At 67.1% G+C, this 208463-nt stretch carries 177 protein-coding genes, 1 pseudogene and 1 riboswitch; of the genes and pseudogenes, 81 read left to right on the top strand and 97 right to left on the bottom strand.

The window, feature by feature from the left end; genetic code table 11:
* Positions 1 to 148 precede the first annotated feature (148 nt).
* Both BME24068_RS07655 and BME24068_RS07660 read right to left on the bottom strand, forming a co-directional pair.
* Complete coding sequence (locus BME24068_RS07655) at positions 149 to 1075, bottom strand: 2-hydroxyacid dehydrogenase (RefSeq protein ID WP_096504630.1); 927 nt, start codon at positions 1073 to 1075, stop codon at positions 149 to 151.
* A gap of 12 nt (positions 1076 to 1087) precedes the next feature.
* Positions 1088 to 1948 (bottom strand): GNAT family N-acetyltransferase, encoded by an 861-nt coding sequence (locus tag BME24068_RS07660; RefSeq protein ID WP_174925654.1) that lies wholly within the window; start codon positions 1946 to 1948, stop codon positions 1088 to 1090.
* A gap of 463 nt (positions 1949 to 2411) precedes the next feature.
* On the opposite strand from BME24068_RS07660, the gene BME24068_RS07665 reads away from it, so the two are divergent.
* The 12 genes from BME24068_RS07665 (at position 2412) to BME24068_RS07720 (ending at position 16317) form a co-directional block, all read left to right on the top strand.
* Positions 2412 to 3080, top strand: coding sequence for a haloacid dehalogenase type II (locus tag BME24068_RS07665; RefSeq protein WP_096504624.1), 669 nt, complete (start codon positions 2412 to 2414; stop codon positions 3078 to 3080).
* Between the two features lie 36 nt (positions 3081 to 3116).
* Entirely contained in the window at positions 3117 to 3722 is a 606-nt protein-coding gene (locus BME24068_RS07670; protein WP_174925655.1) for a hypothetical protein, read from the top strand.
* A 110-nt stretch (positions 3723 to 3832) separates the two neighbouring features.
* Positions 3833 to 5416: an ABC transporter substrate-binding protein gene (locus tag BME24068_RS07675; protein WP_174925656.1), complete on the top strand. Its 1584-nt coding sequence runs from the start codon at positions 3833 to 3835 to the stop codon at positions 5414 to 5416.
* A gap of 79 nt (positions 5417 to 5495) precedes the next feature.
* Complete coding sequence (locus BME24068_RS07680) at positions 5496 to 6449, top strand: ABC transporter permease (protein ID WP_096504618.1); 954 nt, start codon at positions 5496 to 5498, stop codon at positions 6447 to 6449.
* Between the two features lie 30 nt (positions 6450 to 6479).
* Positions 6480 to 7439: an ABC transporter permease gene (locus BME24068_RS07685; RefSeq protein ID WP_174925657.1), complete on the top strand. Its 960-nt coding sequence runs from the start codon at positions 6480 to 6482 to the stop codon at positions 7437 to 7439.
* Positions 7439 to 9304 carry an ABC transporter ATP-binding protein gene (locus BME24068_RS07690; protein ID WP_174925658.1) on the top strand — a complete coding sequence of 622 codons (1866 nt, stop codon included), beginning with the start codon at positions 7439 to 7441 and terminating at the stop codon, positions 9302 to 9304. The genes BME24068_RS07685 and BME24068_RS07690 overlap by 1 nt, the downstream gene beginning before the upstream one ends.
* A 197-nt stretch (positions 9305 to 9501) precedes the next feature.
* Complete coding sequence (locus BME24068_RS07695; protein ID WP_420887519.1) at positions 9502 to 10779, top strand: NAD(P)/FAD-dependent oxidoreductase; 1278 nt, start codon at positions 9502 to 9504, stop codon at positions 10777 to 10779.
* 107 nt (positions 10780 to 10886) lie between these two features.
* Positions 10887 to 11342, top strand: coding sequence for a helix-turn-helix domain-containing protein (locus BME24068_RS07700; RefSeq protein ID WP_420887520.1), 456 nt, complete (start codon positions 10887 to 10889; stop codon positions 11340 to 11342).
* Positions 11343 to 11434: 92 nt separating this feature from the next.
* On the top strand, positions 11435 to 12169 hold the full coding sequence (locus BME24068_RS07705; protein ID WP_174925660.1) for a cupin domain-containing protein: 735 nt from the start codon (positions 11435 to 11437) through the stop codon (positions 12167 to 12169).
* A gap of 2 nt (positions 12170 to 12171) precedes the next feature.
* Positions 12172 to 13497, top strand: a complete 1326-nt coding sequence (locus BME24068_RS07710; RefSeq protein ID WP_174925661.1) for an NAD(P)/FAD-dependent oxidoreductase — start codon at positions 12172 to 12174, stop codon at positions 13495 to 13497.
* A gap of 93 nt (positions 13498 to 13590) precedes the next feature.
* Positions 13591 to 15060, top strand: coding sequence for an aldehyde dehydrogenase family protein (locus tag BME24068_RS07715; protein ID WP_174925662.1), 1470 nt, complete (start codon positions 13591 to 13593; stop codon positions 15058 to 15060).
* 69 nt (positions 15061 to 15129) lie between these two features.
* Positions 15130 to 16317 carry a M20 aminoacylase family protein gene (locus BME24068_RS07720; protein ID WP_174925663.1) on the top strand — a complete coding sequence of 396 codons (1188 nt, stop codon included), beginning with the start codon at positions 15130 to 15132 and terminating at the stop codon, positions 16315 to 16317.
* 276 nt (positions 16318 to 16593) lie between these two features.
* Here the strand turns inward: BME24068_RS07720 and BME24068_RS07725 are convergent, their stop codons facing one another.
* Positions 16594 to 17649 carry an NAD(P)/FAD-dependent oxidoreductase gene (locus BME24068_RS07725; protein ID WP_174925664.1) on the bottom strand — a complete coding sequence of 352 codons (1056 nt, stop codon included), beginning with the start codon at positions 17647 to 17649 and terminating at the stop codon, positions 16594 to 16596.
* A 413-nt stretch (positions 17650 to 18062) separates the two neighbouring features.
* Here BME24068_RS07725 and BME24068_RS07730 point away from each other — a divergent pair, with 413 nt between their 5' ends.
* Together BME24068_RS07730 and BME24068_RS07735 are read left to right on the top strand one after the other, a co-directional pair.
* The gene (locus tag BME24068_RS07730; protein WP_174925665.1) at positions 18063 to 18770 is read left to right on the top strand and encodes a succinate dehydrogenase iron-sulfur subunit; all 708 of its coding nucleotides are present in this window, start codon (positions 18063 to 18065) and stop codon (positions 18768 to 18770) included.
* 28 nt (positions 18771 to 18798) lie between these two features.
* Positions 18799 to 19134, top strand: a complete 336-nt coding sequence (locus tag BME24068_RS07735) for a cupin domain-containing protein (protein ID WP_174925666.1) — start codon at positions 18799 to 18801, stop codon at positions 19132 to 19134.
* 15 nt (positions 19135 to 19149) lie between these two features.
* Here BME24068_RS07735 and BME24068_RS07740 read toward each other — a convergent pair whose 3' ends face one another.
* From BME24068_RS07740 to BME24068_RS07770, 7 genes are all read right to left on the bottom strand, one after another.
* On the bottom strand, positions 19150 to 19539 hold the full coding sequence (locus BME24068_RS07740) for a carboxymuconolactone decarboxylase family protein (protein ID WP_096504598.1): 390 nt from the start codon (positions 19537 to 19539) through the stop codon (positions 19150 to 19152).
* 15 nt (positions 19540 to 19554) lie between these two features.
* A complete protein-coding gene (locus tag BME24068_RS07745) occupies positions 19555 to 20967 on the bottom strand; it encodes a purine-cytosine permease family protein (RefSeq protein WP_174925667.1) in 1413 nt (470 codons plus the stop codon).
* Positions 20968 to 21060: 93 nt separating this feature from the next.
* Positions 21061 to 22530, bottom strand: a complete 1470-nt coding sequence (locus BME24068_RS07750) for an aldehyde dehydrogenase (protein WP_174925668.1) — start codon at positions 22528 to 22530, stop codon at positions 21061 to 21063.
* Between the two features lie 12 nt (positions 22531 to 22542).
* Positions 22543 to 23580, bottom strand: coding sequence for an LLM class flavin-dependent oxidoreductase (locus BME24068_RS07755; RefSeq protein ID WP_096504592.1), 1038 nt, complete (start codon positions 23578 to 23580; stop codon positions 22543 to 22545).
* Between the two features lie 11 nt (positions 23581 to 23591).
* Positions 23592 to 24527, bottom strand: a complete 936-nt coding sequence (locus BME24068_RS07760) for a flavin reductase (RefSeq protein ID WP_174925669.1) — start codon at positions 24525 to 24527, stop codon at positions 23592 to 23594.
* Positions 24528 to 24529: 2 nt separating this feature from the next.
* Positions 24530 to 25348, bottom strand: a complete 819-nt coding sequence (locus tag BME24068_RS07765) for an alpha/beta fold hydrolase (protein WP_174925670.1) — start codon at positions 25346 to 25348, stop codon at positions 24530 to 24532.
* Entirely contained in the window at positions 25317 to 25919 is a 603-nt protein-coding gene (locus BME24068_RS07770; protein WP_174925671.1) for an amino acid synthesis family protein, read from the bottom strand. The genes BME24068_RS07765 and BME24068_RS07770 overlap by 32 nt, the downstream gene beginning before the upstream one ends.
* A 76-nt stretch (positions 25920 to 25995) precedes the next feature.
* On the opposite strand from BME24068_RS07770, the gene BME24068_RS07775 reads away from it, so the two are divergent.
* From BME24068_RS07775 to BME24068_RS07815, 9 genes are all read left to right on the top strand, one after another.
* Complete coding sequence (locus tag BME24068_RS07775; protein WP_240327461.1) at positions 25996 to 26319, top strand: DUF1330 domain-containing protein; 324 nt, start codon at positions 25996 to 25998, stop codon at positions 26317 to 26319.
* Positions 26320 to 26447: 128 nt separating this feature from the next.
* Positions 26448 to 27134, top strand: a complete 687-nt coding sequence (locus BME24068_RS07780; protein WP_174925672.1) for a GntR family transcriptional regulator — start codon at positions 26448 to 26450, stop codon at positions 27132 to 27134.
* Between the two features lie 224 nt (positions 27135 to 27358).
* On the top strand, positions 27359 to 28315 hold the full coding sequence (locus BME24068_RS07785; RefSeq protein WP_420887526.1) for a flavin reductase family protein: 957 nt from the start codon (positions 27359 to 27361) through the stop codon (positions 28313 to 28315).
* 183 nt (positions 28316 to 28498) lie between these two features.
* Positions 28499 to 29539, top strand: coding sequence for an ABC transporter substrate-binding protein (locus BME24068_RS07790; RefSeq protein ID WP_174925674.1), 1041 nt, complete (start codon positions 28499 to 28501; stop codon positions 29537 to 29539).
* 141 nt (positions 29540 to 29680) lie between these two features.
* Positions 29681 to 30565: an ABC transporter permease gene (locus BME24068_RS07795; protein WP_174925675.1), complete on the top strand. Its 885-nt coding sequence runs from the start codon at positions 29681 to 29683 to the stop codon at positions 30563 to 30565.
* 86 nt (positions 30566 to 30651) lie between these two features.
* Positions 30652 to 31452 (top strand): ABC transporter permease, encoded by an 801-nt coding sequence (locus BME24068_RS07800; RefSeq protein ID WP_174925676.1) that lies wholly within the window; start codon positions 30652 to 30654, stop codon positions 31450 to 31452.
* 11 nt (positions 31453 to 31463) lie between these two features.
* Positions 31464 to 32561, top strand: coding sequence for an ABC transporter ATP-binding protein (locus BME24068_RS07805; RefSeq protein ID WP_096504570.1), 1098 nt, complete (start codon positions 31464 to 31466; stop codon positions 32559 to 32561).
* Between the two features lie 11 nt (positions 32562 to 32572).
* Positions 32573 to 33280 carry a GntR family transcriptional regulator gene (locus BME24068_RS07810; RefSeq protein ID WP_174925677.1) on the top strand — a complete coding sequence of 236 codons (708 nt, stop codon included), beginning with the start codon at positions 32573 to 32575 and terminating at the stop codon, positions 33278 to 33280.
* Positions 33281 to 33416: 136 nt separating this feature from the next.
* Positions 33417 to 34922 carry an NAD-dependent succinate-semialdehyde dehydrogenase gene (locus BME24068_RS07815; RefSeq protein WP_420887521.1) on the top strand — a complete coding sequence of 502 codons (1506 nt, stop codon included), beginning with the start codon at positions 33417 to 33419 and terminating at the stop codon, positions 34920 to 34922.
* Between the two features lie 236 nt (positions 34923 to 35158).
* Here BME24068_RS07815 and BME24068_RS07820 read toward each other — a convergent pair whose 3' ends face one another.
* The 4 genes from BME24068_RS07820 to BME24068_RS07835 are packed head-to-tail and all read right to left on the bottom strand — an operon-like array spanning position 35159 to position 38658.
* Positions 35159 to 36451: an NAD(P)/FAD-dependent oxidoreductase gene (locus BME24068_RS07820; protein ID WP_174925678.1), complete on the bottom strand. Its 1293-nt coding sequence runs from the start codon at positions 36449 to 36451 to the stop codon at positions 35159 to 35161.
* A gap of 8 nt (positions 36452 to 36459) precedes the next feature.
* Complete coding sequence (locus tag BME24068_RS07825) at positions 36460 to 37206, bottom strand: amino acid ABC transporter ATP-binding protein (protein ID WP_174925679.1); 747 nt, start codon at positions 37204 to 37206, stop codon at positions 36460 to 36462.
* Positions 37203 to 37859 (bottom strand): amino acid ABC transporter permease, encoded by a 657-nt coding sequence (locus BME24068_RS07830; protein ID WP_174925680.1) that lies wholly within the window; start codon positions 37857 to 37859, stop codon positions 37203 to 37205. Before BME24068_RS07830 ends, BME24068_RS07825 begins: the two co-directional genes overlap by 4 nt.
* Positions 37860 to 37893: 34 nt before the next feature.
* Positions 37894 to 38658: a substrate-binding periplasmic protein gene (locus BME24068_RS07835; RefSeq protein ID WP_174925681.1), complete on the bottom strand. Its 765-nt coding sequence runs from the start codon at positions 38656 to 38658 to the stop codon at positions 37894 to 37896.
* A gap of 154 nt (positions 38659 to 38812) precedes the next feature.
* Here BME24068_RS07835 and BME24068_RS07840 point away from each other — a divergent pair, with 154 nt between their 5' ends.
* From BME24068_RS07840 to BME24068_RS07860, 5 genes are all read left to right on the top strand, one after another.
* Positions 38813 to 39637 carry an IclR family transcriptional regulator gene (locus BME24068_RS07840; RefSeq protein ID WP_174925682.1) on the top strand — a complete coding sequence of 275 codons (825 nt, stop codon included), beginning with the start codon at positions 38813 to 38815 and terminating at the stop codon, positions 39635 to 39637.
* A 418-nt stretch (positions 39638 to 40055) separates the two neighbouring features.
* Positions 40056 to 40775 carry a FadR/GntR family transcriptional regulator gene (locus BME24068_RS07845; protein WP_174925683.1) on the top strand — a complete coding sequence of 240 codons (720 nt, stop codon included), beginning with the start codon at positions 40056 to 40058 and terminating at the stop codon, positions 40773 to 40775.
* 101 nt (positions 40776 to 40876) lie between these two features.
* Positions 40877 to 41644 carry an SDR family oxidoreductase gene (locus BME24068_RS07850; RefSeq protein ID WP_174925684.1) on the top strand — a complete coding sequence of 256 codons (768 nt, stop codon included), beginning with the start codon at positions 40877 to 40879 and terminating at the stop codon, positions 41642 to 41644.
* 83 nt (positions 41645 to 41727) lie between these two features.
* Positions 41728 to 43020, top strand: a complete 1293-nt coding sequence (locus tag BME24068_RS07855; protein ID WP_174925685.1) for an MFS transporter — start codon at positions 41728 to 41730, stop codon at positions 43018 to 43020.
* Positions 43021 to 43066: 46 nt separating this feature from the next.
* Complete coding sequence (locus BME24068_RS07860; protein ID WP_174925686.1) at positions 43067 to 44314, top strand: enolase C-terminal domain-like protein; 1248 nt, start codon at positions 43067 to 43069, stop codon at positions 44312 to 44314.
* Positions 44315 to 44383: 69 nt separating this feature from the next.
* Here BME24068_RS07860 and BME24068_RS07865 read toward each other — a convergent pair whose 3' ends face one another.
* Entirely contained in the window at positions 44384 to 45112 is a 729-nt protein-coding gene (locus BME24068_RS07865) for a UPF0149 family protein (protein ID WP_239007700.1), read from the bottom strand.
* Between the two features lie 121 nt (positions 45113 to 45233).
* Positions 45234 to 46130, bottom strand: a complete 897-nt coding sequence (locus tag BME24068_RS07870) for a helix-turn-helix domain-containing protein (protein ID WP_174925687.1) — start codon at positions 46128 to 46130, stop codon at positions 45234 to 45236.
* 185 nt (positions 46131 to 46315) lie between these two features.
* Here BME24068_RS07870 and BME24068_RS07875 point away from each other — a divergent pair, with 185 nt between their 5' ends.
* The 5 genes from BME24068_RS07875 (at position 46316) to BME24068_RS07895 (ending at position 51642) form a co-directional block, all read left to right on the top strand.
* On the top strand, positions 46316 to 47152 hold the full coding sequence (locus BME24068_RS07875; protein WP_174925688.1) for an SDR family NAD(P)-dependent oxidoreductase: 837 nt from the start codon (positions 46316 to 46318) through the stop codon (positions 47150 to 47152).
* A gap of 80 nt (positions 47153 to 47232) precedes the next feature.
* Complete coding sequence (locus BME24068_RS07880) at positions 47233 to 49008, top strand: FAD-dependent oxidoreductase (RefSeq protein WP_174925689.1); 1776 nt, start codon at positions 47233 to 47235, stop codon at positions 49006 to 49008.
* A gap of 14 nt (positions 49009 to 49022) precedes the next feature.
* On the top strand, positions 49023 to 49364 hold the full coding sequence (locus BME24068_RS07885) for an NIPSNAP family protein (RefSeq protein ID WP_174925690.1): 342 nt from the start codon (positions 49023 to 49025) through the stop codon (positions 49362 to 49364).
* A gap of 28 nt (positions 49365 to 49392) precedes the next feature.
* Complete coding sequence (locus BME24068_RS07890) at positions 49393 to 50160, top strand: glucose 1-dehydrogenase (protein WP_174925691.1); 768 nt, start codon at positions 49393 to 49395, stop codon at positions 50158 to 50160.
* 105 nt (positions 50161 to 50265) lie between these two features.
* Positions 50266 to 51642, top strand: coding sequence for an MFS transporter (locus tag BME24068_RS07895; RefSeq protein ID WP_174925692.1), 1377 nt, complete (start codon positions 50266 to 50268; stop codon positions 51640 to 51642).
* A 45-nt stretch (positions 51643 to 51687) separates the two neighbouring features.
* Here BME24068_RS07895 and BME24068_RS07900 read toward each other — a convergent pair whose 3' ends face one another.
* The 7 genes from BME24068_RS07900 to BME24068_RS07930 all read right to left on the bottom strand — a co-directional run bounded on the left by BME24068_RS07900 (position 51688) and on the right by BME24068_RS07930 (position 61574).
* Entirely contained in the window at positions 51688 to 52518 is an 831-nt protein-coding gene (locus tag BME24068_RS07900; protein ID WP_174925693.1) for an aldo/keto reductase, read from the bottom strand.
* A gap of 62 nt (positions 52519 to 52580) precedes the next feature.
* Positions 52581 to 54371: an FAD-dependent oxidoreductase gene (locus tag BME24068_RS07905; RefSeq protein ID WP_174925694.1), complete on the bottom strand. Its 1791-nt coding sequence runs from the start codon at positions 54369 to 54371 to the stop codon at positions 52581 to 52583.
* A 145-nt stretch (positions 54372 to 54516) separates the two neighbouring features.
* A complete protein-coding gene (locus BME24068_RS07910; RefSeq protein WP_174925695.1) occupies positions 54517 to 55737 on the bottom strand; it encodes a porin in 1221 nt (406 codons plus the stop codon).
* Between the two features lie 142 nt (positions 55738 to 55879).
* Complete coding sequence (locus BME24068_RS07915; protein WP_174925696.1) at positions 55880 to 56722, bottom strand: shikimate dehydrogenase family protein; 843 nt, start codon at positions 56720 to 56722, stop codon at positions 55880 to 55882.
* Entirely contained in the window at positions 56719 to 59274 is a 2556-nt protein-coding gene (locus BME24068_RS07920) for a branched-chain amino acid ABC transporter ATP-binding protein/permease (protein WP_174925697.1), read from the bottom strand. Before BME24068_RS07920 ends, BME24068_RS07915 begins: the two co-directional genes overlap by 4 nt.
* Positions 59271 to 60140: a branched-chain amino acid ABC transporter permease gene (locus BME24068_RS07925; RefSeq protein ID WP_098553467.1), complete on the bottom strand. Its 870-nt coding sequence runs from the start codon at positions 60138 to 60140 to the stop codon at positions 59271 to 59273. The genes BME24068_RS07920 and BME24068_RS07925 overlap by 4 nt, the downstream gene beginning before the upstream one ends.
* Before the next feature lie 135 nt (positions 60141 to 60275).
* Positions 60276 to 61574: an ABC transporter substrate-binding protein gene (locus tag BME24068_RS07930; protein ID WP_174925698.1), complete on the bottom strand. Its 1299-nt coding sequence runs from the start codon at positions 61572 to 61574 to the stop codon at positions 60276 to 60278.
* Between the two features lie 216 nt (positions 61575 to 61790).
* On the opposite strand from BME24068_RS07930, the gene BME24068_RS07935 reads away from it, so the two are divergent.
* Entirely contained in the window at positions 61791 to 62837 is a 1047-nt protein-coding gene (locus BME24068_RS07935; RefSeq protein WP_174925699.1) for a Gfo/Idh/MocA family oxidoreductase, read from the top strand.
* A 20-nt stretch (positions 62838 to 62857) separates the two neighbouring features.
* Here the strand turns inward: BME24068_RS07935 and BME24068_RS07940 are convergent, their stop codons facing one another.
* Positions 62858 to 63754: an NAD-dependent epimerase/dehydratase family protein gene (locus BME24068_RS07940; protein WP_174925700.1), complete on the bottom strand. Its 897-nt coding sequence runs from the start codon at positions 63752 to 63754 to the stop codon at positions 62858 to 62860.
* A 137-nt stretch (positions 63755 to 63891) separates the two neighbouring features.
* Between BME24068_RS07940 and BME24068_RS07945 the strand changes: the two genes are divergently transcribed.
* The 5 genes from BME24068_RS07945 (at position 63892) to BME24068_RS07965 (ending at position 69616) form a co-directional block, all read left to right on the top strand.
* On the top strand, positions 63892 to 65637 hold the full coding sequence (locus BME24068_RS07945; RefSeq protein WP_174925701.1) for an FAD-dependent oxidoreductase: 1746 nt from the start codon (positions 63892 to 63894) through the stop codon (positions 65635 to 65637).
* Positions 65634 to 66245, top strand: coding sequence for an NIPSNAP family protein (locus tag BME24068_RS07950; protein WP_096504514.1), 612 nt, complete (start codon positions 65634 to 65636; stop codon positions 66243 to 66245). The genes BME24068_RS07945 and BME24068_RS07950 overlap by 4 nt, the downstream gene beginning before the upstream one ends.
* A gap of 39 nt (positions 66246 to 66284) precedes the next feature.
* Positions 66285 to 67118, top strand: coding sequence for a sugar phosphate isomerase/epimerase family protein (locus BME24068_RS07955; RefSeq protein WP_174925702.1), 834 nt, complete (start codon positions 66285 to 66287; stop codon positions 67116 to 67118).
* A gap of 115 nt (positions 67119 to 67233) precedes the next feature.
* The gene (locus BME24068_RS07960; RefSeq protein ID WP_096504510.1) at positions 67234 to 68640 is read left to right on the top strand and encodes an MFS transporter; all 1407 of its coding nucleotides are present in this window, start codon (positions 67234 to 67236) and stop codon (positions 68638 to 68640) included.
* A 109-nt stretch (positions 68641 to 68749) separates the two neighbouring features.
* A complete protein-coding gene (locus tag BME24068_RS07965; protein ID WP_096504508.1) occupies positions 68750 to 69616 on the top strand; it encodes an IclR family transcriptional regulator in 867 nt (288 codons plus the stop codon).
* 169 nt (positions 69617 to 69785) lie between these two features.
* On the opposite strand, the gene BME24068_RS07970 is transcribed toward BME24068_RS07965, so the two are convergent.
* Positions 69786 to 70337: a TetR/AcrR family transcriptional regulator gene (locus tag BME24068_RS07970; RefSeq protein WP_096504506.1), complete on the bottom strand. Its 552-nt coding sequence runs from the start codon at positions 70335 to 70337 to the stop codon at positions 69786 to 69788.
* 170 nt (positions 70338 to 70507) lie between these two features.
* Here BME24068_RS07970 and BME24068_RS07975 point away from each other — a divergent pair, with 170 nt between their 5' ends.
* From BME24068_RS07975 to BME24068_RS08000, 6 genes are all read left to right on the top strand, one after another.
* A complete protein-coding gene (locus BME24068_RS07975) occupies positions 70508 to 72061 on the top strand; it encodes a carboxylesterase/lipase family protein (protein WP_174925703.1) in 1554 nt (517 codons plus the stop codon).
* 76 nt (positions 72062 to 72137) lie between these two features.
* Complete coding sequence (locus BME24068_RS07980; protein WP_239007701.1) at positions 72138 to 73538, top strand: APC family permease; 1401 nt, start codon at positions 72138 to 72140, stop codon at positions 73536 to 73538.
* A gap of 84 nt (positions 73539 to 73622) precedes the next feature.
* On the top strand, positions 73623 to 74747 hold the full coding sequence (locus BME24068_RS07985; protein WP_239007702.1) for a porin: 1125 nt from the start codon (positions 73623 to 73625) through the stop codon (positions 74745 to 74747).
* Positions 74748 to 74755: 8 nt separating this feature from the next.
* The gene (locus BME24068_RS07990) at positions 74756 to 75058 is read left to right on the top strand and encodes a LysR substrate-binding domain-containing protein (protein ID WP_174925706.1); all 303 of its coding nucleotides are present in this window, start codon (positions 74756 to 74758) and stop codon (positions 75056 to 75058) included.
* A 117-nt stretch (positions 75059 to 75175) separates the two neighbouring features.
* The gene (locus BME24068_RS07995; RefSeq protein WP_096504498.1) at positions 75176 to 76198 is read left to right on the top strand and encodes an aldo/keto reductase; all 1023 of its coding nucleotides are present in this window, start codon (positions 75176 to 75178) and stop codon (positions 76196 to 76198) included.
* 221 nt (positions 76199 to 76419) lie between these two features.
* Positions 76420 to 77637: an acyl-CoA dehydrogenase family protein gene (locus BME24068_RS08000; protein ID WP_174925707.1), complete on the top strand. Its 1218-nt coding sequence runs from the start codon at positions 76420 to 76422 to the stop codon at positions 77635 to 77637.
* 172 nt (positions 77638 to 77809) lie between these two features.
* Here BME24068_RS08000 and BME24068_RS08005 read toward each other — a convergent pair whose 3' ends face one another.
* Together BME24068_RS08005 and BME24068_RS08010 are read right to left on the bottom strand one after the other, a co-directional pair.
* Complete coding sequence (locus BME24068_RS08005; protein ID WP_420887527.1) at positions 77810 to 79012, bottom strand: LLM class flavin-dependent oxidoreductase; 1203 nt, start codon at positions 79010 to 79012, stop codon at positions 77810 to 77812.
* A 185-nt stretch (positions 79013 to 79197) separates the two neighbouring features.
* The gene (locus BME24068_RS08010; protein ID WP_174925708.1) at positions 79198 to 80814 is read right to left on the bottom strand and encodes an ABC transporter substrate-binding protein; all 1617 of its coding nucleotides are present in this window, start codon (positions 80812 to 80814) and stop codon (positions 79198 to 79200) included.
* Positions 80815 to 81102: 288 nt separating this feature from the next.
* Here BME24068_RS08010 and BME24068_RS08015 point away from each other — a divergent pair, with 288 nt between their 5' ends.
* The 5 genes from BME24068_RS08015 (at position 81103) to BME24068_RS08035 (ending at position 86953) form a co-directional block, all read left to right on the top strand.
* Complete coding sequence (locus BME24068_RS08015; RefSeq protein WP_174925709.1) at positions 81103 to 82707, top strand: ABC transporter substrate-binding protein; 1605 nt, start codon at positions 81103 to 81105, stop codon at positions 82705 to 82707.
* An 18-nt stretch (positions 82708 to 82725) separates the two neighbouring features.
* Positions 82726 to 83706, top strand: a complete 981-nt coding sequence (locus BME24068_RS08020; RefSeq protein ID WP_174925710.1) for an ABC transporter permease — start codon at positions 82726 to 82728, stop codon at positions 83704 to 83706.
* 37 nt (positions 83707 to 83743) lie between these two features.
* A complete protein-coding gene (locus BME24068_RS08025) occupies positions 83744 to 84712 on the top strand; it encodes an ABC transporter permease (protein ID WP_096504486.1) in 969 nt (322 codons plus the stop codon).
* A 9-nt stretch (positions 84713 to 84721) separates the two neighbouring features.
* A complete protein-coding gene (locus BME24068_RS08030) occupies positions 84722 to 86443 on the top strand; it encodes an ABC transporter ATP-binding protein (RefSeq protein ID WP_174925711.1) in 1722 nt (573 codons plus the stop codon).
* Between the two features lie 165 nt (positions 86444 to 86608).
* On the top strand, positions 86609 to 86953 hold the full coding sequence (locus BME24068_RS08035; protein ID WP_096504816.1) for a DUF3088 domain-containing protein: 345 nt from the start codon (positions 86609 to 86611) through the stop codon (positions 86951 to 86953).
* A gap of 74 nt (positions 86954 to 87027) precedes the next feature.
* Here BME24068_RS08035 and BME24068_RS08040 read toward each other — a convergent pair whose 3' ends face one another.
* From BME24068_RS08040 to BME24068_RS35270, 7 genes and pseudogenes are all read right to left on the bottom strand, one after another.
* Complete coding sequence (locus tag BME24068_RS08040) at positions 87028 to 87615, bottom strand: LysR substrate-binding domain-containing protein (protein WP_174925712.1); 588 nt, start codon at positions 87613 to 87615, stop codon at positions 87028 to 87030.
* A 186-nt stretch (positions 87616 to 87801) separates the two neighbouring features.
* The gene (locus tag BME24068_RS08045) at positions 87802 to 88638 is read right to left on the bottom strand and encodes a thioesterase II family protein (RefSeq protein ID WP_174925713.1); all 837 of its coding nucleotides are present in this window, start codon (positions 88636 to 88638) and stop codon (positions 87802 to 87804) included.
* Positions 88635 to 89738, bottom strand: coding sequence for a Gfo/Idh/MocA family oxidoreductase (locus tag BME24068_RS08050; RefSeq protein ID WP_174925714.1), 1104 nt, complete (start codon positions 89736 to 89738; stop codon positions 88635 to 88637). The genes BME24068_RS08045 and BME24068_RS08050 overlap by 4 nt, the downstream gene beginning before the upstream one ends.
* Positions 89735 to 90865 carry a saccharopine dehydrogenase NADP-binding domain-containing protein gene (locus BME24068_RS08055; protein ID WP_174925715.1) on the bottom strand — a complete coding sequence of 377 codons (1131 nt, stop codon included), beginning with the start codon at positions 90863 to 90865 and terminating at the stop codon, positions 89735 to 89737. The genes BME24068_RS08050 and BME24068_RS08055 overlap by 4 nt, the downstream gene beginning before the upstream one ends.
* Positions 90862 to 96402 (bottom strand): non-ribosomal peptide synthetase, encoded by a 5541-nt coding sequence (locus BME24068_RS08060; protein ID WP_174925716.1) that lies wholly within the window; start codon positions 96400 to 96402, stop codon positions 90862 to 90864. The genes BME24068_RS08055 and BME24068_RS08060 overlap by 4 nt, the downstream gene beginning before the upstream one ends.
* Positions 96399 to 103115 (bottom strand): non-ribosomal peptide synthetase, encoded by a 6717-nt coding sequence (locus tag BME24068_RS08065; RefSeq protein WP_203368136.1) that lies wholly within the window; start codon positions 103113 to 103115, stop codon positions 96399 to 96401. Before BME24068_RS08065 ends, BME24068_RS08060 begins: the two co-directional genes overlap by 4 nt.
* Positions 103013 to 105973 (bottom strand): annotated as a pseudogene (locus tag BME24068_RS35270) (salicylate synthase); the annotation flags it as partial. The pseudogene BME24068_RS35270 and the gene BME24068_RS08065, both read right to left, overlap by 103 nt.
* Positions 105974 to 106270: 297 nt before the next feature.
* Between BME24068_RS35270 and BME24068_RS08070 the strand changes: the two are divergent.
* Both BME24068_RS08070 and BME24068_RS08075 read left to right on the top strand, forming a co-directional pair.
* Entirely contained in the window at positions 106271 to 108076 is a 1806-nt protein-coding gene (locus BME24068_RS08070; protein ID WP_174925718.1) for an ABC transporter ATP-binding protein, read from the top strand.
* Complete coding sequence (locus tag BME24068_RS08075) at positions 108069 to 109865, top strand: ABC transporter ATP-binding protein (RefSeq protein ID WP_174925719.1); 1797 nt, start codon at positions 108069 to 108071, stop codon at positions 109863 to 109865. Before BME24068_RS08070 ends, BME24068_RS08075 begins: the two co-directional genes overlap by 8 nt.
* 47 nt (positions 109866 to 109912) lie before the next feature.
* On the opposite strand, the gene BME24068_RS08080 is transcribed toward BME24068_RS08075, so the two are convergent.
* A complete protein-coding gene (locus BME24068_RS08080; protein ID WP_174925720.1) occupies positions 109913 to 110803 on the bottom strand; it encodes a helix-turn-helix transcriptional regulator in 891 nt (296 codons plus the stop codon).
* 330 nt (positions 110804 to 111133) lie between these two features.
* Here BME24068_RS08080 and BME24068_RS08085 point away from each other — a divergent pair, with 330 nt between their 5' ends.
* The 7 genes from BME24068_RS08085 (at position 111134) to BME24068_RS08115 (ending at position 120764) form a co-directional block, all read left to right on the top strand.
* A complete protein-coding gene (locus tag BME24068_RS08085) occupies positions 111134 to 113299 on the top strand; it encodes a TonB-dependent receptor (protein ID WP_174925721.1) in 2166 nt (721 codons plus the stop codon).
* A gap of 1 nt (position 113300) precedes the next feature.
* Complete coding sequence (locus BME24068_RS08090; protein WP_174925722.1) at positions 113301 to 114623, top strand: MFS transporter; 1323 nt, start codon at positions 113301 to 113303, stop codon at positions 114621 to 114623.
* A gap of 238 nt (positions 114624 to 114861) precedes the next feature.
* Positions 114862 to 115341: a bacterioferritin gene (gene bfr / locus BME24068_RS08095; RefSeq protein ID WP_174925723.1), complete on the top strand. Its 480-nt coding sequence runs from the start codon at positions 114862 to 114864 to the stop codon at positions 115339 to 115341.
* 360 nt (positions 115342 to 115701) lie between these two features.
* A complete protein-coding gene (locus BME24068_RS08100; protein ID WP_096504480.1) occupies positions 115702 to 116127 on the top strand; it encodes a Fur family transcriptional regulator in 426 nt (141 codons plus the stop codon).
* Positions 116128 to 116350: 223 nt separating this feature from the next.
* A complete protein-coding gene (locus BME24068_RS08105; protein WP_174925724.1) occupies positions 116351 to 116878 on the top strand; it encodes a sigma-70 family RNA polymerase sigma factor in 528 nt (175 codons plus the stop codon).
* Between the two features lie 3 nt (positions 116879 to 116881).
* Positions 116882 to 117895, top strand: coding sequence for a FecR domain-containing protein (locus tag BME24068_RS08110; RefSeq protein WP_174925725.1), 1014 nt, complete (start codon positions 116882 to 116884; stop codon positions 117893 to 117895).
* A gap of 367 nt (positions 117896 to 118262) precedes the next feature.
* Positions 118263 to 120764 carry a TonB-dependent receptor gene (locus BME24068_RS08115; RefSeq protein ID WP_239007955.1) on the top strand — a complete coding sequence of 834 codons (2502 nt, stop codon included), beginning with the start codon at positions 118263 to 118265 and terminating at the stop codon, positions 120762 to 120764.
* 76 nt (positions 120765 to 120840) lie between these two features.
* Here the strand turns inward: BME24068_RS08115 and BME24068_RS08120 are convergent, their stop codons facing one another.
* The 4 genes from BME24068_RS08120 to BME24068_RS08135 all read right to left on the bottom strand — a co-directional run bounded on the left by BME24068_RS08120 (position 120841) and on the right by BME24068_RS08135 (position 125081).
* Positions 120841 to 121785: a LysR family transcriptional regulator gene (locus BME24068_RS08120; RefSeq protein ID WP_096504474.1), complete on the bottom strand. Its 945-nt coding sequence runs from the start codon at positions 121783 to 121785 to the stop codon at positions 120841 to 120843.
* A gap of 75 nt (positions 121786 to 121860) precedes the next feature.
* Positions 121861 to 122817 (bottom strand): agmatinase, encoded by a 957-nt coding sequence (speB, locus tag BME24068_RS08125; protein ID WP_096504472.1) that lies wholly within the window; start codon positions 122815 to 122817, stop codon positions 121861 to 121863.
* Positions 122818 to 122869: 52 nt separating this feature from the next.
* Positions 122870 to 124270, bottom strand: a complete 1401-nt coding sequence (locus tag BME24068_RS08130) for a sodium:solute symporter family protein (protein WP_239007956.1) — start codon at positions 124268 to 124270, stop codon at positions 122870 to 122872.
* A gap of 496 nt (positions 124271 to 124766) precedes the next feature.
* Positions 124767 to 125081 (bottom strand): helicase, encoded by a 315-nt coding sequence (locus BME24068_RS08135; RefSeq protein ID WP_096504468.1) that lies wholly within the window; start codon positions 125079 to 125081, stop codon positions 124767 to 124769.
* 362 nt (positions 125082 to 125443) lie between these two features.
* A riboswitch (SAM-I-IV-variant riboswitch) is annotated at positions 125444 to 125547 on the top strand.
* A gap of 392 nt (positions 125548 to 125939) precedes the next feature.
* Between BME24068_RS08135 and BME24068_RS08140 the strand changes: the two genes are divergently transcribed.
* Positions 125940 to 126134, top strand: coding sequence for a hypothetical protein (locus BME24068_RS08140; RefSeq protein WP_174925726.1), 195 nt, complete (start codon positions 125940 to 125942; stop codon positions 126132 to 126134).
* Between the two features lie 54 nt (positions 126135 to 126188).
* A complete protein-coding gene (locus tag BME24068_RS08145) occupies positions 126189 to 126377 on the top strand; it encodes a hypothetical protein (protein ID WP_096506930.1) in 189 nt (62 codons plus the stop codon).
* Between the two features lie 213 nt (positions 126378 to 126590).
* Here BME24068_RS08145 and BME24068_RS08150 read toward each other — a convergent pair whose 3' ends face one another.
* The 13 genes from BME24068_RS08150 to BME24068_RS08210 all read right to left on the bottom strand — a co-directional run bounded on the left by BME24068_RS08150 (position 126591) and on the right by BME24068_RS08210 (position 138960).
* Complete coding sequence (locus tag BME24068_RS08150) at positions 126591 to 127961, bottom strand: MFS transporter (RefSeq protein ID WP_096506931.1); 1371 nt, start codon at positions 127959 to 127961, stop codon at positions 126591 to 126593.
* A gap of 107 nt (positions 127962 to 128068) precedes the next feature.
* Complete coding sequence (locus BME24068_RS08155; protein WP_096506932.1) at positions 128069 to 128293, bottom strand: hypothetical protein; 225 nt, start codon at positions 128291 to 128293, stop codon at positions 128069 to 128071.
* 167 nt (positions 128294 to 128460) lie between these two features.
* Complete coding sequence (locus BME24068_RS08160) at positions 128461 to 129426, bottom strand: vWA domain-containing protein (protein ID WP_420887559.1); 966 nt, start codon at positions 129424 to 129426, stop codon at positions 128461 to 128463.
* On the bottom strand, positions 129423 to 129983 hold the full coding sequence (locus BME24068_RS08165; RefSeq protein WP_174925727.1) for a tetratricopeptide repeat protein: 561 nt from the start codon (positions 129981 to 129983) through the stop codon (positions 129423 to 129425). The genes BME24068_RS08160 and BME24068_RS08165 overlap by 4 nt, the downstream gene beginning before the upstream one ends.
* Positions 129980 to 130966 (bottom strand): vWA domain-containing protein, encoded by a 987-nt coding sequence (locus BME24068_RS08170; RefSeq protein WP_174925728.1) that lies wholly within the window; start codon positions 130964 to 130966, stop codon positions 129980 to 129982. Before BME24068_RS08170 ends, BME24068_RS08165 begins: the two co-directional genes overlap by 4 nt.
* On the bottom strand, positions 130963 to 131904 hold the full coding sequence (locus BME24068_RS08175) for a calcium incorporation protein MxaA (RefSeq protein ID WP_174925729.1): 942 nt from the start codon (positions 131902 to 131904) through the stop codon (positions 130963 to 130965). The genes BME24068_RS08170 and BME24068_RS08175 overlap by 4 nt, the downstream gene beginning before the upstream one ends.
* Complete coding sequence (locus tag BME24068_RS08180) at positions 131901 to 132764, bottom strand: DUF58 domain-containing protein (protein ID WP_174925730.1); 864 nt, start codon at positions 132762 to 132764, stop codon at positions 131901 to 131903. Before BME24068_RS08180 ends, BME24068_RS08175 begins: the two co-directional genes overlap by 4 nt.
* A 3-nt stretch (positions 132765 to 132767) precedes the next feature.
* The gene (locus BME24068_RS08185) at positions 132768 to 133787 is read right to left on the bottom strand and encodes an AAA family ATPase (protein WP_096506936.1); all 1020 of its coding nucleotides are present in this window, start codon (positions 133785 to 133787) and stop codon (positions 132768 to 132770) included.
* 101 nt (positions 133788 to 133888) lie between these two features.
* On the bottom strand, positions 133889 to 134863 hold the full coding sequence (locus tag BME24068_RS08190) for a LysR family transcriptional regulator (RefSeq protein ID WP_096506937.1): 975 nt from the start codon (positions 134861 to 134863) through the stop codon (positions 133889 to 133891).
* Between the two features lie 16 nt (positions 134864 to 134879).
* Positions 134880 to 135644 (bottom strand): hypothetical protein, encoded by a 765-nt coding sequence (locus BME24068_RS08195; protein WP_420887560.1) that lies wholly within the window; start codon positions 135642 to 135644, stop codon positions 134880 to 134882.
* On the bottom strand, positions 135641 to 136507 hold the full coding sequence (locus BME24068_RS08200) for a substrate-binding domain-containing protein (protein WP_096506939.1): 867 nt from the start codon (positions 136505 to 136507) through the stop codon (positions 135641 to 135643). Before BME24068_RS08200 ends, BME24068_RS08195 begins: the two co-directional genes overlap by 4 nt.
* Positions 136508 to 136572: 65 nt before the next feature.
* On the bottom strand, positions 136573 to 136983 hold the full coding sequence (locus BME24068_RS08205; protein WP_096506940.1) for a c-type cytochrome: 411 nt from the start codon (positions 136981 to 136983) through the stop codon (positions 136573 to 136575).
* 159 nt (positions 136984 to 137142) lie between these two features.
* Positions 137143 to 138960, bottom strand: a complete 1818-nt coding sequence (locus BME24068_RS08210; protein WP_096506941.1) for a methanol/ethanol family PQQ-dependent dehydrogenase — start codon at positions 138958 to 138960, stop codon at positions 137143 to 137145.
* A gap of 512 nt (positions 138961 to 139472) precedes the next feature.
* On the opposite strand from BME24068_RS08210, the gene BME24068_RS08215 reads away from it, so the two are divergent.
* Complete coding sequence (locus BME24068_RS08215) at positions 139473 to 139880, top strand: hypothetical protein (protein ID WP_174925731.1); 408 nt, start codon at positions 139473 to 139475, stop codon at positions 139878 to 139880.
* A gap of 440 nt (positions 139881 to 140320) precedes the next feature.
* On the top strand, positions 140321 to 142393 hold the full coding sequence (locus tag BME24068_RS08220; protein WP_174925732.1) for a sigma-54-dependent Fis family transcriptional regulator: 2073 nt from the start codon (positions 140321 to 140323) through the stop codon (positions 142391 to 142393).
* Between the two features lie 117 nt (positions 142394 to 142510).
* Here the strand turns inward: BME24068_RS08220 and BME24068_RS08225 are convergent, their stop codons facing one another.
* The 11 genes from BME24068_RS08225 to BME24068_RS08275 form a co-directional block, all read right to left on the bottom strand.
* Complete coding sequence (locus BME24068_RS08225; protein WP_174925733.1) at positions 142511 to 143269, bottom strand: HAD family hydrolase; 759 nt, start codon at positions 143267 to 143269, stop codon at positions 142511 to 142513.
* A gap of 26 nt (positions 143270 to 143295) precedes the next feature.
* Positions 143296 to 144018 (bottom strand): ribulose-phosphate 3-epimerase, encoded by a 723-nt coding sequence (gene rpe, locus BME24068_RS08230; protein ID WP_096506944.1) that lies wholly within the window; start codon positions 144016 to 144018, stop codon positions 143296 to 143298.
* Between the two features lie 4 nt (positions 144019 to 144022).
* The gene (fba, locus tag BME24068_RS08235) at positions 144023 to 145069 is read right to left on the bottom strand and encodes a class II fructose-bisphosphate aldolase (protein WP_096506945.1); all 1047 of its coding nucleotides are present in this window, start codon (positions 145067 to 145069) and stop codon (positions 144023 to 144025) included.
* Between the two features lie 90 nt (positions 145070 to 145159).
* Positions 145160 to 146176 carry a type I glyceraldehyde-3-phosphate dehydrogenase gene (gene gap / locus BME24068_RS08240; RefSeq protein ID WP_174925734.1) on the bottom strand — a complete coding sequence of 339 codons (1017 nt, stop codon included), beginning with the start codon at positions 146174 to 146176 and terminating at the stop codon, positions 145160 to 145162.
* A 34-nt stretch (positions 146177 to 146210) separates the two neighbouring features.
* Entirely contained in the window at positions 146211 to 146876 is a 666-nt protein-coding gene (gph, locus tag BME24068_RS08245) for a phosphoglycolate phosphatase (protein WP_174925735.1), read from the bottom strand.
* Positions 146873 to 148912, bottom strand: coding sequence for a transketolase (gene tkt / locus BME24068_RS08250; RefSeq protein ID WP_174925736.1), 2040 nt, complete (start codon positions 148910 to 148912; stop codon positions 146873 to 146875). Before tkt ends, gph begins: the two co-directional genes overlap by 4 nt.
* Positions 148913 to 148942: 30 nt before the next feature.
* Complete coding sequence (locus tag BME24068_RS08255; RefSeq protein ID WP_096506949.1) at positions 148943 to 149821, bottom strand: phosphoribulokinase; 879 nt, start codon at positions 149819 to 149821, stop codon at positions 148943 to 148945.
* A 40-nt stretch (positions 149822 to 149861) separates the two neighbouring features.
* The gene (locus BME24068_RS08260) at positions 149862 to 150941 is read right to left on the bottom strand and encodes a class 1 fructose-bisphosphatase (protein WP_096506950.1); all 1080 of its coding nucleotides are present in this window, start codon (positions 150939 to 150941) and stop codon (positions 149862 to 149864) included.
* Between the two features lie 12 nt (positions 150942 to 150953).
* On the bottom strand, positions 150954 to 151832 hold the full coding sequence (gene cbbX / locus BME24068_RS08265) for a CbbX protein (protein ID WP_096507078.1): 879 nt from the start codon (positions 151830 to 151832) through the stop codon (positions 150954 to 150956).
* Between the two features lie 57 nt (positions 151833 to 151889).
* Positions 151890 to 152309, bottom strand: a complete 420-nt coding sequence (locus BME24068_RS08270; RefSeq protein ID WP_096506951.1) for a ribulose bisphosphate carboxylase small subunit — start codon at positions 152307 to 152309, stop codon at positions 151890 to 151892.
* A 15-nt stretch (positions 152310 to 152324) separates the two neighbouring features.
* Complete coding sequence (locus tag BME24068_RS08275; protein WP_174925737.1) at positions 152325 to 153809, bottom strand: form I ribulose bisphosphate carboxylase large subunit; 1485 nt, start codon at positions 153807 to 153809, stop codon at positions 152325 to 152327.
* Positions 153810 to 154270: 461 nt separating this feature from the next.
* Here BME24068_RS08275 and pqqA point away from each other — a divergent pair, with 461 nt between their 5' ends.
* The gene (gene pqqA, locus BME24068_RS08280) at positions 154271 to 154345 is read left to right on the top strand and encodes a pyrroloquinoline quinone precursor peptide PqqA (protein ID WP_096507079.1); all 75 of its coding nucleotides are present in this window, start codon (positions 154271 to 154273) and stop codon (positions 154343 to 154345) included.
* A gap of 147 nt (positions 154346 to 154492) precedes the next feature.
* Here pqqA and BME24068_RS08285 read toward each other — a convergent pair whose 3' ends face one another.
* Positions 154493 to 155083, bottom strand: a complete 591-nt coding sequence (locus BME24068_RS08285; RefSeq protein ID WP_096506953.1) for an amino acid kinase family protein — start codon at positions 155081 to 155083, stop codon at positions 154493 to 154495.
* Between the two features lie 21 nt (positions 155084 to 155104).
* Positions 155105 to 155710, bottom strand: coding sequence for a hypothetical protein (locus tag BME24068_RS35275; RefSeq protein ID WP_174925738.1), 606 nt, complete (start codon positions 155708 to 155710; stop codon positions 155105 to 155107).
* Between the two features lie 176 nt (positions 155711 to 155886).
* On the opposite strand from BME24068_RS35275, the gene BME24068_RS08295 reads away from it, so the two are divergent.
* Both BME24068_RS08295 and BME24068_RS08300 read left to right on the top strand, forming a co-directional pair.
* Positions 155887 to 156045, top strand: a complete 159-nt coding sequence (locus BME24068_RS08295) for a hypothetical protein (protein WP_162826279.1) — start codon at positions 155887 to 155889, stop codon at positions 156043 to 156045.
* Positions 156042 to 156704, top strand: a complete 663-nt coding sequence (locus BME24068_RS08300; protein ID WP_096506954.1) for a response regulator — start codon at positions 156042 to 156044, stop codon at positions 156702 to 156704. The genes BME24068_RS08295 and BME24068_RS08300 overlap by 4 nt, the downstream gene beginning before the upstream one ends.
* Here BME24068_RS08300 and BME24068_RS08305 read toward each other — a convergent pair.
* Entirely contained in the window at positions 156674 to 157690 is a 1017-nt protein-coding gene (locus BME24068_RS08305; protein WP_096506955.1) for an ATP-binding protein, read from the bottom strand. The two genes, BME24068_RS08300 and BME24068_RS08305, sit on opposite strands and share 31 nt — an antisense overlap.
* A gap of 202 nt (positions 157691 to 157892) precedes the next feature.
* Here BME24068_RS08305 and BME24068_RS08310 point away from each other — a divergent pair, with 202 nt between their 5' ends.
* Positions 157893 to 160247 carry a TonB-dependent receptor gene (locus tag BME24068_RS08310; protein ID WP_096506956.1) on the top strand — a complete coding sequence of 785 codons (2355 nt, stop codon included), beginning with the start codon at positions 157893 to 157895 and terminating at the stop codon, positions 160245 to 160247.
* Positions 160248 to 160362: 115 nt separating this feature from the next.
* Here BME24068_RS08310 and BME24068_RS08315 read toward each other — a convergent pair whose 3' ends face one another.
* Positions 160363 to 161460, bottom strand: coding sequence for a YVTN family beta-propeller repeat protein (locus BME24068_RS08315; RefSeq protein WP_096506957.1), 1098 nt, complete (start codon positions 161458 to 161460; stop codon positions 160363 to 160365).
* Between the two features lie 317 nt (positions 161461 to 161777).
* Between BME24068_RS08315 and BME24068_RS08320 the strand changes: the two genes are divergently transcribed.
* The 3 genes from BME24068_RS08320 (at position 161778) to BME24068_RS08330 (ending at position 164237) form a co-directional block, all read left to right on the top strand.
* Positions 161778 to 162884 (top strand): S-(hydroxymethyl)glutathione dehydrogenase/class III alcohol dehydrogenase, encoded by a 1107-nt coding sequence (locus BME24068_RS08320; RefSeq protein ID WP_174925739.1) that lies wholly within the window; start codon positions 161778 to 161780, stop codon positions 162882 to 162884.
* 16 nt (positions 162885 to 162900) lie between these two features.
* Positions 162901 to 163752: an S-formylglutathione hydrolase gene (gene fghA, locus BME24068_RS08325; RefSeq protein WP_174925740.1), complete on the top strand. Its 852-nt coding sequence runs from the start codon at positions 162901 to 162903 to the stop codon at positions 163750 to 163752.
* Between the two features lie 101 nt (positions 163753 to 163853).
* On the top strand, positions 163854 to 164237 hold the full coding sequence (locus BME24068_RS08330; RefSeq protein WP_096506960.1) for a VOC family protein: 384 nt from the start codon (positions 163854 to 163856) through the stop codon (positions 164235 to 164237).
* Between the two features lie 92 nt (positions 164238 to 164329).
* On the opposite strand, the gene BME24068_RS08335 is transcribed toward BME24068_RS08330, so the two are convergent.
* Positions 164330 to 165349: a GlxA family transcriptional regulator gene (locus BME24068_RS08335; protein ID WP_096506961.1), complete on the bottom strand. Its 1020-nt coding sequence runs from the start codon at positions 165347 to 165349 to the stop codon at positions 164330 to 164332.
* A 335-nt stretch (positions 165350 to 165684) separates the two neighbouring features.
* On the opposite strand from BME24068_RS08335, the gene BME24068_RS08340 reads away from it, so the two are divergent.
* Both BME24068_RS08340 and waaC read left to right on the top strand, forming a co-directional pair.
* Positions 165685 to 166107: a TerB family tellurite resistance protein gene (locus BME24068_RS08340; RefSeq protein WP_174925741.1), complete on the top strand. Its 423-nt coding sequence runs from the start codon at positions 165685 to 165687 to the stop codon at positions 166105 to 166107.
* A 151-nt stretch (positions 166108 to 166258) separates the two neighbouring features.
* A complete protein-coding gene (gene waaC, locus BME24068_RS08345) occupies positions 166259 to 167254 on the top strand; it encodes a lipopolysaccharide heptosyltransferase I (RefSeq protein ID WP_174925742.1) in 996 nt (331 codons plus the stop codon).
* A 238-nt stretch (positions 167255 to 167492) separates the two neighbouring features.
* Here waaC and BME24068_RS08350 read toward each other — a convergent pair whose 3' ends face one another.
* From BME24068_RS08350 to BME24068_RS08375, 6 genes are all read right to left on the bottom strand, one after another.
* Positions 167493 to 168329, bottom strand: coding sequence for an intradiol ring-cleavage dioxygenase (locus BME24068_RS08350; RefSeq protein WP_174925743.1), 837 nt, complete (start codon positions 168327 to 168329; stop codon positions 167493 to 167495).
* Between the two features lie 158 nt (positions 168330 to 168487).
* Positions 168488 to 168694 carry a hypothetical protein gene (locus BME24068_RS08355; protein ID WP_174925744.1) on the bottom strand — a complete coding sequence of 69 codons (207 nt, stop codon included), beginning with the start codon at positions 168692 to 168694 and terminating at the stop codon, positions 168488 to 168490.
* Between the two features lie 16 nt (positions 168695 to 168710).
* A complete protein-coding gene (locus BME24068_RS08360; RefSeq protein WP_096506966.1) occupies positions 168711 to 169103 on the bottom strand; it encodes an RcnB family protein in 393 nt (130 codons plus the stop codon).
* A gap of 157 nt (positions 169104 to 169260) precedes the next feature.
* On the bottom strand, positions 169261 to 170730 hold the full coding sequence (locus BME24068_RS08365; RefSeq protein ID WP_174925745.1) for an efflux transporter outer membrane subunit: 1470 nt from the start codon (positions 170728 to 170730) through the stop codon (positions 169261 to 169263).
* On the bottom strand, positions 170727 to 173912 hold the full coding sequence (locus BME24068_RS08370; RefSeq protein ID WP_174925746.1) for an efflux RND transporter permease subunit: 3186 nt from the start codon (positions 173910 to 173912) through the stop codon (positions 170727 to 170729). The genes BME24068_RS08365 and BME24068_RS08370 overlap by 4 nt, the downstream gene beginning before the upstream one ends.
* Positions 173913 to 173921: 9 nt before the next feature.
* Entirely contained in the window at positions 173922 to 175049 is a 1128-nt protein-coding gene (locus BME24068_RS08375) for an efflux RND transporter periplasmic adaptor subunit (protein ID WP_174925747.1), read from the bottom strand.
* A gap of 279 nt (positions 175050 to 175328) precedes the next feature.
* Here BME24068_RS08375 and BME24068_RS08380 point away from each other — a divergent pair, with 279 nt between their 5' ends.
* Entirely contained in the window at positions 175329 to 176048 is a 720-nt protein-coding gene (locus BME24068_RS08380; RefSeq protein ID WP_174925748.1) for a response regulator, read from the top strand.
* A complete protein-coding gene (locus BME24068_RS08385; RefSeq protein ID WP_174925749.1) occupies positions 176048 to 177355 on the top strand; it encodes an ATP-binding protein in 1308 nt (435 codons plus the stop codon). Before BME24068_RS08380 ends, BME24068_RS08385 begins: the two co-directional genes overlap by 1 nt.
* 141 nt (positions 177356 to 177496) lie before the next feature.
* On the opposite strand, the gene BME24068_RS08390 is transcribed toward BME24068_RS08385, so the two are convergent.
* The 4 genes from BME24068_RS08390 to BME24068_RS08405 all read right to left on the bottom strand — a co-directional run bounded on the left by BME24068_RS08390 (position 177497) and on the right by BME24068_RS08405 (position 182108).
* Positions 177497 to 178309, bottom strand: coding sequence for an enoyl-CoA hydratase/isomerase family protein (locus tag BME24068_RS08390; protein WP_239007959.1), 813 nt, complete (start codon positions 178307 to 178309; stop codon positions 177497 to 177499).
* Between the two features lie 5 nt (positions 178310 to 178314).
* Complete coding sequence (locus BME24068_RS08395; protein ID WP_174925751.1) at positions 178315 to 179571, bottom strand: CaiB/BaiF CoA transferase family protein; 1257 nt, start codon at positions 179569 to 179571, stop codon at positions 178315 to 178317.
* Between the two features lie 52 nt (positions 179572 to 179623).
* On the bottom strand, positions 179624 to 181006 hold the full coding sequence (locus BME24068_RS08400; protein WP_174925752.1) for an MFS transporter: 1383 nt from the start codon (positions 181004 to 181006) through the stop codon (positions 179624 to 179626).
* Between the two features lie 160 nt (positions 181007 to 181166).
* On the bottom strand, positions 181167 to 182108 hold the full coding sequence (locus tag BME24068_RS08405) for a LysR substrate-binding domain-containing protein (RefSeq protein ID WP_174925753.1): 942 nt from the start codon (positions 182106 to 182108) through the stop codon (positions 181167 to 181169).
* Between the two features lie 203 nt (positions 182109 to 182311).
* Between BME24068_RS08405 and BME24068_RS08410 the strand changes: the two genes are divergently transcribed.
* Together BME24068_RS08410 and BME24068_RS08415 are read left to right on the top strand one after the other, a co-directional pair.
* Positions 182312 to 183139: an alpha/beta fold hydrolase gene (locus BME24068_RS08410; protein ID WP_174925754.1), complete on the top strand. Its 828-nt coding sequence runs from the start codon at positions 182312 to 182314 to the stop codon at positions 183137 to 183139.
* Positions 183140 to 183142: 3 nt separating this feature from the next.
* Complete coding sequence (locus BME24068_RS08415; RefSeq protein ID WP_174925755.1) at positions 183143 to 183916, top strand: short-chain dehydrogenase/reductase; 774 nt, start codon at positions 183143 to 183145, stop codon at positions 183914 to 183916.
* Between the two features lie 42 nt (positions 183917 to 183958).
* On the opposite strand, the gene BME24068_RS08420 is transcribed toward BME24068_RS08415, so the two are convergent.
* The 12 genes from BME24068_RS08420 to BME24068_RS08475 all read right to left on the bottom strand — a co-directional run bounded on the left by BME24068_RS08420 (position 183959) and on the right by BME24068_RS08475 (position 195881).
* Positions 183959 to 184240 carry a hypothetical protein gene (locus BME24068_RS08420; RefSeq protein WP_096506977.1) on the bottom strand — a complete coding sequence of 94 codons (282 nt, stop codon included), beginning with the start codon at positions 184238 to 184240 and terminating at the stop codon, positions 183959 to 183961.
* 1 nt (position 184241) lies between these two features.
* A complete protein-coding gene (locus BME24068_RS08425) occupies positions 184242 to 185186 on the bottom strand; it encodes an electron transfer flavoprotein subunit alpha/FixB family protein (protein ID WP_174925756.1) in 945 nt (314 codons plus the stop codon).
* A gap of 16 nt (positions 185187 to 185202) precedes the next feature.
* The gene (locus tag BME24068_RS08430) at positions 185203 to 185952 is read right to left on the bottom strand and encodes an electron transfer flavoprotein subunit beta/FixA family protein (protein ID WP_174925757.1); all 750 of its coding nucleotides are present in this window, start codon (positions 185950 to 185952) and stop codon (positions 185203 to 185205) included.
* Positions 185953 to 186005: 53 nt separating this feature from the next.
* Positions 186006 to 187169, bottom strand: coding sequence for a porin (locus tag BME24068_RS08435; protein ID WP_174925758.1), 1164 nt, complete (start codon positions 187167 to 187169; stop codon positions 186006 to 186008).
* Positions 187170 to 187312: 143 nt separating this feature from the next.
* On the bottom strand, positions 187313 to 188149 hold the full coding sequence (locus BME24068_RS08440; RefSeq protein WP_174925759.1) for a substrate-binding periplasmic protein: 837 nt from the start codon (positions 188147 to 188149) through the stop codon (positions 187313 to 187315).
* A gap of 81 nt (positions 188150 to 188230) precedes the next feature.
* Positions 188231 to 188893: an amino acid ABC transporter permease gene (locus BME24068_RS08445; protein WP_096506982.1), complete on the bottom strand. Its 663-nt coding sequence runs from the start codon at positions 188891 to 188893 to the stop codon at positions 188231 to 188233.
* Positions 188890 to 189531, bottom strand: coding sequence for an amino acid ABC transporter permease (locus BME24068_RS08450; protein WP_174925760.1), 642 nt, complete (start codon positions 189529 to 189531; stop codon positions 188890 to 188892). Before BME24068_RS08450 ends, BME24068_RS08445 begins: the two co-directional genes overlap by 4 nt.
* The gene (locus BME24068_RS08455) at positions 189532 to 190347 is read right to left on the bottom strand and encodes an amino acid ABC transporter ATP-binding protein (RefSeq protein WP_275404998.1); all 816 of its coding nucleotides are present in this window, start codon (positions 190345 to 190347) and stop codon (positions 189532 to 189534) included. It lies immediately after the preceding gene.
* Between the two features lie 262 nt (positions 190348 to 190609).
* A complete protein-coding gene (locus tag BME24068_RS08460; protein ID WP_174925761.1) occupies positions 190610 to 191146 on the bottom strand; it encodes a MarR family winged helix-turn-helix transcriptional regulator in 537 nt (178 codons plus the stop codon).
* A gap of 19 nt (positions 191147 to 191165) precedes the next feature.
* Entirely contained in the window at positions 191166 to 192176 is a 1011-nt protein-coding gene (locus BME24068_RS08465) for an ornithine cyclodeaminase family protein (protein ID WP_174925762.1), read from the bottom strand.
* Positions 192177 to 192273: 97 nt separating this feature from the next.
* Positions 192274 to 193542 (bottom strand): M24 family metallopeptidase, encoded by a 1269-nt coding sequence (locus BME24068_RS08470; protein WP_174925763.1) that lies wholly within the window; start codon positions 193540 to 193542, stop codon positions 192274 to 192276.
* 302 nt (positions 193543 to 193844) lie between these two features.
* Positions 193845 to 195881 (bottom strand): NADH:flavin oxidoreductase, encoded by a 2037-nt coding sequence (locus tag BME24068_RS08475; RefSeq protein WP_174925764.1) that lies wholly within the window; start codon positions 195879 to 195881, stop codon positions 193845 to 193847.
* A gap of 260 nt (positions 195882 to 196141) precedes the next feature.
* Here BME24068_RS08475 and BME24068_RS08480 point away from each other — a divergent pair, with 260 nt between their 5' ends.
* From BME24068_RS08480 to gfa, 3 genes are all read left to right on the top strand, one after another.
* A complete protein-coding gene (locus BME24068_RS08480) occupies positions 196142 to 196771 on the top strand; it encodes a TetR/AcrR family transcriptional regulator (RefSeq protein ID WP_174925765.1) in 630 nt (209 codons plus the stop codon).
* Between the two features lie 305 nt (positions 196772 to 197076).
* Positions 197077 to 197250, top strand: coding sequence for a hypothetical protein (locus BME24068_RS08485; protein WP_162826276.1), 174 nt, complete (start codon positions 197077 to 197079; stop codon positions 197248 to 197250).
* 106 nt (positions 197251 to 197356) lie between these two features.
* The gene (gene gfa, locus BME24068_RS08490; RefSeq protein ID WP_174925766.1) at positions 197357 to 197932 is read left to right on the top strand and encodes an S-(hydroxymethyl)glutathione synthase; all 576 of its coding nucleotides are present in this window, start codon (positions 197357 to 197359) and stop codon (positions 197930 to 197932) included.
* A gap of 153 nt (positions 197933 to 198085) precedes the next feature.
* Here the strand turns inward: gfa and BME24068_RS08495 are convergent, their stop codons facing one another.
* From BME24068_RS08495 to BME24068_RS08525, 7 genes are all read right to left on the bottom strand, one after another.
* Positions 198086 to 199573, bottom strand: a complete 1488-nt coding sequence (locus BME24068_RS08495; RefSeq protein WP_174925767.1) for a M81 family metallopeptidase — start codon at positions 199571 to 199573, stop codon at positions 198086 to 198088.
* A complete protein-coding gene (locus BME24068_RS08500; RefSeq protein WP_096506992.1) occupies positions 199570 to 200859 on the bottom strand; it encodes a Zn-dependent hydrolase in 1290 nt (429 codons plus the stop codon). The genes BME24068_RS08495 and BME24068_RS08500 overlap by 4 nt, the downstream gene beginning before the upstream one ends.
* Positions 200860 to 200893: 34 nt before the next feature.
* Complete coding sequence (locus tag BME24068_RS08505; protein ID WP_096506993.1) at positions 200894 to 201595, bottom strand: ABC transporter ATP-binding protein; 702 nt, start codon at positions 201593 to 201595, stop codon at positions 200894 to 200896.
* Positions 201592 to 202359 (bottom strand): ABC transporter ATP-binding protein, encoded by a 768-nt coding sequence (locus BME24068_RS08510; RefSeq protein ID WP_096506994.1) that lies wholly within the window; start codon positions 202357 to 202359, stop codon positions 201592 to 201594. The genes BME24068_RS08505 and BME24068_RS08510 overlap by 4 nt, the downstream gene beginning before the upstream one ends.
* Positions 202356 to 203399, bottom strand: coding sequence for a branched-chain amino acid ABC transporter permease (locus BME24068_RS08515; protein ID WP_174925768.1), 1044 nt, complete (start codon positions 203397 to 203399; stop codon positions 202356 to 202358). Before BME24068_RS08515 ends, BME24068_RS08510 begins: the two co-directional genes overlap by 4 nt.
* Positions 203396 to 204256 (bottom strand): branched-chain amino acid ABC transporter permease, encoded by an 861-nt coding sequence (locus BME24068_RS08520; protein WP_096506996.1) that lies wholly within the window; start codon positions 204254 to 204256, stop codon positions 203396 to 203398. The genes BME24068_RS08515 and BME24068_RS08520 overlap by 4 nt, the downstream gene beginning before the upstream one ends.
* Positions 204257 to 204325: 69 nt before the next feature.
* Positions 204326 to 205534: an ABC transporter substrate-binding protein gene (locus BME24068_RS08525; protein ID WP_174925769.1), complete on the bottom strand. Its 1209-nt coding sequence runs from the start codon at positions 205532 to 205534 to the stop codon at positions 204326 to 204328.
* 238 nt (positions 205535 to 205772) lie between these two features.
* On the opposite strand from BME24068_RS08525, the gene BME24068_RS08530 reads away from it, so the two are divergent.
* Both BME24068_RS08530 and BME24068_RS08535 read left to right on the top strand, forming a co-directional pair.
* Positions 205773 to 206603 (top strand): FadR/GntR family transcriptional regulator, encoded by an 831-nt coding sequence (locus tag BME24068_RS08530; RefSeq protein ID WP_174925770.1) that lies wholly within the window; start codon positions 205773 to 205775, stop codon positions 206601 to 206603.
* Between the two features lie 433 nt (positions 206604 to 207036).
* The gene (locus BME24068_RS08535; protein ID WP_174925771.1) at positions 207037 to 208221 is read left to right on the top strand and encodes a porin; all 1185 of its coding nucleotides are present in this window, start codon (positions 207037 to 207039) and stop codon (positions 208219 to 208221) included.
* Positions 208222 to 208463 lie beyond the last annotated feature (242 nt).

Raw genomic sequence — 208463 nt, forward strand, 5'->3', positions numbered from 1 at the left:
GGGGTCAGCGGTGAGTTCATGCTACCGGGCGAGCATGCCGCACGCGCCTTCAATTTGCAGTCTGAAACGTACGAACGCGGTGTTTGTGCGGGGCGCTTCGGCATTTTCTGCTGCGCGCCCCGCGGGGCCGTGTGCGCGCGTCGGCGCGTCAGTAACCGCGCACGCGATCGACGACGCCGATCATCGGCTGGCCCGCGCGATGGCGCGCGAGATTCGCGAGGACGGCGTCGACGGCCGTGTCGGGCCGCGTCGCGCTGGCGATGTGCGGCGTGATCCGGATGCGCGGATGCGCCCAGAACGGGTGGCCCGCCGGCAAAGGTTCGGGGTCCGTCACGTCGAGGATCGCGCTGTCGAGCCGGCCGCTCGCGAGCGCCGCGAGCAGCGCGGCCTCGTCGAGCTGCGGGCCGCGCCCGACCTGCACGAGCGACGCGCCGGCCGGCAGCGCATCGAACACGCGCGCGCCGAGCAGCCCGCGCGTATCGGCCGTGAGCGGCAGCAGGCAGATCAGGATGTCGCTGCGGGCGAGGAACGCATCCAGCGCCGCGTCGCCCGCGTAGCAGTCGATGCCGTCGAGCGTGCGTGGCGTGCGGCTCCAGCCCGCGCACGGGAAACCGAAGCGCCGCAGCGTGTCGAGCACGGCCTGGCCGAGGGTGCCGAGCCCGAGCACGCCGACGCGCCGCGACGCGGCCGCGCGCACGGGCTTCTCGCGCCACACCTGTTCGCGCTGCTGCGCCGCATAGTCGAACAGGTCGCGGTGGATCGTCAGCACCGCCTGCGTCACGTACTCGACCATCCCTTCGACGATGCCCGGCTCGATCATCCGCACGACCGGAATGCGGGCCGGCACGCACGACAGGTCGAACTGGTCGATGCCGGCGCCCACCGAGAACACGACTTCGAGATTCGGCAGCAGCGCGACCGGATCGTCGGGCGGCTGCCACGCGGCGAGATACCGGACGGCTTGCGCGTCACCGATGTCCGGCCAGATCCGGAACGGAAGGTCGGGGGCGAGCTGCGCGAAACGCCGCGCCCATTGCGCGCCGCGCACCGGATCGGCCTTGTAGAGGAAGCTCATCGGTCGCCTCGCTCAACCGAGGGCCTGGTTCACGATCGCGAACGTGCGCAGCGCCGGGTCGCGCGCGGGCGCCGCGCCACGCACCATCGCGACGACGGTATCGACGCGCGGCAGCCCGAGCCCCTGCAGCCAGTCCGACAACCCGCTGTCGCCCGGCACGTCGAGCCGCACGAACATCCCTTCGTGCAGCGCGAGCCAGTGACTGATCAGCGCTTGCGCGCGCAGCGCGTCCGGCGCGACCACCGGGCCGATCACGTGGCCGCGGCCGAAGCGGCGGAACAGCGCGAAGCCGAGCAGTTCGCCGTCGCGGTCGAGCGCGATGCCGTTCGCGACGCCGAGCAGCGCATCGATCACCGCGTCGCGCGGATAGCCTGCCGCGCGCGATGCGAGCGCCGCGAGGCGCGGGCCGTCGTTCGTGCCGAGCGGGCGCAGGCGCTCGCCCGGCGGCAGCGAGATCAGCGGCGGCTGGAACGCGGCGCCCTGGTGCTGGTCGATCGTGCCGATCGCTTCGAAGCCGAATTTCACGTAGAGCGGTTCGCCGGACGGCGTCGCGTGCAGAAAGATGGTGCGCGCGCCGAGACTGTCGACAACGCGCGCGAGCAGTTCGCGGCCGATGCCGCGGCCCTGGCGCTCGGGCGACACGATCACCATGCCGAGCGATGCGTGCGCGTCGCCGAAGCGCCAGCCGAGCGCGGTGCCGACGATGCCGGCTTCGTCTTCGGCGACGAAGCCGCTGCCGAGCTCGAGCGCGAAGCGCCAGTCGTCGAGCCGGTGCGGCCACTTGACGGCTTCCGACAGACGATGCGCGGCGGGCAGGTCGGCTTCGGCGAACGGACGATAGATAAGCGTGCGGGAAGGGTTGAGATCGGACACGCCGGACTCCGGATGGGTAGGAATGACGCATTCACTCTGCCAGCGCCGCCGCGGCTCGGATAGGACGATTCGCCTGTTTTCCGGCGGCGACGGCCGCGCGCGCGATCGACGCAAACCGGCTCGATTCGCGCGCACGAACGCGCGCATCGTGCCGGCGCGGCCCGTCGATCCGGCAGCGCCTGCTGTGGGAGCGGGACTACGATGAAAGCGCCGGTATCGCCGCCGCTTGCCGGCGAGCCGCACCGGCCGGCCACGGCACCCGCTTCCCGAAGCCCGCCGGCCGGCGCGGCCGCACCACGCCGGATCGCACCGCAGATCGTGCCGTGCGGCGCGCCCAACACGCGGCGATTCTGCGTTTTGGGCGGCGCCGAACGACGCGCGCCGGGTTTTTTGCCTTGATTCAATTTCGTACAACCCAGCCCGTCCCCGGCCCTGCCGGGGCTTCACACCGACAGGACGCATCATGATTCAGTTTGAACCGAAGTTCATCACTTTCGACTGCTACGGCACGCTGACCCGCTTCCAGATGGCGGACCTGGCGCGCGAGATCTATGCGGAGCGGCTGTCGCCGGTCGCGATGGAGGACTTCGTGCGCGCGTTCGCCGCCTATCGGCTCGACGAAGTGCTCGGCGCATGGAAGCCGTACCGCGACGTCGTCGTCAACGCGATCCGCCGCACCTGCGCGCGTGTCGGCGTGACGTTCGACGAAGCCGAGGCCGAGCGCTTCTATCACGCGGTGCCGACGTGGGGCCCGCATCCGGACGTGCCGGCCGGGCTGTCGCGACTCGCGAAGAAATACAAGCTGGTGATTCTGTCGAACGCCATGGACGAGCAGATCATGAGCAACGTCGACAAGCTCGGCGCGCCGTTCCATGCGGTGTTTACCGCGCAGCAGGCGCAGTCGTACAAGCCGCGCATGCAGGGTTTCGAATACATGTTCGGCAAGCTCGGCTGCAAGCCGGAGGACGTGCTGCACGTGTCGTCGAGCCTGCGCTACGACCTGATGACGGCCGAGGATCTCGGGATCAAGCACAAGGCGTTCGTGAACCGCGGCCACGAGCCGGGCACGCCGTTCTACAACTATTACGAAGTGTCCGACATCGGCCATCTCGCGACGCGGCTCGGGCTGTAAGCGACCCGTCGGCCGCGCGACGCCGCGTCGCGCGGTTTGTCGCGACTCCGCTGCCGGCTTGCCGCGCTGCCCGGGAAAACCCGCGCACGCGGCCGGGCGCGGGCGCTGGAACGTCACGCGCACCTTGCGCGTCGTGCCGCGCGGCGGTCGCGGTTCTTCGGCACTTTCGGCGCGCTTCCGTGGATCGATCGTGGACCGATCGCGAATCGTCCCGGATCGTCCGCAGATCGTCCGCAGATCGTCCGCGCCGAATTCGATCGTCTCTCCGGCCTCCGGTGCGAACGCGTCGGCGTCACGCGCAAAGCACGTCACGTCCCGCTCCTTCATGTCGCACCCGCCAGTGCGCGCCCGGCATTCGAACCTGCCGGTCGCGAACGCGTCGCGCATGCGCGCGGGTTCGTACGCGTGCGGCACGCGCGCAGGTTCGGCACCGGCCGTGCGTGGGCTGTCGCACCGGCCGGTTTCGATGGAACAGGCAATCTTCCGACGAACGTTTCGACCGCGCGCCCGCGCCCCTTCGCCGGGCAAACGGCGCTGCGCCGGGGCACGCAGCAAATCATGCTGCGCAGGCGGCTCAAAACGGTCGAATCGTATCGTGCAGCCGCCCCGAATCGCGACAACCCGCATTTTGGCGATGCTTAAATGAACGCCATACGCATGACGTTGCATTCGCCACCAGCAGGCGAAAGCGGCGGATTTATCGAACCACGCTGGACCCCAGGACCCACTTTCCACAGTCAGGAGCAGTTCGGATGAACGACGATATCGACAACGGCGGCACGGGCGGCTTCACGCGCCGCGACATGATGCGGGTCATGGCGGCGAGCGGCATGATGGCCGTCGGTGGAGGCGGACTGCTGATGGAGGCGCAGTCGGCCTTCGCCGCGCCGGCCCCCAAGCGCGGCGGCAAGATCCGGGTCGCGAACGAATCGAGTTCGACGGCCGACACGCTCGATCCGGCCAAGGGCTCGACGGGCGCCGACTACATCCGCTTCTTCATGTTCTACAGCGGCCTCACGCAGCTGGATCAAAGCCTCACGCCGCAGATGAACCTCGCCGAGTCGCTGCACACGACCGACGCGAAGACCTGGATCATCAAGCTGCGCAAGGGCGTCACGTTCCACGACGGCAAGCCCGTCGGCCCGGCCGACGTCGTGTTCTCGCTGATGCGCCACAAGAACCCGGCCACCGCATCGAAGGTCAAGACGCTCGCCGACCAGTTCGCCGATGCGAAGGCGAGCGGCCCCGACGAAGTCACGCTCGTGCTCGCCAGCGCGAACGCGGACCTGCCGGTGATTCTCGCGACGCCGCAGCTCGTGATCACCAAGGACGGCACGACCGACTTCGCTACCGGCATCGGTTGCGGCCCGTACAAGCTGAAGTCGTTCAAGCCGGGCGTGTCGACCGTCGGCGTGCGCAACGACAGCTACTTCAAGCCGGGCATGCCGTACCTGGACCAGATCGAGTTGATCGGCATCACCGACAGCGCCGCGCGTCTGAACGCGCTGCTGTCGGGCGACGTGCATCTCGTGAACGCAGTCGATCCGCGTTCGACGCAGCGTGTCGCGTCGACGTCCGGCTATGCGCTCAGGGAAACCAAGTCGGGGCTCTATACCGACCTGATCATGCGCAGCGAAAACCCGATCACCGCGAACCCCGATTTCGTCGAAGGGATGAAGTACCTGTTCGATCGCGAACAGATCCGCACGGCAGTGTTCCGGGGCTATGCGGTGATCGGCAACGACCAGCCGATTCCGCCGGGCCATCGCTACTTCAACGCGTCGCTGCCGCAGCGGCCGCACGATCCGGACAAGGCGAAATTCCTGTTCCAGAAGGCCGGCGCGCTGGGCGTTTCGCTGCCGCCGATCTACGCGACGTCCGACGCGAACGGCTCGGTCGAGATGGCCGTGCTGATGCAGCAGGCCGGCCAGAAGATCGGGCTGAACCTGCAGGTGAACCGCGTGTCGGCCGACGGCTACTGGTCGAATCACTGGATGAAGCATCCGCTCGGCTTCGGCAACATCAACCCGCGCTCGAGCGCCGACGTGCTGTTCACGCAGTTCTTCAAGTCGGACGCGCCGTGGAACGAGTCGGGCTGGAAGAACGCGAAGTTCGACCAGTTGCTGCTCGCCGCGCGCTCCGAGACCGACGATGCGAAGCGCAAGCAGATGTACGGCGACATGCAGGTGATCGTGTCGCAGCAGGGCAGGATCGGCATTCCGGCGTTCATCAGCTTCCTCGACGCGTACGACAAGCGGCTCGCGGGCCTCGGCTCGATCCCGACCGGCGGGATGATGGGTTTCATGTTCGCCGAGTACGTGTGGTGGAACGCTTGACGCAGCGACGTATCGCTGCCGCGCGGCCGGTACGGGCAACCGCTCCGGCCGCGCGCGACTTTTCCGGGAGTGCCGTTTCATGAACCGAATCCTCATCGGGCTGATCGGCCGGCGCATCGCGGTCACCGCGCTGACGCTGCTGATCGTGTCCGCGATCGTCTTCACGATCACGAACCTGCTGCCGGGCGATGCCGCGCAGGCCGCGCTCGGCCAGTCCGCGACACCGGAAACGGTCGCCGCGCTGCGCCAGCAGTTCGGTCTCGACATGCCGGCTCACGTGCGCTACGTACACTGGCTCGCCGGCTTGCTGCACGGCGATTTCGGCCGGTCGCTGTCCGGCGACATGCCGGTGTCCGAGATGATCGGCGGCCGACTGCCGAAGTCGCTGGCGCTCGCCGCGATCACGACCGCCGTATCGGTGCCGATCGCGCTGCTGCTCGGCATACTCGCGGCCGTCAAGCGCGAGTCGGTGGTCGATCGCGTGATCAGCCTCGGCACGCTGTCGCTCGTCGCGACGCCGGAATTCCTGATCGCGACGGTCGCCGTGCTCGTGCTCGCCGTGAAGCTGCACTGGCTGTCCGCGTTGTCGTACAGCGGCCCGATCGAGAGCTTCCACGACTTTCTGCGCGCGTACGCGATGCCGGTGCTGACGCTGTGCGCGGTCGTGATCGCGCAGATGGCGCGGATGACGCGGGCCGCGGTGATCGAGCAGTTGAGCGCGTCGTACGTCGAGATGGCCGTGCTCAAGGGCGCGAGCCCCGCGCGCGTCGTGCTGCGTCATGCGCTGCCGAACGCGATCGGGCCGATCGTCAATGCGGTCGCGTTGAGTCTGTCGTACCTGCTCGGCGGCGTGATCGTCGTCGAGACGATCTTCAACTATCCGGGCCTCGCCAGCCTGATGGTCGATGCCGTCGGCAACCGCGACTTCCCGCTGGTCCAGGCGTGCACGCTGATCTTCTGCGTCGCCTATCTGATGCTCGTGCTGTTCGCCGACCTCTGCTCGATCGTGTCGAACCCGAGACTGCGGACCTGAATGGTCCGTCCACCTTCCGAGATGCCGCCCATGCACCCGACCGAACCCGTTCATCGCAGCAGCGCGCTGCCGCCGTCCGGCGAGCCGCGCTCGCCGTGGGGTGGCGCGACGCCGCCCGCCACGCCTTCCCCCGACCAGCCGCGCAAGCGCCGCGCCGCACGCATGAAACTGACGGCCGGCGGCCGCGTCGGCCTGGCGATGGTCGGCCTGATGCTGTTCATCGCCGTGTTCGCGCCGCTGCTCGCGCCGCACGACGTCGGCGCGATCGTCACGCAGGACGTGTTCGCGCCGTTCGGCGGCAAGCTGCCGTTCGGCTCCGACTTCCTCGGCCGCGACATGCTGAGCCGCATTCTGTACGGCACGCGGCTGACCGTGCTGCTCGCGCTCGCGGCGGTGCTGCTCGCCGCGGTGACCGGCACGACGCTCGGGCTGCTCGCCACGGTGTCGGGCCGCGCGGTCGACGAGACGATGAGCCGGCTGCTCGATGCGCTCACGTCGATTCCGTCGAAGATGTTCGCGCTGATGTTCGTCGCCGCGTTCGGCTCGTCGCTGCCGCTGCTGGTCCTGACCGCCGCGGTCAGCTACATGCCGGGCTCGTACCGGATCGCGCGCGCGCTGGCGGTCAACATCAGCACGCTCGAATTCGTGCAGGTGGCGAAGGCGCGCGGCGAAGGCGCGCTGTACATCGCCTGCGTCGAGATGCTGCCGAACATGATCCATCCGATGCTCGCGGATACCGGCCTGCGGTTCACGTTCGTCGTGCTGCTGCTGAGCGGCCTCAGCTTTCTCGGGCTGGGCGTGCAGCCGCCTTACGCGGATCTCGGCTCGCTCGTGCGCGAGAACATCGCGAGCCTCGGCGACGGCTCGGCCGTCGCGATCATGCCCGCGGTCGCCATCGCGATCCTGACGGTGGGCGTCAACCTGATGATCGACGGCCTGCCGCATCGCGGCCGCCGCAAGGGCGCGGCCGGCGCCGACGGAGGACACTGATGCAACACGAATCGAACCCGCTCGTCGAGGTGCGCGGGCTGCGCGTGGTCGGCGGCCGGCCGGGCGGCGAGGAAACGACGATCGTCCACGGCGTCGACTTCGACATCCGGCGCGGCGAAGTGCTCGCGCTGATCGGCGAGTCCGGCTCCGGCAAGACGACGATCGCGCTGTCGCTGATGGGCCATGCGCGCGCCGGCTGCCGGATCGCCGGCGGCTCGGTGAAGCTCGGCGGCACGGACGTCTGCACGCTGTCCGCGTCCGCGTTGACCGCGCTGCGCGGCCGCAAGGTCGCGTACATCGCGCAGAGCGCCGCGGCCTCGTTCAATCCGTCGCGCACGATTCTCGACCAGGTGATCGAGAGCGCGCTGATTCACAAGACGCTGACGAAGCGCGACGCGCAGGCGAAGGCGGTCGAGCTGTTCCGCGCGCTCGCGCTGCCGGAGCCGGAGACGATCGGCAAGCGCTATCCGCACCAGGTGTCGGGCGGGCAGTTGCAGCGCCTGATGGCCGCGATGGCGCTGATCACCGATCCGGAGCTCGTGATTCTCGACGAGCCGACCACGGCGCTCGACGTGACCACGCAGATCGACGTGCTGCTGGCGTTCAAGAGCGTGATCCGGCGTTACGGGATGAGTGCGGTGTACGTGTCGCACGACCTGGCGGTGGTCGCGCAGATGGCCGACCGGATCGTCGTGCTGAGCGACGGCGTGATTCGCGAGGCGGGCGATACCGAACAGATCCTGCATGCGCCTGCGCATCCGTACACGCAGAGCCTGATCGCGGCGGTCACGCCGGGCGGTGCCGAGCGCGACGCGAAGCCGGCGCCTGCCGCGCCGGCGCCGCTGCTCGACGTGCGCGGCGCGATCGCCGGGTACGGCGGCCGCACCGCGAAGGGCTGGCCCGCGAAAGTGATCCTGCACGAAGTGGACCTGTGTATCGGGCGCGGGCAGACGGTCGGCGTGATCGGCGAATCGGGCTCCGGCAAGACGACGCTCGCGAAGGTGATCGCGGGCCTCGTGCCGGCGACGGGCGGCGAGATCCTGCTCGACGGCGAGCCGCTCGCGCGTGACATCGTCAAGCGCACCAAGGAGCAGCACCGCCGCGTGCAGATCGTGTTCCAGAACGCCGATACCGCGCTCAATCCGGTGCATACCGTCGAGCGCACGCTGGCCCGGCCGCTGGCGTTCTATCACGGGATCAAGGGCGCGCGGGCGCGGCAGCGCGTCGCGGCGCTGCTCGAGCTCGTGCGGTTGCCGCAGGCGGTGGCCGGGCGGCGTACCGGCGAGCTGTCCGGCGGGCAGAAGCAGCGCGTGAACCTCGCGCGCGCGCTCGCGGCCGAACCCGACCTGATCCTGTGCGACGAAGTCACGTCGGCGCTCGATACCGTGGTCGGCGCCGCGATCATGGATCTGCTGCGCGACCTGCAGGCGAAGCTCGGCGTGTCGTACATATTCATCACGCACGACATCGCGAAGGTGCGCGCGATCAGCGACGACATCGTCGTGCTGTATGCGGGCCGCCGCGTCGAAACCGGCAGCCGCGACGCGCTGTGCGCGCCGCCTTACCACCCGTATTCGCACCTGCTCGTGTCGTCCGCGCCCGAACTGCATGCGGGCTGGCTCGACGTTGCCGCCGAGCGCTGCCACCGGCCGCTGGTGCCGATCGGCGCGAGCGCGGACGACACCGGGCTGTGCCCGTTCCTCTCGCGCTGCGCGATGCGGGTGGACGGCGTATGCAACCGGACGGCCCCCGCGTTGCGTACGCTCGAAAACGGCGCGCAGGTGCTGTGCCATCGCAGCGAGGAAGACCTCGTGCGCTTCCAGGCGGAGCCGGTGCAGGCCGGCGTCGCGCCGGTGCGGCTGTAGCGCGCGCCGCGCCGGCCGGTCTCGCGCGTGTCGCGGCGGCCGGCACGCCGCAGAGTCTGCTGCTGCGCGCGTGCAAAACGGCGATTTGTGCGCGTGCCGTGCGCGAATACGCGGCAACTGCGGTTTTTGACGGTGATTAAATGAATCTCATTGAACGGTCGCCGATCGTCGTCGCCGGAAGGCAAGAGAAGAATCCGATGAAATTCGAATCGTACTGGCTGGATACCCGCCCCGCGTTTCGCGCCGGCTGCGAAGGCCCCGTCGAAGGGCGCGCCGACGTGGTCGTGGTCGGCGGCGGCTTCACCGGCCTGTCGGCGGCGCTCGCGCTCGCGCAGCGCGGCGTATCGGTGGTCGTGCTCGAAGCCGCGCAGATCGCGGGCGAAGCGTCCGGACGCAACGGCGGCCAGTGCAATACGGGCGTCGCGCAGGACTACGCATCGCTTGCCGCGCGGATCGGCCCCGAACAGGCGAAGCAGTTCTATCGCGCGTACGAAAGCGCGGTGAAGAGCGTCGAGACGATCGTCGCCGAGCACGCGATCGACTGCGATTTCCGGCGTACGGGCAAGTTGAAGCTCGCCGCGAAGCCGCAGCATTTCGCGGGGCTCGCGAAGACGTTCGACGCGTTGCGGCGCGACGTCGATCCGGACATCGAACTGATCGAGCCGTCGCGGATCCGCGATGAAATCGCGTCCGACGGTTTCTACGGCGGCCTCCTGCAGCGCAACGGCGCGCAGATGCACATGGGCAAGTTCGGCGTCGGGCTGGCGCAGGCGGCCGTGCGCGCCGGCGCGCGCGTCTACGAGCAGGCGGCCGTCACGCGGCTGGACCGGCTGGAAGGCGAGCGCCACGCAATCACCTGCACGCGCGGCACGATCGTCGCCGACCGCGTGCTGGTCGCGACCGGCGCGTCGCAGCACGGCCCGTTCGCGTGGTTCCGGCGGCGCATCGCGCCGGTCGGCAGCTTCATCGTCGTCACCGAGCCGCTGCCCGACGCGCAGTTGAACAGGCTGTTCCCGCATCGTCGCGCGTACGTGACGTCGCGCCAGATCGGCAACTACTTCCGCGTGACGCCCGACAACCGGCTGCTGTTCGGCGGACGCGCGCGCTTCGCGATGTCGAGCCCGCGCTCCGACGCAAAAAGCGGCGACGTCCTGCGCGCCGGCATGGCCGGCTATTTCCCCGAACTGGCCAACGTGCGGCTCGACTACTGCTGGGGCGGGCTGGTGGACATCACCGCCGACCGGCTGCCGCGCGCGGGCCAGCACGACGGGCTTTATTACTCGATGGGCTACAGCGGCCACGGCGTGCAGATGTCGGTGCACATGGGCCGCGTGATGGCCGACGTGCTGTATGGCGCGGTGGCCTCGAATCCGTGGCGCGAGCTCGACTGGCCGGCGATACCCGGCCATTTCGGGCACGCGTGGTTCCTGCCGTTCGTCGGCGCGTACTACCGGGTGCAGGATTTCCTGCACTGACGCGAGCGCCGGGGAGGATTCAACATGAAAGCGCGTTTCGTTTGCCCGTTCGCCGGCGTTGCCGCGCGGGCCATGATCCTGCAGGCGGCGGCATGAGGACTGCGGGCATGCTCGACCTGTTTCACGATTCGGCCGAAGACGCGATGCCACGCACGGCGCGTGTCGCGCGGCCCGTCTCGCCGGCGATCGGCGAGGTGCTGCGCACGATCGACGCATCGTTCGCGCAGCCGCTGAACCTCGACACGCTCGCGGCGGTGGCCGGGCTGAGCGTGTCGCGTTTCACCGCGCGCTTTCGCAGCGAAACCGGGTTGTCGCCGCACCGGTATCTGTGCCTCGTGCGCGTGCGGCGCGCGCAGGACCTGTTGCGCGCCGGACTCGCGCCGTCGGTCGTTGCCACCGACGTCGGGTTCTTCGACCAGAGCCATTTGTGCCGGCATTTCCGGCGCGTGCTCGGGATCACGCCGCGCGATTACGTGATCGCGCGACCGGGCGGCACGCCGGCGCGCACGCCGTCGACGCGCACGCGCACCGAACACCGCGAAGCGTCGTGTCACGCCGCGTAGGCGCCAAGCGTGAACGGCGTGCACGCCCGAGGGATTTCCGATATCGCGCGACGGCTTTCAATCTTGCCGCCGCGCACTGCCCAGGAGCAGAAATGACCGCAGTATTCGTGTTGCACCATGCAGACGGCTCACCGTCTTCCACCGCGTTCCGCACACAGGCGTTCGGCGGGAACGATCCTTTTGCACAACATCGGGAGATCGCGTGGGAAGAGCCCGACGCGATGGCCGCGGGGCGCATCCGTTTCGCCGGCGCGCTCGACATCCCGGATTATCCGCACATCGAAACCCTGGTCGTCGTCGAAGGCGAGCTGACGCTCGAGGCAGCCGGCGCCGCCCCGTGGGTGCTGCGGCCCGGCGAGGGCGTCGTGATCGGCCGCGGCACGGCGCTGCGCGTGAACGCCGGGTCGCCCGTGCTGTTGACGTTCTGCGCGGCCGTGTGCGCGCAACCGACGAAGCACGGCCTCTTTCCGCTGCGCGCCGATGCCGACTTCAAGCCGTCGTCGTCGCTGCCCGCGGACGTGCTGCTCGGCCCCGCGCCGCAATGCCGCAGCGACAACGTGTTCATCGACGACGGCGCCGGGTACAGCGCGGGCACGTGGGATTCGACGCCTTATCACCGGATCGTCCGCCCGCATCGCGTGAACGAATTCATGTTCCTGCTGGCCGGCGGCGTGCGCTTCGCGGCACCCGACGGCAGCGTGCTGTCGCTCGGCGCCGGCGACGCGCTGTTCGTGCCGCGCGGCGCATCGATCGGATGGGAAAGCAGCGAACGCGTGGCGAAGTTCTACGTCGTGCAAAACGTCACCGTATCAACCGAACGAGACTGACCATGTCCCCTCCGCTGCGCCATATCGAAACCTCGCCCACGCCGCCGGCATCGGCCGACGTCGTCGTGATCGGCGGCGGCATCATCGGCGTTTTCACCGCTTACTACCTCGCCCGGCGCGGGGTATCGGTCGCGCTGGTCGAGAAGGGCCGCATCGGCGCCGAGCAGTCGAGCCGCAACTGGGGCTGGTGCCGGCAGCAGAACCGCGACGCGCGCGAGTTGCCGATGGCAAGCAAGAGCATCGATCTGTGGGAGCGATTCGCCGTCGAATCCGGCGAAGACACGGGCTTTCACCGTTGCGGGCTGCTGTATCTGAGCAATGACGAGGACGAGCTGTCGCGCTGGGCCAGTTGGGGCGAGTTCGCGAAGACGGCCGGCGTGACGACCTACATGCTCGACAGCAAGCAGGCCGGCGAGCGCGGGCACGTCACGGGCCGGTCGTGGAAAGGCGGCGTGTTTTCGCCGACCGACGGCACGGCGGACCCGGGCAAGGCCGCGCCGGCCGTGGCCGCCGCATTGATGAAGCTGGGCGGCAGCGTCCACCAGCACTGCGCGGCGCGCGGGATCGAACTCGCGGGCGGGCGCGTGAGCGGCGTCGTCACGGAAGCCGGCGTCATCAAGACCAAAACGGTCGTGCTCGCCGGCGGCGCGTGGGCGTCGTCGTTCTGCCGCCAGCTCGACATCCGCTTCCCGCAGGCGTCGGTCCGCCAGTCGATCCTGAGCGTGTCGCCCGTCGCCCAGCCGTTGCCGGACGCGCTGTATACCTCCGGCGTGTCCGTGACCCGCCGCAGCGACGGCCGCTATGCGCTGGCGATCAGCGGCCGCGCGCGCGTCGACCTGACGCCGCAGTTCCTGCGCTTCGCGCCGCAGTTCGTGCCGATGTTCGCGAAGCGCTGGCGCCATCTGATGCCGGGCGGCCTCGAAGGGGTGCGCGGCGGCCACGAAACGCTGAAGCGCTGGCGCCTCGATGCGCCGACGCCGATGGAGGCGGTCCGCATTCTCGATCCGAAGCCCGACATGTCGGCGGTCAACGAAACGTATCGCCGTGCGGTCGAACTGCTGCCCGAGCTTCGCGAAGCCACGATCACGCATGCATGGGCCGGATTCGTCGACAGCACGCCGGACGGCGTGCCGGGCATCGGCGAAGTGCCGGGCGTGCCGGGGCTGATCCTCGCGGCGGGCTTTTCGGGGCACGGCTTCGGAATCGGCCCGGGCGCCGGGCACCTGATCGCCGATCTCGCCACCGGCGCGCCGCCGCTCGTCGATCCGGTGCCGTATCGGCCCGGCCGTTTCGCCGACTCCGCGTGGGGCAAGGTCGCCGATTTTTGATGTGCGGCCGCGACCGCGATCGCGGTTGCGGCGCCCGAACGATGCGCTTCGATTCGAAGCGCACGCGTGGTATCGACTCAAGGACATCCTGCAATGCATTCATCCGTCAGTTCACTGCTTCATCGCCTGAAGCAGGCCGGCAGGCTCGACCGGTTCTTCATCGACGGCGACTGGGTCGTGCCCGACGGCGGCGAGCGGTTCGCGGTCGTCAGCCCGTCCACGGAAGACACGTTATGCGAGATCCCGCTCGGCAACGCACGCGATGCGGACCGCGCGGTGCAGGCCGCGCGCCGCGCGTTCGAACGCTGGGCCGCGACGCCGCCGCACGAGCGCGCCGCGCTGCTCGACCGCGTGCATGCGCTGATCCTGGCGCGCGCCGAGCTGTTCGCCACGGCGCTCGCGATGGAAATGGGCGCGCCGCTCGGCTATGCGCGCAGCGCCCACGTGCCGCTCGCGGCCGAACACATCCGCGTCGCGCGCGACAATCTCGCCAGCTACGCGTTCGCGTCCCGGCGCGGAACGACGGCGGTCGTCCGAGAGCCGATCGGCGTGTGCGCGCTGATCACGCCGTGGAACTGGCCGATCTACCAGATCACCGCGAAAGTCGGGCCGGCGCTTGCCGCTGGGTGCACCGTGGTGCTCAAGCCCAGCGAGCTGTCGCCGCTCAGCGCGCTGCTGTTCGCGGAAGTGATCGCCGACGCGGGCGTGCCTGCCGGCGTATTCAACCTGGTGAGCGGCAGCGGTGACGCGGTGGGCGCCGCGCTTTCGTGCCACCCGGAGGTCGACATGGTGTCGATCACCGGGTCGACGCGTGCGGGCGTGCTCGTCGCGCAGGCGGCGGCGCCGACCGTCAAGCGCGTCGCGCAGGAGCTCGGCGGCAAATCGCCGAATCTCGTGCTGCCCGATGCGGATCTGGCGCGCGCGATCGCGCCGGGCGTGGCCGCCGCGTTCCGGAACATGGGCCAGTCGTGCAGCGCGCCGACCCGCATGATCGTGCCGCGCGACATGCTGCGCAGCGTCGAGGCGCTGGCCGTCGCGGCGATGGAGCAGATGGTCGTCGGCGATCCGTTCGACGACGCGACGACGCACGGGCCGCTCGCCAATCGCGCGCAGTTCGGCCGGGTCGCGCAGATGATCGACGCGGGCCTCGACGAACGCGCGACACTCATCGCCGGCGGGCCGGGGCGGCCCGCCGGTTTCGACCGCGGCTTTTATGCGCGGCCGACGATTTTTTCCGATGTGCGCACCGACATGACGATCGCGCAGCAGGAGATCTTCGGTCCGGTGCTCGCGATCCTCCCTTACGATACCGTCGACGAAGCCGTCGCGATCGCGAACGACACGGTCTACGGGCTGGGCGCGCACGTGCAGGGCGCCGACAAGGAACGCGCGCGCGCGGTGGCGGCGCGCATCCGGTCGGGCCAGGTGCATTTGAATTACCCGGCGTGGGACCCGCAGGCCCCGTTCGGCGGCTACAAGCAATCGGGCAACGGCCGCGAGTACGGGATCGAGGGCATGGAGGAGTACATGGAGATCAAGTCGATTCTCGGCTTCTACGACTGATGCCACCGCTGCACGCGAACGCGGCAGCCGTGCAGAATGGAACCCGTCTGCTTTCCGAAGGTGCCTGAATTGGACAATCCCATCATCCCCGAGACGTCGCTGGACGCGCATCGCGCGCACTGGGCGACCTTGCGCCGCGATCTGCACGCGCATCCGGAGCTGCGCTTCGAGGAACACCGGACGGCGAACGTCGTCGCGCGCGAGCTCGAAGCGCTCGGCTACGCGGTGTCGCGCGGGCTGGGCGGCACGGGCGTCGTCGCGAGCCTGCCCGGCGCCGATCCGGCGCGCGGAATCGTGCTGCGCGCGGATCTGGATGCGCTGCCGATCCACGAAGCGAACGACTTCGCGCATGCGTCGTGCACGCACGGGATCATGCATGCGTGCGGGCACGACGGCCACACCGTCATGTTGCTCGGGGCCGCGCGCATCCTGAAGGACTTGCCGCGGTTGCCGGGCTCGGTCCACTTCGTGTTCCAGCCCGGAGAAGAGGGCGGCGCGGGTGCGCGCAAGATGATCGACGACGGGTTGTTCGAGCAGTTTCCGACCGAAGCGGTGTTCGGCATGCACAACTGGCCCGGGTTGCCCGCCGGGCAGTTCGGGTTGCGCACCGGCCCGATCATGGCCGCCGGCTCCCGGTTCAGGATCACCGTGACCGGCAAGGGCGCGCATGCGGCGCAGCCGCACCTGGGCATCGATCCCGTCCCGCTCGCCTGTTCGATGGTGCTGCAATGCCAGACCATCGCGGCGCGGCACAAGGATCCGGTGGATCCCGCCGTCATTTCCGTGTGCATGTTCCATGCGGGAACCACGGACAACGTCATTCCGGACAGCGCCGAGCTGCGCGGCACGATCCGCACGCTGTCGTCGGCGTTGCAGCAGCAACTGCAGCGCGACGTTCAGCGCACGTGCGAGGCGCTGGCGCATGCGTATGGCGCGCAGGTCGACGTCGAGTTCTTTCAGTACTACCCTGCGACGGTCAACACGCCGGCCGAGACGGCATTCTGCGAAGCGGTGATTCGCGACACGTTCGGCGACGAACGCCTGCATCGCGACGTGCCGCCGAACATGACGTCCGAAGACTTCGGCTTCATGCTGGAGGAACGGCCCGGCGCGTACGTGCTGATCGGCAACGCGCCGGCCGGAGCGGCCGCACCGGCGCTGCATCACCCGAAGTACGATTTCAACGACGAGATCATTCCGGCCGGGGTGCGGTATTGGGTGGCGCTGGCGCAGCATTACTTCAGGAGATTGACGTGATCTTGCCGGTGCGGCGGGCGAGTCAGCCGGATTAACGAACGCCCGAAGGAAATATCCAAGGGCGTGCGGATCGCAATCCTTAACAATGCTTACCGCGAAAGGCTGCGGACGGTGTGCCAGCACCGGGGCGATTCCAGTTCGGGACAATCGTCGAAACCCGCAACGCGACTTCGCGAAAGCGCATGACACGCTCGCATCGACAAGCTGCGTCGCCGTTCGCGTCACACTCGGGCCGGTCGATCCCGGTCGGGCGCGGCGCCATCCCGGACGGCTCCGCTAAGGATGAGCGGCGGCCACGCGCTCGGCCAGCTTGGCGTCGTAGCTCGAATGTACATGCACGCGTTTCTTGTCGGGGAATGCATACGTGTATGCCTTGCGCAGCGCAAGCGACGCCTCATGGAACCCGGACAGGATCAGCCGCTGCTTGTTCGCGTAGCCGGCGATGTCGCCGGCCGCGAATATGCCGGGCCGCGAGCTTTCGTAGTACGACGTATCGACGACGATCCGTCCAGCCTGCACGTCGATCCCCCAGTTGGCGATCGGGCCGAGCGTCGCGACGAGGCCGAACAACACGAGCAATTGATCCGCGTCGAGACGCACGGAGCCGCCAATCTGCCGAACCTCGATCGAATCGAGCCGCCCCTCGGGCGCATTCAACGCGGCGATCGTGCCAACCACGAAATCGATCTCGCCCGCCGCGACCGCCTGATGTAACCGGATGACGCTCGAGTCCATCGCGCTGAAGCCGTTGCGTCGATGGACGAGCGTGACGTGCCGCGCGGCCGAACGCAGCGCCAACGCCCAGTCGAGCGCAGCGTCACCGCCGCCCGCGACCACGACGTTCTTGCCGGCAAATTCGTGTATGTCGGCAACACCGTAATGGACGCACCGGCCTTCGAGCGCCGCTGCGTCGTCCAGGGCCAGCCGCTGCGGCACGAATGCGCCGTTGCCGGCGGCAATCAGGATCGCGGCGGCGTCGAACGCCTGCCCCTTGTCGGTGCGGGCAAGCCAGCGCCCGCCCTCGAGCGGTTCGAGCGTCTCGATGCGCTCGCCGAGATGCATCGGGGGATCGAATGGACGGCATTGTTCGACGAGTCGATCGACGAGATCGCGTGCGGTGCACGATGGAATGGCGGGGATATCGTAGATCGGCTTGTCCGGATACAGTTCGATGCACTGGCCGCCGGGGCGCTCGATCCCGTCGACGATCCGGCATGAGAGTCCGATCACGCCCGCCTCGAACGCGGCGAATAGCCCCACCGGCCCCGCGCCGACGATGAGCACGTCGGTTCGCAGAGGCGTCGGGATCGGCAATTGTTCCGAAGATGTCATGTGTATTCTCCATGCATGCCGTGCGAGACGAAGCGTCGTGCCGGCGGTTTTTCACATACCGGGCCGGTGCCGCGCTTGCAAGGACGCCGTTACAGTGCGCATCGACATTCCACGCTCCGTCAGCATGAGGAACGCACGCGCACGGCTGCAAGCACGGTCCGATCCGGCGTCGTACCGTTGCAATCGTCAATTTGTATCATGTTGTGATATAAATACAATGTTTTGACATGGAGCAAAACCCTCCGGTTTTCTTTCGATAGTGTGAGAGCCGATGGCCTCCGGTTCGATGCGGTTTCAGCTGCCATATGATTCGGCCCTTTCCCCGGATTGCCGCCGGCCATCGTTTGGCCTGCGTAGCCTGAAACAGGAGAAACGCGTGCGCGGAATGTGCGATCCCTCAAAGGAGGACCCTCGTGAGCGATACGAGAACATTCGAAATCTACCGCTACGATCCTGACCGTCACGCGAAGCCGTACATGCAAACGTACGAGCTCGAGACCGCCCCGAACGACCGGATGTTGCTGGATGTGCTCGTTCGGCTCAAGGCGCGGGACGAGACGCTGAGCTTTCGGCGGTCGTGTCGCGAAGGCGTCTGCGGCTCGGATGCGATGAACATCAACCGCAAGAACGGACTTGCCTGCATCACCAACCTCAACGACCTGCCGCGTCATACGGTCTTGCGTCCGTTGCCCGGATTGCCCGTCGTTCGCGACCTGATCGTGGACATGACCGCGTTCTTCAAGCAGTATCACTCGATCAAGCCCTACCTGATCAACGACACGCCCCCGCCCGAGCGCGAACGGCGCCAGTCGCCCGAGGAGCGGGATCTGCTCGACGGCCTCTACGAGTGCATTTTATGCGCGTGCTGTTCCAGCGCGTGCCCGTCCTATTGGTGGAATCCGGACAAATATGTCGGTCCCGCCGGGCTTTTGCAGGCCTATCGCTTTCTGGCCGATTCCCGCGACGAAGGGACGGGCGAGCGGCTTGACAACCTTGACGATCCGTACCGCCTGTTCCGGTGTCGGACGATACTGAATTGCACGGACGTTTGCCCCAAAGGCCTCAATCCGGCCAAGGCGATCTCCGAGATCCGGGCGATGCTTGCGCGCCGGACGATCTGAATGCCGTTAACCGAAGAGGGAGGTTGCGATGGCAATGCCACGGGCAACGCAAGGTGAACTGATCGACGTGCGGCCGCTCGGTGATGCCTTGCCGGGATCGAAATCCGTCACCGTCATGCGCTCGGATCATCTCGAGGTCGTTCGACTCGTACTTCCGGCCGGAAAACACATCCCTGAACACAGCGCGCCGGGAGAAATTACCGTGCAGTGCCTCGAAGGTGTCGTCAAGTTCGGCACCGGCACGGCCACGCGGCTGATGCGCAGCGGGGACATGCTGTTCCTGCTGGCCGGCGAGCCGCATTGGCTCGAGGCGGTGGAAAACACCTCGGTGCTGGTGACCCTTTATCTCCCGCATGGGCGATAGGTCGGCGCGCACCGCCTACTTCAGCGCACCTTCCGCCACCAGCACTTCGTGCGCGGCCTTGAACGCGCTGAGCCCGTGCGGAATGCCCGAGTAAGCGGTCGCGTGCAGCAGCGCCGCCTTGATCTCCTCGACGCTCACGCCGTTGTTGAGCGCCCCCTTGACGTGCAGCTTGAGCTCGTTGGTATGCCCGCCGGCGGTGAGCATCGCGAGGTTCAGCAGGCTGCGCGTCCTGCGATCGAGCGTGTCGTCGCCCCAGGCCCATCCCCATGCCCACGCGGTGGTCGCGCGCTGGAACGACATCATGAATGCGTCGGCCTTTTCCATCGACGCATCGACATACTCGGGGCCGAGCACTTCGCGGCGAATCGGCAACCCCTTCTGAAACAGCGCATCATCTTCGTTCATGATTGAATTCCCCGGTTATTTCAACGCTTCGGCAGCGGCGGTGCAGCCGCGGCGCGAATGCACACCGTTCTTCGATGCGAACAGGTAGCAGGCCAGCGCGGTGACGACGAGGCCCACCATCCACGACACGTCCGCGCCACCGAGAATCGCCGCCCACGGGCCGTGGAAGAAGCTTTCGTCCATGAACGGCACCTGGACGGCGATGCCGAACACGTAGATCGCCAGCGCCTTGACGTTGAACGCCCCGTACACGCCGCCATTGCTGCTGATGATTTCCGCGACGCGGTAGTGGCGGTGGTTGACCAGATAGAAGTCGATCAGGTTGATCGCAATCCACGGCGCGAGCACGATGCGCAGCGCGAAGATCGCGTTGAGGAAGATCGAGATGAAGTTGCTCGACGCCCAGAGCGCGGTCACGGTCGACGCGACCAGCAGCGCCGCCGACACGCCGACGCGCACGTTGCGGCCGGGCACCCAGTGCGGGCGGAAAGTCTGCGCGGCGGTGATGAACGACAGCACCGCGCCATACAGGTTCATCCCGTTGTGGCCGATGATGTTGACGAGGAACAGGAAGATCAGCACGTAGCCGAACGCGCCGGTCTGGTCGCGGATCGCCTGCATCGCGTCGGTCGAATGTCCGGTGCTGACGGCGAGCACGCCGAACAGGAACGCGAAGATCGTGCCCAGCGACGTGCCGAAGTACGTGTACGCGAAAGTCTTCCCGAATCCGGCGGACGCCGGCAGATAGCGCGAATAGTCGGACGTATAGGGCGCGAAGCTGATCTGCCATACCGCACAGAGCCCGAACATCGCGAACCAGTTCGCGAGATCGAAACGGCCCTGCGCGAAGATGCGCGCGTCGAGGCTCGGCGCCATCAGCGCGATGCCGATCACGAGCGCGCCACCCATGAACCATGCACCGATCTTGTTGAAGCGGTGAATGAAGTGACAGCCGATCACGCCGACCAGCGTTGCGAGCACGGCGCCGATGACCGTCGCGACGTGCGCCGGCACCGCGGGCACGGCCGTATGGAGCGTCTTGCCCGCGAGAATGATGTTCGACACGAAGAAGCCGAGGTAGATCAGCGTGGTGAATCCCACCACCAGCAGCGACCCGTAGCGGCCGAACTGCGCGCGGCTCTGAATCATCTGCGGCACACCGACCAGCGGCCCCTGCGCGGAGGTCAGCGCATGAAAGATCGCGCCGAAGAACTGGCCGGCCGCGATCGCGAGCATCGCGCTCGCCAGATCGAGGTGGAACACCAGCACCGACGTGGCGCCGGAAATCACGGCCAGCGGCGCGACGTTGGTACAGAACCACAGGGTGAACAGGTCGGCCGGCTTGCCGTGCCGCGCCTCCGGGGGGACATACTCGATCGAGTTGCTCTCGATCGCGAGCACGCCGCTATCGTTTTCCGTTTGCTTCATGGTGTCTCCATCTTTATTGCCGGCCCCGCCGCACCACGCGCGGGCAGGGTCTGTACGGCTTCGAGTCGGTCTTGCCGGCGCATGCCGGCCCGCTCAACGCATCACGAACGGGTCGCCGATCGGATCGTCCGACGTGCGAAGCCACACGGACTTCGTCGTCGTATAGTCGAGCGCGGCGCTCAGGCCGCCTTCGCGGCCGTGCCCGGACAAGCCGAAGCCGCCGAACGGCACGAGCGGCGACACCGCCCGATAGGTGTTGATCCACACGATGCCCGAGCGCACGCGCTTCGACACGCGATGCGCGCGCGTCAGGTTGGTCGTGAAGATGCCGGCGGCGAGGCCATAGGCCGTGCCGTTGGCCTTCTCGATCGCTTCCTGCTCGGACTCGAACGTATCGACCGACAGCACCGGGCCGAACAGTTCCGTCGTGATGCTGTCGGCGTGCTCGACGCCGGTGCAGTCGAGAATCGTCGGCGCGTAGTAATAGCCGTCGCGCGCCAGCTGCTTCCCGCCCGCGAGCACTTTCGCGCCCTGCTGCACCGAACGCGCGACCACCGCCTCGATGTGGCGAAGCTGCCGCTCGGTACACAGCGGCCCGTACTCCGTCGCCATCTCGTTGGGCGGCCCCACGCGAATGCGCGCCACGCGCTCGACCAGCAGCGCGAGGAAGCGCTCCTTGACCGACGCCTCGATCAGCAGGCGCGAGCCAGCCACGCAGCTCTGGCCGCTCGCCGCGAAGATCGCGGCGACCTGCGCATTCACCGCGCTCTGGATATCGGTATCGGCGAACACGATGAACGGCGACTTGCCGCCGAGCTCCAGCGACACCTTCGCGAGATTGCTGGCCGTGTTGCGCACGATGTGGCGGGCGGTTTCCGGGCCGCCGGTGAACGCGACCTTGTCGACGTCCGGGTGGCCGCTCAGCACCGCGCCGCATTCCGGGCCGAAGCCGGTAACGACGTTGACGACGCCCGGCGGGAATCCGGCTTCATGCACGAGACGCGCGAATTCGAGCAACGGCCCCGGCGCTTCCTCGGACGCCTTGAGCACCAGCGTGCAGCCGGCGGCGAGGGCCGGCCCGACCTTGACCGCGGACAGGAACAGCTGGCTGTTCCAGGGCACGATCGCGGCGACCACGCCGACGGGCTGCCGGTCGAGCCAGACCTGCATGTCGGGCTTGTCGACGGGAATGCTGCTGCCTTCGAGCTTGTCGGCGATGCCGGCGTAGTACCGGTAGTACTCGGCGACGTACGCGATCTGGCTGGACGTCTCCCGGATGATCTTGCCGGTGTCGGTCGTTTCGATTTCAGCGAGTCGCGGCGCGGCCTGCTCGACGAGCTCGGCGAGCCTGTACAGCAGCTTGCCGCGCGCCGACGCGGACAGGCCCGCCCAGCGCGGATCGGTCAACGCGCGGCCGGCGGCGGCCACCGCGCGGTTCACCTCGTCGGTACGGGCTTCCGGCATCTGCGCCCACACGGCGCCGGTCGCGGGATCGATGCTGCCGAACGTCGCGGCGCCGGGTTCGAAGCGGCCGTCGATATACAGCTGAAAATGATCATTCATGGCGTCGGCACCTCACTGGAACGCGGGCATCACGTCGCGGATCATCCGCTCGAGCGACGCCTTCTTGCGCTCGAAGCTCATCCCGGTGTCGATCCAGAACGAGTACTCGTCGAAGCCCAGCGCTTCGTAAGCCTTCAGGCGCGCGATGACTTCCGCGGGCGTGCCGATCACGTTGTTCTTGCGCATCGCTTCCGGCGTGTAGAACGGGTGGGCGGCGATTTCGTCGCGGCTCAGCGGCTTGATCATCCCGCGGCTGATCGGGCGCTCGTTCTTGAACCACGCACCGAAGTAGTTGTAGAACACGTTGACCTCGTCGGCGGCGACCTGCGCGTCCGCCTCGCTGCTCGCCACATAGGTATGACGCAGCAGCATGATCTGCGGGCGCGGCACGTCGCTGAACTTCTCGCACGCGGCGTTGAAGTGGCCGACGAGCTTCTCGACTTCCTCGTCGCCCAGATGCAGCGGCGTGACCTGCACGTTGCAACCGTTGGACACCGCGAATTCGTGGCTGTTCGGGTCGCGCGCGGCCACCCAGATCGGCGGGTGCGGCTGTTGCAGCGGCAGCGGCGACGAGGTGGTCGACGGGAATTGCCAGAACTCGCCTGCGTGCGCGTAGTCGCCTTCCCACAGCTTCTTCACGGCCGGAATGAGTTCGCGCATGCGCTGGCCCGCGCCCCACGCGTCGAGCCCCGGCGCCAGGCGCTCGTATTCGAACGAGTAGGCGCCGCGCGCGATGCCGAGTTCCAGCCGCCCGTTCGTGATGATGTCGGTCATCGCGGCTTCGCCGGCGAGCTTGATCGGGTGCCAGAACGGCGCGACGACCGTGCCCGTGCCGAGCCGCACGCGCTTCGTCTTGTTCGCGAGATCGGCGAGGTTGATGAACGGGTTCGGCGCGATCGTGAAGTCCATGCCGTGGTGCTCGCCGGTCCAGACGGCGTGCATGCCGCCGCGATCGGCGATCTGGCACAGCTCGACCATCTCGTCGTACAGCTGCTTTTGGCTGGTCTGGTCGGAGACGCGCTCCATGTGAACGAAAAGCGAAAAACGCATGATGTGACCTTTCAGGAAAGAAGCGGGCGGACGGTGCCGGTGCTGTGATCGCCGAAGTACAGGCCATAGCTCTTCAACTGGCTCTCCTTGCGATAGCGTTCGAGCATGCTGGCGAGCGCGCTGTCCTGGAACGCGTCGGCCTCGATGTCGTCGAGGCTCACGAATTCGCCGGCGGCGGCCGCTTCGTCCGGTGCGCTGCAGAGGAACGAGATGTACTGGTAGTGCGTTTCGGTATTGTTGTAGACCGAATAAATGAAGCTCGCCGATGCATCCGGCTGGTATTGCCTGAAGAGTTCGGCGAGCGCCTTGTCGGCGCCTTCGTTGCCGATTTCCTTCGACGGCAGCCCCCATTTGCGGTCGGCCGTCCGGACCATCAGGACTTTGTCGTCGCGCGTGATGATCGCGCTCACGATGACCTTCGGGCCGGCGATGACTTCGGCCGACAGCTTCGCCGGCGTGAAATACCCGCCGCGGTAATAGCCGAGCCCCGCGTAACCGGCGGAATGGAACGCCTCGACCTTGCCGACGATGAGCGCGTGATCGCCCGCGTCGATCACCGCGTGCGTCGTGCAGTCGAACCACGCGCTGACGTCGTCGACGAGCGGATTGCGATGCGCGCTCAGGTGCCAGCCGACCTTCGCGAAGCGGTCGTCGCTCGGCCGCGCAAAGATATTGGACAGTTCCTTTTGCCCCTCCGCGAGAATGTTGATCGCGAAATGGCCCGTGGTGGAAAACGTCTGGAAATTGCTCGACGTCTTCGCGATGCTCACGAGCAGCAGCGCGGGGTCCAGCGACACCGACGAGAACGAGTTCGCGGTGAAGCCGAGCGGCTGGCCGTCGTCGCCGGTGGTGGTGACGATCGTCACGCCGGTCATGAACGCGCCGAACGCATCGCGCAGTTCGCGGGTGTTGAGCGTCGGGGCTTCCTGGCGGGTTACTTGGCTCATGTTCACACTTCCGATTTCAGGGGTTCCGCCTGGGGCTCGGTCTGCAACCAGGCTCGCAGGGCGCGATTGACGCGCTCGGGCGCGGTCAGGTTCACCATGTGGCGCTCGTGCTCGATCACGACGGCCTTGCCGTCATGCGCGGCCTGCGCCATCTGCATGGCCATCTCGGGCGTCGAATTCGGGTCGTCCGAGCCGGTGAGCACGAGGGCGGGGCACGCAATCCGGTGCCAGCCGTCCGCATACACTTCGTCGCCCTTCGCGAACGCGCTGTACGCGGTGGCGTAGCCCGCGAGGTCGACCGACTGCAGCCACGCTTCCACTTTCCGCGCGGCGGCTTGCTGCGCTTCGTCGGCGTTGAACCAGCGCCTGAGCGGCGTATCCACGTCGATGGTGCCCGAGCGCAGTTCGGCGGCGCGTTGCAGCACGGCTTCGCGCGCCTGCTCCGTGCGGCGGTATACGCCGTTCAGGACTGCCACGCGCTTGACCAGATCGGGCCGCGTGACGGCGACGCCCGCGGCGATCAGCGAGCCCATCGAGTGGCCGGCCAGGTTGACCGGGCCGACGTGCAACGCCTCGATGAACTCGATCGCCCACTGCACGAACTGCTGCAACTCGGCGCTGGCGTCGAGCGCATCGCTTGCGCCGTGGCCCGGCATGTCGACCGCGATCACGCGGCATTCATGCGACAGATCGTCGATTTGCGGATACCACGCGCTCGCCTGCATCCCCACGCCGTGAATCAGCACCAGCGGCTCGCCGGCACCGTGGTCGAGGTAGTGCGCGACGCGATTATTTGACAGCTGCAGGGTTCTTGACGTCATTTCCGAGCTCTGCGAGATCTTTGTAGCGGTCGCCGATGCGGTGATGCGGGCGGCCGGCGGTGGCGGCACCGATGGCGATGACCAGTTCGTCGGCGGCCGGGGCGTCCGGAATCGAGAACTGGAGCGTCAGGTAATGCGAGCGACGGCCTTCGTCGTTCTTGTCCATCATCGGGATCAGCAGCGGCGCATTGGCCGGGCCGCGCGTGTTGTTGAACGCGAGGTACGACTTCGCGCCGACGGCCGTGCGATAGGTATTGCCGAAGTGCAGCGTGTGGATCAGCGCGGACGCGTGCTCGATTTCGCCGTCGAGGCCGACGATCGCGCTCTTGCCGAACGCTTCGACCGCGTCGCCCGAACCGGCTTCGTCGAGGATCAGCCGGGTCAGGTGTTCGCTGAGCTGCGGCGCGATCGCGCGAATCTCCGGCGACAGGTCCTCGACGTACCCGCGGCCGGCCCACGGGTTCTTGATCACGGCGACCGCGCCGATCATCTTCAGCGGTTTGGCAGCGACCTTGTCGCCATCCACGTAGAGCGTCTCGACATGGAGGACGGATTTCCGAATCAGGCTCATGGCACCTTCCTTTCGTGCGTTGATTGTGGGATTCATTGTGGTATACCATGTTACGGCATGCCATGAGTGTTAACCCGTGTCCCGACCATTCCCGACCCTGGAGATGAAAATGACTGCGTACTGGATTGCCCACGTGCAAGTGCTGGACCCCGCGAAATACAAGGACTACACGGATATCGCGCCGCAGGCGTTCAGGAAGTTCGGCGCCGTTTTTCTCGCGCGGGGCGGCGCATCGCAGGTGCTGGAGGGGGACGCGTTCGAGCGCCACGTGGTGATCCGGTTTGCAGACATGCAAACGGCGCTCGCCTGTTATCACTCGCCGGAATATCAGGCGGCCAAGGCGAAGCGCGACGGGCATTGCCGCGCGCAGGTCGCGATCGTCGAGGGGCTGGAGGACTGACGGCGCCACGGCGGGCGCGGTATGGAAAGCGCGATGACAGTTAGGTCATAATATGGCATTCCATGTCCGCGCCCGGCATCTGGCCGGTGGCGGGCCATAATCGAACAATCGTTTTCCGAGTGCCGCCCATGCAAGACCTCAAGATCGACCGCAATGCCAAAACCCTGCGCGAGCTGACGCTCGACAAACTGCGCGGCGCGATCGTGCAGGGGTATTTCCGGCCGGGCGCGCGGCTCGTCGAACGCACGCTGTGCGACGAGCTCGGCGTGAGCCGCACGGTGGTGCGCGAGGTGCTGCGGCATCTGGAAACCGAAGGGCTCGTCGAGACGGTATCGCGGCAAGGCCCGGTGGTGGCGCGGCTCGATCCGGCGCAAGTGGGCGAGATCTACGAGTTGCGCGGCCTGCTCGAAGCGAATGCGGCGCGCGCCTGTGCGGAAAGCGCGACGCCCGAAGTGGTGCAGCAACTGCGCGAGATCCGCGCGACGATCGAAGCGGCGTTCGAACAGCAGGAACTGCCGCGCGTGCTCGAATACACCGAGCGCTTCTACGAAACGCTGTTCGAGGCCGCCGGCAAACAGGTGTCGCTGACGGTCGTCAAGACGCTCAACGCGCGCATCAACCGGTTGCGCGCACTGACCATCGCGATGCCGGGCCGCGGCAGCGATTCGAACAGCGAGATGAATCGCCTGCTCGACGCGATCGAGCGGCGCGACGGCGACGCGGCATCGGCCGCGTCCGCCGCGCACATCAAGCGGGTTTCTGAGCTGGCGTTGTCGGCGCTCGCGCAGCAGGGCGACGCGCCAACCGACGACTGACCGCATCACGCGCGCGGGCCTCGGCCCGCGTGGCTCAACCAGCACAGGCCGCCGGCATGCAATGCCGGCGGCCTTTTGTTTTGCGCGGTGTTTTGTCCGGTTTCTTCTGCCGTTTCGACTCATGGTATTCCATAATACGACGAGCATTGTTGTGGGTCATAAGATGGAATACCATAATCTCATCGAGTAACGAGTGATCACGGGAGCACGTCATGACCGAGTCGATGACCGGGCAAATCGCCGAGCAGGCATTCGATACCGCTGGATTCCGGCGCGCGCTGGGGGCGTTCGTCACCGGCGTGACGGTCGTCACGACGATCCAGCCCGACGGGTCGCCGCGCGGCTTCACCGCGAACTCGTTCACGTCGGTATCGCTCGACCCGCCGCTGATCCTCGTGTGCATCGCGAAGACGGCGTCGAGCCACGCGGTGTTCTCTGCCACGCAACGGTTTGCGGTGAGCGTGCTCGCGGAAAACCAGGCGGACGTATCGGGCGTGTTCGCGTCGAAGGCGCAGGACAAGTTCGCGCAAGTGCCGTGGGGCACGCGCAAGACCGGCGCCCCCGTGATCCACGACGCGGCGGCGAGCTTCGACTGCCGCACGCATGACGTCGTGGACGCGGGCGACCACATCATCCTGATCGGGCGCGTGGTCGATTTCGTGCAGACGAATGCGTCGCCGCTCGGCTATTGCCGGGGCGCGTACGTGAATTTCAGCCTGTCGCAGGATGCGTTGTCCGCCGCCGGCGCGCGTACGCATGTCGGCGCGATTCTCGAACATCGCGACGGGCTCGTGCTCGTCGATACGCCGCAAGGCCTGCGCTTGCCGACCGGCATCAAGCTGGAGCCGGCGAGCGACGCGACGAGCCTGCGCGGCGTGCTCGCGAAGCTCGGCCTCAACGCGCATCTCGACTTCCTGTTTGCCGTGTTCGAGGCGGCCGGCGAGCGCGAGCCGGGCGTCCACGTCTATTACCGCGGCCGCGTGATTCCCACCGGTTCGCCGTGGTTCGACGACAGCATTCGCATCGTGCCGCTCTGGCAGATTCCGTGGGACGAGATCGCCGATCACGCCGTGCGCTCGATGCTCGAACGCTATGTGCGCGAACGCAGGCAGGACGCGTACGGCATCTACGTCGGCGATTCGGACGCCGGGACGGTCCAGGCGCTGGCCCACGCGCATTGACGGCGCCGGCCGATGCCGGCGTGCCGCGCGCGGGCCGCGGCGATGCCCGCGCGACCGCGGCGAAGCCATGAAAACAAGATCGAGAAGCCGGCGCGGCTGACGTCGCCGGCCTGAATACGCGCGCTCGAATGACCGCCGCCCCGGTGGCCGCGAGCCGCATCCGTTTCCCCTTGGAGAGAGACCATGAGCAGCAGAAGCATCCCGCGTCTTGCAGCATCGCGTCTGGCCTGTATCGTGCCGTTGGCCGCCTTTTGCACGGCGCCGGCACTGGCCGCGGACCCGATCGTGTTCACGAGCTGGGGCGGCACGACCCAGTCGTCGCAACAGAAGGATTGGGCGCAGCCGTTCACGCAGGCGAGCGGCATCAACGTGCTGATGGACGGGCCGACCGACTACGGCAAGCTCAAGGCGATGGTCGAGAGCGGCAACGTCAGCTGGGACGTGGTCGACGTCGAGGGCGACTTCGCGTACGCCGCGCAAAAGGCCGGCCTGATCGAGCCGATCGACTACGCGGTGGTGAACAAGGCCGACCTCGACCCGCGCTTCACGACGACGTCCGCGGTGGGCAGCTTCTACTACTCGTTCGTGCTCGGCTACAACAAGGCGAAGTACACCGCCGCGCAGCCGCAAACCTGGGCGGACCTGTTCGATACGAAACGCTTCCCGGGCAAGCGCACGTTCTACAAGTGGTCGGCGCCGGGCGTGCTCGAAATCGCGCTGCTCGCCGACGGCGTGGCGCCCAGCAAGCTGTATCCGCTCGATCTCGACCGCGCGTTCAAGAAGCTCGACTCGATCAAGGGCGACATCGTCTGGTGGAGCGGCGGCGCGCAGTCGCAGCAGCTGCTCGCGTCGGGCGAGGCGCCGATCGGCATGTTCTGGAACGGCCGGCTGCATGCGCTGGCGCAGACCGGCGTGCCGGTGGGCATTTCGTGGAACCAGAACCTGACCGCCGCCGACATGCTCGTGATTCCGAAGGGCGCGAAGCATCGCGACGCGGCGATGAAGTTCCTGGCCGCCGCGACGAGCGCGCAGGCGCAGGCGAAATTCGCGGCCGATACGGGCTATGCGCCGATCAACGTGAAGTCGGCCGCGCTGATGCCGCCGGCGATCGCGAAGACGCTGCCCGACCAGTACAAGACCTCGCAGATCAATCTCGACATGAAGTACTGGGCGGAGAACCGCGACGCGATCGCGAAGCGCTGGTACGCGTGGCAATCGAAGTAAGCCGGCCCGTCACGATCGCGCCGGCACGCATGTCGGTCAGGATTGCAGATCGAAGCGAGCCGGCCGGGTCGACCAACGAATCCGCATGGGGCCGGGGTATCGGGCGCGGACGCGCCGACGCCGGCCGACACAGGAGACACCATGCCCAACGTACTGAGTACCGTCGCGCATCCGCCCGCGGCGGCCGCGCGCAAGCGGCGCGACTGGCGCAGCATCCGGCTGCTGGCGCCCGCGATGCTGCTGCTCGCGATCTTCTTCCTGTTGCCGGTGCTGTCGCTGCTGTTGCGCAGCGTGCTCGAGCCGACGGCCGGGCTGCACAACTACCAGCAACTGCTCGGCTCGACGACGTATCTGCGCGTGTTCGGCAATACGTTTCTCGTCGCGACGGTCGTGACGCTCGTCACGCTGCTAGTCGGCTTTCCGATGGCGTGGCTGCTCGCCATCGCGCCGCGCAAGCTCAGCGCCGTGCTGTTCGCGATCCTGCTGCTGTCGATGTGGACCAACCTGCTCGCGCGGACGTTCGCATGGATGGTGCTGCTGCAGGAGACCGGGCCGATCAACCGCGCGCTGATGGCGATCGGCGTGATCCACGAGCCGCTGTCGCTCGTGAACAACCTCACCGGCGTGACGATCGGCATGACGTACATCATGCTGCCGTTTCTCGTGATGCCGCTGCATGCGACGCTGCGCGGCATCGACCCGTCGACGCTGCGCGCGGCGGCCGTGTGCGGCGCGAGCCGCTGGCAGGCATTCTGGCGCATCCTCGTGCCGCTCGCGATGCCGGGCGTCGCGTCGGGCGCGCTGATGGTGTTCGTGATGGCGCTCGGCTACTTCGTCACGCCCACGCTGCTGGGCGGCCCGTCGTACATGATGCTTGCCGAGCTCATCGCGCAGCTCGTGCAGGAACTGCTGAACTGGGGCCTCGCCGGTGCCGCGGCTTGCGTGCTGCTCGCCGTGACGCTCGGGCTCTATGCGCTGCAACTGCGCTTTGCGGGCAGTGCGCGCGCCACCGCGGGAGGCCGCTGAGATGAAACACCCCCCACGCTCACTACGTTCGCTGCCCCCCAAGGGGGCGTCAGCCTCCCTTGGGGCGGCCCGGCGGGAGGACTGACATGTTGCTCGATTTCGATCGCCTGGGCGCGCTGCGCTGGATACTCGTGGCCGTGGGCGCGGCCGTCTCGCTGTTTCTGCTGCTGCCGATCGTCTTCATCGTCGCGCTGTCGTTCGGCGATTCGCAGTGGCTGATCTTCCCGCCGCCGGGCTGGACGCTCGAATGGTATCGGCAGCTGTTCACCGATGCGGGCTGGATCGATTCGCTGCTGACCAGCGTGAAGCTGGCCGTGATCGTCACCGCGCTGTCGGTGTCGATCGGCTTTCTCGCGTCGCTGGCGCTGGTGCGCGGCACGTTTCGCGGCCGCGAGGCGGTGCGGGGCTTCTTCCTCACGCCGATGGTGCTGCCCGTCGTCGTGCTCGCCGTCGCACTCTATGCGTTCTTCCTGCGCATCGGCCTGAACGGCACGATGACCGGCTTCGTGATCGGCCACCTGATCATCGCGCTGCCGTTCTCGATCATCTCGATCAGCAACTCGCTCGTGAGCTTCGACACCGCGCTCGAGGACGCCGCGCTGATCTGCGGCGCGTCGCCGCTCACGGTGAAGCTGCGCGTCACGCTGCCCGCGATCCGGCTCGGCCTGTTCGCCGCCGCGATCTTCGCGTTCCTCGCGTCGTGGGACGAAGTCGTGGTGTCGATCTTCATGTCGAGCCCGACGCTGCAAACGCTGCCCGTGCGGATCTGGGCGACCTTGCGGCAAGACCTGACTCCCGTCGTGGCGGCCGCGTCGTCGCTGCTCGTCGGATTGACGACCGTATTGATGCTGGCGGGCGCCGTGGTGCGCCGCGCACGCGCTCACTGAGGGTAACCGCCATGACTGCTTTCCTGCAAATCCAGCGCCTGCGCAAGACCTATGACGATGTCGTCGCGATCGACCAGGTTTCGCTCGACGTGCGCAAGGGCGAATTCATGACCTTCCTCGGGCCGTCCGGCTCGGGCAAGAGCACGACGCTCTACATCGTCGCGGGCTTTCAGGCGCCGACCGACGGACGCGTGCTGCTCGACGGCAAGTCGTTGCTGTCGGTCGCGCCGAACCAGCGCCACATCGGCATGGTGTTTCAGCGCTATACGCTGTTCCCGCATCTCACCGTGGGCGAGAACGTCGCGTTTCCGCTGCGCGTGCGCCGCCGGCCTGAAGCCGACATCCGCGCGAAAGTCGAGCAGATGCTGAAGCTCGTGCATCTGGCCGAGTGCCGCGACCGCATGCCCGCGCAGCTCTCCGGCGGACAGCAGCAGCGCGTCGCCATCGCACGCGCGCTGGCCTACGATCCGCCCGTGCTGCTGATGGACGAGCCGCTTTCCGCGCTCGACAAGAAGCTGCGCGAGGAAATCCAGCTCGAATTGCGCCGCATTCACCAGGAAACCGGCGTGACGATCCTGTACGTCACGCACGATCAGGAGGAAGCGCTGCGCCTGTCGGATCGCATCGCCGTGTTCAACCAGGGCCGCATCGAGCAGGTCGGCACCGGCGAGGAACTGTATGCGAACCCGGCTTCGCGTTTCGTCGCGAGCTTCATCGGCAACTCGAATTTCCTGCCGGTCAAGGTGACGAAGCACAGCGGCGGCCGCATGAGCGGCGTGCTGCCCAACGGCCTCGAAACGGCGTCGGACGTGTTCCACCCGACGCTCGCCGTCGGCGACGAAGGCGCGCTGATGATCCGCCCGGAACAGATGCGGCTGAGCTCGCTGCAACACGCTGGCGGTTCGGGCGGCGCGGCGGGCCTGCCGGTGACCGTGCGCGACGTCACCTATCTCGGCGATGCGATGCACTACGCGGTGGCGACGCCGTGGCAGCAGGAGATCTCGATCCGGATGCCGGCCGCGCATCGCCACGACAGCGGCATCGTGATCGGCGCGCAGGCGCGGGTCGACTGGGACGCGCGCGACGTGCGCCTGTTCGCGCAAGCCTGACGGCGACGATCATGCGTCCCGCACTGCCGTCACTGAAAGTCCAGCGGCCCGCCGCCACGCTGCGGGAGCTTGCGCTCGAGAAAATGCGCAACGCCATCCTGGACGCGCATTTCCAGCCGGGCGAGCGCCTCGTCGAACGCTCGCTGTGCGAGATTCTCGGCGTGAGCCGAACGGTCGTGCGCGAGGTCCTGCGGCATCTGGAAACGGAAGGCCTCGTCGATTCGGTACCGAACCAGGGGCCGATCGTCGCGGTGCTCGACTTCGCCACGGCGGCCGAGATCTACGAAATCCGCGCGCTGCTGGAGGGCGAGGCGGCGATGGCCTGCGCGCAGCATGCCGACGCGGCGCTCGTCGCGGATCTGGCGGCCTGCATCGACACCATCCGGGCCGCGTTCGACGCCCAGGATCATCAGGCGGTGAAGGCGCTTACGTCGGCTTTCTACGAGCGCATGTTCAGCGCCGGAAAAAAGCACGTCGCGTGGGAGATCGTGCAGTCGTTGACCGCACGCATCAACCGCTTGCGTGCGCTGACGATCGCTTCCGACGATCGCGGCACGCAGGCGGTCGACGAAATGCGCGCGATTCTCGCGGGGATCTCGTCGGGCGATGGCGCCGCGGCGCGCGAGGCGGCCATCGCACACGTACACCGCGTGGCCGAGATCGCACGCAAGCTGCTGGCTCAGGGGCACGAGAGCGCTTCGTGGCGTCAGGCGGGATGATGCGCTCGGATTCGCGGTGGATGACGCGATGAGCATCGCATGGAATCCGGTTTTCACGGGATGACGCTCGTTCGCATTGCGAAATGACGCGACTGAATCGCAGTCGCGCGGCGATTGAATTTTTATGGACCAGGCCATGCCCGGTCCGACACACGCATTTTTATCTCCGGAAGGAACGATCGTGGAATTGAATACGCTGTTGAAGGATCCGGCGCTGTTGCGCCAGCACGCTTACATCGACGGTCGATGGTGCGAGGCCGACTCGGGCGCAAGCTTCGGCGTGATCGACCCGGCAACGGGCGCAACGCTCGGCAGCGTCCCGTTGATGGGCGAAGCCGAGACATCGCGCGCGATCGATGCCGCGAACGCCGCATGGCCGGCGTGGCGTGCGACGACGGCGAAGGAGCGTGCGCGCATCCTGCGCCGCTGGTACGAGCTGATGATCGAACACGCGGACGATCTCGCGCTGATCCTCACCGCGGAGCAGGGCAAGCCGCTGGCCGAGGCGAAGGGCGAAATCGTCTACGGGGCGTCGTTCATCGAATGGTTCGCCGAAGAAGGCAAGCGCGTGGCGGGCGATACGCTCGCCACGCCCGCGTCGGACAAGCGCCTGGTGGTGGTCAAGGAACCCGTCGGCGTGTGCGCGGCGATCACGCCGTGGAATTTCCCGAACGCGATGATCACGCGCAAGGTCGGGCCGGCGCTGGCCGCCGGCTGCCCGATCGTCGTGAAGCCCGCCGAAGCCACGCCGTTCTCGGCGCTCGCGCTGGCCGTGCTGGCCGAGCGCGCTGGCGTGCCGAGGGGCGTGCTCAATATCGTCACCGGCGACCCGAAGGCGATCGGCGGTGCCATGACGAGCAGCCCGGTGGTGCGCAAGCTTTCGTTTACCGGATCGACGGGCGTCGGCCGGCTGTTGATGGCGCAAAGCGCGCCGACGGTGAAGAAGGTGACGCTCGAACTGGGCGGGAACGCACCGTTCATCGTGTTCGACGATGCGGATCTGGATGCCGCCGTGGCCGGCGCGATCGCGTCGAAGTACCGCAACAACGGGCAGACGTGCGTGTGCACCAATCGCTTCTACGTGCATGACCGGGTGTACGACGCATTCGCCGCGAAGCTGGTCGAGGCGGTGAAGGGCCTGAAGGTCGGGCACGGCACCGAAAGCGGCGTGACGCTGGGGCCGTTGATCAACGACGCGGCGCTGACCAAGGTCGAAGCGCACATCGCCGATGCACTCGGCAAAGGCGCGACGCTCGCGACCGGCGGCAAGCGGCACGTACTCGGGCAGGGCTTCTTCGAGCCGACGGTGCTGCTGAACACCACCGCGCGGATGGACGTCGCGCGAGAGGAAACGTTCGGGCCGCTCGCGCCGCTGTTCCGCTTCTCGAGCGACGAAGAAGTGGTGAAGCTCGCCAACGACACCGAGTTCGGGCTGGCCGCTTACTTCTACAGCCGCGATGCCGGGCGCGTGTGGCGGGTTGCCGAGCAGCTCGAATACGGGATGGTGGGGATCAACACGGGGCTGATTTCGAACGAGGTCGCGCCGTTCGGCGGCGTGAAGCAGTCGGGGCTGGGGCGCGAAGGGTCGCACTACGGGATCGATGACTATCTGGTCATCAAATATCTGTGCATGGCGGTTTGATCGCGGGGATTTCGACTCCGGCCGAAAAAAATTCTTCGTGGAGTTTCGTGGACGTCGCTTGCCGACTCGAAGCGGCTATCCGATCCTCGGGTCCATCGATGTCCGCCTTCGAATGTTCGGCGGTCATCCAGGTACTGATGCAGCACATCGGCGCTGACGCTTTGCGCATTGCCTCCAAAAAACGTTCGGACTCGGGACGTGACGCGCGTGGCCGGTCGGCATGTCTGAACTCGCGTTCATGACAGTGCGTCGAGCAGTCCATACCATGCCACACCCGCACTGATGTAGAACCGCTGCAACGCATGGAATGGAATGGGCTTGATCGACGTGGGCGGAAGCGGGAAGCGACGTGTCTTCCCGCCGATCAAGGCGGCCAGATGCTTGCCTAAGGTCGTCGCCATTGCAATGCCGCGCCCGTTGTAGCCGAGCGCGATCGTCATGCCCTCCGCCGGCAGGTGCACGTGCGGCAAGAAATTGCGTGTAATGGCGATGCGGCCAGCCCATCGGTACTCGTATTCGATGCCCTTCAATTGTGGAAACATCAACTGTGCCGCACGCTCGAGATGGGTCCAGTCCGCCGCGTTGCGAGGCTCGCGAAACGGACCGCGTCCGCCCATCAGCAGGCGCCCATGCGCATCCTTGCGGAAATAGAGCAGCAGGCGCCGCGAATCGGAAGCCACTTCGCCGCCGGGCAGGATCGTGGCGCCGACATCATCGGGCAGCGATTTCGTTGCGACAACGAAGCTGTTCGCCGCGATCACCGATTGGGCGAGGCTTGGCCACAGGCCATCGGTATAACCGTTGGTGGCCAGCAGAATCTGCTTCGAATCAATGAGCGGCCCCCGTGCCGTGCGAATTCGCCAGCCTGCCGGACCGCGCTCGACGCTCGCGGCACACGTTCCACCGTGGATCGCCGCGCCTGCCTTTTGCGCCGCGCGTGCGAGGCCGCGCGCGTAGCTCAACGGATGCACGCTGCCCGCGCGCAGGTCGACCCAGCCGCCAACGAATGCGTCCGTGCCGAGCCGGCTCGATATCTGTGCGCGGTCGAGCAGCTCGACCCGCGCGCCGCGCGACTCCCACTGCCGCGCCCGAGCGTGCAGCGTGCCGAGCAGCTTGGTCGAATGGGTAGGCTGTATCCAGCCGGCGCGCGTCGCATTGCACTGAATGCCGTGGCGCTCGATCAGGTCGAACACCGTATCCGCGGCACCGCCCGCCATCTGCACAAGCACCGCGCCTTCGCGTGGGCCGTAGCGCCGTATGAGTTCATCGGGATCGTATTTCAGGCCAGGGATCACTTGGCCGCCATTGCGGCCGGACGCGCCCCAACCGGGCTCGTTTGCATCGATCACGCAGACGCGCAAGCCCAGTTCCGCCAGATACAAGGCAGTCGACAAACCTGTATAACCGGCACCTACGATCGTCACGTCCACTGTGACCGAACCATCGAGCGGCGGGGAATCGACGGCGGGTTCCGCCGTTGCCGCCCAGAGGGAAGGAGGCAACGGCTTGGCAAATTCAACCAGGCTCATGGCGGTACTCAAATCCGGAATGCTTCGGTAAACGCAGGCATCTTGCCGAGAAACTCGCGGGTGCGAGGATTGCGCGGACGTTCGAACAGATCGGCTGCTGTTCCTTCCTCATGGATCGTACCGTCGTGAAGAAAGCAGACCCGATCCGCCACTTCACGAGCAAAGCCCATTTCATGCGTGACGACGATCATGGTCATGCCGTCGTCTGCGAGCTGCCGCATCACGCCGAGCACTTCGCCCACCAATTCCGGGTCAAGTGCCGAAGTCGGCTCGTCGAACAGGATCGCTTTCGGTTCCATCGCCAGTGCACGCGCAATCGCCACGCGCTGTTGCTGGCCGCCCGACATTTCAGCCGGGTAAGCGTCCATCCGGTGCGAGAGACCGACCTTGTCGAGCAGATGCCGCGCCCGCTCGCGGGCATGTGCGCGCGTTTGTTTCTTGACGAACACGGGACCCTCGAACACGTTTTCGAGCGCGGTGCGATGCGGAAACAGATTGAAGCGCTGAAACACCATGCCGACTTGGGCACGCAAGTCGTGGATCCGCTTCGACTTCGCGTCGACGACGTTGCCTTCGACCGTGATCGTGCCGGCGTCATGCCGCTCCAGTCCGTTGATGCATCGAAGCAGTGTCGATTTTCCCGACCCCGACGGACCGATCAGACAGACAACCTGGCCGCGTTCGACGCTCAGGCTGACGCCCTTCAGCACGTGCTGATCGTGAAAGCGCTTGTGAATCGAGTCGACCTTGATCATCGTTTTCCCTTCGAACCGAGGCGGCGTTCGATCCGCCGCAAGCCATAGACGAGCGGCAGGCTGAGCGCAAGGTAGAGCAGCGCGACCAGCGTGAATACCGTCATGTTCTGAAACGTCGACGACGCGATGAGCTGCCCCGCGCGCGTCATTTCGGCGACGGTGATCGTCGACGCAAGCGACGAGTCCTTGAGCATCATGACGAGGGTATTGCCATACGGCGGCAATGCGATCCGGAACGCTTGCGGCAACACCACGCGCCGCATGATCATCGCGCCGCGCATACCGATGGACTGCGCCGCTTCGATCTGCCCGTGATCGATCGCCTGGATGCCCGCGCGAAAGTTTTCCGCCTGATACACCGAGTAGGCGATGCCGAGACCGATGAAGCCCGCCTGGAACGCCGACAACTGCACGCCGAGATCGGGCAACACAAAGTAAATGTAGAAGAGCTGAACGATAATTGGCAGCCCCCGGATGACGTTGATGAAAGTCGCGGCAGCGTTCGAGACGATGCGGATCTGGGACACGCGCATCAGCGCGAGTAACAGGCCGAGCACCGTGCTTAGGACAAACGAGCAGAAGGTGATCTCAATCGTGATGACCGCGCCCTTCAGCAGGATGGGCAGAAACTCGATGGCGCTTTCGAGGAACATGGCGACTAATCCTTATGCTGAAAACGACGTCACGTCATTCCACCTGCCACTTCTTGATGATCTCCGTCAGTGTGCCGTCGGCCTTGATTTTCTTGATGCCGGCGTTCAGTTGCTCCAGCGTCGCCGCGTCACCCTTGCGCACGACGAAACACAACTGGCCTTTCACCGACGGCTGGTATTCGGCAACGAGACGCAATTGCGGATTCGGATTGTGCTGAAGCTGGTAGGCCAGAATCGGCTTGTCGCCGAAACCCGCCTTGATGCGGCCGAGCGCGACGTCACGCATGATGTCGGCGACTGAATCGTAGGTCCGCACTTCCTTGTAGATGCCTTTCTTGTTCAACGCGTCGACGAATGCGGTACCCACTTGCGCGCCGACGACTTCGCCCTTGAGGTCGTCCATGGATGTGTACCGGCCTTTATCGTCGGCGCGCACGATCAGACCTTCGCCATAGGAGTACACGGTGTCGGAGAAATCGACGACCTGCTGGCGAGCCGCCGTCTTCAGCATGGCCGCCGAGATGATGTCGATCTTCTTCGTGGTCAGCGACGGAATCAGCGCGGAGAAGGTCGTCTGCTGGATCTTCACGTCGAATCCCGCAGCCTTGCCGGTTGCAGTAATCGCATCGACCAGGAGACCCTGAATCGAATTGCTCTTCACATCGAGAAAGGTGAACGGCACACCGGTGGCCGTCGCTCCGACCTCGTACGTGGGGGCAGCCACCGACAAGGCCGGCGCACCGGCGAGCAGCAAACCTGTTGCAAAGACACGGGCGAAGCGTTTGGCGAACTTGAACATGAGGTCCCTCCACGAATTGACGACGGCTGATCGAAGTATCGGTACACATCAGTTGAAGCATGATATTCGAATCAAAAATATCGACAAATGAATTTTGCGTATCGATATTCGATATGATAGACTCGGTGTCACGCTAGAACAATTGGGTGAATCCATGACACGCAAGACGCTCGGCGCACCGCCGGAAGCGCCCCCGGAGCCGGACGAAACGCCGGACGCGCTGTTCAATCAGTCGCTGGAGAAGGGGATTGCGGTGTTGCGCGCGTTCAGTGCGCAGCGCAGGTCGATGACGCTGCCTGAAGTCGCAGAGGCAACGTCCATCACGAAAAGCTCCGCGCAGCGCATGATCTACACGCTGGAGAAGCTCGGCTATGTGAGAAAGCACCCTCGTACCCGGCGCTATCAACTGGCGCCACGCGTGATGCAGATCGGCTTCAATTATCTGGCCGCCGACACGTTGATCGACGTCGCCAACCCTTTTCTGTCCGAGCTCACCAACGTGACCGGCGAGACGAGCAATCTGACCGAGCCGGATGGCACCGACATGGTCTACGTGGCGCGCTTCGTGTGTATGAAGTTCGTGCCGATTCACATGCCGATCGGCAGCCGCATTCCGATGTACTGCACGGCGTCGGGGCGGGCCTATCTGGCAGCGCTCCCGGAAGACGAGTCACGCGCGCTGCTGCTGGCCAGTGATCGCGTCGCGCATACGCAGTACACGGTAACGGATCTCGACGAGATCGAGACGCGGCTTGCACTGGGGCGGCGCAATGGCTACGCATCGAATCGCGAGGAACTGTTCATCGGTGATATGACGGTCGCGGCGCCTGTGCTCGACGGGGAGCGCCGGCCGGTGGGCGCGGTTCACGTTGTCGCGCCCACGAGCCGGTGGACGCTGGCGGAAGCAGAAGCACGCATGGCGCCTGCGGTGATCGAGTGCGCACGCGGAATCAGCAACTCAATCCGGACCCTTGTTTGAGGGCGGCAATTTTTGATCCCGTTCCCCGCGCACACCACGCGGGGTTCATCACCGGTAGCCGTCCGCATCTACGTCTTGGATGAGGGCGCCGAGAATATGCGCTAGCCGCCGACAACGCCGGGCTGCGACCCGATGAACGTGCTCGCTACTTCAATGATCGGGCCAGGAAACGCGCGGCGCCCTCCGGCAACGCACGAAGTTGAAGGTCTGTATCGGGTCCCTGGCAAGTGACAGTTGATGGCCCAATGCCGCCTGACCAACCCGCCCAATAAGCCGGCCAGACTGCCGCGCAACCCGTTGTTCGACGTCCCCACCGCACGAAACCTCCCTCCCGCCTCCCTTCGGGAGAACCCCAGGTTGCATGCGGAAACCCATGCGTTTATCTTTCTACATCATACGTATGATCTAGAGGGCATTCATGGCGACCCTACACCGTCAGGTACTGAACCAGATGGGCGAGCAGATCTGCTCGGGCCAGCTGGCGCCCGGCGACGTCCTCCCGTCCGAGGACGAACTCGCCGAACAGCTGCAGGTCAGCCGCATCACCATCCGCGAAACGGTCAAGTCGCTGTCCGCGAAAGGGATGCTGCAAGTGCGCCGCCGCTACGGCACGGTCGTGCTGCCGCGCGCGCAATGGCAGTTGTTCGATCCGGACGTCATCACGTGGCGCGCCCGCGCGGGCACGGTCGATGAAGGGCTGATCCAGGACCTGATGGAGCTGCGCCTGATCATCGAACCGAACGCCGCCCGGCTCGCCGCCCGGCGCGCGACCGATGAAGATCGCATCGCGATCCGGCGCGCGTACCGGGCGATGGCGCGCGCGGTCGCGGGCGACGGCGAATATGTGCCGGCCGATCTCGCGTTTCACGGCGCGATCCTCACCGCCTGCCACAACCAGTTCGTCCAGCAGATGCAGAACGCGCTGTCGTCCATCCTGCAGACGAGCTTCGAGCTTAGTTCGGAGATCGCGGGCGGCCCGGCCCGGTCGCTGCCGATGCACGAAGCGCTGTGCGTCGCGATTGAAAACGGCGACGAGGCCGCCGCGGAACACGCGGTGCTCACGCTCATCCGGCGCGCCGAGCAGGACTTCGAGGATCGCGCCGCGCTGAACCGCGCGGCGACCCGCACACGCGCCTGACGCGCCAACGGCAATTCCGGCATTGACTTCATCGCGACCGGCGACGGTCGCGAGGGGCGCACGCGCGCCTGATTTTCGAACATCGAGAGGACTACGAAAAAATGACTTCACTATTCGACCTGAGCGGCCGCACGGCGCTCGTCACCGGGTCGGCGCGCGGTATCGGCTTCGCGCTGGCCGAAGGGCTCGCGACGGCCGGCGCGCGCGTCGTTCTGAACGGAACGCAGCCCGACACGGTGGCCGCCGCGGTCGCCCGACTCACGGCCCAAGGGTTCGACGCGCAAGGCCGCGCGTTCGACGTGACCGACGAGCAGGCCGTCGCCGATGCGTTCCAGCAATGGGACGACGCCGGCGTGCGGATCGACATCGTCGTCAACAACGCGGGCATCCAGTTTCGCCAGCCGCTCGTCGAGCTCGAACTGGCCGACTGGCAGCGCGTGATCGACACCAATCTGACGAGCGCGTTCATCGTCGCGAAGCAGGCGGCGCGGCGCATGATCGCGCGCGGCACGGGCGGCAAGATCGTCAATATCGGCTCGCTCACGAGCGAAGCCGCGCGCGCGACGGTCGGCGCATACACGGCGGCCAAGGGCGGAATCAAGATGCTGACCCGCGCGATGAGCGCCGAATGGGCGTCGTCGAACATCCAGGCGAACGCGATCGGCCCGGGCTACATCCTGACCGACATGAACCAGCCGCTCGTCGAGAACGCGGCGTTCGATGCATGGGTCAGGAACAGCAACCCGACGCAACGCTGGGGCAAGCCGGAGGAGCTCGTCGGCACGGCCGTGTACCTCGCGTCGGCGGCGTCGAGCTACGTGAACGGCCAGATCATCTACGTCGACGGCGGCTGGCTGGCCGTCCTTTGAACGACCCGCGCGAACGAAACCCATCCCCGAGGCAGCCCGAACCCGATCAGGGCGCCCGCGCGCCACACCTATCCGGAGACATCATGGAAAGCGCCAAACCCGTCGCACCGCAAAGATGGTGGTATCTGATGCCGATCATCTTCATCACCTACAGCCTCGCGTATCTCGATCGCGCCAACTACGGTTTCGCGGCGGCGGCCGGGATCGACAAGGATCTCGGCATCACGCACGGCATGTCGTCGCTGATCGGCTCGCTGTTTTTCCTCGGCTACTGCCTGTTCCAGGTGCCGGGCGCGATCTACGCGCAGCGCAACAGCGTGAAGAAACTGATCTTCTTCAGCCTGATCCTGTGGGGCCTGTGCGCCGCGGCGACCGGGATGGTCAGCAACATTCCGATGCTGATGGTGCTGCGCTTCGTGCTCGGCGTGGTCGAGGCGGCGGTCATGCCGTCGATGCTGATGTACATCAGCCGCTGGTTCACGCGCACCGAACGCTCGCGCGCGAATACGTTCCTGATTCTCGGCAACCCGGTGACCGTGTTGTGGATGTCGGTGGTGTCGGGCTATCTGGTCCACAGCTTCGGATGGCGCGAGATGTTCGTCATCGAAGGCGTGCCGGCGCTTGCATGGGCGGTCGTCTGGTGGTTCACCGTCAAGGATCGTCCGGCCGACGCGCCGTGGATGACCGATGCCGAAAAGGCCGAACTCGATGCGCGCCTGAAAGCCGAGCAGGCGCATATCGCACCGGTGCGCGACTACAAGGCTGCTTTCCGTTCGTCGGTCGTCCTGAAGTGCTGCGCGATTCATGCGCTGTGGAGCATCGGCGTCTACGGCTTCATCATGTGGCTGCCGTCGATTCTCAAATCCGCGGCGACGATCGACATCGTGTCGGTGGGCTGGCTCGCCGCCGTGCCGTATCTCGCCGCGATCATCCTGATGCTGCTGGCATCGTGGCTGTCGGACAGGACGCACAACCGCAAGCTGTTCGTCTGGCCGCTGCTGCTGGTGGGGACGATTGCGCTCGTGGGGTCCTACCTGGTCGGCGAATCGCACTTCTGGTTCTCGTTCACGCTGCTCGTCGTGGCGGGCGCAACGATGTACGCGCCGTACGGGCCGTTCTTCGCGCTCGTGCCGGAACTCGTTCCGAGCAACGTGCTCGGCGGCGCGATCGGCGTCATCAATTCGAGCGGCGCACTGGGCGCGTTCCTCGGATCGTGGGTCGTCGGCTATCTGAACGGCGCGACCGGCAGCCCGTCGGCGTCCTACATCTTCATGGCGGTCGCGCTGCTGCTGTCGGTGATCCTGATGATCACGGTGCCGGCACGTTCGGAGCAACGCTCGGCCGGGGACGCAACCGTCTCGCTGCGCCGCACCTGACGCGGCGCCCCGTTCGATTCATCGACAGAATTTTGGTAGATCAACCATGACCACCCCGATTACAGATGTAAAGGTCATCCTGACCGCGCCGGAAGGCATCAACCTGATCGTCGTCAAGATCGAGACCGCCCAGCCCGGCCTGTACGGCCTCGGCTGCGCGACGTTCGCGTACCGGCACGTCGCGGTCAAATGCGTGATCGAGGAATACTTGCGCCCGCTGCTGATCGGACGCGATGCCGAAGCCATCGAGGAGCTCTGGCAGTTGATGCACCAGAACGCTTACTGGCGCAACGGCCCGATCGAGAACAACGCGATTTCGGGCGTCGACATGGCGCTGTGGGACCTCAAGGGCAAGATGGCGAACCTGCCGCTGTATCAGCTGTTCGGCGGCAAGTGCCGCGAAGGCGTGCCGGTCTATCGGCATGCGGATGGCCGCGACCTGAGCGAGCTGTGCGAGAACATCCAGAAGTATCGCGAGCAGGGCATCACACACATCCGCTGCCAGAGCGGCGGCTACGGCGGCGACGGCTACGGCGACGCGCCGGCGAGCGCACCGCGCGGCGCGGCCGATGGCGTCTATCTCGACAGCCGGAAATACATGCGTGACACGCTGAAGCTGTTCGACGGCATCCGCAGCAAGATCGGCTTCGACGTCGAGCTGTGCCACGACGTGCATGAACGCCTGAAGCCGGTCGACGCAATCCGCTTCGCGCGCGAACTCGAACCGTTCGAACTGTTCTTTCTCGAAGACGCGATCGCGCTGGAGGAGGGCGAATGGATCCGCCAGTTGCGCGAGAAGACGAGCACGCCGCTTGCGCAAGGCGAGCTTTTCAACAATCCGTACGAGTGGCGCTTTCTGATCACCGAGCGGCTGATCGACTTCATCCGCGTTCACCTGAGCCAGATCGGCGGCATCACGGCCGGCCGAAAGCTGCAGATCTTCGCCGAGCAGTTCGGCGTGAGAACGGCGTGGCACGGCCCCGGCGACATGTCGCCGCTGGCGCATGCGGCGAACATCCATATCGATCTCGCGTCGCGCAATTTCGGCGTGCAGGAATGGTCGGGCACCGAGCCGCCCAATTTCGTGATCCAGGCACTGAAGGGGCCGAGGGCGGCATTGCTCGACGTATTCCCGGGCCTGCCCGAATTCCGGAACGGCTACGTGTATGCGAACGACAAACCGGGGCTGGGCGTCGATATCGATGAAGCGGAGGCCGCGAAATATCCGTGCGAAAACACGGTGACGACCTGGACGCAGACGCGGCTGAAGGACGGGACGCTGCAGACGCCGTAACGCTTCCGCCGCGATCCCCGCACCTTCATGGCCGATGCAATCTCATGGGTTCATGGGCCGGTCGTCACGTCAATGCAGCGTGCCGGCCGCGCCGCAGCACTTCTTGAACTTCTTTCCGCTGCCGCACGGGCAGGGATCGTTGCGGCCTGTCCTGGGCGTCGTCCGCTGGATCGGCGTCGCCAGTTTCCGCTCGTGCATCGCGCGGCGGTACGGCAGCCAGAAACGGTAGATCGATGCGACGCTGTCGGGGATCCGCTCCGAAAGCTGTTCACGCTGGTTCGGCCAGCGTACGAGAGACTGCTCGTCGTCGCTTATTTCCTCCGCGCCGAGCAGGTAAATCGGCCGTAGCCAGGCCTTCCCCTGGACATCGTCCAGCAGCGGCTGCCAATCTGCCCGGCGGAGTTCGACGCCGGCCATGAAGCCGAGCGCCCACGCTTCACCGTCCAGATACTCGTGCGGGTCGTCCGGGTAGCGATGGATACTCAACAGCGGTGCGATCGCATCCGGATCGCGCTCGAGCGTCCCGATGATCCCGTTGTAGTGGCGGATCACCAGGCTGAACGCGTGTTGTGCGTGCTCGATGGACTCGAAGTCGGGCGCGTGTTCGGGCGTGGATCCCCACACGGCCGGCAACCATTCGCTCGGCAGCACCGTCGTGGGGCCGAGCGCGATGGCCGTGAGGAATCCGTCCAGCGTGTGGATCGTCATGGTTTCGTCCGACATGATGTCGGACATCAGGAGCTGGTCGAGATCGTCGATCTCGTCATCGGATAGGGGATTCACGCGCAAGCGGTCCAAGGGGCGGTTGCCGCGGTTGAGCGGCTTCCGATGGTGTCGAGGAAAGCCGTCGTTGTATTGGGGATGCCGTGACGGCAAGGGTTCTGCAACGCTGCCGATGGTCCGCGCCGCCGGCCGTGCGCTACGGCCCCAGCATCAGGTCGCGATGGGCGGACTCGCGGAATTCGCCGGGCGTCATTCCGGTCTGCTTGCGGAAGTAGCGGCTGAAGTACGCGCTGTCGACGAAGCCCGTCTCGTGCGCGATCTGCTTGACGCTCAGGTTCGAGTAGACGAGGTCGCGCTGCGCCTCGCGAATCACGTGTTCGTTGATGACGGCCGTCGTCGAGATGCCGAGTTCGTCGCGGCACACGCGCGCGAGCTGCGCGGCGGTCACGCCGAGCCGTTCGGCATAGAACTCCACCGGCTGGTGTTCGCGAAAATGCGTGGCGATCAGCTCGCGAAAGCGCCGCAGCAGCGTGCCGCGCCGATCGGTGCCCGTATGCGACGGGGCCGCCGCGAGATCGCTCAAGCGCGCGATATGAACGAGCAACGCAACCAGCAGCGCCATGCCCGCCGCGCCGCGGCCGCGCGACGGGCCGCGAAATTCCTGTTCGAGCAATGCGAACAGCGGCATCAGCATCGACCCGCTCGCGTCCGGCCCCTTGACGGGAATCACCGCGGCGCGTTGCAGCACCGGCAGCACGTTGGGCGCGACCACCTTCAGCAGCGCATCGGGCGCGCGTTGCGCGACGGTGATCACGAGGCCGTCGATCTGCGGCGAGAACTCGAACGCATGCACGGTTTGCGCGGGGAGCAGCACGAGGCACGGCGGCACGAACGGCAGCTTGTCGCTTTCGATCACGACGTGCCCGCTGCCGCTGCGAATGTACAAAATCTGCAATAGCGCATCGTGGCGATGCGCGGCGATATGCCAGTCGTTGGGCCGGCTGCGCTCGTGTATCCATTCGAAGTTGAACGCGTCGTACCAAGGCGGGCGGGCCGATTCGCCGTACAGGTCGTAGTTAGGGATTCTCCTCATGCCGTCTCGCCTCCGGTGTACAAATTGTCCTGCTGCTTGCGGCGTTTGTCCAGTTTTCGCCGGCGCCGCACTTCTATACTTTTCCGCAACGGCGCGGCGTGCGCATCACATATCGCAGCCGGGATCGAACGATCCGTTCGGCATTCACTGGAACATGACACAACCGCATCAGAAGGATAACTAACATGATTTCCGAGGCAAACGATCATCAACCGAACTGGCTGCAGCTCGACGGCAACGCATGCGTCGTGACGGGCGCGGCCGGCGGCATCGGCGCGTCGATCGCCCAGGCGTTCGTCGCGGCCGGCGCGCGCGTCGCGCTGCTCGACCGCGATGCGGACAAGACGATCGCACTCGCCGAGCGGCTGCGTGCCGGCGGCGCGGACGCCATCGCGATCGCGTGCGACATCGGCGATCCGGCCAGCGTCGCCCAAGCGGCCGAGCGCGTGCAGCGCGATCTCGGCCCCGCGGACGTGCTCGTCAACAACGCGGGCCTGCTGCGCGCCGGCGGTATCGAAACCATCGATCTCGATGCATGGAATGCGATGCTGCAGGTCAACCTGACGGGTTACATGCTGTGCTCGCAAGCGTTCGGACGCGCGATGCTCGCGCGCGGCGCGGGCTCGCTGGTGCATGTCGCGTCCATCGCGGCGCGTCATCCGCAGACGCACAGCGGCGCCTACAGCGCCAGCAAGGCGGCCGTCGCGATGCTGGCGCGGCAACTGGCGGCCGAGTGGGGGCCGCGCGGCGTGCGCAGCAATACCGTGTGCCCCGGCATGATCCGCACGCCGCTGTCCGAGTCGTTCTACGCGAACGGCGACATCGAAGCGCGCCGCAGCGCGATGACGGCCAGCCGGCGCATCGGCCGCCCCGACGACATCGCGAACGTCGTCGCGTTTCTCGCGAGCCCGCGCGCGGCGTACGTGAACGGCGCGGAGCTCGTCGTCGACGGCGGCCTCGACGCGATGCTGATGGATCTGGTGCCGCGCCCGGGCTACGAAGCCGGCGCCGCCGCGAAGTAATTCAACGACCTGGCCCGCGCCGCGCGCCGTCGCCAGTCGAGCGACGCCGCGGCGCAGCCCTATCACTGGAGGAGAACGCGATGAGCGACCAGCGGCGTTCGAAGGATGTCACGTGCGACCTGCTCGTGATCGGAGCGGGAGCCGGCGGCCTGTCCACCGCCATCACCGCACGCAAGGCCGGACTCGACGTGATCGTCGTCGAGAAGGAAGGCTGCTTTGGCGGCACGACGGCTTTTTCCGGCGGCGTGCTGTGGATTCCCGGCAACCCGCATGCCGCGGCGAACGGCGTGCACGACACGCGGGAGGCCGCGCGTGCCTATCTGAGGGGCGAAACCGGTGCGTTCCACGACGACGATGCGATCGAGGCGTTTCTCGAGCACGGTCCGCGGATGCTCGAATTCTTCGAGCGGGAAACGGAAGTGAAATTCGTGCCGACGCTCTATCCCGACTATCACCCGGACCAGCCGGGCGGCGTCGACATCGGTCGCTCGGTGGTGGCCGCCCCCTACGACGCGCGCCGGCTCGGGCGCGATCTCGAGCGCTTGCGTCCGCCGCTGAAGACCATCACGTTCATCGGGATGATGTTCAATTCGTCCAACGCGGATCTCAAGCATTTCTTCAATGCGACGCGGTCGCTGAAATCGGCGTGGTACGTGACGAAGCGGCTGGTTTCGCACCTGAAGGATCTCGCGCTGTATCGGCGCGGCGTGCAGATCACGAGCGGCAACGCGCTCGCGGCGCGGCTCGCGAAGTCGGCCCTGGATCTCGGCATTCCGATCCTCACGCATACCGCGGCGCGCGAGCTCGTCGTGAACGACGGGCGCGTCGTCGGTGCGGCGGTCGAAGGCGACGGCGCCGGGTATCGGATCACGGCGCGGCGCGCGGTGGTGCTGGCCAGCGGCGGCTTCTCGCACGATGTCGCGCGCATCGCGCATGCGTATCCGCACGTCGCGCGCGGCGGCGAACATGTGTCGCCGGTGCCGGCCGGCAACACCGGCGACGGCGCGAAGCTCGCCGAGCGTGCCGGCGGCCGGGTCGAGATTCGCTATCCGCAGCCGGCCGCGTGGATGCCGGTATCGCGCGTGCCGCTCGGCGACGGCCGGTTCGGCGTGTTTCCGCATCTGCTCGATCGCTACAAGCCGGGCATCATCGGCGTCACCCGCCACGGCAGGCGGTTTACCAACGAATCGAATTCGTACCACGACGTCGGCGCGGCGATGATCGACGCCTGCAGCGGCGACACCGAGACGGCGATGTGGCTGGTGTGCGATCACGCGACGATCCGCAAATACGGGCTGGGCTTCGCGAAGCCCGCGCCGGTGCCGCTCGGGCCGCTGCTGCGCAACGGCTATCTCGTGAAGGGCCGCACGCTCGCGGCGCTCGCGCGGCAGGCGGGCATCGACGCCGCGAACCTGGAAGCGACGGTGCGGCGCTACAACGAAGGCGCCGTGCGCGGCGAGGATCCCGAGTTCGGCCGCGGCACCACGTCGTTCAACCGCTATCTCGCCGATCCGGCCCATCGCCCGAACCCGTGCGTGGCGCCGCTCGGCGCGGGCCCGTACTACGCGCTGAAAGTCCTGATGGGCGATCTCGGCACCTTCGACGGCATTCGCACGAACGTGCACGGCCAGGTGCTCGCGGCCGACAATCAGCCGGTGGCGGGCCTGTATGCGGTCGGCAACGACCGCGCCAGCATCATGGGCGGGAACTACCCGGGCGCCGGCATCACGCTCGGGCCGATCATGACGTTCGGCTATCTGAGCGCGCGCCACATCGCGGGGCTCGTCGACCCGGTGCCTGCCGCCGGCACTGCCGCTACAGCAACGCCCCGCGCCGCCGCGCGCGCGACCGCCTGAATCCGGAGCACACCATGAACCCGCCCAAAGCCTTCATCGACCACCGCATCTATACGATCCGTCCGCGCGGCATGGCCGAATTCCTCGACATCTTCGACCGCTACGCGATGCCGATCCAGGTGAAGTACCTCGGCCCGCCCGTCGGGTTCTACACGAGCGACATCGGCGCGCTGAACCAGGTCGTGCACTTGTGGGGCTACGACAGTATTGCCGACTACGACACGCGGCGTACCGCGCGGGATGCCGACCCGGAGTGGCCGGCCTATTTGCAGGCGTCCGGCCATCTGATCGTCGCGCAGGAAAGCCGCATCATCCGCCGGGTCGATTTTCCGAGCCTCGCGTCTCTGACGCGCTGAGCGCACCACGATGAAACCGGGAGATCACATGGTCAATACGCGTGTGGCAATCGTGACGGGCGGAGCGGACGGTATCGGCTGGGCGTGCGCGAAGCGGTTCGCCGAAGACGGCTACCGTGTCGCGATCGCCGACCTGAACGGCGAGCGCGCGGCCCGGCGGGCCGCCGAACTCGGGTCGCGGCACATTGGAATGGGCGGCGACGTGGCGAACGAAAACGAGATGGTCGCGTTGATGCGCACCGTCGTCGGGCGCTTCGAGCGGATCGACGTGCTGGTCAACAACGCGGGGATCGGCGAGCAGAACGCGCCGACGCTCGAGCAATCGTCGATGGCGTTCGACCGTTTGCTGTCGGTGCATGTGCGCGGCACGTTTCTGGCGAGCCGCGAGGCCGCCCGCGTGATGCTCGCGCAACGCGCCGGCGCGATCGTCAATCTGTGCTCGATCGCCGGCCAGGGCGGCATTCCGACGCGCAACGCGTACGGCGCCGCGAAGGCCGCGATTGCCTCGCTGACGCGCTCGATGGCCTGCGAGTGGGCGCGTCAGGGCGTGCGCGTGAACGCCGTCGCACCCGGCTACGTGGCGACCGAACTGGTCGATACGCTCGCGCGCAACGGGCAGTTGAACCGGGCGGCGATCGAACGCCGGACGCCGCTCGGACGCCTTGCCGAGCCGGACGAAATCGCCCGCGCGATCGCGTTCCTGGCCTCGGACGCGGCGAGCTACATCACCGGCACCGTGCTGAACGTCGATGGCGGCTGGCTCGCCTACGGCGCAGCGGATTCGCCGCCCGGCTGACGTGGGCCGTCCGCCCGGACGGGACACCGATAATCAAACCATGGAGACAGCCGTGCTGCCGGCAGCGTAAGCGCTGCGGCGCGCACGGCATACAGGAGACACATGATGACAACCCCGACCCGGACGCTCGACGTGCAGTCGTTCATCGACGCCGAGCGCTTTTCTCCCAGCCAGTGGCTGATTCTGGTTCTGTGCTTTCTGGTCGTGGCCGCCGACGGCTACGACACCGCCGCGATCGGCTTCATCGCGCCCGCGCTGGTTCACGATTGGGGCATCGCGCGCAGCGCGCTCGGCCCGGTGATGAGCGCCGCGCTGGCCGGCCTCGGCATCGGCGCGCTCGCCGCCGGCCCCTGCGCCGACCGGCTCGGCCGCAAGACGGTGCTCGTGCTGTCGGTGGCGTGCTTCGGCGGCTGGAGCATCGTGTCGGCGCATGCGCAATCGATCGGCGAGCTGACCGCGTTCCGCTTCCTGACCGGGCTCGGGCTCGGCGCGGCGATGCCCAATGCCGTCACGCTGATGTCCGAATATGCGCCTGCACGGATCCGCAGCTTCGCCGTCAACGCGATGTTCTGCGGCTTCTCGGGCGGGCTTGCGGCGGGCGGCCTCGCGTCGGCGTGGCTGATTCCGCATTTCGGCTGGCAAAGCGTGCTGACGGCGGGCGGGGTCGGGCCGATCGTGCTGGCCGTGGCGCTCGTCGCGTGGCTGCCGGAGTCCGCGCAGTATCTCGCCGCCCGCCACGGCAAGCACGACCGCATCGCGCGGATTCTCGCCCGGATCGCGCCGCGCGCGCGTTTCGACGACTGCACGTTCGTGGCTGCCGAAGCGCGCAAGGAAACCGAAGGCGGCGCGTCGGCGCTCGCGCTGGTGCTGTCGGGCCGGTTCCGTTCGCGCACGTTGATGCTGTGGGCCGCATATTTCATGGGACTCCTGATCTACTACCTGCTGACCAACTGGATGCCGACGCTGTTTCGCGACGCCGGCTTCGGCGCGGAGGGCGGCGCGCTGATGACGTCGCTGTTCCCGCTCGGCGGCGTGCTCGGCAATCTGTGCGCGGGCTGGCTGATGGATCGCTTCAATGCGAACCGGACGATCGTCTTTACCTATGTCGTGGCGGCCGCGCTGGTGCTCGTGGTGAGCCGCACGATCGGACACGCCGCGTGGCTCGGCACGCTGACGCTCCTGTGCGGCACCGTCGTGACGGGGGCGGTGACGTCGATGTCGGCTTATGCGGCGAGCCTGTATCCGACCCGTTGCCGCGCCACCGGCGTTGCATGGATGCTCGGCGTCGGACGGATCGGCGGCGTGGCCGGCGCGTTTCTCGGCGCGCTGCTGATGGGCTGGGGCTGGCATTTCGGCGACGTCTTCAGCCTGCTCGCCGTGCCGTCGCTCGTGGCGGCCGGTGCGGTGTACCTGATCGGCAGCCGCCACGGGGAAGCGGGCGAGCCGGAGCGCGCCGCGGGGGCGGTGGTTCGGCAGCATTGAGGTGCCCCCATCGGGCCGGGCGTGCGCGATGCCCGGCCCGGTTCTTCATTCAGCCGTGTCCCACTGCGGCGCGAAAGCCGGGCTGACGAGGCGCTGATTCTTCGGCAGGCCGTCGATCAGCGCACGATCGGCGTCGTCCAGGTTCACGTCGAGCGATGCCAGGTTGGCGAGCTGATTGCGTTGTCCGGCCGCCTTCGGCACGGCCGCCACGTTCGGCTGGTCGAGCAGCCATTTCAGCGCGACCTGGGTCGGCAGCACGCGATGCTTGTCGGCGATCCGCTGCAGCTCCGGAAGCTCCGACACGCGGTTGCGCGCGAGCGGGCTGTACGCAATCAGCGCCATGTCGTGCTCGCGCGCGAATTGCAGCAGCTTCGCCTGACCCAGTAGCACGTGATACTCGACCTGTATCGCGGCCAGCGGCGCCTGCCGGTTTTCGACGACGTCGCGCAGCAGCGGCAGCGGAAAATTCGCGACGCCGATCGCGCGGGCGCGTCCTTGCTCCTTGAACGACACGAGCGTGTCGATCGTCTCGGCAAGATTCCAGTCGGGTGCCGGCCAGTGGATCAGGAACAGATTCACGTAGTCGGAGCGCAGCGCGCGCAACGTGTTGTCGAGCGATTGCCGCATGCGTTCGGGGTTCAGCTGGTCCCACCAGACCTTGCTGGTCACGTGAATCTGCTCGCGCGGGACGTTCGACGCGGCGATGGCCTCGCCGACCGCCGCTTCGTTCTCGTATGCGGCCGCGGTATCGATGTGTCGATAACCCGACTCCAGCGCGAGCGCGACCGCGCGCGTGCAGTCGTCGCCGAGCATGGGCCACGTGCCGAGCCCCAGTTTCGGCATGTTCAACTGGTGGCGGTTGACAATGCATTGCATGAACGATTCCTCCTCGATGAGTTGAGCCGGCACGACCTGCCCGTGCCGTGCCGGCGCGTTCGTCAGCCGTGGGCGCTGTCGCAGGTCGCGCGATGCAGCGAGTCCACAGACGCCTCGCCCTTCGACACCGCACCGCCGTGTGCGACGAACTTCGCGATACGCCAGCCGAATACGATGGCCGGGCCGAGCGTCGTGCCGGGGCCCGGATAGGTGCCGCGGAAGATCGACGCGAGATCGTTGCCGCACGCGAACAGGTCGGGAATCACGCGCCCGTCGACGTCGAGCACCTCGCCGTTCGCCGTGCCGCTCAGCCCCGCGCTGCACGCGAGATCGGCGGGCCATACGGTCACGGCATAGTAGGGCCCGGCGCCGATCGGGCGAATGCACGGGTTCGGCTGTTGCGCCGGGTCGCCGTTGAAGCGGCTCATCGGGCTGCTGCCGCGCTGGAACGCCGGATCCTCGCCGTTGGCGGCGTCGCGGTTGTAGGTCGCGACGGTATGCGCCAGGCCGTTCGCATCCACCTGCAATTTCGCTGCCAGCTCGGCCAGCGTCGCGCCCTTGACCAGATAGCCGGCACGCTCGAACGCCGCGATGCGCGCCGCGCTGCGTGCCGGCATCAGCAGGCCGAGGCCGTAGGTCCGGATGAACGCCGCATCGACGATCAGATGAGCCGGCACGCTGGGCCCGTTGCCGCTGTCGCGCAGCATGCCCATCACGAAGTCGTGATACGAGTCCGACTCGTTGACGAAGCGCTCGCCGCGGCTGTTGACCGCGATGAGGCCGGGTTTCGCGCGATCGAGAATGATGTGCGGCCACACGCTGTCGCCGTCGCCGCCCGGGGTCGCGCCCGGGGCACGGCGGATCGAGCACGGCATCCACAGCCCCGGGCTGTCGCCGCCGTTTTCGACCCGCGCATCGATGCGCTGTGCGCGGTCGACGCCGTCGCCGGTATGCGTCGCCGGCGCCAGCGACAGTGGCCGGGCCGCGGCAGGGAAGAACTGCTGGCGCAGCGACGGATGGCGCGTGATGCCGCCGGTCGCGAGCACCACGCCGCGCCGCGCGCCGATTCGCCTGCGGCCGCCGTCCGGCGTCGTGACGATCGCGCCGGTGACGCGGCCGTCGTCGCGGACCAGTTCGAGCAGCGGCGTGTCGAAGCGAATCTCGACCTGGCGCTTGAGCAGGCTGTAATAGAGCCGGGCGGCGAGCGCGTTGCCCATCACGAGCTGCGTGCCGCGCGGAAAGCGCAGGCGGTCCATCGCATAGCGACCGACGACCGCGATCGTGCGTTTGAAGTGCGCGGCCGACGCGAATGGCGCGAGCAGCGCATTGAGGTCGGCGCGCGCGACCATCATCCCGCCGAGCCCCATGAACTCCTTGCGCGGCGGGCGCACGCGGGCGAACGCACGGCCGAGCACGCGCGCATCGAACGGCGCGGGCACGAGCGCCCGCCCGCCATAGGCCGCGCCGGGGCCGTTCACGTAATCGGGATGCGCGGCGGCGGCGACGAACTTGACTTCGCTGATGCGCGCAAGCTCGTCGATCGCGTCGGGGCCGCTTTGCAGGAAGGCTTCGCGCGCGTCGTCGCCGCCGCGCGCGCCGACCACCGACTGCAGGAAGCTGCGCGCATCGTCGACGCTGTCGGGAACGCCCGCATCGACGCTCAGGCGGGTGCCTGGCACCCACGTCGTGCCGCCCGACGTGGACGTGATGCCGCCCACCATGGCTGTTTTTTCGCAGACGAGGACCGCAAGCCCCTCGTGATGCGCGACGAGCGCGGCGGTCATGCCCGCCGCCCCCGCGCCGAATACCAGCAGGTCTACTTCCTCGTCCCAGTCCTGTCGCACCGCACCCATGTCCACGTCTCCTTCATGTCGTTCCGCCGCGCGCCCGGATTCGGCGCGCGGCGGAAGAAGCTCCGATAATTGTGGAATGTTATTCCAATAAATAACAAAGTGGAATGGTATTCCAAAAATTAAGCAGGGCGACGCGCGGCGACATTCAGAAGCGGTGCACGATGCCGACGCCGGCCGCGAACTGGCTGCGCGTGGATGACGGTGTCGAGTTGAAGCCGTCGCCGAGCGTGGCGGTCGCGTCGATGACGTTGCCGCTGCCCGCGGTGCCGAGCGTGCTGCCGTTCGAGCGCTGGTACGCCTCGAGCGCATAGAGCCCGGTGCGCTTCGACAACGCGTAGTACTGCGACAGGTTGAACTGCTGATATTGCGCGGCGTTCGCGATGCCGTTGGCCTTCGTGGCGCGCGTGAAGCTGTAGCCCGCGCCGAGATCCCACGCCGTGGCCGGTTTCCAGTGCAGCACGACGCCGCCGGTATTGAAGATCGCCGTGTCGGCGAACTTCGAGCCGGCGCCCGGGATGTATTGCACGTTGGAGTAGGTCGCGGACACGTCCCACGCGTTGTTGATCGCATAGCTCGCGCCGACCGCGAAGCGCTGCTGTGCCTGCGCCGTCTGGTAGCCGTTCGTGAGGGCGGACACGCCGGCCTGCGCGCCGTTGTTCGACGTCGTCGAGTTCGCGCCGAACGCACCGCCGCCGGATGTCGAGTTGTTGATCCGCGAGAAGCCGACCGCCATGCCGATCGGGCCGTTCGCATACTGGATCGCGGCGGTCCACGTCGAGCCGGCATTCAGGCTGCCCGCGACGCCGCCGAGCGAATACGAGCCGCCGAACGTGAAGCCGTACAGCTTCGGCGACGTGTATTCGATGGTGTTGTTCGCGCGATAGATGGTGTCGAGCCCGTCGATGTCGCCCGGATGGGCGCCGAAGAAGCCGGTCAGCCAGTTGGTCGGGCTGTACGGGGACAGCAGTTGGTAGTACGACGCATATTGCCGGCCGAACGTCAGCGAGCCGTAGGCGGGATGCGTGAAGCCGACCCAGGCCTGGCGCCCGAACATCGCGTCCGTATATTGCTGGCCGCCGGTCGCGGAGTTGATGCCCGACTCGAGCACGAAGACGGCCTTGGTGCCGCCGCCGAGATCCTCCGTGCCGCGCACGCCGAAGCGGCTGCCGGCCCAGACCCCCGTCACCATCTTCACCGACGAATGGCCGCCGGCCGTCGAGCCGAGCGTGGTCTGACTGCTTTGGTACGCGATGCCGTTGTCCACGACGCCGTAGAGCGTGACGCTCGACTGCGCGAACGCCGGTGCGGCGGCGAGCAGCGCGACGCCGGCCGCGACGAGTCGGGGGGAGGTACGACAGGATTTCATGGATTGTCTCCGGATTGTTGTGATGAGGCAGGCATGCACGGCGGCGCGGCACGCCGCGTCGCCGTGCATGCGGGGAAAAAACGATTCGACTGGATTCGACGGGGCGCGCCGCGCACGGCGCACGCGCCCCGCCCGCACGCGCTCAGGCGGCGGTATCGAGCAGGAACGCGACCATCCGGTCGCAGACCCGCGCGAACATCTGCGTGCCCGTGACGGTCCGGCAGCCGCGGGCACGCGCCGCTTCGATGAACGGCGTGAGCGGCGGTTTCGTGACGACGTCGCCGACGAACGTGGTGGCCGGCACGCGCGACACGTCGACGGGCAGCGGATCGTCCGCCTGCATGCCCATCGGCGACGCATTGACGATCACGTCGAACGATTCGGGTGCGACGTCCGCGGCGGCGACGCGCACCGTGCCGCGTTGCAGCGTCGCCAGCCGGTCGACCAGCGACGCGGTGCGGGCGGCATCGTTGTCGCGCACGTCGAGCGACGCGACGCCCGCCGTCACCAGCGCATGGCCGATCGCCGAGCCCGCGCCGCCCGCGCCGACCAGCAGCGCGCGCTTGCCGCGCAGGTCGCAGCCCGCGTCGCCGAGCGCGGCGACGAAGCCGGTGCCGTCGAACATGCCGCCGTGCCAGCCGCCGTCGGCGGTGCGGCGCAGCGTGTTGGCCGCGCCGAGGAACGCGGCTTCGTCGGACAGGCTCGTGCAGAACCCGGCGGCGCTGAATTTGTGCGGCACCGTGATGATCACGCCGTCGACGTTGCGCATCGGCGTGATGCCCGCGAAGAACGTCGCGAGATCGTCCGGCGCGACGTGCGCGGGAACGACCAGTGCGTCGAGTCCGGCCTCGCGCAGCGCGGCCGTCACGCCCTTGGGCGAACGGACCTGCGCGATCGGATCGCCGACGATGAAGTGGACGCGGGTCGCACCGCTCAGGCCGTCGTCGAGCGAAACCGGGGTGGTCGGGGTCAAGGGGGCAGTCATGCTGTTTTCATCTCCTGGGTGGAACCGGCCTCGTTGTGTACGATGCCGAGCAATTTCGCCTGGGTGGCGGTGTCCTGTTCGAGCGCGACCGCGCTGCTCTCGTGCGCGACGCGACCATTGACGAGCACGTACGCGCGATCGGCGATCGGCAGCACCATGTCGGCCTGGTGCTCGACGATCACGACGCTCGCGCGCTCGCGCAGCTTGACGACCGCGTCGAGCACTTCCTGCACGACGGCGGGGGCGAGCCCTTCGAACGGTTCGTCGAGCAGGATGGCCTTCGCCGGCGCCATCAGCGCGCGCGCGATCGCCACCATCTGCCGCTCGCCGCCGGACAGGTGTTCGGCGCGCGCGTCCTTGCGCGTCGCGAGGCGCGGGAACAGCGCGAACATCTCGTCGACGCTCGCGCCGCCCTTGCGCGCGGCGAGCCGCAGGTTTTCGGCGACCGTGAGGTTGGGGAACAACCGGCGGCCTTCGGGCACCATCGCGAGGCCGAGGCGATTGATCTCGTGCGCGGGGCGCCCGGTGATGTCGTGGCCGTCGAACACGATGCGCCCGGCCGTGACGTCGGCCACGCCGGTCGCGGCGCGCAACGTCGTCGTCTTGCCGACGCCGTTGCGGCCGAGGATCGCGATCACTTCGCCTTCGTGAAGCGTGAGGTCGATGCCGTCGAGGATCGTGTTGCCGGTGTAACCGGCCTTCACGCCTTCGACGCGCAGCAGCGGGCGTCGCGCCGGCGCGGCGTCTTCTTGCTGCGCGCCGCGTCGGGCGGCCAGCCGCGCATCGACCGGCCGCTCGCCCTTCGCGTGGCCGAGATACGCTTCGACCACCTCGGGATGGCGCGCGACTTCGGCCGGCGAGCCGTCCGCGATCAGCCGGCCGCGATGGAGCACGCTGACGCGATCGGAGATCGTCAGCACGCGATCGATGTCGTGCTCGATCAGCAGCACCGCATGATGGTTCGCCAGCTCGCGGATGATCGCCGCCACGCGCACGCGATCGGCCTCGGCCAGCCCCGCGAGCGGTTCGTCGAGCAGCAGCAGGCGTGCGCGGGTCGCGAGCGACAGCGCGATTTCGAGCAGGCGCTGTTCGCCATGCGACAGGCTTTCGCAGTCGTGCGCCGCGCGCTCGTCCAGCCCGACCGCCGCGAGCAGCGACCAGGTCAGCGCATTCTGTTCGCCGAGCGTGTGCGCGTCGCGCCACATGCCGAGGCGATCGTGCTGCGCGGCCTGCACCGCCACGCGCACGTTCTCGAACACGGTGAGGTTGCGGAACACGCTGAGGATCTGGAACGAGCGGCTCATGCCGAGCCGCACGCGGCGGAACATCGCGAGCTTCGTCACGTCCCGGCCGTCGAATGTGATCGTGCCGGCCGTCGGCGAGAGCACGCCCGTCAGCATGTTGAAGAACGTGGTCTTGCCCGCGCCGTTCGGGCCGATGAAGCTGTGCAGCCGGCACGGATGCACGTCGAGGTCGATCCGGTCGGCGGTCACGAGCGAGCCGAAACGCTTCGACAGCCCGCGCACGCTCAGCACGGGCTTGCCGGAATCGGTGTCGATGCCGCCTGCGCGATACGGCGCGATCGTGTCGGGGCGCGCCGGAATCGTGTCCCGCACGAGGGTCCAGCGCGGGCGTCGCAGCACCCGCTGCACGATGCCGTGGATGCCTTCGGGCGAGAAGAACGCGAACGCGATGATGATCGGCGCGAAGATCAGCCACCAGTGCTCGGTCAGGCTGCTGAGCTTGTCCTCGAGCAGGATGAACGCGATCGCGCCCCACAGCGGCCCGAGAAACTGGTGGACGCCGCCGAGCACGGTCATCAGCAGGCTGTCGCCCGCATGTTCCCAGCTCAGGTTGTTCGCATACGCGCCCTGCAGCATCAGGCACAGCAGGCCGCCCGCGTAGCCGATCACGGCGGCCGAGATCACGAACGCGCGCAGCTTGAGCCGGTACGTGTCGTAGCCGAGGCTCGCCGCGCGCTGCTCGTTGTCGCGCAGCGCCTGCAGCGCCCGCCCGAACGGCGCGTGCACGAGGCGCCACAGCAGATACGCGATGGCGATCACCGTCACGCACGCGAACACGTGGAAGTCGACGGTCGTCGGGAAGGTCGGGCGCGGCACGTTCTGCAGGCCGTTTTCGCCGCCGGTCACGTCGGTCCACTTGAATGCGATCTCGAACGCGATCTGCGAACAGGCGAGGGTGAGCAGCGAGAAGTACAGCCCGCGCCGGCGCAGCACGATCGCGCCGATCAGCGCGGCCAGCACGGTCGTCACGATCACGCTGGCCGCCAGCGCGAGCAGCTCGTTGCCGAGCACGCGCAGCAGCGACACGGCGACCAGATACGTGGCCGTGCCGAAGAACACCGATGCGCCGAACGGCACGAGGCCCGTGTACGCGACCAGCAGGTTCACGCCCATCCCGTAGAGCGTGTAGATCGCGATCTGGGTCGCGCGCTCGAGCGGCGTGCCGGTCGCGGTGAGCGCGAGCGACACGAGGACGAGCGCGGTGGTCAGCACCGCAACAGGGTGGCGGGTCAGATAGGCGGGTTTCATTCGAAGCGCTCCCAGCGTTCACCAAACAGCCCGCGAGGGCGCACGAGCAGGACGAGTGCCATCAGCACGTACATGGCGACCGACGAGCCCTCCGGAAAGAACTGGACGGCCAGCGCGGTCACGATGCCGACCAGCAGGCCCGCGACCACGGCGCCGGCGAACGAGCCGAGCCCGCCGATCGTCACGATCACGAACGCGGGCATCACGGCGGTCGTCGCCATCCCGGGCGTGACCGTGACGAGCGGCGCGGCGAGCACGCCGGCGGCGCCCGCGAGCAGCGCGCCGAGCGCGAAGGCGCCGGTCAGCACGCGCGGCAGGTTGATGCCGAGCAGTCCGACCATTTCCGGATCGCGGCTGCCGGCGCGCAGGATCCGCCCGTACGGCGTGTAGTTCATGAACCACCACAGCACGACGAGGATCGCAACCGTCGCGGCGAGCACGAACAGCCGGTACTTCGTGATCAGCAGCGGCCCGTATACGAGAAAGCCGTTGAGCATCTCGGGCGGGCTGAACGGCAGGCCGCCCGCGCCCCACACGAGGCGCACCAGCGCGGTGAGCAGCAGCGACAGCGCGAACGTGACGATCAGGCTAAGCAGCGGCTCCTTGCCGTACAGGCGCCGGATGAACACCACTTCGATCAGCACGCCCACCGCCGCGACGAGCACCGGCGCGAGCACGACGGCGGCCCATCCGAACTGCGTCGACAGCGCGATCGCGAAATACGCGCCGAGCGCGAACAGCGCGCCATGCGCGAAATTCACGATGCCGAGCAGCCCGCAAATGATCGACAGTCCGATCGCGAGCAATACATAGAGGAATCCCAGCACCAGTCCGTTGGCGACTTGGGACAACAACATTTCAGCCATGCCCTTACTCCAGAGTGCGGCCCGTCGCCGCCGCGCCGCGGCCCGTCGTGACGGGCGAACGGCGGGCCGCGACGCGCGCGGGATACGCTTGGGGCCGTGTCGATTCGTGCGCCGCCGCGGCGGCGGCGCGCGGGCTCAGCGCGCGGCCATCCTGCAGCCGATCTCCTCGCGCGTGCCGAACAGACGGTCGAGGTCGGCGGGGTTCTGCGGCACGACGGAGATCGGGTCGAGCCAGTCCCATTTGTCGGCGATCCGGTCCTTCACCTTGAACACGCTCCAGCGCCGCAACAGCTGGTGGTCCCACGGGCGGAAGTACGCGGGGCCGCTGCCGTCGGTCATCCGGATGGTTTCCAGGCTCTGCACGATGTCCGCGCCGGACGTGCTCTTCGCGTGGTTGATCGCCTGCAGCAGCGCACGTGCCGTGAACCAGCCGATCCAGGCCTTGTCGGCCGGCGGCTTGCCGTACTTCGCCGTGTACTTTTTGACGAACGCGACTTCTTCCGGCGAATGGCCCGGCGAGCTGAAATGCCACGGCTTGCCGTAATAGCCGGTCGCCGCATCGGCGTTGATCGACCACAGATCCGAGTCGCCGATGATCGGGCACGCCACCGGGATCCGGCCTTTCATGCCCATTTCCGCGTATTGCTTCAGGAATGTCGACAGGTCGCCGCCCGGCAGCCCGAGCAGCACGACGTCGGGTTTCGACTGGCGGATCTTCAGGATGAACGAGCTGAAATCGGTGGTGTTGAGCGGCGTGACGTCGGCGCCGGTGATCGAGCCGCCCGACTGCTTCAGCAGGTCCGACATCGCCCGCTGAATGTCCTGCCCGTACGCATAGTTCGCGACGAGGAAGTGCCATTTCTTGCCGATCGCGAGCAGCGACGGCGCGAGCGCGCGGCACGCGACGGGTGTCGGGCTCAGCACGCGGAACGTGTACGGGTTGCAGCTGCTGCCGGTCAGCTCGCGCGCGGCGGCGTTCGGCGCGATGTAGGGCGTCTTGGTGCGCCACGCGACCGACGACATCGCCAGCGACGTGCCGCTGTTCGTGCCGCCGATCACCGCGATCGCCTTGTCCTGCTCGACGAGCTTCTGCATGTTCTGCTGCGCCGACTGCGGATTCGGTTCGTCGTACCAGACGAGATCGACACGCCGGCCGCGCGCCTGGTTGCCCGCGTCGTCGAGCGCGAGCTTGACGCCGTTCGCGATCACTTCGCCCTGTTCGGTCCATACGCCCTGCTTGGCCATCAGCAGGCCCAGCTTCAGCGGTTGCTCGCCCTGCGCGCGCACGATCGCCGGCGCGGCGAGCGCCGCCGCACCGCCCGCGAGCGCTTTGCCCGCGGTGACGAGCCACGCGCGGCGCGACAACGCCGGGCTGTCGGGCGCGTTCGCCGGGTGGCTGGAAAGGGTGTCGTTCTGCTCGTGCTGGTCAGTCATGTGTCTGGCCTCCTGTTTCCTGGTCAAGGGTCGATTCCGTGCGGTCCGTGGGCGGGCCGCGCGATACGTATCGAAATTTTTTGGTGAATTCTAGTTAGAAGTGGAATAGCATTCAACAATTAAAGATGGTTTCAATAAATCGGGGTATTCACTCGGTCGACCCGGAATGCGAGCGAACGACGCGATGCGGACGCCCCGAACAACGGAGATGACGAGATGGCAAGAAGACGGCTGGCAGTGATCGGTGCGGGCGCAATCGGGCGGATGCACGTGGAGCGCGCACGCACGCATGCGCAGGTGGACGTGGTGGCGATCGCCGATCCATCGCCGGCGGCCGAGCAGTTCGCGCGTGCCGAGGGGCTGCGCTGGTTCGCCGATTACGCGACGATGCTCGACGCGGTGCGCCCGGACGGCGCGATCGTCGCGACGCCGAATGCGACACACGTGGAGGTCGGCCTGGCATGCATCGCGCGCGGGGTGCCGGCGCTGATCGAAAAGCCGGTATCGGACAGCGTCGCAGCGGCGGCCGAACTGGGGCGCGCCGCACGCGAGGCCGGCGTGCCGCTGCTGGTCGGCCACCATCGCCGCCACAATCCGATCCTGCGGCGCGCGCGCGAGATCGTGCAGTCGGGGCGGCTCGGCAAACCCGTCGCGGCCAATGCGCTCGCGACGTTCTACAAGCCCAACGCGTATTTCGACGTCGAATGGCGCCGTCGCGCGGGCGGCGGCCCCGTGTTGATCAACCTGATTCACGACATCGACATCATGCGGTTCCTGCTCGGCGAGATCGTCGAGGTGCAGGCCCAGGCGTCCAATCGCGTGCGCGGCTTCGACGTCGAAGACACGGCCGCCGTGCTGCTGCGTTTCGACAGCGGCGCGCTCGGCACGCTGGCCGTGTCCGACTGCGCGGCCTCGCCGTGGAACTGGGATCTCGCGGCGGGCGAGGCCGCGCACTATCCGCGCCAGCAGGTGAACACGCATTTCCTGATCGGCACGGATGCCTCGCTTACGCTGCCGCAACTCGATCTGTGGGAATACCGCGGCGGGAAGGGCTGGCACGATCCGTTGACGGTCGAGCGCTGCACGCCGCATGGCGCCGATCCGTATCACGAGCAGTTGCGCCACTTCGCGGCGGTGATCGCCGGCGACGAAGCGCCGCTGTGTCCGGCCGACGACGCCGCGCGCACGCTCGCCGCGACGCTCGCCGTGCATCGCGCGGCCGCGACGCGCACGGGCGTGGCGCCCGCGGACGTCGCGGCGTAGCCGCGCGGACGGGCGCCGGCCTAGCGCTGGCGCCCGTAGAACGCCACCGTCTGCCGCAGGCCGTCGTCGAGTGCGGTGCGCGGCAGGCCGGGCAGCAGGCGCGCGAGCGCGGGGTCGTCGGGGAAGGCCGTCGCGATCGGTAGCGGCGGCCCGCCTGCATCAAGGTGTGCGCCCGGCACGATGGCCGCGATCCGCTCGATCAGCGTGTTCACCGGGGTGATCTCGCCCGCCAGCGTGAAGGCGTGCGCGCCGCCGATGTCGGCCAGCAGCGCGGCCTCGTAAGCGGCGGCGACGTCGTCGGCGAACACGAGGCCCGTCGTGCCGGTAAACGGAATCGTGTAGCGCTCGCCGCGCGCGGCCGCCCGGCACGCCAGGCTCGGCCCCGCGCTCGATCCGGTCTCGCGCCCGGCGCCGTAGACCACCAGCGGACGAAAGCCCACGCTCGCGATCCCGTGGTCGTGCCAGTACGCGCGCGCCGATCCTTCGCACGCCAGCTTGAACGCACCGTAGTGGGTTTGCGGTAGCGGCACGGCGCCGTCGTCGGGGCCGAACACACCGGCGCTGCTCGCGTAGAGCACGCGTCGCAGCCCGGCCGCGCGGGCGGCCTCGAATACGTTCAGCGTACCGATCAGGTTGACCTGCGCGCCGCGCACGGGGTCGGCCGCGCAGTCCGTCGTGAGGATGCCCGCGAGATGGATCGCCGCGTCGCAGCCGTCGAATGCGCGCGCCGTGGCGGTCGCGTCGACGATGTCGCCGGTGCGCCACTGCACGGCCGCGGCCCGTTCGGGCGCGAGCGCCTCGACGAGGCGCGGGTTCGTGCGCACGTCGAAACTCACGCATTCCATGCCGCGCGCCAGCAGCCTCCTGATGATCCATGCGCCGAGAAAACCGCTGCCGCCCGTTACCAGTACTCGCATTGCATTGCCTCCCTGTCGTCACAAAGTCTTTGCTAAACCCGATTTAATGGAATAGTATTCCACTTCGAAAGAACATTCCATATCGTCGCGATCGTGTTGCATCCGGCGCTGGAGACACTGAACGGGCAAGACTGAACATGAAGCGTGAACCGATACTCGATTGCGACGTGCTGGTGCTGGGCTCCGGCGCGGGCGGCCTCGCGGCGGCGGTCACGGCGGCCGCGCAGGGCTTGCGCGTGATCGTCGCCGAGAAGGAAGCCGTGTTCGGCGGCACGACCGCGTGGTCGGGCGGATGGATGTGGATCCCGCGCAATCCGCTCGCGACGCGGGCCGGCATTCGGGAGGACATCGCGGTGCCGCGCGCGTATCTGAAGAACGAGCTGGGCGCGCAGTTCGATGCGGCCAAGGCCGATGCGCTGCTCGAACGCGGCCCGGAGATGATCGAATTCTTCGAGCGGCATACGGCGCTGCGCTTCGTCGACGGCAACCGCATTCCCGACTTCCACACCACGCCGGGCGCTGGCACGGGCGGGCGCTCGGTTTGCGCGATGCCGTTCGACGGTCGCGAGCTGGGCCCGCTGATCGACCGGTTGCGCGAGCCGCTGTCGGTGACGACGCTCAAGGGGATGGCGCTCGCGTCCGGCCAGGATCTCGCGCATTTCTATCGCGCGACGCGCTCGCCGAAGTCGGCGCTGCATGCCGGCCGCCGGCTGGCCGCGTTCGCGTGGCACATGCTGCGCTACGGGCGCTCGATGCATCTGGTCAACGGCAATGCGCTCGTCGCGCGCCTGCTGAAATCGGCCGTCGATCGCGGGGTCGACCTGCGCACGCATGCGAAGGCGATCGGCCTGCTGCGCGACGACGCGCGCGTGACCGGCGCGCGCGTGGCGATCGACGGCATCGTGCACGAGGTGCGCGCGGCGCGCGGCGTCGTGCTGGCTTGCGGCGGTTTCCCGCACGACCCGGCGCGGCGCGCGCAGACGTTCGCCTATACGCCGTCGGGCCGCGAACACTGGTCGGCGGCGCCGCTCAGCAATACCGGCGACGGGATCCGGCTCGGCGAATCGATCGGCGCGCATTTCGACCGGTCGCTCGATGCGCCGGCCGCGTGGGCGCCCGTTTCGCTGGTGCCGCAACCGGGCGGCGACGCCGTCGCGTTTCCGCACCTGATCGAACGCGCGAAGCCGGGCGTGATCGCGGTGACGCGCGCGGGCAGGCGCTTCGTGAACGAGGCATCGTCGTATCACGACTTCATTTCCGCGCTGCTCGACACGACGCCGGCCGGCGAAGAAGTGTGCGCGTGGCTCGTCTGCGACCATCGCTTTCAGCGGCGCTACGGGCTCGGCTTCTCCAAGCCGTTTCCGTTTCCGACCGGCCCGTACCGGCGCTCGGGCTATCTGAAGCGCGGCGCGACGCTCGATGCGCTCGCGCGCGAATGCGGCATCGACGCGGCCGCGTTGGCGGACACGGTATCCGCGTACAACCAGTATGCGAAGCAGGGCAGCGATCCGGCGTTTCACAAGGGCTCGACGCCGTACAACCGCGTGCAGGGCGATGCCGACCGGCAGCCGAACCCGTGTCTCGCGCCGATCGACGCGGGGCCGTTCTACGCGGTGAAGCTGTTGCCCGGCAGCCTCGGCACGTTCGCGGGCCTGGCCACCGACCGCGATGCGCGCGCGCTCGACGTCGCCGGCCGGGCGATCGCCGGCCTCTACGCGGTCGGCAACGATGCGGCCAGCATGATGGGTGGCTGCTATCCCAGCGGCGGCATCACACTCGGCCCGGCGATGACGTTCGGTTATCTCGCCGGCCTTTCTCTCGCCGACGCCGCGCCCGAACCCGCGCGTGCCGGCATCGATTCATCCTCGAGGACAATGCAATGACACTGTATGACGTGGTGACGCTCACGGTGAAGATCGGCGCGAACGCGCAGGTCTTCGAAGGGATTCAGGCCAGCGGCGATCCGCAGGGCGGCAAGCTGCTCGGCGCGTGGTACTCGGACATCGGCACGCTCGGCCAGGTGCTGGTGCTGCGCGGCTACGAATCGGAGGCCGCGCTCGTCGCCGAGCGCAAGCGGATGCTGCTCGAAGGCAATCCGTTCGGCTGCGGCGAATCCATCATCGACGTGAAGACGGCCAGCTATGCGCTGTTCCCGTTCCTGCCGCCGATCGAGCCGGCCGTGCACGGCGGCATCTACGAGATGCGCGTGTACGGCACGAAGCTCGGCAGCCTGCAGCATACGATCGACGTGTGGGAACAGGCGGTGCCGGCGCGCACCCGGCGCTCGCCGCTGGTCGGCGCGATGTATGCGCTCGACGGCGACACGCCGCGGTTCCTGAACATCTGGCCGTATGCGAGCGTGGACGAGCGTTCGCGCATTCGCGCCGAAGCGGTCAAGGACGGCATCTGGCCGCCGAAGGGCGGCCCGGCCCATCTCACGACCATGGAATCGACGATCTGCGTGCCCGCGCCGTTCTCGCCGTTGCGCTGAACCTGCCGTGTGTTGCGCCATGACGCTCAAGGAGACGATATGACCCAGCCTCAACCCCGCGCGCTGTCGCTGTCGGCGCTGACCGTGCTCGAACTGAGTCCGCCGCAGATGGTGCAATGCGCCGTCGACGCGGGCTACGACTATGTCGGCTTGCGACTGCTGCCGGCCACCGACACCGAGGTGCGCCACGAGATCGTCGGCGATACGCGGCTCAAGCGCGAAACGCTCGCGGTTCTGCGCGATACGGGCATGCGCGTGCTCGACGTCGAGATCGTGCGGCTGAAACCCGAGACCGACGTGACGCATTACCTGCCGATGCTCGAAACGGCGGCGGAACTCGGTGCGCGCTACGTCCTCGTGGCCGGCAACGATCCCGACGAAGCGTGCACCGTCGACCGGTTCGGCCGGCTGTGCGACCTGGCCGCGCCGCTCGGCCTGTCGCCGTCGTTGGAGCCGATGCCGTGGACCGACGTGAAGGACATCGGCGCCGGGGCGCGCATCGTCGACGCGTGCGGCCGGCGCAACACCGGGCTGATCGTCGACCCGATCCACTTCGATCGTGTCGGCTCGTCGCTCGACGCGTTGCGGGCGTTGCCGCACGCGTACTTCGGCTACGTGCAGTTCTGCGATGCGCCGGCCGAGCGGCCGACCGACGTCGACACGCTGCTGTTCCAGGCACGCTGCGCGCGGATGGTGCCGGGCGAAGGCGGGCTCGATCTCGCGGGCCTCCTGCGCGCGCTGCCCGCCCACTTGCCGGTGAGCGTCGAGGTGCCGAACGAAGCGTGGGCGAAGACGACGCCCGCCGTCGAGCGGGCGCGCCGCCTGCGCGAAGCCACCGTTGCCGTAATCGACGCGGCGGCCGTGCCGGCCTGAGCACGCGTCGGCCGCCTGCGCGGCCCAACGGGCCCGATCGGCGCCGGGCATCGTGCCGGCGCGCGGATCGGGCATTCGACACGACGACAAGAACAACATTTCCGGAGACATCCGCATGACTTCCTCGCAGACGGCCCGCAAGCCGAAGCAGACCATTCAGGATCGCGAATCGAAAGATGCGCGCTCGCTCGACGTTCAACAGTTTCTCGATACGCGGCCGGTGGGCGCATTCCAGTGGCTCGTGCTGCTGTTGTGCATGCTGATCGTGATGCTCGACGGGCTCGACACGGTGATGATCGGCTTCATCGCGCCGTCGATTTCCAGCGCGTGGTCGATTCCGCGCGACGCGCTGGGCCCGGTGATGAGCGGCGGCCTGCTCGGTCTCGCGTTCGGCGCGCTCACGGCCGGCCCGATGTCCGACCGCTTCGGCCGCAAGACGGTGATGGTCAGCGCGGTGCTGTGCTTCGGCGTGTGGAGCATCGCGTCGGCGTTTGCGACCGGCGTGGTGTCGCTGACGGTGCTGCGCTTTCTGACCGGCATCGGCCTGGGCGCGTCGATGCCGAACGCGGCCACGCTGATGGCCGAATATGCGCCGCCGCGGCGGCGCGCGCTGATGGTGACGGCCGTGTTCTGCGGCTTCACCTTCGGTGCGGCAGGCGGCGGCTTCGTGAGCGCGTGGCTGATCGAAACGTGGGGCTGGCATTCGGTTCTGCTGCTCGGCGGCGTGCTGCCGATCGCGTACGTGCCCATCCTCGTCAAATGGCTGCCGGAATCCGCGCGCTATCTCGCGCTCTCGGAGCAGCGCCGCGTACGGCTCATCGGCGTGCTGAACCGCGTGCAGCGCGGCGTTGCCGACGCGCGCACGCGCTTCGTGTCGGCCGAGCCGGTGCGCGAGGCGCGCAGCCCCGTCCGCGCGATTCTGTCGCGCGAACATGCGTTCGGCACGGTGATGCTGTGGATCTGCTACTTCGCGGGCTTGCTGACCGTGTATCTGCTCGGCAACTGGCTGCCGACGCTGATCCGCGGGCTCGGGTTTTCGCTGGCCGAGGCCGCGATCGTCGGCGCGCTGTTCCAGGCGGGCGGCACGGTCGGCTCGCTGCTGATCGGCTGGCAGATGGACCGCTTCAATCCGCACGCCGCGCTCGGCGCGACCGTGCTCGCCGGCGGCGCGCTGGCCTGGTACATGGGCGTGTCGGCCCATCCGTTCACGGTGATCTGCGTGCTGGCGTTCGGCATCGGCTACTGCATGAACGGGTCGAATACGGGCTTCTGCGCGCTGGCGGCCGGCTCCTATCCGACCGAAATGCGGGCCACCGGGACCAGTTGGATGCTCGGCGTCGGCCGCTTCGGCGGCATTGCGGGTGCGATGCTGGGCGCGGCCATGCTCCATGCGAACTGGAGCTTCGGCCAGGTCTTCGCGGCGCTTGCGGTGCCGGCGGCCGTGGGCGGCGCGGCGGTGCTGCTCAAGGGCGCGCGCCATCGCGGCACGTTCGTGGCCGTGAGCGGGGCGGTCGGCCATTGACGGCGGGCGCGGCGTTGCGGCCGCGGTCGCGGCGCCGCGCAAATTCGCTTGAATTCCAGTATGGAATTGTGTTCTTATTTGACATTCACCATACGGACGAGAAGGCGCCATGGCAGGAAATCTCGAGCGTGCGCTCGCAGTGCTGGAATTGCTGGCAAAGAACGGCGGCCGCATGCAGTTGGCCACCATTGCCGATACGCTGAACATTCCCCGCAGCGGCACGCATCGTCTGCTGTCGATGCTGATCGACGAAGGGTTCGTGCGTCAGGACGAAGAGCACGGCGAGTACATGCTGGCGCTGAAGCTGGTGTCGCTCGCGCTGATCTACCTGTCGACGAGCGGGGTGTTCGACATTTCCCAGCCGGTGCTCGATCGCCTGGCCGAGTCGTCCGGCGAACTGGCGCGGCTCGGTGTGGTCGAGGACGATCACATCACGTTCGTCGGCAAGGCGCAGGGTGCGAAATCCGGCCTGCGTTACGACCCGGACATGGGCAGCCAGCCGCCGCTGCATTGCACCGCGAGCGGCCAGGCTTGGCTCGCGACGCTGCCCGACGAGCGCGCGATCGAGCTGGTGTCGAAGCAGGGCGGGCTCAGCGCGAAGGCGCAGAACGTGCCGCGCGCGCCGAAGACGATCCAGCAGTTCCTGAAGGACCTGAACGGCGCGCGCGCGCGCGGCTACGGCGTGGCGATCGAGACTTACGAGATCGGCATGACGTCGCTTGCCGCGGCGGTGCGCAACCCGGTCACGGGCGAAGTGGTCGGTATCGTGAGTCTGGCCGGCCCTACGAGCCGCCTGCCGGAATCCCGGCTCAAGGAACTCGCGCCGTTGCTGCTCGAAGCCGCGTCGGACATGAGCGCGGCCACGCTCGGTTCTCCTTGGTTCAAACATGCGGGCGCGGGCAGCGTGCCGGAGAAGCTGGAACCGGAACCGGCGAGTGCGCCGAAAACGCCGACGCGCAAGCGAGCGGCGAAGTAGCAACGACGCGCACGGCGGTATCGAAACGCTCGTTTCGTCAGAGGGCGACGCGGCCGACGTGTCGCCGATCATCCGCATGCGCAGGTCGTTCGACGTACCGGGCCACCGGTGCGTCGGTACGAGATTCTCTAGCGCCGCATTTCTTCCGCCATTGAGCGCCGCGGCCGCTTCAGGCCGGGCGCGTCATCTCGAGCAGTTCGTCGATGAATGCCGCTCGTTGCCCGGGATTGAGCGGACGCAATCCGCACACCTCATCGAACCACAGGCCTTCCACGGCGAAGCGGATGATGTGCGCGGTCCGCTCCGGCAGTTGGTCGCGGCCCAGCAATTCCGCCCAGCGCGCAGCATGGCTCGCATAGACGGGCAGCAGGCTCGGCTCGAGCAACAGGCTTCCGATCACGGCCGACAGGCTTTTCCCCTCCAGCGCCTGCTCGGAACTGGCGATGATGTACGCACGCGTCCATGCACCGGGCTGTCCGTCGGCAAGCGCGGCATCCGTGACGGCCTGCTCGAACGTCGACGCTTCGAAGTGCAACAGGCCGGCCAGAAGCTCCGACTTGTTCGCGAAATGGTAGAGCAGCCCGCCTTTGCTGACGCCGGCAACCGCCGCCGCTTCGGCTAGGGTAAGTCCCAGGATGCCCTTGTCCTGGAGAATTTTTCGAGAAGCTTCGAATATTTTTCTCTTGGTTTCGCCAATGTCGCTATCGATGTTCTCTTTCATTGGGTTCCTGTGGGATCGACTACCGAAATCGTCCATACCGGCTGGACGGTGCATTATACAAATTCCGTTTGCGATTTTTTTTGGTTTCGCTACTGTACCGGCTGGACGGTTCAGTTCGAATTCGCACGATGCGAATCGCCGTGATCCACTGCATGGCCGGAACGACGAGTATGCAAACCAGCTTTCAGGATGTAGACGCGTGCCCTGCGCGCGTTGACGAAGTGTTGACGCTTGCGGGGGGGAGGGTCCAGGGCAGCCGCATTGGCGAGAGCCTGCGATTCCTTGGCATACCTTACGGATTGCCGACGAACGGCATGTTGCGATTCAGGCCGCCGATTGCGGCGCCGGCGTGGGACGGCATGCGCGATTGCCGCGCCTATGGCGATGCCTGTCCGCAGGTCAACGACGACTTGCCGGCCTGGCAGTTCGACGGCGCACACTCGGCGGACTGTCTCAACCTGAACGTGTGGATGCCCGCCGACGCGACGCCGGGCGATCGTTTGCCGGTGCTGGTGTGGCTGCATGGCGGCGCCTATCTGTCGGGTTCCGCGAACCTGCCGCTGTACGACGGCCGGATGCTGTCCGACGAACAGCAGATGGTCGTCGTGTCGATCAACCATCGCCTCAATGCGTTCGGCTACCTGTATCTCGACGACAGGGACGACGGCGCATCGAGTACGGCCAATCTCGGACAACAGGACATCGTGCTCGCCCTCGAATGGATCGCGGCGAATATCGCGGCGTTCGGCGGCGACCCGGACAACGTGACGCTGTTCGGCGAGTCGGGCGGCGGCGGCAAGATCTGCGCGCTGACGATGATGTCGTCGGCCCGCGGGCTGTTCCACAAGGCCGTGATCCAGAGCGGCGCGTTCGTCGTCACGCTGTCGCGGCAGCAGGCGCGCGAGCGGGCCGATGCGTTTCTGGCGCTGCTCGGCGCCGACGCGCGCGCGCTCGTCGATCTCCCGGACGAGCGGATGCTCGCGGCCGCGCGGCAACTGATCGAACGATACGGCTATACGGCGTTCTGGCCGGTCGACGATGGCGTCGTCATCGATGCGTCGGGCGGGCGGCACACGGCGGTGCCGATGATGATCGGTACGACGCGGCACGAGGCGGCGTATTTTCTGGAGCCGCGGCTGCTCGAACACGGCCCGCTCGACTGGCGCGATCACCGTCGCGCGTTGGAGCGCGGCCTCGGCCCGTTCAGCCTCGGTCCCGACGATGCGACGCAAGCCGCCGCCGCCGCCGAGAGCACGCACGCGGACGCACCCGGTACGATCGGCCGCGATCTGACCGACATCCTGTTCTGGATTCCCGCCATGACGCTGGCGGAACGCAACGGCCGCCATGCGGACACGTTCATGTATCGCTTCGACTGGGAATTCGCGTGTTGCGGCGGCCGTTACTCGATTCACGGCGCCGAGATTCCGTTCGTGTTCGGCACGCTCGATTACGCGCTGCCGGCCTGGGATCCCGCCGATTTCCCGCACGCACGCTATGCGGCCGACGCGGGCGACGAACGATTCGCGCTGGCCGCCCGCATGCGGCGCGCGTGGGCCGATTTCGCCCGATTTGGCGATCCGTCCGCTCGCGCCGCCATGGCGTGGCCGCGCTACACGCCGGCGTCGCGTTCGACACGAATCTTCGACCGGATCTGCCGCATCGAGGACGACCCCGATGCCGCGCGCCGGCGCGCATGGCGCGCCGAGCACGCGAGCTCGTGATGCATTTCACCTTCATCGACAAGGAACCCACATGGAGACTTCAGCGACAACCCCGGCATCGGCGCCTTCACGGCCTTTGAACTGGATCGCCATCGTATTTTTCGTGCTCGCCACGAACGGGCCGCTCACCAGCCTCATCGGATGCGTGCCGTATGGCGTCGCGTACGGCAACGGCATCGGCATCGCCGGTTCCTATCTGTGCGTCGGACTGATCTACCTGCTTTTCTCGGTCGGCTTCACCGCGATGAGCCGTCACGTCCGCAATGCCGGCGCGCTGTACGCATACGTCGGGCAAGGTCTCGGCCGGCCCGCGGGCGTGGGCGCCGCGTTCATGGCCGTGGCGTCCTATTTCGTGATCACGCTCGCGTGCTATGCGCTGCTCGGCTTCTACATCAGCTACTTCATCAGCAGCCTGACCGGCATCGCCGTGCCGTGGTGGCTCAGCACGCTGTGCGCGGCGGCCGTGGTCCACGTGTTCGCGATCAACAACGTGCAGTTCAACGGCGCCGTGCTGTTCCTGCTGATGATCGTCGAGATCGGGCTGATCGTCGCGTTCAACATCAAGGTGGCGGCCACCGGCGGCGGCGTCGAGCACTTCAGCCTCGCGCCGCTTCATCCGGCGAACGTCTTCACCGGGAAGTTCGGCACGTCGCTGGTGTTCGTGGTGGTGGCCTACATGGGCTTCGAGACGACGGTGATCTACGCGAACGATGTCCGGAACCCGGGCCGCTCGGTTCCGATCGCGACCTATGTGAGCGTCGCGGTCATCATGGCGATCTACGTGGTGTCGACGGTGCAGATGTCCAACGCATTCGGCTATGCCGAGGTCGTCGCCCTCGCGGTCAAGTCGCCCGCGGATCTGTGGTTCGCCGTGACGGAGCGGGTGCTCGGCAAGCAGATGGTGGTGGTGACCAATGCATTGCTGATCACCAGCATGCTGGCGGCGATCATCAGCTTCAACAACGCGACCGTGCGTTACTGGTATTCGCTCGGCCGCGACGGCATCGCGTTCAAGTCGCTCGGGCAGCTGAGCGCGAGGAAAGGGCTGCCGATCCGGGCCGCGAACATGCAGTCCGCGATCATGATCGCCCTGATCGTGGTGTTCGCCGCCTACCGTGTCGATCCGGTGATGGTGATCGCGCCGTATCTCAGCATTCCGTCCGCCATCGGGATCGTGTGCGTGCAGGCGCTGACGGCGCTCGCCGTGATCCGGTTCTTCGCGGCCCGACGCGAGCGCGACACGCCGTTCATCCGGTGGGCCGTCTTTCCGGCGGTCAGCTTTGCCGGGTTCGGCTACTTCCTGTACGCGATGATCGGCAACGTGTCGCTGATGGCCGGTACGTCGTCGACGATCGTGTCCATACTGCCGTGGACGACACCGGCGGTCGCCGGCGTGGGCGTGGTTTTCGCCGCATGGCTGCGGCATGCGCGGCCCGAGGTTTATACGCGGCTCGGGCGATTTCTGAACGAGGGCTGACCGGGTCGACGATTCCGGGAACGATATCGATCCATTAATTTAGGTATCCATATGAACAATGCATGTCGGCGGTTTTCAATATTGATGTCGGGCGGGCTGGCGTGTGTGGCCGCCGTCGGGCTTTCGACACGCGATGCGGCAGCGCAGAGCAGCGTCACGCTGTACGGGATCGTGGACGCGGGCGTCACGTGGGTCAGCAATGCCGGCGGTGCAAAGCAGGTGAAGTTCGACGACGGCATCTCGTACTTCAATCGGCTTGGCTTCAAGGGCGACGAAGATCTGGGCAACGGCCTGCATGCGGTATTCACGCTGGAATCCGGCTTCAGTCTGGGCTCGGGGCGCTTCTACGGCGGAGACGGATTCGGGCGGCTCGCGTTCGTCGGGCTGAAAAGCGAGCAGGGAACGTTGACGTTCGGCAACCAGGCCGACATGACCAACGAGTTCGTCTATCTGTACGATATCCCGTCGTGGGGGAGCGGCTACGCAATCGGCATGGGGGATTTCGCGAGGATGGAGGGCGATCACCTGACGAACGCGGTCAAATACCTGTCGCCGGACATTCACGGGCTGACCTTCGGCGGCATGTATGCGTTCGGCAACGTGGCGGGGAATTTCCATCAGGGAAGCGGATGGAGCGTCGGTGGGCGCTATACACACGGGGCCTTCAACGCGGGCGCCGCGTATACGGTGCTGAACAATCCGTCGGGGAGCTATGCGTTCGATCCGTATGCGATGCTCGGCACAGATACGTTTCTCGGGCAGCCGGTTGCGGCACGCGCGTCGGGCGGCGGTACGCCGGCCGACCTGTATGCCTCGACGCCGTTCCCGGTCGACCGCCAGGCGACGCTCGGCGTCGGCGCCGCGTATACGATCGACAAGCTCACGTTGTCCGGGGACTTCACCTATACCGGGATCAAGGCGTTCGGCAAGGCTTCCTACATGCGGGAGTTTCAGGGCGGAGCAGGGTACAACTTCACGCCGGCGCTGATCCTTTACGGCGGCGTGCAGCATACGCGCTTCGAAGGTCATCACTGGAACCAGGCGTCGCTCGGGCTGCACTATTTGCTGTCGGCGAGGACCGATGTTTACCTCTCCGGCGATTACCTTCGCGCGTCGTCGGGTGTCGACGCGGTCATCGGCTACAGCTTCACGCCTTCGTCGACGCAAACGCAGGCGGATGTCCGGATCGGGATGCGGCATTCGTTCTGACGGGCGTCGTGGGCGACAAACAGGAAAACGGCGGTGTCGTCGAACTGACCGAGGAGGTGCCGTACGTCGCCGTCGCGGCCAACCATCCGCTGGGCAGGAAGCCGTCGCCCGGCATCGCCGACCTGAAGCATGAAACGTGGGCCATCGACTCGACGTCGAGCGTATTCGGCGACTGCATCGCCGGCTTGTGCCGTCGTGCCGGGTACGAACCGCATATCAACGCCAAGTGCCGCGGCTTCGAGAGGGGCGGCGCGATGCCGACGTCGGGCGCGATCACGCGCACCCGTCCGCACGGCCGGCAGAAACACTGAATTCCTTATGCCGATTCATCGTTAGGCGGACGGCCACCCGCGCGTTACGCTGACGGTTTTGCGCGCCCGCGGCGGCTGCCGGGCGCGCCGATCGTCACTTACCCGCGGAACAGGAACATGGAATATCGGCAGCTTGGACGCAACGGCATCAAGATCTCCACACTCACGCTCGGCACGATGATGTTCGGCGGCCCGACGTCGGAAGCCGACGCGCGTCGCATCATCGACAAGGCATTCGAGCAGGGCGTGAATTCGATCGATACCGCCGACGTCTATGCGGACGGCGAGTCCGAGCGGATCGTCGGCCGCGCGATCGCGTCCCGGCGCGACAGTTGGGTGCTCGCGACCAAGTTCGCGAACCCGCAGGGCGCGGGCCCGAACGACCGGGGCGCATCGCGCAAGCATGTCGTGCAGGCGGTCGAAGCCAGCCTGGCGCGCCTGAACACCGATTACATCGACGTGCTGTATCTGCATCGCGAGGATCACGACACGCCGGTCGAAGAGACCGTGCGCGCGCTGGGCGACCTGATCCGCGCCGGCAAGCTGCGCTATTACGGGCTGTCGAACCATCGCGCATGGCGGATCGCGGAGTTCAGTCACATCGCGCAGGCGCTCGGCATCGACGGCCCCGCCGCGAGCCAGCCGCTCTACAACATCGCGAACCGGCAGGCCGAAGCCGAGCAACTGACCGCCGCGCATCGCTACGGGCTGGGCGTGATTTCATACAGCCCGCTCGCGCGCGGCGTGCTGACCGGCAAATACGAACCGGGTGCGGCGCCGTCGGACGATACGCGCGCCGGCCGTAACGACCGGCGTCTGCTCGAAACGGAATGGCGGCCGGAGACGATCCAGCTCGCGAGGCGCGTGCAGGCGCATGCGCACGCGCGCGGCGTGCCGGCCAGCCAGTTCGCGCTCGCGTGGGTGCTGAACAGCCGCTACATCACGTCGACGATCGCCGGGCCGCGCACCGAGGCGCAATGGGACGACTATCTGCCGGCGCTCGATTACCGGCTCGACGCCGACGACGAGGCCTTCGTCGACGCGCTCGTGCCGACCGGGCATCCGTCGACGCCGGGCTTCAACGATCCGGGCCACCCGTTCTTCGGCCGCGTGCCGCGCACCGGCGGCGCGCAGCGCTGACGGCGCGGCTATCCCGGCGAACGCATGACAAAAGCTGAAATCGGCGTTTCGCGCGCCGGGCGTGCGTTCTTATACTTTTCGCATTGCCCGCGCGGCCGCGCCGGTCGTATCGGTCGCACCGCCGGCAGCGATCTCCCTGCATCGCGCGCGTGCCCGCCATCGCTTCCCGGCGATGCGCGGCGCCATCGCGCCGCGAACCGACCTTCGCAAAGGACACCCGAATGAATGCCCCTCACGTCTTCGATGCGCGCGACCGCCTGAGCGACGCGCTCGCCGCGTTGCCCGAGCTTGCCGCCGCGATCGGCGTGGATGCCGCGCAGCGCGAGGCGCGGCGCGAACTGCCGTTCGAAGGCTTCCAGCTGTTTCGACGCTCCGCGCTCGGCGTGCTGCGCCTCCCGGTCGAACACGGCGGCCTCGACGGCACGCTCGTCGACCTGTTCGACGTGATCGCCACGCTCGCCGCCGCGGATTCCAATCTCGCGCACGCGCTGCGCATCCATTACGACCAGACCGAAACGCTCCGCCTGTCGCCACGCTCGCCGTTCCACGACGTGCAGCTCGAGCGCGCGCGGGCCGGTGCGATCTTCGGCGGCGCATCGACCGAGCGCGGCACGTCGCGTCCGGGCGAGAACACGACGGTACTGCGCAAGGATGGCGAGCACTACCGCGTGAGCGGCCGCAAGTACTACTCGACCGGCACGGCGTTCGCGGATTACGCGCGCATCAACGTGGTGGACGAGACGGGTACCTCCGTTGCCGCGATCATCCCGGTCGGGCGCGACGGGCTGCAGATCGCCGACGACTGGGACGGGATGGGCCAGCGGATGACGGCGAGCGGCAGCCTGCTGCTCGACGACGTGCAGGTGTTTGCCGACGAAGTCGCGCACCGCGACGGCACGACGCTCGTCGGCCGTCACACCGGTGCGCTGCGTCAGCTCCATCTCGTCGCGGTCGGCGCGGGGATCGTCCGCAACGTCGTGGCCGATGCGCGCCACTATGTGGTGCAGCATGCGCGTCCGGCGCTGCACAGCCCGGCGCCGTCCGCGCGCGAGGATCTGCTGATTCAGCAGGTGGTCGGCGATCTGTCCGCGCATAGCCATGCGATCGACGCGCTGGTGCGCGAGAACGCGCGCGTGCTGGACCGTTCGGCGGACGCGATTCTCGCCGGCGCGCCGGATGCCGAGGCGCTCGTGCTCGATGGCGCGCTGGCCACCGCGCGCACCCAGCTCGTCGTCAGCAAACTCGCGCTGCATGCGGCGGAGCGGCTGTTCGAGGTCGGCGGCGCATCGGCAACCGGGCGCGTGCACAACCTCGATCGCCACTGGCGCAACCTGCGGACGATCTTCAGCCACAACCCGCTGCTGCACAAGGCGCGGGTCGTCGGCGACTACGAGCTGAACGGCGTGACCACCCACCTGACGGAAGGGCGGGTGTTCTGATCCCGGCGGCCACGCCGGCCGCGTGTCACGCGCCCGTGCCCGGCGATGCACGTCGCCGGGCCGTGGCGGCCTTTCCGCACGGCGATGCCGCGCGGCGTCGGGGCAGGGCAACGCAACGCGGCTACCGGCGTTGCGTCACCGGTCGGGTATCGTGTCGTGCGCGGTGGCGGCGTCAGTGCCGCAATCCGGCTTCGCGCAGCAGCGGCAGCACGCGCTCGCCGAAGAAATCGAGATCGGGCTTGAAGTCGTAGAAGCTCAACTGCACGCCGTCGATGCCGGCGCGATGCAGGCGCACGATGTAGTCCGCGACTTCCTCGGGCGACCCGGTGATCGAGATGTTGCCGCCGATCGCACGGGCGGCGGCCTGGGCGCGTTCCTCGAAGCCGCCGCGCCACGCGTGCGCGTCGCTGTCGAAGCGGTGGAAACTGCCTTCGTCCGCATGCGCGACGATCGCGTCGCGGTATGCGCGCGCTTCGGCCGGCGTTTCGCGGCAGATCACGAGCGGATTGATCAGCGTGCGAATCGTCCGCCCGTGGGCCGCTGCGGCGGCTTTCACGCGCGCGGCGTGAGCGGGCAGCGCGGCCAGCGCGCGATCGATGTCCGGCCCGGCCGGGCTCGTGATGAACACGACGTCCGAATAGCGCGCGGCGAACGCGATGCCGGCGTCGGAGCCGGTCGCATTGATCAGCAACGGGCGGCCGTAGCGCGGCTTCGGCGTGACGAACGCACGGTTCAGGCGCCAGCTCGACAGCGCCGGCTCGAAGCTGAAGTTCTCCGGCTGGGCCCACAGCTGCTGCACCGCGTCGAGGAATTCGGCGGCGAGATCGTAGCGCCGGTCGTGCTCGATGCGGTGCCATCCGAACATTTCGTGCTCGATCGCACGATGGCCGGTCACGACGTTGATCCCCCAGCGTCCGCGCGAAATATGGTCGAGCGTCGCCGTGAACTTCGCGAAGTGCAGCGGATGCCACGGCCCGTACAGCACGTGGCTCGTGGCGGCGAGAATGATGCGCTCGGTGCGCGCGGTCAGCGCGGCGAGCGTCATGAACGAGTCGAGCGCCTGCCCGTCGAACACGCCGCCGTATCCGCCCTTCGGCAGCCACTGCGACAGCGCGAACACGAGGTCGAAGCCGAGCGCCTCGGCCTTCTCGACGAGTGCGGCGTTGTAGTCGAACGACCAGTCGGTGCCGCGCGGCAGCGTCGACGCGCTCCAGCCGCCGGCCTGGATCGGCAGGAACAGCCCGAGCATCAGCGGCTGCGCGAACGCGCGCGACACGGGGCTGTCAGGGTAGGCGGCCGGCGAACGGACGTCGACGAAGGAAGACGGGGCGGCCGGCGCGACGCTGCGCTCGGCCAGTGGGGTGTCGCTCACGATGGGTGTCCTGTGCGGTGCGTCGCGCGGCATGCGCGATCGTTCGAACGGCGAAAGCGGCGCTGCCGCGACGGTGCCGCGCGCAACGCGAAGTGCTGCGCTTGCGCGCCCGAAAAGTTAAGCATGCGAAGCATCGAATCGCCAAAGAACGAATTCTGATTTTCAATTGAGCGAGCCGGGCGCGCGGCTCATGCGGCGAGCCAGACGTCCGCGAGCGTGCCGTTCAACCCGGTGGCGGTCGTCGTGTGGTCGCGCACGCGGCGATTCGCGATCGTCACCTGCCTGAGCGCGACGAGGTTGATATCCGGCAGCTCGTCTTCGACGATGCGCTGGAAGCGCTGGAACAGCTCGACCCGCTTTGCGGCATCCGGCTCGACGGCGGCGGCCTCCAGCAGCCGGTCGACTTCCGGGTTCGCATAGTGCGAGCCGTTCGAGAACGGCACGCCACGCTTGAAATTCTTCGACCAGTACAGCCGCTGCACGCCCGCGGTCGGATCGAAGAAATTGCCCATCGAATTGTTCGTGAAATCGAACGCGCGATCCGTATATACGCGGCGGATATAGGTCGGAAAATCCTGCGCGCGGATCGTCACGTCGATCCCGACGCGCGCCAGCGCGGATTTCACGTAATCGGCGACGCGCCGGAATCCGTCGCCGTACGGCAGGAAATCGTGCGTGAGCGCGAAGCGCTTGCCGTTGGTGCCGCGCGGGTAGCCCGCCGCGTCGAGCAGCGCTTCCGCGCGCCGCGGATCGAACGGATACGGCGACGGGCGCGGGTCGTGGAACGGCGAGCCGGGCGCGATCGGCGTCGGCGAGTCGACCGCGTAGCCGTACCAGATCGTGTTGCGGATCACCTTGCGATCGAGCGCATGCGCGATCGCCTGACGCACCGGCGGCTTGCCGAGCACCGGATGGTCGAGGTTGAACTCGATCCGCGTCTGCGTGATCGAGTATTCGTAGCCGCGCGTTTCCAGCTCGAGCGTCGGGTTCGCGCGCAACCGCGCGAGTTCCGACAGCGGCACCGGGCTCTCGCCGCCGAGATCGACCGCGCCCGACTCGAATGCGACCGCGCGGGCGGCGGAATCGGGGATGAACTTGACGATCAGCGTGTCGATGTACGGCTTGCCCGCATCCCAGTAGTCCGGATTGCGTTCGTACACGACGTGCGAGCCGCGCACCCACTCCTTGAAGCGGAACGGGCCGGTGCCGACCGGCGCCTGGTTGTTCGGGTGCGACGCGACGTTCTGCGCGGTCGCGTCCTTGTACAGATGCTTCGGCACGATCGGCGATTCGGCGGCGTCGAACGCGCGCAACAGATACGGCGACGGCTTCGACAGCACGACCACGACGGTCCAGTCGTCCGGCGTGCGCAATTCGGCGACGTTCGCGAACGTGCCGCGGCCGCGCGGATGCGCGCCCTTCAGCAAGCCGATCGAGAACGCGACGTCGGCCGACGTGAACGGTCGGCCGTCATGCCACTTGACGCCGCGGCGCAGCGTGAAGCGGTATTGCAGCCCATCCGGGCTGACCTGCCACGCGGTCGCGAGCTGCGGCTTCGGCTGCAGATCGAAGCCGTATGCGAGCAGCCCTTCGTTCGTCTTGGCGCTGGTCTTCAGCGTCGAGCCCGCCGTGTTCGCGATCGAAAGCAGCGTCGGCGGTTCCGGCTCGACAAGGAGCGTGAGCGCGCCACCGCGACGGGGCGGCGCGCCGGCCGCCCGTGCATGGGGCACGGTGAACGAAAACGGAGCGGCGGCGATTAGCGAGCCGGTCAGCGCGACGAAGCGGCGGCGATCATGACGTGCCATGGGCGATAGCGGTAGGGGCGAGTGAAGGGTGGCCACATGGTGCGTCGTTCGCGGCGGCCGCCGAACCAAGCATTTTTGCTATGGATAGCACGCATGGGCAGGGTGCCGCGCGGGCGCCGGAAGCGGTGCGTCCGCGGCGGAGCGAGCCTGTCACCGCGCCCGGGCGTCATAACGATAGCTGCAACGATTGGTTCGCTCGTCGGGATCCGGTTGCTAGGATTTTTCGTCCGCCTGCCGTGTTCGACGCGCACAGGCTTCACATGATCCCGGCAACCGGAACGTTATCGAATGGCACGTCTGACCCGTCGCGAGTTTCTCATTGCATCCGGCGCCGCACTCGCGGGCCCGGCCCTGCCGTCGGTCGCCGCGACGCAGGCCCCCGGCGGCGCGCGGGCGCGCGGCGGTACGCTGAACGTGCTGATCAATCCCGAACCGCCGGTGCTGGTGTCGCTGTTCCAGACGACCGGGCCGACGCTCGCCGCAAGCTCGAAGGTGCACGACGGCCTGCTCGCGTACGACTTCGACCTGCAGCCGAAACCGCAGCTCGCGACCGCGTGGCAGGTCAGCCCGGATGGGCTGCAATACCGCTTCACGTTGCGGCGCGGCGTCAAGTGGCATGACGGCCGGCCGTTCACGTCGGCCGACGTCGCGTTTTCGATCGGCCTGCTCAAGCAGGTGCATCCGCGCGGGCGCAGCACGTTCGCGAACGTGACGAAGGTGCTGGCGCCCGATCCGGCCACCGTCGTCGTCGAGTTGTCGAAGCCGGCGCCGTTCCTGATCCGCGCGTTGTCGGCCGGCGAGTCGCCGATCGTCGCGAAGCACCTGTACGAGTCGGGCGACCCGCTGTCCAATCCGCACAATCACGCGCCGGTGGGCACCGGCCCGTTCCGCTTCCGGTCATGGACGCGCGGCGCGAGCATCGTCTACGAACGCAACCCGGACTACTGGGACGCCGGCAAGCCGTACATCGACGCGCTCGTGTACCGGGTGATCCCGGATCCCGCCGCACGCTCCGCGGCCTTCGAGACGGGCGCGCTCGACCTCGGCGGCGAGAATCCCGTTCCGCTGACCGACCTCGCGCGCCTGACGCAGTTGCCGCACCTCGCCGTCGAGACGCGCGGCTACCGCTTCCTCGCGCCGCAGTCCGAAATCGACTTCAATCTCGATCACCCGATCCTGAAGGATCGGCGCGTGCGCCAGGCGATCGCGCATGCGATCAACGTGCAGGTCGTGCAGAAGACCGTGGCCTACGGTTACGCGGACGTGTCCACCACGCCGATCACGCCTGCCTCGCCGTATCACGACGCGCAACTCGCGCCGGTTCCGTTCGATCCCGCCGCGGCCGGGAAGCTGCTCGACGCGGCGGGCTACCCGCGCGGCCCGGGCGGCACGCGCTTCGCGCTGACCCACGACTACCTGCCGTACGGCGACCTGTATCGCCGGCAGGCCGACTACGTCAAATCCGCGCTGGCGCGCATCGGGATCGACGTGACGGTCCGCTCGCAGGATCTGCCGTCGTTCCTGAAGCGCGTGTACACCGATCGCCAGTTCGACTTCACGAGCATCGGCGTGAACACGCTGTTCGATCCGAGCGTCGGCGTGCAGCGGCTGTACTGGTCGAAGAACATCCGGCCCGGCGTGCCGTTCTCGAACGCGCCGCACTACAGCAATCCGGACGTCGACCGTCTGCTCGAAGCGGCCTCCGTCGAAATCGACGAACGCCGCCGCGTCGTGCTGTACCGGCAGTTTCAGGAAGCGGTCAGCCGCGACCTGCCGATCCTGAACCTGATCGCACCGCGCATGGTGACGCTCGCGAATCGCCGCGTGCACGACCACACGGTGACGGCCCAGGGGCTCGAAGGCAATCTCGCCGACGTGTACCTGAGCGCCTGACCAAGAGGAGCGCCCCCGATGAATCGACGCGCACGCTGGCACACGATCGTGCGCCGCACCGCGTGGCAGGCCGTGCCGACCGTGGTCGGCATTGTGATCGTCAATTTCTTCCTGCTGAAGCTGATGCCGGGCGACGCGGCCGACGTGATCGCCGGCGAGGCCGGCTCCGCGACGGCCGAGACGATGACCCTGCTGCGCGCGAAGTTCGGGCTGGATCAGCCCGTCTTCCACCAGCTCGCCGCGTACCTCGCGAATCTGTCGCATTTCAGCCTCGGCTATTCGCCGCGCTACGACATGCCGGTGATGCAGCTGATCCTGTCGCGCCTGTCGAACACGCTGCTGTTGATGGGCGTCGCGCTGTCGTTCGCGCTCGTCGTCGGCGTCGCGCTGGGGGCCGTGATGGCGCACTGGGCCGGCAAATGGCCGGACCGCGTGCTGTCCGTGTTCGCGTTGCTGTTCTATTCGACGCCCGGCTTCTGGATCGGCCTGCTCGCGATCGTGCTGTTCTCGGTGCGCCTCGGCTGGCTGCCGAGCGGCGGCAACGTGACGATCGGCGCGCATGCGGGCGGCGTGGCGTATCTGGCCGACGTCGCCCGGCACGTGTTGCTGCCGGCGCTGACGCTGTCGACCTTCTTCGTCGCGATCTATGCGCGGCTCACCCGCGCGGCGATGCTCGAAGTGCAGCGGCAGGATTTCGTGCGCACGGCGCACGCCAAGGGGCTGCATCCGTGGCGCGTCACCGTCGGCCACGTGCTGCGCAATGCGCTCGTGCCGCTGACCACCGTCGTCGGCATGCATTTCGGCACGCTGCTCGGCGGCGCGGCCGTCACCGAAACCGTCTTCAGCTGGCCGGGGCTCGGCCGGCTCGCGCTCGATGCGGTGCTCGCGCGCGATTTCAGCGTGCTGCTCGGCGTGCTGCTGCTGTCGTCGATGCTGGTGATCGTCGCGAACGCGCTGGTGGACCTGTTGCAGGCATGGCTCGACCCGCGGGTCGAGTAAGGCATTTTCCGTCGTTGTTCTCGCGCAGAGGAGTGCAATGCGTACCGATTCGTCGAATTTCGATTCCGCCGCCGCTCACGCCGGGGCGCCCGGTTCGCCGTGGCGGCGCCAGCTCGCCGGCGCGCTGTTCGGCCGCCGTGGGGCAGGCGCGCCCGTGGCCGGCCCGGCGCGGCCGGGCGCATGGCGGCTGTTGCTGCGCAATCCGTCGGCGTGCGCGGGGCTCGTGCTGCTGGCGGCGTTCGTCGTGCTCGCGATCGCCGCGCCGACGCTGTTTCCGGGCGATCCGCTCGACATGGTCGCGACGCCGTTCGAATGGCCGGGCGCCGATCCGCAATACTGGCTCGGCACCGACTCGCTGGGCCGCGACGTCGCGGCCGGCATTGCGCACGGCACGCGCGTGTCGTTGCTGATCGGCGCGGCGTCGGCCGCGATCGGCCTGGCGATCGGGACGCTGGTCGGCGCGATCGGCGGCTACTTCGGCGGGATCGTGGACAACGTCCTGGTGCGCGTGACCGAGCTGTTCCAGACCGTGCCGTCGTTTCTGCTCGTGATCGTGATCGTCGCGATCGGCCGGCCGGACGTCGTCGTGATCGCGCTCGCGATCGGCATCGCGTCGTGGCCGACCGTCGCGCGGATCGTGCGGGCCGAGTTCCGCACCCTGCGGCGCGCGGACTTCGTGATCGCCGCGCGGACGCAAGGCTTCGGCGACGCGCGCATCATCGTCGGCGAGATCCTGCCGAATGCGCTGCCGCCCGTGATCGTCACGGCGTCGGTGATGGTCGCGAGCGCGATCCTGATCGAATCGTCGCTGTCGTTCCTCGGCATGGGCGATCCGAACGTGGTGAGCTGGGGCGCGATGATCGGCTTCGGCCGCGACTCGCTGCGCACCGCGTGGTATCTGACCGCGATCCCGGGCGCCGCGATCGTCGTCGCCGTGCTCGCGCTCAATCTGCTCGGCGACGGGCTCAACGATGCGCTGAACCCGCGGCTGCGGCACCGCCACTGAGGAGCGACGATGGCCACGCTGCTTGAAGTACGCGACCTGTGCGTCGGATTCGGCGCGCACGACGCGGTGCGGGGCGTGAGCTTCGACATCGCAGCCGGCGAGACGCTTGCGCTCGTCGGCGAATCCGGCTGCGGCAAATCCGCCACCGCGCTGTCGCTGATGCGCCTCGTGCCCGAGCCGGGCCGGGTGACGGGCAGCATCCGGTTCGACGGGCAGGATCTGCTCGCGCTGAAGCCCGCCCGGATGCGCGACCTGCGCGGACGGCAGATCTCGATGATCTTCCAGGAGCCGATGACGTCGCTCAATCCGGTGCTGCCGATCGGCGCGCAGATCGTCGAGACGTTGCGCCAGCACGCGCCGCTGTCGCGCCGCGCCGCGCACGCGCGGGCCGTCGAACTGCTCGACCTGGTGCGGCTGCCGGAGCCGCAGCGCCGCGTGTTCGACTATCCGCACGAGCTGTCCGGCGGGCAGCGCCAGCGCGTGATGATCGCGATCGCCGTCGCCTGCCGCCCGCGCCTGCTGATCGCCGACGAGCCAACGACCGCGCTCGACGTGACGATCCAGTCGCACATCCTCGCGCTGCTGGATACGCTGCGGCGCGAACTGTCGATGTCGTTGCTGCTGATTACCCACGATCTCGGCGTCGTCGCCGATCACGCGGACCGCGTCGCGGTGATGCTGGCCGGCCGCAAGGTGGAAGAGGCGCCGGCGGCGGAGTTGTTCGCGCGGCCGCGCCATGCGTACACGCGCGGGCTGCTCGGCGCGTCGCTGAATCTCGCGGACGATCTGCACTATCGCGGCTGGACGCTGCCGGAAATCCGCCACGGCGCAAGCGATGCGGAGGGCGGTTTCACCGTCGTGCCGCGCGCGGCGCGCACGACGCCGTACGTGTCGCCGGTGCCTGCGGTTTCGGCCACGCGCACGCCGGCCGCGAACGATCCGCCGCCGTTGCTGGCGGTACGCAACCTGAGCGTCGACTATGCACAGCGGCAGTCCAGGACGCCGCTGCGCGCGGTGGACGACGTCTCGTTCGACATCGCGCGCGGCGAATCGGTCGGCCTCGTCGGCGAGTCGGGCTGCGGAAAATCGACGCTGTCGCGAGCGATCCTACGCGTCGCGCCGGTTGCGCAAGGCGAGATCCGGCTGAACGGCACGGATCTCGTGCCGCTCGACGAGCGCGCGCTGCGCCCGTTGCGGCGGCAGGTCCAAATGGTGTTCCAGGATCCGTATGCATCGCTCAATCCGCGCCGCACGGTCGAGCAGATTCTCGATACGACGCTTGCCGTCAACGGCGTGACGGACGCCGCGGCGCGCCGTTCGCGGGTGCGGACGATACTGGAGCGCGTGCGCCTGCCGTCGACCGCGCTCGGCCGGTTTCCGCACGAATTCTCGGGCGGGCAGCGGCAGCGGATCGCGATTGCGCGGGCGCTGGTGCTCGAACCGTCGCTGCTGATCTGCGACGAGCCGGTGTCGGCGCTCGACGTGTCGATCCAGGCTCAGATCCTGAACCTGCTGGTCGACCTGAAGGCGCAGCTCGGTCTCGCGTTCCTGTTCATTTCGCACGACCTGTCGGTCGTCCGCTACATCGCGGATCGCGTGCACGTGATGCAGCGCGGACGAATCGTCGAGAGCGGCGATCATCTCGAGCTCTGGCGCGCGCCCCGGCATCCGTACACACGGACGCTGCTCGACGCGATACCGGGGAGCAGCCGCGACGCGCGCGTGGCCTGAAGCGGGGCCGCGCGCTCGCATATCGATCGAAGCATTCGTTGGTTGGCAGGTGCCGGCGCCGCGCATAGAGTCGCGAATCCGGCCGCCGGCCGGCGCGGGCCGTGAACGGACGATGCGCAGCGAGTCCGGACGCGGCGCCCCGAACCCACCTGGGAGTTGATTGCGATGAGTCGAGACGTATTGTTTCTGCTGGAGCCGGGCTTCAGTGATCCGAAGTATCCGGGCGAGCGCTTCGTCTGCCCGCACGGGCTGTCGATCGAAGGGTTGCTCGCGAGCGATCCGGCACGCGCCGCGCGCGTCGACGTGAGGCGCGTCGGGTTCGAGCGACCGCGCCACGCGGTGATCGACGCACTCGACGACGCCCATCAGGGGCTGCCGGTGCTCGTGCTCGGCAGCGACCAGCCGGCACCGGACGATGCCGGGACGCTCGGCGACGTCCGCTTCGTCAACGATGCGCGTCGCATCGTCGAGCTACTGGCCGAGCGCCACGGTTTTCCGAAGGTGCATTGACGAAACCGGATGCCGTGGCCGGCCGATGCGGTACGTCGGGCGGCCAGGGTTGACGGTCGTGGCGTGCCGGCCGCTCAGGCCGTGACCGCGTGAGCAGGCGCCGAGCGGAACGCGCTGACGAGCGTGCGCAGCGCCGCGCGCACCTGTGCGTCGGTGGTCGCCGAATACAGCACGATGTCGCGGGTCGGCAGCGGCGGCAGCCCGAGCCGCGGACCGACATCCTCGGTACCCGGCGGCGCGACGCGGCACGCGAGCGGCGCGACTGCCAGCCCCGCCTGCACGGCGGCCGCGATCGTGCCGATCCCGCCACCGACGAATACCTCGACCCACGGCACGCCGGCGGCCTGCAGCGCGCTGACCGCCATTGCCCGTATGCGGCACGGCGCGGCCTGCGTCGCGAGCCGCAGCGGCTCGCCGTCCCGCTGCGTCCAGCCGGGCGCAGCCATCCATCCGAACGGTTCGGCCTGCAGCGTATCGCCGTCGCGCCGGCTGTCGTCGTGGCGCAGCACGAATGCCGCATCGAGCTCGCCGCGATCGAAATCGGCCTCCACGTCGCGCGAGCTCGAGACCCGCAGTTCCACCAGCAGCCCCGGATCCGCGCGATGCACGTGGCCCAGCAGCAGCGGCAGGTCGGGGCCGACGATGTGATGGCTGATCCCCACCTCATCTTACGGCACGATGGATACGCAGTAGCTGTGGTTCGTCGCGGCCGGCGGTCTCGATCGGGGCGAGGCCGCCGCTCGCGGCGTCGGCCTCGCGGGCAGCGCTGCCGTGAATACTGCATATGCGGTATTTGCCCGTGCGAATCGGGTGCGGTACCGCGCGAGCAACGGCGCCCATCGCACGAGTCACGGCAGCGGCGCCCCGGGTGACGCGATCCCGCCTGTTGTGCCGAGCATCCGGAAATCCGCAGCCTGCTGGACCTCCGGCAAGCCGGCGAGCAGGTTCGCGATCACGGCGCCGGCATGACGTTGCAGATAGAAATGCCCGCCGTCGAACTCGCGCAGCGTACAGTCGCGCGACGTCAGGTACTGCCAGTCCCGCGCATCCTCGCGCGTCACTTCGCCGTCGTCGCGCCCGATGAAGACGTCGATCGGCAACGGCAGGCGCACGGGATCCACCACCGCGCGATAGGTTTCGATCAGGCGATAGTCGTTGCGCACGATCGGCATCACGAGCGCGCGCAGGTCGTTGGAGGTGCGCAGCGACGACGCGGTGCCGCCGAGCCGGACGATCTCGTCGCACAGCTCGGCGTCGCCCGCCGTATGCCAGTGGCCCGGGCGATGCCGATGCGGCGGCTCGTGCGCCGATACGACGAGCCGCCGCGGCAGTCGCGTGCCGCGCCCGAGCAGTTCGACGCAAAGCTCGTATGCGATCGCCGCCCCCATGCTGTGACCGAACAGCAGATAGGGGCGGTCGGCGATGTCGGCAACGGCGTCGGCAAGCTGCCCCGCCATCGCCGGCATCGCATCGATCAGCGCGTCATCGATCCGTTCGTCGCGGCCCGGATACTGCACGGCCAGCAGCTCGACCTCATCGGGCAACTGTGCGGCCCAGCCGCGAAAGAAACCGGCGGTGCCGCCCGCATGGGGCAGACAGACGATCCGCGCGCGGGCCAGCGGCCTCGGCGCGTCGTTGCGGAACCAGGGCGAGCGAATCGGGCGACGGTAGGGCATCAGGTTCATCGGGGCAAGGTCTCGTTCAGATGAGCGGCGATCTCGTCGGCGGACAGCGGTGCGGCTTCGGGCGGACGGATCGAGCGCGGCGCGCCGAGCGACGACGCGAGGTCGCCCCAGAGCTGCGTCGCGGCCAGCGTTCGCTGTTGCCGCGCGCTGTCCGGCCGGCCGGTGACGATCGTCGCGTGAAAGCGCAGCAGCGCGTCGCGCGCGGCATCGGCCCACACGCGCGCGAACGTGTCGTGGAAGCTCGGCGCGTCGGCAGGGCCGAGCAGCGACGCCACCGGCACCGCGAGCGCATCGTGGCGTGCCGACAGGTCGAGCACGCCGTCGTCGCGACGTTGCAGGCGCATTCGCGGCTGCCAGAGCAGCTGGCCGTGGCTGTTGGTCAGCGTCAGCGTGCCGGCATCGGTGCCCAGCGAGATCTGGTGGAACAGATGGATGTGGTTGTCGGGATCCGCGGGATCGAATTCGTTCTGCACGCGCAGCGTCAGCGGTATCCCGCCGATGCGGCCCGTCAGGCTCGAGAACGGACCACGTTCGGCGTCGGCCGCCGGCTGCATCGCGAACGACCACGGTCGCAACTGGCCGAGCGCCTGCCCGAGGATGTCGATCAGCGGATACATCACGTGAACGCTGCAGGCCGCATCGACGAACAGCGGCCGGCCGCGGCCGAGTACCAACTGGCTCGCGGCAATGAATCGCGCGACGGGCGCGACGTCGGGATAGAAGCCGTTCAGCCGGTAGTGGCAACCCGTCTCGCGCGCGGCGCGCAGCAGGCCGGCGAATTCGTCGTGATGGACCGGCTGCTCCTGGATCACGTGGATGCCGCGCGCGAGCAGCGCCCGCGCGATGTCGGTGCCCGCGCCGCCGACCACGCTCGATCGCACCACGACGCAGGCCATGTCGATCCCGTCGGGCAACTGCTCGACACCGGTGTAGAACGGCACGCCGCGCGATTCGGCGCACGCGCGTGCGAACGGGCCGCCGCGGGCGAGGATGCCGGCCAGTTCGAAATGCGCGGGTGCGGCGGCGAGGCCGTTCAGATAAGCCTGCCCGAAGGTCGTGCCGCAGACGAGCACGCGCAGGCGGCGCGGGTTCGCCGTCATATCGCCCCCTCGTCGATGCCGGCGGTCGCGCACCCGGCCGCTTCCGTCACGCTGAACGATTCGATCGCGCGCGTAGCCAGCAGGTCGTCGTGCAGCGCGTTCCAGTCGAGCAGTTGGGCGGCACGCATGACACCCGGCGCGGGCGGCGCCTCGATCAACCGTCGTGCCGCCGCCGCGGCGATCGTGCCCGTCAGCCGGTAGCTGTCGGCTGCGTGCAGCACGGCGCGCAGCCGCAGCGGCTTGCCCGCCCGCTCGCCGGCCGCATCGATCACGAGACGGTAGTACGGTGTTTGCCCGGCAAGATCGAGCCGGGCGGTTTCGACGAGATCCGCGACGGCTTCGTCGAGCGCGTCCGGTCCGGCTTGACGGAGTCGCACGACGCCGCGTCCGATCGCGTCGGCCGCGCGCGACGACGCGAACACGCCGTGCCACTGCGCGTCGCGGATGCCGAGGTCGGCGGCAAGCGCGGCCCATTCGTCGCTGAGAAACGGCTGCACGTGAACCTCGTCCGGAAAGCCGGCGATCCGGGTCATGCCGGCGGCGGCCGGGGCGCCCGTCACGCGCCGCCCGGCGCGCCATGCCGCGCCGGACGAACCGAAGCCCTGCGCGGTGCTGAGCAGTACGTCGGCCGCGGCGCCGGGCGTACACGCCTCGCGGCCGCCCGACCAGCCGGACAGCGCGTCGATCCGGTCGAAGTGGCACGCGGCGAGCCAGCGCGGCACGATTGCCGAGAGGCCCGGATAGATGCCCGCGCAGTGGACGACACGCCGAGCCGGAGCCAGCGGGCGCATGGCGAGGGGCGCGCTCAGCGCGCGATCGCCGAACGCGTCGACGTAGTCCGCGCCGACGGCATCGGCCGCGCGTGCGATGCGCTCGGCGATCCGCACCGACGGCCCGGCCGCGTTGAGCACGACCGTGCAGCCGTGGCAGAACGCGGCCAGCGATGCCGCGTCGTCGATGTCGAGCTCGCGCCGGTCGACGTGCGGATCGTTGCCCTCCGGAAACCCGCCGCGCCGCATGCGATAGCCCGCCCGCACCGCATGATGCCCGCCGGCGAGGAGGGTCGCGCGCGCGGCGCTGCCGACCGCGCCGCGCGCGCCGACGATGCCGACCACGGGGGCGCTCATGCGGCCTCCCGCAGCAGGATTCGCGACGCGACCGCCCCGACGTGCGGGGGCTGGAGGCACGACAGATGATTGCCGGCAATCTGTTCGATGTCGAGGCCGCCCAGCGCGATCGCGGTCCAGAACGACCGCATGTCGGGCTGCAGGCCCGGCAGGAAATGCAGCGCTTCGTCGTCCTGCAGCAGATGCAGGTCGCCCGTGAACGGCTCGGGCCGGTAGCGCGCGACCGCGTCGAGGCTGTGACGAAATACGCGGAACAGCGCGCCGACCTGATCGGGCGTGACTTCCCAGGCCCTGGACGAGACCGTTTTCGCCAGCGCGGCGAGCCGCTCGCCGGCCGGTTGCCGTGCGAGCCGCGCATAACAGTCGCCGACCGCGCCGTGTTCGCCATTCAGCGCGGCAAGGCAGCCGGCCGGCAAGTGCTCGCCGTGCCGCTCGCGCACGGCGAGCAGCGCGCGTTCGAGCTGGATGTCGTCGACCGCATGGCCGGCCGCCGCGATGTCGGCGCCGAGCAGGCCGCCGAATGCGCGTTCGAGCAGCAGTTCGTCGTCGATCCGGAAGCGGAAGCGGTCGCTGCTGATCACGGTGACGGGATCGAGCGCCGCGCCGCGCTCGAGCAGGACGCGGCCCAGTTCGTTCGCAAGCAGGCCGCCCATGCAATAGCCGATCAGGTGGACGCGTCGCGCGCCGCGCGCGAGCAGCAAGTCGGCATACTCGAGCGCGAGCGACGCGATCAGTTCGGCCGGATCGCGCGCCAGATAGGCCGTGGCGTCGGGCACCGTGATGCCGACGATCTCGCCGACCCGTTCGGGCGCGTCGGCCAGCAGCGGCAGCAGCGCGCGGTAGGGCGCGAGCGTGCCGCTGCCGTCGTGCAGCACGACGTGGATGCGCTCGCCGGGACGGCGCGCCGGCGCGAGCACCACGAGCGGCGAGAGGCGCGCCGCCTCGTCGCCAGGGCCGGCCGCCGCGCTGCCGCTCGTCATCCGGCGACCCAGCGCCGCCGCCGCGCCGGCCACGGTCGGCGCGCGCAGGATCTCGCGCATCAGCCGATCCCATTCCCAGTCGCGCGCCTCGACCAGATGTTCGCGCATGCGCGCGACCACCTGCGCGATCAGCAACGAATCGCCGCCCGCGCGGAAGAAGTCTTCGTCGCGGCCGAGCCCGCTACGGCCGAGCGCGGTTTCCCAGAGGGCGGCAATGCGCGCCTCGAGTTCGTCGCGCGGCCGTTCGGCGACGGTCGCGGCGGCACCGGGCCGGCCGGCTGCAACCGCGCGGGCACTCAGCGCCGCGCGGTCGACCTTGCCGTTGCGCGTCAGCGGCAGCGCGCGCAGGACTTCGATGCGCGACGGCAGCATCGCGGCCGGCACCCGTTCGCGCAGATGGTCGACGAGCGCCGTTTCGCGCAGCACCGCATGCTGTTGCGGAAAGCGCACGACGAATGCGACCTGGCCGACGCGCGCGAGCGGATCCCCGGCGTCGGGGTACGCGGCGAGCAACTCGCCGCCGGCCGCATCGAACATGCGCTGCCATTGCTCGCGCGTGAAGAAGGTCTGGTCGAGTGCGTCGCGTTCGTCGACGAAGCCCGACAGTCCGCTCTGGAACTCCATCGACGTCATCAGCGCGGCGATCTCGCGCGTCGCCTCGATCACGATCAGCGTGCAACCGGGCGCGCCCAGCTCGCGCAGGCGGTCGATCACGGTCGGAGCGTGCTTCGCGTTGTGCAGCACGTTCGAACAGACGATCACGTCCCAGCTGCCGGCCGTGAGACCCTGCGCGACGTAGTCGTGATTGAGGTCGAACAGGCCGTAGCGGACCCACGGCGTGTCCGCGTGGCGCTCGCGCGCCTCGTTGAGAAAGAATGGCGACACGTCGCTGTACAGGTAGTCGACGGGAACATCGGCCAGCGCGGGAATCAGCGCGCGGCTCGTGCCGCCGACGCCCGCGCCGATTTCCAGCACGCGCAGCGGACGGCGCGCGCTGGCGGCCGGCGTCGCGTCGCGCGCGATCTCGCGTGCGGCCGCACAGACCACGGCGTTCATGCAGCGGTTCACGAGGTTGTCGTTGTAGGCAGCGACGGCGGTATCGAGCTTGCCCTGCGGGAACAACAGGTCGAGCGGATCGACTTCGCTGCGCAGCAGGCCGCCCAGATGCGCGCCCGAGTCGCGCAGATAGCGCAACAGTTCGGCGCTGTAGTGGATCTGCGATTCCAGTTGCTGCAACGTGGCCCAGTCGCGCGCGGCTTCGTCCGGCGCCGGTTCGCGGCGGAGTGTCCAGCCGTCGCCGCCCGTGCCTGCCCGCTCGATCCAGCCGGCGTCCTGAAGGCTGCGCAGCCAGCGCCGCATCAACCGGCGATGCTCGGGCGCGGTGCCGGTGCGCGCGACGATCGCGTCGAGATCGTGGACGCCCTGCGTATCGGCGAACAGGCCGGCCGTGCGCAGCGCGGCGAGCATGTCGTGGCGCGCGACGTCGTCGGCCGTCTCGATCCAGCGCACGAGCGCCGGCCGGTCGAGCGTCGCGACACTCGCGTCGCCGGCCGTGCGGGCCGCCGCGGCGATCCGCCGACCTGCGTCGCGCCCGTCGACCGGTGCACAGGCCTGCGCTTCGACGTAGACGGCGAGCCGGCGCTCGGCAGGTCCGTCGCCGCAGGCGACGGCGGCGGCTGCCGCGACGCCCGGATACGACTGCAGCGCGGCCTCGATCTCGCCGAGTTCGATCCGGTGGCCGCGGATCTTGACCTGACTGTCCTCGCGGCCGAGGAACTCGATCACGCCATCGGCGCGGTAGCGGCCGAGGTCGCCGGTGCGATAGAGCCGGCCGAGCCCGGCACGCGAGGCGTCGACGAAGCGCGCGGCCGTGCGCTCCGGATCGTGCAGGTAGCCGAGCGCGAGCCCGGCACCGCCGATATGCAGCTCGCCCGGCACGCCGTTCGGGCACGAACGCATCCGCGCATCGAGTACGTGGAAGGTCTGGTTGACGAGCGGCGTGCCGTAGGGGATGCCGCGCGCATCGGCCGGTACGTCGACCACGTCGTGCCAGATCGACCAGATCGCGGCTTCGGTTGCGCCGCCGAGGCTCGCGACGCGCAGATCCGGGCAATGCGCGCGGATCGCGGCGGGCAGGCCGACCGGAATCCAGTCGCCCGACAGCATCGCAAGCCGCAGCGCGCGCGGCGCCGCGTCCGGCTCGCTGTCGAGATGGCTGACGAGCATTTGCATCTGCGCCGGCACGGAATTCCAGATCGTCACCGCGTGGGCGTTTGCGAGTGTGGCCCAGTGAGACGGATCGCCGCGCCGCGCGGGCTCGGGCAGCACGAGTGCGGCGCCCGCCGCGAGCGTGCCGAAGATGTCGTAGACGGAAAGGTCGAACGCGAGGCTCGCGAGGCCGAAGACGCGATCGCGTTCGCCGACGGCGAAGCGCGCGTTGAGATCGACGATCGTGTTCAGCGTGGCCGCATGGCTCATCATCACGCCCTTGGGCACACCGGTCGTGCCCGACGTGTAGATCACGTAGGCGAGACGATCCGGCGCGACGCGCGTCGGTGCGGTATCGGTGGCCGTGTCGCCTGCGCAGGCGGCGAGTGCGCAAGCGTCGAGCACCGCGATGCCGTCGGGCCAGCCCGCCTCGCGATGCGCCGCATCGGTCAGCACCGCGCGCACGCGCGCATCGGCGAGGATCGTGTCGCGTCGCGCCGCCGGCTGGTGTGGATCGAGCGGCAGATAAGCGGCACCGGCGAGCTGCACGCCAATCGCGGCGGCGATCTGCGCGGCCGACTTGTCCATGGCGATCGCGACGCATTCGCCGGGGGCGCAGCCGCCTGCGCGCAGCGCGTCGGCCAGCGCGACGGCCTGCGCGTACAGCGCACCGTACGAGGTCGTGCCGCGCACGTCGATCACGGCCGGCGCATCGGGTTGCCGGCATGCGCGGTCGACGAAGCCGTCGTAAAGCAACCCGTCGGGCAGCGGCGCGGCGGTATCGTTCACGCGCGCGCGGCAAGCCCGTGTCGCGGGCGGCAGTTCGAGCGGATCGGCCGCATCCCACGCGGCGGCATCGTCGGCCAGCCGGTCGAGCAGCGACGCGAACGATGCGAACGCATCGTCGATCGTGCCGGGCGCGAACACGCCGTCGCGCACGTCCCAGTTCAGGTACAGCGCGCCGCCGCGTTCCGCGACCTGGCAGTCGAGCCAGACCTGCGGCGTTTGCGTGATCCCGTAACCGAGCCGCGCGCCACGCATGAATTCGCCGCTTGCGTCGTCCGTCGCACCGTCGATGCCGAGCGTGCTCGTGAATACGACCGGCATGATCAGGTCGCGTCGCGCGTGTTCGCGCGCCAGCTCCCGCAGCACGTCGATGCCGGTGAACGTCGAATGTTCGAGATCGTCCCAGAGTCGCTGCTGCAGGGCGCGCGCACGTTCGTCGAAGCGTTCGCCGTCCTCCGCCCGCACTTCGAGCACGTTGACCGACGTGAAGTCGCCGACGATCCGGTCGACGTCGGGATGCAGCGGCGGGCGGTTCAGCACCGTTACGTTCAGGCAGAACGCCGGCTGCCGCGACCAGCGATCGACGGTTTGCGCGAATGCGGCCAGGATCGCGCCCGACGGCGTGACGCGGTGCTCGCCGGCCAGTGTGCGCAATGCGGCCCAGCGCGCCGGCGGCAGGGTCAGCGCATGGCGGCGGAAGCTGGCCGGTGCCGACTCGCTGCGTTCGATGGTGGGCAACTCGGGCGCGAGCGGCAGCGCCGGCAGGCGCGCGAGCCAGTAATCGCGATCGCGGTCGCGACGGGCGCGTCGCGACGGCAGGTCGCGCATGCGGCGCTCGGCGAGCAGCACGTCGCGGAACGTCGCGCCCGGCAACGGCAGCGCGGCGTCGGGTTCGCGGATGAACCGGTCGAGTTCCTCGAGCATGATGCGGATGCTGACGAAATCGGCGATCAGCAGGTCGAGCGACAGATGCAGGCGGCTGCCGCTGTCGGCGCGGCTCAGGCGCAGTTCGTACAGCGGCCACGCATCGGGCGTGTAGCGGCGCGTCGCGAGCGTGTCGCGGGTCAGATTGCGGGCGGCGTCGACTTCAGCGGCGGCGCGCCCGCGCAGATCGTCGACGACGAGCGGCGGCGGCACGACGTCTTCGAGCACGCGTTGCGAACCGGACGGCGATACCACCGCGCGCAGCATCTCGTGACGGCCGATCACGCGATGCCACGCGCGTTCGACGCGTGCCGGGTCGAGATCGTCGTCGAGGTCGAGTTCGACATAGCCGTGGCAGCCGACGCCGCCGTAATCGTAGGCTTCGCCGCGACCGACCAGATAGGCTGCCTGCACGTCGGTCAGCGGAAACGGCGCGTGACGCCCGGCCGGGTCTGCGTCGACGCGCATCGCCTCGGCCTCGGTCAGATGCGCGACGAGCGCCGCCTTGTGTTCGCGCAGCAAGGCCTTGCGTGCTTCGGTCAGGGTGCCGGCCGGTGCACGAAAGCGCAATTCGCCGGCTTCGGCCCAGAGCAGGACGCCGAGTGCTTCGAGTTCGGCGATCAGCGAAACGGGAGTCATAAGGTGCCTTCTTCGTGAGTGGATTCGATGATGTCGACGGGCGACGCCTGCACCGCGCGCAGCCACGCGGCCTGGGTGGCGACGCTCGGCATCGCGAAGACCTGGCGCAGCGTCAGGTGGCCGGCGTCGAGGCCGTCGCGGCGGATCGCGTCGATCAGCCTGGCGGCGCGCAGGCTGTCGCCGCCGAGCCGGAAGAAATCGTCGTGGCGCGCGATGTCAGCATGGCCGAGCACCTGCGACCAGAGCGCGGCGAGTTGTCGTTCGAGCGGATCGGCCGGTATGTCGCGCCGGGTGTCGCGTTGCGCGGTTTCGGCGAATTGCCGGGCGAGCGCAGCGCGGTCGAGCTTGCCGTTCGCACTGAGCGGCAGCGCGTCGAGCGCGAGCCAGTGCGACGGGATCATGTAGTCGGGCAGCAGCGCGCGCAGCGCATCGGTCAAGGTGCGCTCGTCGAGCGGCGTATCGGTCACGACGGCAGCCGCGAGCGACGGCGGCGCGCCGGTGACGAGCGCGATCGCATGGCGAACGCCCGGCTGCGCGAGTAACGCGGTCTCGATCTCGCCGAGTTCGATGCGGTGGCCGCGCAGCTTGATCTGGTGATCGCGACGGCCGAGGAACTCGAGCGTGCCGTCGGGCCAGTAGCATCCGAGGTCGCCGGTGCGGTACCAGCGTTGGCCTTCGTGCATGACGAATGACGCGGCGGTGCGTTCCGGGTCGTCGCGATACCCGAGCGCGACGCCGGCGCCACCGATCCAGAGTTCGCCGGGGACCCAGTCCGGGCAATCGCGCCCGCGAGAATCAACGACGCGGTATCGCTGGTTCGCCAGCGGCGTGCCGTACGGAATCGAGCGCCAATGCCCGGGGAGGGGCGTGGGCACGTCGCAGAAGTTCGACCAGATCGCGGCTTCGGTTGCGCCGCCCATCGCGATGAACCGTGCGCCGGGCGCGATGCGCGCGAGTCGTGCGGGCAAATCGAGGCCGATCCAGTCGCCTGACGCGAAGGCGAGCCGCAGCGGCAAGGGTTGGTCGCCAGCCGCGATGAGCAGCATGTCCAGCAGCACGGGCACGGTGTTCCAGAGGGTGACGCGATGCGAGCGCACGAGGTGAAGCCAGACATCGGGCTCACGGCGATCTGCCTCGCCGACGAGCACGACGGCGCCGCCGACCCTGAGCAGCCCGAAGATGTCGTAGACGGACAAATCGAAGTCGAGGGCGGAGATCGCCAGCACGCGGTCGTCGGGGCCGACGTCGAAACGCCGGTTCAGGTCATCGATCGTATTGGCGGCCGCGCGATGGCTGATTTCGACGCCTTTGGGCTCGCCGGTGGAGCCCGAGGTGAAGATCACGTAGGCGGGATCGTCCGGCGAAATGGCGCAAGGCGCGGCTAGCGGTTCACGGGTCGACGCTTGGGCGATGTCGATGATGTCGGCATCGAGTCCGGTCAGTGCCGGGCGATGAGATGTATCGCCGAGCGCGTGACGAATCCCGGCACGCTGGTGAATCCGCGCCTGCCGCGCAACAGGCTGCGCTACACCGACCGGCACATAGCAGCCGCCCGCGGCGAGCACGCCGAGCACGGCGACGATCTGATCGGCGCCGCGCGGCAACGTGACGGCCACGGGGTCGCCCGCGCGCACACCGTGTTCGCGCAGCAGCGCGGCGACGCGCAGTGCGCGCTCGACCAGGGCGCGATAGCTCAACGGCTGACCGTCGACATCGATCAGCGCGACGCGTTCCGGCGCCAGTGCGGCCTGTTCGAACACCGGCAGATGCAGCGTGCGGGGCGCGATTGCGGCGTCAGTCGCATTGACCCGATCGCGCACGGCCTGCTGCGCGCCCGGCAACGCGCGAGAAGCCGCCGCCGTCCACACCGTCTCGTCGTCGGCAAGTCGGCCGACCCACTCGAGATAAGCGTCGAACATCGCGTCGACGAGTCCGTCAGGGAACAGCCCCCGCACGTAATCCCACGACAGCACGAGTTCGCCGCGATGTTCGAATACCTGATGGTCGAGCCAGACCTGCGGCGTTTCCGACAGGCCGCCGTCGGCCAGATCCGGAAAGCCGTCGGGCAGACGATCGAAGAAATCATCGGCGAGGCCGAGCGTGCTCGTGAACACGACCGGTAGCGCCGCCGCCTGCATGCCGACCGTGCGTGCCCGCTCGCGCTGGATCCAGACCGACGACACGGTCCGGTGTTCGAGCACCTCGGCAACGTGCTGCTGAACCGCCGTCGCGCGCGCCGTCCAGCTTTCGTCGCCCGGCGCGTCGAAGCCGACCGGCGCGAGCGCGGTGAAGTCGCCGACGATCCGCTGCACGTCGGGATGGATGTCCCGACGGTCGAACAGCGTCAGGTTCAGCGTCAACGCCGTGCCGCCGCTCCAGGCTGCCAGGATCTGCGCGTAGGCCGTCAGCAGCACGACCGACGGCGTGAGCCCGTGGCGCTGCGCGTGATCGCGCAGCCGCCGCCATTGCGGCGCCGGCAGGCGTGCGGCGCGGCGCACGAACGTTGCGGCACCGAACGACGCCGGGTCGCGTGCGACCGGAAGCGCCGGGGCGGGCGGCAGCCTGTCGACGCGCGCGCGCCAGTAGCGCAGCGCGGCATCGGTCGGCGTGGCGTCGTCGAGCGATTGCGTCACGTAATCGCGGAACGTGAGTGCGGGCGGCGCGGGGACGCGCGCCGGGTCGCGATAGAGTTCGGCCAGCTCGCCGAGCAGCAGCTTGACGCTGTAACCGTCGAGCGTCAGGTAGTCGAAGAACAGGCCGATCCGGCAGCGTTCGCCGCAGTACGGCACCGCATGCGCGACATGCAGCGGATGCAGCGCACGCGAGCGGTCCCGTGCGTGCCAGAGCGCGGCGATGCGTTCGCGCGCGGCCTGGGCATCCGCCACCGGCGTCCCGATTCGCAGGCCGGTGTCGGGCATCGGGCGCGCGACCGCTTGCCGTCCGTCTTCGTCGACGGCCGCACGCAACATGTCGTGGCGATGCCAGAGCGCGCGCCAGGCGGCGTCGAAACGGGCGAGATCGACGCCGCCGCCGTCGAGTTCGAGCAGATAGGTGGTGCCCCCGTGCAACGGCAGACCGTCGGACTGACCCATCCAGTACGCGCGCTGGATCTCGGTCAGCGGGAACGGTTCGTGACGGTGTTCGGGCGCAGGGTGCAACGCGACGGCGACGGCAGGCCGTTGCCCGACGCTGACGCCGGACTGCCGCCAGATCGCCGCGAAATCGGCGAGCACCGGTTTCGCGAACAGGCGGCGCAGCGGTTCGTCGGCGGACCACCCGTCGCGCTGAAGCTGTGCGACGAGTCGCGTCGCGAGCAGGCTGTCGCCGCCAAGCCGGAAGAAGTGACCGGTGCGCGATATCGACGGCTGCGCCAGCAGCGTGCGCCACAGGCCGGCGATATGCCGTTCGACTGGACCTTCGGGCGGCGCGTCGTCGTCCGGCGCGGCGGCGATGGCCTGCATGAAGCGTTCGGCGAGCGCGCGGCGGTCGAGCTTGCCGTTCGCACTGAGCGGCAGCGCGTCGAGCGCGAGCCAGTGCGACGGGATCATGTAGTCGGGCAACAGTGTGCGCAACGCATCGGTCAAGGTGCGCTCGTCGAGCGGCGTATCGGTCACGACGGCGGCCGCAAGCGACGGCGGCGCGCCGGTGACGAGCGCGATCGCATGGCGAACGCCCGGCTGCGCGAGTAACGCGGCCTCGATCTCGCCGAGTTCGATGCGGTGGCCGCGCAACTTGATCTGGTGATCGCGGCGGCCGAGGAATTCGAGCGTGCCGTCGGGCCAGTAGCGTCCGAGGTCGCCGGTGCGATACCAGCGTTGACCTTCGTGCATGACGAACGACGCGGCGGTGCGTTCGGGATCGCCGCGATAACCGAGCGCGACGCCGGCGCCACCGATCCAGAGTTCGCCGGGAACCCAGTCCGGGCAATCGCGCCGTTGAGAATCAACGACGCGGTATTGCTGGTTCGCCAGCGGCGTGCCGTACGGAATCGAGCGCCAATGCCCGGGGAGGGGCGTGGGCACATCGCAGAAGTTCGACCAGATCGCGGCTTCGGTTGCGCCGCCCATCGCGATGAACCGTGCGCCGGGCGCGACTCGCGCGAGTCGTGCGGGTAAATCGAGGCCGATCCAGTCGCCTGACGCGAAGGCGAGCCGCAACGGCAAGGGCTGGTCGCCTGCTGCGACGAGCAGCATGTCGAGCAGCACGGGCACGGTGTTCCAGAGGGTGACGCGATGCGTGCGCACGAGGTGAAGCCAAACATCGGGCTCACGGCGATCTGCCTCGCCGACGAGCACGACGGCGCCGCCGACCCCGAGCAGCCCGAAGATGTCGTAGACGGACAAATCGAAGTCGAGGGCGGAGACCGCCAGCACGCGGTCGTCGGGGCCGACGTCGAAACGCCGGTTCAGGTCGTCGATCGTGTTGGCGGCCGCGCGATGGCTGATTTCGACGCCTTTGGGTTCGCCGGTGGAACCGGACGTGAAGATCACGTAAGCGAGGTCGTCGGCCTCGGTCGCGATCGGTGCAGCCAGAGGCTCGTATATCGCGGCGGCGGCAATGTCGATCACGTGTGCATCGAGTTCCGTCAACGCGATGCGATGGGCCGCATCGCTGATGACATGACGAATCCCGGCACGCTGGTGAATCCGTGCCTGTCGCGCAACGGGCTGCGCCACACCGACCGGCACGTAGCAGCCGCCCGCGGCGAGCACGCCGAGCACGGCGACGATCTGATCGGCGCCGCGCGGCAACGTGACGGCCACGGGGTCGCCCGCGCGCACACCGTGTTCGCGCAGCAGCGCGGCGACGCGCAGTGCGCGCTCGGCCAGGGTGCGGTAGCTCAACGGCTGGCCGTCGATATCGACCACCGCGACGCGCTCCGACGCGAGCGTGGCCTGTTCGAACACCGGCAGATGCAGCGTGCGGGGCGCAAGTGCCGCATCGGTTGCATTCGCCCCGGCGCGCACTTCGCGCTGTGCGTCGGACAACATGGCCGTTGCCGGCGCCTGCCACGCACCGTCGTCGACGGCCAACCGTTCGACGAACCGGACGTAGGCCGCGAACATCGCATCGATCAGCCCGTCCGGAAACAACGCATCGACGGCATCCCAGGCAAGCAGCAGCGCGCCTTCCTCCTCGTAGACCTGATGGTCGAGCCAGACCTGCGGCGTCTGCGAAATCATGTAGCCGAGCGTGCCGAACGCCGCGCGTACGACGGTATCGACGAGCGGCGTGCCGAGATTGCAGGCGAACACGACGGGGGCGAAGCTGCGCTCGCCGTCCGCACGCAGCGCGAGTTCGCGCTGGACGCGCACGCCCGACCACGCACCGTGTGCGACATCGGCGTGACATTGCGCCTGAAACGCGCGCGCCCGCTCGCCGAACGCGCAGGTCGTGCCGCAATCGGCCGCGACGAGCAGCAAGCTGGTGAAATCGGCGATCACGTCGTCGAGGCCGGGCGTGTCGCCGTGACGGTCGAACAGCGGCAGGTTGAGCAAAAAGCGCGGCGTGGCGCTCCAGGCGGCGAGCGCTTCGGCATACGCGGCGGCGAGCGCCATCGCGGGCGTGACGCGCGCGGCTGCGGCGAACCGCTGGAACCCGGCCCATTGCGCCGGCGACAGCCGGTGCAGGCGGCGCGAGAACCGTGGCGCGGCGAGCGACTCGGGCGCGCGGCGCAGCGGCAGTTGCGGGCCGCCGGGCAAGTCGGCCAGCCGGTCGCGCCAGTAGCGCGCGGCTTGCGCCTCGTCGCGGCCGGCCGCGCGAGCGGCCAGGTGATGCCCGAAATGCCAGTCCGCCGGCGCGCGCGGCGGGGTGCCGTCGGCGTAGCACGTCGCGAGATCGCGCAGGATCACGCCCAGGCTTTGCACGTCGGCAACGAGCAGGTCGACGTCGAGATGAAGCCGGGTCGCGCCCCCGGGCAGCAGGCTCAGCGACAGCCCGGCGACCTCGCCGTCCTCGACGCGCAGCCGGCGGTGCGAGCACGCGTCGCGTACGGCGTCGAGTTCGGAGACGAGCGCCTTGCCGGCCAGCGCCCGCAGGTCGCGCAGCACGATTCGGCGCGTCGACGGCGCGGCCTCGGCAAGGATGCGCTGGCGGCCGTCGTCGTCGAAGCGCGCACGCAACATGCCGTGATGCGCGAGCAACGCGGCCCACGCGCTGGACAGCCGCGCGAAGTCGACGTCGCGGCCGTCGAGTTCGAGATACGCGTGGCAGCCGACGCCGCCGAGCACCTGCTCGTCGCGGCGGCCGATCCAGTACGCATGCTGCACGTCGGTCAGCGCGAACGGAGCGTCGTCGGGGGGCTCCGCCGCCTGCACCGCGGCTTCCCGCTCCGGCACGGCTGCGGCACGCCGCCTGGCGAACAGCGGCCACCAGTCCGCGAGGCGCGGCGACTCCATCAGCTGCGCGAAATTGACGTCCGCACCATCCTTGCGCCACTCGCTGACGAGTCGCATCAACTGTAGCGAATCGAGCCCGAGTTCAAGCAGATGCGCGTCGTCGGCCGGCAGCCGGCCGGGCTCGTCCAGCGCCTCGGCGATCTGTGCGCGAATCCGGTCGCGGTCGACGGTGCCGCGCGGGCAGGGCACGGCGCTCATGCGCGCACCTCGGCGCCGGCCAGGAAGCGCGACACGCTCGTCAGCTTCTCGCGCGTTTCCTCGAGTTCCCGCTCGGGCGTCGACATCGCGACCACGCCGGCGCCGGCCTGCAGCCACGCGCGGCCGCCGTCGACGAACATCGAGCGCAGCACCAGCGCGGCGTCGAGCGCACCGTCGCTGTCGGCGATCAGCACGCAGCCGCTGTAGAGGCCGCGCGGGCCCGGCTCCAGATGGCCGATCGCGTCGATCGCGTGGCGCTTCGGAATGCCCGACGCCGTCACGGCAGGAAACAGCGCCGCGAACGCGTCCCATGCGCTGCGTTGCGCGGCAAGCCGGCCGCGCACGCGCGAGCCGAGATGCTGTACCGTGCCGCGCCGGCACACCTGCATGAACTCGACGACGTTGACCGTGCCGGGCGCGCAAACCGGCAACAGTTCGTCGACCGCGAGCTTGACCGAAACGGCATGCTCGGCGATTTCCTTCGGGTCGCGCAGCAGGTCGGCGCGAAGGCGCGCTTCCTCGTCGGGCGTGTCGCCGAGCGCGCGCGTGCCGGCCAGCGGTTGCGTCGACACGAGGCCGTCGGCGGCCACCTCGACCACCGTTTCGGGACTGAAGCCGGCGCTTTCGAATCCGTCGCGGCGCAGCAGGAACGAGCGCGCCGGCTGATTCGCACGACGGCCTTTCAGGTAGCTGGCGGGAAGGTCCAGCGCGCCGTCGACGGGCACCGCGCGCGACACGATCACCTTGTCGTAGTCGCGCGCGTCGATCTGCGCGACCGATCGGGCGACGCGCTGCCGGTAAGGTTCGGCGTCGGCACCGGCGATGTCGGCGGTGACGCCCTGGCGCTCGACGGTCGTATCGGTGCCGGAGAGATCGCCGGCCGCGGCATCGATCCGGGCGAGCCGGGAGATCCACGCGTCGATCAGCGTGTCGTCCACGGCGCGGATCGTCGCCGCACCGTCATGAACGCGCAACTCGACGACCGGCGCGATCAGATGCAACAGCGGCCGGGTCGCGAGGGTCGACGGCAGGCCGTACAGCTCGCGTGCCAGCTCGAAATCGGCGGTGCCGTAGAGCCGGTAGCCGTCGACGGGCCAGTCCGCCAGCGCGCGCGACACCGCGGCCGGCACCGTATCGAGCGGCCAGCTTCGATCCTCGTTGCGATAGCTCAGTGTCGCGCGCCGGGTATCGACGCGCACGTCGGCCAGTACGCCGATACCGATCGACCATTCGCCGTCCCGCTCGTACACGGTGTAGCTTGCCTCGTCGAGATCGCGTGCGATAGCGACGGCCATCGGCAACGCATGCCGCGTCGTCGCGACGGTGCGTTCGCGATAGGCGGCCCGGCAGGCGTCCCGATCGCCGCGGTGTGTCGCGGCCTGCCCGGCCAGCCGCCGCCGGTCGACCTTGCCGATCTTCGTCAGTGGCCACGTGTCGGCGGTTTCGAGCTGATCGGGCAGCTTGTGACGCGCGAGGCCGCGTTCGCGCAGGAAGTGATGCAGTTCTCTCAGGTTCGGCGCCCCCGTCGGCGCAATCACGAACGCACAGCTGCGTTCGCCGAGCACCAGATCGGCAACCGCGACGACGACCGCGTCGTCGATGGCCGGATGCGCGCGGAGGTGTTGTTCTATTTCCGCGATGGCGATCTTCTCGCCCGCACGGTTGATCTGTTCCTTGAGCCGCCCTTCGACGATCAGGTTGCCGTCGGGCGTGAGCCGCACGAGGTCGCCCGAACGGTAGAAGCCCGCCGCGGTGAATGCGGCGGCTTCGGCCGCGCCGCCGCGCCAGTAGCCTCGGATCGTGTACGGACCGCGCGTCAGCAGCTCGCCGGTCTCGCCGGGCGCGACGTCGGCGCCGTTCGCGTCGACGATGCGGATCTCGTCGTCGGGCGAGAGCGGGCGCCCCTGCGTGTGCAGGACGATGTCGTCGCCGTCGCCGGGGCGCGTGTAGCAGAGCAGGCCCTCCGCCATCCCGAATACCTGCTGCAACGTACAGCCGAACGCCGGAGCGACGCGCTGCGCGATGTCGGCCTCGAGGCGTGCGCCGCCGACCTGCAGCAAGGTCAGGCTCGACAGATCGGCCGCGTCGCCGTCGCGCGCCTGCAGCCATTGCCGGACCAGTTGCGGCACCAGCGCGGTCATCGTCACGCGCTCGCGCTCGATCAGCGGGAAGGCTTCGTCGCTGCCGGGCGTGCGTGCCATCACGACGCGTCCGCCGGCGGCCAGCGTGCCGATCAGGCCCGGACAGGCGAGCGGGAAGTTGTGCGCGATCGGCAGGGCAGCCAGATAGACGGTTTCCGCATCCATCCCGCAAAGCCGCGCCGAAGCGAGCGCGTTGTAGCCGTAGTCGGCGTGCGTGCGCGGAATCAGCTTCGGTGCGCCGGTCGTGCCGCCCGATTGCAGCAGCAGCGCGACGTCGTCGGGATCGACCGCGGTCGCCGATACGTACGGCGCGGGGCTGCCGTCGTCGAGCGCCGCGAGCGCCGCATGCGGGCCCGCATCGCCGTCGATCAGCACGTGCCGCAGCGACGGGCAGCGCTCGCGCAATGTCTGCGCCATCGGACGGTAGTCGAAACCGAGGAAGCGGTCAGGCATGACACAGGCCACCGGCGCGGCGCGCGTGCAGAACGATTCGAGATCGGCAAGCCGTTGCGACGGCATGGCGAGCAGCGGCAGCGCGCCGATCCGCAGGAGAGCGAACAAAGTGGCGACGAAGGCGGTGCCGTTCGGCAATTGCAGCAGCACGACGTCGCCGCGCGTCACCCCCAGCCGCACAAGGCCGGCGGCGAGACGGTCCGCACGCCGGTCGAGTTCGGCATAGCTGCAGCGCGCGGCGCCGTCCACCAGTGCGACGCGCTCGCCGTGGCGCGCCGCCCATTCGCGCAGGCGCTCGCCGAGCGTCACGCGTTGCCAGTCTCCGTGCACATCATGCCGCGGCAGGGAGGATTCGTTCCGGGCGACAGCAGAAGCATTCATCGACGTCTCCGTAAAGCTGCACGTAGGTGCATCAAAGTGAAGTGAATGAGAATCGTTATTGATCGGAGCCATGCAGACCACCCGAAAGCGAACCGGAATACCCGCATCGGCATTCTTGCTGCCGACCATTCGGACGTTCCGCCCGCGCCGGGTGAAATCGTCCGCATCCGGGCAGCGCGAATCCCGATTCGGGTAGCAGGCGAGGCGCGCGGCGCAGAACCTTCGGGAAGCGGAGTGCGGGACGGTCGCGATGGGGCGGCGTCGGTGGCAGGCCGCGAGATCCGGGGGAGGGATCCGATGACACGAGAACGCGACGATGGCCCGTGGCCGACGTTGCTGGGCCTGCTGCGCGGACATCGTGCGAGCCTGGCCGCGGCGATGGTCTTGACAGTCGGTGCGGCGGTGCTGGACCTCGTGCCTTACGCGCTGCTCTGCGAATCGGCGGTGCGGCTGTTCGACGGCGAACGCGGCGCGTGGTTACCGCTCCTCGGCGGCTTCGCGCTCGCGTTGCTCGGCAAGTACCTGCTTTATTCGCTCGCTTATTTCCTGAGCCACCGCACCGCGTACCGGATTCTGATGGACACGCGGCAGCGTCTCGCGCGCCAGCTCGCGATCGCGCCGCTCGTCTGGCTGCAGCGCCACGAATCGGGCTCGTTGCGCAAGCTCCTGATGCAGGATGTCGAGCGGGTCGAGCAGTTCATTGCCCACCATCTGGTCGAGGTGACGGCGGCGATCGTCGCGCCGGTGCTCGTGTTCGCCGTGCTGCTCGCGATCGACTGGCGGCTTGCGCTGGCCGCGGTCGCGACGCTGCCGCTCGCGATCCTGTTCCAGGCGATCGCGATGCGCGGCTTCGGACCGCTGATGGCCGATTACCAGCGTGCGATCGCCGATCTGAACGGCGCGTCGGTCGAATATCTGCGCGGCATGCGCGTGATGAAGACCTACCGGCAGGACGCGCGCTCGTTCGCGCGGATGCGCGAAGGGCTCGCGCGCTATCACGATCTCGTGCGACGCGTGACGCGCCGCACCGTGCCGGGCTGGTCCGTGTTCATGGTGCTGCTCAACGCGAACATCGTGCTGTTGCTGCCGCTGGGGCTCTGGCTGGTCGAGCGCCACGAGATCGGCATCGCGGGCCTGCTGCTCGCGCTCGTGCTCGGCAGCGGCATGCTCAAGCCGTTGTTCAAGCTGATGCGGGTACAGCACGAAATGCGCGAGATCCTCGCGTGTGTCGCGCGCATGCAGCCGCTGCTCGCGTTGCGCGCGCCCGCCGCTCGCGCGCCCGTCGCGATCGCGGGCAATGCGATCGCCTTCGAGCGCGTGCGCTTCGGCTACGGCGACGCGCCGGTGCTGCACGACCTCTCGTTCGATGCGCCGGCCGGACGCATGACGGCGCTCGTCGGGCCGTCGGGCGCCGGCAAGACCACGGTGGCGAGCCTGCTCGGCGGGCTCGTCGAGCAGGGCGCCGGCGAGATCCGGATCGGCGGGGTGCCGCTGTCCCTGCTCGGCGACGCGCAGCGCGCGGCTGCGATCGCCGTGGTTTCACAAGACACGTTCCTGTTTCGCGGCAGCCTGCTCGACAACCTGCGGCTCGGCCGGCCCGATGCGAGCGAAGCCGATGCGCGCCGCGTGCTGCGCATCGCGCAGCTCGACGCGCTGGTCGATACGCTCCCGCAGGGCTGGCATACCGAAATCGGCGAGGCCGGCGCACGGCTGTCGGGCGGCGAACGCCAGCGCCTCGCGGTCGCACGGGCATTGCTGGCCGACACGCCGGTGCTCGTCCTCGACGAGAGCACGGCGTTTGCCGACAGCCGCACCGAGCGGCGCTTTCTCGACGCGCTGCGCGACGGCTGCCCGGACAAGACGCTGATCGTGATCGCGCACCGGCTCTACACGATCCGCGACGCGGCGCGCATCGTCGTGCTCGACGCGGGCCGCCTCGCGGGCACCGGCGATCACGCCGCGCTGCTGCGCGACTGCGCGCTCTACCGGCGCATGTGGGACGCGCAATCGCAGGACGCCGCGTGGACGCTCGCCACGCGGGCGGCGCCGGATCCGGCACCGCTCCGCTCCCGCGCCATGCCATCGGAGATTGCCCATGACTGATTTCATCGACGCGAGCCGCCGCATGGTTCGTGCAAGCGGCCATTCTCCCGCGCTGATCGCGACGAGCTTCGCGCTGCGCGTGGTCGAGCGCGCGTTCGCGATCGCGCCGTTCTTCGTCGGCTGGTACTGGCTCGCGCAGATGCCGCCGTTCGGGGCCGGCCTCGGCACCGGCGCGTGCGTCTGGGCCGTGCCGCTCGGCTGGCTCGCCATGCTGCTCGCCGGGCAGATGCTGTTCTCGTGGCTCGGCCAGATGTCGGGCTTCCTCGGCAGCTATGCGCTGACGATCGCCTATCGCGGCCGGCTCGTCGATCATCTGCGGCGGCTGCCGCTCGGCGTATTCGGGCAGCAGCGGATCGGCCGGCTCGCGTCGATCGTGACCGACGACGTCAAGCGCATGGAGGACGTCTTCACGCATCTGGCCGCCGAGCTGATCGCGTCGGCGTCGGTGCCGCTGCTGTTCGCGATCGGGCTCGCGCTCGTCGACTGGCGACTGACGGTTGCGTTGCTCGTGACGCTGCCGTTCGCGATCGCCGCGCTGAACGCGGCGAACCGCTTCTTTCTCGCGCACGGCGCGCGCAAGCAGGGGCTGGGGCTGGACACGAGCGGGCTGATCGTCGAGTTCGCGGGGGGGCTGCGCACGCTGCGACTGTTCGACCGAACCTCCGACTGGATGAACCGTCTCGACGACCATTTCGCGCGTTTGCGCGTGGCGAGTCTCGGCGCGGAAGCGTGGGGCGGGGGCTCGGTCCAGATCTACCGGCTGTTGCTCGAATGCGGCGTGCTGTCGATGCTGGCCGTGGCAACGGCGCTGATCGACCGGTCGCTGCTGACGCCGGCCGTCTGGCTGCTGTTCGTGCTGACGGCCTGGAAGGTCGTCGATCCGCTGCTCGACGCGGCCGCCTATCTGGTCGAATTGCGCGCGCTCGTGCAAAGCGAGGGGCGGCTCAATGAACTGAACGAGACGCCGGCGCTGGAAGAGGGGACGCGCACCGAAGCGCCGCCGCATCATGCGATCGCGTATCGCGAGGTCGGTTTCGGCTACGGCGCGGCGCGTGTGCTGCACGATCTGTCGTTCGACGTGCCGGCGCACAGCGTGACGGCGATCGTCGGTCCGTCAGGCGCGGGCAAGAGCACGGCACTGGACCTGCTCGCGCGGTTCCGCGATCCGCAGTCGGGCAGCATCACGCTCGGCGGTATCGACTTGCGCGAATGGCGCAGCGACGCACTCTATCGCGAGCTCGGCTTCGTGTTCCAGGACGTGCAGCTATTCCAGGCGAGCGTGCTCGACAACGTGCGGATCGGCCGCCCCGGCGCGAGCGACGCGCAGGTGATGGCCGCTTGTCGCGCGGCTTCTTGCGATGCGTTCGTCGCGCGCCTGCCCGACGGCTACGCGACCTGGATCGGAGAGAACGGCCAGCAACTGTCGGGCGGCGAGCGCCAGCGGCTGTCGATCGCGCGTGCGCTGCTGAAGGATGCGCCGGTGCTGCTGCTCGACGAGGCGACCGCCTCCGTCGATCCGCAGTCGCAGCACGAGATCCAGCAGGCGCTGTCGCGGCTCGTCGCGGGCCGCACGGTGATCGTGATCGCGCACCGGTTGCAGACGATCCGTCACGCGGACCAGATCATCGTGCTCGACGCGGGCCGGATCGTCGAGCGCGGCACGCATGCGGCGCTGCTCGGGCAGGACGGCCTTTATGCGCAGTTGTGGCGGGAACAGCAGGCGGCCGGGGCCGAGCCGTCCGACGCGACGGCGCCGCCGGTTGCCGCGGTGCGGCCGGCGCGGGCATGACGACGAACGCGGCTCGCGCGGCGCACGCGCCGCGGTGACGCGCGCGCTCAGCCCAGCACGTGCCGCCGCGACTCTCGGGGCAGCAGGCCGAACTGCTTGCGGAACGCCGCGCTGAAGTGGCTCAGGTTGCTGTAGCCGAGCATCGATGCCGTTTCGGTCACGCTGTGCCGCTGCAGCAGATGGCGCGCCTGCTCCATGCGCTCGCGCTGGAACAGCGCGTACACGCTGCTGCCGAACATCGCCTTGAAGCCGCGCTTGATCTTGAGCTGGTTCAGGCCCGTCTCGCGGGCGAGTTGCTCGATGGTTGGCGGATTGCTGAGATCGCTGAGCAGCCGGTCGCGTGCGGCGACGAGCTGCCGGCGTTCGCGCGGCGCGATGTCGTCGCGCGAATCGGGCCGCATCGACTGCAGATGCCATGCGAGGAATTCGAGCGCGGCTGAATGCACCAGCAGCGGCGAGGCATGCTCCTCCGACAGCAGACGACCGAGCCGGACCGCTGCCTCGCGGATGCGCAGCGTGTTGCGATTGCGACGCAGTGCGAATTCGTGCGCGGACGCGAGGTCGAGCCGTTCGGTGTCTTCCCCGGCCAGTTGCGACAGCAGCTGACGCGTGATGCGCAGCTCGATGTTGCGGCAGTCGGACGTGCATTCGAGCTGGAAGTGCTTGCCGGGCGAATAGACGGCGAGCGCATCGTCCTGGTCGAGATCGAGCTGCCGGCCGTCGTAGGCCACGCGCGTCCTGCCGCCCAGCAGGCAATTGAAATGGATTCGCGCGCCATCCTCTTCGGTCATCGTGTCGAGGTCCTGCTCCGTGTCGAACGCCACCAGCGAGACGGCCAGGCCCGGCTGAAGGTCGACTGTCCTGACATGAATCCCCGGCGGCGTCGCAGCGCTGCTTGCCCCGGCGTCGAAGAAATCCACCGATTTCAGCGTTTGCATATTGATGTTCTCCGGTCTGCGTTGGCTGTCGGCGCTTGCGCGCGCCGGGAAGCAATCCGCGCGCCGACGCGTTCGCGACCATGCGAACGCGTGCCCCCGGCGTCGTAACGGATCGATCGGCGATGCGACAGCAGCAACAAATACTAATAAGAATCATTCTTATTGGCAAGCTGCGATCGGCGGCCGGCCGACGCTATCGCGGCGGCGAACTGTTCACGATCGGCAATATCAGCCCAAATAGTTCAATTTCGGGGAATGGCGACCGGATCGGGGTAGCGGCGGCGATGCGAATAATTATTATTTTCATTCCTTCCATTCCGCTACCGTGTCATGGCCGACGTCCAGTTTTCCCAAGATTTCCGCGCGCTCCGTCACCGCGTTCCGCTGCGCCGGGTGCCGCTTTGTCTCGCGTGCGCGGGCCTCGTTTGCGCCGCGGCCGCGTCGTCCGCCCGCGCGCAGGCCGCGCCTGCCGATGCGTCGCCGGCCGCTGCACCGGCTGGCGGGGCGAGCGGCACGGACGCGGTGCTGCCCGCCGTGTCCGTGCGCGCCGCACGCGGCGTGTCCGCCGGCGAGCGCGCGCATTTCACGTTGCCGGCGAGCGTTTCCACGATCGACGGCGACACGCTCGAGGCCAGCCATCTCGACACGCTCGGGCAGATCGCCGAGCGTCTGCCGAACGTCTACATGACGAGCTACACGCAGACCACGCCGATCATGACGATTCGCGGGCTCGGCGTTGACGCGGACGAATCGGACAGCACGTCGATTCCGGTACTCGTCGACGGCGTGCCGCTGTTCGGGCTGGCAGTCGGGCAATTGTTCGATCTCGACCAGGTCCAGGTGCTGCGCGGGCCGCAGTCGCTGTACGCACAGAATGCGTTCGGCGGTCTCGTGAACATGCGCTCGCGCGATCCGGGCAACACGCTCGCCGGCAGCGTGACGCTCGACTATGCGTCCTACTCGCGGGTGCGCGGCACCGTGAGCGGCGACGTGCCGCTGACCGACCGCACCGCGCTGCGGATCGCGGTCGGCGCGGAGCACGGCGACGGCTATACCGAGAACACTTCGCTGAACCGTGACAACACCGCCGGCTGGAACAGCACCTTTGCGCACCTGAAGCTGCTGCATCGCGACGACGCGGGCGGCGTCTGGCGCTTCGGCCTGTTCTCGACCCGATCGCGCGGCGGCAACGACTACTTCGCATCGCCCGACCTTGCCGGCCGGCATCAGTCGAACGCGACCGATACGGGCACCAACGACGTCGAATACACGCTGCTGTCCGCCAGCTACGACCGGGCGTTCGGCAACGGCACCAAGCTGGCCGTCACGCTCGGCGCGAGCCGCATGCAATGGGACTACTGGCTGCCGACTTCGCTGTTCGGCGCACGCAACGGTTACGACATGGTCACGCGCCAGCTCAGCGGCGACGTCAAGCTGAGCGGCAAGCAGGGCCGCCTCGACTGGATGATCGGACTCTCCGATCAATTGACCAGGCGCGATGCCCCTTATCTGTTCGACATGGGGGCGGCGTATCTGAGCAGTACCGCCGCGACGCTGCGCGGCAACAGCGTCGCCACTTACGGCGAGGTCGGCTGGCGGATCGCGCCGGCGTGGCGGATCGCGGCCGGCATGCGCGTCCAGTACGACCGGCAGACGCTCGACTGGCGCAGCACGCAGGGCGGCATGTTCGATGCCGACGGCGACGGTATGCCCGACACGCCGTTCAACAGCGTTTCGACTGTCGACGGCGCGAGCGTCAATCATGTCGCAGCGCTGCCCCGCCTGACGCTCGAGTTCGAGCCGAACGCGCAACACTACGGCTGGATCACGCTCGCCCGCGGGTATCTGTCGCCGGGCTTCAACACGTATGCGATCTCGGCCGACATGGCGGGCCAGCCCTATGGCGCGGCGAATTCCAACTACATCGAACTCGGCTACCGGCTGCGTGGCGCCGACGATACGTGGGAACTCGGTGCGACGCTGTTCGATGCCTACATGCACGATCAGCAGATCACCTCGAGCCTGAACGGGCAGACCGTCACCTCGAACGCGCCGCGCTCGCATACGCGCGGCGCGGAGCTGTCGGGGCGCTGGCGGCCCGTGCGACAGTTCGAATTCAACGCGTTCGTCGGCCTGGTCGACGCGAAATACGACGACTACACGGCGGGCGGCGTCGACTATTCGGGGCGGCAGTTCGCCAGCACGCCGCGCCAGAGCTTCGGTCTCGGCATGACCTGGCGGCCGGACGGGCACTGGGATCTCGGCGTGAACGTGGTGCGGCAGGGCGCCACGAATCTCGCGCCGACCAGCACGATCGGCAACGATCCCTATGTGCTGGTCGATGCGCACGCGACCTATCGCGTACGGCGCTACACCATCGGCGTATACGGGCAGAACCTCGCGAATGCGCATTACTACACGCGCGCGCTGTCGAACGGCATCGTCGTCGCGGGTAATCCGCGCGTCGTCGGCGTGCGCGTCGGGATGGATTTCTGACATGAGGGCCGATCTCGACACTCTCGCCGTCACGACGCCAAGCCGTGCGGATTCCGGCCGGCGTGCCGATTATCTGGCGCTTGCGCTGATGTATGTCGCCCAGGGCCTGCCGATCGGGCTGGCGTACAACGCGCTGGCCGTGCTGATCCGCGCAGGCGGCCATGACGTGGCGACCGTCGGCTATACCGGCCTCGCATTCGTGCCGTGGGCGCTCAAGTTTCTCTGGGCACCCGCGATCGACAACCTCAGCGCGCGCGTTGGCTTGCGGCGTGTGCTGTGGACGACGCAGATCGCGATCGTCGTCGTGTGCGCGGCGCTCGTGCCGTTTCCGCCGGCCGTATCGCTGCCGGTTTCGTTGACCCTCGTCGTGGCGATGAACGCGCTCTGTGCGACGCAGGACATCGTCACCAACGCGTACGCGGTGCGCCGGATGCAGGGGCGGGCGGCCGGCGCGGCCAACGCGATCCAGGTGGCCGGTTTCATCGTCGGCATGCTCGCGGGCGGCGGCGGGCTGCTGGTGCTGAGCGCGCGCACGGGCTGGACGTTCGCGATGGCGACCTTCGCGATCGTGATGGCGCTGATCTACGTGCCGCTCTTGTTCATCGATACCGGCTTCGCGAAGCCCGGCGCACGCGTGTCCGGCGCAACCGAACGGGGCGCGCCGCCGCGCGTCCGGCTGCGCGATGTCGTACGCGGCCGGGACTTCGGCTGGGCCATGCTGCTTGCGAGCACCTTCAAGCTTGCCAGCACGGCCGTTTCGACGCTGGTCCAGCCCTGGCTGCTCGACCGCGGGCTGTCGCTCGACGACATCGGGCGGCTGCAGATGAGCAACCTGTGCTTCGTCGCGTTGGGCGCCGTCGCGCTCGGCATTCCGCTGGTGCGCCGCTTCGGCTGCCGACGGGCGGTACTGACGGGTATGGCGGGTGCCGGGGTGCTGCTCGGGGCGGCGTGGATGCTCGAAACGCGGCACCTGTTCTCGCTGTTGCACTGCTATGTCGCATTCGCGGTGCAATCGCTGTTCGAGGGGGCAATGTATGTGGCGATCTGGGCGACGCTGATGAACTGGGCGTCGCCGGAACGGCCCGGCGCAGACTTCACCGCGATGCAGTGCTGCGAGAGTGTCGGAAACGCAATGGCGGCCGGAGCTATCGGGGCGGCCGTGGCGGTGCTCGGCTATGGCGCGGCGTTCGCCGGCGCCTGGGGGCTGGCGGTGCTGGTCTGGGCCGCGGCGTTTGCCAGTTTGCGCAAGATCAGGCTGCGCGAGTCCGCCGGCAGTCCCGAGCCGGCACGATCGAACGCGCCCGCCCGGCGCCGGACGACATGAGTGCGCCGGGCGTTCGCGCACGGCCGTGGAGGTTGCGGGAAAAACGTAAAGCGAATCGAAATCATTCGTACTGCGAGGCGATATGCATCGTCACGCCGCCCGTATTTCCGGGCTTCGAGCGTGGCATATCCCGAGGCCGTCCGATGCGCGCGGAAGTCGTTTGCGGATGGGCCGGTCACGGACTACTGTAGGTTCTGGACGTGTCGTCCACCTGCACGGGCCGAACGGGAGAACTGCGATGAAAGGCGACAAGAAGGTCATCGAATACCTGAACGCTCAACTGAAGAATGAACTGACGGCGATCAACCAGTATTTCCTGCATGCGCGTATGTATCGTCATTGGCAACTCGACAAACTGGGCAAGCACGAATACGAGGAGTCGATCGGCGAGATGAAGCATGCGGATGCACTCATCGAGCGCATCTTCATGCTCGACGGGTTGCCGAATCTTCAGGATCTGCACAAGCTTCTCGTCGGCGAGCACACGGAAGAAATTCTCGAATGCGACCTGAAGCTCGAGCGCGTGGCACAGGCAACCTGCAAGGAAGGGATCGCGTACTGCGAATCGGTGCAGGATTACGTGTCGCGAGAAATTCTCGAGAACATTCTCGACGATACCGAAGAGCACATCGACTGGCTGGAGACGCAGCTGGAACTGGTCCAGAAGGTCGGTATCCAGAACTACCTGCAGTCCGGGATGACCTCGCTCGACGCGTGAATCCACGGCGCACGCTCGCCGGGAGCGAGGCTGTGCCCGCCAGGGCTGCGCGGTTCTGCAACACCCGCCGTCCGGCTGAACCCCCGTTAAACGCGTCAGACGATCGCCGCCTGAGCGCGACGCAATACGGCATCGTGATCGCCGGCGGATCCGGGTGCGTATCGACCGCAACCGGATCACCGCGCGCACTCGACTGATTTGCCCGCATATCGAATCTCAAGGCGCGCCGGCGAGTCACGGCTCATGGATGCGGGGACATCCATGGCCCGTCTCCATGCCCGGAGTGGGGCGATACCGGCCTTAACGAACGCTTAAGCATGCGCGGCACATGATGCAGCGGGGAATTTCTCATATAAGACAATGAAAGCCATTTACATGGAACTGGCCCGGGTGGGGATACGGCCGACGGTCAGTCGATTCAGCGTATTGAAGTTGTTTCGCGAGCATCCCGCGACGCATTTCACCGTCGAGCAGATCTACCGGATGTTGTCCGGCGGCCCGGAGCCATTCAGCCTTGCAAGCACCTACCGGACCCTGGCCACGTTTATCGACAGCGGGCTCATTACCAGTGCGTCGCTGGGTGATTCGCGCGTCGTGTACGAACTGAACCACGGCAAGCGTCACCACCATCTCGTTTGCCGCCGATGCGCGGCAATTTGCGACCTCGTCGAAGACGAACTGGACCGGCAATTCGAACGCGTCGCGTCCGGGCATCGCTTCAAGTATCAGACCGCATCGCTGGTAATCACCGGGGTATGTTCCGACTGCCAGGCGAAGGGCGGCTGATTCGACCGGTCGGCCAGAGCATCGCCCGGTGTGACGTCGCCACACCGGGCCAAACGCGCGAACGCTCACCAAAATGTCTGACGAATCAACGCGCGCGACGTCCATTACAAGATACGGCCCTTAATTGCAAAACATTGCGTAAACGTATTGAATTGGTTTATAAATCGGAATGATTCTTATTCATTTTCTCGTCTCGCGCTTCTAAAGCCGAAAGGGTCGTTCCATGTCCGCCGCTCCATTCGCCGTGCACCAGGATGTGCAGGCTCTCTACCGCGACCACCACGGCTGGTTGCAGGGATGGCTGCGCAGGCGGCTGGGTAACGCGTTCGATGCGGCCGATCTTGCCCAGGACGCGTTTCTTCGCCTGATCCTGAAGCCGGCGCCCAAGGGTTTCGACAACGATGCCGAGGCACGGGCGTATCTGCGGACGATGGCGCAGGGCATGTGCATCGACCTGTTCCGTCGCCGCCAGGTCGAGCAGGCCTGGCTCGACGCGCTTGCCGCGCTGCCGGCGCCTTGCGAGCCGTCGCCCGAATCCCGCGCGATCGTGATCGAGACGCTGATGGAAATCGGCGCGCTCATCAGCCGCCTGCCGGACAAGGCGAGGGACGCGTTCGTCATGGCGCAGATTCATGGCCTGTCGACCCGCGAGATCGCGGCCGAACTGGGCGTGTCCGACCGCATGGTGCAGAAGTATCTCGCGCAGGCGATGCTGCAGCTGGCGCTGATCGACGCCGGCCTCAAGCACTGACCGATGGCCGCCTCGCCGTCTTCATCCACCGCCGAATCCGGCGTCCAGACCGATTTCGAAAGCCTCGAACAGGCCGCCAACTGGTATGCGCTGCTGCATGCCGACGGCGGCGGCAGCGAGCACCGCGCCGCCTGGGCGCAGTGGCTGGCGGAGCGCCCGGAACATCGATGCGCGTGGGCACACGTCGAAGCGGTCAGCCGCCGGTTCGAGCCGCTGAGGGGGGAAAGCCGGGGCGAGCGCAATGCCGCCGCGGCAGCCGTGCACGTGTCCGCCACCCGTTCCGCGAGCCGGCGCCACGTGCTGGGCAGTCTCGCGGCGCTCGCCGGAACCGGCCTGGCCGGCTGGCTGGCATGGCGCTTCACGCCGCTGCAGGATCGCATCGTTGCATGGCGATCGGACTACCGCACCGGTGTCGGCGAGCGGCGCGACGTACAGCTTGCCGACGGCACGCGTGTCTGGCTGAACACGGACAGTGCATTCGATGTGCGCTATGACGGCACGCGACGCCTCCTGACGCTGACGATGGGCGAAATCCTCATCGATACGGCCAGGGACAGCCAGGGGCGGCCGTTCTTCGTCGATACGCCGAATGGCCGGATGCAGGCGCTCGGCACCCGATTCACCGTACGGCAATCCGGCACGCACACGCTGCTGGCCGTGTTCGACGGCCGCGTCGAAATTCGCAACCGGGCCGGGCACGTCGAAATCGTGCCGGCCGGTCAGCAGCGGCAGTTCACGGCGGACGCGATCGATGCGCCGGAGCGGGCCGATCCCGCGCGCGAAGCATGGTCGCGCGGCGTGATCCTCGCCGACGACGTCGCGCTCGGCGCGCTGATCGCCGAGCTGGATCGTTATCAGCATGGGCATATCGGCGTCGATCCCGCGGTGGCCGGCATTCGCGTGGTCGGCCGTTTTCCGGCCGACGATCCCGACCGGATGCTCGCGATGCTCGAGCGCGATTTGCCGATCCGCGTGCGCCGCACGTTGCCGTGGTGGGTGTCGATCGAAGCGCGCTGACCGGTGCGATGCCGGCGGCAAGGTGACGGCTCCGACGCGCGCTTCGCGTCGTCGCAAAAAAATTTCAGATTCTGGTTCGCATTTCCGGGCGTCATCCGATTAACAGATGAAAGAGGACCATTCGGAGATCAATCAGTGCTCTGAATGCCGACCCGGCGCCACGAGGCCGAGCATCCGCTCCGGTCTGGCGCTGCCTGCTTCCGGACGAATCCGGGCGCAACCAGGCAGCGTCGGGATGGCGACAGTCGCAGCCAGCATGGCGCCGCCCGAACGACCGGGCGCGGCCGCTATCAAGCCAAGGTATCCGGCTCTGTTAGACGCGCGATGGACCTCTCCTTGTTCACTTCATTCTCAAGGAATGCCGTCCATGCATCGCCCGTCGTTCTCGTCGCATCCCGATTTCTCGTCGTCCGTGCGCGGCGGCGCACGAATGCCGCGCGCGCCGCGCACCGCGCATCGCCCTGCCGCGCAGGCCGTCCGGTGTGCCGTTCTGGGCATCGCGCTCGCCGGCAGCGGCGCATGGCAAGCGGCCGCCGCGCAGTCGGCGGCCGGTGCGGCGGCGCAAGCCGCCACCCGGCGTTACGACATCCCGGCAGGCCCGCTGTCGGCGTCGCTGAACCGTCTCGCCGATCAGGCCGACGTCCTGCTCAGCGCGCCGGGCGACCTGACGGCCGGGAAGACCAGCGCGGGCGTTCACGGCACTTATTCGGTACAGGGGGCGTTCCAGGCGCTGCTCGACGGTACGGGCCTGGCGCTTGTGCAGCAGTCCGACGGCAGCTTTTCGCTGCGTCCGGCCGCCGCCGCAGCCGGTGTCGAAGCCGGCGTGCTGCCGGCCGTGAAGGTGCTCGGCAAACGGGTCGCGGACGCGATTCCGGACGCCTATGCGGGTGGTCAGGTGGCGGAGGGCGCGAAGGCCGGCATGCTCGGCAATCGCGACTACATGGACACGCCGTTCAGCATCTCGAGCTACACCGAGAAGCTGATCCGCGACCAGCAGTCGACCAGCGTCGCGGACTTGCTGACCACCACCGACCCGTCCGTGCGCGCGGCGATCGACGGCACCAACCGTTACGACGCGATCACGATTCGCGGGTTGCGCGTCGAGAACGGCGAAATCGCGCTCAACGGCCTCTACGGCCTCGTGCCGGCCTACCGGGTCGGCGCCGATCCGGTCGAGCGCGTCGAGATCCTCAAGGGGCCCGGCGCGTTGCTCAACGGGATGATGCCGCAGGGCAGCGTCGGCGGCAGCGTGAACGTCGTGACGAAGCGCGCCGATGACACGCCGCTCAACCGGTTGACCGCCGAATATGCGTCGAGCTCGGTGTTTGGCGGCCATGCGGACATCGGCCGACGCTTTGGCCAGAACCGCGAGTTCGGCGTGCGCGTCAATGCGGCCCATCGCGAAGGCGATACCCCGATCGACGAACAGTCGCGCCGCAATACGTCGCTGTCGGTCGGGCTCGATTACCGCGGCAGCCGTCTGCGCGTGTCCGGCGACGTGATCTATCAGGAAGACTTCATGCGCGCGCCGGTGCGCGGCTATACGCCGATCGCCGGCATCGCGATGCCCGAGGCGCCCGAGGCGCGGACCAATCTCGCGCAGACGTTTTCCTATTCGAATTCCCACAGCCTGACGGCGCTCGGGCGCGCCGAGTACGACCTGTCGTCGAACGTCACGCTGTTCGGCGCGCTCGGCATGAACCGTTTCGGCTACGACAAGCTGGAAGACCCGGGCGCGACGATCACCGGTACGCAGGGTGACGCGACGTCCACGTCGAGATACCAGTCGGGCGCGTCGCATGCGCTATCGGCCGAAGCCGGTGTACGCGCGCGTTTCAGGACGGGGCCGATCGACCACCAGTTCGTCGTGAGCGGCGACTACCTGCAGCAGACGACGTGGTTTGGGCAGACCGCCTACGGCAGCTATGCGACGAACATCTACATGCCGACGCGTCTCGCCGGGCCGGGCGCGCCGGTCTCCGTGTCGCCGGAGGCGAAGGACAGCGCGCAGATCCTGCGCAGCATCGGCGTGGCCGACACGCTGTCCGCGGCCGGCGGGCTCGTGCAGCTCACGCTCGGCGTGCGTCGCCAGCAGGTGAGCAGCCGCAACTTCGATACTTCCGGCGCGGAAACCTCGCACTACGACCAGGGCGCGACGACGCCGTCCGTCGCGCTCGTCGTCCGGCCGCTCGACGCGTTGTCGTTCTACGCGAACTATATCGAAGCGCTGACGCCCGGTTCGGCACCGCCGCCCGACGCGGCGAACCCGAACCAGGTGTTCGCGCCGTTCAAGTCGAAGCAGTATGAAATCGGCACCAAGCTCGATCTCGGCCGGTTCGGCGCGACGCTCGGACTGTTCCAGATCGACGTGCCGAGCGGGATCGTCGACCCGGTCAGCAAGCTGTACAGCCTCAACGGGCTGCAGCGCAATCGCGGCCTCGAGCTGTCCGGCTTCGGCGAAGTGACGCGCGGCGTGCGTCTGCTCGGCGGCGTCACGTGGCTCGATGCGCGGTTGCGCCGCACGCAGGGCGGCGCGTACGACGGCAATCACGCGCTCGGCGCGCCGTCGCTGCAGGCCACCGTCGGCGCGGAATGGGATACGCCGTTCGTGCCGGGCGTCACGCTGACGAGCCGGATGATCTACACGGACGAAGCCTACGTGAGCCAGGACAACACGCAGCATGTGCCGAGCTGGACGCGCTTCGATCTGGGCGGACGCTACACGACGAAAGTGGCCGGCCGCGATGTGACGCTGCGCGCGAACGTGACGAACCTGTTCAATCGCAACTACTGGCAGGCGAACCCGACCGGGTATCTGTTCACGGGCGCGCCGCGCACGTTCTGGCTGTCGCTGTCGACCGACCTGTGATGGGCGGCGGCAAGCCGGGGGCGCGTGGGCGGCGGCGCCGAAAAGCCCGGATTGAAGATCGCGTCGTCGCAGTCGTTCATGGCGCCGGCGGATCGGGCTGGTCGGCGCACGTGCCGCCCAATCGCGCCTGCGCGTCGTCCAGCGCACCGAGAAACGCATCGAGCGCCGCGCCCGGCTCGATGCCCTGGCGCGTCACGCAGTGGAACGACGAGAAATAGGCGAGCTGCGCGGGGCGAATCGCGCGCAGGCGGCCTTCGGCGACCCAGGCCGCCGCGTAGTGGGTCGGCAGGTAGCCGATGAACATCCCGCTGAACACGAGGGTCGCGATCGCCTCCATGCTGTACGCGCTCGTGCCGTGGCCGAACACGAGGCCGTGCGGCCGCCGGCTCTCCGCCATGTAGCCGCGTCCGACATAGTCGGCCGCGCAGATTTCGTCGAGCTCGGGTTCGCGGCCGCGGCGCTCGAAAAACCGGTGCTCGCGGGCGCAATAGAGATTCTGCTCCTCGCGAAACAGGAACCGGTATCGCAGCCCCGACAGCCGATGATGAAACGCGCCGACAGCCAGTTGAAGCCGCGCATCGAGCACCGCGTGTTCGAGTTCGTCCGGGCGCTGCGTATGCAGGTTCACGCGCGCCGTGGGCGCACGCTCGCGAAACAGCCGGATCGCGAGCGGCAGCGGCGCGCACGGCTGGCCGATCACGCCGTCGACGCAGCCGAGCTCGAGCGTTTCCCGGTGGCGGCCGCCGAGGCCGCTCACTTGTTCGCGGAACCGCTCGATATCGCTGAACAGCCCCTGGGCGGCTTCGTACAGTTCCTGCCCCTCGTCGGTCAGCTGGAAGCCGCTGCTGCCGCGCCGGCACAGCGAATAGCCGAGCCGCAGTTCGAGGTCGCGCACCAGCACGCTCAACCGGGACAGGCTCGTGTTCAGGCGAACCTGGGCGGCCGTGAAGCCGCCCGCCTCGACGATCGCGCAGAAGGTGCGCACCAGGCGCAAATCGATATCGGAAAGATTGCCGAGCATGGGGTGTCTCGCAGCAGTGGGCCGAATGGCGTTTATAACGCGACCGTTGCCGCCGTGCGATCCCCCATGTCCGTTTCAGCGCCGCGCGGCAACCGCGTCGGCCAGGATGCACAGCAGCTCGAACATCATCGTCGCGCCGACCAGTGCCGTGGCGCCTCCCGCGTCGAACGGCGGCGACACCTCCACCACGTCCGCGCCGACGAGATTCAGCCCCTGCAAGCCGCGCACCAGATGCTGCGCGTCGAGCGTCGTCATCCCGCCGATTTCCGGCGTGCCCGTGCCTGGCGCAAAGGCCGGATCGAGCACGTCGACGTCGAAACTCACGTAGGTCGGCCCGCTGCCCGCCACGCGGCGGGCCTCGGCCAGCGTGGCCGCCACGCCCAGCTCGACGAACTCCTCCATCGCGATCACCCGGATGCCGCATTCCTTCGCGAATGCTTCGTCGTCGGCCGAATAGACCGAACCGCGGATACCGATCTGGACCGTCCGCTTCGGGTCCAGCAGGCCGGCCTCGATCGCGCGGCGGAACGGCGTGCCGTGCGTGTACGGGTTGTCGCCGAAATAGCGGTCGTTGGTGTCCGAGTGGGCATCGAAATGAATCATGCCGATCGGCCGTTCGGCGGCCAGCGCGCGAAAGATCGGCAGCGTCACCAGATGATCGCCGCCAACCGACAGCGGCACCGCGCCGGCCGCATGAATGCGCCGGTAGAAGCGCTCGATCCGCTCGAGCGAATCCATCAGGTCGATCGGATTGGTCGGCGCATCGCCGAGATCGCCGACGCGCACGAGGTCGTACGGCGCAATGCGGCTGACGTGATGCACGCGGCGCATCAGGCTCGACTGGTTGCGCACTTCGCGCGGGCCGTGGCGAGCCCCCGCGCGGTTGGTCGTGCCGCCGTCCCACGGCACGCCGACGAGTGCGATCTGCACGTGAGCCGGGTCGTCGAAAACCGGCAGGCGCATGAACGTCGGGATGCCGGCGAAGCGCGGAATCTCGGCTGCGTCGAGCGGTTGCGGGAAGTCGTTGGGCATGGGTGGGCCTCCTGTTGGTCGGAACGGTTGGTCGGTGGGGCAGCAGGGTGGGTCAATCCGATTGCGGTTCGAGCGCGGCCGCGGGACGTCCGGCCAGGCTCACCACGACGAAGGTGGCGAGGCTGGCCGCCAGCCCGTAGACGATCGGTGTCGTCGCGAGTACGCCGTCGAGCGCCATGAACAGCACCACCACCGCGCAGCCGGCCACGATGCTCGCGATAGCGCCGCGCGCGGTTGCGCGACGCCAGAGCAGGGCGCCGACGATCGGCACCAGCAGGCCGCCGACGAGCAGGTTGTACGCAATGCTCAGTGCGGCGATCACGTCGTTGACGACGCACGCGAGCGCCAGCATCGCGATGCCCATCAGCAGCGTGAAGACACGGCTTTCGCGCAGGCTGCCGGGGCCGCCCGCGCGCAGGAAGCGCGCATACACGTCTTCCTGGAGGACGGTCGCGGCCGCCAGCAGGCAACCCGACGCGGTCGACATGATGGCCGACAGCGCGGCGGCCACGACCAGGCCGCGCAGCCCCGATGCGAGCACCTGCCGGGTGACTTCCGCGTACGCGTTCTCGGGCACCGCGAGATCGGGAATGAGCACGCGCGCGGCCGCGCCGATCAGCGCGCAGGCCACGCCGTAGAGCATGCAGTAGACGCCCGCGCCAAGGCCGGCGTAGCGCACCACGGTCTCGCTGCGCGCGGTGAAGACGCGTTGCCAGATGTCCTGGCCGATCAGCGCGCCGAAGAAATACAGCAGGAAGTACGTGACGATCGTTTCCGCGCCGATGTGCCCGAGATCGAAGAAGCCCGCCGGCAGCACGGCCTGCATCCGCGCGAGCCCGCCCGCGTCGTGGATCGACAGCGGCAACAGCACGAAGAAGATGCCCACCGTCTTGATCACGAACTGGATGACGTCCGTGAGCGTCAGCGACCACATCCCGCCGATCACCGAATAGACGATCACGATGCCGCCGCCGCACAGGATGGCCGGCACGCGCGGAATCCCGAACACCACCTCGGTGACGGAGCCGATCGCGATGGTCGCGGTCACGGCCACCATCAGGTCGTACGCGACCATCACGATGCCGCCGATCAGCCGCGACGACGCCTGGTAGCGCTGCTCCAGCACCTGCGTGACGGTATAGACCTTGAGCCGCGCGATCTGCCGCGAAAACACGACGCTGAGGACGATGATCCCCAGGCCGAGCATGAACACGAGCCACAGCCCGGACAACCCGTACTGATAGCCGAGTTTGACCGTGCCGATCGTCGATGCGCCGCCGAGCACCACGGCGGCCATCGTGCCGAGATACAGTCCGGGCCCGAGACGCCGGCCGGCGACGAGAAAATCGTTCCGGTTGCGCGCCTTGCGCATCCCGTACCAGCCGAGCGCGAGCATCGTCAGCGCATAGGCCAGCATGACCAGATAGTCGAGCAGCATGATGGGTGTCTCCATGTATTTGTCGTCGTTCCGACGGTCACGCAGGACCGCGTTCGCGGAGTCTGGGGCGTCGGGCGTGGACATGGAATCCCCGATTCGACAACTCAATTTGCGGGTACGAGAAAGTGGGATGCGATGCCGCGGCGATGCTGGCCGGGATGGGGCGCGGGGTGGGGGTGGCGCCGTGGAGTCACGGCTGTGCCGGGGGATGTGGCCCGATTTGCAGGGGGGAGATCCGGCGTCGAAGGGTCTTGAATCGGTTCAGTTCGCGCGTCGTCGCGATCCGGGGCGGCGCACAGGAACCGCCGCTTCGATAGCGGAAAATGGCGCGCTGCGTGCGGCCGTCACTTGATCGCTCCCGACGCCAGTGCGGGAGGAGGGTGAAGCGTTTGCCTTCGACTTGATTGTGATGGGGCGCACAGGCATGGGTATCCGAAAGCCTGCGCTGGGTATTCGGACCCGGCTCCGGAACAGGTGCAATTCACCTGTCGGCCTCCGTTCCCACCACCTTTTACGCGTCTTTCAGCCAGGGCATTTCCACGGGTGACACGACCAGTTGCCGGAATTCGCGTTTCAGATCGAAGATGAATCCGACCAGGATCATGGAGTCGGCGTAAGGGATCGGAAAGACATGCGGATTTTCCGGCGTACGCAGGGGGCGCTCGGGTGTTTCCGCCGTCGCCGCGGCATTCTCGCGAACGCTTTCCAGTTCGTCGGCCATGGCCGGGCCGCTGAGTTTCAGCACGCGGCTACGCAGCTCGCTCAGGGGCTCGATGCGCGCAGCGTCTTCGTGGTATTCGGGCACTTCGTAAACGAACCAGGACATTTTCGTCTCCAGTGAAAAGGGGCGCTATTCTAACGCTGCACGAGGATCCGTCGAGAATCGACCATGCTGTGCGATGGCCGGGGGCGCTGCGAGGCAATCTGCCACGGGGCGATTTCTGCCGAGGCGGGGTGCCGCTGCGTCGGAAACGTTATCTTGCCATCGTTGGATCGAGGAATCCGGGGATGCGGGGTTGCGGGGTTGCATTCACGGGTGCCGGCGGTGGCCGGCCGATTCAGCCACGGGTTGCCGTGCCGAGAGCGCATGTCTTCCTGCGTCGAGAGGTCCCGGCCGGAATAACTTGTCCATCGACATTTTTTCGGTATAATAAATTCAAGTTCGTTATATCGAACGATGTGTCAGAAGTTATGCATCCAGAGTCGGGCTATCCGACGCCAACCTGCCCTCCCGGGCAAGGTGGACGCCTTTGAGGCGATGCGGCCGATTCACGGCAACGAAGCGGGAGCAGCATGGCTAGCACCGGTTCGATGAGCACTTATCCGGAGCGTCTATGTGCCAAGCTGTCTTTCCCCCGTCCCCAGTGGCCAGCCAAGACTGGTCGCACTTCCTCCCGGGTTTCACGTTAACGCATACGGTTCACCTCATATCGAGACTGGATCCGGGTATCGTTTCGACGGTATCTGCCGTACTTGAGGGTGAAGCAGCCGCGGTGGACCGTTGGGCCGTCACCCGGTGCGGCGACGTTCTCGAGCAAAAAATCGTTCTCGGCGAAATGACGGAAAGGCGGGCGGTTCGACTGCGCGAGCAACTTGCCGCGCTTGATGGCGTGCTCCGCTCAAGAATGGAACATCATTTCGTGCGAGGCAGTTCAGCAGCGTCCGAGAAGGCACCGGAGAATGGATGTCGGGCCAGCGCGTGTTCACGCTAGCGAAGGGCGTCGACGATCAGGGCGAAGTTGATGAAGGCGATGGACATCAAATCGGGTTTGTCGAAGCGCGAGAAGATGCGATGAACTGGCACTGCCGGTCAAGCTCCGGGGGCGAGCGTGCACAAGGTCGAGCGCTGCGTCATCGCAGCGACATCTTTCTCACGTAAATCTACGATACTTCGCCAGTTGGCGGGGTACCGTTTTCTCAAGGAATATCGACCATGGCGGCAAAGCGCCTTCGCATCAACATGATTTCCCGCCGTCAGTCGACGTTCGACGGCCGGCATCTCGACACCGAGGCAGTCCGCCGTATCGATACGCACACGCAGGACGCGACTCCCGCCCATCTGAAAGGCACGCAGGGCGCCGAGGCCGAATGGCTGCCGCGCACGAAGGTCAGCGAGCGGTAACCGGGTTACGCCGGGCGAGCCGCTGCGCGACAGCGCCGATTTTGCCGCTCGGCGCTTCTCCCGATTTCAACCCATGTGAAACGCGGCCACCGGACGACGAGCGACGATCCGCCGAAGCAGACTCGATGCGCCCGCACGCAACGTCCGTCTCGCGCCTGCGACGCGACGGGACGCGCCTGTGGTCGTCATCGCGTGCCTGAGCCGGCCAATTCGTCAAGTCACCGGCGGCGCGTGCCCATGATCTCCCAAACCCCGGGCGTCGTCGTATTCCCGCGAAATATCCTTGTTCGTGTAGTCCCCGAGCTTCGATGCGGCGATCACGCTCAGCACCGCGCATACCAGCACGTACGCCGCGATCGCATACCCCGAGTGGTAGTAGGCGAACAGCGCCGTTGCGATCAGCGGTGCAGGGCCACCGGCAATGACCGAAGCGAGTTGATAACCCATCGACGCGCCGCTATACCGCAACCGCCCTGTGAATGACTCGGCAATCAATGCGGCCTGCGGCCCATACATCATCGAATGCGGGACCAGCGACAACACGATGGCCGCGAAGATCCACACCGGATTCCGGCTATCGACCATCGCGAAGTAGAGGAATCCGAACAGGCCGACGGCAGCCGCACCGATCATGTACATCCGCCGCCGCCCGATCAGATCCGACACGTGCCCGAACAGCGGAATGGTGAAGAACTCGACCACGGATGCGAACAGCACCGCCGCCAGCAGCAGTTCGCGCGTGGCGCCCAGCGCCGTGATCCCGTAAGTGAACACGAACGCCGTATAGATATAGAACGGCGCCTGTTCGGCCATCCGCGCGAACGCCGACAGCACGATATCCCTCGGCTGCTTGCGCAGCACTTCGAGCATCGGCGTCTTCTCGATCCGACGCTCGGCCAGCAGCTTCGCGAAGATCGGCGTCTCGAGAATATTCAGGCGGATATAGAGCCCGATCGCAACCAGCACGATGCTGAGGAAAAACGGCACGCGCCAGCCCCACGCGAGGAAAGCACTGCCGGAAAGCCAGCTCGTGGCCAGCACGGCAAGGTTGGCGAGGAACAATCCCGCCGGCACGCCGAACTGCGGCCACGACGCGACGAAACCGCGATGCGCATTGGTGCGCGCCCACTCCATCGACATCAGGACCGAGCCGCCCCATTCGCCACCCACGCCGACGCCCTGGATGAAGCGCAATACCGTGAGGATAACGGCGCCCCAGATGCCGATCGCGGCGTAGGTCGGAACGAAGGCCACGGCGAACGTGGCGAGCCCCATCAGCAACAGGGTCACGATCAGTGTGGCCTTGCGTCCGATGCGGTCGCCGTAATGGCCGAAGACCGCCGCGCCGACCGGCCGTGCGACAAAGCCGACGGCATAGATCAGGAACGCCTGCAGCGTGCCGACGAGCGGGTGGGATTGCGGGAAATACAGCTTTGCGAAGACCAGGCCGGTGACCGTGCTGTAGAGGAAGAAGTCATACCATTCGATCGTGGTGCCAATCGTGCTGGCGATGACGGCGCGGTGCAACTGGCGCCGGGCTTCCTCGTCGGAGAGGGGCGTGGCCGCGGATTGCATGGCAGCCATTTTGATATCTCCCGGAAAAGGGCGATAGAGAAATAAACCATACGCCCGGCGACAGGTTCCGGCAAGCGCGAGCTGCGAATGGATTCCACCGTGCCGAGGTTTTTCATTCAGTCATCCTTATACATCATGACGTGATGTTGATGTGTCATTCGCCGCGGCAGCGATGAGATTGGCGTGATGTTCGAACTGAACACACGCAGATGCCGAACCGGAATATCGCGGAGCGTTCGACGACTGAACCTGGTGTCGTCACGGCTCGCGCTGTGCGATCGTCGCTTGTCATCGGCCACGTCCTGAATGACCTTGAATCGGTCCAGCTCGCGCATCGTCATGCGTGATCCGTTGCGTTGCAGCCATCGCAGCCTCCGGCGCCGGACACCCGCCGGCGGCCGAACAGCTTACGCGGCCCGAAAGCGGACATTTCAATCTAGCCACTACAACAAAAAAATGTGATCATACGCATTATGTAAAATAACAAAGCCCGATAAAAATCCACAGATCAAGTCAGCAAACGATAAATGGACGTCAACAGATTTCGCGCGCCTGTACGGCACCTCACCACGCCGAACGCCGGCAGAAACCGCCACACGAGCAGCAGCAACGCACATAGCGCGGGCGCCCACCGCAAGTCGGTCGGCGTCGGCTCCCGATGGGCGAACCGCTCGTCGAGCATGGCATCCCGCAAAGACGCCGCGCTCGACAAGCGGCGATACCCGAAGCCGATCTGTTCCGCCACCGATGCGAGGTAGCGCCCCTGCAACGCGGAGCGCTCCTCGTGGCTTTCCGCCGGTGTCGCGGAACCCTGCTGCGCCGGAACCTGAATCACGTCCTCCGCCTGCCAGTATCCGTGTCGATTACCGTCGGCATCGGTACGCGGAATGGGCGCGGCCTGATCGCCCCCCACGCCGATTAGCCAGCCCCCGACATGGACGCGATTGATATCCCGCTTCGTCACATCGGTCGACAGGAGCGGCGGCGCCTCCTGGCCGTCGGTGAAAAACACGACGGCGGCGCCACGACCGACGTCATGTGCCACACGAACCGCCGAATAGATGCCCCCTTCCGCAATACGACTCCAGTTGGTCCAGCGCATGCGCCCGTCGATCCTGTCGAGCGACGACAGCAACGCATCGTAGTTTTCGCAGACGTCGACGGGCGGCAGCAGCAGCAAGGTCCGCTGGCCGGTAAACACGCTCCAGCCGACCTTCGCGCCGCACGGCAATCGCCCCAGCACATCGCGCATCGTCGTTCGCGCGAACGCGAGACGGCTCACGGGCGCGCCGTCCAGGACGGCATCCTCGACGTCCATGCTTTGGGTGATATCGAAGGTGACGACATAGCTGAACGTATCGCGCGGCAAGGTCACGCGCGGCATCGCGGCCGCCGCGACGAGCAGCGGAACCGCCGCTGCCGTCGCCCAGTGGCGGCTTCCGAAGAAAGAACGCGTCTGCGTGCCGAAGCTCACGGCAAGTCCTTGCTCTGCGGGTCCCGCACCGTCACGTTGCGTTGCGACTTGACGTCCGGTGCGGCCGGCGCGGAGCGCGTTTCGGGTGCGAGCCGCAATGCCCGTTCGAGGTTGTAGCGCGCATCCCAATCGTCCGGGGTCTCGCGCAGCAGCACCCTGTAGTGCGCCTTGGCTTCGTCGATCATGTCGGCGGACCGCGCCGTTCCGGACAGTGTGTCGGTCATTCCCCTGCGCAGATACATGTTGCCGAGATCGAAGCGTGCCGCGCGCCCTGTTTCGTCATCGCGCGCGTCGCGGATCAGCGACTCGTAGCGTAGCCTCGCGCTGTCGTAGGCGCCGGCCTTCGACAACGCGATCGCGCGTGCGAGCGTGACTTGCCGGACGCCCCCGTCGTCACGCCTATCGTGCGAAGTGTCTGCCGCACCCTGCCTGCCCGCCTCCGCCACCATCCGATCGATGCGCTCGATCTGCCGCAGACGTCCCCAGTCATACGCTGCCGTGCCGGCACAACACAACGCCACCGTCGCGAAGACGATGTGAATCGCGGTACGCGTCATGACCAGGCCCTCACCTGAAGCAAGCGCAGAACCAGCAACAGCACGCAACCGGATAGCGCGAGCGCGAAGCAATACGCGCTGACATCGCGCCGGGGCACCTGTTCGACAAATGACGTGACGACGTCCTGCTGACGATCTATCTCGGTCACGGCATCCGTCATCGCCTTCGCGCTGCCGGCCTGGAAGAGCCGATAAGGCGTTTGCAGCGACAGGAAGTAGCGATGTAGCGCCGACTCGGCCGATATTTCCGTCGCCGCCGTCGGCGCATTCAGATCGGGGCTGTAGATGCCGCTGCGCAAATAGATGAAATAAAGGGCAATCCGGTTGCGCTTCAGCCCGTCCGCGACGAGCTGCATTGCCCGCGCGTCGAGTCGCGCACCGCCGTCGGAAACGAGGATGATCGCCCGTCGGCCCGACGATACGCGCCCGTCGAACGCGTCGATCGCGGCAGTCAGCCCGCGGCCCAGCTCGGTATCCGGCATGCCGCGCCCCACTGCCGTGCCCGCGATCGCCGCGACGATCGCATCGCGATCGTAAGTGAACGGCATCGCGAGCACCGGGCTCGAGCCGAACATCATGAACGCGAACCGGTCATGAGGACGCCGTGTCACGAATCCCGTCAACGCGGCCCGCGCGACCTTGTTCTTGGAATCGCCCGCCGATACCTGCACGCCTTTGCTGTTCATCGGCTCGTCCATGCTCGCGCTGCGATCCATCAGGATCAGAACCTGTGCCCCGCTACCCGTGCGCAACACCTGGCGGGACGCGTGCCCCGGGCCGGCCAGCCCGACGATGATCCCGAGTATCGCCAGCACGGCGCAGCCTTGCCCGATGACCGCGACCCAGCGCCCGACGCGATCGTCCGGCAGCCACGCGAGCCACGGGAACGCCAGCCTGTCGCCACGTCGCGGCAGCAGCGGCAACACGGCCAGCGGCAGTAATGCGAGCCGCCAGGGGGCGGTAAAGTCGAACGCGATGTTCATCTTCGATAGCGCCGCTCCGCGCGATACAGTTCCCGGCATAACGCCTGTAATGGATAGGCGGCCTCGGCAGGCGCGAGCGCGAAGAACCGCTCGGCCGATTGCCGATAGAAATGTTCGAGTGGTACGCGCAGCGGCCGCAGATACGGCGCCCGCGCAAACAGGCCCGGCAGCGAGTCCGCATGAACGACCTGCCCCGCCGTTTCGTCCAGTGCGCGATGCAGGCAGCGCCACGCCAGCGGGGACGTATCGACGTGCGACGGATCGAGCCGCCGCATCTGCCGCCACGCACGTGCGAACGGCAGCCGCACCGACTCGCGCCTGTTGCGCCACATCCACCAGCCTGCCCACGACAGCAAGGTCAGCAGCCACAGACCGAGCGCGAAACCCGCCTGCCGCCGGATCGGCCCGGTCGGCGGGAGAGGCGCCTGCCGGTCCGGCCGCATCGGTTGCAGGTCGCCGGCATTGAATGTGTCGTCGGGCGTTATCGGACTGACGCTGACCGGCCATTCGGCGATCCGCAGCGTCGCACCGGACGGCGACGCCAACGTCAGCGCCGGCAATGCAATCGTGGTCGGCACCGGCGCGGCGTTGACGATCTGGTAGTCGATCGCCATCCACCGGCGCCCCTGCGTGTCGGTTTCGAATCGAACGCGACGGCGCTCGAGCCAGGTTCCGGTTCGGCCGACGGCAGGCGGCGCCACCCGGTCGGCATCGTCGTCTCCCGCACGCAGCAGAATGCGTTGCGTGAGCACGTCGCCGAGTACATGACCGAATGCACGCGGCTGCCGGACCATCGCCGGAATGACGGCGCGCTCGGCAGCGGCGGCAGCAACGGCCATCGGCAACGCCAGTGCCAGCGAGGCGGCCAGCATCGTCGCGGCGCACGCGTGACGATGCCCCCGCTTTCCCGGGCCGATCGCGCGTCCGTCCGGTGTCATTCGGTCACCTCCAGAAAGTACCGCGACATCGCTTCCGGATCGAACGCGTTCTCAACGTAAAACGGCCGGATTCCGCACGCGGCAAGCATCGTCCCGAGTTCCGCGCGCCGTCGCACGACGGCCTCGCGCCAACGCTCGCGCACGCTGCGGCGCAGCCACAGCGTGCGCCGGCCGGCGAACTCGGCATCGCTGACGTCAAGGAGCCGGCCGGTTTCGGGCGGCGAGATCTCCGCGGCATCCCAGACGACGATCGGAACCACGCAGGCATGGGTCAGCCCGTCGAGCACGGCGGGCAACGTCTCGAGCGGCCAATGGAAGTCGGAAACGAGAAAGACCAGCGCCTGCCGTCCGGCCAACGCTGAAACGACGTGCCGCAGCGCCGTCGCGGGGTCGTTTCCCGTCGCGATGCTCGTGCTTTCGCGCAACATCGTCGCGAGTGCGTTGCCGACGCCCCGGCCGTACCGGGCCGGCATGAAAAGATCGTCGCGCGGGCCGGCGTCGAAGGCCAGCATGCCCAGCGAATCGCCCGCACGGAACGCGCTATGCCCCAGCGCGTCGACAAAATCCGCCGCAACCTGCAATTTGGTTCGGCCGGCGCCGAAGCGCATCGACGCGGAGACGTCGACCACCGCCTGCACCTGCGCCGCGGCGCGTTGCAGGTGAACCTGCACCAGCCAGTCCTGGCTTGCGGCACGCAGGCTCGCACGCAAATCCAGACGGCGCGGGTCCGGATAGTCGAGCAGGCGGCCGTGCATCGCAAATTCATGACCGGTTCCGAAACGCGATCCGCGATGCGCGCCAGGACGAAATCCCCCGGAACGCATCGGCAGCCGATAGTGAAATTCCGATGTGCCGTTCATGATTCAGGGCACGGCGAGCCGGCTCACGATTTGCGCCATCAGGGCCTCGGCAAGTTCCTGGCGGCGCAGTTCGTAGATCGGCGTGAAAAACACGCGATGCCCGAGCGCGGGCATCAGCACCGCATGAATATCCTCCGGAATCAGATGCGTACGCTCCGCGAGCCATGCCGTCACCCGAGCGGCCCTCAGCAGCGCGCTCATACCTCGCGGGCTCGCGCCCGCCAGAACGAGCCGCTGCATGTCGACGCCATCGAGCGCGATGCCGAAACGCCGAGGATTCTCCGTTGCCTGCCAGATGTCCAGCACGTAACGCTCGATCGTTTCGCTGGCCTGCACGCTCGCCTGAATGGCCGCACCGGCCCGATTCAATTGCTCCCAGGGCACGATTGCAGGCGAAAGCCGCTCGAGCAGGCAATCGACGTCGTGAAACGACGCGTCGAATACCAGCGCACGCCGCACCTCGGGCTCGTCCGGCGTCGACAGGCCCAGCTCGAACAGGAAGCGGTCGCGCGCGGCCGACGCCAATTCGAAGGTCTCCTCCTTCTCGACCTTGTTCCGGTCGGCAAACACCGTCATGTGCGGGAAGCGATATTCGCGATCGAACGCCCGGACCGAACGCTCCGCCATCGCGCGCAACAGGAGCGACTGGACCTGCGGGCGAGCGCGATTGATTTCGTTGAAAAAGAAGGTGGCCAACCGCTCGCCGTGCCGGAGCAGCGGCCCGGGATCGATCCTCGGCCGGCCTTCGGCGTCCACGTACGTGTGATAGACGAGATCGCCCGGCATCAGATCGACCGTTCCCTCGACGCGCTCGAACTCCCCGCCGACGACGCGTGCGAACGCGCGCAGCACGGTCGTCTTGCCCACGCCGACGCCGCCCTCGAGAAGGACATGACCGCGGGCAAACAACGCCACGTTGATGAGCCGGATGGCGTGAAACTGGCCGATCACGGCATGCGAGATTTCCTCTTCGATCTGCAGGGCCCGCAGACGCCAGTCCTGCAGTTGTTCGCCGATACCCATCGATGCGCTCTCCTGGTCTCCTGTGGCGGATGAACACGCGCCGGCTCGATGCAAACCGGTGCGGCGGCGCGGCATTCACGGCAGTGAACGCACACCCGCGCCTATCCCGGCCGTTCATGTCGGCCCGTATCGTCCGGCAGCCGATGCAAATAGGCGGCGTACTCGTGCTCCAGATAGGCGGCGGCGTGCTCGAGCAGAAACTGCCGAAATACCGTGCAGGTCGGCGACAGCCGTTTGGCCCGCATATGGACGATCTGCCACGTACGCTCGACCGGCATGCCGTTGACGTCGAGCAACGCGATTTCGTCGGTGCGCAATTCGAGCAGCAGCGTATGAAGCGAGATCAGGCTGACGCCCATGCCGGCCATCACCGCCTGCTTGATCGTTTCGTTGCTGCCGAGCGTGACGATTTTCGCCGGCGTGAAAAGATGGTGCTTGAACATCTCCTCGGCCGCCATGCGGGTTCCCGAACCGGGTTCACGCAACAGAAACGTGTCGTGCCGCAGCTCCTGCAGGTCGAAACGCCGTGCGCCGCAGAATCGGTGGCTCCGGGGTGCGATCACGACCTGCGGATGCCGCGCGAGCGGTTCGGTCGTCGTATCGAGCTCCGGCGGCGGCCGCCCCATGATGGCCAGGTCGATCGCATTGTCCTGCAGCATGCGCAGCAGCGCGTCGCGATTGCCCACGGAAAAGTGCACGTCGACCCTGGGATAAAGGTGCGAATACCTCGCCAGCAGCTTCGGTGCGAAATAGGTGGCCGAACTGACGATGCCCACCGCGATCGAGCCGGTATCGGCCTGCTTCAGCGACGTCATCGCATCCTCGGCATCCTTGATCTCGCCGAGAATCCGGCTCGCGTGATGGCTCAGCTTTTCGCCGGCCTCGGTCAACGAGAGTTTGCGCGCGATGCGTTCGAACAGACGCAGGCCGACCGCATCCTCGAGCTGGCGAATCTGCATCGACACCGCCGGCAAGGTCAGATGCAACTCCTCGGCCGCACGCGCAAAACTCTCGTAGCGACTCGCCACGACGAACGTCTTCAACTGGCGCAGGGTGAGCGTGCGAATGAAACTCACGTGACGCGGCCCCTCGCTAGCGTCCGGCCCGGGACGCGTCGGACAACTGCGCAGACGCCTTCGTCCCGTCGTGCGGCGGCGTCGGCGTGTGCCGCATCGCGCGAAAAACCAGCGTGCGCGTTTGCTGCGGATGCGCAATCCCGTCGTTCGGGCCGGGCACATCGGTGCGAATCATGGCCACCTGCCCCGGTACGCTGTCGGCCATCAGAAACGTGTAGCGCTTGCCGGTATAGCGGGCGAAACGCGCCGCGTTCGGATCCGCCAGATACGGCTGCACGACGATCTGCCGGGCGGTCAGCACCTTGCCCCCGATCCGGGTCGTCACCGTTTCGATCTTCGGCCCGGCCGCCAGCGCGAGGCGCAAGCGCTGCTGAAAATAGCGGCGCTTGCCGCCGGTCAGGCGTTCCATTTCCGCGATGTCCTGCTCGAGAAAATAGATGATCGCGGGATTGCACGGCAGGCCGGCGTTCGGCAGCGGCACCGCCTTGCCGTGATCGAACACGCGGGCATCGCCATTGGCGTTCCCCGGGCTGACGACCCGAACCGCGATCGCGTCGGTACCGGCGGCCGCGGCATCCGAGTCGGACAGCACGTAGTCGAGTTCGGTGTCCCGCCCCATGCCGTGCAGATGATCCGCCATGAAGATCAGCCGCTCGGCCGGAGAAATCTGCGCGGCGGCCTCCGCGCGCGCCGCGACAGGCATCCCTCCCGTCGCACACGCGACGCATGCCGCGAGCACGAGCCCCCCGATGCGCCAGGATCGACTCCGCGCGTGGCTCATGGCGCCGCAACCATCGACCTGGATGCGTCGACGGGCTTCAGAAGCGGCACGTCATAGCTTGCCAGGATGGCGTCGATCTTGTCCTGGTTCGCACCGATCCATTGATCGATCTTGTCCTTCCACGATTTCTCGCCGTAACGCACCCCCATCGAGATCGTATAGTCGAAGCGGATGCCGGGCGTCACCGGGAACTGCACAAGCTTCACGCCGTCGCCGGAGCGCTTGGCGAAATAGCCTGCGATCGGCCCCCACACGAACACGACGTCGACATTGCCCGCGCGCAGATCGTCCTCGATCATCTGACCGGGATATTTCTGCGGGTCGCCGCTTTGCACCTGATACGAGACGGCCTGGTCGATCAGGCCATGACCGAGCAGCCAGTCGACCGCCGGGGTCTGCGTGAAGACGCCGATGCGCAGCTTGTGCAGTTGCTCCGGCGGCAACTTGAGCAAATCGTCCGGCGCGGCGATACCGGCCAGCTCGGGCCGCTTCGCCAATACCATCGCGTACGTGGAATGCAGGTAGGGCCGCGTCGTCGAAGTCATGTCGTAGCCGGCCGGCACGCCGATGATCAGGTCGCATTTGTAGCGATCGGTATCGGGCGTTTTCTCCCGCAACGTGTGGCGCACGAAACCGATGCGTTGCGGAAAATACGTGTATTCGAGCTTGTAGCCGAAATCGCTCGCCATCTGGCTCGCGATGCGGTTCTCGTAGCCTTCGCCTTTATTGTTCGACAAAGGCATGTTGTTCGGGTCCGCGCAAACCCGAAGCACGCCGTCCGCGCCATCGTCGGCACGCGGGGCGCCTTGAGCACGTACCGTGCCGCCTGCCGCGGCGCCGCACAGCACGGCGGCGACAAGCATGACGTATACGTTCGTTCGATTGTCATGACGCACTTTCAAGCCCTCCCGATGTAAAACCGCTGGCACTATTTCGCGTCGATGGCCTTCAGATCTCCCGGGTTGATCTTGCCGTCGGAACGCCCCTTCAGATAGGCGTACAGGTATTCCCAGTTCTTCTGCATCATCGCGCTCGAACTGAAATCGGGCATGCCCTTGTCCACCCGGCCGCCGAACACCGTGCGATGAAACTCCGTCTTGTCCAGCGTCTTGAGCGCGTCGATCAGCGACGGGCCGACCATTCCCTCCTGCTTCGCGCCGTGGCAACGCTCGCAGGCGAGCGCGCGCCAGGTCTTCCATCCCTGGAGCGTATTGGCGTCGACCTTGCTGCCGTCGACCACCTTGTAGGCGGCTGCGGAACCGGTCTCTGCATGCGCAGCGGGCAGCGTGACGAAAAAGGCAGGCAGCAGGGCCCGCATCAGGATTGCTCGACCTTTCATAATGCAGATGTCTCCTCGGGATAAAGCCGCGCCGCGATGCGCCCATCGGCACATCGCAAACAACTGCGCGGGTCAGACGATGCTTGCGATTCATGGGTGGCCGGCTGCCCGATCCTCGTCGGCGGCAGCCGGCCGCGCGTTGCAACCCGCTTCGCCCCGTCAGCCGTTCCCGCCGGGAACGGCGAACACGAAGAGCGTGCCGCCCAGGGCCGTGTACTTGGCGAGTTCGCGATAACCGCCCACCGCGCCGAGACCTTCGTTCGACTTCTCGAGCCCCGCTGCCATGCCGATGCCGGCCCAGCCGCCGATGCCCGAATAGACGCCGACGAACTGCCGGCCCTGATATTCGTAGGTAAACACGTTGCCGATGATTCCCGACGGGGTCTTGAAGCGCCACAGTTCCTTGCCGTCCTTGATGCGAACGGCCTTGAGGTAGCCTTCGAGGGTGCCGTAGAACGCGATGCCGCCGGCGGTGGCGAGCGCGCCCGACCATACCGAGAACCGTTCCGGTTTCGACCAGACGATCTTGCCCTTCGACGCGTCCCACGCGATGAAATTACCCATCGCCTTGTCCTTGCCCGGGCCCGGATACATCGACAGCGTGGCGCCCACGTAAGGCTGCCCCGACACGTAGTCGACGTCGAACGGTTCGTAGTCCATGCAAACGTGGTTGGTCGGCACGAGGAACAGACTCGAGTTCGGATCGAACGCCGCCGGCTGCTGGTCCTTGGTGCCGAGCGCCGACGGACAGATGCCCTTCACGTTGTGATCGGAACCCGCTGCCTGCGTCGAATAGGCCGCGTTGCGAATCGGCTTGCCGCTCTTCATGTCGACGCGATCGGCCCAGTTCACGGCCGGATCGAACTTCTGCGCGACCAGCAACTGACCGGTCGCCCGGTTCAGGGTGTAGCCGAAACCGTTGCGATCGAAGTGGACCAGGGCCGGCACCTTCTTGCCGTCGATCGTCAGGTCCGAGAGAATCATTTCGTTGACGCCGTCGTAGTCCCACTCGTCGTGCGGCGTCATCTGGTAGATCCACTTCGCGACGCCGGTATTGAGATCGCGCGCGACGATCGACAACGACCATTTGTTGTCGCCCGGCCGCTGCGTCGGATTCCACGTTCCCGGGTTACCGGTGCCGTAGTAGACAAGGTTCAGCTTCGGATCCCAGGCATACCAGCCCCAGGTCGTGCCGCCGCCCAGTTTCCACTGATCGCCCTTCCACGACTTCAGCGACGAGTCCGCGCCCACCGGCACCATCTTGCCGTCGGCATAGGTCATCGTCTTGTCGGGGTCCATCAGCATGTCCTTGTCCGGGCCCGTGCTGTAGGCGGTCCAGACCGGTTTGCCGGTCTTGATGGAATACGCGATCAACCGGCCGCGCACGCCGAACTCGCCGCCCGAGATGCCGGTCAGGACCTTGTCGCCGAATACATGCGGCGCGTTGGTGTTGGTTTCGCCCGCTTTCGGATTGCCGTTTTGCGCGGTCCAGACAACGTCGCCGGTTTTCGCGTTCAGCGCGACGAGCTTGGTGTCCGCCTGCTGCAGGAATATCTTGCCGTCGCCATACGCGAGCCCGCGGTTGACGGTATCGCAGCACATCACGGTCACGACCGATTCGTCCTGCTTCGGCTGGTACTGCCAGAGGAAGGTCTGATCCTTCAGGCTGATCGCGAGCACCTTGTTGGGAAACGGCGAGTGTATGTACATCGTGTCGCCGATCACGAGCGGTGAACCTTCGTGCCCGCGCAGCACGCCGGTCGACATGGTCCAGGCGACCTGCAGTTTTCCGACGTTGTCTTCGTTGATCTGCTTGAGCGGGCTGTAGCGGTGATTCGCGTAATCGCCCGCCTGTGTCGCCCAGTTGGATGGATTTTTGACGAGCCCGTCGAGCTGTGAATCAGCCCGGGCATCGGTAAAGCTCAAGGTGGTCAGCGCGATGAGCGCGAACCCCAGAACCGCGGTACGCAAATTCATGTCCCCTCCAGAAATATCTTGCCGTTCAAAAAACGCGAAATCCTCGCTACCGCATTGCCCGGGCGCGCCTCCTCGGGTACGGGTAACGATCTGCGCCCTTGCCCGATCGATGTCGGGCTTTGCGGCGCATCAGGGAAAAAGCAGGTTCCATGCCTGGATCGGAACAACGGGAACGAAGTTCGCCGTCGCAGGCATGTGCGCGCGCTGCGGTGGTTTGCGCCGTCTGCTCGTCCGTTTCGATGCAAGCGGATCGAACGCGGCCGCCCGCAGCCGCGATCGTGGCCGCGGCGCGGCACACGGGACACACTGTGTCAGCCGTCGATACGAAGCGTGACTGTTGCGAGGCACGCGCCAGCCGAACCGTGCCCGCCGTCGTGACAGATGCGGCGCGACGCGGCTGGTACGGCTTTCGCTTCTGCCGACGGGTACGAACGTTCGCGGCCCTCGACGGCCGATGCCGCCGCTGTCGCCAACGCTCGCCGCGCTACGCCCATTTCCTGGAGAGTCGTGAAATGATCAAGCCACTTCGCATGCTGACCGTCGGCGCGTGCCTCGCATTCGCCTTGCCGCTCGCCCGGGCCGACGATCTCGCGGTCACGGCGCAGCTTCAGCCCGGCGGCTACAGTTATCCGACGCAGGGACGCGTCGAGTATGTGCTGGGCTGCATGGACGACAACGGGCACGAATTCGCGAACATCTATAAATGCTCGTGCGTGATCGACAAGATGGCGGCCGTGCTGCCCTACGACGAATTCGTCGACCAGTCGACGTTCTCGAAATACGCGTCGCTGGGCGGCGAAGGCGGCTCGGAGTTCCGCGTCGACCACGCGAAAGCGCAAACGAAAAAATTCCGCTCGCTGCAGACCGACGCTTACCGCAGTTGCGGTCTAGGTCACGACAAGACTGCCTCGGCACGATAGGCATCTGCCGTGCGCGGCTCGCCCTGCCGCTGCGCAACGCGCAGCGCCTCCGAGGCGATTCGGAATCGGTCGGCTTCGCGCCGGCCGCGAGACGCGCTGCTTCCCGCCGGCATCCGGCACGATTGGTTGCGCGCGCATCTCATGCCGCGAGCGGCTGCACCGCCTGTGCGCCCGAGCCGCCGCTGAAACGGCACGCATCGGGTATGTGATTTGAGCAAATGCGACGTTTTCTTGAACAAGAACGCCATCGGGCGTAAAGTCTTGAGTGACTGTTTAACATCCGCCGTACGGAAAATCGTTTTGCGCAACTACGGGTTTCCAATCGGCGCGCCCGGCGAAATCTGCATTTCAAGGCAGCATCAATAAAGCGGCAATCGTGACGCGCATGGCGAGGCAGGGAAAACCGGCGCACCCGAATTGACGCTGCGGAGACACCCCCCATGTCATTGCCTGCTGACAGCAGTTCGCATGTTCGCGAAGTTCTGAGTGTCGTCAATCGTCAATTGGCGACACGTCCGACAAGCGTGCCCGTTGCCCAGTCGTGGGCGCGCTGCGTGAACGAATTCAAGCTCGATCCTTCGCGATTTGTCCGCCCCCCGATCCTGACGGACCAGGAGCTTCGTTCCCGCCGCGATGCGATGCACGATCTGATTGCGTGTTCGAAGCTCGAAATGGCGACGCTGTACCAGCAACTGGCCGACCCCAATCTCGCGGTCGTGCTCGCCGACGCCAACGGCGTGATCCTGCACCAGGTTGCGTCGACGGCGTTTGCCGAAACGGTTGCCGCCGACGGCTTTCGCGTCGGCGCGCTATGGAGCGAACGCGAGGCCGGCACGAACGGCCTGGGCACCTGTCTCGCCGAACGCGACGCCATCGCCGTGTGTCAGCACGAGCACTTCTATCCGCGCTATACGTCGCTCACCTGCTCCGCCGCGCCGATTTTCGACGACAGCGGCGAGATTGCCGGCGTGCTCGACGTGACGAGCCGCTCGACGCTGCTGCAGCAGCATTCGCTGGTGCTCGTCGGCATGTCGCGGCAGATGATCGAAAACCGGTTGCTGGACGTGCGCTACCGGCACACCAACATGATTCACTTCCACAGCCGCCCGGAATTCGTCGGGACGCTGCACGGAGGCAAACTGGCCGTGGCAGACGACAGCACCGTACTTGCCGCGAATCGCAGCGCCCTGTTCCAGCTCGGCTTCCGCTCGCTCGACGAATTGCGCGGCCGGCGCATCGAGGAAGCGTTCAACGCATCGCTGCAAGACATGATCGCGCGCAGCATCCGCGGGTCGTTCCATCCGGTCGCGGTCTATAGCGCCAATGCGACGAACCGCTTCTTTCTCGTCGCGCAGACGCCGCAGAACAGCGCGGAAAGCGGCACGCGGAGCACGCCGAGAGCCGCGGCGGCGGCCGCCGGCGTGCGGGAAAAGCCGCCGCCGCAGGCCGTGCCGGACGAAATCGCGCATCTCGAGTTCGGCGACCCTCACATGGCCGCGCAAATACGGCTCGCGACACAAGTCATCCAGCGCAAGATTCCGATCGTGCTCAGAGGGCAGACGGGAACCGGCAAGGAAGTTTTTGCTCAGGCCCTGCACCGCATCAGCCCCCATGCCGGCGGCCCGTTCGTGCCGGTCAATTGCGCATCGCTGCCCGAGAGCCTGATCGAAAGCGAGCTATTCGGCTATCGTGCCGGCGCATTCACCGGCGCGCAGCGCGAAGGACGGCGCGGCAAGATCGTTCAGGCGAACGGCGGCACGCTCTTTCTCGATGAAATCGGCGACATGCCGCTCGCGCTGCAGGCGCGCCTGCTGCGCGTGATCGAGGAGCGCGAGGTCACGCCGCTGGGCGCCGAAACGACGGTCAAGGTCGATTTCCAGCTCATCAGCGCGAGCCACCGCAACCTGCTCGAACTCGTGCAGGAAGGGGAATTCCGCGAGGATCTGTATTACCGCCTCAAGGGCATCGAGCTGAACCTGCCGCCGCTCAAGGACCGGCTCGACAAGCTCGCGCTGATTCGTCATCTGCTCGCCCAGGAAACGGACAACGATCCCCCCGCCCTGACGCCGGAAGCCGCGCAGGCACTGCTGAATCATGCGTGGCCGGGCAACATTCGCCAGTTGCGGCATGTATTGCAGATCGCCATAGCGCTTTGCGACGGACAGCCGATCCGCTGCAAGGATCTGCCCGTCGAAATCACGCAACCCGCGCCGGACGCCGCGCTGCCGCCCATGTCGCGCGCGACCGCGGACCTTGCGCCGGCGCCGGCCGGCGGCCTCGATCTTTCCGCGCTCAATGCGATCCAGCTGAACGAACGCGAAACGTTGAACACGCTGCTCGACGAACACCGCTGGAACGTCAGCAATGTCGCCCGGGCGCTCGGTATCAGCCGCAACACGCTCTATCGCAAGATGCGCCGGCTATCCATCCGTCTGTCGCACGAGAACCCGGGGTTCGACGACATGTTCCTGGACGACGCGTCACCCGATGCCTCGATCTCCTCCGACACGTGATGCGGAACCTGCACGGCCGCGTTCCGACGCAAGGGCCGTCTCTCGCGGTCGGGCCGCGCGCCGCGAGTTTGTCCGGATACCGAACGAAGTAGCGCCGACCCGCGTCGGCGCGGGGATTTATCGAACGTCCTGCCGCAGGTGAATGCGCCGCAGCGATTCCAGATCGACGCAGTCGTACTCCGGTTCCGCGCCGGTCCGCCGTACCGGCACGCCCGGGTCCCCCAGATGCGGCAGCACCACGAGGGCCTCGTCGAAATTCTGCGCCGCGGTGTAGGCGGTCGGCGTGACAACGACCGGAATGCCGGCCGTGCGCGCCGCGCGCAGGCCGATTTCCGAATCTTCCAGCGCGAGACAGTCGGCCGCCGGCAAGCCGAGTTGCCGCAAGACCGCGATGTACACGTCGGGGGCTGGTTTCTTGACCAGTACCGTCGATGCGTCGCATACCGCCGCGAACCGCTCGCGCCAGCCGGCACCGAGCGGCCCGGACAACAGTGCGTCGATATTGGCCGGCGTGGTGGTCGTGGCAATCGCCAGCGGCATGCCGGCCGCATGCCCTTCGTCGATCAGGCGCCGGATGCCGGGCCGCAGCGGCACACCGCCGCCGCGCACCCGTTCCGTGTAGCGGCGGGTCTTGATCGCATGAATCGCATCGACCACGTCCCGGCTTTTGCCCCCCGCGGCCTCCTCGGGCTCGACGCAGCGCCAGTAATGCCGGATGCGCTCCTTGCCGCCCGCCACCTTGAGCAGGCGGGCGTACAGCGCCTCGTCCCAATGCCAGTCGAGGCCGGCTTCGGCAAACGCCGCATTGAACGCCTCGCGATGAACCGCCTCGGTATCCGCCATGGTTCCGTCGACGTCGAAAACCAGTGCCCGCATGTGCATTCTCCCTGCCGGTGCCGGCCTCACAGTCTCGTCATGCCGCTTTCGCGCGCGCCGACGCGTGCGATGTCGGCGCGGTCGCGCAACCCGTCGATCACGTCGCGATAGTCGGGCGCGCCGAATACGGCGGAGCCCGCCACGAACGTGTCGGCGCCGACCTCCGCCACCCGCGCCACGTTGTCGAGCTTGATGCCGCCGTCGACTTCCAGCCTCGGCCGGCAGCCCGTGCGGGCTGCCAGCTGATCGATGTGCAGCGCGGCGACGCGAATTTTCTGCAGCATCGACTCGATGAACTGCTGGCCGCCGAAACCGGGATTCACCGTCATCAGCAGCACGAAATCCAGATCGTCCAGCAACTCGCTGAGCCACGTCAGCGGCGTGCCGGGATTGAGCGCGAGACCGGCCCGACAGCCGTGCGCCTTGATCTGGTGCAGTGTCCGATGCACGTGATCGCTCGCCTCGGGATGAAAGCTGATCGAATTCGCGCCGGCCTGCGCGAACGCATCGACCAGCGCGTCGACCGGACGCACCATCAGGTGAACGTCGATCGGCAGCGACGTGTGCGGACGCAGCGCGGCACACACCATCGGCCCGAACGTCAGATTCGGCACATAGTGGTTGTCCATCACGTCGAAATGCAGCCAGTCCGCACCGGCCGCCTCGACCGCGCGAACCTCCTCGCCGAGCCGCGCGAAATCGGCCGACAACAGGCTGGGCGCGATGACAACGGAATTGAGCGCATCCATGCCTTCACCCTCTTGCGCCATAGCGCGTTGCCATCTTCTCGAGTGGAATCGGCTTGATCCGGGCGGCCTGCCCCGCACAGCCGAATGCGTCGAAGCGGGCGATGCAAATCTCGCCCGCGGCCTGCCTGGCAGCCGCGAACGCCTTGCGCGGATCGAATTCCGACGGCTGTTCGGCAAACAGCGCGCGCATCGCGCCCGTCATCGCGAGACGAATGTCGGTATCGATGTTGACCTTGCGCACGCCGCTGCGGATGCCGCGCTGGATTTCCTCGACCGGCACCCCGTAGGTTTCCTTGATGTCGCCGCCGAACCGGCGGATGATCTGCAGCCACTCCTGCGGCACGGACGACGAGCCGTGCATGACCAGGTGCGTGTCGGGAATCCGCGCGTGGATCTGCGCGATGCGTTCGATCGCGAGAATGTCGCCGCTCGGCTTGCGGGTGAACTTGTACGCGCCGTGCGACGTGCCGATCGCAATCGCCAGTGCATCGACGCCGGTTTGCTCGACGAAGTCGCGCGCCTGATCGGGATCGGTCAGCAGCATGTCGTGCGACAGCTTGCCGGCGGCGCCCACGCCGTCCTCGTCGCCGGCCTCGCCCGTCTCGAGCGAGCCGAGGCAGCCGAGCTCGCCTTCGACCGACACACCGACCGCGTGCGCCGTCTCGCACACGGCGCGCGTCACGCGCACGTTGTATGCGTAGCTCGACGGCGTCTTCATGTCCTCTTCAAGCGAACCGTCCATCATCACGCTCGAAAACCCCGAACGGATCGACATCTGGCACACGGCCGGACTCCCGCCGTGATCCTGATGCAGCACGACCGGGATATCCGGGTGCGATTCGATCGCGGCAAGCACCATGTGCCGCAAATAGGGTTCGCCCGCGTATTTCCGCGCCCCGGCGGACGCCTGCAGGATCACCGGGCTTTGCGTGGCGTCGGCCGCCTCCATGATCGCCTGGATCTGTTCGAGGTTATTGACGTTGAACGCGGGTACGCCGTAGTCGTGCGCGGCGGCATGATCGAGCAATTGACGCAAGGCGATAAGTGCCATGAAGGTCTCCTGATGAATGGCGAATACGTGCTGCCGATCGTTCCGGCGCGACCGGCCTGCAGGCGCTCCGGCCCGCGGAGCGCGGCGGGCTTACCGGGCGGCCCTCATCCAGGCGATCGCGGTGTCGAGCATGCGATTGCTGAAGCCCCACTCGTTGTCGTACCAGCTCAGCACCTTGACGAGCGTGCCGCCGGACACGCGCGTCTGGGTCGCATCGAAGATCGACGAGCGCGGGTCGTGGTTGAAGTCGACGGACACGAGCGGCGCGTCGTTGTAGCCGAGAATGCCGTTCAGTTCGCCCTGCGCGGCGGCGGCGACGATCGCGTTGACCTCGTCGACCGTCGTCGGCCGCGCGGCCCTGAAGGTCAGGTCGACCACCGATACGTTGATCGTCGGCACGCGAATCGCAAACCCGTCGAGCCGCCCGTTCAGTTCCGGAATCACGAGCCCGACGGCCGCCGCCGCGCCTGTTTTGGTCGGGATCATCGAATGCGTGGCCGAGCGCGCCCGGCGCAGATCCTCGTGATACACGTCGGTCAGGACCTGATCGTTCGTGTAGGAATGGATCGTCGTCATCAGGCCGTGCTCGATCCCGATCGCCGCATGCAGCGGCTTGACCAGCGGCGCCAGGCAATTGGTCGTACAGGACGCGTTCGAGATCACGGAAAACGCGCGCTTCAGTATCGCGTCGTTGACGCCGTACACGATCGTCGCGTCGACGTCCTTGCCGCCCGGTGCCGAAATCATCACCTTGCGCGCGCCGGCCTCGAGATGCGCGGACGCTTTTTCCTTGCTCGTGAACAAGCCCGTGCACTCGAACACGACGTCCACGCCGAGTTCGCGCCACGGCAGTTCCACCGGATTCCGCACGGACAGCACCTTGATGCGCTCGCCATTGACGACGAGCGTGTCGCCCACCACTTCGACGGTGCCCGCAAACGGGCCGTGCACCGTGTCGTGGCGGGTCAGATGGGCATGGATCTCCGCATCGCCGAGATCGTTGATGGCGACGATGCGGATTTCGTCGGTCCGCCCCGCTTCGTGGAGCGCGCGCAGGATGTTGCGCCCGATGCGGCCATAGCCGTTGATCGCTACGTTGACAGGCATGTCGTCTCCTTGACGATGAATGCGGCGCGCGTGCTCAGCACGCGGCAAAAACGTGTTCGGCCATCGCCGCGATCGACGGGAAGATGCGGTCCGGGGCTGCGTCCGCGATCGGGGCGCCGTAGTTGTATCCGTAAGGCACGGCCCAGGCCTGCACCCCGGCGCGTCGGGCGGTCTCCACGTCGGTGCGGGAATCGCCTATGTGCGCGGTCGCCGCCACCGGCGCCTCCAGGCGCTCGATGCAATGGAGAATCGGCAGCGGATGGGGCTTTCGGCAAGCCAGGCTGTCGCCGCCGACGACGATGTCGAAATGCGCCCCGAGTCCGGCATTTTCGAGCAGCCGCTGCGCGAACCGGTGATCCTTGTTGGTCACGACGGCCATCTGAATGCCGGCCGATCCCAGCCGTTCGAGCGCGCCGGGCACGCCCGGATACGGTCGCGCCAGCGTGCCGGCCGTTTCGTCGTAGCGGACGTAGAATGCCGGCATGATCGAATCCAGCACCGCGTCCGGCACGACGCCGTGATGGATCAGCACCTGGCGCATCAGTTCCCGCGTGCCCTGCCCGATATAGCCGATGACGGTATCGAGCTCGAGCGGCGCGTAGCCGTACAGGTCGAGCGTACGATTCACCGCGAGCGCGATTTCCGGCGCGGTGTCGAACAGCGTGCCGTCGAGATCGAAGGTAACGAGGCGTGTCTTCATCGGCGGCAGACGTCCACGATCCGTTCGACCGTCAGGCCGAAAAGCGGAAACAGCGCGCTGGCCGGCGCCGACTCGCCGAACGAGACGAGACCGACCACGCCGCCATCGAGTCCGACATACTTGTGCCACGCGTCACCGATCCCGGCCTCGACGGCGACACGGCGCACGCCCGCGGGCAGCACGCTCTCGCGGTAGGCGGCATCCTGGCGATCGAACACCGACGTCGACGGCATCGACACCACGCGCACGCGCACGCCCTCGTCCGCGAGCCTGCGCTGCGCGTCGAGCGCAAGCCCGACTTCGGACCCGGTCGCGATCAGCAACCGGTCCGGCGGTCCGCCCGCCGCCTCGCTCAACACATAGCCGCCGCGGCGGATGCCTTCGATCCGCGCGTCGTCGCAAGCCGCCTGCGGAAGATTCTGCCGAGACAGCACGAGTGCGCTCGGCCCGTGCTTGCGCTCGATCGCCATCTGCCATGCGACCGCCGTCTCGACCGTGTCGCCCGGGCGCCAGACGTCGAGATTCGGGATCAGTCGCAAGCTCGCCACGTGTTCGATCGGCTGATGCGTGGGACCGTCTTCGCCCAGGCCGATCGAATCGTGCGTGAGCACGTACACGACGCGCAAATTCATCAGCGCGCTCATGCGGATGGCATTGCGCGCGTAGTCCGAGAAAACGAGGAACGTGCCGCCATACGGGATGAAACCGCCATGCAGCGCCATGCCGTTCATCATCGCCGCCATGCCGAACTCGCGCACGCCGTAGGACAGGTAGTTCACGCCCGGTCCGACCGGCCGCTGCCCGTCGACCGGCCGCGACGCGTCGACCGCGGTGAGGTTCGAGCCGGTCAGGTCGGCCGACCCGCCGAACAGCTCCGGCAGCGCGGGCACCAGCACGTCGAGCGCGGCCTGCGATGCCTTGCGCGTCGCGACCGGCGCCGTAGCCGCACCGGCAACGTCGGTCAGCGCGCGCACGATGTCCGGCCAGTTCGAAGGCAGGTCGGGCCGCATCCGCCGCTCGAACTCCGCGGCCTCGGCCGGATGGTTGTCACGATACGCATCGAACCGCGCTTGCCATTGGCGGACCTCCGCCGCACCGCGCTCGCGTTGGCACCAGCGCTTGCGGATGTCGTCCGGAATCTCGAAAGGCGGATGATCCCAGTCCAGCGCCTTGCGGGTCGCCTCGATCTCGTCGGCGCCGAGCGGCGCGCCATGCACCTCGTGCGTATCGGCGCGATTCGGCGAACCCCATCCGATCGTGGTTCGACAGACGATCAGGTTCGGCCGTCCGGTGCTCGTGCCCGCGGCACGTAATGCATCATCGACGGCCTGCGCATCGTGTCCGTCGATCGGACCGATCACGTTCCAGCCATAGGCGCGAAAACGCCCGGCCGTGTCGTCCGAAAACCAGCCGCCGACGCGCCCGTCGATCGAGATTCCGTTGTCGTCGTAAAGGCAGACCAGCTTGCCGAGCCCGAGCGTGCCGGCGAGCGAGCATGCCTCGTGGCTGACGCCCTCCATCAGGCAACCGTCACCGAGGAACACGTAAGTACGGTGATCGACGATCGGAAAGCCCGGGCGGTTGAAATGCGCGGCCAGCAGCTTTTCCGCGAGCGCCATGCCGACACCGTTCGCGAGCCCTTGACCGAGCGGGCCCGTGGTCGTTTCGACGCCGGGCGTCACGCCGGCTTCCGGATGACCCGGCGTTTTCGAATGCAGTTGCCGAAAACGCTTCAGCTCGTCGAGCGGCAGATCGTAGCCCGACAGATGCAACGCCGCGTAAAGCAGCATCGAGCCATGACCGTTCGACAGAATGAAGCGGTCGCGGTCCGGCCACGCCGGATCGCCGGGGCTGTGCCGGAGATGATTGCGCCAAAGCACCTCGGCGATGTCGGCCATGCCCATCGGCATGCCGGGATGTCCTGATTTCGCGGCCTCGACCGCGTCGATCGCCAGAAAGCGAAGCGCGTTCGCGAGTCGGCGACGCGGCGCCTCGGCCGCGCTCGCAGCGCGGCCGGCACGATCCGGAAAGCTCATGGTTAATCCTCTTTGACGGAACGGACGCGTTTACAGCACCGCCTGCCGGCGATTGCTCATCAGACGCAGAATCATCGGCGTGAAAATCAACTGGATCGCGAGCCCCATCTTTCCGCCCGGGCAGACGATCGTATTCGGTCGCGACATGTACGAACCGTTCAGCATCGACAACAGATAGGGGAAATCTATGCCGCGCGGATTCGCGAAGCGGATCACGAGCATGCTTTCGTCGAGCGACGGAATATCGCGCGCGATAAACGGATTCGACGTATCGACGACCGGCACTCGCTGGACATTCACGTGCGTTCGCGAGAACTGCGGGCAGATGTAGCCCACGTAGTCGGGCATGCGGCGCAGGATCGTGTCGATCACCGCGTCCTGCGAGTAGCCGCGCATGTTCTGGTCGCGATGCAGCTTCTGAATCCATTCGAGGTTGATGATCGGCACGACACCGACCAGCAGGTCCGCGTGTCGCGCGAGATCGACCTCGTCCGTCACCACCGCGCCGTGCAGCCCCTCGTAGAACAGCAGATCCGTGCCGCCGGGCAGCTCGGTCCAGGGCGTGAAGGTGCCGGGCGCCTGGTCATATTCGGCGGCCTCCGCCTCGTCATGCAGATATTTTCGGCAAAGCCCGGTACCCGTCTCGCCGTAGGCCGCGAACAATTCCTCGAGCTTGTCGAGCAAATTGCCTTTCGGGCCGAAATGGCTGAAGTGCCCGTCGCCCCTTTCTTCGGCTTCCTTGAGTTTCTGCCGCATCTGCAAGCGGTCGTACGCATGGAACGAATCGCCTTCCACAAGCGCCGCATTGACCGACTCGCGCCGGAATATGTGCCGAAACGCCTTCGTGATCGTGGTCGTTCCGGCCCCCGACGAACCCGTAATCACGACGATCGGATGTTTGGTCGACATGTCTCCTCCTTCGGTTCGGAATGCAAATCTCCTGCGCGTCTCATGTCGTCGCCCGGAACAGCGAACGCGTGTTGAACAGCGGCGAGTCGAACTCGGCATCGGCGCCGCTGTCGTATTCGCGGTGATAGTGCTCGATCAGTTCGACCTCGCGCGGCGAACCGAGGATCACCGGCACGCGCTGATGCAGCGCCTCGGGCGGCTCGTCGAGAATCCGTCCGCGCCCGGTCGACGCGCGCCCGCCCGCCTGCTCGACGATCATCGCCATCGGATTGGCTTCATAGAGCAGCCGCAGGCGCCCCGGCTTCATCGGGTCCTTGCTGTCCTTCGGGTACATGAAGACGCCGCCGCGCATCAGGATGCGATGGACTTCCGCAACGAGCGATGCGATCCAGCGCATGTTGAAATCCTTCTCTCGCGGGCCGGCCCGGCCTTTCAGGCACTCTTCGATGTAGCGCCGCACGGGCGGCTCCCAGAAGCGCATGTTCGACGCGTTGATCGCGAACTCCGACGTGTCCTCGCCGATCCTCAGATCGGGGTGAGTGAGGATGTACGCGCCGATCTCCGGGTCGAGCGTGAACCCGTGCACGCCGCGACCGAGCGTCAGAACGATCATGTCGGCCGGCCCGAACAACGCATAACCGGCACACACCTGCGCGCTGCCCGGTTGCAGGAAGTCCTCGACGCGCGGCTCGGTCACGCCGGGCGGCACCTCGAGCACCGAGAAGATCGTGCCGACCGTGAGGTTGACGTCGATGTTCGACGAACCGTCGAGCGGGTCGAACAGCAGGAGATAGCGCCCGCGCGGGTAGGCGCGCGGAATCTCGTACGCATGCTCGAGCTCCTCCGAGACCATGCCGGCAAGCTGCCCGCCCCACTCGCAGCACGACAGCATGATTTCGTTCGAAATCACGTCGAGCTTCTGCTGGATCTCGCCCTGCACGTTCTTCGCGCCGGCGGCGCCGATCGCGCCGTCGAGCGCGCCGCGGGCAACGCGCGTACCGATGTACTTGCACGCGGTCTGGATGTCGTTGACGAGCGCGGCGAGCTGCTCGTCCTGCGCCGCGTGGCGCCGGTGCTCTTCGATGATGAATTTCGAGAGGGTCGTACGGCCGTGCTGCATATTGCTCTCCTGTTATTGCGTGTCGCCAAACACGCGGCTCGCCCGAATATCCGCGGCGACGATCGTCTCGAGCACGTCGCGCGTCACGCTGCCGCCGGCCGAGAACACCCGGTTTGCCTGCCGCAGCCGCGCCCGGTCGAGCGCGTTGCGGATCGAACGCGCATTCGCGAAATGAGGCCGGGCCTTGCGTCGCGCGATGTAGGCGTGCAGCGCGTCCTCCGCGCCCGCATCGAGCCGGTAATGCATGTCGCGCAGCATCACTTCCGCGATCTCGAACAATTCCCGGTCGGTGTAGTCCGGAAAGTCGATGTGATGCGCAATGCGCGACGCCATCCCCGGGTTGCTCTTGAAGAACGTGTCCATGCGATCCTTGTAGCCCGCGAGAATCACGACGAGATCGTCGCGCTGGCTTTCCATGATTTGCAGCAGGATCTCGATCGACTCCTGGCCGTAGTCGCGCTCGTTCTCGGGGCGATACAGGTAATACGCTTCATCGATGAAGAGCACGCCGCCCATCGCCCGCTTGAGCACCTCCTTCGTCTTGGGCGCGGTGTGACCGATGTACTGGCCGACGAGATCGTCGCGTGTCACCGCGACGACATGCCCTTTGCGCACGTAGCCGAGCAGATGGAGGATCTCGGCCATGCGCAGCGCAACGGTGGTCTTTCCCGTGCCGGGATTGCCCGTGAAGCACATGTGCAGGGACGGCGCCACGGTCGCCAGGTCGAGCGCCTTGCGCGCACGCTCGACGACGAGAAACGCGGCGATTTCGCGTACGCGCGCCTTCACCGGCGCGAGGCCGACCAGGTCGTGATCGAGCCGTTCCAGCACGTCGTTGATTTTCGCGTCACGCACGATGGCGTGCAGATCGATGGCGCTTTCGTTGCTCATGGCGTCGAATCCCGTCAGCGGGTTGCAGGGGTGCGTCGCGGCACCGGACATCACTCATCACTCGTAACGCTCGCCCGCGGGCTGGTCCTCCACATAGGGCCGCAAGCGGTAGTGGACCGTGCGCGCCGCGCCCTCGTCGCGCACGAGCGCGAATCCAGGCTCGGACGCCGGGCGCCCGACGATGAACGACAGCCGCGTCGTCTCGAAACCGAAGGTCGAATCGAAGGCGTTGACTTTCACGTAATGTCGCGTCTTCACCTTGCGGCACGCATCGACTTCGAGCATCACGCCCGCCGCGTCCTTCAGATCGAACATCGGTAACCCCCACATGTCCCAATACGCATTGCGCGGATGCGGATCGTCGGTGAATTCGACGGAACAGGCCCAGCCCTGGCGCAACGCATACTCGATCTGCGCGCGAATCTCGTCGTCGGTCAGATCCGGCAGGAAGGAAAAAGCGCCTTGAGTCAATCGCATGTCGTTCTCCGTTCGTTACGACGCCGTTGCCGTCGGCACAAAGTCCGGCGTGTCGGTCGACGCATAGTTGAAGGTCACGTCGCGCCAGGTGTCGAGCGCCTGCTTCAGCGGCGTGCACCCGCGCGCCGCGGTTTCGAGGATCTGCGGTCCCTCGGCCGCGATGTCGCGGCCTTCGTTGCGCGCCTTCGTCATCGTCTCGAGCGCGACGCGGTTGGCGATCGCACCGGCCTGGATGCCCATCGGGTGGCCGATCGTGCCGCCGCCGAACTGCAGGACGACGTCATCGCCGAACAACGTGAGAAGCTGATGCATCTGGCCCGCGTGAATGCCGCCCGATGCCACCGGCATCACCTTCTTCGTCGCGGCCCAGTCCTGTTCGAAGAACAGCCCGCGTTGCAGATCGACCTCGTTGAGCGTTTCGCGGCACACGTTGTAGAAACCCTGCACCGTGTACGGATCGCCTTCGAGCTTGCCGACCGCCGTGCCGGTATGCAGGTGGTCGACACCGGCCAGACGCAGCCACTTCGCGATCACGCGAAACGACACGCCGTGCGATTTCTGCCGCGTGTAGGTACTGTGGCCGGCACGATGCATGTGCAGGATCATGTCGTTCCTGCGCGCCCAGTTCGAGATCGACTGGATCGCGGTCCAGCCGATGACGAGATCGATCATCACGACGCAGGAGCCGAGCTCCTTCGCGAATTCGGCCCGCTCGTACATGTCCTCCATCGTCGCCGCGGTGATGTTCATGTAATGGCCCTTGACTTCGCCGCTCGCGGCTTCCGCCCGCTTGACCGCTTCCATGCAGAACAGGAAGCGGTCGCGCCAGTGCATGAACGGCTGAGAGTTGATGTTCTCGTCGTCCTTCGTGAAATCGAGGCCGCCCGTGAGCCCTTCGTAGACGACACGCCCGTAGTTTTTCCCGGACAGGCCGAGCTTCGGCTTCATCGTTGCGCCGAGCAGCGCCCGGCCGAACTTGTCGAGCCGCTCGCGCTCGACGACGATGCCGGTCGGCGGCCCCTTGAACGTCTTCACGTAAGCGACCGGAATGCGCATGTCCTCGAGACGCAGCGTTTTCAGCGGCTTGAAGCCGAATACGTTGCCGATGATCGACGCCGTCAGGTTCGCGATCGATCCTTCCTCGAACAGTTCGAGTTCGTAGGCGATATAGGCGAAATACTGCTGCTCGGTCGACGTGCCCGGGCCGGTATTCGGCACCTGGTCGACGCGGTATGCCTTCGCCCGGTACTTGTCGCAGGCGGTCAGGCGATCGGTCCAGACGACGGTCCAGGTCGCCGTCGACGACTCGCCCGCCACCGCGGCCGCGGCCTCCTCCGGCTCCACGCCGGCTTGCGGCGTGATGCGGAACAACGCAATGACGTCGGTGTCCTTCGGTTCATAGTCCGGCTGCCAGTACCCCATTTGCTTGTACTTGAGCACCCCGGCCGCGTAGCGCTGCCGTGTATCGGAATTCGTGCTGCCTTCGACGGGCTTGGTCATCGTCTCGCTCCTGTTGGCTGACCTCGTGGATACCAAGGTTATTGGGCGCGACGACAATTGAAAATTCAGTTTTCCTTTGCGTTCGAATAAAAGTTTTTGAATGATCGGCGCGATGTCTTGACGCATGCCGACGATCGTCGTCGCCGATGTCGCGCGGCACCGGGGCATTCGCCGTCCGGTTCCACCGCAATTCGCCGGCCGGTCACCGCCCGGCATGTGTCATCCGCAAGCCATCCTCCGGCCGCGTGGAGGACACTCTGCTACGTTCCCGAAACAGTGCGCCGCGGTGCCGTGTTCCGCGCGAATCCGCAGGCGGCCCATGACGACGCGACGATACGCGTACCGCCTGTCGTCGCCCGGCGTCGGGCATGAAGCTTGCGTGCCGACAAACCGCCCATGAGGTTCGGCACCTGCCAAGCCGACGGCACGATGCGGTACATAGACACATGGAGGAAGCAGCTATGCAATGGACGACACCGAGCTATACCGATCTGCGCTTCGGGTTCGAGGTCACGATGTATATCGCCACGCGCTGAACCCGCAGGGGGCCGCGAAACGCGGCCTTTCCCGCGTGCGTCACGCACTTCTCCCGGCCCGTCGCGGCCGGGAGGCGGCTTGCGGCGCCACCGGATCGACTGCCGCCGCCACGCGCAATGGCAACGCGCCGCGCATCCTGCGGGGCGCTACAGCATCGGTGTGTTCAGCAGCCGATCCTGCATCAATTCGATATCGTTCTTGTCGAGCACTTCGACGACGTAATTGGCATCGCGCACGTAATCGACGAAGCGCCGGTCGATCACGCCTGCCGCGGCCAGCGTCTCCAGCGGCTCGCCGTCGGCGATCAGCCGCGACGTCACCACGAACAGGCGTTCCGCATTGAGCATCGTGGAGAGCCACGCGGCGAGGCTGTCGGAAGTCGTGTCCCAGGTACTCATCGCGTCCGGCGTTTCGCGTATCAGCGCGATCGGCACCCATACGGCAACATGGCCGTCGCGCAGCGTGCGGCGGATCTTCGCTTCGCTCGTGGCGAGCACCAGTTCGGGCGATACGCCCCGCATCAGAAACGCGTACTGCGTCATCGCGAGAAGACACATGTTGTGGGCAGCCAGATCGTCGAAGCGCCACTCGTTCTGATATTGCCGTACCTGGTCCGCAAAATCCGCTTCGCCGGGCACGATCACGACGCGCCCGCCGCCAATTTCGCACAGCTCGGTCAGCCACCGGCGCAACGCCGGCTCGTGACTCAAGCCCCCACCGATCTTGACGACCCACATGAGCGCTGTCCTCGCTTCGGATTAACCGCGTTGTCCGCCCGTTCCCCGCTCGCCGATGGCAAGCCGTTCGGCATCGTTCTTCCGTCTCCCTGCCTCGCGCAATTCATACAAAATCCATGCCAAGCGCGGAAAGACAGATGCGTACGGAGATGCGTCAAATCCATGCGGCGGCGTGCAACACTCTGCTCCGGCGTCACGCACAACCTGTGCGACGCACAAGGCCTGTTGCGCCGCGCGTCCGGCGCAGGCTCCCGCCGGAACCACGATCGTTTGTCCCGATCCGGCGAACGTCGGGCCGGCAATATGCAGTTCATTCCGCATGCGCCCGGCCGTCACGACGTCGAACCGGCACGAAGCTTGCTCCGAATGCACCATGCATTTCTCGCTCATCGATCCGCTTCGCATGAACCCATTGACGGCCCACACGCCGCGCGTGCCCATACGTTGTTCGGCCCGCGGCCTTCCTGCCGCGGCGCGCCCAGGCCAGCGCCGCGCATTGCCCGGATCGACGGTTTTCCTGCTGATGCATCCGCGCACCGGGGCACGCGTAGCCATCCACCGGCTACCGTGGCCGCCGATACGTTCGTGGCAGCGCGCCGCCGCGCGCATCATGCAGGCTTTTTTCATCCCGACCGCGCGCGACGTTCGTCTCGCGAGGAAGTTGCCATGACAGATCCCGTTTCTCCGCCGATGCCGCCGACGGTTGATGCACTGCGCACTCGCGACGGACGCCGCGTGTCGTTCACGCCGGCCTCGCTGTTCCTCTCACCCGTTCACGACGCGCGCGTCGCGCGCTGCATCGCATGAAGATCAAGGTACTCGGCACGTCGAAGCACGCCGTGGCGGTCGACGTCGTGCGACGGGCAGCCGACGCGATCGCGCCGCCCGTGCAGCCCATCCTGTTTCGCAGCGACGCCAGCTCGCGCAAGCGGGCCGCTCGCCAGGCGGTGGACTCACGATGACGGCGTGCGATATCTCCGTGTTGCTCGTGGACGATCACGCCGTGGTGCGCGAGGGCTACCGGCGCCTGCTCGAACTGAATTCCGACGTATCCGTATGCGGCGAGGCGGCCGACGCGGCGCAAGCCTATCAGCGCTTCTGCATGCTGCGCCCGGATGTCGTCGTGATGGACGTGTCGTTGCCGGGCGCGAGCGGCATCGAAGCCATGCGGCGCATGCTCGCGCGCGAGCCGGGTGCCCGCGTGCTGATGTTCAGCGTGCACGAGGAAGCGATTTTTGTACGCCGCGCGCTCGACGCCGGCGCGCTCGGCTACGTGACCAAGGCCAGCGCGCCGGACGTGCTCGTGGAAGCCGTTCGCACGATCGCCCGGCGCGTTGGCTACCTGAGCCCGGACATCACGCAGGCGCTTGCCCTTCGCAATGCATTCAGCGAAGGGCCGCCCGGGCGGCAGTTGTCCGCGCGCGAGTTCGAGGTGCTGCGCCTGCTCGTGCAAGGCTTTACGTTGCCGAGCATCGCCGAGAAACTGGGGCTGAGCCAGAAGACCGTCGCCAATCATCAGTCGATGATCCGGCAGAAACTCGGCGCCGACAACAGCGTCCAGCTCGCCCAGATGGCGAGCCGCCTCGGGCTTCAATTCGCGGGCGCGGCATCCTTCGCGTGAGCCACCCCGGCATGAGCCGGCACGCGCGCGCAGAACAAAAAGCCTTGCCCCGGTTGGCTCGCCGCATGAAATTCGCCGCCGAGCGCCTCGACGCGCTCACGCATGCCGATCAGCCCGAGCCCGCCGCGCGGCTGCCCGAGATCGACGCCGGGCCCGTCGTCGCTCACCGTCACGACGATTTCGTCCGCCATCCCGCTGCCGAGGGCCTCGCTCGGCGTGCGCACCATAAACACTTCCACGCGGGACGCGCGGGCAAACTTCGAAACGTTGGTCAGCCCCTCCTGCACGAGCCGGTATAGCGTGATCGTCAGCGCGTCGCTCAGTCCGGTGAATTCGCCTTCGATCGCCAGCGAGAACGACGCATCCGGCAGCCGTTCGCGCCAGTCGTCGACACACTGTTCGAGCGCGCTCGGCAAACCGAACTCGTCGAGGCCGATCGGACGCAAACGCCGGATCATTCCGCCGATCTGCCGATAAACGAGGCTCGCGCTGCGAATCAGGCCGAGCGAGATGCGATGAATCTCCGGCTCCCGCTCGCCGGACAAATCGCGAATGCGCGCGGCATCGAGCGAGATCGCATTCAGGTATTGACCCAGTTCGTCGTGCAGCTCGCGCGCCAGATGGCGGCATTCGAGTTCGCGCGCCTGCAGCGCCTGACCGGCAAGCCGCCGATTGTCCGAGAGCAGGCGTTCGGTCTGTGCTTCCAGCTCGCGGCGTCGGCCCAGTTCGTGCACGACCTCGCGATAGCGTCGCCACGCGAACCAGGCGAGCCCGATCGACAACACGCACAACGAGCCGGGCAATTCGTCGAGCTGAAAGCGTTCGAGGCCTCGCGTCCAGCGATAGGCCAGTTCGCTGACATCGAATATCGAACCGAGCGCCGCGGCAAGCACCGTCAGCGCGATGACCCATACGAGATCTCGCCGCGCCGACGAACTCGGCGACGCGCGGCGCGCAGAAGATGAACGGGAAGAATTGCGTCGCATCACGTTGGCCTTCCATTTTGGCTGACCGCGCACAACGCCCGTGGCGTGCATTGGGAACGCTTCCCAACGATATCGGGAAAAGCTCCCGGGCTTTTTCGTCGCGGTATGTGTGAAGCTTTGCACACTTGAAAAGAACACGCCACCTACACCAAAACACGACTTCGCCAGCGAAGATCGCATCACGCCGACAGGAGTTGAAGCAATGAGCACGCCATCCCGCCAGCGCAATACCGCCCCGTTGCCGGACCTGGTCCGGATCCATCGCTTCCGGCGACGTGCCGGATTCACCCTGTGCCTCGGAGGCGCGCTGGCGAGTCTGTCCACCGGCGCATGGGCCCAGTCGGCAACGTCGTCCGTCGCGCCGTCGGGTTCGAACGCCGACACCGGTTCGATCGAACTCGCGCCGATCGTCGTGGTCGGCACGACGCCGCTGCTCGGTATCGGCACCCCGCTGGCGCAAGTGCCGCTCAACGTCCAAACGGTTCGCGCGCGCGATCTCGACCGGCAGCACCGCAACACGCTCACCGATTACCTGGCGAAGAACCTGCCGAGCGTCGACGTCGCCGATGCGCAAGGCAATCCGTATCAGGTCAATGTCAATTATCGCGGCTTCACCGCGTCGCCGTTGCTCGGCACGCCGCAGGGCATTTCGGTGTTCGTCGACGGCGTCCGCGTCAACGAGCCGTTCGGCGACGTGGTCAACTGGGATCTGCTTCCGCAGCAGGCCATCGACACGATCCAGCTGATTCCCGGTTCGAATCCGACCTACGGGCTCAACACGCTCGGTGGCGCACTGTCGATCACGACGAAGAACGGCAGAACGAGCCCCGGCGGAGCGGCCGAGGTCACGCTGGGCTCCTGGGGCCGCAAGACCGCGCAGATCGAGCAAGGCGGCACCATCGGGCAGAACCTCGACTACTACCTGACCGGCAACGTGACCAACGACAACGGCTGGGCGGAACAGAACGCCAGCCGCGTGCGGCAGATCTTCGGAAAAATTCGCTATACCGACGCCGATACGACGTTGTCGCTGTCGGCCGGCGGCGCGGACAACGATCTCCACGGCACGCAGACGATTCCACGGTCCTTTCTGGGTAATCCGAAGCAACCCTATACGTACCCCGACCAGAATCTGAACAGCGCCGGCTACGTGACGCTGTCGGGCGACCACTACTTCAACGATCACGTCGAATTGAGCGGCAACCTGTATTACCGGCACTTCCGCAACAGCAATGTCAGCAGCAACACCAATGCGGATTTCGGAACCGTCGAAGACGACGGCGACGTCGATACGACCCAGGCGACGAACGAGAAGTCGGTCATCTCGACCGACAGCTATGGCGCGAATCTGCAGCTCACCCTGTTGGGCAAACTCGGCGGGATGGAAAATCAGCTCGTCGCGGGCGTATCCGCCGACTTTGCACACTCCCGATACACCGAATCGTCGCAGGATGCCGTTTTCACCGCCTCACGCGCGACGATCGGTATCGGTGATTTCGAGCAGCAGACCGCGGCGAAGACCCGCAACGGCAGCTACGGCATTTATCTGGAAGACACCCTGTCGCTCACCCCGCAATGGTCGCTGACATTCGCCGGACGCTACAACTGGGCGGAAGCCACGATAGGCGACGCGAGCGGCATGCAGCCGCAACTCGACGGCCACCATGTTTTTTCCCGCTTCAATCCGGCGATCGGCATCAACTGGAATCCGACCGCGGCCTTTACGGCCTACGCGACGTATAACGAAGGCATGCGCTCGCCGACCGCCATCGAACTGACCTGCGCCGATCCGGCCGCCCCCTGCTCGCTGCCGAACGATTTCGTGTCGGACCCACCGCTCCAGCCCGTGATCTCGAAGACCGTCGAAATCGGCGCACGCGGTCGAATCGGCCAGAACACGTCCTGGAGCGCCGCGGCATACAGCACGACGCTCGACAACGACATACAGTTCATCAGCAGCAACGGCGCGGCCAGCAACCAGGGCTTTTTCCAGAACGTCGGCCGCACGCGCCGGCAGGGCTTCGAACTGTCGGGGCACAGCCAGATCGGGCCGCTCGCCGTCACCGCCAGTTACAACTACGTCGACGCCACCTACCGGTCGGGCTGGACCGAAAGCAGCCCGAGCAACTCCAGCGCGGACGCGAACGGAAACATCGCCGTCAAGCCGGGCAACCACATTCCCGGCATTCCGGCAAACACGGTCAAGCTGCGACTCGATTACGCGGCCACCCCGCGCTGGAACATCGGCACCAACCTGACCTGGCGCGGCAGCATCTATGCTCAGGGCGACGAAAACAATCAGGACGTCAACGGCAAGATCAGCGGCTATCTGCTGGTCGATCTGAACACCTCGTACCAGTTGACCAAGCAGATCCTGATTTTCGCGAACGTCGAGAACCTGCTCGACAAACGCTATGCCAGCTTCGGCACGCTCGGACAGAACTTCTTCAGCGGCCCCGGCCATGCGTTCGACGGTGCGAACCCGACCAACGAGCAATTCATCGGGCCGGGCGCGCCGCGCAGCTTCTGGGTCGGTTTGCGCTACGCGTGGAAATAGTGCAACGCGCGTAGATCGCTACGCCAAGCCGCCGGCCCGCAGCCGCATCGCATCGACTGCAGGCCGGCTCGACCTCGTTCGTGAATCGGCGGAACGGGACACCCGGGGGAAACGGTCAATGCGATTCGATCGAGCCGTCGCTATGCGGATACGTGACGATGCCCCACGCAAGCGGCAATTCGTCGATCTGCTTGATCGGCTGGTAGTTTTGCGCATCGAGCACGTAGACCGCGTCGGATCGCCCGCATGCCGCCAGCAGTTTCGCGCCGTCCGGCGTGAAACTGAAATGCCAGCACCGCTGGCCGACCGGAACGTCGGCAACATGCGCGTAGCTGTTGCCGTCGAAGACCTGGATCGTCTTGTCTCGCGCCGCAGCGACGAAGAGCCGCTTGCCGTCGGGGCCGAACGCCACGCCGTACGGCCCCAGCTTCGTATCGACCGTCTTCGTGACCTGAAGCGTGCGCGCGTCGATCACGACGAACTTGTTCGACGATTCCAGCGTGACGATGTAGCGCTTGCCGTCGGGCGACAGCCGGATACCGCGCGGACGGCCGCCTTTCGCGAGTTTTACGGTTCGAATCGGCGCGCCCGTCCGGGCGTGATAAACCGAAACGGTATCGTCCCCCTCGTTGGTCACCAGCATCGTGTTGCCGTCGCGCGAAAACTCGATCCCCTCGGTTTCGTGGCCGCTCGTCACCGAACGGACCACCTGCCAACGCTTCATGTCGACGATCGCAATTTCCGCAGGGGGGCTGTCGGCGTCGTCATCGCCGGCTGCGCCCGCTCGGCCGGTTCCCGCAGCGGGCCCTCCCGACCCCGCAGGCTCGTAGGTCACGTACGCGTAGCCGTTGTGCACGCGCACATATTCGGGATTCTTGCCGATCTTCACGCGCCGCACGACCTGCCCCGATGCCGTGTCGATGACGGCCAGATCGCCGGTATTCTTGTTGGCCACCAGAAGCAGCGCGCCATCCGCGCTCAAGCTCAGGCCGCGCGGGCCGTCGGTGCCCACCGGTAGCGTCTTCGTCAATGTCATGCTGCCCAGATCGATCACGCCGACACCGGCCTTCTCGCTCGTCACATAGGCAGTCGGCGTGACCGCATAAGCCGCGGTCGTTGCGAGCGAGAGCGTTGCGGCGGCAATGACCGAAGGCGCGGCGAAGAAAGCGCGGAAATGCCGCGTCGTCCTGATTTGAAATCGTGTCTCCCGCATCGATGTACTCCTTGTTTTGAAAGCGCTGCGCCGCGAGAATTCGCGCCGTTCGAGCAAGGTAACGCTCGAAGAATCGGTTGACAACGACGTCGGACGGGAATTTTTCCCGAATTGCGACAACGGGATCGACTCCGGCGTCAACCGCGGATTCGGGAAACCCAGACGAATCGCCCTTCGGTCGACGGACAACCCGGAACCCACTTCGGTTTGGACAACTTGCACCGCATTTGCGCCAAAACCCGTCTCAAGCGCACCATCCTCGCGGCAATCGACAATCATGGCGTCGTCTCAATCATTGACTTGGGCGACGAGAGAACATGAAGACGAAAGCAGCGATTGCATGGAAGGCGGGCGCGCCGCTGACGATCGAGGAAGTCGATCTGGAAGGCCCGCGCGCGGGCGAGGTGCTGATCGAGGTGAAAGCCACGGGCATCTGCCACACCGACTACTACACGCTGTCGGGCGCGGATCCGGAAGGGATCTTCCCGGCGATCCTCGGCCACGAAGGCGCGGGTGTCGTAGTCGACGTCGGCCCCGGCGTCGGCACCGTGCGCAAGGGCGACCACGTGATTCCGCTGTACACGCCGGAATGCCGCGAGTGCAAGTTCTGCCTGTCGCGCAAGACCAACCTGTGCCAGAAGATCCGCGCGACGCAGGGCAAGGGCCTGATGCCCGACGCGACGTCGCGCTTCTCGCTCGACGGCAAGCCGCTGTTCCACTACATGGGCACGTCGACGTTCTCGAACTACATCGTGGTGCCGGAGATCGCGGTCGCGAAGGTGCGCGAGGACGCGCCGTTCGACAAGATCTGCTACATCGGCTGCGGCGTGACGACCGGCGTCGGCGCGGTGGTGTACTCGGCGAAGGTCGAGGCGGGCGCGAACGTGGTCGTGTTCGGTCTCGGCGGAATCGGGCTGAACGTGATCCAGGGCGCGAAGATGGTCGGCGCGGACAAGATCATCGGCGTCGACATCAACCCGAAGCGCGTCGAACTCGCGAAGAAGTTCGGGATGACGCACTTCATCAACCCGAACGAGGTCGGGAACGTCGTCGACCACATCGCGCAGTTGACCGACGGCGGCGCGGACTACTCGTTCGAGTGCGTCGGCAACGTGAAGCTGATGCGCCAGGCGCTCGAGTGCACGCACAAGGGCTGGGGCCAGTCGTTCATCATCGGCGTGGCGGCGGCGGGCGAGGAAATCGGCACGCGTCCGTTCCAGCTGGTGACGGGCCGCGAGTGGAAAGGTTCGGCGTTCGGCGGCGCACGCGGCCGCACCGACGTGCCGAAGATCGTCGACTGGTACATGGAAGGCAAGATCAACATCGACGACCTGATCACGCACACGCTGCCGCTCGAGAAGATCAACGACGGCTTCGACCTGATGAAGCGGGGCGAATCGATCCGCTCGGTCGTGTTGTACTGACTGGAGGCACACGACGATGCTCGAACTCGTTTCATCGCATGCTTGCCACGGCGGCGAGCAACGCTTCTATCGCCACGACTCGAAGGCGATCGGCCTGCCGATGAAGTTCTCGGTGTACCTGCCGCCGCAGGCCGCGCACGGCCGCGTGCCGGCGCTGTTCTATCTCGCGGGGCTCACGTGCACCGAAGAGACGTTCGCGATCAAGGGCGGCGCGCAGCAATACGCGGCGCAGCACGGCATCGCGCTCGTGATGCCCGATACGAGCCCGCGCGACGCGGGTGTGGCGGGCGAGACCGATGCGTGGGATTTCGGCGTCGGCGCGGGGTTCTACGTCGACGCGACGCAAGCGCCGTGGTCGACGCATTACCGGATGGAGTCGTACGTGACGGACGAGTTGCGCGAGCTCGTCGCGGCCGAGCTGCCGATCGACGGCGCGCGGCTCGGAATCTTCGGTCACTCGATGGGCGGGCACGGCGCGCTGACGCTCGCGCTGCGTCACCCGGGCCTGTACCGGTCGGTGTCGGCGTTCGCGCCGATCGCCGCGCCGACGCGCTGCCCGTGGGGTGAAAAGGCGTTCTCCGGGTATCTCGGCGCCGATCGCGAAGCGTGGAAGCAGCATGATGCGAGCGAACTCGTCGCGCGCGCGGATGCGCCGAAGTTCGCGGACGGCATCCTCGTCGATCAGGGTCTCGCCGACCAGTTCCTCCCCAACCAGCTGAACCCGGACGTGTTCGAAGCCGCCTGCGCGAAGGCCGGCCAGCCGCTGACCTTGCGTCGTCACCCGGGTTATGACCATGGGTACTACTTCATACAGAGCTTCATCGGCGACCATATCCGCCACCACTCGGAGACGCTCCGCCCCGGCTGAAAAACTTCGTCGATCACCGCATGTGGCCAGGGGAATCGTACTCGCCCTTCCCCGCGCTCCATGAATCGCCTTTCCACTCCCAACGACGCAAAAGGAACATCATGGCCATCTTCACGCATGTCACTGTCGGCACCAACAATCTCGATGCCGCTCGCGGCTTTTACGATACCGTTCTCGGCGAGATCGGACTGAAACGCATCACCGACCTCGGCGAAAATGGTTCGATCTGGGGGAAAGACGCACCGTCCTTTTTCGTCTTGAAACCCGTGAACGGTCAGCAGGCGACCATCGGCAACGGTGTCACCGTGGCATTCGAAGCACCGGATCGCGATTCGATTCACACCTTCCATGATGCCGCGCTGGCTGCCGGCGCCAAGGACGAAGGCGCGGCCGGCCCTCGCGACTGGGCACCCAACGCCTATGCGGCCTATGTCCGCGACCTGGACGGCAACAAGCTCGCGGTTTACTGTTTCAAACCCGCGTGACACGCTCGATGTGACATCGGCCAGTATTCGACGTTTATATCCGCGCCGGAAATACGGCGTCGAGCGGGTTCCCGTCCCGGCTCGACGACGTATCACGGGCTTCGGCGCACGTTGCCGTCACCATGACGCTGTACTGCGCCGAAACGCTCGCGGTATTCGAGCGGCGTCACGTTGAGCGCGCTCTGGAATGCTTTCCTCATCGTCTCGTAGGTTTTGAAGCCGGCGTTTGCCGCGACGGTCTTGGCCGGCAGACGCCCTTCTTCAAGCATCCGGCGGGCGGCTTCGATACGGATACGCGTCAGGAATCCGGATGGCGTCATGCCCGTTTCCTTCTTGAAGCAACGGTTGAAGCTCCGCACGCTCATCGAAAGTCGATCCGCCATTTGAGACGCGCTCAGCTCCTTCTGGCAGTTCTCCAGCATCCAGTCCTGAATGTCCCTGATACTGGGGTGGTGCGTCGTCTGGCTCATCAGGTGCGAACTGAACTGCGATTGCCCACCCGGCCGCTTCAGAAATACGACAAGGTCGCGCGCCACATCGAGCGCCACGTCGCGGCCGAAATCCGCTTCGACGAGCGCCAAGGCCAGATCGATTCCGGCCGTGACGCCTGCCGACGTCCAGAGTTTGCCCGCGTGAATGAAAATGCAGTCCGTATCGACGCGCACGGCAGGATACCGGGCGCGCAACGCATCCGCGACTGCCCAGTGCGTCGTCGCCCGGACACCATCGAGAAGGCCCGCGGCGGCGAGAAAGAACGCGCCGGAGCACAACGCCGCCAGCCGTTCCAGACGGTCGAACGCAGCCTCGACCCACTCGACAATCTCATGTGCACGGTCGAGCGCCTGTTCGATCGACCACGCGCCGACGATCATGGCCGTGTGGGGAAGCGAGAGGCGACTCAGCATCTTTGTCGCGTACAGCGGAACACCCGTATCGGTCACGCAGGGGCCGCGCTTGGTCGATACCAACTGGACATCGTAGCGGCCATCGATACGCCGGCGCTGCAGATGCAGGTTCGCATAATGAAAAACGCTCAATGCACCGATTGCCTCCAGTGCCTTGCATCCGTCGAAAATGACGATATCGATCGTGATTTCCTCCGTCTGGTACATAGGTGTCCCCTTCCCGACCGGTTGACTGCCGCGGAAATGTTCCGACGACCCAGCAACCATGTCACGCACGAATCATGCCAATCCGCTCCGGTTTCGAGCGATCTGCCGGTTTGCCGAAGTACCGCCCGCCGCGTCATCGAGCCGGGCACCGGCGGCGATCCGGATTCGCGTGTTCCGCGGGATCGCTTGAGGGTCGGCCGGGATTCGGAACCGCCCTCCTCACTTCGGTTTTTCCGAAGCTTCAGTATTGGATTAACTGATTTTTCCGATTACCCAAACCGTCGAAACTGTTGACTCTTCAACAACGCGGAACGATCCCGCAAAGGAGCAACAGCATGAGAACCTATCCCCGCAACAGCGCCCAGGCAGCCGCACGCATCGTTGCGCTGGTGCTGATCGCGGACGGCCACGTCGATCCCAGCGAGGAACGGTTCCTCGAGAAACTCGAGACCGAACGCAGGTTCGGGATCGCGTCGACCGAGTTTGCGCAAATCGTCCAGACGGTATGCGAGGATCAGGCAATCAGCCACGTTTCGTCCGGCGCCATTTCCGGCCATCTCGATCACGCCACGCTCGAAACGCTACTCGCGGAAATCGACGACCCCGATTTGCGCGTGAGGATCATCGCGATGTGTCTCGCCGTCGCATCGGCGGATGGACACCTCGCGGACGGTGAAATCAGTGTGCTCGGGACCATTCTGACTGCATGGACGCCGCAAACGCTGAACTTCGCTTCAGAAGAACGCAGTTTCGCGTAGGCCCCCGGCGAAGCCTGCCCCGGCTTCCGACAGTCGCCGCCGAGGCCGGAAACGTCCCGCGCTCGCCCAAGCCCTCGAGGCCATCCGACCTCGCGGACATCCGGGTCAAAGTATTCGGCGTGTTATTCCGCAAGTAAAACCAATGATTGCAATGAAGCGCATTTTGATCGTGAAGGTGACGTCGCTCGGCGACGTCGTCCAGACGCTGCCGGTCGTCGCGGATCTCCATCGTGCATTTCCCGGCGTGACGGTCGATTGGGCCGTCGACGAGTCGTGTGCCGAAGTCGTGCGCTGGCACCCGGGCGTCGGCAACGTGCTCTGCGCACCGCTGCGGCGGTTCAAGAAGCGCCGGAACCGCGGCGACCTGAAGGCGATTTCCGCGTCGATCGGCGCGCTGCGCGCGCACCGGTACGACGCCGTCATCGACCTGCACGGCGTCTACAAGAGCGCGATCATCTCGGTGCTCGCGCGTGCTGCGCGCCGCGTCGGCTATCAGACGCAGGATCTCGGCGAGACGGGCGCGCGTTTCGCGTATTCGCATCGCTTCGGTCCGCGCCCGGACTGCGACGCGTGGCACGGGATGCGCGTGAGCGCCGGCGAGGCGCTGGGCTATGTCCCCGAAGGGGTCGCGGCATACGGCATCGTGGCGCCGCAGGACACGAGCCTGCCGGCCGCCGTGACCGACGGCGCGCCGTTCATGCTGCTGTTTCACGCCACCTCCAATCCGGACAAGAAATGGCCGGCCGATCACTGGGCTGCGCTCGCCATGCAGATGATGGCGCGCGGCATGCGCGTGCTGGTGCCGTGGGGCTCGGCCGCCGAACATGACGACGCGCGGGACATCGCGGCACGCGCGCCGGGCGCGGTCGTGCTGCCCGCGATGTCGGTGCGCGAACTGGGCGCGGCGATCGGCCGGGCCGCGCTCGTGGCGGGAGTCGATACCGGATTCGTGCACATGGCGCATGCGTTGCGGCGGCCGACCGTGATGATTTTCGTCGCGACGTCGCGCCATCACTGCGGCATCGGCGGCGTGCCGAATGCGCTGTCGATCGGCGAGCCGGGCGCGATGCCGTCTGTCGACCAGGTGATGATCGCCCTTGGCAAAGTCCAATGTGCTCACAAGGAATGCGAATCACTGGATTCGTGACAAACACGACCGCCACCCCGTATCGGACGACGCGAGTTTCGTGAATGCCTTCGCGACGTTCGATCGCGGTGCCCGGCGGTAGATCTGAACCCGACAGGCTCTCCGTCGAAACGGCGAGAATGGTCGATGACGCAGGCTCAACCCGGCACTATCGATCCGGATATGGGCGGGTGGAAGATGACGGTCATCGCAGCACAGGCCCGCGCCTGTTTCCTCTTTTCACCCGAGGAGGCCACCGTCACCCAAGCTCGCGCGACATCGCCCCCGGATCGATCGCCACGATCACATTCGCCACGACCCCGCGTGCCGGATCGCGCGAGTCCACCAACGTCGTGCGCGCAACGGCTTGAGCGCCATGCTGGCTCGCGTAGACCGGATCGTCGGTCAGCGCGACACGGGCAACGCGGTTGTCGCGATATGGCGCGACGTCCCGCATCAACGGCACGATCAGCGTTTCCGGAAGAAACACTTGCCCGATGTGCGCGACGTGATCGCCATGCGACGCGTTCGCGGCCGAGCGGACCCGGAAATGCACGTGATTCGTTCGCCCCGGATATACGCCGGGAACGATCGAATCGAAACGTGCGATGCCGTTCCGATCGGTTGGCTGCACCCCGCGCAAGAACGTCAACGCGTCGGTCGGGTGCGGTGCCGGCGGCATGCCCGACGGTAGCCCATGATTCGCGCCGGCCGGACCGAAGCCGGACGGCGGCGGCCCGGGCGGCGGTCCAGCGGGCGGCCCCGAACGCGAGAGCTGACCGAAGCCCGAATAGACGCCGAGCGCGTCGCATTGCCAGACGTCGACGAGCGCATCGGCCAGCGGCACGCAGCCGCGCACGTCGATCACCGTGAAGCGAAGATCGAGCGGCACGCCCGGCTTGTGCTCGCGAATGTCGCGCCGCATCAGGCGCTTGTCGAGATAGTACGGGCCGAGGACTTGCTCCGCACTCGCCACGCACACCCCCGTGTTCGCCGCGCCCCCGGGGCGGGCATGCATGGCGAAGCCGAGCGCCGCGCCCGTCGTCAACACGGACGACAGAAACGCGCGGCGGGACAGACTGGAACGATAGAGCATGACGAGTCACGGTTTGACGCACGGGAGCACGCTGATTCCGGCGGTGCCTTGGCGCGACGCATTGAAGGAAATCGTGAGCGGCCGGCTGGATTTCGCCGACGACACACGGCAGCTGCATGCCCGGCGGCGGCACGGCCGGCCGCCGGGGATCGCATCGATCAGCTCAACGCGGACGGATGCGGCACGACGATCGCGCCTTGCGGCCCACCGCCGCCGCCGCCGGGGCCTCCCGGCCCGCCTTGTCCGCCCGGGCCCCCGGGGCCGCCGCCCGGCCCGCCCCAGCCGCCGCAATACGGCAACAGGCAACATCCGCTGAGCGCGGAAACCAGTGCAATCAATGCCGCCAGTGCAAGCGTGTTTCTCATGTCACTCCTTGTTCGTTCAATGATGCGGGCCGCTGAGGATGCTCGTGATCACGCCGGTCGTCATCGCGGCCAGCACGAAATCGCCGTCGATCTGCAGCCACTGATAGCCGGACGGCGGCGGCTGAAGGTCGTGCCCGCGCCAGTCGTCGACCACATACTTCGGACCGCGATAGTCCTGCGGCACGCGTCCGCCGCGGCGATGCCAGTCGCCTCGCGCAGCGTCCATCCGCGCGTCGGGACGCGCACGCATCGCGCCGTCGCGATCCGGCGCACGATCCGGCCGCGTCTCGCGGGCGCGGTCCGCCCCGGGGCCGCCCGGCGCGTCGCCGGGCCCCTGCTGCGCCGACGCGCCGATCGACGTTCCAGACATCCCGGCGGCAACGAGCAACGCGAGAATCCGTTTCTTCATGGTGCTTTTCTCCTGAAATCAAACACGACAATCCGCATGCCGCCCGTGAACGGACCGAAACACGTCACGTCGTGAATGCACTGCATCCGGAGACGGCTGCCATCTGCCGCCCCCGACTTCCGGCAATCGATTGAAGCTCGCAGCTTCCGCGCTTCGCTCACGACTGCCCTGACACATGCCGAGCGTCGCCCGCTTGCGACGCATCGTCAGCCCTTTCCGACCAGCCGCCGCCGAGCACCTTGTACAGCGTCACCAGATTCGACAGCTTCGACAGTTGATCGGTGACGAGCTGCTGCTGCGCCGTATACAACGTTCGTTGCGCGGTCAGCAGCGTGAGGAAGCTGTCGGTGCCGGTCCGGTAGCGCGCTTGCGCAAGATCGTAGTAATCCTGAGCGGATCGCACGTACTCGCGATCGGCGTCGACCTGCGTCACATAGGTCTCGCGCCCGGCCAGCGCATTGGCGACTTCCTTGAACGCGGTCTGGATCGCCTTCTCGTAGTCCGCCACGTCGATGTCCTTCTCGATCCGCGCAACGTCGAGCGATGCCTTGTTGCTGCCGTAATCGAAGATCGGCATCGTGATCGACGGCGCGAACGTCCATGCGCCGGTGCCGGCCTTGAACAGCTGCGCCAGGCCGGTGCTGGCCGTCCCGGCCGTCGCCGTCAGCGCGATCTTCGGGAAGAACGCGGCGCGCGCGGCGCCGATGTTCGCGTTCGCGGCCTTCAGCGTATGTTCGGCGGCCTCGATGTCGGGCCGGCGCGCCAGCAGGTCGGACGGCACGCCGGCGCCGATGTCCGCGAACATCGCGTCGCCGTCGAACAGCGTCGGGCCCGAGTCGAGATCGTCCGGCAGCGCGCAGCCGATCTGCGCCGCGAGCGTGTTGCGGTCCTGCGCGACCGCCCGCGTGTACGACGCGACGCTCGCCTTCGCGCTCGCGAGCGACGTCTGCGCCTCGCGCACGTCCTGCAGCGACGCACTGCCGATCTTCTGCATCGCGACCGTCAGGTCGTAGGTGCGCTGGTCGGCTGCCGCCGTATCCGTCGTGATCTTGAGCATCGCCTCGTCGGCGCGCAGTTGCAGATAGTCGGTCGCGACGGTCGCGACCAGCGAAAACTGCGTGCTCACGCGCGACGCATCGGTCGACAGGTAGTTCTCGAGCGCCTGCCGCTTCAGGCTTTGCAGGCGGCCGAAGAAGTCGATCTCCCACGACGTCGTGCCGACCGACACGCTGCTCGACCGCGTGGTCGTGCCGTCGCTGCGCGCATTCGACAGCGATCCGGTCGCGTCGATCGACGGGGCGAGCGCCGCGCGCGTGATGCGGTACTGCGCTTCGTATTCGGCGACCTGAAGCGCGGCCACGCGCAGGTCGCGGTTGTTGTCGAGCGCGAGCGCGATCAGCTTCCGCAGGTGCGGATCGCGATAGAAATCGCGCCAGCCGACTTCGGCCGCCACCGGCGTCGCGGCCCCGCTGGCCGCGGACGGCGCGGACGGCGCGGACGCGGTGCCGTACGCCGGCCCGCTCGGCCATGCGCCGGCCATCGGCGCGGCCGGACGTTGATAGACGGGGTCGAGCGAGCACGCAGCGAGCGCGGCAACGCAAACCAGCGTCAGGCATTTCAGTTTCATGCTTGTTCCTCGTCGTGCCGCGCGCCGTCGTGGCCGTGTTCGTTGAACAGCCTGCGCACGACGATGAAAAACACCGGCACGAAAAATATCGCGAGCACCGTCGCGGCGATCATCCCGCCCGCGACGCCCGTTCCGATCGCATGCCGGGCGGCCGAGCCGGCGCCGGTGCTGATTACGAGCGGCAGCACGCCGAACACGAACGCGAGCGACGTCATCAGGATCGGCCGCAACCGCAGGTGCGCGGCCTCGAGCGTCGCGTCGAGCAGCCCGCGGCCCTGCGCCTGCAGGCCCTTCGCGAATTCGACGATCAGGATCGCGTTCTTCGTCGACAGGCCGATCGTCGTCAACAGGCCGACCTTGAAGTACACGTCGTTCGACAGACCGCGAAGATGCGCGGCGCCGAGCGCGCCGAGCACGCCGATCGGCACCACGAGAATCACCGCGAGCGGCACCGACCAGCTTTCGTACAGCCCGGCCAGGCACAGAAACACGACGATCAGCGAGATCGCGTAAAGGTAGGTCGCCTGCGAGCCGGCCAGTACCTCCTGATACGACTGGCCCGTCCATTCGATGCCGAAGCCGCTCGGCAACTGCTGCGCGATCTTCTCGACCGCCGTCATCGCCTGGCCGGTACTGACGCCGGGCGCCGTCTGCGCGCTCATCTCCATCGCGAGCTCGCGGTTGTAGCGTTCGATCTGCGGCGGGCCGAAGGTCCAGCGCGTGCTGGAGAACGCCGAGAACGGCACCATCTGCCCGTCGTAGGACGTCGTCGTCGACGAAGCCGACGTGCCCGACGAAGAGGTCGAAGACGACGATGAATCGGCGCGCACATACCACTGCCCGATGTCCGACGGCATCATCCGGTACGGCGCGTCGGCCTGCACGTAGACCTTCTGGATCCGGCCGGTGTCGATGTAGTTGTTCACGTACGACGAGCCGAACGCGGTCGACAGCGTCGTGTCGATATCCGAGACCGACAGCCCGAGCGCACTGGCCTTCTCGCGGTCGATGTCGACATAGAGCTGCGGCGTGTCCTCGAGGCCTGCCGGGCGCGTCATCGCGAGCGACGGCTCCTTCGCGGCCAGCGCCATGAAGCGGTTGCGCGCGCTCAGCAGCTTGTCGTGCCCCTGGCCCGAACGATCCTCGATCTCGAAGTCGAGGCCGCTTTGCGTGCCGAGCCCCTGGATCGCGGGCTGGTTCATCACGAAGATCTGCGCATCGCGACGCTTCGCGAACGCGGCGTTCGCGCGATCGATCACCGCCTGCGCGCTGTCGTTCGAGCCGCGCTGGCCCCAGTCCTTGAGCTGCACGAAGGCGAACGCGTTGTTCTGCCCCTGGCCGTTGAAGCTGAACCCGTTGACCGTCATGACGTGCGCGACGGCCGGCTGCTTCAGGAAATACTGTTCGACCGCCTGGACCGTCTTCAGCGTGCCCGATGCCGGCGTGCCGACCGGCGCGGACACGGACACCATGATCGAGCCCTGGTCCTCTTCCGGCAGATACGACGACGGCAGCGTCGCGAACAGCAGCGCGACGATGCCGGCGACCAGCGCATAGGCGATCATCCAGCGCGCGGGCTTCGCGACGACGCGTGCGAGCGTCGCGCTGTATCCCGCGTTGCTTTTCTCGAACATCCGGTTGAACGCGCCGAGGAACCCGCGGCGCGCGTGCTGCCCGGCCGACGCGGGCGTGAGCAGCGTCGCGCACAGCGCGGGCGTCAGCGTCAGCGCGAGCAGCACGGACAACACCATCGCGGACACGATCGTCACCGAGAACTGCCGGTAGATCGCGCCCGTCGAGCCCGAGAAGAACGCCATCGGAATGAACACGGCGGTCAGCACGGTCGTCACGCCGACGAGCGCGCCGGTGATCTGCCCCATCGCCTTCTTCGTCGCGGCCTTCGGCCCGAGCTTCTCGTCGGCCATGATCCGCTCGACGTTCTCGACGACGACGATCGCATCGTCGACCAGCAGCCCGATCGCGAGCACCATCGCGAACATCGACAGCACGTTGATCGAGAACCCGATCGCCGACATCACGCCCAGCGTGCCCAGCAGCGCGACCGGCACGACGATGGTCGGGATCAGCGTCGCGCGCAGGTTCTGCAGGAACAGGTACATCACGAGGAACACCAGGATCACGGCCTCGAAGAGCGTCTTCACGACTTCCTCGATCGAGATCCTCACGAACGGCGTCGAATCGTACGGATAGCTGATCGCGACGTCCTTCGGCAACTGCGGCTGCAGTTCGGCGAGCTTCGCGCGCACCTTCTTCGCCGTCGACATCGCGTTCGCGCCGGTCGACAGCTTGATCGCGAGCGCGGCGGCCGGCTTGCCGTCGCTGCGCGACGACGTATCGTACGAATCGCCGCCGACCTCGATGCGCGCGACGTCCTTCAACAGCACCTTCGAGCCGTCGGCATTGACGCGCAGCAGGATGTTGCCGAACTGTTCGGGCGTGGTCAGCAGGCTCGACGACGCGATGGTCGCGTTGATCGCCTGCGCATCCGTCGCGGGCGCCCCGCCCAGCTCGCCGACCGACAACTGCACGTTCTGGCTGGTGATGGCGGTCGTCACGTCCGACGCGGTGAGCCCGACGCTCTTCAGCCTGACCGGGTTCAGCCAGATCCGCATCGCGTGCTCGGCGCCGAACAGCGTGACGTCGCCGACGCCGGTCAGCTGCGTGAGCGGATCCTCGATCTGCGTCGCGATCACGTTGCCGAGATCGATCGAGTTCAGCGTGCCGCCGGGCGACGACAGCGCAACGATCATCAGGAAGTTGCTGGACGCCTTCGCGACCTGCACGCCCTGTTCCTGGACCGTTTCGGGCAGCGACGCCGATGCCTGCGTCACCTTGTTCTGCACCTGCACCTGCGCGATGTCGGCGTTGGTGCCGGGCGCGAACGTCAGGTTGATCGTCGCCTGCCCCGCGTTGCTGCTCGTCGACGACATGTACATCAGGTTGTCGATGCCGGACAGCTTCTGCTCGATCACCTGCGTGACGGTCTTGGCCACCGTGTCGGCCGACGCGCCCGGATAGGTCGCGCTCACGCGCACCGACGGCGGCGCGATGGTCGGATACTGCTCGACCGGCAGCGTCGTGGTCGCGGCGGCGCCGATCAGCATGATCACGATCGCGATCACCCATGCGAGGATCGGGCGCTGTATGAAGAATCCTGCCATGCGCCCTCCTTACGACTTCGCGGCCGGCGTATCGGCCGCCACGCGCACCGCCGTGCCGGCCTGCACCTTCTGCAAGCCGTCGACGATCACGCGATCGCCCGCCTTCAATCCGCTCGACACGATCCACTGGTCGCGATAGGCGTTGTCGGCGCGCACGGTTATCTGCTTCGCGTGGCCGGTCGCATCGACGACCCACACGCTCGCGGTGCCGTCCGACGCGCGCGTGACGGCGAGCTGCGGCACCAGCAGCGCATTCGCATCGACGCCCTCGTCGAGTTGCGCACGCACGAACATCCCCGGCAGCAGTTCGCCGTCGGGGTTCGGGAAGATGATCCGCAGCGTGACGGATCCGGTCGTCTGGTCGACGGTGATGCCGGAGAACTGCAGCACGCCGTCATGCGGATACGGCGTGCCGTCTTCCATCGTGAGCCGCACGATGGCGCCGTCGCCGGCGCGCTGCAGGCGGCCCGATGCATAGGCCTTGCACAGTCGCAGCCATTCCGCGCTCGAGCGCGTGACGTCGAGATACATCCGGTCGTATGTCTGAATGGTCGCGAGCGCGGTGGTCTGGTCGGCCGTCACCAGCGCGCCTTCGGTCACCGACGACGCGCCGATGCGCCCGGCGATCGGCGCGGTGATCCGCGTGTAGCCGAGATTGACGCGCGCCGATTCGAGCGACGCGCGATCGGCCAGCACGTCGGCCTCGTCCTCGCGCACGGCCGCGACCGCGTCGTCGTTGTCCTGCGCGCTGACCGCGCCGATCTTCGCGAGCTGCGCGTAGCGCGCGGCCTTCGTCTTCGCCGACGCGAGCGTCGCTTCGGCCTTCGCAAGCGTGCCGCGCGCCTGGTCGTAGGTGGCCTGGTAAGCCGCCGGATCGATCTGGTAAAGCACCTGTCCGGCCTTGACGTCGGCACCTTCGGTAAAGAGCCGCTTGCGCACGATCCCGCCGATCTGCGGCCGCACGTCGGACACCTGCAGCGCCGACAGGCGCCCCGACAGCGCCGTGCGCTCGTCGATCCGCTGCGGCGCGAGGGTCTGGACGCCGACCTCGACGGCCGCCGCGGCGGCACCCGGGCCAGCTGCCGTACCACGATCGCCGCAACCCGCGAGCGCGAGCGACGCGCACAACGCCAGCATGGCCGGCCAGCGCGTCGCGCGCGCCGGCGATGCTGGCCCGGATAACGCCGGCAAACGCAACCGGCAACACTCCAACTGCTTGTTCATGTGTACGACCATCACCCTTCCAAGATGGGGTGCACGATACGTCAAACGTCTCGTAAGTTGTTGATTATTATGTGCATTTATATAATGTGTCGTGATTGACACAGACCGATCGCGCGCACCGGAGTACATTGGTCGGCGAATGCACCGCGGCCGCGCGCCGCATACGACACGCACGCAACAACGGGGACTCCATTGACCGGCAATTCCATCCTGATCGTCGAAGACGACGCAGACATCAGCGTCCCGCTGGCCGCCTTTCTGTCCGGCAAGGGCTACGTCACGCACGTCGCGGACAGCGTCGAAGCCGCCGACGCGCTGCTCGCGACGGACGACGTCGACCTGGTCCTGCTCGACGTGATGCTGCCGGGCAAGGACGGGCTCGATCTGTGCCGTCGCCTGCATGCGAAGGGCGGGCCGCGCATCATCATGCTGACGGCGCTCGACGATCCGACGGACAAGGTGGTCGGCCTCGAACTCGGTGCGGACGACTACGTGCCCAAGCCGTTCGATCCGCGCGAGTTGCTGGCGCGCATCCGCGCCGTGTTGCGCCGCCCCGCCGCCGCGGAGGGCGACGAACGCAAACCGGTCACCGAGCTGGTCCTGCGGTTTTCCGGTTTCACGTTCTATCCGTACCGGCGTTTCGTACGCTCGCCGGCCGGCCTGCGCGTGCCGCTGACGGGCGCGGAAACCGACCTGCTGCTCGTGCTCTGCCAGCACGTCCGCAAGGTGCTCTCGCGCGAAGAGCTCATCAACCTCACGCGCGGAACCAACTTCCCGATCTCGGGGCGCTCGATCGATTTGCTCGTGAGCCGGTTGCGGCGCAAGCTCGCGGGCAACGATCCGCTCGAGGAAACGATCCGGACGGTACGCACCGACGGCTACGCGTTCCAGCCCGACGTGGTCTTCGTCTGATGCGCCGGGTCTTCTCCACCACGCTCGGGCAGATCCTGCTGATCCTGACGTGTTCGTCGAGCGCGACGGCCCTGCTGTTCATCGTTCTGCTGTCGCACCACACCCCGCCGGCTCCGCCGTGGCCGTGGCAGAGCGCCTATCGCATCGCCAGCGCGGTCGAGAGTCTCCGCGCGGTTCCCGACGCCGAGCGCGGCGCCGTGATCGCGACGATGCGGCAGCCGGGGCTGTCGTTCCGGCTCTCGCAGGCGGCGTCGGCCTGCTCCACGGAAACACTGGACACCCGGGACCTCGAATCCGTGCTGAAATCGGAGCTGACGGGCGCGGCCGATCTGTCCGTACGCGCTTGCGCGGCCGAACATGCCGGGGACGCGGCGATCCAGGTACGGGTGCCGCTCGGCAGCCGGACGCTCGAGATTCGGACCGCCCGCGACACGGCCGACCCGCCGCGCTATTCCTTTCCCTTCTACGGCGCGTTGATCTTCATGTGCGTGGGCGTGGCCGCGATGTCGGCGTGGGCCATCTCGCGCGTGATTCGTCCGTTGCGACGGTTGTCCGAACACGCCGACGCATTCGGCCAGCAGATGTCGGTGTCGCCGATCGCGGAAGAAGGTCCGCTCGAAATTCGATCGGCGGCACATGCATTCAACCTGATGCAGGCGCGCATCACGCTGTCGATCCAGAACCGCACGCGCATGCTGGCCGCGATCAGCCACGATTTGCGCACGCCGCTGACGCGCATGCGGCTGCAGCTGGAAATGGAACAGAGCGAATCCGTGCGCGACAAGCTGATACGAAACATCGAGCTGATGCAGGCGATGGTCACGTCCGCGCTGGCGTTCCTCAGCAGCGGCGTGGACCGCGAAGAGAAGGAGTGGCTCGACCTCGGCGCACTGATCTCCACGCTGTGCGACGAATACGAGGAAGCCGGCGCGGCGGTGCACTATATCGGCCCGGAGCAGATCCGCTTCTTCTGCCGGCCGGACGCGATGCGCCGGGTGCTGACGAACCTCATCGAGAATGCGCTGCACTTCGGGAGCGGCGTCGCGGTAACTGCATCGGTCGACGGCCAGAGCGTGCATATCGACGTGGTCGACGACGGGCCAGGCATTCCCGAGCATCGACTCAAGGACGTGATCGAGCCTTTCGTACGCCTCGATCCGGCACGCGGCGACCGCCCGGGGAGCGTCGGGCTCGGTTTGTCGATCGTTCGGGAAATCGTGCATGCGCACGGCGGCACGTTCACGCTCGTCAATCGCAAACCGACCGGGCTCATCGCGCGAATCGTGCTTCAGTGTCCGCAAGGCTAGAAGACCACGCCCGGCAGCGCAACGCACGGCGGCATGCCCGTTCCGTCATAACCGGCGTTCGATGCGCTCGGGCGCACGTCGCCGGCGGGGCACGCGCCGAATGCATGAGCGATGGGCAAATGGCGGGTATGGCGATTCTGGTCAGTGACCGCAAAATCGCGGCGCCCGCTTTTCCCTGAAAGCCGTGCGCGCCTCGACATAGTCTGCGCTGTTGGCGGCTCGACGGATAGCGGCTTCGGCTACCCGCTCGCCGTGGTTTTCCGATGCTGTTTCGAGCGCTGCCAGGATCGCCTTCGCACCGCGAATCGATAACGGCGCAACGGCCGTCATCGTCGCGGCACATCGGCGCGCGGCTTCATACACATTGTCATGAACTTCGTCGATCAGACCCGCGCCCAGCGCATCGAAAGCCCCGATCCGGGCACCCGTGAATAGAATACGTCGCGCGCGCCCGGGGCCGACGAGATTGAGAAGCCGGCGGGTACCCGCTGCGCCGTAGACCACCGATAGCCTTGCCGCCGGAATTGCAAATGTGGCTTGCGGTGCAGCAAATCGGATGTCGCACGCTAGCGCAAGATTGCATCCGCCGCCCATGCAATAGCCGTTGATCGCAGCGATAACCGGCTTGCCGAGCGTTTCGAGTGCCCGGCATCCCGCCTCGTAAATCGCGTCATAGGCGAGCACCTGTGCCGTGTCGTTACGCAGTTCATCGAATTCCGTGATGTCGGCACCCGCGCAAAAACTGTCATGGCTGCCTGTCAGAACGACCGCGCGCACGTCATCGCGGCCATCGAGTTGTGCGGCGAGCCAGGCAAGCTCACGCCACATGTCGAGTGTCATCGCATTGCGCTTCTCGGGACGAGCTAGCGTAATGGTCGCAATATGGTCTTCGACGTGCAGTTCGAGTCCGTGGGCAGAGCCGGCGCGATCCGCGTCGATATCGATGCGATGCATGAACGTCATCCTTGCGTGGCGGCAGCGGCTTCGAGCGAGGCACCCGCCTGCAGCACGATGCCCGATGCGATGAGATCCCCGACCTCGCCGTCAGTGAATCCGAAGCGACGCAGAATGTCGATGGTATCCTGCCCGACACGCGGTGCCGCCCGCGACGCGATCCGCGTCGTGCCATTGAAATGGATCGGCAAACCGAGGGCACGCGTCGTGCCCCCGTTCGGGGCCTCGACTTCGACGACCATTCGCGTCGCCTTTGACTGCTCGTGTTCCAGTGCCTGAGCGACGTTTTGTACCGGGCCGGCCGGAACCGATGCCTCGTCGAATCGGCACAGCCACGACGCCACGTCGTCGGTGGCCAGCACATCGTTGATGAGTCGCTCCAGTGCCTTTCGGTTGGCAAGTCGCGAATCCGGTGTCATGAAGCGCGGATCTGCCTTCCATTCGGGATGACCGAGCAGTTCGGCGATCCGTGCCCAGTTGGCTTCGTTCGCGCCACCGATCGCAACGCGTCCGTCTCGACAGCGATAGACCTGATAAGGCGAGATCAGCGGATGTGCGGTGCCCGAGGGTTTCGCGATCGCGCCTCGCGAGAAATACGCGGCCGCGTACCAGTACATCTGCTGCAGCGACGCCTGCACCAGCGAAGTGTCCACGCGTTGCCCGAGCCCCGTGCGCAACCGGTGCACATAAGCCGCGAGGATACCGAGCGCGGCGAGAATGCCGGCGTTGACGTCCGCGATCGATACGCCGGGCTTGACGGGCTCGCCGTCTTCTTCGCCCGTCACGCTGATGAGGCCGCTGAACGCCTGCAGAATCAGATCGAAGCCGCCTTTGCGCGCGAGCGGCCCTTCACGACCGTATCCGGTGATGGAGCAATAGATCAACGCCGGATTGAGCTGACTCAGCACTTCGTAGCCAAGTCCGAGACGCTCGATCACGCCCGGCCGAAAGTTTTCCGTCAACACGTCCGCCTGTCCCGCCATACGCAGTAGCACTGCCTTGCCCGCATGGCTCTTGATGTCGATCCCGATCGACTGCTTGCCCCGATTGAGCATCATGAACGACGGCGGCGTGCCCGCGTCGGACGCTTTCCCGTAACTTCTGGCGTCGTCGCCATAGGGAATCTTCTCGACCTTGTAGACGTCCGCGCCCATATCGGCCAGCATCAAGCCGCATACCGGCCCGGCCATGATCTGAGACAGTTCGAGTACCTTGAGCCCTTTGAGCGGTTGCTGAAATGACGAAGTTTTTTCGTTTTGCATGAGTAGTCCTAATATCTCCATACGTTCCCGAGCAGGCAGACTATCGATCGAACTAGCGTTCCTCGACTGTCGATGAATGGGCGCCAGGCGCGCGCACCGGGGCCGCGATGACGGGCGAGACGGCGGCATGAGGCGAGCGACGTGCGGGCCGGGTCACGACAAGCAGCAGGACGGCGCCCGAAACGAGCATTGCAACGAGGCACCCGAGTCCCGGGGACAGCGATCCGGTTCGCTCCTTCAAGAGGCCGATCAACAGCGGCGCGATCATGCCCGAGCTGACGCCGAGGCAATTGATGAATCCCACCCCGCTTGCGGCGAATTCCGCCGGCATCGCCGATGCGGGAATGGTCCAGAAGACGGGAATCGCGCCAATGACCCCGACCGCGCCGACACTGAGCAACGACATTGCGACGGCAAAGCCCAGATGCGGCAGCGTGGACAGCCCAAGCGCGGCTGCGCCGACGAGAAGCGCACCCGCTGAGTGCCAGCGCCGCTCATTCATGCGGTCGGAGCGGCGCGAAATCACGATCGTGCCGATTGCCGCCAGCCCCCAGGGGATCACTGAATACAGGCCGATCTCGAGCGGCGTGGTCGCGCCATAGGCACGAATGATCGCCGGCACCCAGAACCCCAACGCATAGACACCGGAGATCGAGCAAAAATAAACGAGCGCAAACAGATACACCTGCTTTGAACGAAGCATCCCGAACCGGCCGGCGGGAACGATCTGCCGCGATGCGGCGAGCCGGTCTTGCGCGAGCGCCGCTTCCAGCGCGCGCCGTTCCTGTAGCGACAGCCAGGTGGCTTCGGACGGCCCCTGCTTGAGAACCAGGAAGCAAACGATCGCCATCAGGCAACTGGGCAATCCCTCGAGCAGGAATAGCCATTGCCAGCCGGCCAGTCCGGCGGCCATATGGAAGCGGGTCATGATCCACCCCGACAGCGGCCCCACCACGACCCCTGCCACAGTCACGCCCGAGGTGAATACCGCGAAAGCGTGACTGCGATGCGTTTGCGGAAACCATGTCCTGAGATAGTAAATGACGCCGGGATAGAAACCGGCCTCGAATGCGCCCAGCAGTAGCCGGCCGGCAAAGAATTCATAGGGAGTCCGGATCAGCAGCATGCCTGTCGAGCACACGCCCCATCCGAGCATGATGAGGAAAAACACCCTCTTTGCCCCCCATCGGCGCAACAGCATGTTGGCCGGGACGGCGAACGCCACATAGGTTGCGAAATACAGGGTCGCGCCGAGACCGTAGATACTGTCGGTGATGTGTCGCGCCTCGCGCAACTGGATCTGCGCGAATGCGACGTTGTAACGATCCATCGAACAGAGCACGTAGCTCACGAACAGCACGGGCACGATGCGCCAGAATGCCTTTGCGCATGCCGCCTCGCATGTCGTGGCGGATGGGCTGGAATTGCCTGACATGGTTGTCTCCATATGTTTTGTGTATTCGCGAAGATCCGTGTCTTCGCGTGCGCCGCAGTCCATCACGGACAGATCGATTGTATGAACCCGATCAATACGCAAACAAATATGGAATACCGATGGATCGATAAGACTGGCTTATCGCCTTGGCGTTAACACGTCAATCATGAGAGACCAGTCTGGCATGCTCCCATCGTTTCGACCGGATCAAGGCCTGAATGATGTCGAGCATGCAGTCGCGCACCACCTCCGCCGCGCGGCTCAATGGCACGGAGTCGGAGATGCACACCGAAAGCTCGCGCGACAGGGCGCGATCCGACACACGCAGCGCGCGGATTCTGCCCTGCCGTACCTCATCGGCCACGGCCGACCAGGGCAGCACGCCCCAGCCCAGCCCGGAAGAAACCAGCCGAACCACCATATCCAGCGAGCTCACCTGGCTCACTATCCTGTATTCCAGATGCGCTTCGAGGAATGCCGCCTCGACACGCTGGCGGATCGTATTGGGGAAACCCGGCAGGAACAGCGGCTGCGCGGCCAGTTCTTTCGCCGTGACGGATTTCCTGGTTCTCGCATCGGTCCGCGCTTCGCTCGGCGGCGCGATCGCGAATAACGCTTCGCGCAGGACCGGATGAATGGCGAGCCCTCGGCGGCGCGGCACGTCGACGCCGAGCGCGACGTCGAGCTTGCTGCCGATTACCAGATCGACGAGTTCGGCGCTCGGCCGTTCGATGATCTCCATCATGATCGCCGACCGGCTGGTCAACTCCTTCACCAGTGGCGTGACGACGAGCTTGCCGGCACTGCCCGGAATGCCGATCACGACATGCCCGCTGGGCTGGTCGACCTCGCTTGAGATGGCCTGTCGCGCGTCCTCCAGTTGCTTGAGCAGCGACTTCGCATAGCGATAAAGCGTTTCCCCTGCCGGGGTGGTGCGAACCCCGTAGACGCCGCGGTCGAAGAGCCGGGCGTCGAGTTCGCCCTCGAGATTGGCGATCTGCTGGCTCAGCGCCGGCTGGGCGACGTGGAGCGTCTCCGCGGCGCGCGTCATGTTACCCAGCTCGGCAATGCGTGCGAAATATTGCAGTTGCTTGAAATCCATCCCGTCCTCTCACGCTCATGGCAAAGGCTCGCGGCCGATCGATCGGCGATCGTCGAGAAATAACCAAACACGATAGACCCATAACAATCCCATATTTTTACCTTATCGATAATAGACCTACACTCGTGCCTTGTGGAACGCGCGTAGCGAATCCGGACGAGCCTGCGCCGCGCCCCTCTTTCCTGCACGAAAATGGAGCAGACATGCCCACTGCATCATCCAACGGGATCAATCTTTTCTATGAAGTGACCGGGCAGGGCCCGGCCATCGTGTTCTTGCACGAGTTCGCGGGAGATCACCGAAACTGGGCGCATCAGGTACGCTCGCTGTCGCAGCGATTTCGCTGCATTACGTTCAATGCGCGCGGCTACCCGCCGTCCGACGTTCCAGACGATATCGAGTCTTACAGCCACCTTCATGCAGTAGCCGATATCGCGAGCGTACTAAAGGCCGCAGGCGTGTCGAATGCTCATATCGTCGGCCTGTCGATGGGCGCGTATGCGGCACTGTGTTTTGCCATTGCGCATCCGGAGGTGACGCGGTCCATCGTGGTTGCCGCGGCCGGGCATGGCTCGGACGCCCCTGAACAGTTCCGCGAGGCAAGCGAGGCGCTGGCCACGCGCATCCTGGCCCACGGGTTGGAAGCCGGCGCAGCCGACTATCTGAACGGCCCGACAAGGCGCAAGCTCAAGGAGAAGGATCCGCGGGGCTTCGACGAATTTCTCCGTCAGTTTGCCCAACATTCCGCAATAGGCACGGCGCTGACGGCAAAGGGATGTCAGATGCGCCGCCCTACGCTCTACGAACTTGAAGCGCCGCTGCGCGAATTGAATGTGCCGGCCCTGATTGTCGCGGGAGACGACGACGAACCCTGCCTTGCTCCGTCGCTCTTCCTGAAGCGCACGATCCCGAACGCGCGGCTATGGGTCCTGCCCGACACGAGCCACGCGATCAATCTCGAAGCGCCCGATGCGTTCAATCGCGCGGTGCTCGATTTCATCAACGATGTCGAACGACGGATAGAAGGATGAACCATGGATCTCGAGTTGAGCGGTAAGCACGTGCTGATCACCGGCGCGACACGCGGTATAGGGTTTGCTTGCGCCGACGCGTTTGCGCGCGAAGGCAGTCGAGTCGTCGTGGTGGGACAAAAGCGGGATGGCGTGGACAATGCCGTCGCGCGCCTGAAGACGCTTCACGGCGCCGACGTAGAGGGCGTGGTAGCGGATATCGCGAGCGACGAAGGCCGCGAACGCTTGCAGCAGCGGCTTGAATCGGTGGATGTCCTGGTCAACAACGCGGGCGCCATTCCCGGCGGCGGGCTGGAAAACATCGACGACACCCAATGGCGAAGCGCGTGGGAATTGAAGGTATTCGGCTATATCAACCTGACGCGGGCCGTGCTGCCGTCGATGATGGCGCGTGGCTCCGGTGTGGTGCTCAACGTCGTCGGTATCGCCGGCGTCATGCCGAACTATGACTATCTATGCGGCTCGGCAGGCAACGCGGCGCTCGTGGCGTTCACGCGGGCGGTGGGAGCACACGCGACACGGCGTGGCGTGCGTGTGCTGGGTGTCAATCCGGGCCCGACGGAAACCGAGCGGCTGATTTCGCTATCGCAAACGCGCGCCGCGCAACGGTTTGGCGATGCGTCGAAATGGCACGACATGCTGGCGAATCTCCCGTTCGGCCGTGCCGCGAAACCGCAGGAAATTGCCGACCTGGTGACATTTCTCGCCTCGGCACGCGCATCGTACCTGAGCGGCGTCGTGATCGATGCGGACGGCGGCGGGCGATACGTCGCGTGAAATCGGGCCTGTCGAGCGACTGGATCGGCGAAACCTGGTGCCTCACCCGGCCGCGCCGTGCCCTTCCCGTCTCTCCACCGCCGCCTTGGCGGCGCGAATCGCGCTGTCGAAGCTCGGCTCGGTTGCCACGTGCCGGTTGTCGACGCTGACGAACCATCGGTCTGTCGCGTGACACCAGCGAACCCGGCGATCGTCCATCAACGAAGAAAACCAGCGCCATACGGCAGCGTCGTCGGAATTGGCGACGATCGCTGCCTGCCTGCGCACGTCCCGCAAGTCGCCCGGCGCGCTCGCGAATCGGGATGACCGGTAGTGGGCTGCCATGCTACAACGCGGCCACGATTCCGGGCAGCTCGACGAACAGATCGCCGACGAGACCGTAATCGGCCACGCTGAAGATCGGTGCTTCCGGATCCTTGTTGATCGCGACGATCACCTTCGAATCCTTCATGCCGGCCAGGTGCTGGATCGCACCGGAGATGCCGACCGCGATGTACAGCTGCGGTGCGACGATCTTGCCGGTCTGGCCGACCTGGTAGTCGTTCGGGACGTAGCCTGCATCGACTGCCGCGCGCGACGCGCCGAGTGCGGCCTGAAGCTTGTCCGCCAGCGGCTCCAGTACTTTCGTGTAGTTTTCGCCGCTACCCAGACCACGACCACCCGACACGATGATGCTTGCGCTGGTGAGTTCCGGGCGATCGAGCTTCGTCACCTCTCGGCTCACGAATTGCGACTTGCCTGCGTCCGCTGCCGCTTCGATCTTCTCGACCGATGCACTGCCGCCTTCCGCTGCCACCGGATCGAAACCCGTCGCACGCACAGTGATCACCTTGATCGGGTCGCTCGACTGCACCGTCGCGATCGCGTTGCCCGCGTAGATCGGACGCTCGAACGTGTCGGCCGACACAACCGCCGTGATCTCGGAGATCTGCGCGACGTCCAGCTTCGCGGCGATACGCGGCGCGATGTTCTTGCCGCAGGCCGTTGCCGGTACAACGATGTGCGAGTAGTTTTCCGCGATGGTCAGCACCGTCGCCTCGACGTTCTCGGCAAGACCGCCCGCGAGCTGTGGCGCATCGGCCAGCAGCACCTTGCCGACGCCTGAAATCTTCGCTGCTGCATCGGCCGCCGCTTGCGCGTTGTGGCCCGCCACCAGCACGTGGATGTCGCCGCCGACGAATTTGCCCACTTTGGCCGCCGCCGCCACCGCGTTCAGCGTCGCGGCCTTGATCGACGCGTTGCCGTGTTCTGCAATCACCAGAATCGTCATTTCTTTCCGCTCCCTCTTACAGCACCTTGGCTTCGGTCTTCAGCTTCTCGACCAGCGTCTTCACGTCCGGCACCTTCACGCCGGCCGCCCGCTTCGGCGGCTCCACCACCTTCAGCGTCTTCAAGCGCGGCGCGACGTCCACGCCCAGGTCTTCCGGCTTCACCGTTTCCAGCGGCTTCTTCTTCGCCTTCATGATGTTCGGCAACGTCACGTAGCGCGGCTCGTTCAGGCGAAGGTCGGTCGTCACGACCGCGGGTAGTTGAAGCGACAGCGTTTCCGCGCCGCCGTCGACTTCGCGTGCAACAGTCGCCTTGCCGTCGGCGATCGTCACCTTCGACGCGAACGTCGCTTGCGGCAGGCCAGCCAGCGCGGCCAGCATCTGGCCCGTCTGGTTCGAATCGTCGTCGATCGCCTGCTTGCCGAGGATCACCAGCTGCGGCTGTTCCTTGTCGACCAGCGCCTTCAGGATCTTCGCGACGGCCAGCGGCTCGACGCTGTCGTTCGACTCGACCAGGATCGCGCGATCCGCACCGATCGCCAGCGCCGTGCGCAGCGTTTCCTGCGCTTGCGCGACACCGACCGACACCGCGATCACTTCGGTCGCCACGCCCGCTTCCTTCAGGCGCACGGCTTCTTCAACGGCGATTTCATCGAACGGATTCATCGACATCTTCACGTTCGCGATGTCGACGCCCGTGTTGTCCGACTTCACCCGGACCTTCACGTTGTAATCGACCACTCTCTTCACTGGAACCAGAATCCTCATCGCATATCCGCCAGAAATGAAGGGGCCGGCGCCTGCCGCCTGCCCCACAAGGTTTAGAACAGGTGATACATCCCGATCCGCAACGCGATCTGATGATTGTTGCTCGACGCATTGCCGACCACGCCGTCGAAGATCGCGGCCTGCGTCGCCGCACCGCCCGCACGCTGGTAGACGCCCATCGCATACACCGACGTGCGCTTCGACAGTGCGTACGTCGTCGTCAGGCCGGCCTGATGGTAGATCGGCGCGGCATCGGAGTAACCGACATGCCCGTGCGTATACGTATAGGCGCCGCCGACCGACCACGCGGCGGTGAGCGCATAGCGCACCCACGCTTCGTAGTTGTCGAAGCGCACCGTCGACGTCGTGCCGTTCGCGCGCTCGAAGCGCGTATCGGTGAAGTCGAGCCCGACCGTCGCATGACCGAACGCATAGCTGGCCGCCGCGCCCACCACCTGCTCGTTGGCCGGATTGCCGACATAGCTGAACGGCCCGGATGCACCGATCGCCGGGCCCGTCGTGTTGGACACGAAATCGCCGTCCGTGAACAGCAGCGCCGGATTCTTCGCATACAGATAGGCGGCCGCGACATTGAACGACGCCACCGAATAGCTCGCGCCGACGCTCCACATGCCGGTCGTGCCGCGTCCGGGAGCCGTCGAATTCGTGAACGAGTACATGCCACCGAACGTCAGGCCGCCGAAGCTCGGGCTCGCATACTTGATCGAATTGTCGACGCGAAACGAATTGTCGGTGTTGTCGATGTCGCCCGCGTGCACGAACGGGCCGCCGAACTGGCCGGGCGCGGTCAACGGCTGCAGATAGTCGACGATCGAATCGTACTGGCGACCGAACGTCACCGTGCCCAATCGCGTATCCGACAAGCCGACGTACGCCTGCCGGCCGAACAGGCGGCCGCCCTGTCGCATTTGCCCGTTTTCCGCGCTGAACCCCGATTCCAGCTTGAAGATCGCCGACAGGCCGCCGCCGAGATCCTCGCTGCCCTTCAAGCCCCAACGGCTTCCGTAGATGCCGTCATAGGTGCCGTCCTGCATGTGCCACAGCGACTTGCCGCCGCTGTTGTTCGTGTAGTCGATGCCTTCGTCGATCACGCCGTACAGCGTGACGGTCGACTGCGCGTGCGCGGCGATCGGACAAACGACGCACGCCGACGTAACGGTCAGCCAGCCGGACAGTCTTCGCATACTCTTGTTCATTTGGTCTCCTGATTGATAACAATGAACCGGCCCGATTCCATGAACGGGGGGCGATTCAAACGTGGATGACGTTTCACCCGGGGCGGGCGCACCGCCTGCCGCCCTGGCTCCGGCCGCCGCGCGGGCGGCTCAGCCGGCTGTCGTCACTGAATGATCCGCGGCGCGCCCACATCGGCGGCCGATGCCGACAGGCCGTAGGTCTTGAGGATCCGGGCGATCTCCCCCGACTGGCGCATCGCGTCGATATTGGCGCCGAGCGCCGTGCCGAGCGCGGCGTTCGTCTTCGTGAACAGCAGCGCCGTCTGCCCCGGTTCGAGCGACGCGGGCACGCGCGGATCGGGCTTCACGAGCATGATCTTCATCGACGCATAGCCGCCCTTCGCCTGGTTGTATTTCGACACCGCATAGCTGTCGGTGCCGACGTCGATCCGGCCCGCGGCCAGATCCTGCGCCATCGCGACCGGGTTCGGGTAGACGACGAGCGAACTGCCGAGCAGCTTCTGCAGATCGCCGGTCCACAGATAGCCCTGCACCGTGCCGACGCGCTTGCCGACGATGCTCGCGACCGTGTCGACGCCCTGCTTCGAGATCACCGCCATCTGGTCGAGATACATCGGATCGCTCAGGCCGAGCACCTTCGCGCGGTCGGCCGTGCGATACCAGTCGCCGAGGCCGATGTCGGCGCGACGCGACACGACGGACTGCACGACGGCGGCCGGATCGATGACGGACACCGCAATCTTCAGGCATTCGCGCGCGGCGATCTGCTTGACGATCTCGCCGTCGACGCCCTTGATGTCGCTCGTGCCAGCCGGAATCGAATACGGCGGGAAATCCCACACGGCGACCGACAACGTGCCGGGCCGGATCGTCTCGAACTGGTGCGCGGGCTTGCAGGACTGCGCGTGGGCGGCGGCGCCGAAGCCCGTGAGACACAGGCCGACGAGCGCGAACGAAAGGCGACGCTTGGTTGATGTCATGAGAATGTCCCCGAAAGAGCGTGGCAGTTAAAAAAACGGAAACCGGCAAATGAAAAGAACGGATCGGACGGCATCGGCGGCTCAGCGCACTGCATGCCGCCCCAGACGGCGCTCGAGCGCGGAGACGGCGAACGTCGCCGGCACGCAGATCAGCGCGAACATCAGGCCGGCGAGCAGCAGCACGGGCATGTATTCGAACGTCGACGAACCGATGCTCGACGCGCGGCTGACGAGTTCGGGCAGCGCGATCGTGAAGCACAGCGACGTGGCCTGCAGCATCATGATCGAGAAGCCGAGCAAGGCCGGCAGCGCGACGCGCAGGCCTTGCGGCACGATCACGAAGCGCAGCGCGTCGACCGCATTGAGCCCGATCACCGCGGCCGCCTCCTTCTGTCCGTGCGGCACCGCATCGAAGCCGGCACGAATGATCTCGCTCGTATAGGCGCCGGTGCAGCACGCGAGCGCCACCACGGCGGACAGGAACGACGACAACGTCAGCCCCGCGTTCGGCAACCCGAAGTAGAAGAACTGCAGCAGGATCAGCGCCGGCGCGCCGCGGCCGATCTCGACGAACACGATGGCCGCGACGCGGATCGCCTTCGGCTTCATCGACACGCACAGCGCGAGCACGAGGCCGAGCGGAATGCCGATCGCGAGGCTCAGCGCGGTGACTTCGAGCGACAGACGGTAGCCGCCGAGCAGGTCGGGCAGCCAGGATTGCCAGAGATCGATCATGGAACTCATCGCGACACCCGCGAACGAAGGTGAAGATCGGCCCAGCGCGACAGCCATGCGACCGGGATGCTGAGGGCGATATACAGCAGCGCGGCGGCCGCGTAGACGCCCAGCCCGCGAAACGTCTGCTGCGACACGTGGTACGCCTGGAACGCCAGTTCGTTCACGCCGATCGTCGACGCGACCGCGGAGTCCTTCAACAGGCCGATCAGGTAAGTCGCCGCGGTGGGCAGCGCGATACGCACCATCTGCGGGAAAATCACGTCGCGAAACTGCTGCGTGCGCGTGAGATTCAGCACTTTCGCCGCTTCGTACTGCCCCGGATGAATCGCCGTCAGCGCACCGCGATAGACCTCCGACAAATTGGCCGCGGTCACGAGGCCGAGGCCGAGCGCGGCCGCCGTGAACGGGTTGAGCGGCAGCAGGTCGTTGCCGATCCCGAAGAACACGAAGAACAGCCAGACGATCGGCGGCACCGACCGGCAACCGACGACGAACGCCGTCGCGAGCGCGCGCACGACCGGGTTCCGGGCGCTGCGCAGCGCGCAAAGCGGCATCCCGAGCACCGCGCCGATCGCGAAAACCGTCAGCGTCAGCGCGATCGTCCACGGCACGCCGGCGAGAATGGCGGAAAGATGGTCGATCATTCAGCGGTCCCTCACGGCGTTCAGGAATTTCGCCGCGCGCTCGGTGCCCGGGTGGCGCATCACGGCCTCGCTCGGCCCCGCTTCGAGGATCCGCCCGTCGGCCATGATGATCACGCGGTCCGACACGCTCTCCGCGAAATGCATCTCGTGCGTGACGACGATCATCGTCATCCCGGATTGCGCGAGCTCGTTCATCACCGCGAGCACTTCGAGGCCGAGCTCCGGATCGAGCGCCGACGTCGGCTCGTCGAACAGCATGATTTCCGGTTCGAGCGCGAGCGCCCGGGCAATCGCGATGCGCTGCTGCTGGCCGCCGGAACAGCGCACCGGATACTGGCCGGCCTTGTTCGCGAGACCGACCCGTTCGAGCAGTTCCATCGAGCGCCGGTCGGCGTCCGCGCGGTTGCGGCCCATCGTGCGCTCCTGCGCGAGGCTGACGTTGCGCAGCACGCTCAGGTGCGGGAACAGGTTGAACGACTGGAACACCATCCCGATCCGGCGGCGCAGCGTCACGAGCTCGCGGCGCGGCGGCGTATGGTTCGCCTCGATCGTCACGTCGCCGATCGTCACGCGGCCTTCGGTCGGCGGTTCGAGCTGGTTGATGCAGCGAAGCAGCGTGCTTTTGCCGGACCCGCTCGGGCCGATGATCGCGATCACTTCGCCCGCATTCATCGAGAAGCTGACGTCCTGCAGCACGCGATGCACGCCGAAGGTCTTCCCAACGCCTTCGACGCACAGGATCGGCTGCATGCCGGGACGGCCGGCCTGCATCGCGCCGGGTTCGGTTTGCAGGGGAGGTGCGACAATGCTGTTCATGGAAGCTTCTCCGTCAATGGCTTTCAACGCAACTCTCCGGATCGATCGACCGTCGTCGCGCCGGAAAGGGGCGCGCTTTCGATCCGGGATACGCCTTTCATTTATTCAGTACAACGACATGAATCGCTGAACGATATTGAATGCGTCCAATATTCAAGCCTCAAGCGATCGTTTTTCATCATGTCTTGCGCGACACGCATCAACTCGATCGCCCGCCCGCACGCGTGCGGGCTACGGCGGCGCGACCGCGCTCACCTCGTGCTCACCATCCGCGCCGCGCGCCCATCAGTTTGTTCAGGATGCGATCGAGCATCGCGCGTTCGTCCGCGTCGAGCGCGCTCAGCATCAGCGCCTGCCGGTCGAGCGAGACGGGCAGCACGCGTTCGTACAGCCGGCGGCCGCTTTCGTTCAGCGCGAGGCGAATCTCCCGCCGGTCGTCCTCGTTCGTCTTGCGACGGATCATCCGGCGTTCCGCGAGCCGGTTCACCGCGCGGCTGATGCTGTTCTTCGGCCGCCCCGTCACTTCGCAGATCTGTTTCGCCGTCATCGCGCCGACGGTCGACAGGCAGGCCAGCACGTTGAACTCGTCGCGGCTGACGTCGAACGCCTGGATCATCTCGGCGAACACCGGCTCGGTGTAGCAGTTCGACCATAGCGTGAGCCGCCATGCATCGTTCAGCGGGCCGTTCGTGACGATCGCGTCGAACACCGCGTCGCTGCCCGTCGCGTCGTCGTACGCTTCGTGGTCGTCGTGGTCGTCGTGGTCGTGAGGTTCGGACTCGAGATCGGATTCCTTCATCGCAAGCGGCTCCATCGGGTCAGTGATCGGACGGCATGCGGCCGTCGTCCGGCGTCGCGCACCGGCGGCTCAGCCAGTCGGCGAACATCAGGTCCAGATGACCGCCGCCGCCGTTCTTGAACAGCGTGATGTCCGCATCGTGCCGGCGCCCCACCGCGCGGCCGCCGCACAGGTCGAACAAGTCGCCCTCGATGTCGGCCGCGTCGATCACGCCCGCATCGAGCGGCTGGCGAATGTCGCCGCAGTGCTCGGTCACGAGCGCGCGATGATCGACGTAGATGCGCGAGCGCAGCAGCGCCGCGTCGTTCGCTTCGCGCATCGACGGCGTGTAGCCGCCGACCAGATCCACGTGGCAGCCGTCGCGCAGCCATGCACCGTCGAGCACCGGCGACGTCGACGACGTCACGCACACGACGAGGTCGGCCTCGCGAACGCTGCGCTCGAGATGCGCGACGGCCCGCACGTCCGCATCGGGCGCGTCGCCGGCCGCGTGGTCGGCGAGCCGCGCCGCACGCTCGTACGTGCGGTTCCACACGTCGATCCGGCGCAGCGTCGGAAATTCGGCGGCCATCACGCGCAGATGCGTCTGCGCCTGCGCGCCCGCGCCGATGATCGTCAGCGTCTGCGGCGCGCGCCGCGCGAGCAGACGTGCGCCGAGCGCCGAGTCGGCCGCCGTCTTGTAACGGCTGAACGCGTTGCCGACGATGATCGAACGGAACCGGCCGTCCTCGGGATCGCTCAGCAGCACCGCCGCATGCCACGTGTCGGCCGAATCGTTCGTGCGCCGGCCGTTGTCCGGCGAGATCGACACGACTTTCGTGCCGGTCGCGCCGTCGTGCGCGCCGCCGAGCCAGATCAGCATCTCGCCGTTCTCGCGCGCATCGCGCGGCACGCTCGCATGCAGGCGCGCAAGCGGCGCATACGCACGGCGGTGCGCGGCCTCCAGCGCATCGACCATGTGCGTGGGCGGCATGCGGCTCAAGACGGCATCGGCGGAAATCAGTTGCGGCAACGGACTGGATTCGGTCATCGGAAACGGGCTTGCCCTGTCAAAACGTGTGACGTCGAAACCGGCGGCGGACGACCCGGCCGGGCGCATGGCCGGCACCTGGCCGGCCGGGTCCTGCTCACGCATCGCGGTCCGCGATCAGCGGGACGGCCGACAGCGGAATCGCGCCGCTCGACGTGATCAGCACCTGTTCCTCGAGCTTCACGCCTTCGGCGCCGCCCTGCACGCCGATGTAGCTTTCGACCGACACGACCATGTTTTCCTGGAACGTGCCGTCATACCCCCACGCGTCGAAATCGACCGCATACGCGACGCTCGGATATTCGTCGACCAGCCCGACGCCGTGCAGCATCATCATGTAGCGGTTGTGGACGTAGCGCTCCGGCACGGGCCAGCAGCGCTCCGCGAACTCGCGGAACGTGACGCCCGCGCGCAGCAGCCCGACGTTGTGCAGGATCTGGTCTTCCGCATAGCCGAGCAGATCGCGCTGGCGCGCGGACACGCCGCGGCCCGGACACACGAAACTGCGCGAAATGTCGGACAGGTAGCCGCCGGGCCCGACCATGTCGGTGTCGAAGCACACCATGTCGCCCGGCTCGATCACGCGGTTCGACGCATCGCGAAACCACGGATTGGTGCGCGGGCCCGACGACAGCAGCCGGCTTTCCGCCCATTCGCCGCCGTGCGCGATGTTCGTCTCGTGAAAGACGCTCCACAACTGGTTCTCGGTGATGCCCGGGCGCAGCGCCTCGCGCATGCGCGCGACGCCGAGATCGCACACGCCCATCGACACGCGATGCTGCGCGATTTCCTCCGGGCCTTTCACGACGCGCGCCTGTTCGGTCAGCGGTTGCGCGTCGAACAGCTGGACGCCGAGCCGCGTCAGCCGTTCGGCGCCCCACGGATCGCAGCGGTCGACGGCGAGCCGCATGTTGCCGCCGCCGTGCGCATGCAGCAGATCGGCGATCTCGTGCGCCCATGCATCGGCCTTCTCCTCGACGCGCGGCCCGGCCAGGAAATAGATCCACGGCGTGGCGGGCCGGATCTCGTCGATCGATTCGATGTGTTCGCTGTTGTGCTTGCTGCTCGTGAAATCGAACAGCACGAGCGGGCCGTCGGTCGCGATGAACACGTAGCGGCTCGGCGAATGCATGACCCACAGGCCGAGATTGTTCGTGTCCGTCGCATAGCGGATGTTCAGCGGATCGGCGAGCAGCATCCCCGCGTAATCGTGCTTGCGCAGTTGTTCCCGCAGCCGTTCGACACGGTACGCGCGCAGCGCGCGGCGATCGATCGCATCGAATGCGTCGAGCAGCGCGCGATCGACCGGCGCGACGCGGTGGCCCCGCACCAATGCGTCGTCCCGGTACGCGGGAGCGTCGGGCATGCCTGACAGCGACGAAACAGCGCGGGGAAATTGCGGGGCAGTATTCACGATCACGACGGCTCCCTTCTGACTGGAGTGTGAGCGCCCGGGATGGAGCGCGGATCCGACGCATTGCCTGTGTCGACGCAGATTAGTCCCGCGTGGAACCAACTGTCAATGCGCTAAAAATGTGTTTACCCTTGCTTCGCGAACGGCCCGCGAAGGGTCGGCGGAATGCAGGCGGGCACCCGCGCGTTCGCGCGGAAGCCGCCCCGTTACGGCCATTCAGACGCGGGGCCGGCGACGCGCGCCGGCCCGCCGCTTTACAGATCCTTGACGAGCCGCAGCGCGTCGTAGATCGCCGCATGCGTGTTGCGCGCGGACACCGCGTCGCCGATCCGGAACAACTGGAAACGTCCCGCCGGATTGCGGTTTTCGACCTGCGGCTTGCCGTCGATCAGGTCGTCGTAGTTCACCGCGCCGAGGTTCGTCGACTGCGGCTTCAGCGCGAAGTACAGCTCGTCCATCGGGATCGTGCCGTGATTGACGACGATCTGGTCGTAGCGGCGCTCGTTGCGGATGCCGCCGTAATCGCTGCCGACGATCGCGACCAGTTCGTCGCCTTCGCGCCGCACGGCCTCGAGCCGGTACGTGACCGTAAACGTCGTGTCGAGCTTCTGCAGCGAACGCATGTACGGCACCAGATTCATGCTCATCACTTCGGGCGAGAACGCGCGGTCGGGCGTCATGATCTCGACCGCACCGCCCGCGTGCGCGATGGTTTCCGCCGCCTGCAGCGCCGGATGATCGCCCGCGTCGTCGTAGATCAGCACGTTGCGGCCCGGCTTCACGTCGCCGGAAATGATGTCCCACGCGGACACCACGTGCTCGCCGCCCGAGGTCAGCACGTCGACGTCCGGCATGCCGCCCGTCGCGACGATCACGACGTCGGGCCGTTCGTCGAGCACGGTCGACGCGTCCGCCCACGTGTTGAACGCGAAGCGCACGCCGAGCCGCTCGCATTGCGCCATCCGCCAGTCGACGATGCCGAGCATCTCCTTGCGACGCGGCGTCTGCGCCGTCAGGCGCACTTGCCCGCCCGGATGGCCGGTCGCCTCGAATACGACCACCTCGTGCCCGCGCTCGCCGGCCACGCGCGCCGCTTCGAGCCCGGCAGGCCCCGCGCCGACGATGACGACCTTGCGCTTCGCCGGCGCGGGCGGGATCACGTGCGGCATCGTCGTCTCGCGACCGGTGGCCGCGTTGTGGATGCAGAATGCGGCGCCGCCCTGGTAGATCCGGTCGAGGCAGTAATTCGCGCCGACGCACGGGCGAATGTCGTCTTCGCGGCGCTCGATGATCTTGCGCACGATATGCGGATCGGTCATGTGCGCGCGCGTCATGCCGATCATGTCGACCTTGCCCGACGCGATCGCATGGCGCGCGGTCGGCACGTCCTGGATGCGCGCCGCGTGAAAGGTCGGGAATTCGGTGATGCCGCGTATCTCGCCCGCGAAATCGAGGTGCGGCGCGCTCTTCATCCCCATGATCGGGATGATGTCCGTCAGGCCCGCATCGGTCTCGAGATGCCCGCGAATCACGTTCAGGAAGTCGATCAGGCCGCTCGATTTCATCGCGAGCGACAACTGGACACCCTCTTCCTTCGTCAGCCCGCCCGCGATCATTTCGTCGGCGGTATAGCGGATTCCGACGACGAATTCGTCGCCGACGCGCTTGCGGATCGCGCGCAGCACGTCGAACGTGAAGCGCATCCGGTTTTCGAGCGGGCCGCCGTACGGCGCGTCGAGCGTGTTCGTCAGCGGCGACCAGAACTGGTCCATCAGGTGTCCGTAAGCTTCCAGCTCGATCCCGTCGAGGCCGGCCGCCTTCATCCGCTCCGCCGCGTCCGCATAGTCGCGCACGATGCGTTCGATGTCCCACTCCTCCATCTTCTTCGGAAACGCGCGGTGTGCCGGTTCGCGGGCATGCGACGGCGACACCGCCGGCAGCCAGTCGCCTTTGTCCCAGCGCGTGCGGCGGCCGAGATGCGTGAGCTGGATCATCACCTTCGCGCCGTGCTCGTGACACTCGTCGACGAGATCCTTCATCCACGGCACCACTTCGTCGCGGTACGCGAGGATGTTGTTGAACACCGGCGGGCTGTCCTTCGAGATCGCCGCGGAGCCGGCCGTCATCGTCAGCGCGATGCCCGCCTTCGCGCGCTCGACGTGGTACGCGCGGTAGCGCGCCTTCGGCATCCCGTCCTCCGCATAAGCCGGCTCGTGCGACGTCGTCATGATGCGATTGCGAAACGTCAGATGTTTGAGGGTATACGGCTGGAGCAGTGGATCGTTCGACATGGAATGCCTCGTGAAAGGAACGGGAGCGTGGTTCGTGACTGCCTGACATGAACACCAGTTGCGACTCAGGTTAGAATCGCTGTACATATGTGTCAAGTTGACAAAACAAATATGTACAGCGAGTTCGGGAAACTCCTTACGACGGGTGTCGCAGGGGGTTTTGAACGGATGGGCGAGTCGCCGCGGCGGTGGGCTGCGGCACAATGCGGGTTGCGATGTGCGCAACCGATCGACGACTGGAACGAGAGGACGTTTGCCTGATGGAAGAACCGATTGCAGCCGAGAACCTTCGCGGTTCGGCAGACACGTGGCTGGACGCCGCGACGGAAAGCCTGCTCGAAAGCGGCATCGAGTCCGTGCGGATCCTGCCGCTCGCGAAGAAGCTGAATCTGTCGCGCACGAGCTTCTACTGGTTCTTCAAGGACCGCGAGGAATTGCTCGCCACCCTGCTCGCGCGCTGGAAGGGGAAAAACACAGCCAACTGGGTCGCGCGCACGGAAGCGTATGCGGACTCGATCTCGGAGGCCGTGCTGAACGTGTTCGACTGCTGGTTCGACGACACGATCTTCGACAACCGCTACGAAGCCGCGATCCGCAGCTGGGGGCAGCAGGCGCCCGAGATCGCGACCGAGCTGGCCGACGCGGACACGAAACGGATCGCGGCGCTGACCGCGATGTTCGAGCGCTTCGACTACGCGCCGGTCGTCGCGCAGGTGCGCGCCCGCACGATGTATCTGACCCAGCTCGGCTACGTGTCGATGAAGACGACGGAGCCGATGAACGAGCGCATGGCGCGCATCGCCACCTACGCGGAAGTGTTCACCGGCAAGCTGCCGACCGAGCGCGAGATGCAGCGGTTCTTCGCGCGCCGCACGCCGGCGGCCGTCTAGCGAAACGGCCGGGGCCGGGCCGCCGGGGCGGTTTCCCGGCGGCGCGCCCGTCCCCCGCTTCCCCACGACCCGGCCCGACGGGCCGGGCTCGCGAACGTCTCCATCGGAATCGAAACCTGCGCGACGCGCCCGGGCCGGCGCGCCGCGCGCGGGCGACCTGTGCCGGCGTCGCTCGCATCGCACGCGTTCGCGTTCGTGCCTGCCGCGCCCCGACCATGTCCGGCATCGGGGAATCGCCGGGTATACTCCCCTCCAGTATCTGGCATATACTCCCCCCCAGTTTATGAAGCAGTGCGAGATCCGGCATGTCCGCGGAGAAGAAAACCGCGCTTCGGCGCGCGCAGGTCGATAATCGAAGCACGACGCGTGCGCGCCGGTTCGCCCTCCCCGACGCCGATTCGGTACGACATTTGCTGACGTCGAAAGCCGCCCGCAGCCGCCGGATGGCCGAGGCAGGATCCAGCCTGCGCCGTGCGTGAAATACGAAGTCGCTCTCCTGCTTCAATGCAACATGCGATCCGCTGCACGAAGGGAAGTCGATCCGAACCGTCGTTCACTACCGAAGTACCGAAAAGGAGCATGACCATGTCCGTCGCCATTCATCCCACTGTCGATCGCGGTATTCAGAAAGGGGCCGATTCGTTCGCGGGCGGTACGCTGCGCTGCCTGTGCACGCAGGATCCGGTCGAGGTTCGCGTCGACGCCCAGGTCGCCTTCAATCACGCGTGCGGTTGCACGAAGTGCTGGAAGCCGGCCGGTGCGCTGTTTTCCGTCGTCGGCGTCGTGCCGCGCGACAAGCTTGCCGTGACCGCGCACGAAGAGAAGCTGCGCGTCGTCGACGACAAGGCGCTGATCCAGCGCCACGCCTGCTCCGCCTGCGGCACCCACCTGTTCGGGCGGATCGAAAATTCGGAGCATGCGTTTTACGGGCTGGATTTCATCCATACCGAACTGTCGCCGGACGCCGGCTGGGACGGCCCCGGCTTCGCCGCCTTCGTGTCGTCGATCATCGAGAGCGGCACGCCGCCGTCGTCGATGGCGGACGTGCGCGATACGCTGCGCGATAAAGGGCTCGAGCCCTACGATTGCCTGAGCCCGGCGTTGATGGATGCGCTGGCCACGCATACGGCCAAGGCCAAAGGCACGTACCGGGAAGCCTGAGTCCATCGACACGGCCGGTGCGCGGCGGCAGGCGGCCGCGCACGGCACCATCGTCGTCGCGCCGAGCATGCGGTCCGCGCGGCGGCGATGCACCGAATCAAAACCGGGGGTTCGAGGACGGCACGACCACGTCCCCCCGGAACCGCCGCCCCTTCACCGCCCGTGCCACCCCGCACCGGCATCGAGCGGAAACACCGGCCTCGCGAGGCGCGCATAGTCGAACTGCCCGAAATCGGAGCCCGTCACGCCGCGGCTGTCGCATTCGACCAGTGCGGCCGCGATCGGCACGAACACCGGCCGGCAATACATCCGCGACTTCAGCAACAGGAAGCGCGCGCGGCGCGGATCGACGCCGACGCTCTCGAACACGCCGAGATCCCACGGCTCCTGCGTACGCTCGGTGACGACCAGCGTCGCCACCCCGATATCGAGCACGGCCGCGCGCCCCATGTACGCGCGCTGGCCCGTATAGGTCGGCCCGGTGATCACGTATTCGCCGTCGGTGATCGCGCGCACGATGCCCGTCGCGCGAAACGGCTCGCGACGCACCCCGCCGTGCGACGGCATCCGGTTGCCGACCGGCACCGTAACGGTCGCGCCGACGCCCGCGTCGATCAGCGCCGCGACCGCTTCCGGATCGCACAACGGCCCGCTGACGATCCCGTCGAGCCCCTGCGCGAGCGCAGCCTCGAGCAGGTCCATCGTGTCGCACGGGCCGCCGGACATGCAGTTGTCGCCGTGGTCGAGCATCAGCACCGGACGATCCGCGCCGCGCGCCAGCGCCGCGGCCTGTGCGACCGATTCCGCGAGCGGCGCGCTGCGATACACGAATTCGTCGCGCGCGTCCCAGATCTGCCGGGCGATACGCTCGGCCACCGCGTCGGCCGCCGCGCGATCGCCGTCGGCGACCACGACGACGCTGATGCAGGGCGCCGGAATATCCGCGAGCGAGAAGCCGGGCAGCACCGACACCGCGAGCATGCCGTCGGCCTCGGCCGCGCGCGCGGCTTCCACCGCGCGCTGCATCGCGCCTGCGGCGCTCGCGCTGCGCAGCGTCGACGTCATCAACGGCGGCTGCCGCCACGCGAGCACGGGCCGCACGCGGCCGTGCAGCCGGTCGAGCAGCAGGCGCGCCGCATGCTCGCCCGTCTCGTACATGTCGACGTGCGGATAGGTCTTGAAACTGACGATCACGTCCGCGTGATCGATCATCTTCTGCGTGACGTTCGCGTGCAGGTCGAGTGCGACCGCGATCGGCGCGTCGGGCAGCACGGCGCGCACGCGCGCGAGCAGGTCGCCCTCGCCGTCCGCGCTCTGTTCGGCGACCATCGCGCCGTGCAGATCGAGCATCACCGCGTCGCAACCGGGCGCGGCCGCGACGATCGCGTCGCAGATCGCCGCATACGCGTCGGCCGCGACGGGTCCGCTCGGGTTCGCCGCCGCCGATACGGGCGTCACGATGTCGGCGCCCTCGCGCGCGGCCGCGTCGAGGAACGCGGCCATCGCGGTGCGCATGCCGTGGTTCGCGCGATACGCGTCGTCGCCCCAGTCGGGGCCGTTGCGGCCGAACGCGGCAAGCGGCGTCGGCACCGGCGAGAACGTGTTGGTCTCGTGGTTCATCCGGGCGATCAGGAGCTTCATCGCGCGCCCCCTTGCGCCATGCCTGCCGCGCCCAGCATCGCCTGCAGCAGCACGTTGCAGCCGGCTTCCAGATGCACCGGATCGGCATCCTCGATCTCGTTGTGGCTGATTCCGTCCTTGCACGGCACGAAGATCATCGCCGTCGGCGCCACGCGCGCGAGATACACGGCATCGTGGCCCGCGCCGCTGATCACGTTCATCGACGACAACCCGAGCGCGCCCGCGCCGGCCCGTACCTGCTCGACCAGCGTCGCGTCGAACGGCTGCGGCGGGAAGTACACGACCGGCTCGACGTCGATCCGCATGCCGGCCGATGCGCCCAGGTCGCCGCACACCGCGCGCAGCTCGGCATCCATCGCGGTGAGCGTCGCATCGTCGGCCGCGCGCAGGTCGACGGTCAGCGTCACGCGGCCCGGAATCACGTTGCGCGAATTCGGGTGCACGTCGACCCAGCCGACCGTGCCGCGCCCGTGCGGCGGATGCGCGCGCGCGATGCCGTTCACCGCGCGCACCAGATCGGCCGCGACCAGCAGCGCGTCGCGCCGCAGTTCCATCGGCGTCGGGCCCGCATGCGCCTCCATCCCGTGAACGGTGACGTCGTACCAGCGCTGCCCGAGCGCCCCCTCGACCACGCCGATCGTCGTGTCGTGCGCCTCCAGCACCGGGCCCTGCTCGATATGCGCTTCGAAATACGCGCCGACCGGATGCGCGACACGCCCGTCGTCCGCGCTGCCCGCATAGCCGATCGCGGCCAGCGCATCGCGCACCGACACGCCGTCGCGGTCGCATTGCGCAAGCGCATGATCGAGCGTGAACGCGCCGGCGAACACGCCGGAGCCCATCATCACCGGCACGAAGCGCGAGCCTTCCTCGTTGGTCCAGACGGCGACCTCGAGCGGCGCACGCGTGCGCACGCCCGCATCGTCGAGCGTGCGCAGCACTTCGAGGCCGGCGAGCACGCCGTAGTTGCCGTCGAACTTGCCGCCGGTCGGCTGCGTGTCGATATGACTGCCGGTCGTCACGGGCGGCAGGTCATCGCGCTCGCCGGCACGCCGCGCGAAGATGTTGCCGATCGCGTCGACCCGCACCGTGCAGCCGATGTCCTTCGCCCATGCGACGAACAGGTTGCGCGCGTCGCGATCGAGTTCGGTGAGCGCGAGGCGGCACACGCCTCCCTTGTCGGTCGCGCCGATCCGCGCGAGACGCATCAGGCTGTCCCACAGCCGCGCGCCGTCGACGCGCAAGCCGGACGCCGCGACGCCCGGTGTCGAATCCTGAACTTGCATCGATGGAAATCCTCGCAATGAAAGGGCCCGGCGCTCACGCGACGCCGACGCCCAGGTAACGGTCCTTCACCTCGTGGTCGGCCACGAACGCCGCGTTGCTGCCTTCGTAGACGATCACGCCCTGTTCGATCACGAAGTGGCGATCCGCGAGCTGCGTGCACACTTCGAGGTTCTGCTCGACGAGCAGGATCGCGACGCCGGCCGCCTTGATCTGCTTCAGTTGCGCGACGATCTCCTCGACGATCACCGGCGCCAGCCCTTCGACGGGCTCGTCGAGCATCAGCAGCCGCGGGTGGTTCATCAGCGCGCGGCCGATCGCGAGCATCTGCTGCTCGCCGCCCGACAGCTGCGCTCCGCCGTTGCGGCGCCGCTCCTTCAGGCGCGGGAAGATCCGGTAGATGTCGTCGAGCTGCCACGGCGAATCGCGGCGCGCGCCGAGCCGCAGGTTTTCCTCGACCGACAGCAGCCGGAAAATCCCGCGATGCTCGGGCACGAAGCACAGCCCGCGCGCGGCGATCCGGTGCGCGGGCTGCCTGGACAGCGACCGGCCCGCGAACGTCACCGTGCCGCCGGTGGGCGCCACGACACCGGCGATGGTCTTGAGCGTCGTCGACTTGCCCGCGCCGTTGCGCCCCAGCAGCGTCACCGTCTCGCCTTCGTTCACGCTCAGCGAAATGCCCTGCAGCACGTGACTCTTGCCGTAGCACGCATGGACGTCCTTCACGTCGAGCATCATGCGCGGCCTCCCGTGATCATGTTGCCGAGATACGCGCTGCGCACGCGCTCGTCGCCGCGAATCGCGTCGGGTTTGCCTTCCACGAGGACGCGCCCCTGCTGCATCACCGTGATCGTGTCCGAGATGTCCATCACGATTCCCATGTTGTGTTCGATCAGCACGACCGTGTAGTCGTCGCGCAAGCCCCGGATCAGCGTCTTCATGTCGTCGAGGTCGTCGATGCCCATCCCCGACGTCGGTTCGTCGAGAAAGATCGCGCGCGGCCGCGCCGCCAGCGCCATCCCGACTTCGAGCCGGCGCTGCTGGCCGTGCGACAACACGCCGGCCGCGGTGCCGGCGAAGCGCTGCAGGCCGAGCCGCTCCAGCACGTCGTCCACGATGCCGTCGTGCGCGAGCGCGCCGCGCGGCAGCGTCCACGGGTTCAGCGCGCGCCGCGATTCGACGCCCTGCGCGGCCACCCGCAGGTTCTCGCGCACGCTCAGGTTCAGGAACAGGCTCGTCACCTGGAACGAGCGGGCGATGCCGCGCCGCACACGCTTGTGATCGGGCTCGCGCGACACGTCGCGGCCGTCGAACAGGATCGAGCCCGACGTGATGGGCAGCGTGCCCGTCAGCGTATGGAACAGCGTCGTCTTGCCCGCGCCGTTCGGGCCGATCACCGAATGCACGGTGCGCGGCATGATCCGCAGGTCGACGCCGCCCAGCGCCGTGAACTTGCCGTAGCGCTTGACGATGCCGCGCGCTTCGAGAATCGCTTCGCTCATTGCTGCTCCCTGGCCGTAGCCGCCGTGCGATCGGTGCGCCGCAGCGACGCCACGACGCGTTCGCCGAGTCCCCACAATCCGCGCTGCATGAACAGGCTGACCGCGATCAGCACGAGGCCGAGCAACAGCAGCCAGCGCGGCCACAGCGTCGACAGCCAGTCCGCGAACAGCACGTAGAACGCGGCGCCGAGCACCGATGCAAACAGGTTGCGCGTGCCGCCGATCACCGTCATCACGAGGATCATCTCGCTCGTGTGATAGTCGATGTTCGACAGCGGCGCGATGCCCGTCATCAACGCGTGCAGCGCACCGGCCAGGCCCGTGACCGCGCCCGAGATCACGAACGCCGCGAGCTTGAAGCGCTGCACGTCGTAGCCGGCCGCCGCCGCGCGCGCCTCGTTGTCGCGAATCGCGAGCAGCGTGCGGCCGAATATCGAGCGCGACACGCGCAGCAGCAGCCAGAACACCGCGACGAACAGCACCGCGACGAAGCCGTAGTAGCGCCACGGCGAATCGATCGAAACGAGCGCATGCCCGAACGCGGACAACGCCGGGCGCGGGATGTCGAGCAGCCCGTTGTCGCCGCCCGTGACGTCCGGCGTCGTATACGCGAGGAAATAGAACAGCTGTCCGAACGCGAGCGTCAGCATCACGAAATAGGTGCCGCGCTGCCGGATCGAGAACCAGCCGACGAGCGCGGCGGCAACCGCGCCGAGCACGGCGGCCGCGACGAGCGCGACCGTCACCGATTCGACGCCGCGGGTCAGCACCAGCCCTGCCGCGTAACTGCCGAGCCCGAAGAAGATGCCTTGCCCGAACGACAGCAGCCCCGTAAACCCGAGCAGCAGGTTGCAGCCCAGCGCGGCGAGCGCGAACACCAGCACTTCGGTCGCGAGCGAGCCCGAGCTCAACACCAGCGGCAGCACGCACGCGGCGAGCACCGCGAGCCAGCCTTCCGGACGTTGCAGCGCGCAGCGCCACAGCGGCGCACGCGGCGCGGCTGCCGCGCCGGGCGACAGCGATTTCGACGAATCGATCATGCAGCCCTCCCCAGCAAACCGTTCGGACGCAGCAGCAGCACGGCCGCCATTGCCACGTAGATCATCAGCCGCGCGCCTTCCGGCCACAGCGTGCTCATCAGGCTCTGCACGATGCCGACCAGCAGCCCGCCCACGAGCGCCCCGAGAAAATTCCCCATCCCGCCGACCACGACCACGACGAACGCGACGCCGAGCGCCTCGATGCCCATGAACGGATCGACGCCGCGGATCGGCGCGGCGAGCACGCCGGCCAGCGCCGCCGTGGCCGCGCCGAGCGCGAACACGAGGCTGAACACGCGCGTCACGTTGATGCCGAGCAGCGACACCATCTCCGACGATTCGCTGCCCGCGCGCACCGTGCTGCCGAGCCGCGTGCCGTCGAGCAGCCACCACAGCAGCCCGGCCAGCACCGCCGTGAAGCCGATCACGAACAGCCGGTATTTCGGGTAGATGAAGCCGCCCCAGACGACCACGCCGTTCAGCGCGTCGGGCGGCGGCACGTTGTCGCCGAGCGGGCCCCACGCGAGGATCGCGCACTCCTGCAGCACGAGCGCGAGGCCGACCGTCGCCAGGATGTGGAATTCGTGCTGTTGCGCGTACACGTGACGCAGCACCAGCTTCTCGACGATCCATGCGAACGCGCCGACGACGAGCGGCACGACCGCGAGCGCGACCCAGAAATTCGCCGACCATTGCAGCGCCTGGTAGCAGAGGTACGCGCCGAGCAGATAGAACGCGCCGTGCGCGAAATTCACGAAGCGCAGCAGGCCGAACACGATCGACAGGCCGACGGCGAGCAGGAAGTACAGCATGCCCACGCCGATGCCGTTGACGATCTGCAGCAGATAGACGTTCATGGCTTCCGTGTCAGAAAGGAAGGAAATGGACGTCCGCGGCGCACCCCGCCCGCGGACGCGCGCAGGGTGTCAGACGAGCTTGCAGCCGGTCTTGTCGACCGGCAGGAACGACTGGCCCGAGCTGACGATGTCGGCGTAGTCGTCGGCATTCTTCATCCGGCTCTTCGGCTTGCCCTTCAGCAGGTAGTAGTTCTTCATCACCTGGTGGTCGCCCTTGCGGATTTCTTCCGGGCCGGTGAGGCCGTCGTATTTCATGCCTTCCATCGCCGCGATCACCTTCTTCGGATCGGCGCTGCCGGCCTTCACCATCGCGTCGATCAGGATCTTCGAGCAGATGTACGAACCCGCGAGGCTGTAGTTCGGGTTGGCCTTGAACGCGGCGTTCGTGCGCTTCACGAGGTCGCGGTTCAGCGGCGAATCGATCCCGTGCCAGTACTGCGCGCCGAAATACACGCCGTCGCAGATGTCCGGCCCGAGCGCCTCGAACTGCTCGAGGCCCGATGCCCACGCGAGCAGGATCGTGCAGTTGCGCTTCATCCCGAAGCTGACGGCCTGGCGCAGCGTGTCCGACGACTGCGAGCCGAAGTTCAGGATCAGCAGCACGTCCGGCTGCGCGGCTGCCGCGTTCGTCAGGTAGCCGCTGAATTCCTTCTCGGCCAGCGAGTGATAGCTGTTGCCGACATGCTCGATGCCCTTTTCCTTGAAGATCGCCTTCGCCGCCGACAGCAGCCCGTCGCCGAACACGTATTGCGGGGTGATCGTGTACCAGCGTTTCGCCTTCGGCAGCATCTGGACCAGCGGGCGCACCGTCTGCTCGATCGCGCCGAAGGTCGGCACCGACCAGCGGAACGTCGCGTCGTTGCAGTCCTTGCCGGTCAGCTCGTCCGCGCCGGCCGTCGTGATGAACACGCCGCCCGCCTTCTGCACTTCCTTGCCCATCGCCAACGATTCGGACGACAAAATACCGCCCGCAAAAAAGCGCGCGCCCTTCTGCTGCGCGATCTCCTGCACGCGCCGCACGGCGGTTGCGGGTTTGCCCTCGGTGTCGAGCGTCGTGTAGACGAGCGGTGCGCCGAGCACCTTGCCGTACTGCTTGACGGCCAGCTGCATGCCGAGGTCGGCGTATTTGCCGTTGGCCGCGAACGGGCCGGACATCGGCACCGGACAGGCGAGCTGGATGGCGGTGCCCTGCGCGAATGCGGCACGGGACCCCAGGGCGCCGAGCGCGCCCGGTACGGCCGACAGCGCGGCCAGTTTCAACAGTTCTCGGCGATTCAAGTTGACGCTCCTTGGAGGGACAAACACACGCGATACGACGGACTGCCAAACCGTGCCAACGCTCTACGGAAAGGGATGCGTCGTCAATTAATCCTATTTATCATGATAAATAGAATGAACCCGATGCTAGAGACGATCAAAATTCGTGTCAATCAGGCAAAATTCCCTACCGCCGCGCCCGGGCCGATCGACGACGATGTGAACGGGCGCGCGCATGTCAGACAAAGGAGTCTCGAAGATGGTCATGGACCGAGCCAGGGCAGGCCTCGCGGTCGAAATCAAGCAGCCGAAGCGCGCGGATCTCGTCGCGGAGGAAATCAAGCGGCTCATTACGGAAAAGGACCTGAAGCCCGGCGACCGCCTGCCGCGCGAAGCCGAGCTGCAGCAGCTCTATGCGGTCAGCAAGAGCACGATCCGCGAGGCGTTGAAGTCGCTGGAAGTACAAGGCCTGATCAAGGTCACGACCGGGCCGACGGGCGGCGGGATGGTGGTCGAGGTGCCGCTCGACCGGACGCTGCAGTTGCTGCAGAACTACCTTTTCTTCAAGGACGTCACCATCGACGACATCTACACCGTGCGCAAGCTGCTCGAACCCGAGCTGGCCGCGGGCGCGGTGCCGCATCTGACGGAGCAGGATTTCGCCGCGCTCGAGGCCAACATCGCATGCTGCGACGGCTCGTCGGGCGAGCCGGAACGCGGTCATCTGGTGCGGCAGCGGCAGGAGGACATGACGTTCCACGACATCCTCGCCGCCGCGAACCCGAATCCGTTCCTGCGCTTCAGTTGCGAGCTGATCAACGAGATGATCCGGCAACTGATCGAGTTCCGGAACGACACGCCGATCGCCGAGCACAAGCGTTTCGGCGAAGCGAACGTGGCGATTCACCGCTCGATCCTGCAGGCCGCCCGCGAACGCGACGTCGAACGCGTCCGCGCGCTGATGGTCGAGCACATGACCGAGGCGCCGAAGCACGTGAAGCGGATGAAGGGAAAGTTGCGCGGGCGGCTGATTCTGGATTCGGAGATCCGCAAGCGCGTGCGCGCCGTGTCGGCCGAGCTCGACGAATAGCCGGGTGCGTCCCGCCCGATGGCGGGGGCGGCGGGCGCGCGGCTCCGTGATTCCGCCGCGGCACGACCTGCGCACGTTTCGCGGAATCCATATTTCTGCGCGTCTACTGCATCGGCTCGCTCCCGCCCAGCACCCCGTTGCATAAAAACATCGGCACCGTCGCAACCCGCGCGCGCCCCATCCAACGATTGCATCGATCGATATGACCGCGACCGTCCGTTCCGGCCGGTCGGCGTTCGCCGTTCATGCGATGCGTCCGCGCCAGCAGGCAGCGCGGATGCGATGGCGACGGTCGCGCCGGGCGCGCGGCGACGCGCATTGCAATTCAATAATCCGACGATTTGCAAACCACGGATCGGCCGTTCGTCGCGCGACCCGGACTCAATAGCATCGTGATCCTCGCAGATGTACCCATAAAAAACAGAGGATATTCATGATCAAGAAATCGGTAGTCCTGGGTTTGGTTTCGGTCGGTTCCCTCGGCGCGCACGCGCAGAGCTCCGTCACGCTGTACGGCCTCGTCGATGCCGGCTTCGCCTATACGAACAACCAGGGCGGCGCGAGCAACATCCAGCAGACGAGCGGCAAGCTGAGCGGCAGCCGCTGGGGCCTGAAAGGCGTCGAGGATCTCGGCGACGGCCTGCAGGCCGTGTTCACCCTCGAAAGCGGATTCCGGCCGAGCGACGGCGGGCTCGGCCAGGGCGGCCGCCTGTTCGGCCGTTCCGCGTACGTGGGCCTGGGCAAGACCGGCATCGGCACGCTGACGTTCGGCCGCCAGTACGAGCCGATCACCGATCTCGTCGCGCAGTATTCGGGCTCCGGCTTCTGGTCGCCGGCAACCCATGTCGGCGACAACGACAACATGAACCAGAGCTTCCGGATCAACAACGCGGTGAAGTTCCGCAGCGCGACGATCGCCGGCTTCACGGCCGACGTGCTGTACGCGTTCAGCAACCAGGCGAACGGCGGCGCGGGCACGGGCTTCTCGAACAACAACGCATGGGGCGTGTCGGCCAACTACGTGAACGGCCCGCTGTCGGCGGGCGCCGGCTACGTGCGGCTGAACAACCCGAGCACGACGTCGAACACCAGCGGCGCGGTGGGCGGCGCGACCTCGACGACCGGCAACGACTACAGCGGCGGGTTCTTCTACGGGCTGAACGGCGGCGTGCGCAAGCAGCAGATCGGCGTCGTGGGCGCGAGCTACGCGCTCGGCCGCACGACGCTCGGCTTCGCGTGGAGCCACACGCAGCTCGACTATCTCGACGGCTCGTCGCGCAAGCTCAACAACTACGACGTCAACGGCCGCTACCAGATCACGCCGGCGGCAACGCTGATCGGCGTCTACACGTTCACCGACGGACGCGCGAACGGCCTGCCGGGCACCGGCGGCCAGACGCTGAAACCGCGCTGGCACCAGTTCACGCTCGGGTTCGACTACGCGTTGTCCAAGCGCACCGACATCTATCTGTCCGGCATCTACCAGCTCGCGGCCGGCGATGCGAGCACCGCGACGTCGGGCGGCTATCGCAAGATCGCGGCAATCTCGAACATCGGCACCGCGTCGTCGACGAATCGCCAGCTCGCGTTCGTCAGCGGGCTGCGCGTGAAGTTCTGACCGCACGCACGACGCGCGCGGCGGGCGCGGCACGATAAGCAAAGCGGGAATGCTTGTTTGCCGCGTCGCGCCCCGTTGCCGACAATACGCGTTTTTCCGCATGCTGCCGCGTAGCTCGCACCGCGCGGCTTCGACCATGACCGATTCCCGCTTTCGCACGCACCACCCGCACCGCACGGGCCGCCGCACGGCGCTGCGCCGGCTCGCCGGCGGCTGGGCCGCCGCGCTGCTGCCGGCCGGCG

Origin of the sequence: Burkholderia anthina (assembly GCF_902498995.1) — a bacterium.
Taxonomy (GTDB): Bacteria; Pseudomonadota; Gammaproteobacteria; order Burkholderiales; family Burkholderiaceae; genus Burkholderia; species Burkholderia anthina.

Bases quoted from the DNA above. Each gene is read 5' to 3' on its own strand.
- BME24068_RS08055 (WP_174925715.1), bottom strand. From the start codon at position 90,865: ATGAGCGCCCCCGTGGTCGGCATCGTCGGCGCGCGCGGCGCGGTCGGC.
- BME24068_RS07885 (WP_174925690.1), top strand. From the start codon at position 49,023: ATGAACCCGCCCAAAGCCTTCATCGACCACCGCATCTATACGATCCGT.
- BME24068_RS07815 (WP_420887521.1), top strand. From the start codon at position 33,417: ATGCCCGGTCCGACACACGCATTTTTATCTCCGGAAGGAACGATCGTG.
- BME24068_RS07845 (WP_174925683.1), top strand. From the start codon at position 40,056: ATGGCGACCCTACACCGTCAGGTACTGAACCAGATGGGCGAGCAGATC.
- BME24068_RS07960 (WP_096504510.1), top strand. From the start codon at position 67,234: ATGACTTCCTCGCAGACGGCCCGCAAGCCGAAGCAGACCATTCAGGAT.
- BME24068_RS08365 (WP_174925745.1), bottom strand. From the start codon at position 170,730: ATGAAACTGAAATGCCTGACGCTGGTTTGCGTTGCCGCGCTCGCTGCG.
- BME24068_RS07780 (WP_174925672.1), top strand. From the start codon at position 26,448: ATGCAAGACCTCAAGATCGACCGCAATGCCAAAACCCTGCGCGAGCTG.
- BME24068_RS08050 (WP_174925714.1), bottom strand. From the start codon at position 89,738: ATGACGGCGAACCCGCGCCGCCTGCGCGTGCTCGTCTGCGGCACGACC.
- bfr (WP_174925723.1), top strand. From the start codon at position 114,862: ATGAAAGGCGACAAGAAGGTCATCGAATACCTGAACGCTCAACTGAAG.
- BME24068_RS07790 (WP_174925674.1), top strand. From the start codon at position 28,499: ATGAGCAGCAGAAGCATCCCGCGTCTTGCAGCATCGCGTCTGGCCTGT.
- BME24068_RS08020 (WP_174925710.1), top strand. From the start codon at position 82,726: ATGAATCGACGCGCACGCTGGCACACGATCGTGCGCCGCACCGCGTGG.
- BME24068_RS08405 (WP_174925753.1), bottom strand. From the start codon at position 182,108: ATGGATTTCAAGCAACTGCAATATTTCGCACGCATTGCCGAGCTGGGT.
- BME24068_RS07800 (WP_174925676.1), top strand. From the start codon at position 30,652: ATGTTGCTCGATTTCGATCGCCTGGGCGCGCTGCGCTGGATACTCGTG.
- BME24068_RS07875 (WP_174925688.1), top strand. From the start codon at position 46,316: ATGATTTCCGAGGCAAACGATCATCAACCGAACTGGCTGCAGCTCGAC.
- BME24068_RS07940 (WP_174925700.1), bottom strand. From the start codon at position 63,754: ATGCGAGTACTGGTAACGGGCGGCAGCGGTTTTCTCGGCGCATGGATC.
- BME24068_RS07835 (WP_174925681.1), bottom strand. From the start codon at position 38,658: ATGTTCAAGTTCGCCAAACGCTTCGCCCGTGTCTTTGCAACAGGTTTG.
- BME24068_RS07760 (WP_174925669.1), bottom strand. From the start codon at position 24,527: ATGAGCCAAGTAACCCGCCAGGAAGCCCCGACGCTCAACACCCGCGAA.
- BME24068_RS07895 (WP_174925692.1), top strand. From the start codon at position 50,266: ATGACAACCCCGACCCGGACGCTCGACGTGCAGTCGTTCATCGACGCC.
- BME24068_RS07880 (WP_174925689.1), top strand. From the start codon at position 47,233: ATGAGCGACCAGCGGCGTTCGAAGGATGTCACGTGCGACCTGCTCGTG.
- BME24068_RS08115 (WP_239007955.1), top strand. From the start codon at position 118,263: ATGCATCGCCCGTCGTTCTCGTCGCATCCCGATTTCTCGTCGTCCGTG.
- BME24068_RS07750 (WP_174925668.1), bottom strand. From the start codon at position 22,530: ATGAATGATCATTTTCAGCTGTATATCGACGGCCGCTTCGAACCCGGC.
- BME24068_RS07655 (WP_096504630.1), bottom strand. From the start codon at position 1,075: ATGAGCTTCCTCTACAAGGCCGATCCGGTGCGCGGCGCGCAATGGGCG.
- BME24068_RS08205 (WP_096506940.1), bottom strand. From the start codon at position 136,983: ATGAAAGGTCGAGCAATCCTGATGCGGGCCCTGCTGCCTGCCTTTTTC.
- BME24068_RS08510 (WP_096506994.1), bottom strand. From the start codon at position 202,359: ATGAGCGAAGCGATTCTCGAAGCGCGCGGCATCGTCAAGCGCTACGGC.
- BME24068_RS07795 (WP_174925675.1), top strand. From the start codon at position 29,681: ATGCCCAACGTACTGAGTACCGTCGCGCATCCGCCCGCGGCGGCCGCG.
- BME24068_RS08145 (WP_096506930.1), top strand. From the start codon at position 126,189: ATGGCGGCAAAGCGCCTTCGCATCAACATGATTTCCCGCCGTCAGTCG.
- BME24068_RS08120 (WP_096504474.1), bottom strand. From the start codon at position 121,785: ATGCTCGGCAATCTTTCCGATATCGATTTGCGCCTGGTGCGCACCTTC.
- BME24068_RS07810 (WP_174925677.1), top strand. From the start codon at position 32,573: ATGCGTCCCGCACTGCCGTCACTGAAAGTCCAGCGGCCCGCCGCCACG.
- BME24068_RS08175 (WP_174925729.1), bottom strand. From the start codon at position 131,904: ATGACACCGGACGGACGCGCGATCGGCCCGGGAAAGCGGGGGCATCGT.
- BME24068_RS07755 (WP_096504592.1), bottom strand. From the start codon at position 23,580: ATGCGTTTTTCGCTTTTCGTTCACATGGAGCGCGTCTCCGACCAGACC.
- BME24068_RS07680 (WP_096504618.1), top strand. From the start codon at position 5,496: ATGAACCGAATCCTCATCGGGCTGATCGGCCGGCGCATCGCGGTCACC.
- BME24068_RS08150 (WP_096506931.1), bottom strand. From the start codon at position 127,961: ATGGCTGCCATGCAATCCGCGGCCACGCCCCTCTCCGACGAGGAAGCC.
- BME24068_RS07850 (WP_174925684.1), top strand. From the start codon at position 40,877: ATGACTTCACTATTCGACCTGAGCGGCCGCACGGCGCTCGTCACCGGG.
- BME24068_RS08535 (WP_174925771.1), top strand. From the start codon at position 207,037: ATGATCAAGAAATCGGTAGTCCTGGGTTTGGTTTCGGTCGGTTCCCTC.
- BME24068_RS08400 (WP_174925752.1), bottom strand. From the start codon at position 181,006: ATGTCAGGCAATTCCAGCCCATCCGCCACGACATGCGAGGCGGCATGC.
- BME24068_RS08010 (WP_174925708.1), bottom strand. From the start codon at position 80,814: ATGGCACGTCATGATCGCCGCCGCTTCGTCGCGCTGACCGGCTCGCTA.
- BME24068_RS08360 (WP_096506966.1), bottom strand. From the start codon at position 169,103: ATGAAGAAACGGATTCTCGCGTTGCTCGTTGCCGCCGGGATGTCTGGA.
- BME24068_RS07735 (WP_174925666.1), top strand. From the start codon at position 18,799: ATGGCAATGCCACGGGCAACGCAAGGTGAACTGATCGACGTGCGGCCG.
- fghA (WP_174925740.1), top strand. From the start codon at position 162,901: ATGCTCGAACTCGTTTCATCGCATGCTTGCCACGGCGGCGAGCAACGC.
- BME24068_RS08480 (WP_174925765.1), top strand. From the start codon at position 196,142: ATGGAAGAACCGATTGCAGCCGAGAACCTTCGCGGTTCGGCAGACACG.
- BME24068_RS08185 (WP_096506936.1), bottom strand. From the start codon at position 133,787: ATGGGTATCGGCGAACAACTGCAGGACTGGCGTCTGCGGGCCCTGCAG.
- BME24068_RS08130 (WP_239007956.1), bottom strand. From the start codon at position 124,270: ATGGAGACACCCATCATGCTGCTCGACTATCTGGTCATGCTGGCCTAT.
- BME24068_RS08410 (WP_174925754.1), top strand. From the start codon at position 182,312: ATGCCCACTGCATCATCCAACGGGATCAATCTTTTCTATGAAGTGACC.
- rpe (WP_096506944.1), bottom strand. From the start codon at position 144,018: ATGGATGCGCTCAATTCCGTTGTCATCGCGCCCAGCCTGTTGTCGGCC.
- BME24068_RS07710 (WP_174925661.1), top strand. From the start codon at position 12,172: ATGTCCCCTCCGCTGCGCCATATCGAAACCTCGCCCACGCCGCCGGCA.
- BME24068_RS08070 (WP_174925718.1), top strand. From the start codon at position 106,271: ATGACACGAGAACGCGACGATGGCCCGTGGCCGACGTTGCTGGGCCTG.
- BME24068_RS07740 (WP_096504598.1), bottom strand. From the start codon at position 19,539: ATGAACGAAGATGATGCGCTGTTTCAGAAGGGGTTGCCGATTCGCCGC.
- BME24068_RS08195 (WP_420887560.1), bottom strand. From the start codon at position 135,644: ATGAGCCACGCGCGGAGTCGATCCTGGCGCATCGGGGGGCTCGTGCTC.
- BME24068_RS08435 (WP_174925758.1), bottom strand. From the start codon at position 187,169: ATGAACAAGAGTATGCGAAGACTGTCCGGCTGGCTGACCGTTACGTCG.
- BME24068_RS07715 (WP_174925662.1), top strand. From the start codon at position 13,591: ATGCATTCATCCGTCAGTTCACTGCTTCATCGCCTGAAGCAGGCCGGC.
- BME24068_RS08340 (WP_174925741.1), top strand. From the start codon at position 165,685: ATGAGAACCTATCCCCGCAACAGCGCCCAGGCAGCCGCACGCATCGTT.
- BME24068_RS07825 (WP_174925679.1), bottom strand. From the start codon at position 37,206: ATGATCAAGGTCGACTCGATTCACAAGCGCTTTCACGATCAGCACGTG.
- BME24068_RS08080 (WP_174925720.1), bottom strand. From the start codon at position 110,803: ATGCAAACGCTGAAATCGGTGGATTTCTTCGACGCCGGGGCAAGCAGC.
- gfa (WP_174925766.1), top strand. From the start codon at position 197,357: ATGTCCGTCGCCATTCATCCCACTGTCGATCGCGGTATTCAGAAAGGG.
- speB (WP_096504472.1), bottom strand. From the start codon at position 122,817: ATGCCCAACGACTTCCCGCAACCGCTCGACGCAGCCGAGATTCCGCGC.
- BME24068_RS08530 (WP_174925770.1), top strand. From the start codon at position 205,773: ATGGTCATGGACCGAGCCAGGGCAGGCCTCGCGGTCGAAATCAAGCAG.
- BME24068_RS08520 (WP_096506996.1), bottom strand. From the start codon at position 204,256: ATGAACGTCTATCTGCTGCAGATCGTCAACGGCATCGGCGTGGGCATG.
- BME24068_RS07770 (WP_174925671.1), bottom strand. From the start codon at position 25,919: ATGAGCCTGATTCGGAAATCCGTCCTCCATGTCGAGACGCTCTACGTG.
- waaC (WP_174925742.1), top strand. From the start codon at position 166,259: ATGAAGCGCATTTTGATCGTGAAGGTGACGTCGCTCGGCGACGTCGTC.
- BME24068_RS08375 (WP_174925747.1), bottom strand. From the start codon at position 175,049: ATGCTGGCGTTGTGCGCGTCGCTCGCGCTCGCGGGTTGCGGCGATCGT.
- BME24068_RS08355 (WP_174925744.1), bottom strand. From the start codon at position 168,694: ATGAGAAACACGCTTGCACTGGCGGCATTGATTGCACTGGTTTCCGCG.
- BME24068_RS08315 (WP_096506957.1), bottom strand. From the start codon at position 161,460: ATGCGGGAGACACGATTTCAAATCAGGACGACGCGGCATTTCCGCGCT.
- BME24068_RS08155 (WP_096506932.1), bottom strand. From the start codon at position 128,293: ATGACGATGCGCGAGCTGGACCGATTCAAGGTCATTCAGGACGTGGCC.
- BME24068_RS08485 (WP_162826276.1), top strand. From the start codon at position 197,077: ATGTCCGCGGAGAAGAAAACCGCGCTTCGGCGCGCGCAGGTCGATAAT.
- BME24068_RS07840 (WP_174925682.1), top strand. From the start codon at position 38,813: ATGACACGCAAGACGCTCGGCGCACCGCCGGAAGCGCCCCCGGAGCCG.
- BME24068_RS07675 (WP_174925656.1), top strand. From the start codon at position 3,833: ATGAACGACGATATCGACAACGGCGGCACGGGCGGCTTCACGCGCCGC.
- BME24068_RS08170 (WP_174925728.1), bottom strand. From the start codon at position 130,966: ATGAACATCGCGTTCGACTTTACCGCCCCCTGGCGGCTCGCATTACTG.
- BME24068_RS07935 (WP_174925699.1), top strand. From the start codon at position 61,791: ATGGCAAGAAGACGGCTGGCAGTGATCGGTGCGGGCGCAATCGGGCGG.
- BME24068_RS07965 (WP_096504508.1), top strand. From the start codon at position 68,750: ATGGCAGGAAATCTCGAGCGTGCGCTCGCAGTGCTGGAATTGCTGGCA.
- BME24068_RS08460 (WP_174925761.1), bottom strand. From the start codon at position 191,146: ATGAAGGAATCCGATCTCGAGTCCGAACCTCACGACCACGACGACCAC.
- BME24068_RS08090 (WP_174925722.1), top strand. From the start codon at position 113,301: ATGAGGGCCGATCTCGACACTCTCGCCGTCACGACGCCAAGCCGTGCG.
- BME24068_RS07920 (WP_174925697.1), bottom strand. From the start codon at position 59,274: ATGAAACCCGCCTATCTGACCCGCCACCCTGTTGCGGTGCTGACCACC.
- BME24068_RS08220 (WP_174925732.1), top strand. From the start codon at position 140,321: ATGTCATTGCCTGCTGACAGCAGTTCGCATGTTCGCGAAGTTCTGAGT.
- BME24068_RS08415 (WP_174925755.1), top strand. From the start codon at position 183,143: ATGGATCTCGAGTTGAGCGGTAAGCACGTGCTGATCACCGGCGCGACA.
- BME24068_RS08180 (WP_174925730.1), bottom strand. From the start codon at position 132,764: ATGAACGGCACATCGGAATTTCACTATCGGCTGCCGATGCGTTCCGGG.
- cbbX (WP_096507078.1), bottom strand. From the start codon at position 151,832: ATGAGCAACGAAAGCGCCATCGATCTGCACGCCATCGTGCGTGACGCG.
- BME24068_RS08100 (WP_096504480.1), top strand. From the start codon at position 115,702: ATGAAAGCCATTTACATGGAACTGGCCCGGGTGGGGATACGGCCGACG.
- BME24068_RS07995 (WP_096504498.1), top strand. From the start codon at position 75,176: ATGGAATATCGGCAGCTTGGACGCAACGGCATCAAGATCTCCACACTC.
- BME24068_RS08420 (WP_096506977.1), bottom strand. From the start codon at position 184,240: ATGGCAGCCCACTACCGGTCATCCCGATTCGCGAGCGCGCCGGGCGAC.
- BME24068_RS07820 (WP_174925678.1), bottom strand. From the start codon at position 36,451: ATGAGCCTGGTTGAATTTGCCAAGCCGTTGCCTCCTTCCCTCTGGGCG.
- BME24068_RS08335 (WP_096506961.1), bottom strand. From the start codon at position 165,349: ATGTACCAGACGGAGGAAATCACGATCGATATCGTCATTTTCGACGGA.
- BME24068_RS08370 (WP_174925746.1), bottom strand. From the start codon at position 173,912: ATGGCAGGATTCTTCATACAGCGCCCGATCCTCGCATGGGTGATCGCG.
- BME24068_RS07705 (WP_174925660.1), top strand. From the start codon at position 11,435: ATGACCGCAGTATTCGTGTTGCACCATGCAGACGGCTCACCGTCTTCC.
- BME24068_RS07725 (WP_174925664.1), bottom strand. From the start codon at position 17,649: ATGACATCTTCGGAACAATTGCCGATCCCGACGCCTCTGCGAACCGAC.
- BME24068_RS07700 (WP_420887520.1), top strand. From the start codon at position 10,887: ATGCTCGACCTGTTTCACGATTCGGCCGAAGACGCGATGCCACGCACG.
- BME24068_RS08140 (WP_174925726.1), top strand. From the start codon at position 125,940: ATGTCGGGCCAGCGCGTGTTCACGCTAGCGAAGGGCGTCGACGATCAG.
- BME24068_RS07915 (WP_174925696.1), bottom strand. From the start codon at position 56,722: ATGACTGCCCCCTTGACCCCGACCACCCCGGTTTCGCTCGACGACGGC.
- BME24068_RS07925 (WP_098553467.1), bottom strand. From the start codon at position 60,140: ATGGCTGAAATGTTGTTGTCCCAAGTCGCCAACGGACTGGTGCTGGGA.
- BME24068_RS07785 (WP_420887526.1), top strand. From the start codon at position 27,359: ATGACCGGGCAAATCGCCGAGCAGGCATTCGATACCGCTGGATTCCGG.
- BME24068_RS08390 (WP_239007959.1), bottom strand. From the start codon at position 178,309: ATGCATCGCATCGATATCGACGCGGATCGCGCCGGCTCTGCCCACGGA.
- BME24068_RS08275 (WP_174925737.1), bottom strand. From the start codon at position 153,809: ATGACCAAGCCCGTCGAAGGCAGCACGAATTCCGATACACGGCAGCGC.
- BME24068_RS08015 (WP_174925709.1), top strand. From the start codon at position 81,103: ATGGCACGTCTGACCCGTCGCGAGTTTCTCATTGCATCCGGCGCCGCA.
- BME24068_RS08060 (WP_174925716.1), bottom strand. From the start codon at position 96,402: ATGACTCCCGTTTCGCTGATCGCCGAACTCGAAGCACTCGGCGTCCTG.
- BME24068_RS08085 (WP_174925721.1), top strand. From the start codon at position 111,134: ATGGCCGACGTCCAGTTTTCCCAAGATTTCCGCGCGCTCCGTCACCGC.
- tkt (WP_174925736.1), bottom strand. From the start codon at position 148,912: ATGAGCTTTCCGGATCGTGCCGGCCGCGCTGCGAGCGCGGCCGAGGCG.
- BME24068_RS08225 (WP_174925733.1), bottom strand. From the start codon at position 143,269: ATGCGGGCACTGGTTTTCGACGTCGACGGAACCATGGCGGATACCGAG.
- BME24068_RS08300 (WP_096506954.1), top strand. From the start codon at position 156,042: ATGACGGCGTGCGATATCTCCGTGTTGCTCGTGGACGATCACGCCGTG.
- BME24068_RS07910 (WP_174925695.1), bottom strand. From the start codon at position 55,737: ATGAAATCCTGTCGTACCTCCCCCCGACTCGTCGCGGCCGGCGTCGCG.
- BME24068_RS08255 (WP_096506949.1), bottom strand. From the start codon at position 149,821: ATGTCGACCAAACATCCGATCGTCGTGATTACGGGTTCGTCGGGGGCC.
- BME24068_RS07665 (WP_096504624.1), top strand. From the start codon at position 2,412: ATGATTCAGTTTGAACCGAAGTTCATCACTTTCGACTGCTACGGCACG.
- BME24068_RS08075 (WP_174925719.1), top strand. From the start codon at position 108,069: ATGACTGATTTCATCGACGCGAGCCGCCGCATGGTTCGTGCAAGCGGC.
- BME24068_RS08165 (WP_174925727.1), bottom strand. From the start codon at position 129,983: ATGACGCGTACCGCGATTCACATCGTCTTCGCGACGGTGGCGTTGTGT.
- BME24068_RS08515 (WP_174925768.1), bottom strand. From the start codon at position 203,399: ATGATCGATTCGTCGAAATCGCTGTCGCCCGGCGCGGCAGCCGCGCCG.
- BME24068_RS08035 (WP_096504816.1), top strand. From the start codon at position 86,609: ATGAGTCGAGACGTATTGTTTCTGCTGGAGCCGGGCTTCAGTGATCCG.
- BME24068_RS08495 (WP_174925767.1), bottom strand. From the start codon at position 199,573: ATGAAGCTCCTGATCGCCCGGATGAACCACGAGACCAACACGTTCTCG.
- BME24068_RS35275 (WP_174925738.1), bottom strand. From the start codon at position 155,710: ATGAAAAAAGCCTGCATGATGCGCGCGGCGGCGCGCTGCCACGAACGT.
- BME24068_RS07905 (WP_174925694.1), bottom strand. From the start codon at position 54,371: ATGGGTGCGGTGCGACAGGACTGGGACGAGGAAGTAGACCTGCTGGTA.
- BME24068_RS08025 (WP_096504486.1), top strand. From the start codon at position 83,744: ATGCGTACCGATTCGTCGAATTTCGATTCCGCCGCCGCTCACGCCGGG.
- BME24068_RS08330 (WP_096506960.1), top strand. From the start codon at position 163,854: ATGGCCATCTTCACGCATGTCACTGTCGGCACCAACAATCTCGATGCC.
- BME24068_RS08105 (WP_174925724.1), top strand. From the start codon at position 116,351: ATGTCCGCCGCTCCATTCGCCGTGCACCAGGATGTGCAGGCTCTCTAC.
- BME24068_RS08500 (WP_096506992.1), bottom strand. From the start codon at position 200,859: ATGCAAGTTCAGGATTCGACACCGGGCGTCGCGGCGTCCGGCTTGCGC.
- BME24068_RS08445 (WP_096506982.1), bottom strand. From the start codon at position 188,893: ATGAGTTCCATGATCGATCTCTGGCAATCCTGGCTGCCCGACCTGCTC.
- BME24068_RS08215 (WP_174925731.1), top strand. From the start codon at position 139,473: ATGATCAAGCCACTTCGCATGCTGACCGTCGGCGCGTGCCTCGCATTC.
- BME24068_RS07870 (WP_174925687.1), bottom strand. From the start codon at position 46,130: ATGAGGAGAATCCCTAACTACGACCTGTACGGCGAATCGGCCCGCCCG.
- BME24068_RS07950 (WP_096504514.1), top strand. From the start codon at position 65,634: ATGACACTGTATGACGTGGTGACGCTCACGGTGAAGATCGGCGCGAAC.
- BME24068_RS07745 (WP_174925667.1), bottom strand. From the start codon at position 20,967: ATGAAGCAAACGGAAAACGATAGCGGCGTGCTCGCGATCGAGAGCAAC.
- BME24068_RS07955 (WP_174925702.1), top strand. From the start codon at position 66,285: ATGACCCAGCCTCAACCCCGCGCGCTGTCGCTGTCGGCGCTGACCGTG.
- BME24068_RS08455 (WP_275404998.1), bottom strand. From the start codon at position 190,347: ATGAACAGCATTGTCGCACCTCCCCTGCAAACCGAACCCGGCGCGATG.
- BME24068_RS07765 (WP_174925670.1), bottom strand. From the start codon at position 25,348: ATGACGTCAAGAACCCTGCAGCTGTCAAATAATCGCGTCGCGCACTAC.
- BME24068_RS07830 (WP_174925680.1), bottom strand. From the start codon at position 37,859: ATGTTCCTCGAAAGCGCCATCGAGTTTCTGCCCATCCTGCTGAAGGGC.
- BME24068_RS08505 (WP_096506993.1), bottom strand. From the start codon at position 201,595: ATGATGCTCGACGTGAAGGACGTCCATGCGTGCTACGGCAAGAGTCAC.
- BME24068_RS07970 (WP_096504506.1), bottom strand. From the start codon at position 70,337: ATGAAAGAGAACATCGATAGCGACATTGGCGAAACCAAGAGAAAAATA.
- BME24068_RS08320 (WP_174925739.1), top strand. From the start codon at position 161,778: ATGAAGACGAAAGCAGCGATTGCATGGAAGGCGGGCGCGCCGCTGACG.
- BME24068_RS08475 (WP_174925764.1), bottom strand. From the start codon at position 195,881: ATGTCGAACGATCCACTGCTCCAGCCGTATACCCTCAAACATCTGACG.
- BME24068_RS07985 (WP_239007702.1), top strand. From the start codon at position 73,623: ATGTCGGGCGGGCTGGCGTGTGTGGCCGCCGTCGGGCTTTCGACACGC.
- BME24068_RS08030 (WP_174925711.1), top strand. From the start codon at position 84,722: ATGGCCACGCTGCTTGAAGTACGCGACCTGTGCGTCGGATTCGGCGCG.
- BME24068_RS08425 (WP_174925756.1), bottom strand. From the start codon at position 185,186: ATGACGATTCTGGTGATTGCAGAACACGGCAACGCGTCGATCAAGGCC.
- BME24068_RS08395 (WP_174925751.1), bottom strand. From the start codon at position 179,571: ATGCAAAACGAAAAAACTTCGTCATTTCAGCAACCGCTCAAAGGGCTC.
- BME24068_RS08450 (WP_174925760.1), bottom strand. From the start codon at position 189,531: ATGATCGACCATCTTTCCGCCATTCTCGCCGGCGTGCCGTGGACGATC.
- BME24068_RS08135 (WP_096504468.1), bottom strand. From the start codon at position 125,081: ATGTCCTGGTTCGTTTACGAAGTGCCCGAATACCACGAAGACGCTGCG.
- BME24068_RS07855 (WP_174925685.1), top strand. From the start codon at position 41,728: ATGGAAAGCGCCAAACCCGTCGCACCGCAAAGATGGTGGTATCTGATG.
- BME24068_RS08440 (WP_174925759.1), bottom strand. From the start codon at position 188,149: ATGACATCAACCAAGCGTCGCCTTTCGTTCGCGCTCGTCGGCCTGTGT.
- BME24068_RS07860 (WP_174925686.1), top strand. From the start codon at position 43,067: ATGACCACCCCGATTACAGATGTAAAGGTCATCCTGACCGCGCCGGAA.
- BME24068_RS08310 (WP_096506956.1), top strand. From the start codon at position 157,893: ATGAGCACGCCATCCCGCCAGCGCAATACCGCCCCGTTGCCGGACCTG.
- BME24068_RS07945 (WP_174925701.1), top strand. From the start codon at position 63,892: ATGAAGCGTGAACCGATACTCGATTGCGACGTGCTGGTGCTGGGCTCC.
- BME24068_RS07930 (WP_174925698.1), bottom strand. From the start codon at position 61,574: ATGACTGACCAGCACGAGCAGAACGACACCCTTTCCAGCCACCCGGCG.
- BME24068_RS08110 (WP_174925725.1), top strand. From the start codon at position 116,882: ATGGCCGCCTCGCCGTCTTCATCCACCGCCGAATCCGGCGTCCAGACC.
- BME24068_RS07695 (WP_420887519.1), top strand. From the start codon at position 9,502: ATGAAATTCGAATCGTACTGGCTGGATACCCGCCCCGCGTTTCGCGCC.
- BME24068_RS08465 (WP_174925762.1), bottom strand. From the start codon at position 192,176: ATGACCGAATCCAGTCCGTTGCCGCAACTGATTTCCGCCGATGCCGTC.
- BME24068_RS07900 (WP_174925693.1), bottom strand. From the start codon at position 52,518: ATGCAATGCATTGTCAACCGCCACCAGTTGAACATGCCGAAACTGGGG.
- fba (WP_096506945.1), bottom strand. From the start codon at position 145,069: ATGGCACTTATCGCCTTGCGTCAATTGCTCGATCATGCCGCCGCGCAC.
- BME24068_RS08470 (WP_174925763.1), bottom strand. From the start codon at position 193,542: ATGCCCGACGCTCCCGCGTACCGGGACGACGCATTGGTGCGGGGCCAC.
- BME24068_RS08270 (WP_096506951.1), bottom strand. From the start codon at position 152,309: ATGCGATTGACTCAAGGCGCTTTTTCCTTCCTGCCGGATCTGACCGAC.
- BME24068_RS07685 (WP_174925657.1), top strand. From the start codon at position 6,480: ATGCACCCGACCGAACCCGTTCATCGCAGCAGCGCGCTGCCGCCGTCC.
- BME24068_RS07975 (WP_174925703.1), top strand. From the start codon at position 70,508: ATGCAAACCAGCTTTCAGGATGTAGACGCGTGCCCTGCGCGCGTTGAC.
- BME24068_RS08285 (WP_096506953.1), bottom strand. From the start codon at position 155,083: ATGTGGGTCGTCAAGATCGGTGGGGGCTTGAGTCACGAGCCGGCGTTG.
- BME24068_RS07690 (WP_174925658.1), top strand. From the start codon at position 7,439: ATGCAACACGAATCGAACCCGCTCGTCGAGGTGCGCGGGCTGCGCGTG.
- gph (WP_174925735.1), bottom strand. From the start codon at position 146,876: ATGAAGACACGCCTCGTTACCTTCGATCTCGACGGCACGCTGTTCGAC.
- BME24068_RS07805 (WP_096504570.1), top strand. From the start codon at position 31,464: ATGACTGCTTTCCTGCAAATCCAGCGCCTGCGCAAGACCTATGACGAT.
- BME24068_RS08385 (WP_174925749.1), top strand. From the start codon at position 176,048: ATGCGCCGGGTCTTCTCCACCACGCTCGGGCAGATCCTGCTGATCCTG.
- BME24068_RS08295 (WP_162826279.1), top strand. From the start codon at position 155,887: ATGAAGATCAAGGTACTCGGCACGTCGAAGCACGCCGTGGCGGTCGAC.
- BME24068_RS08000 (WP_174925707.1), top strand. From the start codon at position 76,420: ATGAATGCCCCTCACGTCTTCGATGCGCGCGACCGCCTGAGCGACGCG.
- gap (WP_174925734.1), bottom strand. From the start codon at position 146,176: ATGCCTGTCAACGTAGCGATCAACGGCTATGGCCGCATCGGGCGCAAC.
- BME24068_RS08430 (WP_174925757.1), bottom strand. From the start codon at position 185,952: ATGAGGATTCTGGTTCCAGTGAAGAGAGTGGTCGATTACAACGTGAAG.
- BME24068_RS08350 (WP_174925743.1), bottom strand. From the start codon at position 168,329: ATGCTCTATCGTTCCAGTCTGTCCCGCCGCGCGTTTCTGTCGTCCGTG.
- BME24068_RS08045 (WP_174925713.1), bottom strand. From the start codon at position 88,638: ATGAACCTGATGCCCTACCGTCGCCCGATTCGCTCGCCCTGGTTCCGC.
- BME24068_RS08260 (WP_096506950.1), bottom strand. From the start codon at position 150,941: ATGCAGCACGGCCGTACGACCCTCTCGAAATTCATCATCGAAGAGCAC.
- BME24068_RS08210 (WP_096506941.1), bottom strand. From the start codon at position 138,960: ATGAATTTGCGTACCGCGGTTCTGGGGTTCGCGCTCATCGCGCTGACC.
- BME24068_RS07890 (WP_174925691.1), top strand. From the start codon at position 49,393: ATGGTCAATACGCGTGTGGCAATCGTGACGGGCGGAGCGGACGGTATC.
- BME24068_RS08200 (WP_096506939.1), bottom strand. From the start codon at position 136,507: ATGCTTGTCGCCGCCGTGCTGTGCGGCGCCGCGGCAGGCGGCACGGTA.
- BME24068_RS08305 (WP_096506955.1), bottom strand. From the start codon at position 157,690: ATGCGACGCAATTCTTCCCGTTCATCTTCTGCGCGCCGCGCGTCGCCG.